The 228,117-nt window shown below is 57.0% G+C and carries 217 protein-coding genes and 5 tRNA genes (2 of these 222 cut by a window edge); 137 read left to right on the top strand and 85 right to left on the bottom strand.

Features of this window, described 5'->3' with window-relative positions:
• Positions 1 to 138, bottom strand: the 5' end (the start) of a protein-coding gene (locus OXR04_RS07305; RefSeq protein ID WP_009091156.1) for a lipoprotein. It extends 402 nt beyond the left edge of the window; only the first 138 of its 540 coding nucleotides appear in the window; it begins with the start codon at positions 136 to 138; its stop codon lies off the left edge, out of view.
• A gap of 106 nt (positions 139 to 244) precedes the next feature.
• On the opposite strand from OXR04_RS07305, the gene OXR04_RS07300 reads away from it, so the two are divergent.
• Complete coding sequence (locus tag OXR04_RS07300) at positions 245 to 565, top strand: heavy metal-binding domain-containing protein (protein ID WP_009091154.1); 321 nt, start codon at positions 245 to 247, stop codon at positions 563 to 565.
• Positions 562 to 1,386 carry an N-acetylmuramoyl-L-alanine amidase gene (locus OXR04_RS07295; protein WP_267372468.1) on the top strand — a complete coding sequence of 275 codons (825 nt, stop codon included), beginning with the start codon at positions 562 to 564 and terminating at the stop codon, positions 1,384 to 1,386. Before OXR04_RS07300 ends, OXR04_RS07295 begins: the two co-directional genes overlap by 4 nt.
• 3 nt (positions 1,387 to 1,389) lie before the next feature.
• On the opposite strand, the gene ltaE is transcribed toward OXR04_RS07295, so the two are convergent.
• The 3 genes from ltaE to OXR04_RS07280 form a co-directional block, all read right to left on the bottom strand.
• Entirely contained in the window at positions 1,390 to 2,391 is a 1,002-nt protein-coding gene (gene ltaE, locus OXR04_RS07290) for a low-specificity L-threonine aldolase (RefSeq protein WP_267372467.1), read from the bottom strand.
• A 71-nt stretch (positions 2,392 to 2,462) separates the two neighbouring features.
• Positions 2,463 to 4,184, bottom strand: a complete 1,722-nt coding sequence (gene poxB / locus OXR04_RS07285) for a ubiquinone-dependent pyruvate dehydrogenase (protein ID WP_150029741.1) — start codon at positions 4,182 to 4,184, stop codon at positions 2,463 to 2,465.
• Between the two features lie 219 nt (positions 4,185 to 4,403).
• Positions 4,404 to 5,303 carry a lysine exporter LysO family protein gene (locus tag OXR04_RS07280; protein WP_140028285.1) on the bottom strand — a complete coding sequence of 300 codons (900 nt, stop codon included), beginning with the start codon at positions 5,301 to 5,303 and terminating at the stop codon, positions 4,404 to 4,406.
• A gap of 132 nt (positions 5,304 to 5,435) precedes the next feature.
• Between OXR04_RS07280 and OXR04_RS07275 the strand changes: the two genes are divergently transcribed.
• A complete protein-coding gene (locus tag OXR04_RS07275; protein ID WP_267372466.1) occupies positions 5,436 to 7,073 on the top strand; it encodes an ATP-dependent endonuclease in 1,638 nt (545 codons plus the stop codon).
• 71 nt (positions 7,074 to 7,144) lie between these two features.
• Here OXR04_RS07275 and cspD read toward each other — a convergent pair whose 3' ends face one another.
• The gene (gene cspD / locus OXR04_RS07270; RefSeq protein WP_009091144.1) at positions 7,145 to 7,366 is read right to left on the bottom strand and encodes a cold shock-like protein CspD; all 222 of its coding nucleotides are present in this window, start codon (positions 7,364 to 7,366) and stop codon (positions 7,145 to 7,147) included.
• Positions 7,367 to 7,682: 316 nt separating this feature from the next.
• Between cspD and clpS the strand changes: the two genes are divergently transcribed.
• Positions 7,683 to 8,003, top strand: coding sequence for an ATP-dependent Clp protease adapter ClpS (gene clpS, locus OXR04_RS07265; protein WP_003849318.1), 321 nt, complete (start codon positions 7,683 to 7,685; stop codon positions 8,001 to 8,003).
• A gap of 52 nt (positions 8,004 to 8,055) precedes the next feature.
• A complete protein-coding gene (gene clpA / locus OXR04_RS07260) occupies positions 8,056 to 10,332 on the top strand; it encodes an ATP-dependent Clp protease ATP-binding subunit ClpA (protein ID WP_009091142.1) in 2,277 nt (758 codons plus the stop codon).
• An 86-nt stretch (positions 10,333 to 10,418) separates the two neighbouring features.
• Here clpA and infA read toward each other — a convergent pair whose 3' ends face one another.
• The 5 genes from infA to trxB all read right to left on the bottom strand — a co-directional run bounded on the left by infA (position 10,419) and on the right by trxB (position 16,318).
• Positions 10,419 to 10,637: a translation initiation factor IF-1 gene (infA, locus tag OXR04_RS07255; protein ID WP_002211347.1), complete on the bottom strand. Its 219-nt coding sequence runs from the start codon at positions 10,635 to 10,637 to the stop codon at positions 10,419 to 10,421.
• Between the two features lie 345 nt (positions 10,638 to 10,982).
• Positions 10,983 to 11,675: a leucyl/phenylalanyl-tRNA--protein transferase gene (gene aat / locus OXR04_RS07250; protein ID WP_033736359.1), complete on the bottom strand. Its 693-nt coding sequence runs from the start codon at positions 11,673 to 11,675 to the stop codon at positions 10,983 to 10,985.
• Positions 11,676 to 11,708: 33 nt separating this feature from the next.
• Entirely contained in the window at positions 11,709 to 13,439 is a 1,731-nt protein-coding gene (gene cydC, locus OXR04_RS07245) for a cysteine/glutathione ABC transporter ATP-binding protein/permease CydC (RefSeq protein WP_267372437.1), read from the bottom strand.
• Positions 13,439 to 15,208, bottom strand: a complete 1,770-nt coding sequence (gene cydD, locus OXR04_RS07240; protein ID WP_267372435.1) for a cysteine/glutathione ABC transporter permease/ATP-binding protein CydD — start codon at positions 15,206 to 15,208, stop codon at positions 13,439 to 13,441. Before cydD ends, cydC begins: the two co-directional genes overlap by 1 nt.
• A gap of 144 nt (positions 15,209 to 15,352) precedes the next feature.
• The gene (gene trxB / locus OXR04_RS07235; protein ID WP_009091134.1) at positions 15,353 to 16,318 is read right to left on the bottom strand and encodes a thioredoxin-disulfide reductase; all 966 of its coding nucleotides are present in this window, start codon (positions 16,316 to 16,318) and stop codon (positions 15,353 to 15,355) included.
• Between the two features lie 110 nt (positions 16,319 to 16,428).
• On the opposite strand from trxB, the gene OXR04_RS07230 reads away from it, so the two are divergent.
• From OXR04_RS07230 to OXR04_RS07200, 7 genes are all read left to right on the top strand, one after another.
• Positions 16,429 to 16,662 (top strand): hypothetical protein, encoded by a 234-nt coding sequence (locus OXR04_RS07230; protein WP_141629822.1) that lies wholly within the window; start codon positions 16,429 to 16,431, stop codon positions 16,660 to 16,662.
• A 174-nt stretch (positions 16,663 to 16,836) separates the two neighbouring features.
• Complete coding sequence (gene lrp, locus OXR04_RS07225) at positions 16,837 to 17,331, top strand: leucine-responsive transcriptional regulator Lrp (RefSeq protein WP_006118610.1); 495 nt, start codon at positions 16,837 to 16,839, stop codon at positions 17,329 to 17,331.
• Between the two features lie 117 nt (positions 17,332 to 17,448).
• Positions 17,449 to 21,057 carry a DNA translocase FtsK 4TM domain-containing protein gene (locus OXR04_RS07220; RefSeq protein ID WP_267372433.1) on the top strand — a complete coding sequence of 1,203 codons (3,609 nt, stop codon included), beginning with the start codon at positions 17,449 to 17,451 and terminating at the stop codon, positions 21,055 to 21,057.
• Between the two features lie 177 nt (positions 21,058 to 21,234).
• Positions 21,235 to 21,846, top strand: a complete 612-nt coding sequence (lolA, locus tag OXR04_RS07215; protein ID WP_009091130.1) for an outer membrane lipoprotein chaperone LolA — start codon at positions 21,235 to 21,237, stop codon at positions 21,844 to 21,846.
• 7 nt (positions 21,847 to 21,853) lie between these two features.
• Positions 21,854 to 23,197 (top strand): replication-associated recombination protein A, encoded by a 1,344-nt coding sequence (locus tag OXR04_RS07210; protein WP_267372431.1) that lies wholly within the window; start codon positions 21,854 to 21,856, stop codon positions 23,195 to 23,197.
• Positions 23,198 to 23,289: 92 nt separating this feature from the next.
• Positions 23,290 to 24,582, top strand: coding sequence for a serine--tRNA ligase (gene serS, locus OXR04_RS07205; protein WP_058957459.1), 1,293 nt, complete (start codon positions 23,290 to 23,292; stop codon positions 24,580 to 24,582).
• Between the two features lie 319 nt (positions 24,583 to 24,901).
• Positions 24,902 to 26,053, top strand: a complete 1,152-nt coding sequence (locus tag OXR04_RS07200) for an MFS transporter (protein ID WP_009091124.1) — start codon at positions 24,902 to 24,904, stop codon at positions 26,051 to 26,053.
• A gap of 53 nt (positions 26,054 to 26,106) precedes the next feature.
• On the opposite strand, the gene pflA is transcribed toward OXR04_RS07200, so the two are convergent.
• The 4 genes from pflA to ycaO form a co-directional block, all read right to left on the bottom strand.
• Positions 26,107 to 26,847 carry a pyruvate formate lyase 1-activating protein gene (gene pflA, locus OXR04_RS07195; RefSeq protein WP_009091122.1) on the bottom strand — a complete coding sequence of 247 codons (741 nt, stop codon included), beginning with the start codon at positions 26,845 to 26,847 and terminating at the stop codon, positions 26,107 to 26,109.
• Positions 26,848 to 27,011: 164 nt separating this feature from the next.
• A complete protein-coding gene (gene pflB, locus OXR04_RS07190; protein ID WP_009091120.1) occupies positions 27,012 to 29,294 on the bottom strand; it encodes a formate C-acetyltransferase in 2,283 nt (760 codons plus the stop codon).
• A gap of 72 nt (positions 29,295 to 29,366) precedes the next feature.
• On the bottom strand, positions 29,367 to 30,227 hold the full coding sequence (gene focA / locus OXR04_RS07185; RefSeq protein ID WP_267372417.1) for a formate transporter FocA: 861 nt from the start codon (positions 30,225 to 30,227) through the stop codon (positions 29,367 to 29,369).
• 371 nt (positions 30,228 to 30,598) lie between these two features.
• Positions 30,599 to 32,362: a 30S ribosomal protein S12 methylthiotransferase accessory factor YcaO gene (gene ycaO, locus OXR04_RS07180; protein WP_009091116.1), complete on the bottom strand. Its 1,764-nt coding sequence runs from the start codon at positions 32,360 to 32,362 to the stop codon at positions 30,599 to 30,601.
• A gap of 314 nt (positions 32,363 to 32,676) precedes the next feature.
• Between ycaO and serC the strand changes: the two genes are divergently transcribed.
• The 12 genes from serC (at position 32,677) to OXR04_RS07120 (ending at position 46,684) form a co-directional block, all read left to right on the top strand.
• Complete coding sequence (gene serC, locus OXR04_RS07175) at positions 32,677 to 33,762, top strand: 3-phosphoserine/phosphohydroxythreonine transaminase (protein ID WP_009091114.1); 1,086 nt, start codon at positions 32,677 to 32,679, stop codon at positions 33,760 to 33,762.
• Between the two features lie 82 nt (positions 33,763 to 33,844).
• Positions 33,845 to 35,131 carry a 3-phosphoshikimate 1-carboxyvinyltransferase gene (gene aroA / locus OXR04_RS07170; RefSeq protein ID WP_267372415.1) on the top strand — a complete coding sequence of 429 codons (1,287 nt, stop codon included), beginning with the start codon at positions 33,845 to 33,847 and terminating at the stop codon, positions 35,129 to 35,131.
• A gap of 198 nt (positions 35,132 to 35,329) precedes the next feature.
• Positions 35,330 to 36,016, top strand: coding sequence for a (d)CMP kinase (gene cmk, locus OXR04_RS07165; protein ID WP_009091111.1), 687 nt, complete (start codon positions 35,330 to 35,332; stop codon positions 36,014 to 36,016).
• Between the two features lie 108 nt (positions 36,017 to 36,124).
• On the top strand, positions 36,125 to 37,798 hold the full coding sequence (rpsA, locus tag OXR04_RS07160) for a 30S ribosomal protein S1 (protein ID WP_009091109.1): 1,674 nt from the start codon (positions 36,125 to 36,127) through the stop codon (positions 37,796 to 37,798).
• 82 nt (positions 37,799 to 37,880) lie between these two features.
• Positions 37,881 to 38,165 carry an integration host factor subunit beta gene (gene ihfB / locus OXR04_RS07155; RefSeq protein ID WP_003849360.1) on the top strand — a complete coding sequence of 95 codons (285 nt, stop codon included), beginning with the start codon at positions 37,881 to 37,883 and terminating at the stop codon, positions 38,163 to 38,165.
• Positions 38,166 to 38,369: 204 nt separating this feature from the next.
• Complete coding sequence (locus OXR04_RS07150) at positions 38,370 to 40,625, top strand: DNA internalization-related competence protein ComEC/Rec2 (protein WP_267372411.1); 2,256 nt, start codon at positions 38,370 to 38,372, stop codon at positions 40,623 to 40,625.
• A gap of 34 nt (positions 40,626 to 40,659) precedes the next feature.
• Positions 40,660 to 42,408: a lipid A ABC transporter ATP-binding protein/permease MsbA gene (gene msbA / locus OXR04_RS07145; RefSeq protein ID WP_046101523.1), complete on the top strand. Its 1,749-nt coding sequence runs from the start codon at positions 40,660 to 40,662 to the stop codon at positions 42,406 to 42,408.
• Positions 42,405 to 43,391 carry a tetraacyldisaccharide 4'-kinase gene (gene lpxK / locus OXR04_RS07140; protein ID WP_267372410.1) on the top strand — a complete coding sequence of 329 codons (987 nt, stop codon included), beginning with the start codon at positions 42,405 to 42,407 and terminating at the stop codon, positions 43,389 to 43,391. The genes msbA and lpxK overlap by 4 nt, the downstream gene beginning before the upstream one ends.
• 40 nt (positions 43,392 to 43,431) lie before the next feature.
• The gene (locus tag OXR04_RS07135; protein WP_267372408.1) at positions 43,432 to 44,646 is read left to right on the top strand and encodes a winged helix-turn-helix domain-containing protein; all 1,215 of its coding nucleotides are present in this window, start codon (positions 43,432 to 43,434) and stop codon (positions 44,644 to 44,646) included.
• Between the two features lie 104 nt (positions 44,647 to 44,750).
• Positions 44,751 to 44,933 carry a Trm112 family protein gene (locus OXR04_RS07130; protein WP_009091101.1) on the top strand — a complete coding sequence of 61 codons (183 nt, stop codon included), beginning with the start codon at positions 44,751 to 44,753 and terminating at the stop codon, positions 44,931 to 44,933.
• Positions 44,930 to 45,679 carry a 3-deoxy-manno-octulosonate cytidylyltransferase gene (gene kdsB / locus OXR04_RS07125; protein ID WP_009091099.1) on the top strand — a complete coding sequence of 250 codons (750 nt, stop codon included), beginning with the start codon at positions 44,930 to 44,932 and terminating at the stop codon, positions 45,677 to 45,679. The genes OXR04_RS07130 and kdsB overlap by 4 nt, the downstream gene beginning before the upstream one ends.
• Positions 45,680 to 45,790: 111 nt before the next feature.
• Positions 45,791 to 46,684 (top strand): hypothetical protein, encoded by an 894-nt coding sequence (locus tag OXR04_RS07120; RefSeq protein WP_267372406.1) that lies wholly within the window; start codon positions 45,791 to 45,793, stop codon positions 46,682 to 46,684.
• Here OXR04_RS07120 and elyC read toward each other — a convergent pair.
• On the bottom strand, positions 46,664 to 47,449 hold the full coding sequence (gene elyC / locus OXR04_RS07115; RefSeq protein ID WP_267372546.1) for an envelope biogenesis factor ElyC: 786 nt from the start codon (positions 47,447 to 47,449) through the stop codon (positions 46,664 to 46,666). The two genes, OXR04_RS07120 and elyC, sit on opposite strands and share 21 nt — an antisense overlap.
• Positions 47,450 to 47,574: 125 nt before the next feature.
• Here elyC and cmoM point away from each other — a divergent pair, with 125 nt between their 5' ends.
• The 7 genes from cmoM (at position 47,575) to OXR04_RS07080 (ending at position 58,233) form a co-directional block, all read left to right on the top strand.
• Positions 47,575 to 48,360, top strand: coding sequence for a tRNA uridine 5-oxyacetic acid(34) methyltransferase CmoM (cmoM, locus tag OXR04_RS07110; RefSeq protein WP_058957450.1), 786 nt, complete (start codon positions 47,575 to 47,577; stop codon positions 48,358 to 48,360).
• Entirely contained in the window at positions 48,357 to 49,679 is a 1,323-nt protein-coding gene (mukF, locus tag OXR04_RS07105) for a chromosome partition protein MukF (protein ID WP_009091093.1), read from the top strand. Before cmoM ends, mukF begins: the two co-directional genes overlap by 4 nt.
• The gene (mukE, locus tag OXR04_RS07100; protein ID WP_009091092.1) at positions 49,660 to 50,385 is read left to right on the top strand and encodes a chromosome partition protein MukE; all 726 of its coding nucleotides are present in this window, start codon (positions 49,660 to 49,662) and stop codon (positions 50,383 to 50,385) included. Before mukF ends, mukE begins: the two co-directional genes overlap by 20 nt.
• Positions 50,382 to 54,869 (top strand): chromosome partition protein MukB, encoded by a 4,488-nt coding sequence (gene mukB / locus OXR04_RS07095; RefSeq protein ID WP_267372404.1) that lies wholly within the window; start codon positions 50,382 to 50,384, stop codon positions 54,867 to 54,869. The genes mukE and mukB overlap by 4 nt, the downstream gene beginning before the upstream one ends.
• A gap of 149 nt (positions 54,870 to 55,018) precedes the next feature.
• On the top strand, positions 55,019 to 56,830 hold the full coding sequence (ldtD, locus tag OXR04_RS07090) for a L,D-transpeptidase (RefSeq protein ID WP_267372402.1): 1,812 nt from the start codon (positions 55,019 to 55,021) through the stop codon (positions 56,828 to 56,830).
• 185 nt (positions 56,831 to 57,015) lie between these two features.
• Positions 57,016 to 57,564 carry a YcbK family protein gene (locus OXR04_RS07085; RefSeq protein WP_009091085.1) on the top strand — a complete coding sequence of 183 codons (549 nt, stop codon included), beginning with the start codon at positions 57,016 to 57,018 and terminating at the stop codon, positions 57,562 to 57,564.
• A 39-nt stretch (positions 57,565 to 57,603) separates the two neighbouring features.
• On the top strand, positions 57,604 to 58,233 hold the full coding sequence (locus tag OXR04_RS07080) for an MBL fold metallo-hydrolase (protein WP_267372399.1): 630 nt from the start codon (positions 57,604 to 57,606) through the stop codon (positions 58,231 to 58,233).
• Between the two features lie 62 nt (positions 58,234 to 58,295).
• Here the strand turns inward: OXR04_RS07080 and OXR04_RS07075 are convergent, their stop codons facing one another.
• The 4 genes from OXR04_RS07075 to pncB form a co-directional block, all read right to left on the bottom strand.
• On the bottom strand, positions 58,296 to 59,486 hold the full coding sequence (locus tag OXR04_RS07075) for an amino acid aminotransferase (RefSeq protein WP_267372398.1): 1,191 nt from the start codon (positions 59,484 to 59,486) through the stop codon (positions 58,296 to 58,298).
• 233 nt (positions 59,487 to 59,719) lie between these two features.
• Positions 59,720 to 60,829: a porin OmpF gene (gene ompF / locus OXR04_RS07070; protein WP_009091081.1), complete on the bottom strand. Its 1,110-nt coding sequence runs from the start codon at positions 60,827 to 60,829 to the stop codon at positions 59,720 to 59,722.
• 300 nt (positions 60,830 to 61,129) lie between these two features.
• Positions 61,130 to 62,530, bottom strand: a complete 1,401-nt coding sequence (asnS, locus tag OXR04_RS07065) for an asparagine--tRNA ligase (RefSeq protein WP_009091079.1) — start codon at positions 62,528 to 62,530, stop codon at positions 61,130 to 61,132.
• Positions 62,531 to 62,688: 158 nt separating this feature from the next.
• Positions 62,689 to 63,894 (bottom strand): nicotinate phosphoribosyltransferase, encoded by a 1,206-nt coding sequence (gene pncB, locus OXR04_RS07060; RefSeq protein WP_009091077.1) that lies wholly within the window; start codon positions 63,892 to 63,894, stop codon positions 62,689 to 62,691.
• A 243-nt stretch (positions 63,895 to 64,137) separates the two neighbouring features.
• Here pncB and pepN point away from each other — a divergent pair, with 243 nt between their 5' ends.
• Positions 64,138 to 66,753: an aminopeptidase N gene (pepN, locus tag OXR04_RS07055; RefSeq protein WP_111209023.1), complete on the top strand. Its 2,616-nt coding sequence runs from the start codon at positions 64,138 to 64,140 to the stop codon at positions 66,751 to 66,753.
• 41 nt (positions 66,754 to 66,794) lie between these two features.
• On the opposite strand, the gene ssuB is transcribed toward pepN, so the two are convergent.
• The 5 genes from ssuB to ssuE are packed head-to-tail and all read right to left on the bottom strand — an operon-like array spanning position 66,795 to position 71,055.
• Entirely contained in the window at positions 66,795 to 67,583 is a 789-nt protein-coding gene (ssuB, locus tag OXR04_RS07050) for an aliphatic sulfonates ABC transporter ATP-binding protein (RefSeq protein ID WP_267372395.1), read from the bottom strand.
• On the bottom strand, positions 67,580 to 68,371 hold the full coding sequence (ssuC, locus tag OXR04_RS07045) for an aliphatic sulfonate ABC transporter permease SsuC (RefSeq protein WP_140924405.1): 792 nt from the start codon (positions 68,369 to 68,371) through the stop codon (positions 67,580 to 67,582). Before ssuC ends, ssuB begins: the two co-directional genes overlap by 4 nt.
• A gap of 10 nt (positions 68,372 to 68,381) precedes the next feature.
• Positions 68,382 to 69,530, bottom strand: coding sequence for an FMNH2-dependent alkanesulfonate monooxygenase (gene ssuD / locus OXR04_RS07040; RefSeq protein ID WP_140028305.1), 1,149 nt, complete (start codon positions 69,528 to 69,530; stop codon positions 68,382 to 68,384).
• Positions 69,531 to 69,539: 9 nt separating this feature from the next.
• Positions 69,540 to 70,493 carry a sulfonate ABC transporter substrate-binding protein gene (locus OXR04_RS07035; protein WP_009091067.1) on the bottom strand — a complete coding sequence of 318 codons (954 nt, stop codon included), beginning with the start codon at positions 70,491 to 70,493 and terminating at the stop codon, positions 69,540 to 69,542.
• A gap of 10 nt (positions 70,494 to 70,503) precedes the next feature.
• On the bottom strand, positions 70,504 to 71,055 hold the full coding sequence (ssuE, locus tag OXR04_RS07030) for an NADPH-dependent FMN reductase (protein WP_009091065.1): 552 nt from the start codon (positions 71,053 to 71,055) through the stop codon (positions 70,504 to 70,506).
• Positions 71,056 to 71,793: 738 nt separating this feature from the next.
• Here ssuE and OXR04_RS07025 point away from each other — a divergent pair.
• From OXR04_RS07025 to OXR04_RS07010, 4 genes are all read left to right on the top strand, one after another.
• The gene (locus tag OXR04_RS07025; protein ID WP_267372392.1) at positions 71,794 to 72,774 is read left to right on the top strand and encodes a glycosyltransferase family 2 protein; all 981 of its coding nucleotides are present in this window, start codon (positions 71,794 to 71,796) and stop codon (positions 72,772 to 72,774) included.
• A 102-nt stretch (positions 72,775 to 72,876) separates the two neighbouring features.
• Entirely contained in the window at positions 72,877 to 74,178 is a 1,302-nt protein-coding gene (locus tag OXR04_RS07020; RefSeq protein ID WP_009091062.1) for a flippase, read from the top strand.
• A gap of 134 nt (positions 74,179 to 74,312) precedes the next feature.
• Entirely contained in the window at positions 74,313 to 75,323 is a 1,011-nt protein-coding gene (gene pyrD / locus OXR04_RS07015) for a quinone-dependent dihydroorotate dehydrogenase (protein WP_111208088.1), read from the top strand.
• A gap of 153 nt (positions 75,324 to 75,476) precedes the next feature.
• A complete protein-coding gene (locus tag OXR04_RS07010) occupies positions 75,477 to 76,019 on the top strand; it encodes a cell division protein ZapC (protein ID WP_009091060.1) in 543 nt (180 codons plus the stop codon).
• Here OXR04_RS07010 and OXR04_RS07005 read toward each other — a convergent pair whose 3' ends face one another.
• On the bottom strand, positions 76,020 to 77,129 hold the full coding sequence (locus tag OXR04_RS07005) for an MOSC N-terminal beta barrel domain-containing protein (protein WP_267372390.1): 1,110 nt from the start codon (positions 77,127 to 77,129) through the stop codon (positions 76,020 to 76,022).
• 111 nt (positions 77,130 to 77,240) lie between these two features.
• Between OXR04_RS07005 and rlmKL the strand changes: the two genes are divergently transcribed.
• From rlmKL to rmf, 6 genes are all read left to right on the top strand, one after another.
• Positions 77,241 to 79,355 (top strand): bifunctional 23S rRNA (guanine(2069)-N(7))-methyltransferase RlmK/23S rRNA (guanine(2445)-N(2))-methyltransferase RlmL, encoded by a 2,115-nt coding sequence (gene rlmKL, locus OXR04_RS07000; protein ID WP_009091055.1) that lies wholly within the window; start codon positions 77,241 to 77,243, stop codon positions 79,353 to 79,355.
• Positions 79,356 to 79,361: 6 nt separating this feature from the next.
• Positions 79,362 to 81,278 (top strand): ABC transporter ATP-binding protein, encoded by a 1,917-nt coding sequence (locus OXR04_RS06995; protein WP_058957434.1) that lies wholly within the window; start codon positions 79,362 to 79,364, stop codon positions 81,276 to 81,278.
• A gap of 14 nt (positions 81,279 to 81,292) precedes the next feature.
• Complete coding sequence (gene pqiA / locus OXR04_RS06990) at positions 81,293 to 82,561, top strand: membrane integrity-associated transporter subunit PqiA (RefSeq protein ID WP_267372388.1); 1,269 nt, start codon at positions 81,293 to 81,295, stop codon at positions 82,559 to 82,561.
• Positions 82,548 to 84,191 carry an intermembrane transport protein PqiB gene (gene pqiB, locus OXR04_RS06985; protein WP_009091050.1) on the top strand — a complete coding sequence of 548 codons (1,644 nt, stop codon included), beginning with the start codon at positions 82,548 to 82,550 and terminating at the stop codon, positions 84,189 to 84,191. The genes pqiA and pqiB overlap by 14 nt, the downstream gene beginning before the upstream one ends.
• Complete coding sequence (gene pqiC / locus OXR04_RS06980; RefSeq protein WP_058957432.1) at positions 84,188 to 84,757, top strand: membrane integrity-associated transporter subunit PqiC; 570 nt, start codon at positions 84,188 to 84,190, stop codon at positions 84,755 to 84,757. The genes pqiB and pqiC overlap by 4 nt, the downstream gene beginning before the upstream one ends.
• 278 nt (positions 84,758 to 85,035) lie before the next feature.
• On the top strand, positions 85,036 to 85,203 hold the full coding sequence (rmf, locus tag OXR04_RS06975; RefSeq protein ID WP_008925875.1) for a ribosome modulation factor: 168 nt from the start codon (positions 85,036 to 85,038) through the stop codon (positions 85,201 to 85,203).
• 68 nt (positions 85,204 to 85,271) lie between these two features.
• On the opposite strand, the gene fabA is transcribed toward rmf, so the two are convergent.
• Both fabA and OXR04_RS06965 read right to left on the bottom strand, forming a co-directional pair.
• Entirely contained in the window at positions 85,272 to 85,790 is a 519-nt protein-coding gene (gene fabA / locus OXR04_RS06970) for a bifunctional 3-hydroxydecanoyl-ACP dehydratase/trans-2-decenoyl-ACP isomerase (protein ID WP_009091047.1), read from the bottom strand.
• Between the two features lie 68 nt (positions 85,791 to 85,858).
• On the bottom strand, positions 85,859 to 87,727 hold the full coding sequence (locus tag OXR04_RS06965; protein WP_267372385.1) for a Lon protease family protein: 1,869 nt from the start codon (positions 87,725 to 87,727) through the stop codon (positions 85,859 to 85,861).
• A 53-nt stretch (positions 87,728 to 87,780) separates the two neighbouring features.
• Here OXR04_RS06965 and matP point away from each other — a divergent pair, with 53 nt between their 5' ends.
• Positions 87,781 to 88,248: a macrodomain Ter protein MatP gene (gene matP / locus OXR04_RS06960; RefSeq protein WP_009091043.1), complete on the top strand. Its 468-nt coding sequence runs from the start codon at positions 87,781 to 87,783 to the stop codon at positions 88,246 to 88,248.
• A 95-nt stretch (positions 88,249 to 88,343) separates the two neighbouring features.
• Here the strand turns inward: matP and ompA are convergent, their stop codons facing one another.
• Together ompA and sulA are read right to left on the bottom strand one after the other, a co-directional pair.
• Complete coding sequence (ompA, locus tag OXR04_RS06955; protein ID WP_046101549.1) at positions 88,344 to 89,414, bottom strand: porin OmpA; 1,071 nt, start codon at positions 89,412 to 89,414, stop codon at positions 88,344 to 88,346.
• Positions 89,415 to 89,764: 350 nt separating this feature from the next.
• Entirely contained in the window at positions 89,765 to 90,256 is a 492-nt protein-coding gene (gene sulA, locus OXR04_RS06950; RefSeq protein ID WP_046101550.1) for an SOS-induced cell division inhibitor SulA, read from the bottom strand.
• 210 nt (positions 90,257 to 90,466) lie between these two features.
• Between sulA and OXR04_RS06945 the strand changes: the two genes are divergently transcribed.
• Complete coding sequence (locus OXR04_RS06945) at positions 90,467 to 91,096, top strand: TfoX/Sxy family DNA transformation protein (RefSeq protein WP_058958010.1); 630 nt, start codon at positions 90,467 to 90,469, stop codon at positions 91,094 to 91,096.
• On the opposite strand, the gene yccS is transcribed toward OXR04_RS06945, so the two are convergent.
• Together yccS and OXR04_RS06935 are read right to left on the bottom strand one after the other, a co-directional pair.
• Positions 91,093 to 93,252, bottom strand: coding sequence for a YccS family putative transporter (yccS, locus tag OXR04_RS06940; RefSeq protein WP_267372383.1), 2,160 nt, complete (start codon positions 93,250 to 93,252; stop codon positions 91,093 to 91,095). The two genes, OXR04_RS06945 and yccS, sit on opposite strands and share 4 nt — an antisense overlap.
• Entirely contained in the window at positions 93,236 to 93,676 is a 441-nt protein-coding gene (locus OXR04_RS06935) for a YccF domain-containing protein (RefSeq protein ID WP_009091033.1), read from the bottom strand. Before OXR04_RS06935 ends, yccS begins: the two co-directional genes overlap by 17 nt.
• A gap of 123 nt (positions 93,677 to 93,799) precedes the next feature.
• On the opposite strand from OXR04_RS06935, the gene helD reads away from it, so the two are divergent.
• Positions 93,800 to 95,854, top strand: a complete 2,055-nt coding sequence (gene helD, locus OXR04_RS06930) for a DNA helicase IV (protein WP_267372380.1) — start codon at positions 93,800 to 93,802, stop codon at positions 95,852 to 95,854.
• Between the two features lies 1 nt (position 95,855).
• On the opposite strand, the gene mgsA is transcribed toward helD, so the two are convergent.
• Together mgsA and OXR04_RS06920 are read right to left on the bottom strand one after the other, a co-directional pair.
• Positions 95,856 to 96,314, bottom strand: a complete 459-nt coding sequence (gene mgsA, locus OXR04_RS06925; protein WP_267372545.1) for a methylglyoxal synthase — start codon at positions 96,312 to 96,314, stop codon at positions 95,856 to 95,858.
• Between the two features lie 68 nt (positions 96,315 to 96,382).
• Positions 96,383 to 97,024: a DUF2057 family protein gene (locus OXR04_RS06920; RefSeq protein ID WP_009091028.1), complete on the bottom strand. Its 642-nt coding sequence runs from the start codon at positions 97,022 to 97,024 to the stop codon at positions 96,383 to 96,385.
• Between the two features lie 176 nt (positions 97,025 to 97,200).
• On the opposite strand from OXR04_RS06920, the gene OXR04_RS06915 reads away from it, so the two are divergent.
• On the top strand, positions 97,201 to 97,614 hold the full coding sequence (locus OXR04_RS06915; protein WP_267372373.1) for a CoA-binding protein: 414 nt from the start codon (positions 97,201 to 97,203) through the stop codon (positions 97,612 to 97,614).
• Positions 97,615 to 97,650: 36 nt separating this feature from the next.
• On the opposite strand, the gene hspQ is transcribed toward OXR04_RS06915, so the two are convergent.
• Together hspQ and rlmI are read right to left on the bottom strand one after the other, a co-directional pair.
• Positions 97,651 to 97,968, bottom strand: coding sequence for a heat shock protein HspQ (hspQ, locus tag OXR04_RS06910; protein WP_009091024.1), 318 nt, complete (start codon positions 97,966 to 97,968; stop codon positions 97,651 to 97,653).
• A gap of 58 nt (positions 97,969 to 98,026) precedes the next feature.
• Positions 98,027 to 99,217, bottom strand: coding sequence for a 23S rRNA (cytosine(1962)-C(5))-methyltransferase RlmI (rlmI, locus tag OXR04_RS06905; protein ID WP_009091023.1), 1,191 nt, complete (start codon positions 99,215 to 99,217; stop codon positions 98,027 to 98,029).
• Positions 99,218 to 99,305: 88 nt separating this feature from the next.
• Between rlmI and yccX the strand changes: the two genes are divergently transcribed.
• Positions 99,306 to 99,584 (top strand): acylphosphatase, encoded by a 279-nt coding sequence (gene yccX / locus OXR04_RS06900; protein WP_267372371.1) that lies wholly within the window; start codon positions 99,306 to 99,308, stop codon positions 99,582 to 99,584.
• On the opposite strand, the gene OXR04_RS06895 is transcribed toward yccX, so the two are convergent.
• Both OXR04_RS06895 and yccA read right to left on the bottom strand, forming a co-directional pair.
• Positions 99,585 to 99,911: a TusE/DsrC/DsvC family sulfur relay protein gene (locus OXR04_RS06895; protein WP_009091019.1), complete on the bottom strand. Its 327-nt coding sequence runs from the start codon at positions 99,909 to 99,911 to the stop codon at positions 99,585 to 99,587. It lies immediately after the preceding gene.
• Positions 99,912 to 100,015: 104 nt separating this feature from the next.
• Positions 100,016 to 100,669 carry an FtsH protease modulator YccA gene (yccA, locus tag OXR04_RS06890; RefSeq protein ID WP_009091017.1) on the bottom strand — a complete coding sequence of 218 codons (654 nt, stop codon included), beginning with the start codon at positions 100,667 to 100,669 and terminating at the stop codon, positions 100,016 to 100,018.
• A 220-nt stretch (positions 100,670 to 100,889) separates the two neighbouring features.
• Between yccA and OXR04_RS06885 the strand changes: the two genes are divergently transcribed.
• The 3 genes from OXR04_RS06885 (at position 100,890) to agp (ending at position 103,104) form a co-directional block, all read left to right on the top strand.
• Positions 100,890 to 100,977 (top strand) — tRNA-Ser (locus tag OXR04_RS06885).
• A gap of 73 nt (positions 100,978 to 101,050) precedes the next feature.
• Positions 101,051 to 101,138, top strand: a tRNA-Ser gene (locus OXR04_RS06880).
• Positions 101,139 to 101,403: 265 nt separating this feature from the next.
• Entirely contained in the window at positions 101,404 to 103,104 is a 1,701-nt protein-coding gene (gene agp / locus OXR04_RS06875; protein ID WP_267372370.1) for a bifunctional glucose-1-phosphatase/inositol phosphatase, read from the top strand.
• 64 nt (positions 103,105 to 103,168) lie between these two features.
• On the opposite strand, the gene OXR04_RS06870 is transcribed toward agp, so the two are convergent.
• Genes OXR04_RS06870 through wrbA form a run of 3 tightly spaced genes read right to left on the bottom strand, consistent with a single transcriptional unit; the run spans position 103,169 to position 105,447 of the window.
• A complete protein-coding gene (locus OXR04_RS06870) occupies positions 103,169 to 104,542 on the bottom strand; it encodes an NAD-dependent succinate-semialdehyde dehydrogenase (RefSeq protein ID WP_267372369.1) in 1,374 nt (457 codons plus the stop codon).
• Positions 104,543 to 104,596: 54 nt separating this feature from the next.
• A complete protein-coding gene (locus OXR04_RS06865) occupies positions 104,597 to 104,827 on the bottom strand; it encodes a YccJ family protein (protein WP_009091011.1) in 231 nt (76 codons plus the stop codon).
• A 20-nt stretch (positions 104,828 to 104,847) separates the two neighbouring features.
• Positions 104,848 to 105,447, bottom strand: a complete 600-nt coding sequence (gene wrbA / locus OXR04_RS06860) for an NAD(P)H:quinone oxidoreductase (RefSeq protein WP_009091010.1) — start codon at positions 105,445 to 105,447, stop codon at positions 104,848 to 104,850.
• 301 nt (positions 105,448 to 105,748) lie between these two features.
• Here wrbA and OXR04_RS06855 point away from each other — a divergent pair, with 301 nt between their 5' ends.
• A complete protein-coding gene (locus OXR04_RS06855; protein ID WP_009091008.1) occupies positions 105,749 to 105,922 on the top strand; it encodes a general stress protein in 174 nt (57 codons plus the stop codon).
• 98 nt (positions 105,923 to 106,020) lie between these two features.
• Positions 106,021 to 106,935, top strand: coding sequence for a DMT family transporter (locus tag OXR04_RS06850; RefSeq protein ID WP_267372367.1), 915 nt, complete (start codon positions 106,021 to 106,023; stop codon positions 106,933 to 106,935).
• On the opposite strand, the gene rutG is transcribed toward OXR04_RS06850, so the two are convergent.
• From rutG to rutA, 6 genes are read right to left on the bottom strand one after another with little or no spacing between them, the layout of a single operon-like run.
• A complete protein-coding gene (rutG, locus tag OXR04_RS06845; RefSeq protein ID WP_058958004.1) occupies positions 106,936 to 108,261 on the bottom strand; it encodes a pyrimidine utilization transport protein G in 1,326 nt (441 codons plus the stop codon).
• Between the two features lie 49 nt (positions 108,262 to 108,310).
• Positions 108,311 to 108,823 carry an NADH-dependent FMN reductase RutF gene (gene rutF / locus OXR04_RS06840; RefSeq protein ID WP_033736345.1) on the bottom strand — a complete coding sequence of 171 codons (513 nt, stop codon included), beginning with the start codon at positions 108,821 to 108,823 and terminating at the stop codon, positions 108,311 to 108,313.
• Positions 108,824 to 108,841: 18 nt separating this feature from the next.
• Positions 108,842 to 109,648, bottom strand: coding sequence for a pyrimidine utilization protein D (rutD, locus tag OXR04_RS06835; protein WP_267372364.1), 807 nt, complete (start codon positions 109,646 to 109,648; stop codon positions 108,842 to 108,844).
• Positions 109,648 to 110,043: a pyrimidine utilization protein C gene (gene rutC, locus OXR04_RS06830; RefSeq protein ID WP_009090999.1), complete on the bottom strand. Its 396-nt coding sequence runs from the start codon at positions 110,041 to 110,043 to the stop codon at positions 109,648 to 109,650. Before rutC ends, rutD begins: the two co-directional genes overlap by 1 nt.
• Positions 110,044 to 110,060: 17 nt before the next feature.
• Positions 110,061 to 110,774, bottom strand: coding sequence for a pyrimidine utilization protein B (gene rutB / locus OXR04_RS06825; RefSeq protein WP_033736577.1), 714 nt, complete (start codon positions 110,772 to 110,774; stop codon positions 110,061 to 110,063).
• Positions 110,774 to 111,865 (bottom strand): pyrimidine utilization protein A, encoded by a 1,092-nt coding sequence (gene rutA / locus OXR04_RS06820; RefSeq protein WP_111208069.1) that lies wholly within the window; start codon positions 111,863 to 111,865, stop codon positions 110,774 to 110,776. Before rutA ends, rutB begins: the two co-directional genes overlap by 1 nt.
• A gap of 306 nt (positions 111,866 to 112,171) precedes the next feature.
• Between rutA and rutR the strand changes: the two genes are divergently transcribed.
• Together rutR and OXR04_RS06810 are read left to right on the top strand one after the other, a co-directional pair.
• Positions 112,172 to 112,807, top strand: a complete 636-nt coding sequence (gene rutR / locus OXR04_RS06815; RefSeq protein WP_009090993.1) for an HTH-type transcriptional regulator RutR — start codon at positions 112,172 to 112,174, stop codon at positions 112,805 to 112,807.
• Between the two features lie 38 nt (positions 112,808 to 112,845).
• Positions 112,846 to 113,820 carry a metal-dependent hydrolase gene (locus OXR04_RS06810; protein WP_267372362.1) on the top strand — a complete coding sequence of 325 codons (975 nt, stop codon included), beginning with the start codon at positions 112,846 to 112,848 and terminating at the stop codon, positions 113,818 to 113,820.
• Positions 113,821 to 113,864: 44 nt separating this feature from the next.
• Here OXR04_RS06810 and cycA read toward each other — a convergent pair whose 3' ends face one another.
• Positions 113,865 to 115,265 carry a D-serine/D-alanine/glycine transporter gene (gene cycA / locus OXR04_RS06805; protein WP_046101562.1) on the bottom strand — a complete coding sequence of 467 codons (1,401 nt, stop codon included), beginning with the start codon at positions 115,263 to 115,265 and terminating at the stop codon, positions 113,865 to 113,867.
• 287 nt (positions 115,266 to 115,552) lie between these two features.
• Between cycA and OXR04_RS06800 the strand changes: the two genes are divergently transcribed.
• From OXR04_RS06800 to OXR04_RS06790, 3 genes are all read left to right on the top strand, one after another.
• Positions 115,553 to 116,248: an extensin family protein gene (locus OXR04_RS06800; RefSeq protein WP_154927877.1), complete on the top strand. Its 696-nt coding sequence runs from the start codon at positions 115,553 to 115,555 to the stop codon at positions 116,246 to 116,248.
• 1,167 nt (positions 116,249 to 117,415) lie between these two features.
• Positions 117,416 to 118,138: a transcriptional regulator SdiA gene (gene sdiA, locus OXR04_RS06795; protein ID WP_267372359.1), complete on the top strand. Its 723-nt coding sequence runs from the start codon at positions 117,416 to 117,418 to the stop codon at positions 118,136 to 118,138.
• Between the two features lie 119 nt (positions 118,139 to 118,257).
• Positions 118,258 to 118,869 (top strand): acyl-homoserine-lactone synthase, encoded by a 612-nt coding sequence (locus OXR04_RS06790; RefSeq protein WP_033736343.1) that lies wholly within the window; start codon positions 118,258 to 118,260, stop codon positions 118,867 to 118,869.
• 37 nt (positions 118,870 to 118,906) lie between these two features.
• Here the strand turns inward: OXR04_RS06790 and OXR04_RS06785 are convergent, their stop codons facing one another.
• Positions 118,907 to 119,131, bottom strand: a complete 225-nt coding sequence (locus OXR04_RS06785) for a DUF2594 family protein (protein WP_003849983.1) — start codon at positions 119,129 to 119,131, stop codon at positions 118,907 to 118,909.
• Between the two features lie 430 nt (positions 119,132 to 119,561).
• On the opposite strand from OXR04_RS06785, the gene uvrY reads away from it, so the two are divergent.
• From uvrY to OXR04_RS06755, 6 genes are all read left to right on the top strand, one after another.
• Positions 119,562 to 120,221: a UvrY/SirA/GacA family response regulator transcription factor gene (gene uvrY / locus OXR04_RS06780; protein WP_009090981.1), complete on the top strand. Its 660-nt coding sequence runs from the start codon at positions 119,562 to 119,564 to the stop codon at positions 120,219 to 120,221.
• Positions 120,214 to 122,046 (top strand): excinuclease ABC subunit UvrC, encoded by a 1,833-nt coding sequence (gene uvrC / locus OXR04_RS06775; RefSeq protein WP_111208065.1) that lies wholly within the window; start codon positions 120,214 to 120,216, stop codon positions 122,044 to 122,046. Before uvrY ends, uvrC begins: the two co-directional genes overlap by 8 nt.
• A gap of 69 nt (positions 122,047 to 122,115) precedes the next feature.
• Positions 122,116 to 122,664, top strand: a complete 549-nt coding sequence (gene pgsA / locus OXR04_RS06770) for a CDP-diacylglycerol--glycerol-3-phosphate 3-phosphatidyltransferase (protein WP_009090977.1) — start codon at positions 122,116 to 122,118, stop codon at positions 122,662 to 122,664.
• A 152-nt stretch (positions 122,665 to 122,816) separates the two neighbouring features.
• Positions 122,817 to 122,892 (top strand) — tRNA-Gly (locus OXR04_RS06765).
• A gap of 40 nt (positions 122,893 to 122,932) precedes the next feature.
• Positions 122,933 to 123,006 (top strand) — tRNA-Cys (locus OXR04_RS06760).
• Positions 123,007 to 123,016: 10 nt separating this feature from the next.
• A tRNA-Leu gene (locus OXR04_RS06755) sits at positions 123,017 to 123,103 on the top strand.
• A gap of 111 nt (positions 123,104 to 123,214) precedes the next feature.
• Here OXR04_RS06755 and OXR04_RS06750 read toward each other — a convergent pair.
• Positions 123,215 to 123,451: a hypothetical protein gene (locus OXR04_RS06750; RefSeq protein ID WP_223812746.1), complete on the bottom strand. Its 237-nt coding sequence runs from the start codon at positions 123,449 to 123,451 to the stop codon at positions 123,215 to 123,217.
• Between the two features lie 306 nt (positions 123,452 to 123,757).
• Positions 123,758 to 123,955: a hypothetical protein gene (locus tag OXR04_RS06745; RefSeq protein WP_009090971.1), complete on the bottom strand. Its 198-nt coding sequence runs from the start codon at positions 123,953 to 123,955 to the stop codon at positions 123,758 to 123,760.
• Between the two features lie 181 nt (positions 123,956 to 124,136).
• On the opposite strand from OXR04_RS06745, the gene OXR04_RS06740 reads away from it, so the two are divergent.
• Positions 124,137 to 124,334 carry a DUF6404 family protein gene (locus OXR04_RS06740; protein ID WP_111208063.1) on the top strand — a complete coding sequence of 66 codons (198 nt, stop codon included), beginning with the start codon at positions 124,137 to 124,139 and terminating at the stop codon, positions 124,332 to 124,334.
• Positions 124,335 to 124,372: 38 nt separating this feature from the next.
• Here the strand turns inward: OXR04_RS06740 and OXR04_RS06735 are convergent, their stop codons facing one another.
• The 4 genes from OXR04_RS06735 to OXR04_RS06720 form a co-directional block, all read right to left on the bottom strand.
• Positions 124,373 to 125,878: a SulP family inorganic anion transporter gene (locus OXR04_RS06735; RefSeq protein WP_267369538.1), complete on the bottom strand. Its 1,506-nt coding sequence runs from the start codon at positions 125,876 to 125,878 to the stop codon at positions 124,373 to 124,375.
• A gap of 145 nt (positions 125,879 to 126,023) precedes the next feature.
• Complete coding sequence (locus OXR04_RS06730; protein ID WP_033736573.1) at positions 126,024 to 126,278, bottom strand: biofilm/acid-resistance regulator YmgB/AriR; 255 nt, start codon at positions 126,276 to 126,278, stop codon at positions 126,024 to 126,026.
• Between the two features lie 379 nt (positions 126,279 to 126,657).
• On the bottom strand, positions 126,658 to 127,065 hold the full coding sequence (locus tag OXR04_RS06725) for a DUF2000 domain-containing protein (protein ID WP_267369536.1): 408 nt from the start codon (positions 127,063 to 127,065) through the stop codon (positions 126,658 to 126,660).
• Positions 127,066 to 127,106: 41 nt separating this feature from the next.
• Entirely contained in the window at positions 127,107 to 127,955 is an 849-nt protein-coding gene (locus tag OXR04_RS06720; RefSeq protein ID WP_009090961.1) for an AraC family transcriptional regulator, read from the bottom strand.
• A gap of 145 nt (positions 127,956 to 128,100) precedes the next feature.
• Between OXR04_RS06720 and OXR04_RS06715 the strand changes: the two genes are divergently transcribed.
• The 23 genes from OXR04_RS06715 (at position 128,101) to OXR04_RS06605 (ending at position 147,506) form a co-directional block, all read left to right on the top strand.
• A complete protein-coding gene (locus OXR04_RS06715) occupies positions 128,101 to 128,532 on the top strand; it encodes a MarR family transcriptional regulator (RefSeq protein WP_009090959.1) in 432 nt (143 codons plus the stop codon).
• 2 nt (positions 128,533 to 128,534) lie between these two features.
• A complete protein-coding gene (locus OXR04_RS06710) occupies positions 128,535 to 130,220 on the top strand; it encodes an MFS transporter (RefSeq protein WP_111208059.1) in 1,686 nt (561 codons plus the stop codon).
• Entirely contained in the window at positions 130,217 to 131,311 is a 1,095-nt protein-coding gene (locus tag OXR04_RS06705) for an HlyD family secretion protein (protein WP_154927874.1), read from the top strand. The genes OXR04_RS06710 and OXR04_RS06705 overlap by 4 nt, the downstream gene beginning before the upstream one ends.
• Positions 131,308 to 132,690: an efflux transporter outer membrane subunit gene (locus OXR04_RS06700; protein ID WP_267369534.1), complete on the top strand. Its 1,383-nt coding sequence runs from the start codon at positions 131,308 to 131,310 to the stop codon at positions 132,688 to 132,690. Before OXR04_RS06705 ends, OXR04_RS06700 begins: the two co-directional genes overlap by 4 nt.
• Positions 132,691 to 132,956: 266 nt before the next feature.
• The gene (locus OXR04_RS06695; RefSeq protein ID WP_267369533.1) at positions 132,957 to 133,343 is read left to right on the top strand and encodes a hypothetical protein; all 387 of its coding nucleotides are present in this window, start codon (positions 132,957 to 132,959) and stop codon (positions 133,341 to 133,343) included.
• A gap of 228 nt (positions 133,344 to 133,571) precedes the next feature.
• A complete protein-coding gene (locus OXR04_RS06690; RefSeq protein WP_267369532.1) occupies positions 133,572 to 134,303 on the top strand; it encodes a beta-ketoacyl synthase chain length factor in 732 nt (243 codons plus the stop codon).
• Positions 134,296 to 135,096, top strand: a complete 801-nt coding sequence (locus tag OXR04_RS06685) for a lysophospholipid acyltransferase family protein (protein WP_267369529.1) — start codon at positions 134,296 to 134,298, stop codon at positions 135,094 to 135,096. Before OXR04_RS06690 ends, OXR04_RS06685 begins: the two co-directional genes overlap by 8 nt.
• A gap of 13 nt (positions 135,097 to 135,109) precedes the next feature.
• The gene (locus tag OXR04_RS06680; protein ID WP_009090946.1) at positions 135,110 to 135,367 is read left to right on the top strand and encodes a phosphopantetheine-binding protein; all 258 of its coding nucleotides are present in this window, start codon (positions 135,110 to 135,112) and stop codon (positions 135,365 to 135,367) included.
• 16 nt (positions 135,368 to 135,383) lie between these two features.
• Entirely contained in the window at positions 135,384 to 135,638 is a 255-nt protein-coding gene (locus OXR04_RS06675; protein ID WP_009090944.1) for an acyl carrier protein, read from the top strand.
• A 7-nt stretch (positions 135,639 to 135,645) separates the two neighbouring features.
• Positions 135,646 to 136,209: a hypothetical protein gene (locus OXR04_RS06670; protein WP_046101575.1), complete on the top strand. Its 564-nt coding sequence runs from the start codon at positions 135,646 to 135,648 to the stop codon at positions 136,207 to 136,209.
• Entirely contained in the window at positions 136,206 to 137,525 is a 1,320-nt protein-coding gene (locus OXR04_RS06665; RefSeq protein ID WP_267369526.1) for an AMP-binding protein, read from the top strand. Before OXR04_RS06670 ends, OXR04_RS06665 begins: the two co-directional genes overlap by 4 nt.
• Positions 137,512 to 137,859, top strand: coding sequence for a beta-hydroxyacyl-ACP dehydratase (locus tag OXR04_RS06660; protein ID WP_009090938.1), 348 nt, complete (start codon positions 137,512 to 137,514; stop codon positions 137,857 to 137,859). Before OXR04_RS06665 ends, OXR04_RS06660 begins: the two co-directional genes overlap by 14 nt.
• Positions 137,853 to 139,562, top strand: coding sequence for a glycosyltransferase family 2 protein (locus OXR04_RS06655; protein WP_058957990.1), 1,710 nt, complete (start codon positions 137,853 to 137,855; stop codon positions 139,560 to 139,562). The genes OXR04_RS06660 and OXR04_RS06655 overlap by 7 nt, the downstream gene beginning before the upstream one ends.
• Positions 139,555 to 139,968 (top strand): thioesterase family protein, encoded by a 414-nt coding sequence (locus OXR04_RS06650; RefSeq protein WP_009090934.1) that lies wholly within the window; start codon positions 139,555 to 139,557, stop codon positions 139,966 to 139,968. Before OXR04_RS06655 ends, OXR04_RS06650 begins: the two co-directional genes overlap by 8 nt.
• Positions 139,962 to 140,570, top strand: a complete 609-nt coding sequence (locus tag OXR04_RS06645; protein ID WP_267369523.1) for an outer membrane lipoprotein carrier protein LolA — start codon at positions 139,962 to 139,964, stop codon at positions 140,568 to 140,570. Before OXR04_RS06650 ends, OXR04_RS06645 begins: the two co-directional genes overlap by 7 nt.
• Positions 140,557 to 142,863 (top strand): MMPL family transporter, encoded by a 2,307-nt coding sequence (locus OXR04_RS06640; protein WP_267369521.1) that lies wholly within the window; start codon positions 140,557 to 140,559, stop codon positions 142,861 to 142,863. Before OXR04_RS06645 ends, OXR04_RS06640 begins: the two co-directional genes overlap by 14 nt.
• Complete coding sequence (locus OXR04_RS06635; protein WP_167428400.1) at positions 142,860 to 143,432, top strand: DUF3261 domain-containing protein; 573 nt, start codon at positions 142,860 to 142,862, stop codon at positions 143,430 to 143,432. Before OXR04_RS06640 ends, OXR04_RS06635 begins: the two co-directional genes overlap by 4 nt.
• Positions 143,429 to 144,589 carry a beta-ketoacyl-[acyl-carrier-protein] synthase family protein gene (locus tag OXR04_RS06630; protein WP_267369518.1) on the top strand — a complete coding sequence of 387 codons (1,161 nt, stop codon included), beginning with the start codon at positions 143,429 to 143,431 and terminating at the stop codon, positions 144,587 to 144,589. Before OXR04_RS06635 ends, OXR04_RS06630 begins: the two co-directional genes overlap by 4 nt.
• Positions 144,579 to 145,055, top strand: a complete 477-nt coding sequence (locus tag OXR04_RS06625) for a hotdog family protein (RefSeq protein ID WP_058957513.1) — start codon at positions 144,579 to 144,581, stop codon at positions 145,053 to 145,055. The genes OXR04_RS06630 and OXR04_RS06625 overlap by 11 nt, the downstream gene beginning before the upstream one ends.
• The gene (locus OXR04_RS06620; RefSeq protein WP_267369516.1) at positions 145,052 to 145,783 is read left to right on the top strand and encodes a 3-ketoacyl-ACP reductase FabG2; all 732 of its coding nucleotides are present in this window, start codon (positions 145,052 to 145,054) and stop codon (positions 145,781 to 145,783) included. The genes OXR04_RS06625 and OXR04_RS06620 overlap by 4 nt, the downstream gene beginning before the upstream one ends.
• Positions 145,780 to 147,015 carry a beta-ketoacyl-ACP synthase gene (locus tag OXR04_RS06615; protein ID WP_267369515.1) on the top strand — a complete coding sequence of 412 codons (1,236 nt, stop codon included), beginning with the start codon at positions 145,780 to 145,782 and terminating at the stop codon, positions 147,013 to 147,015. The genes OXR04_RS06620 and OXR04_RS06615 overlap by 4 nt, the downstream gene beginning before the upstream one ends.
• Before the next feature lie 133 nt (positions 147,016 to 147,148).
• Positions 147,149 to 147,292 carry a hypothetical protein gene (locus OXR04_RS06610; RefSeq protein ID WP_009090920.1) on the top strand — a complete coding sequence of 48 codons (144 nt, stop codon included), beginning with the start codon at positions 147,149 to 147,151 and terminating at the stop codon, positions 147,290 to 147,292.
• A gap of 40 nt (positions 147,293 to 147,332) precedes the next feature.
• Positions 147,333 to 147,506: a hypothetical protein gene (locus tag OXR04_RS06605; protein WP_009090919.1), complete on the top strand. Its 174-nt coding sequence runs from the start codon at positions 147,333 to 147,335 to the stop codon at positions 147,504 to 147,506.
• Here the strand turns inward: OXR04_RS06605 and OXR04_RS06600 are convergent.
• Positions 147,494 to 148,657 (bottom strand): hypothetical protein, encoded by a 1,164-nt coding sequence (locus OXR04_RS06600; protein ID WP_046101584.1) that lies wholly within the window; start codon positions 148,655 to 148,657, stop codon positions 147,494 to 147,496. The two genes, OXR04_RS06605 and OXR04_RS06600, sit on opposite strands and share 13 nt — an antisense overlap.
• A gap of 155 nt (positions 148,658 to 148,812) precedes the next feature.
• Here OXR04_RS06600 and OXR04_RS06595 point away from each other — a divergent pair, with 155 nt between their 5' ends.
• The gene (locus OXR04_RS06595) at positions 148,813 to 150,273 is read left to right on the top strand and encodes a phospholipase D family protein (protein ID WP_267369513.1); all 1,461 of its coding nucleotides are present in this window, start codon (positions 148,813 to 148,815) and stop codon (positions 150,271 to 150,273) included.
• Positions 150,274 to 150,555: 282 nt separating this feature from the next.
• On the opposite strand, the gene mdoC is transcribed toward OXR04_RS06595, so the two are convergent.
• A complete protein-coding gene (mdoC, locus tag OXR04_RS06590) occupies positions 150,556 to 151,686 on the bottom strand; it encodes a glucans biosynthesis protein MdoC (RefSeq protein WP_111208047.1) in 1,131 nt (376 codons plus the stop codon).
• A gap of 268 nt (positions 151,687 to 151,954) precedes the next feature.
• On the opposite strand from mdoC, the gene OXR04_RS06585 reads away from it, so the two are divergent.
• The 3 genes from OXR04_RS06585 (at position 151,955) to OXR04_RS06575 (ending at position 156,404) form a co-directional block, all read left to right on the top strand.
• The gene (locus tag OXR04_RS06585) at positions 151,955 to 153,490 is read left to right on the top strand and encodes a glucan biosynthesis protein G (protein WP_181161904.1); all 1,536 of its coding nucleotides are present in this window, start codon (positions 151,955 to 151,957) and stop codon (positions 153,488 to 153,490) included.
• Complete coding sequence (gene mdoH, locus OXR04_RS06580) at positions 153,483 to 156,035, top strand: glucans biosynthesis glucosyltransferase MdoH (protein WP_009090914.1); 2,553 nt, start codon at positions 153,483 to 153,485, stop codon at positions 156,033 to 156,035. Before OXR04_RS06585 ends, mdoH begins: the two co-directional genes overlap by 8 nt.
• 129 nt (positions 156,036 to 156,164) lie before the next feature.
• Positions 156,165 to 156,404: a YceK/YidQ family lipoprotein gene (locus OXR04_RS06575; protein ID WP_033736571.1), complete on the top strand. Its 240-nt coding sequence runs from the start codon at positions 156,165 to 156,167 to the stop codon at positions 156,402 to 156,404.
• Here the strand turns inward: OXR04_RS06575 and OXR04_RS06570 are convergent.
• The 3 genes from OXR04_RS06570 to OXR04_RS06560 form a co-directional block, all read right to left on the bottom strand.
• Positions 156,395 to 156,796 carry a MysB family protein gene (locus tag OXR04_RS06570; RefSeq protein ID WP_009090912.1) on the bottom strand — a complete coding sequence of 134 codons (402 nt, stop codon included), beginning with the start codon at positions 156,794 to 156,796 and terminating at the stop codon, positions 156,395 to 156,397. The two genes, OXR04_RS06575 and OXR04_RS06570, sit on opposite strands and share 10 nt — an antisense overlap.
• Before the next feature lie 118 nt (positions 156,797 to 156,914).
• Complete coding sequence (locus OXR04_RS06565; protein WP_009090911.1) at positions 156,915 to 157,181, bottom strand: hypothetical protein; 267 nt, start codon at positions 157,179 to 157,181, stop codon at positions 156,915 to 156,917.
• Between the two features lie 544 nt (positions 157,182 to 157,725).
• Positions 157,726 to 158,649, bottom strand: a complete 924-nt coding sequence (locus OXR04_RS06560; protein WP_009090910.1) for a Kdo(2)-lipid IV(A) acyltransferase — start codon at positions 158,647 to 158,649, stop codon at positions 157,726 to 157,728.
• A 253-nt stretch (positions 158,650 to 158,902) separates the two neighbouring features.
• On the opposite strand from OXR04_RS06560, the gene OXR04_RS06555 reads away from it, so the two are divergent.
• A complete protein-coding gene (locus tag OXR04_RS06555; RefSeq protein WP_267369512.1) occupies positions 158,903 to 159,952 on the top strand; it encodes a rhodanese-related sulfurtransferase in 1,050 nt (349 codons plus the stop codon).
• 47 nt (positions 159,953 to 159,999) lie between these two features.
• Here OXR04_RS06555 and OXR04_RS06550 read toward each other — a convergent pair whose 3' ends face one another.
• From OXR04_RS06550 to grxB, 9 genes are all read right to left on the bottom strand, one after another.
• The gene (locus OXR04_RS06550) at positions 160,000 to 160,572 is read right to left on the bottom strand and encodes a YceI family protein (RefSeq protein WP_009090908.1); all 573 of its coding nucleotides are present in this window, start codon (positions 160,570 to 160,572) and stop codon (positions 160,000 to 160,002) included.
• A gap of 4 nt (positions 160,573 to 160,576) precedes the next feature.
• Positions 160,577 to 161,152, bottom strand: coding sequence for a cytochrome b (locus OXR04_RS06545; RefSeq protein WP_033736338.1), 576 nt, complete (start codon positions 161,150 to 161,152; stop codon positions 160,577 to 160,579).
• 294 nt (positions 161,153 to 161,446) lie between these two features.
• Positions 161,447 to 162,559 carry an N-methyl-L-tryptophan oxidase gene (gene solA / locus OXR04_RS06540; protein WP_267369511.1) on the bottom strand — a complete coding sequence of 371 codons (1,113 nt, stop codon included), beginning with the start codon at positions 162,557 to 162,559 and terminating at the stop codon, positions 161,447 to 161,449.
• Between the two features lie 93 nt (positions 162,560 to 162,652).
• The gene (gene bssS, locus OXR04_RS06535; RefSeq protein WP_009090905.1) at positions 162,653 to 162,907 is read right to left on the bottom strand and encodes a biofilm formation regulator BssS; all 255 of its coding nucleotides are present in this window, start codon (positions 162,905 to 162,907) and stop codon (positions 162,653 to 162,655) included.
• A gap of 240 nt (positions 162,908 to 163,147) precedes the next feature.
• Positions 163,148 to 163,420 carry a hypothetical protein gene (locus tag OXR04_RS06530; RefSeq protein ID WP_009090903.1) on the bottom strand — a complete coding sequence of 91 codons (273 nt, stop codon included), beginning with the start codon at positions 163,418 to 163,420 and terminating at the stop codon, positions 163,148 to 163,150.
• A 145-nt stretch (positions 163,421 to 163,565) separates the two neighbouring features.
• Entirely contained in the window at positions 163,566 to 163,811 is a 246-nt protein-coding gene (gene dinI / locus OXR04_RS06525) for a DNA damage-inducible protein I (protein ID WP_003849907.1), read from the bottom strand.
• A 62-nt stretch (positions 163,812 to 163,873) separates the two neighbouring features.
• On the bottom strand, positions 163,874 to 164,917 hold the full coding sequence (gene pyrC / locus OXR04_RS06520) for a dihydroorotase (RefSeq protein WP_009090901.1): 1,044 nt from the start codon (positions 164,915 to 164,917) through the stop codon (positions 163,874 to 163,876).
• A 134-nt stretch (positions 164,918 to 165,051) separates the two neighbouring features.
• Positions 165,052 to 165,615, bottom strand: coding sequence for a lipoprotein (locus OXR04_RS06515; protein WP_058957508.1), 564 nt, complete (start codon positions 165,613 to 165,615; stop codon positions 165,052 to 165,054).
• A 115-nt stretch (positions 165,616 to 165,730) separates the two neighbouring features.
• Positions 165,731 to 166,378 carry a glutaredoxin 2 gene (gene grxB / locus OXR04_RS06510; RefSeq protein ID WP_009090897.1) on the bottom strand — a complete coding sequence of 216 codons (648 nt, stop codon included), beginning with the start codon at positions 166,376 to 166,378 and terminating at the stop codon, positions 165,731 to 165,733.
• Positions 166,379 to 166,673: 295 nt separating this feature from the next.
• Between grxB and rimJ the strand changes: the two genes are divergently transcribed.
• The 4 genes from rimJ (at position 166,674) to murJ (ending at position 170,500) form a co-directional block, all read left to right on the top strand.
• Positions 166,674 to 167,267 carry a ribosomal protein S5-alanine N-acetyltransferase gene (gene rimJ / locus OXR04_RS06505; protein WP_009090895.1) on the top strand — a complete coding sequence of 198 codons (594 nt, stop codon included), beginning with the start codon at positions 166,674 to 166,676 and terminating at the stop codon, positions 167,265 to 167,267.
• A gap of 13 nt (positions 167,268 to 167,280) precedes the next feature.
• Positions 167,281 to 167,919, top strand: a complete 639-nt coding sequence (locus OXR04_RS06500; protein ID WP_009090893.1) for a DUF480 domain-containing protein — start codon at positions 167,281 to 167,283, stop codon at positions 167,917 to 167,919.
• A gap of 1 nt (position 167,920) precedes the next feature.
• Positions 167,921 to 168,841, top strand: a complete 921-nt coding sequence (locus OXR04_RS06495; protein WP_009090891.1) for a Gfo/Idh/MocA family oxidoreductase — start codon at positions 167,921 to 167,923, stop codon at positions 168,839 to 168,841.
• Positions 168,842 to 168,961: 120 nt separating this feature from the next.
• Entirely contained in the window at positions 168,962 to 170,500 is a 1,539-nt protein-coding gene (murJ, locus tag OXR04_RS06490; RefSeq protein ID WP_009090890.1) for a murein biosynthesis integral membrane protein MurJ, read from the top strand.
• A 65-nt stretch (positions 170,501 to 170,565) separates the two neighbouring features.
• On the opposite strand, the gene flgN is transcribed toward murJ, so the two are convergent.
• The 3 genes from flgN to flgA form a co-directional block, all read right to left on the bottom strand.
• On the bottom strand, positions 170,566 to 170,997 hold the full coding sequence (flgN, locus tag OXR04_RS06485) for a flagellar export chaperone FlgN (RefSeq protein ID WP_009090889.1): 432 nt from the start codon (positions 170,995 to 170,997) through the stop codon (positions 170,566 to 170,568).
• Between the two features lie 5 nt (positions 170,998 to 171,002).
• Positions 171,003 to 171,305 carry a flagellar biosynthesis anti-sigma factor FlgM gene (flgM, locus tag OXR04_RS06480; protein WP_009090886.1) on the bottom strand — a complete coding sequence of 101 codons (303 nt, stop codon included), beginning with the start codon at positions 171,303 to 171,305 and terminating at the stop codon, positions 171,003 to 171,005.
• A gap of 104 nt (positions 171,306 to 171,409) precedes the next feature.
• A complete protein-coding gene (gene flgA, locus OXR04_RS06475; RefSeq protein WP_267369507.1) occupies positions 171,410 to 172,069 on the bottom strand; it encodes a flagellar basal body P-ring formation chaperone FlgA in 660 nt (219 codons plus the stop codon).
• Positions 172,070 to 172,223: 154 nt separating this feature from the next.
• Here flgA and flgB point away from each other — a divergent pair, with 154 nt between their 5' ends.
• From flgB to flgL, 11 genes are all read left to right on the top strand, one after another.
• The gene (gene flgB, locus OXR04_RS06470) at positions 172,224 to 172,637 is read left to right on the top strand and encodes a flagellar basal body rod protein FlgB (protein WP_009090882.1); all 414 of its coding nucleotides are present in this window, start codon (positions 172,224 to 172,226) and stop codon (positions 172,635 to 172,637) included.
• A gap of 2 nt (positions 172,638 to 172,639) precedes the next feature.
• A complete protein-coding gene (gene flgC / locus OXR04_RS06465; protein WP_009090881.1) occupies positions 172,640 to 173,044 on the top strand; it encodes a flagellar basal body rod protein FlgC in 405 nt (134 codons plus the stop codon).
• A gap of 12 nt (positions 173,045 to 173,056) precedes the next feature.
• A complete protein-coding gene (gene flgD, locus OXR04_RS06460) occupies positions 173,057 to 173,728 on the top strand; it encodes a flagellar hook assembly protein FlgD (protein ID WP_267369505.1) in 672 nt (223 codons plus the stop codon).
• A gap of 26 nt (positions 173,729 to 173,754) precedes the next feature.
• Entirely contained in the window at positions 173,755 to 175,011 is a 1,257-nt protein-coding gene (flgE, locus tag OXR04_RS06455) for a flagellar hook protein FlgE (RefSeq protein WP_046101593.1), read from the top strand.
• A 20-nt stretch (positions 175,012 to 175,031) separates the two neighbouring features.
• On the top strand, positions 175,032 to 175,787 hold the full coding sequence (locus tag OXR04_RS06450; protein ID WP_009090878.1) for a flagellar basal body rod protein FlgF: 756 nt from the start codon (positions 175,032 to 175,034) through the stop codon (positions 175,785 to 175,787).
• A 17-nt stretch (positions 175,788 to 175,804) separates the two neighbouring features.
• Positions 175,805 to 176,587, top strand: coding sequence for a flagellar basal-body rod protein FlgG (gene flgG, locus OXR04_RS06445; protein ID WP_009090877.1), 783 nt, complete (start codon positions 175,805 to 175,807; stop codon positions 176,585 to 176,587).
• Positions 176,588 to 176,647: 60 nt separating this feature from the next.
• Positions 176,648 to 177,358: a flagellar basal body L-ring protein FlgH gene (locus tag OXR04_RS06440; protein WP_033736336.1), complete on the top strand. Its 711-nt coding sequence runs from the start codon at positions 176,648 to 176,650 to the stop codon at positions 177,356 to 177,358.
• A gap of 9 nt (positions 177,359 to 177,367) precedes the next feature.
• Positions 177,368 to 178,477: a flagellar basal body P-ring protein FlgI gene (locus tag OXR04_RS06435; RefSeq protein WP_009090875.1), complete on the top strand. Its 1,110-nt coding sequence runs from the start codon at positions 177,368 to 177,370 to the stop codon at positions 178,475 to 178,477.
• On the top strand, positions 178,477 to 179,436 hold the full coding sequence (flgJ, locus tag OXR04_RS06430; protein ID WP_009090874.1) for a flagellar assembly peptidoglycan hydrolase FlgJ: 960 nt from the start codon (positions 178,477 to 178,479) through the stop codon (positions 179,434 to 179,436). The genes OXR04_RS06435 and flgJ overlap by 1 nt, the downstream gene beginning before the upstream one ends.
• A 125-nt stretch (positions 179,437 to 179,561) precedes the next feature.
• On the top strand, positions 179,562 to 181,211 hold the full coding sequence (flgK, locus tag OXR04_RS06425; RefSeq protein WP_267369501.1) for a flagellar hook-associated protein FlgK: 1,650 nt from the start codon (positions 179,562 to 179,564) through the stop codon (positions 181,209 to 181,211).
• Between the two features lie 14 nt (positions 181,212 to 181,225).
• A complete protein-coding gene (gene flgL, locus OXR04_RS06420) occupies positions 181,226 to 182,191 on the top strand; it encodes a flagellar hook-associated protein FlgL (RefSeq protein WP_154927856.1) in 966 nt (321 codons plus the stop codon).
• A 180-nt stretch (positions 182,192 to 182,371) separates the two neighbouring features.
• Here flgL and rne read toward each other — a convergent pair whose 3' ends face one another.
• On the bottom strand, positions 182,372 to 185,812 hold the full coding sequence (gene rne, locus OXR04_RS06415) for a ribonuclease E (protein WP_267369498.1): 3,441 nt from the start codon (positions 185,810 to 185,812) through the stop codon (positions 182,372 to 182,374).
• 572 nt (positions 185,813 to 186,384) lie between these two features.
• Between rne and rluC the strand changes: the two genes are divergently transcribed.
• Entirely contained in the window at positions 186,385 to 187,341 is a 957-nt protein-coding gene (gene rluC, locus OXR04_RS06410) for a 23S rRNA pseudouridine(955/2504/2580) synthase RluC (RefSeq protein WP_009090870.1), read from the top strand.
• 11 nt (positions 187,342 to 187,352) lie between these two features.
• Here rluC and OXR04_RS06405 read toward each other — a convergent pair whose 3' ends face one another.
• Complete coding sequence (locus tag OXR04_RS06405) at positions 187,353 to 187,940, bottom strand: nucleoside triphosphate pyrophosphatase (RefSeq protein WP_267369496.1); 588 nt, start codon at positions 187,938 to 187,940, stop codon at positions 187,353 to 187,355.
• A 140-nt stretch (positions 187,941 to 188,080) separates the two neighbouring features.
• Here OXR04_RS06405 and yceD point away from each other — a divergent pair, with 140 nt between their 5' ends.
• From yceD to ptsG, 14 genes are all read left to right on the top strand, one after another.
• Positions 188,081 to 188,602, top strand: coding sequence for a 23S rRNA accumulation protein YceD (gene yceD / locus OXR04_RS06400; protein ID WP_009090867.1), 522 nt, complete (start codon positions 188,081 to 188,083; stop codon positions 188,600 to 188,602).
• 14 nt (positions 188,603 to 188,616) lie between these two features.
• Positions 188,617 to 188,787: a 50S ribosomal protein L32 gene (gene rpmF / locus OXR04_RS06395; RefSeq protein WP_003849870.1), complete on the top strand. Its 171-nt coding sequence runs from the start codon at positions 188,617 to 188,619 to the stop codon at positions 188,785 to 188,787.
• Between the two features lie 25 nt (positions 188,788 to 188,812).
• Positions 188,813 to 189,853 carry a phosphate acyltransferase PlsX gene (gene plsX / locus OXR04_RS06390; RefSeq protein ID WP_009090865.1) on the top strand — a complete coding sequence of 347 codons (1,041 nt, stop codon included), beginning with the start codon at positions 188,813 to 188,815 and terminating at the stop codon, positions 189,851 to 189,853.
• Positions 189,854 to 190,807: a beta-ketoacyl-ACP synthase III gene (locus OXR04_RS06385; RefSeq protein WP_150029676.1), complete on the top strand. Its 954-nt coding sequence runs from the start codon at positions 189,854 to 189,856 to the stop codon at positions 190,805 to 190,807. It begins immediately after the preceding gene.
• 16 nt (positions 190,808 to 190,823) lie between these two features.
• A complete protein-coding gene (fabD, locus tag OXR04_RS06380) occupies positions 190,824 to 191,756 on the top strand; it encodes an ACP S-malonyltransferase (RefSeq protein WP_267369493.1) in 933 nt (310 codons plus the stop codon).
• A gap of 10 nt (positions 191,757 to 191,766) precedes the next feature.
• The gene (fabG, locus tag OXR04_RS06375; RefSeq protein WP_009090862.1) at positions 191,767 to 192,501 is read left to right on the top strand and encodes a 3-oxoacyl-ACP reductase FabG; all 735 of its coding nucleotides are present in this window, start codon (positions 191,767 to 191,769) and stop codon (positions 192,499 to 192,501) included.
• Between the two features lie 154 nt (positions 192,502 to 192,655).
• Positions 192,656 to 192,892, top strand: a complete 237-nt coding sequence (gene acpP, locus OXR04_RS06370; protein WP_003849865.1) for an acyl carrier protein — start codon at positions 192,656 to 192,658, stop codon at positions 192,890 to 192,892.
• A gap of 84 nt (positions 192,893 to 192,976) precedes the next feature.
• Positions 192,977 to 194,218, top strand: coding sequence for a beta-ketoacyl-ACP synthase II (fabF, locus tag OXR04_RS06365; RefSeq protein ID WP_009090861.1), 1,242 nt, complete (start codon positions 192,977 to 192,979; stop codon positions 194,216 to 194,218).
• Between the two features lie 91 nt (positions 194,219 to 194,309).
• Entirely contained in the window at positions 194,310 to 195,125 is an 816-nt protein-coding gene (pabC, locus tag OXR04_RS06360) for an aminodeoxychorismate lyase (protein WP_267369492.1), read from the top strand.
• Positions 195,122 to 196,141, top strand: coding sequence for an endolytic transglycosylase MltG (mltG, locus tag OXR04_RS06355; protein WP_046101601.1), 1,020 nt, complete (start codon positions 195,122 to 195,124; stop codon positions 196,139 to 196,141). The genes pabC and mltG overlap by 4 nt, the downstream gene beginning before the upstream one ends.
• Positions 196,131 to 196,763 (top strand): dTMP kinase, encoded by a 633-nt coding sequence (gene tmk / locus OXR04_RS06350; RefSeq protein ID WP_009090858.1) that lies wholly within the window; start codon positions 196,131 to 196,133, stop codon positions 196,761 to 196,763. Before mltG ends, tmk begins: the two co-directional genes overlap by 11 nt.
• On the top strand, positions 196,763 to 197,752 hold the full coding sequence (holB, locus tag OXR04_RS06345) for a DNA polymerase III subunit delta' (RefSeq protein WP_111207926.1): 990 nt from the start codon (positions 196,763 to 196,765) through the stop codon (positions 197,750 to 197,752). Before tmk ends, holB begins: the two co-directional genes overlap by 1 nt.
• 18 nt (positions 197,753 to 197,770) lie before the next feature.
• Complete coding sequence (locus tag OXR04_RS06340) at positions 197,771 to 198,562, top strand: metal-dependent hydrolase (protein ID WP_111207925.1); 792 nt, start codon at positions 197,771 to 197,773, stop codon at positions 198,560 to 198,562.
• Between the two features lie 292 nt (positions 198,563 to 198,854).
• Positions 198,855 to 200,291: a PTS glucose transporter subunit IIBC gene (gene ptsG, locus OXR04_RS06335; RefSeq protein ID WP_009090856.1), complete on the top strand. Its 1,437-nt coding sequence runs from the start codon at positions 198,855 to 198,857 to the stop codon at positions 200,289 to 200,291.
• 54 nt (positions 200,292 to 200,345) lie between these two features.
• Here ptsG and OXR04_RS06330 read toward each other — a convergent pair whose 3' ends face one another.
• Together OXR04_RS06330 and OXR04_RS06325 are read right to left on the bottom strand one after the other, a co-directional pair.
• Positions 200,346 to 201,485 (bottom strand): glycoside hydrolase family 88 protein, encoded by a 1,140-nt coding sequence (locus tag OXR04_RS06330; protein WP_009090855.1) that lies wholly within the window; start codon positions 201,483 to 201,485, stop codon positions 200,346 to 200,348.
• Positions 201,482 to 203,083 (bottom strand): MFS transporter, encoded by a 1,602-nt coding sequence (locus tag OXR04_RS06325; protein WP_111207924.1) that lies wholly within the window; start codon positions 203,081 to 203,083, stop codon positions 201,482 to 201,484. Before OXR04_RS06325 ends, OXR04_RS06330 begins: the two co-directional genes overlap by 4 nt.
• Before the next feature lie 359 nt (positions 203,084 to 203,442).
• On the opposite strand from OXR04_RS06325, the gene hinT reads away from it, so the two are divergent.
• The 9 genes from hinT to OXR04_RS06280 all read left to right on the top strand — a co-directional run bounded on the left by hinT (position 203,443) and on the right by OXR04_RS06280 (position 210,909).
• On the top strand, positions 203,443 to 203,793 hold the full coding sequence (gene hinT / locus OXR04_RS06320; RefSeq protein ID WP_009090851.1) for a purine nucleoside phosphoramidase: 351 nt from the start codon (positions 203,443 to 203,445) through the stop codon (positions 203,791 to 203,793).
• A 20-nt stretch (positions 203,794 to 203,813) separates the two neighbouring features.
• Entirely contained in the window at positions 203,814 to 204,182 is a 369-nt protein-coding gene (locus tag OXR04_RS06315) for a DUF1425 domain-containing protein (protein ID WP_009090849.1), read from the top strand.
• Between the two features lie 11 nt (positions 204,183 to 204,193).
• Entirely contained in the window at positions 204,194 to 204,793 is a 600-nt protein-coding gene (gene lpoB / locus OXR04_RS06310; RefSeq protein ID WP_009090848.1) for a penicillin-binding protein activator LpoB, read from the top strand.
• Between the two features lie 16 nt (positions 204,794 to 204,809).
• Positions 204,810 to 205,592: a thiamine kinase gene (gene thiK, locus OXR04_RS06305; RefSeq protein WP_267369581.1), complete on the top strand. Its 783-nt coding sequence runs from the start codon at positions 204,810 to 204,812 to the stop codon at positions 205,590 to 205,592.
• Positions 205,593 to 205,631: 39 nt separating this feature from the next.
• Positions 205,632 to 206,672 carry a beta-N-acetylhexosaminidase gene (gene nagZ / locus OXR04_RS06300; protein ID WP_058957492.1) on the top strand — a complete coding sequence of 347 codons (1,041 nt, stop codon included), beginning with the start codon at positions 205,632 to 205,634 and terminating at the stop codon, positions 206,670 to 206,672.
• 40 nt (positions 206,673 to 206,712) lie between these two features.
• Positions 206,713 to 207,255: an alpha/beta hydrolase YcfP gene (ycfP, locus tag OXR04_RS06295; protein WP_267369491.1), complete on the top strand. Its 543-nt coding sequence runs from the start codon at positions 206,713 to 206,715 to the stop codon at positions 207,253 to 207,255.
• Positions 207,256 to 207,468: 213 nt separating this feature from the next.
• Positions 207,469 to 208,773, top strand: coding sequence for an NAD(P)/FAD-dependent oxidoreductase (locus OXR04_RS06290; RefSeq protein ID WP_009090841.1), 1,305 nt, complete (start codon positions 207,469 to 207,471; stop codon positions 208,771 to 208,773).
• Positions 208,774 to 209,404: 631 nt separating this feature from the next.
• Entirely contained in the window at positions 209,405 to 209,968 is a 564-nt protein-coding gene (locus OXR04_RS06285; protein ID WP_140924311.1) for an Ail/Lom family outer membrane beta-barrel protein, read from the top strand.
• Between the two features lie 398 nt (positions 209,969 to 210,366).
• Positions 210,367 to 210,909, top strand: a complete 543-nt coding sequence (locus OXR04_RS06280) for a glycine zipper 2TM domain-containing protein (protein WP_009090837.1) — start codon at positions 210,367 to 210,369, stop codon at positions 210,907 to 210,909.
• A 135-nt stretch (positions 210,910 to 211,044) separates the two neighbouring features.
• Here OXR04_RS06280 and mfd read toward each other — a convergent pair whose 3' ends face one another.
• Together mfd and OXR04_RS06270 are read right to left on the bottom strand one after the other, a co-directional pair.
• A complete protein-coding gene (gene mfd, locus OXR04_RS06275) occupies positions 211,045 to 214,488 on the bottom strand; it encodes a transcription-repair coupling factor (RefSeq protein WP_267369489.1) in 3,444 nt (1,147 codons plus the stop codon).
• A gap of 226 nt (positions 214,489 to 214,714) precedes the next feature.
• A complete protein-coding gene (locus OXR04_RS06270) occupies positions 214,715 to 214,924 on the bottom strand; it encodes a hypothetical protein (protein WP_009090835.1) in 210 nt (69 codons plus the stop codon).
• 248 nt (positions 214,925 to 215,172) lie between these two features.
• Here OXR04_RS06270 and lolC point away from each other — a divergent pair, with 248 nt between their 5' ends.
• The 6 genes from lolC (at position 215,173) to pepT (ending at position 220,723) form a co-directional block, all read left to right on the top strand.
• On the top strand, positions 215,173 to 216,372 hold the full coding sequence (lolC, locus tag OXR04_RS06265; protein ID WP_009090834.1) for a lipoprotein-releasing ABC transporter permease subunit LolC: 1,200 nt from the start codon (positions 215,173 to 215,175) through the stop codon (positions 216,370 to 216,372).
• On the top strand, positions 216,365 to 217,069 hold the full coding sequence (gene lolD, locus OXR04_RS06260) for a lipoprotein-releasing ABC transporter ATP-binding protein LolD (RefSeq protein ID WP_111207919.1): 705 nt from the start codon (positions 216,365 to 216,367) through the stop codon (positions 217,067 to 217,069). Before lolC ends, lolD begins: the two co-directional genes overlap by 8 nt.
• Positions 217,069 to 218,313 carry a lipoprotein-releasing ABC transporter permease subunit LolE gene (gene lolE / locus OXR04_RS06255; RefSeq protein WP_009090832.1) on the top strand — a complete coding sequence of 415 codons (1,245 nt, stop codon included), beginning with the start codon at positions 217,069 to 217,071 and terminating at the stop codon, positions 218,311 to 218,313. Before lolD ends, lolE begins: the two co-directional genes overlap by 1 nt.
• Positions 218,314 to 218,459: 146 nt before the next feature.
• Entirely contained in the window at positions 218,460 to 219,293 is an 834-nt protein-coding gene (gene cobB, locus OXR04_RS06250; RefSeq protein ID WP_140924303.1) for a Sir2 family NAD+-dependent deacetylase, read from the top strand.
• A gap of 12 nt (positions 219,294 to 219,305) precedes the next feature.
• Positions 219,306 to 219,464, top strand: a complete 159-nt coding sequence (locus OXR04_RS06245) for a hypothetical protein (RefSeq protein ID WP_265136397.1) — start codon at positions 219,306 to 219,308, stop codon at positions 219,462 to 219,464.
• Positions 219,465 to 219,493: 29 nt separating this feature from the next.
• Positions 219,494 to 220,723: a peptidase T gene (pepT, locus tag OXR04_RS06240; protein ID WP_267369487.1), complete on the top strand. Its 1,230-nt coding sequence runs from the start codon at positions 219,494 to 219,496 to the stop codon at positions 220,721 to 220,723.
• 59 nt (positions 220,724 to 220,782) lie between these two features.
• Here the strand turns inward: pepT and OXR04_RS06235 are convergent, their stop codons facing one another.
• From OXR04_RS06235 to rluE, 8 genes are all read right to left on the bottom strand, one after another.
• Positions 220,783 to 221,907: a cupin domain-containing protein gene (locus OXR04_RS06235; protein WP_267369486.1), complete on the bottom strand. Its 1,125-nt coding sequence runs from the start codon at positions 221,905 to 221,907 to the stop codon at positions 220,783 to 220,785.
• A 57-nt stretch (positions 221,908 to 221,964) separates the two neighbouring features.
• Entirely contained in the window at positions 221,965 to 223,425 is a 1,461-nt protein-coding gene (phoQ, locus tag OXR04_RS06230) for a two-component system sensor histidine kinase PhoQ (RefSeq protein ID WP_046101611.1), read from the bottom strand.
• A gap of 2 nt (positions 223,426 to 223,427) precedes the next feature.
• On the bottom strand, positions 223,428 to 224,096 hold the full coding sequence (gene phoP, locus OXR04_RS06225) for a two-component system response regulator PhoP (protein WP_009090826.1): 669 nt from the start codon (positions 224,094 to 224,096) through the stop codon (positions 223,428 to 223,430).
• Between the two features lie 104 nt (positions 224,097 to 224,200).
• Positions 224,201 to 225,571, bottom strand: a complete 1,371-nt coding sequence (gene purB / locus OXR04_RS06220; protein ID WP_140924298.1) for an adenylosuccinate lyase — start codon at positions 225,569 to 225,571, stop codon at positions 224,201 to 224,203.
• Between the two features lie 44 nt (positions 225,572 to 225,615).
• Entirely contained in the window at positions 225,616 to 226,257 is a 642-nt protein-coding gene (gene hflD / locus OXR04_RS06215) for a high frequency lysogenization protein HflD (RefSeq protein WP_009090821.1), read from the bottom strand.
• Between the two features lie 42 nt (positions 226,258 to 226,299).
• Complete coding sequence (gene mnmA, locus OXR04_RS06210) at positions 226,300 to 227,412, bottom strand: tRNA 2-thiouridine(34) synthase MnmA (RefSeq protein ID WP_111207917.1); 1,113 nt, start codon at positions 227,410 to 227,412, stop codon at positions 226,300 to 226,302.
• Positions 227,413 to 227,454: 42 nt separating this feature from the next.
• A complete protein-coding gene (locus tag OXR04_RS06205) occupies positions 227,455 to 227,928 on the bottom strand; it encodes an NUDIX domain-containing protein (protein WP_267369480.1) in 474 nt (157 codons plus the stop codon).
• A 44-nt stretch (positions 227,929 to 227,972) separates the two neighbouring features.
• On the bottom strand, positions 227,973 to 228,117 hold the end of the coding sequence (gene rluE / locus OXR04_RS06200) for a 23S rRNA pseudouridine(2457) synthase RluE (RefSeq protein WP_267369479.1). 518 nt of this gene lie beyond the right edge of the window; only the last 145 of its 663 coding nucleotides appear in the window; its start codon lies beyond the right edge, outside the window — the gene reads right to left on this strand; the stop codon is at positions 227,973 to 227,975.

Below are 228,117 nucleotides of genomic sequence, written 5' to 3'. Positions count from 1 at the left end.
CTGAGCGACCTGGTCAGGACCGCCCTCAATGCAGGGCGCGGTTCGCGGCCCATTATCCTTAATCACGGGCTCCACGGTGGTACAGGCGCTGAGCAACAGGGCTGCCGGGATCATCAGCGCAAACGCATTGTTTCTCATCTCGATTTCCTTATGGTTCTCTGGCAAGGTGCCTTTTTTAGCATAGAGTATAGCCATGCTTTTTAGTCGATAGAGCCTTAGTCCGGTTTTCAACAAGGAGAATGCGATGAAATTTTCAACCACCCCAACTCTGGAAGGTCACAGCATCAGCGACTATTGCGGCGTAGTCACCGGTGAAGCGATTCTGGGTGCCAACATCTTCCGTGATTTTTTTGCCGGGATCCGCGACGTGGTCGGTGGCCGTTCCGGTGCTTATGAGAAAGAGCTGCGCAAAGCGCGCGAGATCGCTTTTGACGAGCTGGAAGCGCAGGCGAAAGCGCTGGGCGCCAACGCCGTGGTCGGCATCGACATTGATTACGAAACGGTGGGCAAAGAGAGCAGCATGCTGATGGTCAGCGTCACCGGCACGGCGGTGATCCTGCGTTGAGACGCCTGCTGTTGCTGCTGACGGCGCTGCTGCTGGCCGGCTGCCAGACCGGCATAGAATCCCGCGACGGCTACTGGGCCGACCTGCGGCATCCGGCACAGGGTGCGCGCCCACGGGTGAAGGTGATCGTGATCCACTACACCGCCGAAGACTTTTCGTCGTCGCTGGCAACGCTGACGGATCGGGAGGTCAGCGCACACTATCTGATCCCCCGTCAGCCGCCACAGCGCGCCGGGAAAGGGATTATCTGGCAGCTGGTGCCGGAGCAGCAGCTGGCCTGGCACGCCGGGCCCAGCTTCTGGCGCGGGGCCAGCCGTATCAATGACACCTCGATAGGTATTGAACTGGTGAACCGGGGCTATCGCCGCACGCCGACCGGTCTCGAATGGCAGCCCTTTACGGTTGCACAGATGACGGCGCTGGAGGCGCTGCTGCGGGATATTGCCCGGCGTTACGCGATCCCACCGGAAAATATCGTCGGCCACAGTGATATCGCGCCGCAGCGCAAGCAGGATCCGGGGCCGTGCTTTCCCTGGCAACAGCTGGCGCAGCGCGGACTCGGTGCCTGGCCGGATAGCCGTCGGGTGCAGTTCTGGCTGGCTGGCAAGGCGCCGCACGCGGCGGTGCCCGCGGATCAGGTTCTGACCCTGTTAAGCCGCTACGGCTATCCGGTGAGTGACGGGATGAGCGCGCGTGAGCAGCAGAAGGTGATTGCCGCCTTCCAGATGCATTTCCGGCCCGCGGATTATCGTGGGCTGCCCGATGCTGAGACGGCTGCGATAGCCGCCGCGCTGCTGGAACGCTATGGCGCGGCGCCGTAGCCGTTACTGCTGCAGAAACGCCTTCCAGTGTGCGACCACCTGTTCCAGCGCGGCACGATCCGTATCCAGATGGGTGACCAGACGGGTGCGGGTGCCCGCGCTGATTAATACCCCACGCGCTTTCATCCACTCGCCCAGCGGCCTGACCTGCGCCTCCGGCACGGCAACAAACAGCATGTTCGTCTGCTGCTCAATGACGTTGACACCCAGCTCATGCAACTGCTCACCCAGCCAGGCCGCATTGTCATGATCCTCCTGGAGCCGCGCCACGTTGTGTTCTAACGCGTAAAGGCCGGCTGCCGCCAGAATGCCCGCCTGACGCATGCCGCCGCCGGTCATTTTCCGCCAGCGACGTGCGCGCTCAATCAGCGCCGTGTCGCCGCACAGCAGGGACCCCACCGGTGTCCCCAGACCTTTCGAGAGACAGATAGTGAGACTGTCGCAGTAGCGGACAATCGCCGCCAGCGTAGTCTGCTGCGCCACCACCGCATTAAAGATCCGTGCGCCATCAATGTGCAGCGCCAGCTGATGCGCGCGGGTAAAGGTCCAGGCCTGTTCCAGATAAGCCAGCGGCAGCACTTTGCCGTGATGGGTGTTCTCCAGACTCAGCAGACGGGTGCGGGCAAAGTGAATATCATCCGGCTTGATAGCGGCCGCCACCACGTCGAGCGGCAGGGTACCGTCCTCACTGGCCAGCACCGGCTGGGGCTGAATACTGCCCAGCACCGCCGCGCCACCCGCCTCATATTTGTAGTTGTGCGCCTGCTGACCCACGATATATTCATCGCCACGTTCACAGTGGCTCAGCAGCGCCACCAGGTTTGCCTGGGTACCGGTCGGAAAAAAGAGCGCGGCGGCTTTGCCGCTGAGTCGAGCCGCCTCCGCCTCCAGCGCATTCACGGTCGGATCGTCACGGTAGACATCATCACCGGTTTCGGCAGACATCATCGCGTTCAGCATGGCGGCGCTGGGCCGGGTCACGGTATCACTGCGTAAATCGATCACCTTATGCTCCTGAACGTAGCGGAAGACAAAAAAAAGGCGGGCATCGCGCCCGCCTGGATGGAACCCCTGTTTTACCGCAGCCAGTTGGTTTTCGCCAGTTCTACCACTTCATCCCCGCGACCGTTCATAATGGCGCGCAGCATGTAGAGGCTGAAGCCTTTGGCCTGCTCCAGTTTGATCTGCGGCGGCATCGCCAGCTCCTCTTTGGCGGTGATGACATCGACCAGCACCGGCCCGTCATGAGCAAATGCCTGCTCCAGCGCGCCATTGAGTTCTGACGCTTTCTCCACCCGGATCCCTTTGATGCCGCAGGCCTGAGCGATGGCGGCAAAGTCGGGATTGTCCAGTTCGGTGCCGTCGGTCAGGTAGCCGCCCGCTTTCATCTCCATCGCCACAAAGCCCAGCACGCTGTTGTTGAAAATCACCAGCTTCACCGGCATTTTCAGCTGCGCCAGCGAGATAAAATCGCCCATCAGCATGCTGAATCCGCCGTCACCACACAGGGCCACCACCTGACGATTCCGATCGATGGACTGCGCGCCCAGCGCCTGCGGCATGGCGTTTGCCATTGAGCCGTGGTTAAACGATCCCAGCAGGCGACGTCTGCCGTTCATCTTCAGGTAGCGCGCCGCCCAGACGGTAGGCGTGCCGACGTCACAGGTGAAAATCGCATCCTCGCTGGCGTAATGGCTGATCTGCTGCGCCAGATATTGCGGATGGATAGGCTGTTTGTCATTGGGCTGTGCCAGCTCATCCAGACTTTTCCTCGCCTCACGATAGTGCTTAACGGCGCTGTCGAGATGGGTACGATCGTTTTTGTGCGTCAGCTGCGGCAGCAGCGCCTGCAGGGTGGTTTTCACGTCACCGACATAGGCCTCATCAACGTGACAATGCGATCCCAGGCTGCCGGGATTGATGTCGATCTGGATGATGCGCGCCTTTTCCGGATAGAAAGCGCGATAGGGGAACTGGGTACCCAGCAGCACCAGCGTCCCGGCGTTCATCATGGCGTGGAAGCCCGATGAGAAGCCAATCAGACCGGTCATCCCGACATCATAAGGATTATCATATTCCAGGTGTTCTTTGCCGCGCAGCGCATGCACGATAGGGGCTTTCAGCGCTTCGGCCAGCGCGACCACTTCCTGATGTGCTCCGGCACAGCCACTGCCGCACAGCAGCGTAATGTCGCTGGCGTCGTTCAGCGTACGGGCCAACTGAGCCAGTTCGGCAGGCTGTGGCAGAACCTGCGGCAGCTGCGGTGGATACCACTCGGTGCGGGCGCTCTCCGGCGCTGGCTGCAACGCGATATCGCCGGGTAAGACCACCACCGAAACCCCCCGGTTCAGGATCGCTTTACGCATCGCGATGCCCAGCACCTGCGGTAACTGCTCCGGATTGGAGACCAGCTCGCAGTAGTGACTGCATTCGCGGAACAGCTCCTGCGGATGGGTTTCCTGAAAATAGCCGCTGCCGATTTCGCTGGAGGGGATGTGCGCGGCAATCGCCAGCACCGGCACGCGGTTGCGGTGGCAATCGAACAGACCGTTGATGAGATGTAAATTGCCTGGCCCGCAGGAGCCGGCGCAGACCGCCAGTTCGCCGCTGATGTGCGCTTCTGCGCCCGCCGCAAACGCCGCCACCTCTTCATGGCGCGTCGGCATCCATTCGATGGTGCCCATGCGATTAAGGCTGTCACTCAGGCCGTTCAGGGAGTCCCCGGTGACACCCCAGATGCGTTTTACGCCCGCGCTTTCCAGCGTTTTGGCGACCAGCGCCGCCACGGTTTGTTTCATGCTTTTCTCCTTTGTCGGCTCGCCCTGATGTATGACGTGACCAGAACTGAAAAAAGAAGCGTAGACGACACGGCAGAAAAGCAGGCGTGAAAAAATGCGCTGGCAGAGCCGGGGGCCGTGCAGAGGACGGGCCACTTTTCGCTTCTGACCCTGTTCCCTGCGCGTTGCGCTTATTTATCGCGGCCAGGTAAATGGTGACCTGCGCATTTCAGACAGGGTTCAGGCAGAGAAAAGGGCGATCAGAATCGGGGCCAGCAGGCTCATCACAAAGCCGTGCACGATGGCCGCCGGGACAATCTCATTGCCGCCCGCCCGCTGCAGCACCGGCAGGGTAAAGTCCATGGAAGTGGCGCCGCACAGGCCCAGTGCGCTCGAGCGATGGCGGCCAATCAGCGCCGGTATCAGCATGATCGCCACCAGTTCACGGACCAGGTCGTTGAAGAAGGCGGCACTGCCGATGACCGGGCCAAAGGCTTCGGTCATCAGGATCCCGGAGAGGGAGTACCAGCCAAAGCCGCTGGCCAACGCCAGACCGGTTTTCAGCGGCACGCCAAGCAGCAGCGCGGCGATCACGCCGCCAGCCAGCGCGCTGACCAGCACCACGCTGGCGACCAGCAGGCCGCGACGGTTCAGGATAATCTGGCGCAGCGTCATCCCACTGCCGCGCAGCTGAATACCGACCAGGAACAGCAGAAAGATCAGGGCATATTCGCTGGCCGTCGAGGCGTGATGCAGCAGCGGCCACTGCGTCAGGCCGAGCAGAAAACCGATTACCACCACGCCGCAGAGCTTCAGCGAGTCCAGCGCCATATGCAGCCGCGACGGCAGCTTCTCCTGCCGATGCGCATGCTGCCAGGGGGCATATTTTTCCAGTCCGCGCAGTGCCAGCAGGTTACAGATCAGGATGCAGAATGCGGCCACCAGCGCAGTGTGAAACACCGCCAGCAGGTTGCTGCTGAGGTTGTCGAGAAAGGCCAGGCTGATGCCCATAAAAAACAGAATGACGTAAACCATCCAGCCCAGAAGCTGGTTGACCCGGCGCAGGGTCGCAGTCTGTCGGAAGGGTAACAGCCAGCCCGCCACCAGCGGCAGCAGAATAATCAGAAGTCCGGAGTACATAACAGCAGGTTCCATCCCTGGGAAATGAGGCGACAAGCTAACGAAAAAGGGTGACAGAGTAAACCCCGAAAACGCGGCTTGACCGGCTGGCTTACGGCAACCATGCTTCTTATAAACTGAGGATGGACGCCTGTGATTCTGGAACATATCGATATTCGGGGTTTCCGCGGCATCAATAAGCTTTCACTGCCTTTGACCCGGATCAACCTGTTGATTGGTGAGAACGCCTGGGGCAAATCCAGCCTGCTGGATGCCCTGAGCCTGTTGCTTTCGCCGCATCAACCGGCGCACATTTTTACGCCCGCCGATTTTCACTTTACCCCGGGCGAGGCGGACGATCCGATGCGCCGTCTGTCGGTTCGGTTTCACTTTCGCGACGATGAGCGCGACGCCGATGAGCTGTTCGCTCCCTTCTGGCAGCGTGACGCTCAGGGACAACGCAGACTCTTTTACCGCGTCAGCGCCATCTGGCGTGATAGCGGTATTGAAACCCAGCGCCGTTTTACAGACGCTGACGGTCAGCTGTTGCCTGAGCCGGGCTGTGCCGGGGCCATCGATCGGTTGCTGAAACGTCATCCGGTTCTGCGACTGCGCGATGCGCGTTTCAGCAAGCGGACCCGGGGGAGTGCGCCGCTGGATTCTGCGCATACCCCGTTGCTGGCGGGGATGGAGTCGCTGGCGCGCGATCTGGCGCGCCATCCACAGCAGCTCAGCGATGAGGCGCTGCGGCAGGGACTAAAGACCATGCAGCAACTGATGCAGCACTACTTTCAGGTGCAGACGCCGGAAACCGGTCAGACGGCGCGGCCGCGGGATGGGCAGACGCGCGACGGCGGGCAGGGCTGGCGGGCGCTGGATCACCTCAACCAGCTGATTGCCGGAACGGACTCCCGCAGCCGCCAGCTGATCCTGCTGCAGATCTTTACCCTGCTGATCGCGGCGCGGGGCGATCTGCCTCTTGCCGCCGATGCCCGGCCGCTGCTGCTGATTGAAGACCCGGAAACCCGGCTGCACCCGATTATGCTCTCGGTAGCGTGGAACCTGCTGAGGCTGCTGCCGCTGCAGAAAATTGCCACCACCAATTCCGCTGAGCTGCTGTCGCAGGTGCCGGTGGAAAATGTCTGCCGTCTGGTGCGTGAATTGTCGCGCGTAGCGGCCTGGCGCATCGGTCCGGAAGGACTGAGTGCCGAAGAGAGTCGGCGTATCGGCTTTCATATCCGTGTCAACCGTCCTGCGGCGCTGTTCGCCCGCTGCTGGCTGCTGGTGGAGGGGGAGACCGAAGTCTGGATCATGAATGAGCTGGCGCAGCAGTGTGGCTACAACTTTGCGGCTGAAGGGATCAAAGTGATTGAGTTTGCGCAGTCCGGCCTCAAGCCCCTGCTGAAGTTTGCCCGGCGTATGGGCATCGCCTGGCATGTGCTGACCGATGGCGATCAGGCGGGGCATAAATATGCCGCCACGGCGCGCAGTCAGTTGCAGCCGGGTGACGCGGAGCCGCGTTTTCTGACGCAGTTACCGGCGCTGGATATGGAAAATTTTCTTTATCAGCACGGCTTCCAGGAGGTTTATCATCAGATGGCGCACCTGCCGTTAAACGTTCCGATGAGTTCCAGGCGTATTATTACCAAAGCGATTCACCGCAGTTCCAAACCTGAGCTGGCGATTGCGGTAGCCTCATCGGCGGCAGAGCGCGGGCCAGAGGCGATTCCGCCACTGATGCGGCAGATGTTTGCCCGGGTTATCCGGCTGGCCCAGGGGCAGGCCGACTGAATGCCCCTGGAAATGAAAATGCCAGCGGCACGGGCTGGCATTTGGGTCCACCGTTCACAAGGGGAGAAGTGTCAGGCCACAACCTGCACCTCAACGGGGACGATGAGGCTGGCGTGATTGCCTTTCGGACCTTCATGAACATCGAACTGAACCTGCTGGCCTGCCTTTAGCGTTCGGTAGCCCTCCATCTGAATGGTGGAGTAGTGCGCAAAAATATCGTCGCCGCCTCCGATCGGACAGATAAAGCCAAAGCCTTTGGAATTATTGAACCATTTTACGGTGCCCGTCTCCATGCTTTTACTTCCCTCGCAAGACATTTTATAAGTAGGTGAGGTCTCAGACGCTGTGAGTCAGAGTTGATTAAAACTCAATCAGCCTGTGCAGGTAGAATGTAGAGAAAGCGCCGCTGGCGTCAAGCAAACCACCGGGCCAGGTGGGGAAAAAATCATCAAAATTTGAGGCAGTTAACGCTATTGCGAATTTTGTGATGCAGGTCGCGCGAGGAAATTTCTGAATAAATTTTCAGCAGCGGCCAGCGGCTTGACAGACATGTTAAACTCTCAGGATGTAGCGACGTAAAAGCTCAAAGCGAAATCTCAACGGAACACTATGGCAAACACAAACGACTGGCTTAATTTTGAACATCTGGCCGAAGACAAAGTACGCGAAGGGTTAAAGCCGCCTTCAATGTATAAAGTCATTCTGAATAATGACGATTATACACCTATGGAATTTGTTATTGACGTTGTACAAAAGTTCTTTTCTTATGATGTTGAACGTGCAACGCAGCTGATGTTGAAAGTTCACTATCACGGCAAGGCGATCTGTGGTGTATTTACTGCAGAAGTCGCCGAAACAAAAGCGGCCCAGGTGAACAACTATGCGCGGGAAAATCATCATCCGTTGCTGTGTACGCTGGAAAAAGCCTGAACACGTCTCCATATAGGAAACTGGTAAGGGCGATAATTGGGGGAGGTGCCTAATGCTCAATCAAGAACTGGAACTCAGTTTAAATATGGCTTTCGCCAGAGCGCGTGAGCACCGTCATGAATTTATGACCGTCGAGCATCTGTTACTGGCATTGCTCAGTAACCCGTCGGCCAGAGAGGCACTGGAAGCCTGTACGGTGGACCTTGTGGCTCTAAGGCAGGAACTCGAAGCCTTCATCGAACAAACCACGCCGGTGCTGCCCGCCAGCGAAGAGGAGCGTGATACCCAACCGACGCTCAGCTTCCAGCGCGTTCTGCAGCGTGCGGTTTTCCATGTCCAGTCATCCGGTCGCAGCGAAGTCTCCGGCGCGAATGTGCTGGTCGCCATTTTCAGCGAGCAGGAGTCGCAAGCGGCCTATCTGTTACGCAAACATGAAGTCAGCCGCCTTGATGTGGTGAATTTCATCTCTCACGGTACGCGCAAAGATGAGCCGGGCCAGGCGCCAGGCGCAGAAAATCCGGTTAACGAAGAGCAAGCAGGCGGGGAGGAGCGTATGGAAAACTTCACCACCAATCTTAATCAGCTTGCTCGCGTCGGTGGGATCGATCCACTGATTGGTCGCGATAAAGAGCTGGAACGTACCATTCAGGTGCTGTGCCGTCGCCGTAAAAATAACCCGCTGCTGGTGGGGGAATCCGGTGTCGGTAAAACCGCCATTGCAGAAGGTCTCGCCTGGCGCATCGAGCAGGGCGACGTGCCGGAAGTGATGAAAGAGTGCACCATCTACTCGCTGGATATTGGTTCGCTGTTAGCTGGCACCAAATACCGGGGTGACTTTGAAAAACGGTTCAAAGCGCTGCTGAAGCAGCTGGAGCAGGACGAACACAGCATTCTGTTTATCGATGAGATCCACACCATCATCGGTGCAGGGGCTGCGTCCGGTGGCCAGGTCGATGCGGCCAACCTGATCAAACCCCTGCTTTCCAGCGGCAAGATTCGGGTGATGGGTTCTACCACCTATCAGGAGTTCAGCAACATCTTCGAAAAGGATCGTGCGCTGGCGCGTCGTTTCCAGAAGATCGATATCACGGAGCCATCTGTTGATGAGACCGTGCAGATCCTGAATGGACTGAAAACCAAGTATGAAGCGCATCACGATGTGCGTTATACCGCGAAAGCGGTGCGCGCCGCCGTGGAGCTGGCGGTGAAATATATCAACGACCGTCATCTGCCTGACAAGGCGATTGATGTCATTGATGAAGCGGGGGCGCGTGCGCGCCTGATGCCTGCCAGCAAGCGCAAGAAAACCATCAATGTCTCCGACATTGAAACCGTGGTTGCGCGTATTGCCCGTATTCCGGAGCAAAGCGTCTCTGCAACTGATCGCGATACGCTGAAAAATCTGGGCGACCGTCTCAAAATGCTGGTCTTTGGTCAGGACAACGCCATTGAGGCGCTGACTGAAGCGATCAAAATGAGCCGCGCAGGTCTGGGTCAGGATCGCAAGCCAGTAGGTTCCTTCCTGTTTGCCGGACCAACTGGTGTCGGCAAGACAGAAGTGACCGTGCAGCTGGCGAAAGCGCTGGGTATTGAGCTGCTGCGCTTTGATATGTCCGAGTATATGGAGCGTCACACCGTCAGTCGTCTGATTGGTGCGCCTCCGGGATACGTCGGCTTTGATCAGGGCGGCCTGCTGACGGATGCCGTTATCAAGCATCCTCATGCGGTGGTGCTGCTGGATGAGATTGAGAAAGCGCACCCGGATGTGTTCAACCTGCTGCTGCAGGTGATGGACAACGGTATGCTGACCGATAACAACGGACGCAAAGCGGACTTCCGCAACGTGGTGCTGGTCATGACGACTAACGCCGGTGTGCGTGAGACGGAACGTAAGTCGATTGGCCTGATTCATCAGGACAACAGCACCGACGCAATGGAAGAGATCAAAAAGATCTTTACGCCAGAGTTCCGTAACCGTCTCGACAACATCATCTGGTTCAGTCACCTGTCACCAGAAGTGATCCATCAGGTGGTCGACAAGTTTATTGTCGAGTTGCAGGCGCAGCTGGATGCCAAAGGCGTGTCGCTGGAAGTCAGTGATGAAGCCCGCGACTGGCTGGCGGAGAAGGGTTACGACAAGGCGATGGGCGCACGTCCGATGGCGCGTACCGTGCAGGACAGCCTGAAAAAACCATTAGCCAATGAGCTGCTGTTTGGTTCGCTGGTGGATGGTGGCTCGGTATCCGTGGCGCTGGATCGTGAGAAAGGTGAACTGACCTATCACTTCCTGAGTGCGGAAAAACGGAAAACTGAAGGCACGGTGCATTAATCGCCTGCTGCAGATGTGAAAAAGGCCGGATAATTATCCGGCCTTTTTTTTCGCTGCAACCTGAAGGGCGGCGAAATTAATGTCTGTTAGCGACTACGGAAGACAATGCGGCCTTTGCTCAGGTCGTACGGGGTCAGCTCAACGGTCACTTTGTCGCCCGTCAGGATGCGGATGTAGTTTTTGCGCATTTTACCGGAGATATGAGCAGTAACCACGTGTCCGTTCTCAAGTTCTACGCGGAACATGGTGTTAGGTAACGTATCCAGTACGGTACCTTGCATTTCAATATTGTCTTCTTTGGCCATCGAATCCTCTGGGTGTACTACCTTTCAGTTGAACCGGCAAGATAATGCCCAATTCAACGATTTATGTAAAGAACCGTCGGCGATTTTGCCAACGCTTTGCCGGGGGTGCTCGTCAGTGGCGGGCATCCGGTAAAATTAGGGTGTTTATGTGGCGTCTGCGGGGGATTAGCGGGCTAAGAATCTGTATCAACCGGTTACACGCGCACGATTGAAAACAGTTCCGAGAGTGCGTTGAGATTCCCAGCCTGGCAATTCCGGCTCGTTATTGCGAAGCGCGGACGACATACCAAACCCGACTATTATACCACTTAACCGTCTTTATGTGTGCAAAACATCTCGGGGTGACTAAAAAAGGGTCTGAGTCTGCCAGCAGCCTTCGCTGACTGGCTGGCTGGCAAAGTTCTGGACATAGTGCAGATAGTCACTGCGGGGGATCTCCTGCGCGCCCAGCGAGGCGGTGTGCGGGTTAAGCACCTGGCAATCGACCAGACGCCCCTGATGGCGGATGAAATGCTGGCAAAAGACTAACAGCGCGGTTTTCGAAGCATTCTGCTGGCGGCTGAACATCGACTCGCCGCAGAAAATCTGTCCCATCGCCAGCCCATACATGCCCCCCACCAGCTGATGTGCGTCCCACACCTCAATGGAGTGGGCGTGGCCCAGCTCATAGAGTCGCAGCCAGGCGCGCTTCATTTCAAACGTGATCCAGGTGCCTTCTTCGCGTCCGCTGGCGCAGCCCTCGATCACCTCGGCAAACGCCTCATTCATCGTGACGCGATAGGGCGACTGGTTATGGAAACGCTTCATGCTGCGGCTGAGATGAAACTGCTCGGGCAGAAGAACCGCGCGGGGATCGGGTGACCACCACAGGATAGGATCGCCGGACGAAAACCACGGGAAGATGCCGCGCTGATACGCATTCAGTAACCGGGCAGGGGAGAGGTCGCCCCCCATGGCCAGCAGGCCATTCGGCTCACGCAGTGCCATTTCAGGAGGCGGAAATTGCAGAGATTCCCGTGACAGTTGTATCAGTCTCATCGCGATAGGTTACTCATCAGCATTTCGCTAAGACTATAGCGCAATCCGTTGCCGGAAACGCCAGTAGCGACCCGCTTTTGAGATTAATTCGCAATGGCTGCCCTGCTCGACAATCGTCCCGTTGTCCATCACACAGATGCGATCCATCTTTTCCAGACCACTCAGGCGATGGGTAATCATAATGACGGTTTTTCCGGCGGTCAGCTGCTGCAGCAGGGCGAGAATATGCTGTTCGGTGGTGGCATCCAGCCCTTCGGTGGGTTCATCCAGCAGCCAGAGATCGCCGTCGTGCAGTAATGCGCGCGCCAGCGCCAGCCGACGCAGTTCACCACCGGAAAGCGGCCGGCCGCCTTCGCCCATCCAGGCATTTAAGCCTTCCTGATTCTCCAGCAGGCGCTGCAGGCCAACCTGGCTCAGCACCTGATTCAGTTGCTCATCACTGGCGCCGGGAGAGGCCAGCAGTAAGTTATCGCGCAGGCTCTGACTGAAAAGATGCACCCGCTGAGTAACCACACTGATGCGCTGGCGCAGTGCTGATTCTGACCAGGCGGCGATCGGCAGATCGTTCAGGCGGATATCACCCTGCTGGCTGTTCCAGCCGCGGGTCAGCAGCGCCAGCAGGGTGGATTTTCCGCAGCCGGTGGGCCCGAGCAGTGCAATGTGTTCGCCCGCATCCACTTTAAGCGTAAATTGATCAAGCACCCGGTCTGGCCGATCGGGATAGCTGAAGTCGAGCCGATCGATATCGACGGTCAGGCTGCCGGGCCGGGCAGCGGAATGGGCCGGAAAGGTGATGGCAGGTGACTGATCGATAATGTCACTGACCCGCTGAGCCGCGGTGGTCACCTGAGACATCGGCAGAAAGGCGCCCGCGACCGGAGCCAGCGCCTCAAAGGCTGCCAGCGCGCAAAACACGACCAGCGCAATCAGCAAGCCGGGGAGTTGCTGCTGACTGACTGTTGCAGCCCCAAGCCAGAGCAGAAGTGTCACCGTCACGCCGCTAATCAGCAGCAGCAGGCTCTGCGCCAGGGCCTGCAGACGCTGCTGCTGGCTTTGCGACTGCTGCCACTGCTGTTCATCCTCATCCAGTCGCTGACGCCACGCCGGCGACGCACCGTATAACGTCAGTTCTGCCTGCGCCGTCAGCCACTGCATCAGCTGTAAGCGCCAGCGGGCGCGGCCACGCGCAATGGCGACGCCCGCGGGCCGGCCCAGGCGATAAAAGAGCGCGGGCATCACGATCAGGGTGACCAGCATGATGCCGCCCAGCGTCAGGGCCAGCCCGATGTCGATGAAACTCATGCCCGTAGTGACCACCACGATGACCACCAGGGCACCGGTCAGCGGCGAAATGACGCGCAGATAGAGATGATCCAGCGTGTCCACATCGGCCACAAAGCGGTTGAGCAGATCCGCCTGCCGGAACCGCAACAGCTGGCCGGGCGAAAGCGCCATCAGACGGCTGAAGGTGTGGAGACGCAGATGCTGAAGCACCCGGAAAGTCGCATCGTGACTCACCAGGCGTTCCGCATAGCGCGCCGCCGTACGAATAATGGCGGCGCCCCGCACGCCGGCCGCAGGCAGCATATAGTTAAAGCTGTAGAGGCCTGCCACGCCTGCGACGGATGAGGCGGCCAGAAACCAGCCAGACAGGGTCAGCAGGCCAATACTCGCCAGCAGGGTCGCAATCGCCAGGACGATGCCCAGCGCGAGGCGAAAAGGGTGGCGGAGCCAGAGACGAAGAAAGGGGCGCAGGGCGGACATCAGCGGATCTCCTGTTGACGATGTTGCAGCATCTCACGAAAAGCACCGGGCTGTTGCGACAGCGCCTGCCACTCTCCCTGCTGCACCAGCTTACCCGCCTCCATAACCCAGAGGGTCTGCCAGCGGCTCAGCGTATCAATCTGATGGGTAATCATCAGCGTGGTCTGTCGGGAGGCCGCCTGATTCAGCGCTGCCATTACGTGACGTTCGCTGAGTGCGTCCAGGCTGGCAGCGGGTTCATCAAGCAGTAAAAAATGCGACCTTTTGTAGAGCGCGCGCGCGACGGCGACCCGCTGCGCCTGACCCACAGAGAGCAGCTGACCACCCTCGCCGGGGCGGGTCCCGATGCCGTCGGGCAGACGCGGCAGGAACTCATTAATTCCGCACGCCTCCAGCAGCGCGGCAAATCGTTCCGCCTCCCAGGCTGCATTCATCACGATGTTGTCACGGAGCGTGGCGGCCGGTAGCTGAGGGTTCTGTCCTACCCAGCTGAGCTGCTGATGCCAGTCCGCCCGCTGCAGATCGCGCAATTCAACCCCGTTAGCCCTGAGCGATCCCCGGTAAGGCAGGAAGCCGAGCAGGGCGTTCATCAGCGCCGTTTTGCCAGCCCCGCTCTGACCGACCAGCGCAATCTGCTCACCGGCGGCGATGGTAAACGTGAGCGGGCCACACAGTACCTGACCATCCGGGGCGCAGACTTCCAGCTGGTCGGCGGTCAGCGAGAGGGAGCGATCGGCCGTGAAGGGGCTCTGACCCTGCTGAGGTGTGGCGGCTGGCGTAGCCTGCATAAACGTTTCGAGTGCATCGGCAGCGCCTACCGCCTGAGCTTTCGCATGATAAAACGCGCCGAGATCGCGCAGTGGCTGAAAAAATTCTGGCGCCAGAATCAGTACCAGAAAACCGGCGAACAGCGTTACGCCGCGGCCATAGTCGCCGAAATGCAATTCGCCCAGATAGGAGAAGCCAAAATAGACTGCCACGACGGCAATCGCCAGGGAGGCAAAAAATTCCAGTACGGCGGAGGAGAGAAAAGCGAGGCGCAGCACTTCCATGGTGCGCTGGCGAAAATCGGTGGTGGCGTCTGCCACTGCCTGCTGCTCTGCTGCACCCCGATAGAAGAGTCGCAGCGTCTCCCGGCCGCGCAGGCGATCCAGGAAGTTACCGCTCAGACGCGCCAGCACCAGGAAGTTCCGCCGGTTGGCTTCAGCGGCGCCCATCCCCACCAGCGCCATAAACAGTGGGATCAGAGGAGCAGTGGCAAACAGGATCAGACCCGCGGTCCAGTTGAGCGGAAAAATTGTCAGCAGAATGCAGCAGGGGATCAGCACTGCCAGCGTCATCTGCGGCAGATAGCGTGCATAGTACTCCTGCATCTCTTCAATCTGTTCCAGCAGCAGGGTCGCCCAGCTACCGGCCGGTTTACCCTGAATCCACGCCGGACCCAGCCCGGCGAGCCGGTCCAGCACCTGCTGACGTAACGCCTGACGGATCGCCTGCCCGGCACGATAGCCGGTCCGTTCACGGGCATAATTTATCAGGGCGCGCAGCACAAAGCAGAGCAGCAACAGCAGCAGGCTGGCCGTTACGGTTTCACGCGGCTGTTGCCCGATGATCAGCGTCTGAAGCAGTGAGGCCAGTAAACCTGCCTGGGCAATAATCAGCAGGGCACTGACGGTGCCCAGCAGCGTATTCAGGCGCAACCAGCGACCGCCGAAATGACGCTGCTGACGAAGCCAGCGGGTGAGATGCTGCTGCCGCGATTTATCCATGCGAGACCATGCTAAATGTCGATGACGGGGAGGAGAGGGAAAGGCACTTCCCTCCTTTCTGGCGCCAGAATCTAGCATGAGGGCAATAAAAAAGGCGACTGAAAAACCGTCGCCTGGAACATTTGAGATCAGCGGGTTAACAACTTACTGATCGTTTTTAACTAATCCATCAAGAAAACGCTCAGCGTCTAACGCCGCCATACAACCGGTGCCCGCAGAGGTGATCGCCTGGCGGTATGTGTGGTCCATCACATCACCTGCCGCAAACACACCCGGGATGCTGGTCTGCGTCGCGTTTCCGTGCAGCCCGGACTGCACTTTAATGTAGCCATTTTCCAGCGCCAGCTGTCCGTCGAAAATTGCGGTATTCGGGCTGTGGCCGATAGCGACAAACAGACCCGCCACATCCAGCGATTCGGTTTCCTCGTTCTGCGTCGAGCGCAGGGTCAGCCCGGTGACGCCCATCTGGTCGCCGACCACCTCTTCCAGCGTGCGATGCGTGTGCAGCACGATATTCCCGTTGCGCACTTTCTCCATCAGACGATCAATCAGGATCTTCTCTGCACGGAAGCTGTCACGGCGATGGATCAGATGCACTTCAGACGCGATGTTCGCCAGGTAGAGTGCCTCTTCAACGGCCGTATTGCCACCACCAATCACGGCCACTTTCTGGTTGCGGTAGAAGAAACCGTCGCAGGTGGCGCAGGCAGAGACGCCTTTGCCTTTGAACGCCTCTTCGGAAGGCAGACCCAGGTAGCGCGCTGACGCACCCGTCGCAATGATCAGGGCGTCAGCCGTGTATTCGCCGCTGTCGCCGGTCAGACGGAACGGACGGTTCTGCAGATCAACGGTGTGGATGTGATCGAAAATGATCTCAGTATTGAATTTTTCGGCATGCTCATGCATACGCTCCATCAGTGATGGACCTGTCAGATCGTGCGGGTCGCCCGGCCAGTTCTCCACTTCAGTGGTCGTGGTCAGCTGTCCGCCTTTTTCCAGACCGGTGATCAGCACCGGGTTCAGGTTGGCGCGTGCAGCATAAACCGCTGCGGTATAACCCGCTGGGCCGGAGCCCAGAATGAGTAGCTTACTGTGTTTGGCCGTACTCATGCGTTCCTCAGTTTCATTCGGCTGACATAGCCTGCGATTGTAGGGAATATCCGGCAGCAATGACAAGGTTTAGGCAATTTTGTTAACGATAGCTGCAAGTGGCGTAGACGATGAATGGCAACTTTGCCTGTGCAATGCGCCAAAAGGGGGCAAAACTCCGCTTAAGCGGTGCAATAGCTGAAAAAACCTCATTTAAAAACAGTAACCCAGCGGTCTGTCTGGCATCTTGTCCTGAATTTGGTGATTTTACTTTGACAATCGCCTGCGCTTTTGCGAAAACATTATCAGAAGCGGATAACATTTATCGGAACAAAACAGGTTTTCATCGCCTGTTTTGCACTTAACGCCGAATAAAAGCAGCCTGGTATGGATAATGACGCATGATGTGGACAGACAGCATGCGTCATATCGATAAGTCTCACCCACAGGCTCTGTTAGCTCACTTCAAAAATGCCCCGAACAATGAGCGTTTTCAGGGTGTGGCAGGTAAAGGGAAGGAATGAAGAGAGACAATAATAATGGTAGATAATAAGAAACGCCCCGGGAAAGATCTCGACAGAATTGACAGGAACATTCTGAACGAACTTCAGAAAGATGGTCGTATTTCAAACGTAGAGCTTTCCAAACGCGTAGGATTATCGCCTACGCCATGTCTTGAGCGCGTGCGCCGTCTCGAACGTCAGGGATTTATTCTTGGCTACACCGCACAGCTGAACCCGCACTATCTTGATGCTTCTCTGCTGGTATTCGTTGAGATTACTCTGAATCGTGGTGCGCCGGATGTGTTTGAGCAATTTAACGCCGCTGTGCAAAAACTTGAGGAAACTCAAGAGTGTCACCTCGTTTCCGGTGATTTCGACTACCTGCTGAAAACGCGCGTTCCTGACATGTCTGCCTATCGTAAGTTGCTGGGTGAGACCCTGTTGCGTCTGCCGGGCGTAAACGACACGCGAACCTATGTCGTCATGGAAGAGGTCAAACAGAGCAATCGCCTGGTGATCAAGACTCGCTGATGCGGGCAGGTGCAAAACCTGAGATATTTCGGTACACTCCTGTGAATTCATACAGGATCAGCGTCGGGCTTGCCCGACGCTGTTGCTTCTTACTTTACAGGCACCTGGAGAGTCCTCTTGAGCCAGGAATATACAGAAGATAAAGACGTTACGTTACAGTCGCTGAGCAGTGGACGTCGTCTGCTGGAAGCGTTGCTCATTCTGGTGGCGCTGTTTGCCATCTACCTGATGGTTTCACTGGTCAGTTTTAACCCTTCCGACCCGAGCTGGTCGCAAACGGCCTGGCATGAACCTATCCACAATATCGGCGGCAGCGTCGGTGCCTGGCTGGCTGACACCTTACTTTTCATCTTTGGTGTAATGGCGTACGCCATTCCGCCGGTTATCCTGGGTCTGTGCTGGATTGCCTTCCGTCAGCGCGATAATCAGGACTATTTTGACTACTTTGCTGTCGGGCTGCGCCTGATCGGCGTTCTTGCGCTGGTGGTCACCACCTGTGGCATGGCGGCACTCAACGCAGATGACATCTGGTACTTTGCCTCAGGCGGGGTGATCGGCAGCCTGGTGAGTAATGCCATCGCTCCCTGGTTCAGTCCGGCTGGCGGCACGCTGATGCTGCTCTGCGTCTGGGCGGCAGGTATCACGCTGTACACTGGCTGGTCATGGCTCACTATCGCCGAGAGAATTGGTGGGGTCGTGATGGGCGTTCTGACCTTTGCCAGCAACCGCTCCCGTCACGATGAACCCTGGCAGGAAGAGGATGAACAGGATTCGCGTGAGTATGATGACGCGCCTGTGCTGCATACCGGCGATCAGGATGATGATGTGCTGTTGTCTGCCCCCCGCAAAGCCGCTGAACCCTCACCGTCTGAGCAGGATCCGTTGCTGGCTAAAGCCGCCGCAGCCACCAGCGCGGCCGTTGCCACTACCACAGAAGCGGCCGATGTGCTGCTGACTCCGGCTGCGCCTGTTGCAGCGGCAACGCCAGGAACGGCTGCGTCCGCGGCGCCTGCAGCCGTACCGCCGTCAGCGGTGCATCCAGCAGCAGCAGAAAGCCTGTCGGCCTCGCAGCCAGCTGCGCCTGTGCAGCCGGCACCGGCTCAGAGCGCCCCTGCTTATGCGGCAGCGTCTGCGCCGACGGCAACGCAGAGTGCATCTGCTCCTGCTGCCGCACCTCCGCTTTATCACTTTGAAATGCCTGACGAGGCGCCAGCGGCTCCGGCGTTCAGTGCCTGTGACGATGATGAGCCGAAAATGGGGAACTGGCGCGACACGCCGGTCAACCCTGTGGTGCCCGCCGCAACAGCCGCGGTCACCGCCGCTGCCGCCGCCTCCCGAACCGCGACGCGCACGGCCCCGATCTTTGACCTGGCACCTGAAACGAATCTGAATCCGCAGGTTAAGCAGGGTATTGGCCCGGCATTGCCGCGTCCTAATCCGGTAAAACTGCCTACCCGCCGTGAGCTGGCCTCGTATGGTATTAAGTTACCTTCGCAGCGTATGGCTGAAGAGAAAGCGAAAGCGGAAAGCGCTGAATCGACTGCGGCTGCATCCGATCTTCCGACTCAGGAGGCTGAAGAAGCGCAGCAGCAGGCTGAACTGCGCCAGGCCTTCCAGTCTGAACAGCAGCAGCGGTATGGCGCCGGCTGGCAGCAGGATGATGAGGAAGAACAGGAGGCGCAGCAGCAGGCCGCCCTGGCGCGGCAGTTCGCCGAACAGCAGCAGCAGCGCTATGAACCGCAAGAGCGAAAAGAACCGGTCTTTAATCTGGATACCGCGTCAGCCTTTGATTTTTCGCCAATGAAAGATCTGGTTGATGAAGGCCCGTCTGAACCGCTGTTCACCATTGCCGCTACGCCGGAACCGGAAGCGCCGGCGGTTTCACATGAACCCTGGCAGCAGGTGCGTGAGGTTTCAGAACCGCAGGCTCTGGCTCAGGTTCCGGCTCCACCACGCTATGCGCCGGCAGAGCCCGCCTATGCTCCGCCAGCGGCAACGCCTGAGCCGGATTATACTGCGCCTGCTTACAGCGCCCCGGCCGCGCCTCAGGCTGCGGCCCACTCTGCACCAGCCTACGCTGCGCCCGCGGCTCCTGCTTATCATGCACCGGCTGCGGACAATGCTGCGCCCGCTTATGGTTCGCCAGCGGCACCGGTTCAGCCGGTTGAAGAAGCGAAGCCGTCACTGCATGACAGCCTGATCCACCCGTTCCTGATGCGTCATGAGCAGCCGCTGGAGAAACCTTCCACGCCGCTGCCTTCGCTGGATCTGCTGACCGCACCGCCGGAAGAGGAAGAGCCGGTAGATATGTTCTCGCTGGAGCAGACTGCCCGCCTGGTGGAGTCGCGTCTGGGTGACTATCGCGTCAAGGCGGAGGTGGTCGGCATCTCACCGGGGCCGGTCATTACCCGTTTCGAGCTTGACCTGGCGCCGGGTGTGAAAGCGGCACGTATCTCCAACCTGTCACGCGACCTGGCTCGCTCACTGTCGACAGTCGCGGTGCGTGTGGTGGAAGTCATCCCTGGCAAACCTTATGTTGGTCTGGAACTGCCTAACAAGCATCGTCAGACCGTCTATCTGCGTGAAGTTCTGGATTGTCCTAAATTCCGTGACAATACCTCTCCGCTGGCTGTGGTGCTGGGTAAAGACATTGCCGGTCAGCCGGTCGTCGCCGATCTGGCGAAAATGCCTCACCTGCTGGTTGCCGGTACGACCGGTTCCGGTAAATCGGTGGGCGTAAACGCCATGATCATCAGCATGCTTTACAAGGCGACGCCGGAAGAAGTGCGCTTTATCATGATCGACCCGAAAATGCTCGAACTGTCGGTCTATGAAGGCATTCCGCACCTGCTGACGGAAGTGGTAACCGACATGAAGGATGCGGCGAATGCGCTGCGCTGGAGCGTGGGTGAGATGGAGCGTCGCTACAAGCTGATGTCGGCGCTGGGCGTGCGTAACCTGGCGGGTTACAACGAAAAAGTTGAGCAGGCGGAAGCGATGGGACGGCCGATTCCTGATCCGTTCTGGAAGCCGGGTGACAGCATGGATATGACGCCGCCGGTGCTGGAGAAACTGCCTTACATCGTAGTGATGGTCGATGAGTTTGCTGACCTGATCATGGCGGTCGGTAAAAAGGTTGAAGAGCTGATTGCGCGTCTGGCACAGAAAGCCCGTGCTGCCGGTATTCACCTGGTGCTGGCCACACAGCGTCCTTCTGTCGATGTTATTACCGGTCTGATTAAAGCGAATATCCCGACACGTATCGCCTTTACCGTTTCCAGCAAAATTGATTCACGCACCATCCTCGATCAGGGTGGCGCAGAGTCGCTGCTGGGTATGGGTGACATGCTCTACATGCCGCCAAACTCCTCAATACCGATTCGTGTTCATGGCGCGTTTGTTCGCGACCAGGAAGTGCACGCGGTGGTTCAGGACTGGAAAGCGCGTGGCCGTCCGCAATATATCGAAAATATTACGGCGGGCGAAGAGAGCGAAAGTGCCGGTGGAATGGAGAGTGATGAAGAGCTGGATCCGCTGTTCGATCAGGCTGTCAGCTTTGTCATCGACAAGCGCCGCGCGTCCATTTCAGGCGTGCAGCGTCAGTTCCGTATCGGCTATAACCGCGCGGCACGGATCATTGAACAGATGGAAGCGCAGGGTATCGTCTCTGCACCCGGACACAATGGCAACCGTGAAGTGCTGTCGCCACCGCCACACGATATGTAACGGTTAACAGGTTGTAACACGTCTTAATGAGCCAGTTCCGACTGGCTCATTGTTTTTATGCGGTTTATCCCCCATATCTGAATCAGCTTTCGGTTTTTTCCTCTATCCTGATGGCGGAACGGCGACCAGGCTTAAAGCAGTCATCGATGGGAACGTTTAAATAAGGAATTGAAGCAGATGAAATTACGCGTAATCGCTCTGGGCCTGTTGGCCACCTTTGCTTCAGCCAGCGTGCTGGCTGATGCGTCCAGTGATCTGCAACAGCGCCTGAATAAGGTCAGCAGCTTCCACGCCAGCTTCACACAAAAAGTCACGGACAGCAGTGGCGCCAGCGTGCAGGATGGTGAAGGCGAGCTGTGGGTCAAGCGTCCCAGCCTGTTTAACTGGCATATGACCGCCCCGGACGAAAGCATCATCATCTCTGACGGCAAATCGCTGTGGTTCTACAACCCGTTTGTTGAACAGGCGACGGTCAGCCTGCTGCAGAATGCGACGAGCAACACGCCGTTTATGCTGATTGCCCGCAACCAGTCCAATGACTGGAAGCAGTACAACATCAAACAGCAGGGCGACAATTTCGAACTGACGCCGAAAAGCAGTGACGGCAATCTGAAACAGTTTACGATTCAGGTAACGCCTGGCGGAACCATCAATCGCTTCAGCGCGGTCGAACAGGATGGGCAGCGCAGCGATTATCAGCTGAAAAGTCAGCAGAATGGTGCAATCAGCCCGGACAAATTCACGTTCACACCGCCAAAAGGCGTGACGGTGGACGACCAACGTCAGTGAGGTCACGGTGAGTAACCTGTCCCTGGATTTTTCCACCGAAAATTTCAAACCTCTGGCCGCGCGTATGCGGCCAGAAACGTTGAAACAGTACATTGGTCAGCAACATCTGCTGGGTGCCGGTAAACCGCTGCCGCGTGCCATTGAGGCAGGGCACCTGCACTCCATGATCCTCTGGGGACCCCCCGGAACCGGCAAGACCACGCTGGCTGAAATCATTGCGCACTATGGCAATGCCGATGTGGAACGTATCTCAGCCGTGACCTCCGGGGTTAAAGAGATCCGGGAGGCCATTGAGCGTGCCAGGCAGAATAAGCAGGCCGGGCGGCGGACGATCCTGTTTGTGGACGAGGTGCACCGGTTCAACAAAAGCCAGCAGGATGCTTTTTTACCCCACATCGAAGATGGCACCATTACTTTTATTGGTGCCACCACAGAAAACCCCTCTTTTGAACTCAACTCGGCATTGCTGTCACGCGCCCGCGTCTATCTGCTGAAATCCCTGACGCTGGAAGATATCGAGCAGGTGCTGGATCAGGCGATGCTGGACAAGGCGCGCGGCTACGGCGATACAGATATTGTCCTGCCGGACAACACGCGCAGAATGATCGCTGAGCTGGTGAATGGTGATGCGCGTCGGGCACTGAACACGCTGGAGATGATGGCGGATATGGCTGAAACCACCGCATCCGGCCAGCGGGAGCTCACGCCCCGGTTGCTTAATGAAGTGTCTGGCGAGCGTTCGGCGCGTTTCGACAACAAAGGTGACCGCTTTTACGATCTGATTTCGGCGCTGCACAAATCCGTGCGTGGCTCTGCGCCTGATGCGGCGCTCTACTGGTATGCACGTATTATCACAGCCGGGGGCGATCCGCTCTATGTGGCGCGCCGGTTACTGGCTATCGCCTCTGAGGATGTCGGCAATGCCGATCCGCGCGGGATGCAGGTCGCTATTGCCGCGTGGGACTGTTTCACACGCGTAGGCCCGGCAGAAGGGGAGCGCGCCATTGCGCAGGCGATTGTTTATCTGGCCTGCGCACCGAAGAGTAATGCCGTTTATACCGCCTTCAAGGCCGCCATGCGGGATGCCCGTGATCATCCGGATTTTGATGTGCCGGAACATCTGCGCAACGCGCCAACGAAGCTGATGAAAGAGATGGGACTCGGCAAAGAGTATCGCTACGCCCACGATGAAACCAACGCCTATGCCGCAGGTGAAGTCTATTTCCCGCCGGAACTGGCTGACACCCGCTATTACCGTCCAACCCAGCGCGGGCTTGAGGGCAAGATTGGCGAAAAGCTAAGCTGGCTGGCTGAACAGGATCAAAATAGCCCGACAAAACGCTACCGCTGAAACAGACGTTACGGTAATGTGGGCAATGTTTTCAACGCATTCCGCCGGAGTGCGTCCCTTCTTTCAACCAACTTTTTAAACACAGGATAAGCATGCTCGATCCCAATCTGCTGCGTAACGAGCCAGACGCAGTCGCAGAAAAACTGGCACGCCGGGGATATAAACTGGATGTGGAAACGCTGCGTTCGCTGGAAGAGCGTCGCAAGGTCCTGCAGGTAGAAACAGAGAATTTGCAGGCAGAGCGTAACTCCCGATCCAAATCCATCGGTCAGGCCAAAGCCCGTGGGGAAGATATCGAGCCGCTGCGTCAGGAAGTGAACGCGCTGGGCGAACGCCTGGATGCCGCAAAAGCAGAACTGGATGAACTGCAGAATCAAATCCGTGACTTTGCGCTGGCACTGCCGAACATTCCGGCAGACGAAGTGCCGCTGGGTAAAGATGACAGCGAAAACCAGGAAGTAAGCCGCTGGGGAACCCCGCGTCAGTTTGATTTCCAGGTTAAAGATCACGTTGAGCTGGGTGAAGCAGCCAAAGGTCTGGATTTTGCGGCCGCCGTAAAACTGACCGGTTCGCGCTTTGTCGTGATGCAGGGACAGATTGCCCGCCTGCACCGTGCGCTGAGTCAGTTTATGATTGACCTGCACACTGAGCAGCATGGCTACCTGGAAACCTATGTGCCTTATCTGGTTAACCACGAAACGCTTTATGGTACCGGACAGCTGCCGAAATTTGGCGAAGATTTGTTCCACACCCGCCCGCTGGAAGAAGAATCAGACAGCAGCCACTATGCCTTGATTCCGACGGCAGAAGTGCCGCTGACTAACCTGGCGCGTGACGAAATCCTCGAAGAGGAGAGCCTGCCGGTCAAACTGACCGCGCATACGCCGTGCTTCCGTTCTGAAGCGGGTTCGTACGGCCGTGATACCCGCGGTCTGATCCGTATGCACCAGTTCGATAAAGTGGAAATGGTTCAGATTGTCAGCCCGGAGCAGTCGATGGATGCGCTGGAAGAGCTGACAGGGCATGCCGAGAAAGTGTTGCAGTTGCTGAACCTGCCTTATCGTAAGGTTTTACTCTGCACCGGGGACATGGGCTTTGGATCGACCAAAACCTACGATCTTGAAGTGTGGTTACCGGCTCAGAACACCTATCGTGAAATCTCCTCCTGTTCGAACATGGGCGATTTCCAGGCGCGTCGTATGCAGGCGCGTTGCCGCAATAAACAGGATAAGAAACCACGGCTGGTTCATACCCTGAACGGCTCTGGGCTGGCTGTAGGCCGTACCCTGGTTGCGGTGCTGGAAAATTATCAGCAGGAAGATGGCCGTATTATTGTGCCTGAGGTTTTACGCCCGTATATGAATGGCGCTGAGATCATTGGCTGAGCAAGCCTGACGGACTAAACCCGGCGCCAGCCGGGTTTTTTTATGCCCACAGTTTTAACTATCCTGCCTGATTATCGTCAAATGAATCACAAATAAACGTTATCGACAGCAGATGGGCCGTAATGCTTAAAAATCTGTATTTTCATAGGGATAGCATTTGAGTTCCTGATGCCCTGTCGGATTGTAACCCACTGAAGATTAGTAAATTAAATGGTTGAGCAGCAAAATGTGCTGCTGATAAATGGCACCCATTGACTTTAAAAAAGCCAGTGGCAAACTGCGCGCAATTTCCCTTTATCTGTTCTGGTTTCGATCCCCTATGTCAACCTGGTCACGCCCTGTGATTTTGCTGCTTTGCGGCCTGATGTTAATGACCGTAGCCATCGCCGTACTGAATACGCTGGTTCCACTGTGGCTGACCCATGACTTACTGACAACCTGGCAGGTGGGCATCGTAAGCTCCTCTTATTACACCGGTAATCTCGCAGGCACGCTGCTGGCTGGCTGGTTGATCAGACACTACGGATTTAATCGCAGCTATTACCTGGCAACCGGACTCTTTGCTGTCGCCACGCTTTGCCTTGCGACTCTTGAAGGCTTCTGGGCATGGAGTTCGCTGCGCTTTATTGCGGGCGTGGGCTGTGCGCTGATGTGGGTGGTGGTTGAGAGTGCGCTACTCTGCAGCGGAACGGTGCGTAACCGCGGCCAGCTTCTGGCAGCCTATATGATCGTCTACTACCTGGGCACGGTGGCCGGTCAGTTGCTGGTCAGCAGACTCTCAACAGAGTTGCTGAGTGTGATCCCCTGGGTCACGTCGCTGGTGTTCTGCGCGGTACTGCCGCTGGTCTTCACCCGCGTCTCCGCCAGCGCTGAAGCGGCAGAGCCCGTACCGGCCCGCATCTGGCCTATGCTTCGTCGCCGCAGTTCGCGCCTTGGCATCAATGGCTGCATTATCTCTGGTATCGTCTTAGGTTCACTTTACGGTCTGATGCCGCTTTACCTGTCGCATCAGGGAATGAGTGATGCTCACGTGGGCTACTGGATGGCGTTACTGGTCAGTGCCGGGATTGTGGGGCAGTGGCCCATCGGTCGTCTGGCTGACCGCTTTGGTCGCATGCTGGTGCTACGGGTGCAGGTCTTTGTGGTTATCCTGGGGGCGATGGCGATGCTGGCCAATGCCGCAATGGCACCGTCGCTGTTTGTGCTCGGCCTCGCGGGCTTTACGCTCTATCCGGTGGCGATGTCCTGGGCCTGTGAGACGGTGTCACACCATGAGCTGGTTGCCATGAATCAGGCGCTGCTACTGAGTTATACCGTCGGCAGTCTGGCGGGACCGGCGATGACCTCTGTTCTGATGCAGAATTACTCTGATCGCTCACTGTTTATCATGATTGCGACGGTGGCGCTGATCTATCTGGTAATGCTGCTGCGTAAAGCGAATCATCATGCCACGCCAGTGGCGCATGCCTGATCGCGGAATAACAAAAAGGGAGCCACTGGCTCCCTTTTCTGGCATTAAATGGCTTAGTACATGACTTCGTGTCCGTAGCTGGCAAGAATATTTTTTACCCGCTCCATTGTCTCTTTCTTGGGCGGCTTCACGCCATCCAGTTTGTACTCTTCCCCCATCGCAATCCATTTGTGCTTACCCAGTTCGTGGTAAGGCAGCAGTTCAATCTTCTCAACATTCTCCATGTCGCGAGTGAATTCACCCAGCCGGTGCGCAGTATCATCATCGTCGGAATAGCCTGGCACTACGACAAAACGAATCCAGGTGCGTTTGCCTTTTTTCTGCAGGTAGCGGGCAAAGTCCAGCGTGCGATGATTCGACACGCCCACCAGAATCTGGTGGATATCGTCATTCATCTGCTTGAGGTCGAGCATCACCAGATCGGTCACGTCGAGCAGTTCATCGATCACCGGATCATAACGGCGGACAAAACCGTTGGTGTCGAGACAGGTATGAATGCCTTCCGCCTTGCAGGCACGAAACCAGTCGCGCACAAACTCAGCCTGAAGAATGGCTTCGCCTCCGGATGCGGTGACGCCACCGCCAGAGGCGTTCATGAAATGGCGATAGGAGAGCACATCCGCCATCAGGGCTTCGACGCTGATCTCTTTGCCACCATGGGTATCCCAGGTATCTCGATTGTGACAGTAAAGGCAGCGCATCAGGCAGCCCTGGAAGAAGGTAATGAAGCGGATGCCGGGACCATCGACGGTGCCGCAGGATTCAAATGAGTGGATACGACCGTTAACTGACATTGCGATGTTTTCTCCAGTGAGTCTGCCGTAACAGACGGCGCAATCTCTGTTGCGCTCAGGGCAGGAAATCGATTCTGGTGGACACCTTCACAGAGACGACCACCAGAACAGACTTTTAAATAAAAGGCTCCGCGAGGAGCCTTTTTAAGCGGGTAGGGCGGTGATTACAGTGACTGAGTAAAGGTACGGGTAATCACATCCTGCTGCTGCTCTTTAGTCAGCGAGTTAAAGCGAACAGCATAACCGGAAACGCGGATGGTCAGCTGTGGATACTTCTCAGGATGCTCCATCGCGTCCAGCAGCATTTCACGGTTCATCACGTTGACGTTAAGATGCTGACCGCCTTCGATGCTGGCTTCATGATGGAAGTAACCATCCATCAGACCGGCAAGGTTGGTTTTCCGCACGTTATCATCTTTACCCAGCGCGTTCGGCACGATGGAGAAGGTGTACGAGATACCATCTTTCGCATAGGCAAACGGCAGTTTCGCAACGGAGGTTAGTGACGCTACCGCACCTTTCTGGTCGCGACCGTGCATCGGGTTAGCACCTGGTCCGAACGGTGCACCAGCGCGGCGTCCATCCGGGGTGTTACCGGTTTTCTTACCATATACCACGTTTGACGTAATGGTCAGGACAGACTGAGTCGGCACGGCATTGCGATAGGTGGTCAGCTTCTGGATTTTCTTCATAAAGCGTTCAACCAGATCGCAGGCCAGGTCATCCACCCGCGGATCGTTGTTACCGAACTGCGGATATTCACCTTCGATATCGAAGTCAATTGCCAGGCCGTCTTCATCGCGGATAGGTTTCACTTTGGCATATTTAATCGCGGAAAGTGAATCCGCCGCTACAGAGAGTCCCGCAATACCGCACGCCATGGTGCGATAGACGTCCCGGTCGTGTAAGGCCATCAGTGCCGCTTCGTAGCTGTACTTGTCATGCATGTAATGAATGATGTTCAGCGAGGTCACATACTGTTTTGCCAGCCAGTCCATGAAGTGATCCATACGCTCCATGACGGTGTCGAAATTCAGCACGTCGTCGCTGATTTTGTCGCCTTTCGGGCCCACCTGCATTTTCAGTTTTTCATCAACACCGCCGTTGATTGCATAGAGCAGTGTTTTCGCCAGGTTGGCTCGCGCGCCAAAGAACTGCATTTGTTTGCCGACAATCATCGGGCTGACGCAGCAGGCAATGGCGTAGTCATCATTGTTGAAATCCGGACGCATCAGGTCATCGTTCTCATACTGCAGGGATGAGGTGTCGATAGAGACCTTAGCGGCAAATTTCTTAAAGTTAATCGGCAGTTTCTCTGACCACAGAATGGTCATGTTCGGCTCGGGTGACGGTCCCATGGTGTAGAGGGTGTTCAGGAAGCGGAATGTGCTTTTTGAGACCAGTGTACGGCCATCAACACCCATACCGGCCAGGGATTCAGTGGCCCAGATTGGGTCGCCTGAGAACAGCTCATCATATTCAGGTGTACGCAGGAAGCGGACCATGCGCAGTTTCATCACCAGATGGTCGATCAGCTCCTGGGCCTGTTCTTCTGTCAGCTTACCGGCTTTAAGGTCACGCTCAATGTAGACATCCAGGAAGGTGGATACGCGACCAAAGGACATCGCAGCACCATTCTGTGATTTCACGGCGGCCAGATAGCCGTAGTAGGTCCACTGTACCGCTTCGGCAGCGTTGGTGGCCGGGCCGGAAATGTCGTGGCCATATTTTGCCGCCATCTCTTTGATCTGCGCCAGCGCACGGTGCTGATCGGAAATCTCTTCACGCAGACGAATCGTTGCTTCGAGATTTACGCCATTCTCCAGATCGTTCTGCAGTGAGGTGAACTGTGCGAATTTATCCGCCATCAGGAAATCGATGCCGTAGAGCGCGACACGACGGTAGTCACCGATGATACGTCCGCGACCATACGCGTCCGGCAGACCGGTCAGAATACCGGATTTACGGCAGCGCAGGATGTCGGGTGTATAGACGTCGAACACACCCTGGTTGTGGGTTTTACGGTATTCGGTAAAGATTTTTTTCAGTGAAGGATCAAGCTCACGGCCATAAACTTTGCATGAGCCTTCCACCATTTTGATGCCGCCGTAAGGAATAATGGCGCGCTTCAGAGGGGCTTCAGTCTGCAGACCTACGATTTTTTCCAGTGGCTTGATGATGTAGCCAGCGTCATGTGAGGTGATGGTTGAAGCAAGATCGGTGTCAAAGTCGACAGGCGCGTGGGTGCGGTTCTCAATTTTGATCCCTTCCAGCACGCTTTCCCACAATTTGGTAGTGGCTTCAGTTGCACCCGCCAGGAATGACTCATCACCTTCATAAGGGGTGTAGTTCTTCTGAATGAAATCGCGCACGTTGACGCTATTCTGCCATTCGCCTTCAGCAAATCCTTCCCATGCTGTGGCCAGTTTTGCATTAAGTTCGGTCATACTATACCTGCCTTAGATGAAGAGACTGTTACGGTCAGGCACAGCGGATGGGCTGTGCCATCAAAAATACGTTTAGTGTACCGGGTCACCTTTACGGAGATAGATCACCCAATAAGTCAGACCCACCAGAACGCCGCCGCCAATAATGTTACCCAGGGTTACGGGAATCAGGTTGTCGAGAATAAAGTGAGTGACGGTCAGTGAGTGAAACTGTGCTGCTGTCGCCCCTGCCGCCTGCCAGAACTCAGGTGTCGCAAAGTCGCGGATAGTAATGGCATAGGGGACCAGAAACATGTTGGCGATACTGTGTTCGAAACCACTGGCTACAAACATCGAAACGGGCAGAATCATCACCACCAGTTTATCGGTCAGGCTACGGCCGGAATAACTCATCCAGACCGCGAGGCAGACCAGCAGATTAGCCAATGTGCCCAGGCAGACCGCTTCAATAAAGGTGTGGTGCATTTTGTGATCGGCGGTCTGCAGCACATTTAATCCCCAGGCACCGTTGGCAACCATATGTTGTCCGGCAAACCACATCAGGGCGACAAAGAAGAGGGCACCGCCCAGGTTTCCGACATAAACGTTGATCCAGTTACGGGCCAGCTGGCCCCAGCTGATACGTCCACTGGCTTTGGCCACAACGATGAGGACCGTCGATGTGAAGAGATCGGCACCACATACGACGACCAGCATCAGGCCGAGTGAGAAGCAGATACCCCCAATCAGTTTGGCTATGCCATAGGGCATTGTGCCGCTGCCGGTGGTGGCTGTGATATAAAAAACGAATGCGATTGAGATAAATACGCCAGCGGTTAACGCCAGAAAGAAAGTGGTAAAGGGGTGTTTGGTGGCTTTATAAATTCCGGCATCTTCAGCAACTTTTGCCATTGCGGCCGGAAGTAATAGATTAAAAGGGTTGTCAGTTTTCACACTAACTTACTCCAGAAGTTGTCTGAAAAAATAGTAACAAAGGAGTAGTAGCAAGTAATTGATGTGGATCATGTTTGCCGGAACGGTAACCGTTTTGTCACAGGAAAACCGAATGATTTTGTTGTAAGATATTGAATTTATTTAATTAAATATTTTTTAAAATATGCAGGATTATTTTAATGTCAGGTCTGTGATTGCCTGCCCGGAATGGCATTTGTAGTTGATTGGTCATCCGCATGTTAAACAAAACAATGGGATGTTGCGGGAAAGGGATTTAATACAGCTAATGTTTCATGAAAAGAAAATAGCATGGCACCCGGTAAATGCAGTGCCATGCCGGATCAACTATCGACCCGCTGACGCGTCAGGAATTACGCGTTTTTCCAGTAGTGGCGTTTGGCCGTTTGCAGTTTTTCGTAAGCCGCAAGCAGAGACTGATGAGCCGGGAATGCCAGCAGCTCATCATCAACCGCCTGAAGTCCGTTAAACGGCTGTTCACCACTGATGGCGGCCGAGGCGGCTTCCACTGCGCTTTCACCATACATCCGCGTGAAGGCATGATGGTATTGCAGCGGGTCACGCTCATCTTCCATCGCTAATAGCAGCAGGGTCTGCAGGCAGCGGTAGTAATTTGCCCGCTCTGGCGTAAAGACAGAGCTGTTAAATTCCATTGTCCACTCTGTCCAGATCAGGGCCTGCTCCAGATCGCCACCTGCCAGAGCCAGCATCGCCTTTAATTCACCGATACGCAGCGTCGACCAGCCGTTATCTTTACCGGTGGCCAGACCCAGCAACTCGCGGACGCGGGTAAAGTCATCGAAACCTTCGTCATCCAGTTGCCCGATTAAATCGAGATACTCTTCCGGATTCCAGTTGCTGTCAGGCAGTGCCAGCAGGGTTTCACGTATGCCCGCTCCCATGCTGTTATTTGCCAGGAAGAGGTCTTCTGCCGGATAGATATCAGACATGCCAGGCACGATGATGCGACAGGCGTAGACACCCAGATGCTCATAGTCAGCGATATAGACTTCCTGATCTTCTGAAGCAAAGATCGCCATCAGCGTGGCAAACTCCTCTTCAGTACTGCCTGCGAAGGACCAGTCCACAAAGGGATAATCCGCCGTCTCTTTAAACAGATCCCAGGAGATCAGGCCGCTTGAATCAATGAAATGAGTTTCAAGGTTGGCGTGCTCGGCGACTTCTTCATCGTCGAACGTCGGTGGGGTAAACACATCCAGATCTTTCAGGCTTCGGCCCTGCAGCAGCTCGGTGACGGTACGCTCCAGCGCAACGCCAAAATCGGGATGCGCTCCAAAGGAGGCGAAACAGGTGCCGTTGGCCGGGTTAAACAGCACCACGCAGATCACCGGATATTTACCGCCCAGCGAGGCGTCGTAGGCGAAAATCGGGAAACCTTCCGCTTCAAGACGGGCAATCGCTTCGATCACGTCAGGGTAGCGCTGCATCACCTCATCCGGGATCGCCGGCAGGCTGATAGCTTCAGCAATAATTCGGTTTTTGATGTAGCGCTCAAACACCTCAGAGAGCCCCTGAACACGCGCTTCATTGGCCGTGTTACCCGCCGACATGCCGTTAGAGACATAGAGGTTACCAATGATATTCATCGGGATATAAACGGTTTGCTGGTCGGACTGGCGGGTAAACGGCAGGGCACAGATGCCCCGTTCAGCATTACCGGACTGCAGATCGATTAATCCGGACGCCGTCAGCGCCTGGTCTGGATCGTAAAAAGCGCGCAGACGCGGGTCCAGAATCCCTTCAGGCAAGGATTCATCCTCAGGGACAGCAAACCATTTTTCATTGGGATAGTGAACAAAATCGCCGTTCGCGATCTTTTTTCCAAGCCAGAAGTCAGCAAAGAAATAGTTCGTTGAGAGACGCTCAAAATATTCGCCCAGCGCGGAGGCCAGCGCCGCTTTTTTACTGGCGCCTTTGCCGTTAGTAAAACAGAGCGGGCAATCGCGGTCGCGAATATGCACAGACCAGACATGGGGAACAGGATTCAGCCAGGAAGCTTCTTCAATATTAAAGCCAAGATCCTGCAGCTTATTCTGGAAACGCGCAATGGAGTCTTCCAGTGCGGCATCTTTGCCCGGGATAAATGTTTGCGTCATAGTGCCGCTCTCTCAGTTGTCATAGGGTGCGTAAAGCGCGCCATGATACGGATTTTGCCTGAAGACCGCTATCAGGGCGGGATAAATTTACCGCCGTAGTTTTCCATTACTTCGCTTTACCGGCCAGACGCACTTTTATCGTGCTGAACGGCGCCTCACAAAATTCCGTGCAGGTTTGCATTGGTAACATAACATCCGGCGCGGCAGAGTCAGAAAATGTGACCGCCTCCTGATTTATGATTGCAGCTATCAGAATGCAGTGATAAAACCGGATGATTATTCATAACCGTTCGATATGACAGTGGTGAGGGGAAATGACGCAGGTTTATAATTTTAGCTCTGGCCCGGCGATGCTACCGGTAGAAGTGCTCCGTCGTGCAGAACAGGAACTGACGAACTGGCGCGGTCTGGGTACCTCTGTAATGGAGATCAGTCACCGCAGTAAAGAGTTTATTCAGGTGGCTGAGGAAGCCGAACAGGACTTCCGTGATCTGCTAAAAATCCCGGCCGGTTACAAAGTTTTATTCTGTCATGGGGGCGCACGTGCGCAGTTCGCTGCCGTGCCGGGCAATCTGCTGGGTTCAGCGACAACGGCCGACTATGTTGATGGCGGTTACTGGGCGCACAGTGCCATTAAAGAGGCGGAAAAGTATTGCTCCCCGCGCACGCTGGATGTCAAAACAACCCGTGACGGTAAACGTGCCATTCTGCCGATGCGCGAATGGGCCGTCAGCGAAGCGTCCGCTTACCTGCACTACTGTCCGAATGAGACCATCGACGGCATCGCTATTGATGAACAGCCCGATTTTGGCAGCAAAACCGTGGTCGCTGACTTCTCCTCTACCATTCTTTCACGTCCGATTGATGTCAGCCGTTATGGTGTGATCTATGCCGGCGCGCAGAAGAATGTGGGCCCGGCTGGTTTGACGCTGGTCATCGTACGCGAAGATCTGCTGGGTCAGGCACACAGCTCTGTTCCCTCTATCCTTGATTACAAAGTTCTGGCCGATAACGACTCCATGTTTAACACGCCACCGACTTTTGCCTGGTACCTTTCGGGTCTGGTGTTTAAATGGCTGAAAGAGAAAGGCGGTGTAGCTGAAATTGATCGCATCAATCAGGCAAAATCTGACCTGCTTTACGGTGTGATTGATGGCAGCGACTTCTATCGCAATGATGTGGCGACAGAAAACCGCTCGCGGATGAACATTCCTTTCCAGCTGGCCGATGCCTCACTGGATGCGCTGTTCCTGGAAGAGTCATTTAAGAATGGATTACATGCGCTTAAAGGACATCGTGTAGTAGGTGGTATGCGCGCCTCTATTTATAATGCGATGCCGCTGGAAGGTGTTAAGGCCCTGACTGACTTCATGGTCGATTTTGAACGCCGTCACGGCTAACCGATAAGATATCAGCGCTGATGCTGATGCCAGACCTCGTCCTGCGACGAGGTCTCTGTATTTTTTGAGGATTTCGTTTCACATGCAGGACTCCCTGACTCTCCAACCGATTGCGCGCGTCGACGGCACGGTAAATCTGCCTGGCTCCAAGAGCGTTTCCAATCGTGCACTGCTGCTGGCTGCACTGGCAAAAGGCACCACCCGACTCACCAATTTACTCGACAGCGATGATGTAAAGCACATGCTTAATGCGCTGACCGCACTGGGCGTCAGCTATACCCTTTCAGACGATCGCACCGTGTGTGAAGTGACAGGGAATGGCGGCCCGCTGCACGCCACACAACCACTGTCGCTGTTTCTGGGGAATGCCGGAACCGCAATGCGCCCGCTGGCCGCAGCACTTTGCCTGGGTCAGCACGATGTCGAACTGACCGGCGAACCACGCATGAAAGAGCGCCCAATCGGCCATCTGGTGGATGCGCTTCGTCAGGGTGGAGCGGCCATTGAGTATCTGGAAAACGAACACTATCCGCCGCTGCGTTTACGCGGGGGGTTTACCGGCGGTGACGTCAGTGTGGATGGCAGCGTCTCCAGTCAGTTCCTGACGGCACTGCTGATGACTGCGCCGCTGGCTCAGCAGGACACCTGCATCACCATTAAAGGCGATCTGGTATCGAAACCCTACATCGACATCACGCTCAATCTGATGCAGTGCTTTGGCGTCGACGTTGAAAATCAGCACTATCAACGCTTCCTGATCAAAGGTGCGCAGCAGTATCAGTCGCCAGGGGATTACCTGGTCGAAGGCGACGCCTCTTCCGCCTCCTATTTCCTGGCCGCTGCCGCGATTAAAGGCGGAACAGTTCGGGTCACCGGTATCGGACGTAAGAGTATGCAGGGTGACATCCGTTTTGCTGACGTGCTGGAAAAGATGGGCGCGAGCATTGAGTGGGGCGATGACTATATTGCCTGCACCGCCGGAAAACTGCAGGCGATCGACATGGATATGAACCATATCCCGGATGCGGCGATGACCATTGCGACCACGGCACTGTTTGCAGAAGGGACAACGCAGTTACGTAATATTTATAACTGGCGGGTAAAAGAGACCGACCGGCTGAGCGCGATGGCCACTGAACTGCGTAAAGTAGGCGCAGAGGTTGAAGAGGGCCATGACTACATCCGCATCACGCCGCCAGCGACACTGATTCATGCGGATATTGGCACCTATAACGATCACCGCATGGCGATGTGTTTTTCTCTGGTGGCGCTCTCTGATACGCCGGTCACCATTCTTGATCCAGGCTGTACGGCAAAAACCTTCCCGGACTATTTTGTGCAGCTTGAGAAAATCAGCCTGCGTGCCTGACAGACCTTCTCCGGTGCGTTCCCGCACCGGATTTTCCCTCATTTAATCTGGCTTTAATCGCCCGGATATCCTCTTATTTGACTAAATTTTCCCAGCCGCTCAGTGCGAAAGGGTAACCAAGCACGGCTATGCAGCGTATAATGCTAACCATTAAGGGTGGCCGACAGGCCATGAAGCACGCAGCAACAGGAGGGAATAATGACAGTAACTGCCCCGGTCATAACTATCGATGGGCCAAGTGGCGCGGGGAAAGGAACCCTGTGCAAAGCCATGGCAGAATCGCTGCAGTGGCATCTGCTGGACTCCGGTGCTATTTATCGCGTGCTGGCGTTAGCCGCATTGCATCATCAGGTGGATATCGATTCGGAAGAGGCGTTAGTGCCGATTGCTGCACACCTTGATGTGCGCTTTGTCTCTCAAAAGGGTGAAATGCAGGTCATACTGGAAGGGGAGGATGTCACCGGCGAGATCCGCACGCAGGAGGTGAGCAACACCGCTTCCCGTGTCGCTGCCTTTCCCCGGGTGCGCGAAGCACTACTGCGCCGCCAGCGTGGTTTCCGCGAGATGCCGGGTCTGATTGCGGATGGCCGGGACATGGGCACCGTAGTTTTCCCGGATGCGCCAGTGAAAATTTTCCTGGATGCCGGCCCGGAAGAGCGCGCCCGGCGCCGTATGCTACAGTTGCAGGAAAAGGGCTTTAATGTTAACTTTGACCGCCTTTTAGCCGAGATAAAAGAGCGCGACGACCGCGATCGTAACCGCGCAATTGCGCCTCTGGTCGCCGCTGGCGATGCACTGGTATTAGACTCGACTGAGATGTCTATCGACCAGGTCATTGAAAAAGCGCTACACTATGCCCGCGAAAAGCTGGGCATCCCGGCTTAACTGAATTAATAACCCTGTACCACGGATCCGGTGCAGGGCATGTGAAACAACCCCATCCGACATGAAGTCAGATGGACGTTAAATTGAAGAATCCTGAAGATTATCAATATGACTGAATCTTTTGCTCAACTATTTGAAGAATCCTTAAAAACAATCGAAACCCGCCCGGGTTCTATCGTTCGTGGCATCGTCGTTTCTATCGACAAAGATGTCGTTCTGGTTGATGCGGGTCTGAAATCTGAATCTGCAATCCCTGCAGAGCAGTTCAAGAACGCAGCCGGCGAACTGGAAATCCAGGTTGGCGACGAAGTTGATGTTGCTCTGGATGCAGTGGAAGACGGCTTCGGTGAAACCCTGCTGTCCCGTGAGAAAGCTAAGCGTCATGAAGCATGGATCACGCTGGAGAAAGCTTACGAAGACGCTGAAACTGTTACCGGTGTTATCAACGGCAAAGTTAAAGGCGGCTTCACAGTTGAGCTGAACGGTATCCGTGCGTTCCTGCCAGGTTCACTGGTTGATGTGCGTCCGGTGCGCGATACGCTGCACCTGGAAGGCAAAGAGCTTGAGTTCAAAGTAATCAAGCTGGATCAGAAACGCAACAACGTCGTGGTTTCACGTCGTGCCGTTATCGAATCTGAAAACAGCGCAGAGCGCGATCAGCTGCTGGAAAACCTGCAGGAAGGCATGGAAGTTAAAGGTATCGTTAAGAACCTCACTGACTACGGTGCATTCGTTGATCTGGGCGGCGTTGACGGCCTGCTGCACATCACTGATATGGCGTGGAAGCGCGTTAAGCATCCAAGCGAAATCGTTAACGTTGGCGATGAAATCACCGTTAAGGTGCTGAAGTTCGACCGCGAGCGTACCCGTGTTTCTCTGGGTCTGAAGCAGCTGGGCGAAGATCCATGGGTTGCTATCGCTAAACGCTATCCGGAAGGCACCCGCCTGACCGGTCGTGTGACCAACCTGACTGACTACGGCTGCTTCGTGGAAATCGAAGAAGGCGTTGAAGGTCTGGTACACGTTTCTGAAATGGACTGGACCAACAAAAACATCCATCCGTCTAAAGTTGTTAACGTAGGCGATGTGGTTGAAGTTATGGTTCTGGACATCGACGAAGAGCGTCGTCGTATCTCCCTGGGTCTGAAGCAGTGTAAATCTAACCCATGGCAGCTGTTCGCTGAGACGCACAACAAAGGCGATCGTGTTGAAGGTAAAATCAAGTCAATCACTGACTTCGGTATCTTCATCGGCCTGGACGGCGGCATCGACGGTCTGGTTCACCTGTCTGACATCTCCTGGAACGCGACTGGCGAAGAAGCCGTTCGTGAGTACAAAAAAGGCGACGAAATCGCTGCCGTTGTACTGCAGGTTGATGCAGAGCGCGAGCGTATCTCTCTGGGCGTTAAACAGCTGGCAGAAGATCCGTTCAACAACTACATCACTCTGAACAAGAAAGGTGCGATCGTCACCGGTAAAGTGACTGCAGTTGATGCTAAAGGTGCTACAGTTGAATTAGCAGACGGCGTTGAGGGTTACCTGCGCGCTTCTGAAGCTTCACTGGACCGCATTGAAGACGCCACTCTGGTTCTGAACGTTGGCGACGACGTTGAAGCTAAGTTCACCGGCGTTGATCGTAAAAACCGTGTCGTAAGCCTGTCTGTCCGTGCGAAAGACCAGGCTGATGAGAAAGAAGCTATCAACACTGTTAACACCAAACAGGAAGAAGGCAACTTCTCTAACGCGATGGCTGAAGCGTTCAAAGCGGCTAAAGGCGAGTAATCGACCTGAAGCACCGGGTGGGCAACCACCCGGTTTCGGTAAAAGCTGTCATACTTTCCCTGAGGGATAAACCGGAGGTTACATGACCAAGTCAGAACTGATTGAAAGACTGGCGGGACAGCATACTCATATACCGGCGAAAGTCGTTGAGGATGCAGTAAAAGAGATGCTCGAGCACATGGCCACGACGCTGGCACAGGGTGAGCGCATCGAAATCCGGGGATTCGGCAGCTTTTCTTTGCACTATCGCGCTCCGCGCACCGGGCGTAACCCGAAAACGGGTGACAAAGTGGATCTGGAAGGTAAATACGTTCCCCACTTTAAGCCAGGTAAAGAGCTGCGCGATCGCGCAAATATTTACGGCTAAGCCGATACCGAACCCGATAAACGACATCTCCGGATGTCGTTTTTTTTTGCCCGCTATCCTGTCTGCGATCGGCTATCCACGCTGTTCTCATCTGACGCTATCCATCACAAGTTCTTTGCGAGCCCGCTCGGGCCAGCCCAATTCTCTCCTGTTACTTTCTCCTGAGGGGTTCAGACTTACCGAACTGACCCGATGGATATGATTATGCTGACATGGACTGTTCTGGCGCGACTGACGATTGTGGCCACACTGCCGCTACTGCTGATGGCCCGGCTGCCTTCAGGCCAGATGATACTGATGTGTCTTCTTACCGGTCTGGCGCTGCTGCATTCTCCTTGTCAGCCCGTTCGTCTGATCGGTATCACGCTGCTGCTTCTGAGCTGGGCGTGCTACGACGCCCGTCTGATGGTGCGGGACATTGAATATTTCTCTGCACGTAACAGGAGCTACACGATTCAGATCGCTGAACTGCGCCAGGCGCGCAGGCAAATCCAGGTTCGCCTGCTGGAAGAAGAGGGCAGAAGGATATTTCCGCCGCGCTTCGCCTGGATCTATTTCGATGCTGACTCAGCGCTCTACTGTCCCGGACAGCGCTGGACGATGCAACTGCGTCTGCGACCGGTCCATGCCCGTCTCAACGAAGGCGATTTTGATGCCCAGCGTTTCGCGCTCGCTAACAATACGCCGCTACAGGGTCGGATCCTGAAGCAGGTCGCAATTGATGAGCGCTGTGACGCGCGCTGGCGGTTTATTCTGGGGCATCGGGAGAGCACCCGCGGCCTCGCTTCACGGGCGACGCTGGAAGCGCTGGCGTTTGGCGTTCGTGATGAGATGAGCCAGCAGACGCGTCAGCTTCTGCGGGAGACGGGCACTGCGCACCTGATGGCGATCTCCGGTATGCACATCGCCTTAGCGGCCAGCACCGGCTGGCTGATTGCGCGCGGCGTGCAGTTCTTTTTGCCAGCCCGCTGTGTCGGCTATCTTTTTCCTCTCATCGTGAGCTGGCTGTTCGCCGCACTCTATACCTGGCTTTCAGGCGCGCAGCCGCCCGCAGAGCGTTCATTGCTTGCCCTGACGCTATGGGGAATAACCCGGACTGCCGGTATTCAGCTGAACAGCTGGCAGGTCTGGACATTCTGTATTGCACTGCTGCTGGTGGCAGAGCCCTTAACCGTACTCTCTGACAGCTTCTGGCTCTCGGTACTGGCTGTCGGCATGCTGCTGGTCTGGTATCACTGGTTTCCCTTGCCTGCCGCGCTTCGGCATCAACGACGCTGGCTGCCGCTTCAGCTGCTGCATCTGCAGGCGGGCATGATGATTTTAATGGTACCGCTGCAGGTGGCAATTTTTAACGGCATCAGCCTGACGGCCCTGATGGCAAATTTCGTCGCGATTCCGGTTGTCTCATTCATTACCATGCCCCTGATAACGCTCGCCATGCTGTTGCCGGTCACACAGCTCTCCGGCTTCTTCTGGAGCGCGGCCGATCTTTCCCTGCGAGCGCTGTTTTACTGCCTGAAGCAGCTGCCGTCGGGCTGGTATCCATTGAGTGGCACAACCTGGTTTACGGTCATGGTCTGGGGCGGCCTGATCCTCTGGCGCGCGCAGCTCTTTTTCGCTTTTCCTGTGAGCAGCAGCGCGATAGCCCTGGCGATGATACTCAGTCGCCAGCCCAACCAGGAACGGGGCTGGCGTATCGATATGCTGGATATCGGACACGGACTGAGCCTGGTGATCAGCCAGGGCGACGAGGCGGTGATCTATGACACCGGGCCACGCTGGCAGAACGATAATGCAGGCAGTCGGGTGATTATTCCATGGCTGGAGCGCAGGCAGCTGCGCCTGAAGCAGGTGATCCTCAGCCATAAACATCTTGATCATACCGGCGGGCTGGATGCGATCAGAAAGCGCTGGCCCGCGGCGGAAATCAGAAGTGCGCTGGCGGACAGGACGCACTTACCCTGTGTGCGTGGCACGCAGTGGCGCTGGCGACAGCTCACTTTTCGGGTCATCTGGCCGCTGACGGCCCCCTTACCCGGTGGAAATAACGACTCCTGCGTGATGATTGTTGATGATGGTCAGGTGCGGCTGATGTTAACCGGCGATATTGAAGCCAGGGCGGAGCGTCAGCTGGTGGCCCTGGAAAAGGAGGGATTGAAAGTCGATATCCTGCAGGTGCCGCACCACGGCAGCCGCACTTCGTCCACCTCACTGCTGCTGCGCAAAGCGGCAGGCCACACCGCCATCGCCTCTCTGGCGCGCTACAATGCATGGCGTATGCCTGCAAAACGGGTCGTGGAAGCCTATCACGCCGCCGGTTTTCACTGGCTGGATACCGGGCAGTCAGGGCAAATCAGCATCAGGATAGAGCAGGGCAGCGTGCAGGTTTTCAGCCTGCGGGATCAATTAATGCCCCGTTGGTATCATCAGTGGTTTGGCGTCAAACGTGATTCCAGGTAGAATGGCCGGCTATTTCCAACAGCGTGAATAAATAATGCATCAAGATAAAGATCTCTCTACGTGGCAGACGTTCCGCCGACTCTGGCCGATGATCGCGCCAAATAAAGCGGGATTAATTGTGGCCTCTGTCGCCCTGATTATTAATGCTGCGGGCGACGCCTTAATGCTCTCCCTGTTGAAACCGTTACTGGATGATGGTTTTGGTAAAGCCGACCGGTCAGTAATGCTGTGGATGCCGTTAGTGGTGATCGGCCTGATGCTGGTACGTGGCGTAACCAGCTATATCTCCAGCTACTGCATCTCCTGGGTCTCCGGCAATGTCGTGATGAATATTCGCCGTCGCCTGTTCAGCCATATGATGGGCATGCCGGTTTCGTTTTTTGACCAGCAGTCGACCGGCACCCTGCTGTCGCGCATCACCTATGACTCTGAACAGGTCGCCTCCTCCTCTTCCGGTGCGCTGGTCACCGTGGTGCGCGAAGGGGCGTCGATTATTGGCCTGTTTATCATGATGTTCTACTACAGCTGGCAGCTGTCGTTAATCCTGATCGTGCTGGCACCTATCGTCTCCTTTGCCATCCGCACCGTTTCTAAGCGCTTCCGTTCAATCAGCAAAAGTATGCAGAACACCATGGGGCAGGTGACCACCAGCGCCGAGCAGATGCTGAAAGGACATAAAGAGGTACTGATTTTTGGCGGTCAGGAAATTGAGTCAGAGCGCTTTAACCGCGTCAGTAACCGTATGCGTCAGCAGGGAATGAAGCTGGTCTCAGCCTCCTCTATTTCCGATCCGGTGATTCAGCTGATCGCCTCTCTGGCCCTGGCTTTTGTTCTTTACGCCGCCAGTTTCCCGAGCGTCATGGATACCCTGACCGCCGGCACCATCACCGTGGTCTTCTCTTCGATGATTGCTCTGATGCGCCCGCTTAAGTCTCTGACCAACGTCAATGCCCAGTTCCAGCGCGGCATGGCAGCCTGTCAGACCCTGTTCTCCATTCTGGACAGTGAACAGGAAGTGGACAATGGCACCCGCGAAATTACCCGCGCCAAAGGCGATATTGAGTTCCGCGACGTAACCTTTACCTATCCGGGCCGTGAAGTCCCGGCACTGCGCAATATCAATCTGTCGCTGCCCGCCGGAAAAACGGTCGCGCTGGTGGGCCGTTCCGGCTCCGGTAAGTCCACGATGGCGAGCCTGCTGACCCGCTTTTATGACATCCAGCAGGGTGAAATTCTGCTGGACGGTTTTGACCTGCGTGAGTACACCCTGCGTTCGCTGCGTAATCAGGTGGCGCTGGTGTCGCAGAATGTGCATCTCTTCAACGACACGATTGCCAATAACATCGCCTATGCGCGCAGTGAGCAATACAGCCGTGAGGAGATCGAACGGGCAGCGACCATGGCGCACGCCATGGACTTTATCAATAAAATGGATAAAGGCCTGGATACGGTCATTGGTGAGAATGGCGTGCTGCTGTCTGGCGGCCAGCGTCAGCGTATTGCCATCGCCCGTGCCCTGCTGCGTGATTGTCCGATTCTGATCCTCGATGAAGCGACCTCAGCTCTGGATACCGAGTCCGAACGTGCGATTCAGTCAGCTCTGGATGAGTTGCAGAAGAACCGCACCTCGCTGGTGATTGCGCATCGACTCTCCACGATTGAGAAAGCGGATGAGATTGTGGTGATTGAAGATGGTCAGATCGTTGAACGCGGAACGCATCAGGTGCTGCTGGCTGAACGCGGTGCCTATGCCCAGCTGCACAAGATGCAATTCGGCCAATGATTGAACGTATCTGGAGTGGTCGCTCACCGCTGTGGCTTCTGCTCTGGCCATTAAGCCTGCTGTATGGGGCGATTACGGCTCTGATACGTTTCAGTTACCGCCGGGGCTGGCGAAAAAGCTGGCGTGCGCCTTTGCCGGTTGTGGTGGTGGGTAACTTAACCGCTGGCGGCAATGGAAAAACGCCGGTGGTGATCTGGCTGGTTGAGGCGCTGCAGCAGCGCGGGCTGCGTGTGGGGGTCGTCTCCAGGGGATATGGTGGCAAGGCGGATCACTATCCTCTGCGGGTGACCAACCAGACCGGCACCGATCAGGCCGGGGATGAACCGGTCCTGATTGCCCAGCGCACCGGGGCACCGGTCGCGGTCGCCCCCCGACGTCAACAGGCAATTGAGGCGTTACTGCAGCAGGGCCCGCTGGATGTCATTATCACGGATGATGGCCTGCAGCATTACGCTCTGCAGCGCGACCGGGAAATTGTGGTGGTGGACGGCCTGCGTCGCTTCGGTAATGGCTGGTGGTTGCCCGCCGGTCCGATGCGCGAACGAGCCAGTCGTCTGCAGCAGGTTGATGCGGTAATCATCAACGGCGGCGATGCACTGGCTGGCGAGATTGCCATGCATCTCCAGCCTGGCCTGGCCACTAATCTGCTGACCGGCGAAACCTGTCCGTTGCAGCAGCTGGAGGCAGTGGTGGCGATGGCCGGTATTGGTCATCCGCCCCGCTTTTTCAACACCCTGAAGCAGCAGGGTATGACGCCGCTGGCAGAAGTCGCCTTTGCCGATCATCACGCCTACAGCGAAGATGAGCTGAACCGCTTACTGCAGCCGGGCCAGCACCTGCTGATGACCGAAAAAGATGCGGTGAAATGCCGCCCGTTTGCCCAGCCGTCGTGGTGGTATCTGCCGGTAGATGCCCGGTTATCCGGCCAGGCCGTGACGCCCTTACTGGACGATATCGAACAGCTCAGCCGCCGCATGTCCTGACCTCCAATGCGCATTCAGGTGAGGCCTGATAAGGAAAAGAATGAACACCACGCATTCACTTTCGTTACAGCAGGCCCGTCACCTTCATCTTGCCGCCCAGGGCCTGCTGCGCGCCCCCGCAAAGCGCGCGGTCTATCAGGATCTGATCGCGTGCATCTCCCGCATGTCGCTGCTGCAGATTGATACGATCCATGTGGTAGCCCGCAGTCCCTATCTGGTGCTTTTCAGCCGTCTTGGTGACTTTCCACAGCGCTGGCTGGAACAGGCGCTGGCTGAGGGTGAGCTGTTTGAATACTGGGCGCACGAAGCCTGCTTTATTCCCCGCGACGATTACCGGCTTCTGCGTCATCGCATGCTGTCGCCGGAGCGGCTGGGCTGGAAATATAATGCGCAGTGGGTTGCTGAGCATCAGCAGGAGATAGCCGATCTTCTGCAGCAGATCAGGGAGAAGGGGCCGGTACGGGCCGCCGACTTCAGCCATGCTGATAACCCCAAATCGGGATGGTGGGCATGGAAACCGCACAAGCGCCATCTGGAAAATCTCTTCAGCGCCGGTGAACTGATGGTTACCGAACGCCGCAATTTTCAGCGTGTCTATGACCTGCGCAGCCGCGTGATGCCTGACTGGCAGGATGCCATCCATGGTATCAGCGAAGCGGAAGCCATCCACCAGATGTTGCTGAACAGTGCCCGCAGTCTGGGCCTCTTTCGCACTGCCTGGCTGGCCGACTACTACCGACTGAAACGGGCACCACTGAACGCGTTTATCGCGGAGGCGCAGGCAGCCGGAGAACTGGTGGCCGTCAACACGGAAGGGCTGGGGGCGATGTGGCTTCACCGGGACCTGCTGCCGTTACTGGAGACCCCGCTGCAGGCGACGCACAGCGCGCTGTTGTCGCCGTTTGATCCGGTGGTCTGGGATCGCAAACGTGCGCTGGAGCTGTTCAGCTTTGACTATCGTATCGAGTGCTATACCCCGGCGGAAAAGCGGAAATTTGGCTATTTTGTGCTGCCCATACTTCATCGCGGTCAGCTGAAAGGCCGGCTGGATGCCCGCATGCTGCGCAAGGCTAAACAGCTGGAAATTAAAAATATCTGGCTTGAAGAGAAGACCCGTGTGACGGCACGCTTTGTCGTGGATATCCGGCGCGTGATCGAACGTTTCGCCGCATGGCAGGGTGCAGAGAGCGTCGTCATCCTCAACATGCCAGAGGCCCTTAGCGATTGCTGGCCTGCGCTGTGGACACTGACATAATCTCTTTTGCGGCAGCTGCCGCAGAGAACGTTTTACCCCATCCCGCATGAAGCGGGCTATGGTATGCTTTACCCCTTAAGCATTTGCTCCCTGATGGAGGACATATGGATCATCGTTTACTCGAAATCGTTGCCTGCCCGGTCTGTAATGGCAAACTCTACTTTAACAATGCTCAGCAGGAGCTGATCTGCAAACCCGATGGGCTGGCCTTCCCGGTCAGAGAGGGGATTCCGGTACTGCTGGAAACAGAAGCCCGTACGCTCTCTGTTGAAGAGATTCATCCATGAGTTTCACCGCCATCATTCCTGCACGTTATGCGTCAACCCGCTTACCCGGCAAGCCGCTGCTCGATATTCATGGTAAACCGATGGTGGTGCATGTGATGGAGCGCGCCCGCGAGTCGGGTGCCAGCCGGGTCATTGTGGCCACCGATCATCCCGATGTGGCGCAGGCCGTGGAAGCGGCAGGCGGCGAAGTCTGCATGACGCGCGCCGATCACCAGTCCGGCACAGAGCGGCTGGCGGAAGTGATCGAAAAGTATCAGTTTGCTGATGATGAAATCATCGTCAACGTGCAGGGCGACGAACCGATGATTCCGGCAGAGATTGTGCGTCAGGTGGCGAATAATCTGGCGGGGTCGGCCGCGGGCATGGCGACGCTGGCCGTACCCATCACGGATGCGGAGGAAGCGTTTAATCCCAATGCGGTAAAAGTGGTTATGGATGCGCAGGGTTACGCGCTCTATTTTTCACGGGCGACTATCCCCTGGGATCGTGAACGCTATGCTGCGTCACGCGACCAGATTGGTGACACGCTGCTGCGCCACATTGGTATTTACGCCTATCGTGCCGGTTTTATCCGCCGCTATGTTGCCTGGGCACCTTGTCCGCTGGAACAGATTGAGCTGCTCGAACAGCTGCGGGTGTTATGGTACGGCGAGAAAATTCATGTTGCTGTTGCGCAAACTATTCCCAGCGTGGGGGTAGACACGCCAGACGATCTGCAACGTGTCCGCGAGGCCATGCAGGCCTGATTATCGGGGAGCCTGTCTCCCCGTTTCCGCACAACCTTATTGATCCGCCACTAAACTTATCGCCAACACTTCCTTCAGGATATTGTGATACTCATCTGAGGAGGATGCCGCATGGAAGAGCTTAAATCGGAACTCACGCTGGCGCTGGGGGAAACGATCAGCCGCCTCGAAATCATCAGCGAACAGCCGCCCACCCGACTTTATGCGTTATACGATCGGGAAGGCCTCCCTATGCCGGTCGTGGCAAAATATTTTCGTCATCAGGGCCGGGCAGCGATAGAAGCGAAAAAGCTGACGTTGCTCGGTCAGGCCGGACGGATTGCGGTGCCAGCCGTGTATGGTCTGGTGATGAGCCAGCGTCCTCCGGTTCATGAAATGCTTCTGCTGGCGCGACTCAATGGCGTGACGGCGGAGGCCCCGGCGCGGGATGCTCAGCGCTGGCAGCAGTTTTGTGAGCAGGTAGTCGAGGGGCTGCTTGCCTGGCATCGGCTCGACAGCCATGGGCTGGTGGGTACGGTGGACAGCACTCAGCAGAATTGCTGGCCCGCCTGGTATGCTCAGCGGGCTGAGGTGCTGTGGGCGACGCTGAATTATCTGCGACCACCGGCTTTGACGCTCGAAGATCGCCAGATTCTGTTTCGCTGCCGGGCGCGACTGGCGCATCTGTTCCGCGGCTTTGACGATCCCTGCGTAATGGTGCATGGCAACGTCCGGCTGCAAAGCATGCTGAAAAACAGCCGCAGCGATCAGCTAATCGCGATGACCCAGCCCGGCCCGCTCCTCTGGGCACCGCGTGAGATTGATCTCATCCATCTGGATGACTCTCCGGCTGAAACCGCGCTGCTGCACAGCTATCTGCAGCGGGCACCGGTTTCAGAAGGCTTTGTCTGGCGTCGGTGGGTTTATCAGGTGTGGGACTGTGTCGACCAGCTGATCCAGACCGGCACCTTTAATCGTCCCCGTTTTGACCATGCCTGCGCGCAGCTACTTCCCTGGCTCGGCTGAGTCCGGTTTCTCGCCTTTCAGCCTCTGTAATAGTGCGCCAAGCGTTTCATACACCGCCCGTTCGCTGTGACTCAGCCAGATCGAGGAGGGTATCGCCCGCTCCCATCCATTCAGCGGTGAGGTAATTGCCAGCTGGTTGGCGGGTGCGGCAATCGGCTGCAATCCGACCGCGTGGAAAAAACGTATTGCTCGCGGCATATGATTCGCGGATGTGACCAGCAGGAATGGATGTTCACCCACCACGCCTTTCACTGCCTGCGCCTCATCCGCCGTATCGCGCGGCTGATCGAGAAGCTGAATATGTGCCGGGGGAACACCCAAACTTTCGGCTACCTGTGCCGCGACCCAGGCGCTGCTCTTCGGATTGGTGCCGCCTGCGGCGCCGGTGAAAATCAGGGTCGATTGCGGATTGCGTTGCCACTGACGAACCCCTTCTGCCACGCGCGGCAGGCTGTTGTTCAGCAGGTTTGAGCTCGGCGCCCACGCCGGATTGAACGTGTAGCCTCCGCCCAGCACGACGATGTAATCCACCTCACGGCTGCCGTTCCAGGTCGGATAACGGCTATCCAGCGGCAACAGCAGGCGATCGGCCAGCGGTTGCAGACTCAGAAGCAGCAGTAACAGCCAGCTGACAGAGATCACGGTTTTACCGCTTTTCTGCCAGTCAGTCAGCCAAAGCAGTAAAATGCCCAATGCCATCAGCAAAAGCAGAAACGGCAGGGGTAAAAGCAGCCCGCCAGTCACTTTTTTCAGGGTAAATAACATCAAAAACGCGTCCTGTTGTCCGAAAATAGAGCACCCGGAAGGGAAGATGGGGATGAAAGGTTCATTCTTCTGGTGCCTGTGACAAAATAGCACAAGTCTTACCGCAGCATACCGGAGCGCATGCCATGCAGGATCGTAACTTTGACGATCTCGCGGATAAATTTTCGCAAAATATTTACGGCACCACCAAAGGACGGATACGCCAGGCCATTCTCCATGATGAGCTGGCGATGATCCTGCCAGGCCTGTCGCCACATCCGCTCTCCGTGCTGGATGCGGGTGGCGGAATCGGCCAGGTCTCCAGCGGTCTGGCGGCACAGGGCCATCAGGTGCTGCTGTGCGATCTCTCCGGTGAGATGCTGCGCCGGGCGGAAGAAAATGCCACGGCGCAGGGTGTGAGCCACAACATGCAATTCAGACAAATTAGCGCCCAGCAGGTGGGTGAACATTTGGATAAGCCGGTGGATCTGGTATTGTTCCACGCTGTGCTTGAGTGGGTCGCCGAACCGGAGGCGGTGCTGAAAGCGTTGTATGATGTGCTGCGTCCGGGTGGGGTCATGTCACTGATGTTTTACAATCTGCACGGCCTGACACTGCGCACCTTAACGCTGGGCAACTTTGGCTATCTGCGTACCAACCTGACCAAACGCAAAAAGCGCACGCTATCGCCTGACTATCCCCGCGATCCCGATCAGGTTTATCGCTGGCTGGAGGCCTGTGGCTTTGTGATTGAGCGGCGTGCCGGTATCCGGGTTTTCAGCGACTACATGAAACCGCCTAAGGGCGAGCCCAAAAGCGACGACGAAATTATTGAGATGGAGCGGCGTTACTGCCGTCAGGAACCCTTTTTAAGCTTAGGGCGTTACATCCACGTGACCGCGCGTAAACCCGGGCAGAAGGACGAATTATGAGTGAATTTTCCCAGACGGTACCTGAACTGGTATCCTGGGCGCGCAAAAATGACTTTTCCCTTGCGCTGCCAGTGGAACGGCTGGCCTTTTTGCTGGCTATCGCCACCCTCAACGGGGAGCGGATGGACGGCGAAATGAGCGAAGGCGATCTGATTGATGCTTTCCGTCACGTCAGTAAAGCGTTTGAACAAACCCATGAAACCGTGCTGGTTCGCGCCAATAACGCCATCAATGACATGGTGCGACAGCGCCTGCTCAACCGCTTTACCAGCGAGCTTACCGAAGGCAACGCCATCTATCGCCTGACGCCGCTGGCGATCGGTATCACCGACTACTACATCCGTCAGCGGGAGTTTTCGACCCTGCGCCTGTCGATGCAGCTCTCCATTGTGGCCAGTGAGCTGAAGCGGGCCGCCGATGCCGCCCAGGAAAATGGCGATGAGTTTCACTGGCACCGTAATGTTTTCGCGCCGCTGAAATATTCGGTGGCAGAGATATTCGACAGCATCGATATGACCCAGCGTCTGATGGATGAGCAGCAGCAGGCGGTCAAAAACGATATCGCCGAGCTACTGAACAAAGACTGGCGCGCGGCGATCTCCAGCTGCGAAATGCTGCTTTCAGAGACCTCGGGAACCCTGCGCGAACTGCAGGATACGCTCGAAGCCGCGGGTGACAAGCTGCAGGAAAACCTGTTACGCATTCAGGATGCCACGCTGAACAGCCCGGATCTCGGGTTTGTCGACAAGCTGGTGTTTGATCTGCAGAGCAAACTTGACCGAATCACCAGCTGGGGCCAGCAGGCGATTGACCTCTGGATCGGCTACGACCGCCACGTCCATAAATTTATTCGTACTGCCATCGACATGGATAAAAACCGCGTCTTTGCGCAGCGTCTGCGGGTATCGGTTCAGAATTATTTCGACGCGCCGTGGGCGCTGACCTATGCCAACGCCGACCGTCTCTATGACATGCGCGATGAGGCCCTGACGCTGCGTAACGACGAAGTCATGGGCGAACTGCCGCCGGAGATGGAGTACGAAGAGATCAACGAAATCCGCGAACAGCTGGCAGCCATGATTGAAGAAGCGCTGCAGGTCTACAAGTTGCAACAAAAACCGCTCAACCTCGCGTCAGTAATGCGCGACTACCTGGCCCAGTATCCCCGCGCCCGTCATTTCGATCTGGCGCGCATTGTGGTGGACCAGGCGGTGCGTCTTGGCGTAGCGGAAGCCGATTTAGCCGGCTTGCCTGTGGAATGGCAAGCCATCAATGATTACGGAGCCAAGGTGCAGGCACATGTCATCGACAAATATTGAACAAGTGATGCCGGTTAAGCTGGCACAGGCACTGGCCAACCCGATTTTCCCCGCGCTGGACAGCCAGTTACGCGCGGGACGCCACATCGGTATTGAAGAGCTGGATAACCACGCTTTTCTGATGGACTACCAGTCGTTTCTCGAAGAGTTTTACAGCCGCTATCACGTGGAGTTAATCCGTGCGCCGGAAGGTTTCTTCTATCTGCGTCCGCGCTCAACCACGCTGATCCCGCGCTCGGTACTCTCTGAGCTGGATATGATGGTCGGGAAAATTCTCTGCTATCTCTATCTCAGCCCGGAACGGCTGGCCAATGAAGGGATTTTCACCCAGCAGGAGCTCTACGATGAACTGCTCTCGCTGGCGGACGAGAACCGGCTGCTGAAGCTGGTGAATCAGCGTTCAACCGGGTCGGATCTGGACCGCACCAAGCTGCAGGAGAAAGTGCGCGCCTCACTGAGCCGACTGCGCCGTCTTGGCATGGTGTGGTTTTTCGGCAACGACAGCAGCAAATTCCGCATCACGGAATCGGTGTTCCGCTTTGGCGCCGACGTGCGCGGCGGAGATGATGCCCGTGAAGCGCAGCTTCGTCTGATTCGTGACGGTGAAGCGATGCTACTGGAAAACGCCACTGCACCGGTTGACACCGATGAAGGTGACGGGCAGGAGAGCGACGCGAGTGAGAACGCAGAGGAAGAACAGGCATGATTGAGCGCGGAAAGTTTCGTTCGCTTACGCTGATCAACTGGAACGGCTTTTTTGCCCGCACCTTTGATCTTGATGAATTAGTTACCACGCTGTCAGGCGGTAACGGGGCCGGTAAGTCCACCACGATGGCGGCTTTTGTCACCGCGCTGATCCCCGATCTGACACTGCTGCACTTCCGTAATACCACCGAAGCGGGTGCGACCTCCGGGGCGCGCGATAAAGGCCTGCACGGCAAACTGCGCGCCGGCGTCTGCTACTCCATGCTGGATGTGGTGAACTCACGCCACCAGCGTGTGGTGGTGGGTGTTCGCCTGCAACAGGTCGCCGGTCGGGATAAAAAGGTGGACATCAAGCCGTTCAGTATCCACGGTCTGCCTGCCGACACCAATCCGACCGACATGCTGACTGAAGTGCTGAACAGCCGTCAGGCGCGCGTGTTGCCGCTGAATGAGGTGAAAGAGCGGGTTGAGGCGCAGGAAGGGGTACAGTTCCGCGCCTATAACTCGGTCACTGACTATCACGCCATGATGTTTGATCTGGGTGTGGTGCCGCGTCGTCTGCGCTCCGCCAGCGATCGCAGCAAGTTTTATCGCCTGATCGAAGCCTCGCTCTACGGCGGTATCTCCAGTGCGATTACCCGATCGCTGCGTGATTACCTGCTGCCTGAAAACAGCGGCGTGCGCAAAGCCTTCCAGGATATGGAAGCCGCACTGCGCGAGAACCGCATGACGCTGGAGGCAATCCGCGTAACTCAGTCCGATCGCGATCTGTTTAAACACCTGATCTCTGAGGCGACCAGCTACGTTTCGGCTGACTACATGCGCCATGCTAACGAGCGTCGGGTTCATCTCGACAGCGCATTACAGCTGCGTAATGAACTGTTCAGCAGCCGCAAGCAACTCGCCACCGAGCAGTATCGTCATGTTGAAATGGCGCGCGAACTGGCTGAGCACAGCGGCGCCGAAAACGATCTCGAAGTCGATTATCAGTCCGCCAGCGATCACCTTAACCTTGTGCAGACGGCGATGCGTCAGCAGGAGAAGATTGAACGCTACGATGCCGATATCGAAGACCTGACGCTGCGGCTGGAAGAGCAGACCGAAGTGGTGGCCGAAGCGCGTGAGATTCAGGAAGAGAACGAAGCGCGGGCTGAAGCGGCTGAGCTGGAAGTGGATGAGCTGAAAAGTCAGCTGGCCGATTTCCAGCAGGCGCTCGACGTGCAGCAAACCCGCGCCATTCAGTATCAGCAGGCACTGCAGGCACTGGAGCGCGCCCGTACCCTTTGTCAGTTGCCCGACCTGAGCATCGACAATGCAGCCGAATGGCAGGAGAGCTTCCAGGCTAAAGAGGAGGAGGCGACAGAGCACCTGCTGCGTCTTGAGCAGAAGCTGAGCGTGGCGGAAGCGGCGCACAGTCAGTTTGAACAGGCGCTGGCGCTGGTGACCAGCATCGCCGGTGAGGTGAGTCGTCAGGATGCCTGGCAAACCGGCCGCGAACTGCTGCGGGATGCCAGCAATCAGCGCCATCACGCCGAACAGCTCTCCTCGCTGCGTCTGCGTCTAAATGAACTGGAACAGCGGCTGCGCGAGCAGCATGAGGCTGAGCGTCTGCTGGCCGAGTTCTGCAAGCGTCAGGGGCAGCACTACGACGCGGATGCGCTGGCTGGCCTGCAGCAGGAGCTGGAAGCGCAGATCGAACAGCTGAACAGCAGCGTGGCTGACGCGGGTGAGCAGCGCATGAAGATGCGCCAGGAGCTCGAACAGCTGCGTGAACGTATTACAGGCCTGACGGCGCGCGCGCCGCACTGGCTCGCCGCCCAGGAGATCCTGACGCAGCTCAGCGAACAGACCGGCCAGGCGCTGAACAGCAGCCAGGATGTCACCGAGTACATGCAGCAGCTGCTGGAACAGGAGCGTGAAACTACCGTCGAGCGCGACGAAGTGGCAGCACGTAAACGCGACATCGAGCAGCAGATTGAACGGCTCAGTCAGCCGGGCGGTGCTGAGGATGCGCGTCTGACCCAGCTGGCAGAACGTTTTGGCGGCGTGCTGCTGTCAGAGATTTACGATGATGTGACCCTGGACGATGCGCCGTACTTCTCGGCGCTCTATGGCCCGTCACGTCATGCGATCGTTGTACCTGATCTTTCACGGGTGCGCGAGTTACTGGACGGACTGGAAGAGTGCCCGGAAGATCTCTATCTGATCGAGGGCGATCCGCAGTCATTCGACGACAGCGTCTTCAGTGTTGATGAGCTGCAGAATGCGGTCGTGGTAAAAGTGGCTGAGCGTCAGTGGCGCTACTCCCGCTTCCCGAAAATACCGCTGTTTGGCCGCGCGGCGCGTGAAAACCAGCTTGAGCTGCTGCATCTGGAGCGCGACAAGCTGGCGGAACGCTACGCGACCCTGTCGTTCGATGTGCAGAAAACGCAGCGTCTGCATCAGTCCTTCAGTCGCTTTATCGGCAGTCATCTGGCCGTCGCCTTTGATGCCGACCCGGAAGCGCAGATCCGTCAGCTGGGCGCGCGCCGCGGGGAGCTGGAGCGGGCGCTGAATCAGCATGAAAGTAACAATCAGCAGCAGCGTCAGCAGTATGAGCTGGCGAAAGAGGGCGTATCGCAGTTAAACCGCCTGCTGCCGCGCGTTAATCTGCTGCTGGATGATACCCTGGCCGATCGCTGCGAAGAGATTCGTGAGCAGGTTGATGCCGCTCAGGATGCGGCGCGCTTCCTGCATCAGCATGGCGCTAAGCTGGCAAAACTGGAACCGATCATCGCGGTTCTGCAGAGCGACCCGGAACAGCACGAACAGCTGCAGGCCGACTATCAGCAGGCGCAGCAGCAGCAGCGCAACGCCCGTCAGCAGGCATTTGCCCTGACTGAAGTGGTGCAGCGTCGTGCTCACTTCAGTTATGACGATTCAGCCAGCATGCTCAGTGGCAACAATGACCTCAGCGACAAGCTGCGTCAGCGCCTGGAGCAGGCTGAAGGCGAGCGCAGCCGCTGCCGTGAACGTCTGCGTGAACATCAGGCACAGCTGACCCAATATGCTCAGCTGCTGGCCTCGCTGAAAAGCGCCTGGGATGCCAAGCGCGACATGCTGAAAGAGCTGCAGCAGGAGATGCAGACGATTGGCGTCCATGCGGACAGCAGCGCAGAAGCGCGGGCGCGGGCGCGTCGCGATGAGCTTTATACCGCACTGAGCCACAACCGCGCACGCCGGAATCAGCTGGAGAAACAGCTGACCTTCTGCGAAGCGGAGATGGATAACCTGCAGAAGCGACTGCGCCAGCTGGAGCGCCAGTATCATCAGGTGCGTGAACAGGTGGTCAGCGCGAAAGCGGGCTGGTGCACGGTGCTGCGTCTGGTCAAAGAGAATGGCGTGGAGCGCCGTCTGCATCGTCGTGAACTCGCCTACATGAGTGGTGATGAACTGCGTTCGATGTCGGATAAGGCGCTGGGTGCGCTGCGTCTGGCAGTGGCGGACAATGAACATCTGCGCGACGTGCTGCGGCTATCGGAAGATCCGAAACGTCCGGAACGTAAAATTCAGTTCTTTATCGCCGTTTATCAGCATCTGCGTGAGCGTATTCGTCAGGACATTATCCGGACTGACGATCCGGTGGAAGCAATTGAGCAGATGGAGATTGAGCTGAATCGCCTGACGGAAGAGCTGACCGCGCGTGAGCAGATGCTGGCCATCAGTTCTCGCAGTGCGGCGAACATCATCCGTAAAACCATCCAGCGTGAACAGAACCGTATCCGTCAGCTGAATCAGGGCCTGCAGACCGTCAGCTTTGGTCAGGTGCGCAGCGTACGTCTCAACGTTAACGTTCGTGAAACCCATGCCATGCTGCTGGATACACTGTCAGAAGAGCATGAACAGCATCAGGACCTCTTCAACAGTAACCGTCTGACCTTCTCAGAGGCGCTGGCGAAGCTCTATCAGCGTCTGAACCCGCATATCGATATGGGTCAGCGTACCCCGCAGACTATCGGTGAGGAGCTGCTGGACTACCGCAACTATCTGGAGATGGAGGTCGAAGTTAACCGCGGTTCGGATGGCTGGCTGCGTGCAGAAAGTGGCGCGCTCTCAACCGGCGAAGCGATCGGCACCGGGATGTCGATTCTGGTGATGGTCGTGCAGAGCTGGGAAGAGGAGTCCCGCCGTCTGCGTGGCAAGGATATCTCACCTTGCCGCCTGCTGTTCCTGGATGAGGCGGCCCGTCTGGATGCCCGCTCTATCGCCACGCTGTTTGAGCTGTGTGAACGTCTGGAGATGCAGCTGGTGATTGCTGCGCCGGAGAACATCAGCCCGGAGAAAGGCACGACCTACAAACTGGTGCGTAAGGTGTTTAACAACACCGAGCACGTCCATGTCGTCGGCCTGCGTGGATTTGCGGCCGATCCGGTGCCCACTCGCGCCGGGAGCGGGGAGGCCGCTCTGCCCGATCTGACCACTGAAAAATCTCAGGCTGAGACGTAGTCAAAAACCGAACCATTGGTTAATCTGGAAACGGCATTTGTCGCATGAGGCAAATGCCGTTTTTGTTTGTATACTCAACATAATGAGTCACAGCCCGATCGCAGCGGATACAGGGAACGCTGCGCAGTTAAGAAGATAAGGGGGCAGGGATGTTGCTGGCAAAAAAGGTTAATCATCATCGTGTTATATCATTGTTAGCGCTGGCGCTAACGGTTGTTCCATTTACGCTACCACAGGCCGCTGTTATCGCCGCGATGCCCGGCACCGCTCACGCGTCAGTTTCGGTTTCCGACAGTCAGCAACGTATCCGCCAGGCGTTTTCCAGCACCGATCAGCCATTTTACCTCGCGCCGCTGGCGACGCTGTATGCGTCCCGCCACATGCAGCCGCTCTGGCAGGATCAGCAGGCGGTTCAGAAGTTTCAGCAGCAGCTGGCTGAGGTGGCGCTCTCTGGCGTCCAGCCGCAGTTCACGCGCTGGGTTGACCGTCTGACTAACCCGGCTATCACTGGCTTTGCCCGTGACGTGACCCTCTCCGACGCCATGCTGGGCTACCTGCAGTTTGTCTCTAACGTGCCGACGCAGGGCGAAACCTGGCTCTACAGTAATGTTCCCTACAGGCTGACACAGCCGTCGGTGGCCGTGGTAAATCAGTGGCAGAATGCGGTCAATGCGGGCGCGAGCAGTACGTTTGTTGCTTCCCTGCAGCCGCAGCATCCTCAGTATCAGCCGATGCACGCTGCGCTGAAAGCGCTGCTCAGTGATAAACAACCCTGGCCGCAGCTGAAGAACAGCGAAACGCTGCGTCCTGGGCAGGTCAGTGACGATGTGCCCGCACTGCGTGAAATTCTGCAGCGCAGCGGCATGCTGACCGCACAGAGCAACGCACCGGCTCCGGATGATGATGCCGTGCCGGTCGCTCCTTCGCCGGTAACCCACAGCGATCAGCCAGTGGCAGTGAGTCCTTCCGCCACCCCTGTCAACGATCTGCCTGCGCCATCGCCGCAGTCACCCGGTAACGTTCAGAGCCAGACGCTGGAAGGCAACACTGCCAATGTCTATGACGAGACGCTGGTGGCGGCGGTTAAACGTTTTCAGCAGTGGCAGGGACTGGATGGTGATGGCGCTATCGGTGCCAGAACGCGGCAGTGGCTGAACGTCTCACCCCAGATGCGCGCTTCGTTACTGGCGCTGAATATTCAGCGGCTGCGCCTGCTGCCGGATGATATGCACAACGGCATTATGGTCAACATCGCCAACTACTCGCTGATCTACTACAACAACGGCAACAAGATCCTCTCTTCCCGGGTCATTGTCGGGCGTCCCGATCGTAAAACACCACTGATGCGCAGCGCGCTCAATAATGTGGTGCTCAATCCGCCGTGGAATGTGCCGACGACGCTGGTGCGCAAAGATATCATCCCTAAAGTGAAACAGGACCCCACCTATCTCTACAAGCATGGTTATACCCTGCTGTCGGGCTGGAGTGCTGACGCTGAAGTGATCGATCCCAGCATGATCGACTGGCGCATGGTTTCCGCTGCATCCTTCCCTTACCGGATGATTCAGGCTCCGGGTCAGACGAATGCGCTGGGCCGATACAAATTCAACATGCCTAGTTCAGATGCCATCTATCTGCATGACACGCCAAACCATAACCTGTTTCAGCGTGATATTCGTGCGCTCAGCTCAGGCTGCGTGCGTGTGAATAAGGCATCAGAACTGGCCGGGTTGTTACTGCAGGATGCAGGCTGGAACGACTCCCGTATTTCCAGCACCCTGAAAGAGGGGGATACCCGTTATGTGCCGATTCGCCATCGCATCCCGGTCAATCTCTATTACCTTACTGCCTGGGTTGCTGATGATGGCAAGCCGCAGTTCCGAACAGATATTTACAATTATGATGACACCGCCCGTTCGGGCAGTCAGGCACTGAGCCGGGCGAAACAGTTACTGCTCTAGTGATTGATTTTAAATCGTTAGCGGCGCACCTGGCACCGTAAGAAATATCCTCTGAGAGCGATTCCTTCGGGAATCGCCTCTCAAACACGCCCCAGATGGGTTGACGCTTACCTGAGAGAAAGTTATGGTTCGGCCTGTGCGCTTTTTGCACATTTCTATGGCTTCACTCTCAGGTAAACCGCTACATGTCTACTATTGATTCTTTTCGTCGCAACCTGCTGCTTTGCGGTAGTGCCGCCGCCGGACTGGCATTATTGCCCGCTTCTGCAAGGGCCTCGCTTTCAACGTCTCGCCCGCGTGTATTGATGCTTAACAATCTTCACACCGGTGAAACCCTTAAAACTGAATTTTTTAATGGTAAGAGTTACGACAAGGATGAGTTGACACGATTAAATCACTTTTTCCGTGACTACCGCGCCAATAAAGTGAAAAGCATTGATCCGCACCTCTTCGATCAGATTTTCCGCCTGCAGGCACTGCTCGGTACGCGCAAACCTGTCCAGCTGGTCTCGGGCTACCGTTCACTGGCGACCAACAATATGTTACGTGAGAGCGGTCCGGGAGTCGCGAAGCATAGCTATCACACCAAAGGTCAGGCGATGGATTTCCATATTGAAGGCGTTTCATTAGCCAATGTACGCAAAGCGGCGTTATCTCTGCGTGCGGGTGGTGTAGGATATTATCCCCGCAGTAACTTTGTACATATTGATACCGGTCCGATCAGGCACTGGTAACGACACCGGCGACGCTGCGTGAGCCGGTCATGGAGCGTTATGAACTACCACACTATTCCTGTTACAGCCTTTGCCCAGAACTGTTCCGTTATCTGGTGCGATACCACCCGTGAAGCGGCTCTGGTCGATCCAGGCGGCGATGCTGACCTGATTAAACAAACGCTGGAACAGCTCAGACTCAAACCCGCTCAGATTCTGCTGACCCATGGGCATCTCGATCATGTCGGAGCCGCGGTCGAACTGGCGGCTTACTATCAGATCCCTATTGTCGGGCCACAAAAGCGGGATGCTTTCTGGCTGGAGGCGCTGCCCACGCAGAGCCGGATGTTCGGACTGGAAGAGTGCGCCCCTTTTACGCCGGATCGCTGGCTGGAGGAGGGGGAGAGTGTGCAGGTCGGGCTGACTACGCTGGAGGTCCTGCACTGCCCGGGCCATTCACCTGGTCATGTGGTGTTCTTTGACCGTCCCGGAAAGCTGCTGATTTCAGGTGATGTGATTTTTAATGGCGGCGTGGGACGAACAGACTTCCCGCAGGGCGATCATCAGCAGTTAATTAAGGCGATTCACACTAAATTACTGCCGCTGGGCGATGATGTGACTTTTCTGCCCGGTCACGGCCCGATCTCCACACTGGGACAGGAGCGCATCAGCAATCCTTTCCTGCAGTAAATCAGACCTTTTCCTGCCATAAAAAATGGGCCCTCAGGCCCATTTTTGTTTTATCGCCTGCCTCAGAGCACCGCGACAATCGCTTCGCACAGCGCCGACATGTTGTCCGGCGTCATTCCGGCCACATTCACGCGGCCAGAGTTAACGGCATACACAGCGAACTCTTCACGCAGGCGAATAACCTGCTCTTTGGTTAAGCCGCTGAATGAGAACATGCCGTTTTGCTTAATGATAAAGCTGAAGTCACGCTGCGCACCTTTCTCTGCCAGCGTGTTAACAAACAGCTGCCGCATACGCTGAATGCGCTGACGCATGTCCGACAGCTCCTGCTCCCAGATCGTCCGCAGCGCGTCGTTACTCAGAATCGTCGCGACGACGGCCGCACCATGCGCCGGGGGATTGGAGTAGTTGGCACGAATGGTGTATTTCACCTGACTGAATGCGGTTTCTGCTACGCCGGCGTCGGCCGCTACCAGCGTGATGGCCCCCACGCGCTCATTGTAGAGACCAAAATTCTTCGAGTATGAGCTGGCGACGATCAGCTCCTGATGTGACGCGGCGAAAATACGCAGGCCTTCGGCATCTTCGTCCAGACCACGGGCAAAGCCCTGGTAAGCGAAGTCGAACAGCGGCAGCCAGCCATTCGCCTGTGAGATCTCTGCCAGCTTCTGCCACTGCTCCGCTGTCGGATCGATACCGGTCGGGTTATGGCAGCAGCCGTGGAAAAGTACCACGTCGCCAGGCTGAACCTGACTCAGCGACGCCAGCATTCCCTCAAAATCAAGCATGTGGTTTGCCGCGTCATAATAGTGATATTCACACACCTCAAGACCGGCAGCATTGAACACATTTTTATGATTCGGCCAGCTGGGGTTGCTGATCCAGACCCGTTTCACCGCCGTCTGCGTGGCCAGAAAATCTGCCGCAATGCGCAGCGCGCCTGTGCCACCTGGCGTCTGTGCCGTACGTGCGCGGCGCGCGCTAATCAGTGGACTATCATTGCCGAACAGCAGGGCCTGCGTGCAGCGCGCGAAATCCGCCAGACCATCAATGCTGAGATAGTTTTTGGTGGTTTCGTTTTCCAGCAGATACTGCTCAGCCTTTTTAACACTGGTCAGCACCGGGGTCTTGCCGGTTTCGTCTTTATAGACGCCGATACCCAGATTGATTTTTTCAGGGCGGTCATCAGCACGAAACAGATCGGCGAGCCCGAGAATAGGATCGGCGGGTGCAGCAGAGATCGATTCAAACATGTGTCAGGTCCATTAGCGTGAACGTTTGCAAGAGGGCTCTCAGGTTAACGTCCGGCCAGGCAAATGCCAACCGTTTGCGAATCAAAATCCTCTATTTTGCGGTACGGATTGCGCGACGGGGAGATAAAGACGTTAACGTGGGGCGGGAGGGAGTTAAGCAGCGCAGAGGTTGTAATTAACAGCCATAAAAAAACGGGGCCGTGGCCCCGTTTTTCAACATGTTTAAAGCAGGATTAGAACTGGTAAACCAGGCCTACACCCACCACGTCGTCTGTATTGATACCGAGTGGGTTGTTGTCATCCAGCTGGTTGATTTTGTAATCAACATAGGTAGACATGTTTTTGTTGAAGTAGTAAGTCGCGCCAACATCGATGTATTTAACCAGGTCAGCATCGCCCACGCCTTCGATGTCCTTGCCTTTAGACTGAACGTAGGCGAGGGATGGACGCAGACCGAAGTCGAACTGATACTGTGCTACCAGCTCAATGTTCTGAGCTTTATTTGCGAACGCTGTAAAGTCACCTGAGTTGATAGGTGTAGAGTTGCGGGTCTCACCATACATTGCAGCTAAGTAAACATTGTTAGCATCATATTTCAGAGCAGTTGCCCAGTTTTCAGCACGCTTACCTTCGCCAATACCAGTAGCTACGTTGGTATCAGTGTCAGTATTACGAACAGTGCCCGCTGCCTGTGCATTGGTACGGTCGCTGCTGCTATAAGCTGCTGCGAAGCCTACACCGATAGGTGAAACGTAGGTTGTTGACACACCATAGCCATCACCATTAGCACGACGAATGTCAGCACGATCATTTTTACCCTGATACTGAGCAGCAAAGTCCCAGCCATCTACCAGGCCAAAGAAGTTGGTATTGCGGTAGGTCAGCAAACCGGTGCTACGACCGTTCATGAAGTTATCTGAGTATCCGGAGTCGCCACCGAACTCTGGCAGCATATCGGTCCAGCCGATTGCATCGTAAACCACACCGTAGTTACGGCCGTAGTCGATTGAGCCCGCGTCACCGAATTTCAGACCGGCAAAGCCCAGACGGGTCTTGTTGCCGTCCTGTGCGTCTGAACCTTCAGAGTTGTTCGCCTGAATGTTGTATTCCCACTGGCCGTAACCGGTCAGCTGGTCATTAATCTGAGTTTCACCCTTAAAGCCAAAGCGAACATAAGAATTGTCGCCGTTGTTGCTATCGTCATCAGAGAAGTAATGCAGACCAACAGCTTTACCGTACAGGTCCAGTTTGTTGCCGTCTTTGTTATAGATTTCTGCAGCATTGGCTGCGCCGGCGGCTAACAGAGCAGGGATAACCACTGCCAGAATATTGCGCTTCATCATTATTCATTACCCTCATTGGAGTTATTTGTACACCTGCCACTGCCGTAAGGAAATCTTTACAGAACCCTCAACGAAGTTTGGTGTCTTCCTGTGTCTGCACGCATCTTTCCATCCCCCCCGCCGTAATTCTAGCGCGAAAATGCTACTAAACTCGTAATCTGGTTTCTAAAGGAAAATATGTATTACAAAATGTAAAAAAGACGGAACTTTGTGAGAGAACTCAAAATTTACAAAAATAAAAAAAGGCCGGCAGTGCCGACCTCTTTATATATATGATTTTCTTATATTTAATGCCGAATGTCAGAAACTCGCATTGCGTGGGGTGCGTGGGAAGGGGATAACGTCCCTGACATTTTGTACGCCGGTGACATAGGCGATTAAACGTTCGAAGCCCAGACCAAAGCCAGAATGCGGAACGGTGCCATAGCGACGCAGGTCACGATACCACCAGTAATCCTCTTTATTCAGCCCCATCTCTTCCAGACGCGCATCCAGCACATCCAGACGCTCTTCACGCTGTGAACCGCCGATGATCTCACCAATGCCCGGAGCCAGAACGTCCATCGCCGCCACGGTTTTACCATCTTCATTCAGGCGCATGTAGAACGCCTTAATATCTTTCGGGTAGTTTTTCACAACCACTGGCGCTTTGAAGTGTTTCTCTGCCAGATAACGCTCGTGTTCAGAGGAGAGGTCAATACCCCAGGACACCGGATTCTCGAAGGTCTGACCGCAGTTCTTCAGGATCTCAATCGCATCGGTGTAGTCGACCTGAGCAAAATCGGTGGTGATGAAACGCTGCAGGCGCTCAACAGCCTCTTTATCGACACGCTCAGCAAAGAAGGCCATGTCGTCAGCTCGCTCTTCCAGCACCGCGTTGAACACATATTTCAGCATGGCTTCGGCCAGTGCTGCGGCATCATCCAGCGAAGCAAACGCAATCTCCGGCTCCAGCATCCAGAATTCCGCCAGGTGACGGCTGGTGTTAGAGTTTTCGGCGCGGAAGGTCGGACCAAAGGTGTAAATCTTCGACAGGGCGCTGGCATAGGTTTCACCGTTCAGCTGACCTGATACGGTCAGGAACGCCTCTTTGCCAAAGAAATCTTCAGCGAAATCGACTTTGCCCTGATCGTCACGCGGCAGGTTTTCCAGATCCAGCGTCGAAACGCGGAACATCTCGCCTGCGCCTTCGGTGTCTGACGCGGTGATCAGCGGGGTGGAGACCCAGAAATAGCCATTTTCATGGAAGAAACGGTGCAGCGCCTGCGCCAGAGTATGGCGGACGCGGGCAACCGCGCCAATCAGGTTGGTGCGCGGACGCAGGTGAGCCACTTCACGCAGATACTCAATGCTGTGGCGCTTAGCCGCCATCGGGTAGCTGTCCGGATCTTCCACCCAGCCGACCACTTCCAGATGGGTCGCCTGAATCTCAAACGCCTGGCCCTGGCCCGGCGAAGCCACCACTTTACCGGTGACGATAACCGAACAGCCCGTGGTCAGACGCAGCACTTCATCCTGATAATTATTCAGAGAATTATTGACGACAGCCTGAACGGGATTAAAGCAGGAGCCGTCATACACGGCGATGAAGGAAAGACCGGCTTTGGAATCTCTTCGGGTACGCACCCAACCACGTACGGTGACTTCACTGTCAACCGCGACGCGACCGTGCAGTACGTCCGCTACAGGCACTACGCTCATAAATATCTCTCTATATAGAAGAAGTGAGTAAAAAAAGTTGCCCCATCCGGGGTTTTGCTATGTTACTTGCGAGTCTTCAGGAAACAAGCAAAATTCAGGCTGAAAACAGATTTATTACAGCAGAGGCGGGGCGTATTGACGCCCCGATAAGAGGGGATTTAACTCGCTTTTTTCACCAGCGGCAGGTCAAAGGCTTTACGCAGCGCTCTGACAAAGGCTTTGTCCTGACAGATCGTTTTACCTGGGCTGTCGGAGAGTTTCGCCACCGGTTTACCGTTGCACTGCACCAGTTTAATGACGATATTCAGTGGCGTGACGCCCGGGATATCGCAGGTCAGGCGGGTCCCGATACCGAAAACCACATTCGTTCGCTGACCAAAATGGCGGTAAAGCGCCAGCGCTTTGTCGAGATTCAGATTGTCAGAAAAGACCAGATTTTTGCTTAAGGGATCGATACCCAGCTTCTGATAGTGGGCGAGCGCTTTCTCACCCCACTCAACCGGATCGCCGGAATCGTGGCGCAGACCCTGATAACGGCGGGCGAACACCGGGCCAAAGTCGCGCAGGAACGCATCCATGGCGATACAGTCGGTCAGCGCAATACCCAGCTGGTCGTCATACTCATCCAGCCACGCCTGCAGTGCTGCCCGCTGGCTGTTCGCCAGAACGGGACTGATCTGCTGGAACGCCTGAAACCACTCGTGCGCCTGGGTGCCCACTGGCGTGAGTGACAGGCGGCGCGCCAGGTCATAGTTACTGGTACCAATCAGCCAGGGGAAATCCTGTTTCAGCGTTGCGACAATCGACTGCTGTACATCCTGTGAATAGCGACGGCGGGTGCCGAAATCCATCAGGCGGAAGCGTGACATGTCGAGGTCGGCCACCTGCGCGTTAAAGTCGCTGAGCTTATGATGCAGGTGATCAATCGCCTGCTGAGTGGTGACCTGCGGTGTGCGATGACGATGCACAATCTCGCTGATCAGCGCCAGCAGCGGCACCTCCCACAGTATCACTTCACGCCACGGCCCCTGAATACGAAGGTCCAGCTTGCCGTGGTGATTGCGCACCTCAACCTGCTCCGGTTTGTAGCGGAACTGGCGAAGCCAGCTCAGGTAATCTTCGCGAAAGAAGGGAAGATGAGACAACCAGGTCGCTTCATCTTCAGTCAGCGCCAGATTTTGCATTGCGGTTATCGCGTCACGAATTTCGTCAGCGTAGAGACCCAGCAGTTCGTCGCCGCGGCAGCGAAACTCCGCCGTCACCGTTACGTCATGGTAGCGGTGGAAAACGGCCTGCTGCATATGGAGCTTATAGGCGTCCGTATCCAGCAGCGAGGTCAGTATCGGGGAAGCATGTCCTGTCATGGCGCGTTTCAGCATCCTGTTCGGTGGCGCAGAGCCCGGTGTTGTACACAGTCATAAAGACGCAAAAGTATAATTCACTATCTGACGCCGATCACAGCATATTTCAGTCCGGCGGGTCGAGGCCAATCTGTGCCTTTGTTAACAAACTGTAGACATTTCACCCTTTAGCTGCATTGTGCGTGGCAAGCTTGTTGTAACAAGCTTAGACTTTGCCGGTAAACTTATAACAACGCGAGACGGAATATGACGCAACAGCCCCAAATCAAGTATCGCCACGACTACCGTGCGCCTGATTACACCATCACCGACATCGATTTAACCTTTGAACTGGATGCGTCGACCACCCGCGTAACGGCTATCAGCCAGGTCAAACGGCTGGGCGACAGCCAGGCTGAGCTGCGCCTGGACGGAGAGGCGTTAACGCTGATTGCGCTGGAAATCGACGGGCAGCCCTGGACAGCGTTCCGTGAAGAAGAGGGGGCGCTGGTCATCAGTCAGCTGCCGGAAAGCTTCACCCTGAAAATCATCAACGATATTCATCCGGATCAGAACACGGCGCTGGAAGGACTGTACAAATCGGGTGAGGCGCTCTGCACCCAGTGCGAAGCTGAAGGCTTCCGTCATATTACCTGGTATCTCGATCGCCCGGATGTGCTGGCGCGTTTTACTACCACCATTTATGCCGACGGCAATCGCTATCCCTACCTGCTCTCCAACGGTAACCGGATCGACGGCGGCCAGGACGATCAGGGGCGCAACTGGGTGAAGTGGCAGGACCCGTTCCCGAAACCCTGCTATCTCTTTGCGCTGGTGGCGGGCGACTTCGATGTGCTGCGCGACAGCTTTACCACCCGCTCAGGCCGTGATGTGGCGCTGGAGATCTTCGTTGACCGCGGCAATCTCGACCGCGCTGACTGGGCAATGACCTCGCTGAAAAACAGCATGAAGTGGGATGAGGAGCGTTTCGGTCTGGAGTATGACCTCGACATCTTTATGATCGTGGCAGTGGACTTCTTTAATATGGGGGCGATGGAAAACAAAGGCCTCAACGTCTTTAACGCCAAATATGTGCTGGCCAAAGCTGAAACCGCGACCGACAAAGATTATCTTGGTATTGAAGCCGTAATCGGTCATGAATATTTCCATAACTGGACCGGTAACCGCGTGACCTGCCGCGACTGGTTCCAGCTCAGCCTGAAAGAGGGGCTGACGGTCTTCCGCGATCAGGAGTTCAGCTCCGATCTGGGTTCGCGCGCGGTGAACCGCATCGATAATGTGCGCATCGTTCGTGGTGCACAGTTCGCCGAAGATGCCAGCCCGATGGCGCACCCGATCCGCCCGGATCAGGTGATCGAAATGAACAACTTCTACACTCTGACCGTGTATGAAAAGGGATCGGAAGTGATCCGCATGATGCACACGCTGCTGGGTGAGGAGAATTTCCAGAAAGGCATGCAGCTCTATTTTGAGCGCCACGACGGCAGCGCGGCAACCTGTGATGATTTTGTTCAGGCGATGGAAGATGCTTCAAACGTCGACCTGTCGCAGTTCCGCCGCTGGTACAGCCAGTCGGGTACACCGGTCCTGACGGTCCGTGACGACTATAATCCGGAGCTGGAACAGTACACTCTGCATGTTACCCAGCACACGCCAGCCACCGCCGACCAGAAAGAGAAGCTGCCGCTGCACATTCCGCTGGATATCGAACTCTATGATGGCGAAGGCAAGGTGATCCCGCTGCAGCATAATGGGCAGCCGGTGCATCATGTGCTGAATGTTACCGAGGAGTTCCAGACCTTTATTTTCGACAACGTCTACTTCCAGCCGGTGCCGTCGCTGCTGCGTGAATTCTCTGCGCCGGTAAAGCTCGACTATAAGTGGAGTGACGCGCAGCTTACCTTCCTGATGCGCCATGCCCGCAACGACTTCTCCCGCTGGGATGCGGCTCAGAGCCTGCTGGCTACCTATATCCGCCTCAATGTCGCCCGCTATCAGCAGGGTCAGCATCTGTCGCTGCCGCTGCACGTCGCCGACGCATTCCGCGCAGTGCTGCTTGATACCGACTGCGACCCGGCACTGACCGCGCTGATCATGACGCTGCCGTCAGAAAATGAGATTGCCGAGCTGTTTGACGTTATCGATCCGCAGGCCATCTCACTGGTGCGGGATGCGCTGCAGCGTACGCTGGCGCGCGAACTGGCCGATGAATTCTTTGCGATTTACAACGCCAATCAGCAGCCCGAGTACCGGGTGGAGCATGAGGCGATTGGTCAGCGCAGCCTGAAAAATATCTGCCTGACCTATCTCGCCTTCAGCGATGCGCAGCTGGCGGACAAACTGGTGCAGGCGCAGTATCAGCAGGCGACCAACATGACTGATGCGCTGGCCGCTCTTTCTGCCGCTGTGGCGGCGCAGCTGCCGTGCCGCGATGCGCTGCTGGCGGCGTATGATGAGCGCTGGCATCAGGATGGTCTGGTCATGGACAAATGGTTTGTGCTGCAGGCGACCAGTCCGGCTGCCAACGTGATGCGCAACGTGCGTCAGCTTCTGACGCATCGCTCCTTCACGATGAGTAACCCGAACCGCGTTCGCTCGCTGGTGGGTGCCTTTGCCTCCGCGAACCCTGCTGCTTTCCATGCAAAAGATGGCAGCGGCTATAAGTTCCTGGTCGAGATGCTGACTGATCTCAACACCCGTAATCCGCAGGTGGCGGCACGGATGGTTGAGCCGCTGATTCGCCTGAAACGCTATGACGAAACGCGTCAGGCGATGATGCGCGAGGCGCTGGAAGAACTGCTGACGCTGGATAAACTCTCTGGCGATCTCTACGAGAAAATCACCCGGGCGCTGAACGCCTGATAATAAAAAGGCGGAGCGTCTGAGACGGCCTCCGCCTTTTTTTAGCGCTGCTGCGCCAGCCGCACCGGTGGAGTGCGATCTGTACGCTGCATCACCCGATCCAGCACCTCCGCTTCCAGCTCGGCGAGTCGTGCCGATCCCCGGCGCCGCGGCCTGGGCAAATCGACCTGAAGATCCAGCCCGATCTTTCCCTCCTCAATCAACAGCACCCGATCCGCCATCACAACCGCCTCACTGACATCGTGCGTGACCAGCAGCACGGTAAAGTGATGCTGCTGCCACAGCGACTCAATCAGTCCCTGCATTTCGATGCGGGTCAGGGCATCCAGCGCCCCCAGTGGCTCATCCAGCAGCAACAGGCCGGGACGATGGATCAGCGCCCGGGCCAGCGCAACCCGCTGTTTCTGGCCTCCCGACAGCGCGGCAGGCCACTCATCAGCCCGATCGGCAAGTCCGACTGCCGCCAGGGCATCCCGCGCCGCGCCGCGCCATTCGCGTCCGCGCAGCCCCAGGCCGACGTTATCGATCACTTTTTTCCACGGCAGCAGTCGCGCATCCTGGAACATCAGACGGGTATCGTCGCGCGCCGACTGCAACGGTGCATTGCCCGCCAGCAGCTCACCGCTGGAGCAGTGCTCCAGCCCGGCCAGCAGGCGCAGCAGGGTACTTTTGCCACAGCCGCTGCGGCCCACGACCGCCACAAACTGACCGGAAGGGATATGCAGGTCAATTTTATTGAGAATGGTGCGGTTGCCATACTGTTTGCTGACGCCGTTGACGCCAACCGGGGTGCCGGTGTTGAGGCGTGCCGGTGAGAGAGTCGGACTCATGCGTTCTCCTCCTTTAATTGATAAGCGGGGTGCCAGCGCAGCCAGACACGCTCCAGCAGCAGCGCGGCGACATCCGCCAGCTTACCGAGCAGGGCGTAGAGAATAATGGCGACCACCACCACATCCGTCTGCAGAAATTCCCGCGCATTCATCGCCAGATAGCCGATGCCGGCGTTGGCGGAAATGGTCTCCGCGACGATCAGCGTCAGCCACATCAGGCCGAGGGCGAAACGCACGCCGACCATGATATTCGGCAGCGCGCCGGGCAGGATCACCTGGATAAACAGACTCCAGCCGGAGAGACCGTAGCTGCGGGCCATCTCAACCAGCCCGCGGTCAATATTGCGGATGCCGTGATAGGTGTTGAGGTAGATAGGGAAGAGCGTACCCAGCGCCACCAGGAAAATCTTGGCCGACTCATCAATACCGAACCAGAGGATCACCAGCGGGATCAGGGCCAGATGCGGCACGTTGCGCAGCATCTGAACCGAGGTATCGAGCAGACGCTCACCGGTTTTTGAGGTGCCGGTAATCAGTCCAAGTATCAGACCGATGGAGCCGCCGATAGCGAAACCGACCAGCGCCCGCCAGCTGCTGATAGCCAGGTGCTGCCACAGTTCGCCGCTGACGGTCAGCCGCCAGAAAGTGGTCACGATTTTCTCCGGCGCGGGCAGAATGCGGGTTGATAACCAGCCGGTTTGTGAGGCAATCTGCCACACCACGATCAGCAGGAGAGGCAGCAGCCACGGCACCAGCGTATCGGCAAGACGTTTTCGGGTTCTGGCCATTCTGCTCTCCTCAGCCCCGGGCGACTTTTTTCTCAGGGGTAAAATCGTTGGCTACCGCTTCACCGTGCGCCTGAACGACGCGAGGCTGCGGGACCAGCGGCACCTGCAGGTCGAGATGCGGGAACAGGAGTTCCCCGACGCGATAAGCCTCTTCCAGATGCGGGTAGCCTGACAGAATAAAGGTCTCGATACCCAGCGCTTCATACTCTTTGATCCGGGCGGCAACGGTCGGGCCATCACCCACCAGTGCGGTTCCGGCACCGCTGCGCACCAGACCGACACCTGCCCAGAGGTTCGGGCTGATTTCGAGCTTGTCGCGGCGACCCCCGTGGAGCGCGGCCATGCGACGTTGTCCGACAGAATCGGCGCGCTGGAATGCCGCCTGCGCTTTTGCGATGGTGGCGTCATCCACATTGGCAATCAGCCGGTCAGCCGCCTGCCAGGCCTCTTCATTAGTTTCACGCACAATTACATGCAGACGGATACCGAACCGCACCGTCCGGCCCTGAGCGGCCGCTTTCGCGCGCACCTGCTCAATCTTCTCTTTAACCTGCGCAGGCGGCTCGCCCCAGGTGAGGTAGACATCAACCTGCTCGGCGGCCAGATCCTGCGCCGGTTCCGAGGAGCCGCCAAACCAGAGCGGCGGACGAGGCTGCTGGACCGGTTTAAACATCAGCCGCGCCCCGCGAACGTGCACATGCCTGCCTTCATAATCGACGGTTTCCCCCTCAAGAACCCGACGCCAGACGCGGGTAAACTCGGCGGATTCCGCGTAACGCTCGCGGTGATCGAGAAACACCCCGTCGCCCGCCAGCTCTTCCGGATCGCCGCCGGTCACCAGGTTGAACAGCGCCCGCCCGTTAGAGAGGCGATCCAGGGTGGCGGCCTGACGGGCGGCCTGCGTCGGTGAAATCACACCCGGCCGCAGCGCCACCAGAAACCGCAGACGCTGAGTGACCGGAATCAGCGAGGCGGCCACCAGCCAGGCATCTTCACAGGAGCGGCCGGTCGGGATAAGGACGCCGCCAAAGCCAAGACGGTCAGCGGCCTGCGCCACCTGCTGCAGATAGGCGTGATCAACCGGTCGCGCCCCTTCGGCCGTGCCAAGATAGTGTCCGTCGCCATGGGTTGGCAGGAACCAGAAAACAGATACGCTCATTGTTGCTCCTTATTGCGTGACGGTGTGGGGATGCCAGAGACGATCCTGAATCGTCACTTTGACTGGCAACAGATGATTGGCATAAAAGAGATCGGCGGTGCGCTGCTGCGCGGCGGCCGTTTCGGCACTGACCGGTGAAATGCGGGTCGGCGGCCGGTGATCCAGATAGCTGGCGATAACCGGCTCGGGCAGGCCCATCGCCTGAGCCAGCAGGGTAGTACTCTGCTGCCGCTGGCTGATGGTGAGCGCATCGGCCGCACTGAACGTGTCGAGCACCTGCTGAATAAAGGCGCCATGGGCTTCGGCATAGCTGCGGGTCGCTAAATAGAACGAGCCGGTCAGGTTGAGCGAACTGCCATCGATCAGCAGACGCGAGTTACCCTGCTGGAGCACGGAGGAGTAGTAGGGGTCCCAGATAGCCCAGGCATCGACGTTGCCCTGCTGGAAAGCGGCGCGGGCATCGGCGGGCGTCAGATAGACCGGCGTAATATCGTTAAAGGAGAGTCCCGCCTGCTGCAGCGCGCGCAGCAGCAGGTTGTGCGAGCTGGAGCCTTTCTGGAAGGCGACTTTTTTCCCTTTCAGATCCGCCACCTGTTTCAGGGGGCTGTTTTTCGGCACCAGAATCACTTCTGATTTCGGTTTCGGCGGCTCAGAACCTACGTAGAGCAGATCAGCACCCGCGGCCTGCGCAAACAGCGGCGGAAGGTCCCCAGTGCTGCCGAGATCGATGCTGTTCACATTCAGCGCTTCCAGCATCTGAGGGCCCGCCGGGAACTCGACCCACTTAATATGCGTATGGGGAAAACGCTTCTCCAGTAACTGATGCGACTTTGCCAGCACCATGCTGACAGAGCCTTTCTGATAACCGATACGAATCTCAGCCGGATCGGATTCGGCGGCCTGAACCTGAAGGCCCGCCAGCAGAAGTCCCGCGACCAGCCACTTTCCTAATCTCTGCTTCATTGCTCTTTCCTTAAACCGCTTGCGCAACGGGGTGGTGGTGACGGGTCAGCGCCAGCCAGAAGGCGGAAACCGCTTCATCCAGACGCTCTGCCAGAGAGGCCTGCAATTCAGGCTGCCGGTCATAATGAACCACCTGATGATCCTCGGCATAAACGCCGTGCAGAATCTCCTGCGCCTTCAGGGCATTGAGAACCGGCTTCAGGGCGTAGTCGAGTGCCAGCATATGACCGGCACTGCCGCCGCTGGCCAGTGGCAGCACCACTTTATGTTCCAGCGCGCGTTCAGGCAGCAGGTCAAGCAGGGTCTTCAGCGCCCCCGAAAATGAGGCTTTATAAATCGGGGTCGCCACAATCAGCCCATCCGCTGAGGCCAGGTCCTCGCGTAATGCCAGCAGGGCAGGCGCATCAAAGCGCGCATTGATCAGATCGTCAGGCTGAAAGTTGTGAATATTCCAGGGAATGACTTCAACGCCACGCGCCTCCAGCTTGTGCTGACACAGCGTCAGCAGGGAAGTTGAGCGGGAGGGAAACCGTGGGCTGCCTGCCAGCGTAATAACTCGCATCATCACTCCTTATAACTAAAAGTTATTGATTATCAAATGTTGAGAACTTATTCCTTCATACTGTCAGAGCAGGGCAGTGGGCTTAAATGATTTATCCGGCAAAGTAAGCGTAAAAACTGCAAATAGAAGCGGCGGAAACCGGGGCGCATCCGGGGACATTCCGAATATTCTTAATTTCAGGGCAATCAGAGAAACGATTCATTAAGGAGGGTGATACAAGATTGCGAAAACAGGCGGGATGCCCGAAAAAAATCGCTCTCGTCTGATTGCCTGAACATTCTGATTGTGGCCAACAACTTCATTAAGCGCAGCGGCCGGGTCAGAAGCAGTACGGAAACTGACTGGTGGTGGGCTTCCTTCGTCTGTTATTAGGATTTATGCCATAAGGCAGAGTGTAATAAAAATGAAGGAATGGTGACGTTTTTCACGGATTCAGACGTTCGCTTACAGATTCCCGAATCTGGTTACGTCTGCTTTATCAGCCGTATTTAAATCAATCCTCAACGGTTTTAACATTTCAGCAGGATATTGATGCACGTCTTTTAACAGTGATAGTCCTGTGAAACGTTAAGATATTTTTTACGACTGGTCTTTTTTTACGAAGCCGGTTTAAGATAATCGGGCTGAATCAAAGAAACAGAATATCAGCCTCTCACTCTTTTCATCGCTTCGCCTCTGGTCAGGACCTGCATCAGGCAGGTGAATCGTTTTGTTATTTTTAACAGCTGAGAATTACCTATGTCTGACATCCTGTTATCCGTAATTATTCCAACCTACAACGTTGAGAAATATATTGTCGAGTGCGTTGATTCCTTATTGCGCCAGGTTAAATCTCCCAATGAAATTCTCATTGTGAATGATGGCTCCACCGACGGAACGCTGGCCTTACTTGAACAGAATTATGCGCATCTTTCTCAGGTGAAAATAATTACTACGGAAAACGGCGGCGCCGGTCGTGCTCGCGATGTGGGCATTGAGCAGGCCAGAGGCCAGTTCCTCTTTTTCTGCGACCCGGATGATGTCGTGGTTGATGGGCTGGTGGCGGAACTTGCGGCGGTCGCGGAACAGCACCCGGAGACCGACCTGTTCTGTTTCAACTCCTGCGTTTTTCGGGATGGGCAGATTGATGTCACCTCACCTAAAGTCAGACACGAAATTTTTGGCCAGCAGAAATCGCAGGAGGTCTTTTTGCATCTGCTGCGAAACGGCAGATATACCTCGGCGGCCTGGAGTTATATCGTCAGTAAGCGAATTGTCGAGCAGCATAAATTACGCTTTGTAGGACGCGTTCATGAAGATCACAACTTCACGCTCTCCGTTTTTGTAAAAAGTCAGCAGGCCTGGGTCAGCCGTCAGGTTTATTATAAACAGCGTATCCGTAATGGCTCGCTGACCAACAGTACCAAAAGTAATGAGTTTTTCTACCAGCGTTATAACGCTTTTATGCACGCCTACAGTACGTTAAACAGCTCGATCACGAAATCCGCCTGGCGCAGTTCGCTGGAGAAAGCCTATTTAGTTCATTCGTTTCGCCTGATGATCTACCTGTCACTCTATAATGGCACCCCCGTGCCGGAATATGTCCTGAATGCCATCCGCTTCCTGGGCCGTAATGTCAAAACAGAAAACGTCAAGGAGTGGCTACTGTTCAATCGCCCTGAACTCTTTATTGCGTTACAGCATTACAAAGTTAAAAAAGAGCTCAGTCGTGCCGCCTGATCCTGCAAAAGCAGCCGGATTCTGAAAAATTTGAAGCGATATTGTTTATGCCTTAGCGAAATGAGAAGGTGAGACATGCAATGTGTATAAGGTTGTTGCGTCATGGCAAAAGTACTCGATAAAAGTCTGATTATTAATATTTTTTCACTGCTGGCGTATCGCGGCGCGTCGTTTCTGTTTCCGTTGGCTACGCTACCCTATCTGGCCCGTGTTCTGGGGGTAGAACAGATGGGTACGCTGGCGCTGGCGATCGCCTGCGTGCTCTATTGCAGCACCATCTCCGACTGGGGATTCAATGTCTTTACCACTAAAGATATTGCGCACCATCGTGACGACAAGGAACGTGTCAGTCAGCTCTTCTGGTCCACCTTTAACGCCAAGCTGATGCTGCTGCTGCTGACCAGTGGCACGCTGCTCACCGCCACCTGGTTTAATCCCGCCTGGCACTCACTGTTCTTTATTGTGCTGGCGAACTGCACGACGCTGGTTGGTTCGCTGTTTTCCTTTGGCTGGCTGATGCAGGGCTTTGAGAAGCTGGGTAAAACCGCAGTTATCGCCACCTTCGGTAACTTCTGCGCCATTCCGCTGACCTTTTTGCTGGTGAAATCTCCGCAGGACACCTGGCTGGCTGCGTTGATCCCTGGCGTCGTCTCCATGATCAGTGCGGCGATAACGCTGAAGTTTGTGCTGGAGATGAAAGTCATTGGCCATTACCGCTTTGAACCGCGTGAAATTAAACAGCGCATCACCGACAGCATGGATGTCTTTATTGCCATTGCCGGGGCCAACCTGTTTAACAGCGTCAACGTGGTGATCCTGGCGACCTTTACCTCTACCTATATGGTGGGGATCTATAACGGTGCCGATCGCCTGCGTAAAGCGGCAAACTCCGTGCCGGAGCAGATCGGGAGCGCCTTCTTTCCGCGCGTCAGCCACCTGTTTGGCCGGGATAAACGCGCCGCGATTGCCGCAACACGCAAAAGTCTGCTGCTCTCATTCTCTCTGAGTCTGTCGATTGTCATCTTTACCTGGTTTTTTGCTGACCTGGTCGTCTCAATTTTACTGGGTAAAGACTTTATTCCGTCGGCGGATGTGCTGCGCGTCTTCGTGCTCTGCTTCCTGTTTGGCAACATCGCCTATCCGGCCGGATTACAGATCCTGATCCCACACGGCCTGGCGCGCCAGCGTATGTGGGTCATGATGGCGGCGGGGGTGATTAACGTACCGCTCTGCTGTTTCCTGGCCTGGAAGTTTGGCGCAATCGGCGCGGCATGGTCGATGGTGGGTGCGGAAGCGTTTGTCTGTCTTGGCATTTTTGGCATCATGCATCGTCACGGTATCCTGCGGGAATATCTCTTTCCCTCTCAGGTGGAAAATCGCCCCGTAAACGATTCCGCTGCGTAAGATCAAAGCAAGGTGACTTAACTTCCCGCCTTTCCGCCCTTCGATTTACTTTTGCGCCAGAGCACTTTACCATTCTGGCGCACAATTTCCCGTGCACCGACTTTCACGATTGCTTCCGTCCTTCAGGAGAGTGCATGTTTTATCCTATCGTCCGACCGGCGCTGTTTAAGCTCGACCCCGAACGCGCGCACGAACTCACCTTTCAGCAACTGCGCTTTATGAATGGCACCCCGCTGGAACGGTTTTATCGCCAGAATCTGCCGTCGCGTCCGGTCACCTGTATGGGACTGACCTTTAAAAATGCCCTTGGCCTGGCCGCGGGCCTGGATAAAAACGCGGAGTGCATTGACGCCTTTGCGGCGATGGGCTTCGGGTTTGTTGAAGTTGGCACCGTCACGCCGCGCGCTCAGGCAGGCAATGATAAGCCGCGCATGTTCCGACTGGTTGAAGCGGGCGGGATTATCAATCGCATGGGATTCAATAATCTGGGGGTCGATCACCTGGTCGAAAACGTGAAAAAAGCGCGTTTTAACGGCGTACTGGGGATTAATATCGGCAAAAATAAAGATACGCCGGTTGAGCAGGGAAAAGAGGATTACCTGATCTGCATGGAAAAGGTGTATGCCCACGCCGGTTATATCGCCATCAATATTTCCTCACCTAACACTCCCGGTCTGCGCTCACTGCAATATGGTGAGGCTCTGGATGATCTGCTTTCCGCCATTAAACAGAAACAAAAAGCGCTGGAACAGCGTCATCTCAAATATGTTCCGCTGGCCGTAAAAATTGCTCCGGACCTCTCTGAAGAGGAGTTAATTCAGGTAGCGGACAGTTTAGTACGTCACCAGATTGATGGCGTGATTGCGACGAATACCACGCTCGATCGCTCCCTGGTCACGGGTCTTAAGCATGCTGAGGAAGCCGGTGGCTTAAGCGGACGGCCTGTCCAGTCGCGCAGCACGGCGGTCATTCAGCGCCTCTCACAGGAACTGCAGGGACGCCTGCCGATTATCGGCGCAGGCGGCATTGATTCTCTGACCGCTGCGCGTGAAAAGATTGCGGCAGGGGCTACGCTGGTTCAGATCTATTCAGGCTTTATTTATCAGGGGCCAGGATTAATTAAAGATATCGTCACACATCTCTAAGACAATTCTCACAATGCTTCGCCGGGGGGTTTATTTATCCCCTCGGCTCGTTTATATTTTGTCCTGTTGCACGATTTTTCAGCTTTTCCTTATATTCTATTTTCGCTGAATTCTGCGTGACGTATGGCGCAGCGGTAAAAGACAGGGCAGACGATGAACATTAAACCCGACGATAACTGGCGTTGGTATTTTGACAACAGCCACGACCGAATGATGCTCGACCTGGCAGACGGTATGCTTTTTCGCTCCCGCTATTCCCGCAAAATGCTCACGCCCGATGCGTTCTCAGAGTCGGGTTTCTGTGTTGATGATGCCGCCCTCTATTACACCTTTGAAGAGACCTGCCGTCAGTGCAAACTCAGTGGCAGCCATCGCGCTGAACTGGTGCTGAATGCCCTGGTCGCCGCGCGCTTCCTGAAACCGCTGATGCCGAAAAGCTGGCACTTCACCGCGTATGCCCCGGCTATGCAGCCGCGGCCCGGTGAGATGGTGCAGGTTACGCTGGCAGAAGAGGGAACGCAGGCGCGTCTGCTGGTGGTTGAAAGCGGCAGTAACGCGGCGCTCTGCCTGCTGGCTCAGCCAGCACTGACGCTGGCCGGCAAAAATATGGTGCTCGGCGATGCCATCAAGGTGATGAACGACCGCCTGCAGCCCTGGTATCAGGATGTCGCGCCGCGCTATGCCCGCGCGGTCTGACTATTTCAGTTCGACATCGCCTGCCGGAATACAGCTGCAGCTCAGCAGCGTTCCGTCCTGACGCACGGCACCTTTCTTCAGCGCTTTGACTTCGCCCGATACCAGATTCAGCTTACAGCTGCCGCACAGTCCCGCACGACAGGAGTAGGGGATACGAAATCCCTGCATTTCCAGCTGATCCAGTAACACCTGCTGATTATCCCCGCGGAAGGTCTGTCCCTGAAAGGTGATAGTCACGGCATCAGGGGCCTGTGGCTGCGGTTTCAGCGTCTCAATGACCTCTCCGGCACCGTAGAGGCGCGGAGCATGGCGCTTCAGGATCACCATTTTGTCACCGGCGCGCACCACACCCTGATTTCGGGCCACCAGATTCAGGCCAAAATCGATATCGCCACTGCCATCCTGGGCGCTGCGGAACGTCTGCAGAGTGGCGAGCGGATGACCGGCAGGATGTTTGCGTCCGGTTTCGGGGCTGACCGTGGTCAGCACGCAGCGACTGCAGGGTTTCGGCACCTCAAAGATAACTTCACCTATCCGGATCTCCGCCCAGCTGTCTTCATCCCATGCGGCCGCGCCGCTCACGACCAGATTGGGACGAAACTGTTCGGCACGTACGCTGGCCGGGCAGCGCTGTTGCAGGTCATGCAGCGAGGCGCTGTTCACCAGCAAAAACGGATAGCCATCGGCAAAACTCAGCGGGACATGGTCAAATGCTTTGACCCGGCGACGGGGTTCAGGTCCGACCCAGCGCAGCTGGACGTCACGGGGAAAGAACTGGCTCAGCCACTGATTCATGGCGGGCGGGGCGATGCGTGCGCTGAAGCGATTGCCCCAGACCTCGGTCGGGTGTTCCTGCTCCCCGAAATCGCTGAAGCGGATAAGCATGTGATTGCCGTCAGGCGCTTCCAGTAACAGCCCCTCAGGTAAAATAGCGGGTGTAAAGCGCACCATCTCCGGATGCTGCCGGGCGGTAATAAAGGTGCCGTCAGGTTCCGTCACCATAAACAGACGATCAAAAGCCAGCCCGCTGCCAGAAACCCGGGCGTGTGACAGCGCCAGCCCCCGCATCGACTTCACAGGATGAATAAATAAGCGGGAAAGCGTGATCATGGTGTTCTCCTTGAAACCCGACGCGCAAGACAAAAGAAGCTAACTTTATGACATAGGTCTGTGATTCGCTATAATGCGCGACAATTTTCTCAAGAGTTAAAAAGTGACGATATGAATTCTCTGTTTGCCAGCACGGCGCGTGGGCTCGAAGAGCTGTTAAAAAGTGAGCTGGACGCGCTGGGCGCGCAGGATTTGCAAGTGGTGCAGGGAGGCGTTCACTACGAAGCCGACGATCGCGTCATGTACCAAAGCCTGATGTGGAGCCGTTTAGCATCACGCATCCTGTTGCCGCTGGGAGAGTTTGGCGTCTACAGCGACCTCGATCTCTATCTGGGTGTGCAGGGCGTGGACTGGCCGTCCATGTTCGGCAGCGACAAAACCTTTGTCGTCCATTTCAGCGGCACCAATGACTCGATTCGCAACAGCCAGTTTGGTGCGCTGAAAGTCAAAGACGCCATTGTGGACAGCTTTACCCGTAAGAATCTGGAGCGTCCCAATGTCGATCGTGAGCAGGCGGATATCCGTATCAACGTCTGGCTGAATGACGATCGCGCCAGCATCGCGCTGGATCTGAGCGGCAGTTCATTGCATCAGCGTGGCTATCGCCAGCAGACCGGTCAGGCACCGTTAAAAGAGAATCTGGCGGCGGCGATTGTGCTGCGTTCTGGCTGGGAGCCATCCACACCGCTGATCGATCCAATGTGCGGTTCAGGTACGCTGCTGATTGAAGCTGCGCTGATCGCCTGCGATCGTGCGCCTGGCCTGCTGCGCCGTCACTGGGGCTTTATGGCCTGGAGCCAGTTCAATGCTGCGCTGTGGCAGGACGTGAAAAACGAAGCGCATAATCGTGCCCGCACCGGCACGGAGAATACGCAGGCGCGCTTCTTTGGCTATGACACGAATGGCCGGGTGCTGGAGTGGGCGCAGGCGAATGCCCGCCGTGCGGGTGTGGAAGAACTCTTTACCTTTGCACAGCAGGATCTGCTGAAGCTGACCAATCCGGTGGATGCGGCGGTTCACGGCACGGTGCTGAGCAACCCCCCTTACGGTGAACGACTGGAGAGCGAACCGGCGCTGATCGCGCTGCACAGTCAGCTTGGACGCCTGATGAAACAGCATTTTGGCGGCTGGAAGCTTTCCCTGTTCAGCGCTTCACCTGAGCTGCTGAGCTGCCTGCAGCTGCGCGCCGACCGTCAGTTTAAAGCCAAAAACGGCCCGCTGGATTGCGTGCAGAAAAACTATCAGCTCGCGGTGAACAGCAGCGAAAGCGCCGGGCAGATTGCGGAAGATTACGCAAACCGTCTGCGTAAAAACGTGAAGAAGCTGGAGAAGTGGGCGCGTCAGGAAGGCATTGAATGCTACCGCATTTACGATGCCGATCTGCCAGACTACAACGTGGCTGTTGACCGCTACGCTGACTGGGTGATTATCCAGGAGTATGCGCCACCGAAAACCATCGATCCCAACAAAGCGCGTCAGCGCCTGTTCGATGTGATCAGTGCGACGCTCACCGTACTGGCGTTGCCTGCAGACCGTCTGATTATGAAAACCCGCGAACGTCAGAAGGGCAAAGCGCAGTATCAGAAGCTGAGTGAGAAGGGCGACTATTTCGAAGTTAAAGAGTTTAATGCGCGTTTCCTGGTGAACCTGACCGACTATCTCGATACCGGTCTGTTCCTCGACCACCGCATTGCCCGCAAAATGCTCGGTAATATGAGCAAGGGTAAAGATTTCCTGAACCTGTTTGCTTACACCGGCACCGCCAGTGTGCATGCCGGTCTGGGCGGGGCACGCTCGACCACCACGGTCGATATGTCACGCACCTATCTGGAGTGGGCGGAACGCAACCTGCGTCTCAACGGGCTGACCGGTCGTCAGCACCGTCTGATGCAGGCGGACTGCCTGAGCTGGCTGCATGAGAGTGATGAGAATTTTGACCTGATCTTTATCGATCCGCCAACTTTCTCCAACTCCAAGCGTATGGAAGAGAGCTTCGACGTTCAGCGCGATCATATGATGCTGATGCGTAACCTGAAGCGCCTGCTGCGTCGCGGCGGCACCATCATGTTCTCCAACAACAAACGCGGTTTCAAAATGGACATGGATGGCCTGAAATCTCTGGGCCTACAGGCGCAGGATATTACCCAGAAAACGCAGTCGCAGGATTTCGCGCGCAACCGACACATTCACAACTGCTGGCTGATCACACACGCCGGTAAGGAATAAGATTACATGTCATTAATCAGTATCCACGGCGCCTATCTCTCCTTCAGCGATGCGCCGCTGTTAGACAATACCGAACTGCATATCGAAGAGAACGAGCGCGTCTGTCTGGTCGGCCGTAACGGTGCAGGTAAATCCACCCTGATGAAGATCATCAATGGTGAACAGCCCCTGGATGATGGTCGCATTATTTATGAAACCGACCTGGTCGTGGCGCGTCTGCAACAGGACCCCCCACGCAATATTACCGGTTCGGTCTATGACTTCGTGGCTGAAGGCGTTGAAGAGCAGGCAGAGCATCTGAAAGCCTATCACGCCATTTCCCATCTGGTGATGGACGATCCAAGCGATAAAAACCTCAATGAGATGGCGCGTCTGCAGAGCATTCTTGACCATCAGAATCTGTGGCAGCTGGAAAGCCGCATCCATGATGTGCTGGAGCAGATTGGCCTGAAGCCCGATACCGAGCTTTCATCGCTTTCGGGTGGCTGGCTGCGTAAAGCGGCGCTGGGCCGTGCGCTGGTGAGCAATCCGCGCGTTCTGATGCTGGATGAACCGACGAACCACCTGGATATTGAAACTATCGACTGGCTGGAAACCTTCCTGAAGAATTTCAGCGGCAGCATCGTCTTTATCTCCCATGACCGTTCGTTTATCCGCAATATGGCGACGCGTATCGTCGACCTTGACCGCGGCAAACTGGTCTCCTGGCCGGGCAACTACGATCAGTATCTGGCGGGTAAAGAGGAAGCGCTGCGCGTCGAAGAGATGCAGAACGCGGAGTTTGACCGCAAGCTGGCGCAGGAAGAGGTGTGGATCCGTCAGGGCATTAAAGCCCGTCGTACCCGCAATGAAGGTCGCGTGCGTGCGCTGAAAGCCCTGCGTCGCGAGCGTTCTGAGCGCCGTGAAGTGATGGGCAAAGCGAACATGCAGGTGGGCGAAGCCTCCCGCTCGGGCAAAATTGTCTTTGAACTGGAAAATGTCGATTACGCGGTCGATGGCAAAGTGCTGGTGAAGGACTTCTCTTCCCAAGTGCAGCGTGGCGATAAGATTGCTTTGATCGGGCCAAACGGCTGCGGTAAAACCACACTGCTGCGCCTGATGCTGCAACAGCTTAAGGCCGATCATGGCCGCGTGCATTCCGGCACCAAGCTGGAAGTGGCCTACTTTGACCAGCACCGTGCGGAGCTGGACCCGGATCGCACCGTGATGGACAACCTGGCCGAAGGCAAGCAGGAAGTCCTCGTCAACGGCAAACCGCGCCACGTTCTGGGTTATCTACAGGACTTCCTGTTCCACCCGAAACGGGCCATGACCCCGGTGCGCGCGCTCTCTGGTGGTGAACGTAACCGACTGCTGCTGGCGCGTCTGTTCCTGCGTCCCAGCAACCTGATGATTCTCGATGAACCGACTAACGACCTCGACGTCGAAACGCTGGAACTGCTGGAAGAGCTGATTGATGGTTATCAGGGCACGGTACTGCTGGTCAGCCACGATCGTCAGTTCGTCGATAATACCGTGACCGAGTGCTGGATTTTCGAAGGGAATGGCGAGATTGGCACGTTTGTTGGCGGCTACCACGATGCACAACAGCAGCGTGCAGCCTACCGGCAGCACAAGGCCTCAGCCCCAGCCAGAGCGGCAACCAGCACCGCGAAGCCCGCCGCAGAGAAGAGCGAGGCGAAGCGTAACGTGAATAAACTCAGCTATAATCTGGCGCGTGAGTTGGAACAATTGCCGCAAAAACTGGAGCAGCTTGAAGCGCGCATCGGTGAACTGCAGGCGAAGATGAGTCATCCGGACTTCTTCAGTCAGCCACACGATCAGACGCAACCGGTGCTGGATAATCTTGCTCAGGCCGAGCAGGAGCTGGAAACCGCGTTTGCGCGCTGGGAAGAGCTTGAGTCACTGAAAAACGGCGCGTAGGGCAGGGCTAGCGGATGTGTTCAGCAGTGAAAAGTAACGCGTGGATGCTCTGTCCACAGTGCGATTTAACGATCAGGCTGCCGGACATTCCCGTTGGCAGCCGGGCATCATGCCCGCGCTGCCACACTGCTCTGACGGCGAACTGGCATGAACCGCGTAAACGACCAACGGGCTATGCGCTGGCTGCGCTGTTTATGCTGGTGCTGGCGAACCTGTTTCCATTCGTCTCTATGAAGGTGGCCGGGCTGACCAGCCAGATCACCCTGATGCAGATACCCAGAGTGATGGTGTCGGAAGATTACAGCAGTCTCGCCACGCTGTTTCTGCTGTTCGTGCAGGCGGTTCCCGCCTTCTGCATGATAACCATCCTTCTGCTGGTCAATCCGATACCGTTACCCACGCCGCTCAGAGTGGGTCTCGCCCGAATCCTGTTTCATCTGCGCAACTGGGGCATGTCAGAAATCTTCATGGCTGGCGTGCTGGTCAGCTTCGTCAAGCTGATGGCCTATGGTGAAATCGGACTGGAAACCAGCTTCTGGCCCTGGGTCCTGTTCTGTCTGCTGCAGTTGCGTGCCTTTCAGTGCGTCGATCGGCGTGCGCTGTGGGATCGCCTCTCACCCCGCCCCGCACTGCCGCATGCGCCCGAGGTGGGCGTCAGTGGCCTGGCACAGGGCCTGCGATCCTGTCCCTGCTGCACCGCCATTCTGCCTGCGGATGAGCCCGTCTGTCCGCGTTGTGGCGTCCAGGCGCAGGCCCGGCGTAAACACAGCCTGCAATGGACGCTGGCGCTGCTGCTCACCTCGGTGCTGCTCTACATTCCGGCTAACCTGATGCCGATTATGGTCACGGAGACGCTGGGCAGCGCCTATCCCTCCAATATCATGGCGGGGGTGATTGTGCTGTGGGCTGATGGCTCCTATCCGGTTGCGCTGGTGATCTTTATCGCCAGCATCATGGTGCCGACGCTGAAAATGCTGGCAATTGGCTGGCTCTGCTGGGATGCCAGCGGACGCGGACGGCGGGACAGCCACAAAATGCATAAGATTTATGAAGTGGTCGAGTTTGTTGGCCGCTGGTCGATGATCGACGTCTTTGTGATTGCCGTGCTCTCTGCGCTGGTGCGTATGGGGCAATTAATGAATGTGTATCCCGCGTGGGGGGCAGTTCTGTTTGCGATGGTGGTGATCATCACCATGATCGCTGCCATGACCTTTGACCCGCGATTACTCTGGGATCGTGCATGTGAAAACACAATGAAGGAGTCGCGCCTTGACGGAAACTAACCACGGCCATGCAAAGGTGGAACAGATTAAGCGCTGGTCGCCGGTCTGGATTGTCCCCATCGTCACGCTGCTTATCGGCGGATGGATCCTCTTCTATCACTTCAGCCATCAGGGGCCGGAAGTGACATTAATTACCGAAAACGCTGAGGGCATTGTGGCGGGTAAAACCACCATTAAAAGCCGCAGCGTGGATGTCGGCGTGGTGGAAAGCGCGGTGCTAAGCGACGATCTCCATCATGTGGAAATTAAAGCGCGCCTGAACGCGGGCATGGACAAGCTGCTGCACAGCGACAGCGTGTTCTGGGTCGTGAAACCGCAGGTGGGCCGTGAAGGTATCAGCGGCCTTGGCACGCTGTTGTCAGGCGCCTACATCGAACTGCAGCCCGGCACGAAAAACCAGGCACCTGAGCAGTACAAGCTGCTGGATGCTCCGCCGCTGGCGCCACCGGATGCTAAAGGGATCCGCATCATACTGGACAGCAAAAAAGCCGGTCAGCTTAATCCGGGCGATCCGGTTCTGTTCCGCGGCTACCGGGTCGGTACAGTGGAAACCAGTTCGTTTGACACCGATAAACGCATGATGACCTATCAGTTGTTTATCGCCGCGCCTTACGACCGCCTGGTGACCACCAACGTGCGTTTCTGGAAAGACAGCGGCATCGCCGTGGATATGTCCGCGTCAGGCATGCGGGTCGAAATGGGATCGCTGACCACGCTGTTCAGTGGCGGCGTCAGTTTCGATGTGCCGGATGGCTGGGATCTGGGTGAAGCGGCGACAAATCATGCCGACTATCATCTGTTTGACGATCAGCGCAGCATCCAGGATTCGCTCTATACCAATCACGTCGACTATGTGCTCTTCTTCTCAGACTCCATTCGCGGTCTGCAGGCTGGTGCACCGGTTGAATTCCGCGGCATTCGCCTCGGTACCGTGTCACAGGCACCGCTGATGAAAGCGGGTCTGGATCAGGCACTGAACAACGATTACCGCGTTCCGGTGCTGATTCGCATTGAGCCGGATCGCTTTATCAGCCGGCTGGGCGAGAATTTCGATCTGGAGCAGCATCTGCAGGATGGGAAGAAACGTGGCCTGCGTGCCACGCTGAAAACCGGCAACCTGCTGTCGGGTGCGCTCTATGTCGATCTCGACTTCTATGACAATGCGCCAGCCTACAAAGGCCCGCAGAAAGTCTCAGGCTATGAAGTGATCCCAACCGTCAGCGGCGGACTGAGCCAGATTCAGCAGAAACTGATGGCGGCCCTGGATAAGATCAACAGCCTGCCTCTGAACGGCATGGTCAATGAAGCGACCGGTACGCTGAAAGAGAGTCAGAAGACAATGCGCGATCTGCAGCGCACTATCGACAATATCAACAAAGTGACCGCCAGTCCGGCAATGAAGACCCTGCCGGAAGATCTGCAGCAGACGCTGCGTGAGCTGAATCGCAGCATGAAAGGACTGCAGCCCGGTTCGCCTGCTTACAGTAAGCTGGTCGGGGATATGCAACGACTGGATCAGGTGCTGCGTGAACTTCAGCCGGTACTGAGGACACTCAACACCAAGAGCAATGCGCTGGTATTTGAGGCGAAACCGGGACAGGATCCCCAGCCGAAGAGGGCGAAACAGTGAAAAAAGGATTGATACTTTGTGCCGCGCTGGTGATGAGCGCATGCAGCAGCAGCGTTGATAATACCTGGTATCAGCTGCCCTCCGGGGCGGCCTCCATGCAGGTCAGCAGCAGCCAGATGAACGAAGCTCAGCCGATGCTGTGGGTGCAGCAGGTGACGGTGCCGGATTATCTGGCCGGCAACGGGCTGGTCTACCAGACCAGTGACGTCAAATATGTCATTGCCGCCAACAACCTCTGGGCCAGTCCGCTTGATCAGCAGCTGCAGCAGACGCTGATCACCAATCTGAGCAAGGCGCTGCCTGGCCGGCTGGTAGCCGGATCGCCGCTGGGTGCGCAGCACGACACGCTGAATGTCACTATCACAGGCTTTCAGGGGCGCTACGACGGTAAGGCGATTGTCAGCGGTGAATGGACGCTGGAGCATCAGGGCCGTCTGATCAAACAGGCATTTAATATTGTCCTGCCGCAGACTGAAGATGGCTACGATGCCATGGTCAGAACGCTGGCCACCGGCTGGCAGCAGACGGCGCAGCAGATTGCCAATAGTGTGGTTGCGCTAAATTAAGAATATTATGAATAAATAAGCTAAGCCCCTGATGAAATGTCGCGATATAACGGCATGATTCAGGGGCTTTTTACTAGCTTAATCAGGGCGATAGTGTTGCCGTCTCCATCACAAAACCGCGCTTTCTTTTCCGATTAAGGTCACATTTATGACAGTGGCATGAAGATTGCGCATTGATCTTTGGGTGCGCAGGGGGTAGAACGTAAGAGTGGTTGAACATTAATTCACCACTTTTCTTTCCACCAGATTCCACAGACCTTACATGAGGGACACGGAGTATGAAGAGACAGAAACGAGACCGCCTCGAACGCGCCCATTCACGTGGTTATCAGGCAGGCATTACTGGACGCTCAAAAGAGATGTGTCCGTATCAGTTGATTGACGCTAAGTCTCACTGGTTGGGAGGTTGGCGACAAGCCATGGAGGACAGGTCGGTAGCAGCATAACCGGATGTCACTGAAAAAGGAAAATAACCTCCGCCTGGCGCGGAGGTTTTTGTTTCTGTGCAGAATGCTCAGAATGCCGCGGTGTCTTTGAACAGACCCACTTTGAGATCGCTGGCGGTGTAGATCAGATTACCGTCAACCAGCACTTCGCCATCTGCCACGCCCATCACCAGCTTGCGGTTGATCACGCGTTTGAAGTGAATGCGGTAGGTGACTTTCTTCGCGTCCGGCAGGACCTGACCAGTGAATTTCACTTCACCCACGCCCAGCGCACGACCTTTACCTTCGCCGCCCAGCCAGCCCAGATAGAAACCTACCAGCTGCCACATGGCATCCAGACCCAGGCAACCTGGCATCACCGGATCGCCGATAAAGTGGCAGCCGAAGAACCAGAGATCGGGATTGATATCCAGTTCTGCTTCAACAAAGCCTTTGTCATATTTGCCGCCGTCTTCGGTCATTTTGACCACGCGGTCCATCATCAGCATGTTGCCGGAAGGAAGCGGCGGACCATTTTCGCCAAACAGTTCACCACGACCTGACAGAATCAGATCTTCTTTGGTATAGGATTCGCGTTTATCTACCATGTTTTCAATAAGCCTTGTTTTAGTGAATCACGAATATTAGCGAACAGTTGTACGCTGAGCAAATCGGATTAACGCTGGTTGAACCAGTTAAGCCAGCGCAGCGCCCAGGGACGTTGCGGGACATCCGGCTGGTTGAACAGGCTGATGCGTTCCTGGATGGTGTGCAGCAGGCAATCGCCCTCGCCATCCTCCGTACGCCATATTTTGCCGGTCAGCAGTGACAGCGCCTCATCAGCACGTTCTACAGCCCAGATGTGGAAACGGCCCTGTTCTACCGCACTGACCACTGCCTGGCTGAGGCTGAGATGACGCACGTTACAGGCCGGGATAATGACGCCCTGCTGGCCGGTGAGATCACGCTGATGGCAGATCTCGAAGAAACCTTCAATCTTCTCATTCAGGCCGCCTACCGGCTGGACGTTGCCGAACTGATCAACCGATCCGGTGACGGCAATCTGCTGATTGATTGGCTGGTTAGCCAGCGCGCTGATCAATGCACAGAGCTCGGCCAGAGAGGCGCTGTCGCCATCAACTTCAGAGTAGGATTGCTCAAATACCATTGACGCTGAGAAGGGCAGTTGCTGATCGAGCTCCAGCTCTGCAATCAGGTAAGCCTGCATGATCATCATGCCCTTAGCATGAATATTGCCGCCTAGCTCCGCCTTCCGCTCAATATCCATGAACTCCCCATCACCGGGGTGAACGACGCAGGTAATCCGTGTCGGATCGCCCCAGGCGCGGGGATGGCCAGGATATTCAACGACCGAGAGGCCGTTGATCTGACCGACCACTTCGCCTTCGGTTTCAATCAGAATCTGTCGCAGCAGGATTTCATCCCGCATCCGCTCATTGAGATAGTTCTCACGCCATAAGCGGGCTTCCAGTGCGTCGCGAAGCGCTTCGGCATTGAGCGTGTCACCCATCAGGGCTGACTCGCGCATCTGGCGCTGCAGCCAGCGCGGACAGAGGGGCAATGTCTCCTGGTCACCGCTATAGCGGACACCTTCTTTAATCAGTTCCGGCCAGAAGTCCGCTTCCGGAACCGGCAGACCCGCCTGACGCGCCAGCTCTTCGTTCCAGCGACACCAGGCCAGCATGTCATCTTCATCCAGAATCTGAATGTTCTCTTCAAATTCGGTATAAATCGCCATTTCATGCGCTTCAGGATCGAGCTCCTGAAAATCGGCCAGCACCTCGCGATCTCCGCACAGCACCAGATTCAGCCTGAGCGGCACAGGCGGAACAGAGACGGGCAGGGGCCGGCGCTCGTCCTGAGAAGTCCACTCCACGTAGCCCTGCTCAATCGCTTTTTTCAGGCGCAACCAGAGGATCGGCTGGGTCATCAGGCTTCGCAGTGAGAGCACCAGCGTACCGCCATTGGCGCGATGGATCAGGCCCGGTTCAGGCTGGAGGCGATCTTTATACTGGCGTACGCAGCCAAACAGCTGCTCCATCTCAACCCATTCAGCAAAATGAATGCCACCCTGACTGGTGAACGGGCGCTGAGGATCGGAGGGCGGCAGGAGCGTGATAGTGTCACCCATGATATGGTAATCACCGCCGTACAGCGTGGTACTGTCGGACATCACCCGCTGCGCGGCCTGGGCAATGAAGGTCAGATAATCGCGATTCTCCTGGCTTCGAACCAGCAGTAACGGGAATCCCTGCGACTGATGATGTAAATGCGCCAGCGCATTCAGCAACCGGGGCTGTACCGTTGCCAGAGCATCAGTTTCTTCATCAGCAATTCGGGAGAAAACGGATTGGTATGGTGCGCTATCCGGCTGTAGGGTCTGCCACGTAAGTTGGGTGCTGGTCAAAATAATCGCATTTATCTGTTTTAAGAAAAGCGAGATTATACAGGATTCACCCTGGTTAAGCACTGCAGACTTCCTGGTGAAGTTGTGAAGCTGACAGCATGTTTTTCGTTGCTGCATCCGGGAAAAAAGCTGTTATTCTTAGCTCGTTACGTGATCACGATGAGATTCCGATGAAATACCAGCAACTCGAAAATCTTGAAAGTGGATGGAAGTGGAAATACCTGGTGAAAAAACATCGGGAAGGTGAACTGATCACGCGTCACCTTGAATTGAGTGCGGCGCAGGCGGCAGTCGATAAACTGCTGGCGATGGAAAATAATCCGGTGACGGTGAATGAATGGATTGCTGAACATATCCATGCCGATCTTGATAACCGGCTGAAACAGACCATCCGTGCACGGCGGAAACGCCATTTTAATGCAGAACATCAGCATACCCGAAAAAAATCGATCGACCTGGAGTATCTGGTCTGGCAGCGACTGGCCGGACTGGCACAGCGGCGCGGCTGTACCCTCTCTGAGACCATTGTTCAGTTGATCGAGGATGCGGAACGCAAAGAGAAATATGCTACGCAGATGTCGAGTCTGAAGCAGGACCTGCAGGCGATTCTGGGTAAATCAGGTTCAGAAAACGACTAGCCGGGCAGGTGGAGCAGGGTGGCCAGCTCCGAACATCCATTTATTACCGGCATAAAAAAACCCCGCCTGAGCGGGGTTTTTTATTACGTGTTAACTTAAGCCTGTGGCTGAGTTACAACGTCTTTGATGCCTTTAACGTCGATTTCTACGCGACGGTCCGGCGCCAGGCAGTCGATCAGGGCGTTACGGCCTTTCACGCTGTCACAGGTGTTGCCGGTAACTGGGTTAGATTCACCCATGCCACGTGCAGAGATCTTGTTAGAAGGGATACCTTTAGAAACCAGGTAATCTACGACTGACTGAGCACGTTTCTCAGACAGTTTCTGGTTGTACTGCTCTGAACCGATACGGTCAGTGAAGCCCAGTACGACAACGGAACCATCTTTAGGATCCATTGAGCTCAGCTGGCTGTACAGCTGATCCAGAGCCTGCTGGCCTTCTGGCTTCAGGGTCGCTTTGTTGAAGGTGAACAGAACGTCAGACTTCAGAGTGAAACGCTTGGTTTCAACAACGGGTGCTGGAGCTGGGGCCGGAGCCGGAGCTGGTGCAGCGACGTCATCCTGACCGAAGCGGTAAGAAACGCCTACGCTCAGCATGCCGTTGTCTGGACGTGCACCAACGGTCTGTGCATCACCGATGTTGTTAACCCACTGGTAGTCCAGGCGGGTAGCCCAGTTTTTGGTCAGTGCGTATTCAACACCTACAGCAGCCAGCGGAGATACGCCGGTGTCGTGGTCGCTGATGCGGCCAGTAGTTGGGTTAGTCTGCGTAGCATCTGCACGCCATACCATGCCGCCCAGACGGGTGTACACGTCCAGATCGTCATAGATTGGGTAGCTCAGTTTAGCTGCCAGCTGAACGCCCTGTGCTTTGAATGCGCCGTTAGTCACGGTGCCTTTGTTAGGCATGCGACCCAGCCAGTCATAGCCCAGCTCGAAACCCAGGTATGGGTTTGCCTGATAACCAACGAACGCACCTGCGCCCAGCTGGCTTTCATGAGTTGGACCGTTGTTGTTCTCATAACCGTTACCGTAGTAACCAGTGTCGTGATACTGAGACCAGCCCAGTTTAGCACCGGTGTACCAGGTGTCATCTTTAGGAGCGGCCTGCGCTACGGTAGCGAAGCCAGCCAGTGCCACTGCAATTGCGATAGCTGTCTTTTTCATTTTGCGCCTCGTTATCATCCAAATAGGCAATGAGCAAAAAGGTTGCTCTTGGTTTAAATCCTTCGCCGGGTCAAAACGCTCGCTTATGACTCTACCGCAAAAAACGGAGGTTATTGAGCACCCTGGCGAGATAAAGTCTACAACGAGATTGGAAACTTACAAGTATGATGTGAGGCGCTTCTGTAAAAAAACAGCGATTTATACACAATTTCTAACAATTAGCCTGGTAGTATTGTCGCGGCAGCAAGCCTGAAAAACCTGCTAAACCATTGTCAATGCTCGAACTAACAGAATCAGTGGTTTAGCGACGACAGATAAGAAAAATAGCTTGAGAAACTTCTTATTTTTACTTAATGAAACAAATCCGACTGAATTTTTATGGAGTTTTGTGGTCTGAGAGGCGCTTCCGATGTCCCGCCTGAACGCAAAATCAGCCCCAGCGCTTCACCCTCTGCTGCCGCATTTTCTAGTTGACGACGCTCATCTTCATCCAGCTCGTAGGGGATCCATGCCAGTACCACGCTGTAATTGCCTGTGCGTAACGCCCTGACCATCGCCTCAACCGCATTCAGTCGTTCTGAATCGGCGATGTGCATGCTTTTATTCAGCGGTAATCCCGATTCCTGTAGCCAGGCGCGATTCAGCTTATGCGCGGGGGTTAACCACAGCTGCCAGCGTGACTGCTGACTCAATTGCTGCAATAACGGTAGCAGTAACATCTGCATCATTCCGGGCTGCTCACTGTAACGTAACTCTGTAATTCCACCAGGCTGAGCCGCCGGAACAGAAGAGGACGCATAACGATGAGCATAGCGTGCATTATCAGGATGTTGGGTTCGCATAAGTTAATCACCAGCAGTTGACTGTATGAATATACAGTACTGTCATCCTGGATAAAGATCAACCCAAATTTCTGAAAACGCCTCGCAAAAACGCGACAAGATTAGGCGAACCACTATTTATTCGTTGAACCCGCTTACGCTTTTTCCTATCTTCTAATTACCTGATACCCAAGGCAATTTACGGTCTGTTTCTGACATGGAGGTGGTGCAATGAAAAAGGTGAATCCGGTTGTAGAGCGCTCCAGAGCGCATCTGGCCCCACTGGGAGCCATTGAGTCCCGTACCCAGTTTGGCGGGTATGCACTGGCGGTTGAGAGTGTGGTTTTCGCGTTAATTAATCAGGGTGAGCTCTACCTGCGCGCCAGTGAACCCCTGCAGGCGTACATCACCGATCGGCCTCTGCAGCCGCTGGTGTTTCGCAAGCGGGGTAAGCTGGTCAGTCTCAATTACTACCGCGTCGATGAGACGTTATGGCGCGATCCTGAGCATCTGCTGGCGCTCTCCGCCGCCTCACTGGAAACGGCGCAGCTGGAGCTGCAGGACAGGCAGGGTTCACCGCGACTCAAAGATCTGCCCAACCTCAGTGTCCGTCTGGAGATGATGTTGTATGACGCGGGTATCATGAGCGTCAACCATCTTTACCAGATGGGGGCCAAACAGTGCTGGCTGAAGCTGAAAGCCATCAACCAGCACGTCGGATTTCAGACATTGCTGGCGCTGCAGGGCGCAATCACCGGTCATCATGCTGCTGCACTGCCGCAGGCAACCCGGGCCGAGCTGAACGCCTGGTTTCAGCGTACGCTGTTGTCTGACACAGCGCCCGGAAGCAGCAAAGGTTAGTCGGCGAGTAGCGTGCGGCGCAGGCGAGCCATTTCAGGCATCAGTGCCACCAGCAGACCGAGTTGCTGGAGCACCAGTGGCGCACGCGTGTCTGCATCTGCAGCCAGCTGGCTGATGCGCTGAGCTAACGGCTGGCGCATCGCCTCTGCCTGTTCATCACTGACCACCTCCGTCTGCAGCACATCCTCCACGTAGCATACGGTGTCATCCAGCAGCGTCAGCAGTGCCGGATCGCTGATCTTATCGCGGTGGGCACCCAGTGCTGAGATATAACTCAGAAACGAGTGGTTAGAACAGAGCAGCTGAAAAGCGGATTCACGCAGTTTCTGGCTGGTGCGACTTTCACTGCTCATATTTGACACCACCGACGCCAGCTCAGCATCGGCATTGTGCGCATCACGACGCGCAATGCGATAGGCGAGTCGGTTGTCTTTGCCCTGATGATACTGCTCCATGATGGCGTCAAGATAACGACAGTTCGCCTGCAGAGTCCGTTCTGCCACGGCCGGTAACTGACGAAACCGCCAGTCAGGCCAGATAAAGGCCACAGCCAGCCAGGCCAGCCCACAGCCCAGTAAGGTATCTACCACCCGTGGCAGGGCGACCTCAAATCCTTCACCTAACAGATTGAAGCAGAGCAGCACCAGCAGCGTAATAAACAGCGTGGCCTGCGCATACTGGACCTGTCTGAAGGCAAAAAAGAGCACGCCGGAGATAACGATCAGGATTAACTGACCCTCTATGGAGGGCACCAGCCATAAAACGGGCAGGCCAATCGCAATACCGGCCAGCGTCCCGCCGATACGCAACGCCAGCCGTCGCTGGGTTGCGTTGTAGTTAGGCTGACAGACAAACAGACTGGTCAGCAGGATCCAGTAACCGCGTTCCAGTCCGGTCACCTGAATAAAACCGTAGCCAATACAGAGCACCACAGACATCCGGACAGCATGCCGGAACAGCGCCGACGCGGGCGTGAGATGTCGGCTGAAGCGCAGCCGGATATCGCTCCAGCCACTCAGCCCTTCTCGCGACAGCAGATTGTCGCTGTGCTGAGTGTCTTCCCCTGACAGGGTCTGTTCAGATTCAATCGAGGCGAGTTGAGCGTCAATGGCGCGCAGATTACGCAGCAGCCAGAAGAGCGCACGCGTATGGGCGGCTTCCGGTTCACGCTGCTCCAGACGCTCTATGGCTTTTTGCAGACGTTCAAATGCGCGCTCAAACCGGCTGTCATGCACCCATCTTTCGCGCATCAGGATGCAATGCGCCAGCTGCCGACATGCCTGAGCCTGCATATTCAGCAGTCGCTGGAAGCGAAACAGAATTTCGTTATAGCGCCAGTCACCCCGCAGCAGGTGATATTGCAGGTGAGATGAACTGGCCCGTTCATGAATGTCCTGCGCCACAAAGTAGTAGTGGAGGCTGCGGCGGGTTCCGCGTGAGCCGCGATCGCCGCGCAGACGACTCTGCAGCGTGGTTTTGGTCAGGTTGAGCTGGGCCACTAACTGGCTGTTGACCATTGCCGCCTCCACAAAGGCGGCATCATCCTGTTCACCCGCATCCGGGTCGAACAGATTCGCTTTCGCATCCAGATAACGCGCCAGTTGTGAAAAACTGCCGGCCAGCTGCTCCTGCACCGGTCGTACCGGGAACATCAGGTGACCCAGCAGTGTCAGCAGGTTGTACCAGAGCGCGCCGACCAGCAGCAGGATCGGCTGCATATACCACTGACTGAACAGCCCGATGCCAAGCATGGTGTAGACCGCAATCAGCAGCGCGCCAAAGGCGATCGTCGCGTAACGCTGACCCAGCGCACCCAGCAGAATAAAACCCCAGGTTGAGATCGCGAGGCCAGTGATAAAGGCCAGAGGCCAGGGAAACAGTAATTCGACGGAAACCGAGGCGATGCAGAAGCAGAGCAGGGTAATCAGCAGATTCTTCAGGCGGCCCGCCAGACGATCATCGAGATCGGCCAGCGCCGCCGCTACCACACCCAGCGTCAGCGGGATGGTCCACTCAATCTGGTGCAGCCACCAGGGAATGGCGGCGCATCCGCTCAGCGCAAACAGGATGCGCAGCAGATAGCGCCAGGCGTTGTTAAACAGATATTTGCGCCAGCCCGGCAGCGTAGCTGACATCATATTAATAGCGGCGGGCATTGGCTTCGCGCGCAGCCTGCGCCTCTTCCACTGACACCACCCGGCGTCCGACAGGCCAGAGTGCTATCGCGGCGATCTTGAAGTTAGCCAGCCCGACCGGAATGCCGATGATGCTGATGCACTGCACAATCCCGACAGAGATATGGGAAAGGCAGAGCCACCAGCCGAAGAAAATCAGCCAGAAGATATTCAGAAAGGTTCCGCCGGTGTTCATGATGTGGCTTTTGTTTTCAGGGCGAAGCACATCCACATGCACCGCCTCGTTACCAAATGGCAGCAGCGAGAGTTTGGTAATTTCCCAGCAGGAGCGGGTCAGCGGCAGGGTAAAAATCAGTACGATGCTGATCAGGGTGGCAAACAGCCAGCTCAGGGTGGTGAAAAAACCGCCCAGGACAAAATTGAGAACGTTTAAGACGGTGCGCATGATCTTCTTTTCCTTTTGCATTCCGCAAGATGTGACGCCAAGTTTAGCCTGTTTTAAGGCTGGAGCGCCAAGGGTCTGACAGGTAAACTTCCCCGAATCCTATTCTCTGACGTGAGTGTCGGCGTGGAACTGAAAGCAACTTCGATGGGCAAACGACTTGCCCGGCATCCCTATAATCGTGTCCGTCTGATGGCAGCGGGCGTCGAAGTCAGTGGCGATAAGCATGAGTACCTGATCCCTTTTAATCAGTTGCTGGATATCGCCTGCAAACGCGGCGTGGTGTGGGGCGAACTGGAATTTTTGCTGGCTGATGAAAAAGTGGTGCGGCTGCATGGCACGGAATGGCAGGAAACGCAGCGCTTTTATCACTATCTGCTGCAGGCCTGGCAGAGCTGGAGCCTGGAGATGAGTGCGGTGTGCCGCGACGTGCTGCAGACCCTGCGTGATGACATTGAGGCATTCAGTGCGCAGGATCGCTGGCTGAACCGGCATGAACTGCAGGCGCTGAAAAACACCATTTTTCAGCAGTTCGATGCGTTGCCGTTGCCGCTCTCCCGGCTGAAGGATTTTGCTGACTGTCGTGATAACCAGGCTTTCTGTCAGCGCTGGCTGGAGCAGGGCGAGGCGGCCCTGCGGCAGCGAAACCGTGACTGGACCGCCGCAATGCTGACCCGTTACCGGGCATTCTTCGACACGGTCGAGAGTACGCCTCTCAATCAATCGCAATGCGAGGCGGTAGTCAACGGCGAAAATTCACTGCTGGTGCTGGCGGGCGCCGGGAGCGGTAAAACCTCCGTGCTGGTGGCGCGTGCGGGCTGGTTAATGCAGCGCAATCTCGCCAGCGCCGATCAAATTCTGCTGCTGGCCTTTGGCCGACAGGCTGCAGAAGAGATGAACGCCCGTATCCAGTCGCGGCTGTCAGCCAGTGATATTCAGGCGCGAACCTTCCATTCTCTGGCCCTGCATATTATTCGTGAAGGCAGCAACAAACAGCCGGTCATCAGCAAGCTGGAGAGCGATGCCGATGCGCGTCGTGCACTGCTGATTCAGGAATGGCGGCAGCAGTGTCATGAAAAAAAGGCCCAGGCCAACGGCTGGCGCCAATGGCTGCGTGACGAGCTGGAGTGGGAGATGCCGGAGGGGCCATTCTGGGACGATGACAAACTGGCTAAGCGCCTGGCGTCCCGGCTCGAACGCTGGCTGGGGCTGATGCGCATGCATGGCGGCGCGCAGGCCTCAATGATCGCAGAGGTGCCTGAAGAGGTGCGCGATCTGTTCAGCAAACGTATCAGGCTGATGGCTCCCCTGCTGAAAGCGTGGAAAAGTGCGTTAAAAGAGGAGGGCGCGGTCGATTTTTCGGGGCTGATTCATCAGGCGATTGCTCTGCTGGAAAAAGGGCGCTTTATCAGCCCCTGGAAACACATTCTTGTGGATGAGTTTCAGGATATCTCACCGCAGCGCGCCGCCTTGCTCAGCGCTTTACGCCAGCAGAACAGGCGCACCGCCCTGTTTGCCGTTGGCGATGACTGGCAGGCCATCTACCGCTTCAGCGGTGCAGAGATGACGCTGACGACGGCGTTTCATCACTACTTTGGTGAGGGTGACCGTTGTGTGCTGGATACCACTTACCGCTTTAACGATCGCATCGGCGACATCGCGAACCGTTTTATCCAGCAGAATCCGCAGCAGCTGGCGAAGCCGCTTAACAGCACCACCAAAGGGAATAAAAAGTCGATTTCACTGCTGGCGGACGATCAGCTGGAGCCGTTGCTGAATAAACTCAGCGGCTATGTAAAGCCTGATGAGCGCATCCTGCTGCTGGCGCGCTATCACTACCTGCGACCGGATGTGCTGGACAAAGCCAGAACCCGCTGGCCGAAACTCAATCTGGAATTTATGACCATCCATGCCAGTAAAGGCCAGCAGGCGGACTACGTCATTCTGCTGGGGTTGCAGCAGGGCAAAGAGGGCTTTCCGGCGAACGTGCGCGAATCGATTATCGAACAGGGCCTGTTACCGCAGCCGGAAGCGTTCCCGGATGCAGAAGAGCGCCGCCTGGCCTACGTCGCTCTGACACGGGCGCGCCAGCAGGTTTTTCTGCTGTTTGATAAAAGCGCGCCGTCACCCTTTGTCGGGCACTTCCGTGAACTGGGTGTACCGGTGTTGCGTAAAGCCTGAGTTACTTTAGCCGTCCGGCCAGATAGCGCGCATAATCAGGGATCATGATCTCGCTGCTTTGCGCAAACAGCGGCGACTGAATAATAAAATCTGCGGTGGAGCGATTGGTGGCGACCGGGATATTCCATACGGTTGCCAGACGCAGCAGCGCTTTGACATCGGGATCGTGGGGTACCGCATTGAGCGGGTCCCAGAAAAAGATCAGCGCATCTATCTTTCCTTCTGAAATCAGCGCGCCTACCTGCTGGTCGCCGCCCATCGGGCCGCTCAGCATGGCCGTGACATTCAGGCCGGTTTCACGGTTGATGAGATTCCCGGTGGTGCCGGTCGCATAGAGGATATGGGATTCCAGTGCGGGCTGATTCTGTTTAACCCACTCAAGCAGAGCGGCTTTGCAATGGTCATGGGCGACCAGTGCGATATGTTTTTGTTTGCCAAGGGTACGGGTAGTCTGCTCCACAAACGTCTCCATTCAGGGTCATGCGGAAAAAACGATAGCGCGAGTTTACCTCTGTGCTTTCAGCGCTTTCAACTGGTGCGCAGCATTTTGACCAGCGTCAGAAACTGCTGACGCGTCGCTTCGTCAAAGCGCTGGAACCAGCGGTGAAGTGAGGGATGCTCCGCTTCAATCGTCCAGTCGAGATCGGCGGTCAGACTGACCGCAGAAGGCGTCTCAGAGGCCGAATGGGCAAAACGAGGCACAGAGGCGATCTGACCGGTGCGATTGTAGTTCACCATCGCTTTTTCCATGTCGACAGCAGGCGCGGCAGGCAGACGATCGCGCAGGCTGGTGATTTCGTTCCCTTTCTCATCCACCAGCAGAAAATTCAGGCTGCGATCGAAGTGATAGCGCTCGCGTTTTGTCTCCAGCGCAGGCAGCCGGATGGTAATGGTTTTAGCCACGGCAGTGAAGGTGACGATCATCGGCACCGATTGATAGGCAAGGGTGCTCTCTTTCTGACCTTTTCGTTGCTGCTCTACCCGAAACAGAAACTGATGCTGACCCCGGTCCAGCTCTAAACTGTCTGCGCCCTTGAGGAGCGAGCCTGAAATCTTACGGCCATCCAGCACCAGCAGATCGATTTGCGGATCGAGCTTTAACGTGATGGCAGAACAGGACGCCGAAACGAGGAGAGCGACCCACCCCATTACAGCCAGCGACAGCTTCATTTCAACTCCGGTAACTGATGACACACAGGATTATGTGTAGCAAATTCTTACATTATGGCAGTGAGTTTACATTTAAACATATTTAATCGTGCGCTGGCTCAATTAATTACGTCACTGACTTAACCGTTCGGGGGTGTGCCCATCTACACTCAACTCTGGCCTGAAAGGAGATAACGATGAACGACCAGACAATTCGCGAGGTGCTGACCCGCACCCAACGCATCGCCTTAGTCGGGGCAAGCGATCGCCCTGAGCGTCCCAGCTACGGCGTGATGAAATATTTGCTTGATCAGGGGTATGACGTGATTCCGGTCAGCCCGAAGCTGGCGGGCAAGACGCTGCTGGGGCAGCAGGCGTATGCCAGCCTGGCAGATGTTCCGGGCCATATTGATATGGTGGATGTATTTCGCAATTCTGAAGCCGCGTGGGGCGTAGCCCAGGAGGCGATTGCGGTGGGCGCAAAAACCCTATGGCTGCAGCTGGGTGTGATTAATGAGCAGGCGGCCGTGCTGGCACAGGATGCGGGTATGACGGTGATTATGGATCGCTGTCCGAAGATGGAGATTCCGCGGCTGGGGATCACGCGCTGAGAAGAGATATGTGGCGGCAGAGAGTGCCGCCACAGATTAATGTCGCAGATGAGGCGCCTGAAGCTGCTGACGCACTGAGGCCGCCAGTTCATCCATTGAGGGCTGCTCAGGGTGTTCAACGCTGGTTTCGCCCGAAAGCTGAATCTCAGCAACATAGGTATGCACCTGATCGCCTTCCTCATCTTCCATCACGACATGATACCAGGGTGCCGAACGCATCTTCTCTTCCGCGCCAACCTCTTCAATTTTAGGCTCATCTAACGAGTACTCAGGATCGACATCAACAATAACGCCCAGTACGCCGGACAAACGATGACGAACCTGCTGACCAATACCAAATTTACTGGCAATCATAGTGACCTCCGAAAAAAAGCTCTCTTTCCAATATGGGGGCAGGAGCCAATTTTTCAAGTCACATGACGCGGCAGGCGAAACCTTTCAGGTAGAGTCCCTCCGGGTAGCTGGCGATCACCGGATGATCCGCTGCCTGACGGAACTGCTCAATAAACTGCACCTCGCGGCCGGCATCCAGTGCGGCATCGGCAATGATCTTCTGGAACAGCTCGGTGGCCATCAGACCGGAGCAGGAGAAGGTCAGCAGAACGCCACCGGGATTCAGCAACTGAATGGCGAGCATGTTGATATCTTTATAGCCGCGACAGGCGCCCATCAGCTGACTTTTGTTTTCGACGAACTTCGGCGGATCCATAATAATCAGATCAAATTTCTCCCCACTGTCACGATAGCGACGCAGCAGTTTGAAGACATCATCACGCTCAAAGCGCGCGCGGGAGAGGTCGAGTTCATTCAGTTCGACGTTCTGACGTGCCACATCCAGCGCTTCCTGCGAAGTATCAACGCTGATCACCTCTTTACAGCCGCCCATCAATGCCGAGACGGCGAATCCACCGGTATAGGAGAAGCAGTTAAGTACGCGGGCATCCTGAGCGTAACGGCGGGTGGCGAGACGGCTGTCTCGCTGATCGAGGTAGTAGCCGGTTTTATGGCCGCCCTGGATATCTACCAGCAGCTTCATGCCATGCTCAGTAATCGGCAGCAGAGGCGGCGGCAGTTCGCCGGTAATCGTGCCCTGCGTCAGTTCCAGACCCTCTTTCTTCCGCACAGCGACGTCGGAGCGGTCATAGACAGCACAGCCGGGGAAACATTGCTGCAGGGCGGTAATGATCGCCGCACGCTGGTATTCGGCTCCAGCGGAGAGCAGCTGCAGAACAAAAAAATTGCCAAAGCGGTCAATGGTGACGCCCGGTAAACCATCAGATTCACCGGCGATCAGACGATAGCTGTCCAGGCCGTCGCGCGCTGCCAGCCATGTGCGCCACTGCTGCGCCTGCTCAAAACGGCGCACAAAGAAGGCGATATCGATGGATTCATCGGCCTGCCAGCTCCAGACACGGGCGCGAATCTGTGACTGAGGAGAATAGGCGGCGCGCGCCAGCCATTTGCCGTTACTGTCACACACGTCAATGGTTTCACCCAGTTGCGCTTTACCTTCCAGACGCGCGACAGCGCCTGAAAAGACCCAGGGATGGCGACGGAGCAGGGACTTTTCACGTCCCTTTGCGAGAATCAATCTGACTGTCATAGTTTGCTATTATGCTTACCTGAAAAAATGAGGTGCCATTGTCCGGTGGATAACTGGAAATTGCAACGAACAGCAGCAGGAGGGCAGTATGTCAGCAGCCTGTTTTAAAGCATGGGTTTATGGCCGCGTGCAGGGCGTCGGATTCCGTTACAGCACCCAGGCCGAAGCCCGCGCGCTGGACGTGCTGGGCTATGCGCGTAACCTGGAGGATGGCAGTGTCGAAGTGCTGGCCTGGGGCGAGGCGGAAAAGGTCGAGGCCCTCATCGACTGGCTCAAAGCGGGCGGGCCACGCAGCGCGCGGGTGGACAGTGTACGGGTGGAGCCGCACCAGCCGTCATCGCCCCCACGCGGCTTTACGACCGGATAGTCAGAGACATTTGGCCGGTTTGGGCAGGCCTGCGATTTTCGTCGCCTGCTTAGCCGGCCCGTCAGGGAAAAGACGAAACAGATAGCGGCTGTTGCCTTTCTCTTCGCCATACTTCTTCGCCATCGCCTTCACCAGCATTCGTACGGCGGGGGAGGTGTTAAATTCCAGATAGAAGGCGCGCACAAAATGGACGACCTCCCAGTGGGCGTCGGTCAGCGTAAGGCCTTCCTGCGCGGCAATATGTTCAGCCAGCGCTGCACTCCAGTCGCTGGGATTTTTTAGATAGCCTTCGGCATCGACGGCGATTTCGTTACCGTTAAAATTCACGTGACTTCCTCTCTGTAAATGACGGCGCAGTGTAGCAAACTGGCGTAACAGTAAAAGCAAAAACCCCGCCGGAGCGGGGTTTTCAACGCTGATGCACGTGTCTGTCAGTTGCTGCGGGCAAAACCGAGCAGGCTCAGCAGGCTGACAAAGATGTTATAGAGTGAAACATAGAGGCTGACCGTGGCCCGGATATAGTTTGTTTCTCCGCCGTGGATGATATTGCTGGTTTCCCACAAAATCGCGCCGGCTGAAAAGAGAATGAACAGGGCGCTGATAGCCAGATGCAGAGCAGGTAACTGCAGGAAGAGGTTAGCCACTACCGCGACCAGCAGCACCACAAAGCCTGCCATCATCATTCCGCCAAGGAAGGACATATCACGGCGGGTCGTCAGCACATACGCGGAACAGCAGAAGAAGACCAGCGCCGTTCCACCCAGCGCCAGGGCGATCACATCTCCCATCCCTGCGGTCAGGAAAGAGCTCAGGATCGGACCCAGGCAATAACCCAGGAAGCCGGTGAAGGCAAAGGCGGCCAGGATGCCCATCGGGCTGTTAGCCAGACGGTAGGTTAAAAACATCAGACCATAGAAGCCGACCAGCATCAGGATCAGACCGGGCGCCGGTAGTGCCAGCAGGGTGCTGGCCGTGGCCGTCACGGCTGAAAAAGCCAGGGTTAATCCCAGCAGAAAATAGGTATTGCGCAGAACTTTGTGCGTTGAGAGCAGTGAGGACTGCGATGAGGTGACAATTCTTTCCATGTTGCGCTCCTTTAAGCAGAACACTAAATATGAGCCGAGAATACGCAGGCCATTAAAGAGGGAAAAGCCGTTTTACCCTTCTTTACGCGCTAATCTGCTAATTGTTTGAGCAGAGTGGTGATTTTGACAGCGAAAAAACAGGAAATGGCTGTTTTTCATGCGAACAGTCGGATACAGGCTTTACATCGATAATCGGGATGTTTATAGTGCGCGTCATTGCGGAGGGGTGGCCGAGCGGCTTAAGGCAGCGGTCTTGAAAACCGCCGATGGGAAACCATCCGAGAGTTCGAATCTCTCCTCCTCCGCCACTTTATCTGCCTCGGGCAATAAAGTGGCAAAATGTCAGTGGATTATTTTGCCAATGCAGTACTGTTTCAAAACGGAGGGGTGGCCGAGTGGCTTAAGGCAGCGGTCTTGAAAACCGCCGATGGGAAACCATCCGAGAGTTCGAATCTCTCCTCCTCCGCCAGATTTTACAGGCCAGCACTCAGTGCTGGCCTGTTTCGTTTCTGCCTTCCTCTGTTCTTCTGCCATGCCGAAAAGGCGCACTGAGCCGCATCCGGCTTTGCATTCATCTCTCTTTATCCTCTCTGCTATAGTCTACTCACCGTTTTTGCAAACATCTGGCGCTTTTCTGAGGCGAGCTGAGTTACACTAAGGATTACGTCGCTCTGAGGCGAGCTAATCGGTTGATAGCCAGAGTGTTTCTTTACTGAATGAATGGAATAGGCACAATGATCAAGAAACTGAGTCTTTGCGCATTGTCAGTGCTCGCAGCATTGCCGGTCGGAACCGTCGCGCTGGCGGCTGAAGGTGATATGCAGCTGCAGCAGGTCCTGATGCTAAGCCGTCACAATCTGCGTGCGCCGCTGGCCGATAACGGCAGCGTGCTGGAGCAGTCCACTAAAAAAAGCTGGCCGCAGTGGGACGTTCCTGGCGGTCAGCTGACCACCAAAGGTGGCGTGCTGGAAATCTACATGGGTAACTATACCCGTCAGTGGCTGGCCCAGCAGGGACTGGCGAAGAACGGCAGCTGTCCTGACAGCAATAACGTCTTTGTCTATGCCAACAGCCTGCAGCGTACCGTTGCCACCGCCCAGTTCTTTGTCAATGGCGCCTTCCCGGGCTGTGACATCGCTGTCACGCATCAGGATGCGATGGGCACCATGGATCCTATCTTTAATCCGGTCATCACAGATGGCAGCGAAGCCTTCAACAAGAAAGCGCTGGCCGCGATGGCTGCCGAAAATGAAAAACTCTCGCTGAAGCCTGCTTTCCAGCGTCTTGAGAAGATTGTTGACTATAAATCTTCGCCTGCCTGTAACAATAAAAAGCAGTGCGATCTGAGCAGTGGTCAGAACACCTTCAGCGCGGAAAATGGTAAAGAGCCGAATGTCAGTGGCCCGCTGAAAGTGGGTAACTCGCTGATGGATGCGTTCACTCTGCAATATTATGAAGGTTTCCCGCTGGAGCAGGTGGCGTGGGGACAGATCAAGACGCCTGAACAGTGGAAAGAGCTGTCGGCCATTAAAAATGGCTATCAGGACGCGCTGTTTACCAGTCCGGATATCTCGCGCGAAGTGGCCGCCCCGCTGGTGGATTACATCCGCAGTCAGCTGGTCGATCAGGATAAAGCCAGTGCACCAGCTATTACGCTGATGGTGGGGCACGATTCAAACATTGCCTCGCTGCTGAGCGCGTTGCAGGTGAAGCCGTATGAGCTGCCTGATACCTGGGAAAAAACGCCGATTGGTGGTCAGGTTGTCTTTGAACGCTGGCACGACGCGAAAAATGACAAAGACCTGCTCAAAGTCGAATATGTCTATCAGAGCGCCGATCAGCTGCGCAATGCGGACGTGCTGAGTCTGAAAAACCCGCCAAAACGTGTGACGCTGCAACTGGCGGGCTGCCCGACGGATGCTAACGGCTATTGCAGCTGGGATCAGTTCTCTCAGGCGCTGAACGCGGCGCTGCAGGGCACGCCAATGCAGCCAGCCGCTGCACCACAGCCAGCCGCCGCGACGCCATCTGATGACGACAGTGCGAAAGCCGCTGCGACGCAGGATGCTGCCGCTGACAAAGCCGAAGCCGATAAAGCGACTGCAGACAAAGCGCAGTCGGATGCGGATAAGGCTGCCGCCGGGAAGGCTGATGCAGATAAAGTCGCCGCCGACAAAGCCGCAGCGGAGAAGGCCAGAGCAGAGAAAGCTGCCGCCGACAAAGCCGCAGCGGAGAAGGCTAAAGCGGAAAAAGCTGCCGCTGATAAAGCGGCGGCTGAGAAGGCCAAAGCGGAGAACGCGGCTGCTGCCAAAGCGGATAACGCAGCGGCGAAATCAGCCGGGGACAACGCCACGGCTGACAAGGCTGAAAGTGCAACACCGTCTGCCAGCGCGCAGAACGATAAAACAAAGTCAGCGGCTGAAGCGACACCGTAATATCCCCATCCTGCTGACAATAAAAAACCCCGTTGAGACGGGGTTTTTTTATACCTGCGGCAGCCTATCCCGCCACAACAACCAGTTTCTGGTTAGCAAACTCTTTGATGCCCAGATCGGAAAGTTCACGACCATAGCCGGAACGTTTCACGCCGCCAAAAGGCAGCTCGGCGGAGGTGTCGCTCTGCGAGTTAATAAACACCATGCCGGTTTCAATGGCAGAAGCGAGCCTGCGGCCACGGGCAATATCCCGCGTCCAGACGGAGCCGCCAAGACCATAGTGAGAGTCGTTGGCCAGCGCCACCGCGGCCTGGTCATCGGCCACCACATAGACCTGTGCCACCGGGCCAAAGAACTCCTGATAGTAAGCCGGATTATCGGGTGTGATGCCGGTCAGAATCGTGGGCTGGTAATAGCAGCCCACGCCGTCAACGGCTTTACCGCCGGTCACCAGTTTTGCGCCGCTGGTGACAGCTTCATCAACCTGTTTAACCAGACGGTCGCGCGCATCTGCCGAGGAAAGCGGACCCAGCGTGGTCTTCTCATCCAGCGGATCGCCCAGCGTCGCCGCGCTCAGCGCCGCGCTGAACTGGCTGATAAAGCGATCGGCAATTTTCTCATGCAGAATAAACCGTTTTGCCGCCGTACAGACCTGACCGCAGTTGCTCAGGCGCGCCTGCACACCCTGACGCACGGCTTCATCAAGATCGGCATCATCCAGTACGACAAAGACGTCGTTGCCGCCCAGCTCCAGCGTCGATTTCTTAAGGTGCTTACCGGCCTGTTCGGCCACGGCGCTACCGGCGCGCTCGGAACCGGTCAGGGCAACTCCCTGAACCCGGTCGTCAGCAATCAGATCCGCGACCTGTTCCGTAGAGATAAACAGGTTCGTCCAGGCTCCTTCAGGCGCACCTGCTTCGCGAACTAGTTTTTCAAAGACATCGGCACAGTGCGGCACGATATTGGCATGTTTTGCCAGCACCGGGTTACCCAGCGCGAGGTTAGGCGCCAGCACGCGCATCAGCTGATAGTAGGGGAAGTTCCACGGCTCAACGGCCACCAGAACACCAATCGGGTGATACTCAACCCAGGCTTCGCCCAGCTCACTGGGGTAGGTGTGCGGCTGCAGAATGCGCTCAGCATTCTCCGCGTAGTAGCGGGCAATCTGCGAGCAGATTTTGACTTCGCCCCGGCTCTGACCAATCAGTTTACCCATCTCTTTACTGGCGATGGTGGCGAGTTCTTCCGCACGGCTATCAATCAGGTCAGCCAGCTTTTTCAGTACCTGCAGGCGCGGCTGAATCTCCCCTTTGCTCCAGGAGGAGTGGAACAGCTGGTCAGCGACCTCCAGGGCATGGCTGACGGCGGCATCATCATGGGATGGCCAGCTCTTCAGCAACTGGTTGTTGGCGGGATTAATGCTTTGATAGGAAGACATAGCGTTCTCCTTGGTGAGCGAAAAAATTGAGGGCGGGAAGATCCCGCCCCTGAATCAGACGTTTTTACGTTCTACGGGTTTGTCATCCCAGGTCAGGAGATCTTTATCGGTTTTTTCAAAGGCGCGAATCAGTACATCGTCACTGCCCTGCTGACGCCAGATCTCTTCTGCCAGTCTCTCATCGTAATCAGCCACTTCGAAAATGGCCTCAGCAATTTCAGGGGAGGTATGACGCAGACTGGCCCATTCGCCAACGTGATGTGCTTTTGATTGTTCAGTAGACATACTTTTCTCCTTTGATTAAATCAGTCCTGCAGTTTAGTGGTCAGGCTGGCAACATGTTCGCCCTGAAAACGGGCGATGTTCAGCTCCGCTTCCGTGGGCTGACGTGAGCCATCCCCGCCTGCCAGGGTTGTCGCACCATAAGGTGTTCCGCCGCGCACCTGAGAGATATCAAACAACTCTTTGGTGCCATAGCCGATGGGCACGATCACCATGCCGTGATGCGCCAGGGTGGTCCAGACCGAGGTAATGGTCTGTTCCTGACCGCCGCCGGTGCCGGTTGAGGTGAAGACGCTGGCGACTTTGCCAAACAGGGCACCTGATGCCCACAGGCCGCCGGTGCGATCCCAGAAGGTGCGCATCTGACCGGACATGTTGCCGAAGCGGGTCGGGGTGCCGACGATAATGGCGTCATACTGCGGCAGCACATCCGGCGTCGCCTCTGCCGCCAGCTGATCGGTTTTGCCGCCCACCTCCGCAAAGCGACTGGCCTCCATCGTTTCTGGTACCCGCAGGATATCCACTTCCGCGCCGGGAACCCGACGAGCGCCTTCAGCGACCGCGTTCGCCATCGTTTCGATATGTCCGTACATTGAGTAATAAAGCACCAGAATCTTAGCCATTGATCTCTCCAGGTGGTTTAGACGTCCAGAAAAAGTATAGAAGAGCTTTCGTTTTACGCAGGGGAGGGAAGGAATGGGCGGGTTTAGCTGTGTAATAATTCCGCAGCTAATCGGTTGTAAGCCAGAGGAATGTTCGTTATTTACTCAAATCGGTGGTGAATAGTCTGTTGCTAAATGTGACTGTGCGCGGGATGAAAGCAGAATCTGGCTATTCTTTAACCATGGGTTGAATCCAGGCCCCGGGCCGTCAGCTCTCGACTTTCTCATTCTTATTTATCGCACTACGCGACAGGAGCACATCATGACAACACATCGTGGCGGTTCAGGTAATTTTGCTGAAAACCGTGAACGTGCCGCAGAAGCGGGACGCAAAGGGGGCAAAAACAGCGGCGGTAATTTTAAAAACGATCCGCAGCGTGCCGCGCGTGCCGGCGAAAAGGGCGGACGCAGCAGTCCGAAGAAAACGGACGCTTAATCCCCTGATAGCCGCCGGTAAGATCCGGCGGTTAACGTCGTTGCTTTTCCCCCTCGCTCTCCTCCACAATGTTGTCCGAATCTTTTATCAGGTGAATTATGTCGGACACTCTCCGCGGCTTATCCCTGCGCCTGACGCGGCAGGAGCTGGTGTTAATCTTTATAACTATGATCTGGGGCGGGACCTTTCTGGTGGTGCATCGGGCGATGCAGCACTCGGGACCGTTCTTTTTCGTCGGTCTGCGTTTTACCACCGCCGCACTGCTGCTGGCGCTCTTTTTCCGGCGCTATCTCAAAGGAATAACCTGGCTCGAAGTGAAAGCCGGGACGCTGATTGGCCTGTCGATTGCCGGCGGTTACGGTCTGCAGACCTGGGGAATGCAGACCATCTCCAGCAGTCAGTCCGCGTTTCTCACTGCGCTCTACGTGCCGGTGGTGCCGCTGCTGCAATGGCTGTTTTTACGACGTCCGCCGGGCATCATGTCATGGCTGGGGATTGTGCTGGCCTTTACCGGTCTGCTGCTGGTGGCGGGGCCGCAGGATGGCCGTATCAGCCTGAATGCCGGGGAGATAGCCACCCTGTTCAGTACGCTGGCGATTGCCGCTGAGATTATCTTAATCAGCCGCTTTGCCAGTCGGGTCGATGTGCGTCGCGTGACGATGATCCAGCTCGCGGTGGCGTCGCTGTGCGCCTTTGCGCTGATGATCCCCAATGGGGAGACGGTACCTGTGATTTCCATGCCGCTGCTGTTCAGTGCGCTGGGACTGGGCGCCGCCAGCGCACTGATTCAGGTCACGATGAACTGGGCGCAGCGCAGCGTGTCACCCACGCGTGCCACGGTTATTTACGCCGGTGAGCCGGTCTGGGCGGGTGTGGTCGGACGTATCGCCGGTGAGCGACTGCCTGCACTGGCGCTGGTAGGTGGGGCGCTGATTGTCTGTGGCGTGATTGTCAGTGAACTGCGGCTGAAACGAAAGAAAGCGGTGCAGCCTGCTGCCACACCGCTGGAGTAGTTAACCCTGCTGACGCGCCAGCTTATCCTGCTGCATGGCGCGGTTACGGCGCAGAATGGCATTGAGGATAATCGCCCCAAAGGTCGCCGTGCCGATGCCGCCCAGCGTGAATGAACCGATTTTAAGCGCAAAGTCACCTGCGCCAAGGACCAGCGTCGTCGCCACCATGATCAGGTTACTGTTCTGGCCTAAATCGACCTGATTCTGAACCCAGATGCGTGCGCCCGCCACCGCAATCAGCCCGAAGACCACAATCGAAGCACCGCCGATCACCGGCGCCGGAATGGTGTGGATCAGCGCACCGAACTTCGGCGAGAAACCGGCCAGGATCGCGATGACCGCCGCAGCAACAAATGCCAGCGTCGAGTAGACCTTGGTCACCGCCATCACCCCGATGTTTTCCGCATAGGTGGTCACCCCGCTGCCGCCGATTGAACCGGAGAGCATCGTGGCAAGACCATCGCCCACAAAGGCGCGTCCCATATACGGGTCGAGGTTGCGTCCGGTCATGCCCGCTACCGCTTTCAGGTGGCCGAGGTTCTCCGCCACCAGGATAATGGCGACGGGGGCGATTAATACCATCGCATGCAGATCAAAGGTCGGCGAGGTGGTATGCGGCAGACCAAACCACGCCGCCTGTGACAGCGCCGTAAAATCCACCGGCTTGCCCAGTCCCAGAACGTTAGTCAGCAGGGCATAGATCGCCCACGCCAGAATCAGCCCCACCAGAATCAGCAGGCGCTGAACCATTCCGCGGGTAAAGACGGCCACCAGCCCAATACATAATACGGTCATCACCGCGATCCAGCTGTCGAAGGCGGAGGCGGAGACGCTGTGCACCGCAATCGGCGCCAGATTCAGCCCGATAGCCATCACCACGGCTCCGGTCACCACGGGCGGCATCAGATTCTCAATCCAGCGGGTGCCGGATTTCATTACCACCACGCCTATCAGCGTATAGAGCAGGCCGCAGGCGATGACGCCACCCAGCGCCACGCTGAGGTTAGGGTTCAATCCCTGACCGCTGAAACCGGTCACCGCAATCACAACGCCCACAAACGCGGCGCTCGACCCGAGATAGCTGGGCACGCGACCGCCGGTAATAAAGAAGAACAGCAGGGTCCCTATCCCGGAGACCAGAATCGCCAGATTGGGATCCAGTCCCATCAGCAGCGGCATCAGCACCGTTGCGCCAAACATCGCCACCGCGTGCTGTAAACCCAGCACCAGCGTCTGCCCCGCAGGCAGTGTCTCATCCGGGGCGATAATACCGTTTTCTGTTAAAGCCGACTTCTTTTGCCATTGCGGAAACCAGGATCGTGCCATCGTCTACTCCAGAGCGTTATGAATGCCGGTGGGTTTCAGGGAAGGGTTATCAGGCTTCCTGCCGCATCAGGGGATGGTATCCCCGGTCAAACCAGGCCAGGCCGTGAGAATCGTCGTTGCGCACCACGGCCAGGACTTCACAGAACAGGGTGTCATGGGTGCCGACGCTGACAATCTGAGTGATCCGGCAGTCAAAGGAGGCGACCGCGCCGCTCAGCACCGGCGAGCCGGTAACGGCCGTCGACCACTCTGCGGCCACAAACCGCTCAGCCATCGGGGTTTTACCACCAAACAGCGTGGAGAGCGCTTCATGGCCCGCCGCCAGAGTGTTAACGCACAGCTGCATGTTTTCGCGGAACACCGGATAAACCGAGGCCGAACGGTTCAGGCAGACCAGCAGTGTAGGGGGCGCATCCGTGACACTGCACACCGCAGAGGCGGTGAAGCCTGCGCGTCCGGCAGGACCTTCCGTGGTAATGATGTTGACCGCCGCGCCCAGGCGCGACATCGCATGACGAAAGGCCGTTTTGTCAACGGCAGGGGTAAGGGTATCCAGGCTCATAATCTTCTCCGCAAAAGCTTAGACGACGCGCTGCAGGGGCTGCACGTCATCAGTCTGATCCAGCCACTGCAGCAGCCGGGCATTAAAGGTTTCGGCGTCGGTGACGCTCATGGCGTGTCCGCCCCAGGCCATTTTCTGCTCCGTGGCGTTGGGCAGGGCGGCAGCCAGCACGGATGAGCAGCTCCACGGCACCAGCAGGTCATCTTCACTGGCGATCACCAGCACCGGTTGCGGGATCGCGGCTGCCCGGGCGCTGAAATCTGCGCTCATCAGGGCGTGTAGCCGGCGCATCAGGTTTTCCATCCCCTGAAAATGGGCGACATGATGACTGTCCTCCTGCTCAAGCCGCGTCTGATGCTGCGCCATCCATTCTGCCGGATAGAGAAACAGCGGCTGAGCACGGACAAAGGCCTCCACGCCGACGTTCAGCAGCAGATCCTGGCGCACCTGAAAGCAGCGGCGGGTATGGGGATGCAGCGACAGCCAGCCGTTGATCACCACGATCCGCTCGATCCGCTCCGGGTAATCCAGCGCCAGCTGCATCCCCAGCAGGCCACCCAGCGCATGACCAATCAGGCTGAAGCGCAGGATGCCGTGCTGCGCCAGCGCATCGGCCAGCTCCGCCGCCATCATCGCCATACTGTAGCCCTCCGGCAGCGTGTCAGCGCTGCGTCCGGTGCCGCGCTGGTCATAACAGACCACCCGATAGCGTGTCGTCAGCGCCGCCAGCTGTGGCTGCCAGAAACCGGCTACGCCGCCCAGCCCGGAGGAGAGCACCAGCGTCGGTGCATCGGGATTTTGCAGGCCCAGAATATCCAGCTGCATCAGACCTCCGGCTTGCCAATGTGGGCCACGCTGGCGATCTCAATCAGCGCATCCGGTTTGACCAGCCCGCACTGAATACAGAATCGGGCGGGTTTATCGCCGGGAAAGTAGTCGGCGTAGACCTGGTTCACCGCACCATAGTTTGCCCAGTCGGTGATAAAAATAGAGTTGAAGGTGACATCCGCCATCGTGCCACCCGCGGTTTCAATCACCTTTTTAATGGTTTCCAGTACGTGGCGGGTCTGCGCGGCGGCATCCCCGACATGCACCACGTTGTTGTCAGCATCAAACGGCAGCGTGCCCGAAACATAGACCACGCCATCTGCCAGCGTGCCAGGGACAAACGGGGCGATGGGCGTCGTGGTACCCGGTGGAACAATGATACTTTTTGGCATAGCGTCATCCTCGGTGATCAGGGGGCTTTCAGGCTTTCGCAGAAGGTATCGACATCCGATACCCAGCCAAAAAAGGTTTCGATATTGAACAGCGCCGCCTGCTGGGCAAATGGCGGGCCTGCCTGGTAGGTTGCGTCTTCCAGCACCACGCCGAAGTACTCCAGAAAGAAGCCGTCGCGCAGCGTCGATTCCACACAGACGTTGGTGGCAATGCCGGTAAAGATCAGATGACGAATGCCGCGACTGCGCAGCATGCTGTCGAGCGGCGTGTTATAGAAGCCGCTGTAGCGCGATTTAGGCAGCACAATGTCCCCGGGCTGCGGCACCAGTTCATCCACCAGTGCGTAATCCCAGCCGCCTTTAGAAAGCAGCGTGCCCTGCAGTTCAGGTCGTTTGCGCATGGTTTTCAGCGCATTAGATTTGTGGAAGTTGGGCGAACCGGCATCACCGGCTTCAACATAGTCACTGTCCCAGCCGTTCTGGAACCAGATAATCTGCACGCCTGCGGCACGCGCCGCCGTCACTGCCTGATGAATCTTCGCTATCACCGGTTGCGTGGCGGAAACATCAAAGCCCGCCAGGTCAAGATAACCCCCTTCAGTGGCGTAGGCGTTCTGCATATCGACCACGATCAGCGCACTCTGACCGGGTGGAAAAGCAATCGGCTCCGGCCGGGCTGGCAGTTCGACCTGAGTCACGTCAGGCGTGTGAGCGCAGTAAACGGTATTCATCATGCCACCTCCTTCTGTGCATCCAGCAGGGCGCTGCGACAGCGCATCAGCGGCTGGATGTGCTGTCCGAAGTTCTCGATTCCTTCCAGGAAATCATCAAAGGTCAGCAGCACGCCGTGGGTGCCTTCAACCTGAGCCACTTCATCCAGCATCCGCGCCACGCTGGCCCAGGAGCCGACCAGGGTACCCATATTGATGTTGACGGCAGAGGTGGGGTCGGCCATCTGGCGCACGTTGGTGTCGCTGCCCGATTTGGTATCCTGCTGACTCTGGGTGGTCAGCCAGGAGAGCGCCTCTTCATCGGCACCGGCTTTATAGTGTTCCCACTTCGCCCGCGCTTCCTCATCGGTTTCCGCGGCAATGATCATGAACAGGACGTAGGAGCCGACGTCGCGACCGGCTTTCTCCGCCGCCTGTTTCATGCGAAGCGAGGTTGAGCTGAACGCGGCAGGGGTGTTTACCCCTTTGCCAAAGCAGAAGTTGTAATCGGCATACTGTGCGGAGAAGGCCATACCGGCGTCGCTCTGACCGGCGCAGATGACCTTCATCGGGCGCTGCGGCTGCGGACTGACGCGACAGTCGTTCATGGTGAAGAATTCACCTTTAAAGTCCGATTTTCCGGTGCCCCACAGGTCGCGCAGCACGGTAACGTATTCGGTCAGATAGGCGTAGCGGCTGCTGAAGTACTCATCGCCAGGCCACATACCCATCTGTTCATATTCCGGTTTCTGCCAGCCGGTGACCAGGTTGACGCCGAAACGGCCGCCAGAGATGGAGTCAATGGTGGACGCCATGCGCGCCACAATGGCCGGTGGCAGCGTCAGGGTGGCGGCAGTGGCATAAATTTCAATACGTGAGGTGACAGCCGCCAGACCAGCCATCAGGGTGAATGACTCCAGGTTATGATCCCAGAATTCTGTTTTTCCGCCGAAGCCGCGCAGTTTGATCATCGAAAGCGCAAAGTCGAAATGGTAATGCTCTGCTTTCAGTACGATTGCCTTATTGAGTTCAAAGGTTGGCATGTACTGCGGTGCATTGGAGGAGATCAGCCAGCCATTGTTACCAATCGGAATAAAGACGCCTATCTTCATGTGAAACCTCGTTGCGATGGGGGAAAGGTGTTTCACGCGCGGCACTGCATCCTGCCTCATCCCTGTGGGCTGCGCTCAGTCACAATTTTGCAAACCCTGTGCCACAATTTTTAATTGTTTATATAACAATGGGTTAAAATGAAGAGGAAAAATAAAAGTGGAGTGACTGGTCCATTTCAGACCGTTTGGTCAAAATTCGCTGCACGTTTTCCATGCAGGCTGAGCAAAAAAGGTGCAGCACGCTGGTTAGGCAGCCAGAGATCCCTTTGCTATGATGCGATGACACCTGACGGATGAGGTAAGGCAGTGAAAACCGATGAAAAAAAGCCAACGCGTCGTTCACGCGCGGTGGCGGCAAAGCGAGCGGCGATACTGGATGCGGCGCTGACCCTGTTCTCGCAGTTTGGTATTCATGGCACCAGCCTCGATAAGGTGGCCGAGCTGGCAGACGTTTCCAAAACCAATCTGCTCTACTATTTTCCCTCGAAAGAGGCGCTCTATGTGGCGGTGCTGAAACAGATTCTGGATGTCTGGCTGGCGCCGCTGCGCGCGCTGGCACACGATCAGGATCCGCTGATGGCTATCCGGCGCTATATCCGGCTGAAGCTGGAGGTGTCGCGCGATCATCCTCAGGCCTCCCGGCTGTTCTGCCTGGAGATGCTGCAGGGCGCACCGCTGCTGAAAGGGGAACTGGCGGGCGACCTCAAGCAACTGGTGGATGATAAGGCGGCGATAATTGAGCGCTGGATTGATGAAGGGCGTCTGGCTGGCGTCCAGCCGCAGCATCTGATCTTTATGCTCTGGGCCACAACGCAGCACTATGCCGATTTCGCCACGCAGGTGGAGGCGGTGACCGGACAGACCCTCAGCGACGCCGCGTTCTTTGAGCAGACTGTCGAGAACGTTCAGCGCATGATCATTGAAGGCATCCGCGTACGCTGATTCCGCCCAGGTTCACGGTTCGGTAACGGAGTTAATCTATGGATTCTGTTTCGCAGTGGGTACTGGGCGCCTCCGTCAGCGTCGCGGTGATGGGGCGTCGGGTTCCGGTCTGGCAGGCGGCACTGGTTGGGGGTGTCTGCGGCACCCTGCCCGATCTGGATGTCTTTATCGATCATGGCGATGCAATACGCAACATGACGCTGCATCGCACCGAAAGTCATGCGCTGCTCTGGCTCACGCTGATCTCCCCGCTGGTTGCCTGGCTGGTGGCGGGGCTATGTCGTCAACGGGTGGCATGGCGGGCGTGGTGGCCCGCCATCTGGCTGGCACTGATCACGCACCCGCTGCTCGACCTGATGACGGTGTATGGCACCCAGCTTGGCCTGCCGCTCACTGACTTTCCCTATGCGATTGGCAGCATCTACATTATCGATCCCCTCTATACGCTGCCGCTGCTGGTGGGGCTGGGGGTGGCGCTCTGGCGTGGCGGTGAACGGGGGCTGCGCGGCAACCGGCTGGGATTAACGCTGAGCTCGCTTTATCTGGTCTGGAGCGTGGTGATTCAGGGCGTGGCAGGCTGGCAGATCCGGCAGTCGCTGACCGGGCAGGGGATTCCGACCGATAAGGTACTGGTGACGCCAACGGCGTTCAATACGCTGGTCTGGCGCAGTGTGATCCTGAACGGCGACCGCTATGGCGAAGCTTACTGGTCGTTACTGTCGCCTTCGCGTCCGCTACAGGTGACGTGGTATCCGCGTCATCCCGAACTTTACAAAGGGTTTCGTGGCAGCTGGTATGCAGAACGCGTCGCCTGGTTCAGCCACGGTTTTTATGCCCTGCGTGAGCAGGATGGGCAGACGACGATAGCTGACCTGCGTATGGGCGAAGGGGAAAACTATACCTTTACCTTTGGTCTCGGCACGCCTCAGCAGCCCGATCCCCGGCCGCAGCGCTTGCCTTCTGAACGGCCTTCGTTGTCCGCCAGCTTTTCTGCGCTGGGCGAACGCCTGTAAAAAAGCCCGGTCATCTGACCGGGCTTCCTCTCTGACAGGCAGAATTAGCGACTGCGTGAGCCGCGATGACGCAGCCACCAGCCCACACCCAGCAGGGCGAACCAGAGTGGCGTCACCATCAGCGCCTGACGCGTATCATCCTGCAGGGTCAGCAGCACCAGCACAAAGGCAAAGAAGGCCATGCAGACCCAGCACATCAGCTTGCCCAGCGGCATCTTAAAGCCGGATTCCGCATGACGCTGCGGATGCTTTTTGCGATAGGCCAGATAGCTGCACAGGATAATGGTCCAGACAAACATAAACAGAATCGCCGAGACGGTGGTTACCAGGGTGAAGACCGTCATCACATCCGGGATCAGGTAGATTAACGCCACGCCCGCCAGCAGGCAGAAGCAGGAGAAAAACAGACCGGTGGTCGGGACGGCGCGGGCTGAGAGCCGGCCAAAGGCGCGGCTGGCAACCCCCTGCTGTGACAGACCATAGAGCATCCGGCTGGTGGAGAAGATGCCACTGTTCGCGGAGGAGGCTGCTGAGGTCAGCACCACAAAGTTGACGATACTCGCGGCAGCGGGCAGGCCAATCAGGACAAACATCTCAACAAACGGGCTGCGATCGGCCATCACCTGGGTCCAAGGCGTCACCGCCATAATGACCATCAGCGCCAGCACATAAAACATAATGACCCGCAGCGGGATGGCATTAATCGCGCGTGGCAGGACTTTATGCGGATCGTGAGTCTCTGCCGCCGCCGTGCCAACCAGTTCAATCCCGACAAAGGCGAACACCGCAATCTGGAATCCGGCAAAGAAGCCGCTGAGCCCTTTCGGGAACAGTCCGCCATGATCCCAGATGTTGCTCAGTGCCGCCGTACCGCCGCCCGGAGAGGGGTAGTGGATGGAGACCAGCACAATGCCGGTCACGATCAGCGCGACAATGGCGACGATTTTAATAATCGCAAACCAGAACTCCATCTCGCCGAACAGCTTGACGGTCGCAATGTTGAGCGCCAGAAAGACCACCACGCAGAGCAGGGCGCTCATCCAGATCGAGAAGCCCGGAAACCAGAGCTGGAAATAGGCGCTGATGGCCACCACGTCCGCGATGCCGGTGACCACCCAACAGAACCAGTAGGTCCAGCCGGTAAAGTAGCCTGCCCAGGGGCCGAGCAGATCCGCGGCAAAGTCGCTGAACGATTTATACTCCAGATTGGAGAGCAGCAGTTCTCCCATCGCGCGCATGACAAAGAACAGCATAAAGCCGATGATCATATAGACGAAAATGATCGAGGGGCCGGCCAGGCTGATGGTTTTACCTGAGCCCATAAACAGGCCGGTTCCGATCGCGCCGCCGATGGCGATCAGCTGAATGTGTCGGTTGTGCAGGTTGCGCCGTAGCTTGTCGGGGCCTTCCTGCGTCAAGGGGGCATCTTTAGATTGATCGACCATAGAATACTCTTTCCTGTCTTGATGTTGTGTCAGCTCTGCTGGCTGATAATGAATAGCCTTACCCGAAGGGCTGGTCGGCATAAGATAGAGGAAGTCACCCCAAAGCCGGTAACAGTTTTTTACCTGATGTGACACCGGCCATGGTCAGCCAGAGCAATCGTTGCGCATTCTGGTTAATCCTGCGTCAGCCAGGGTAAGGATTCATCACGTTATGTCAGTTGCACAGCGCAGCGTGAATCTGGCTTCTACACTTTTTGTTTGCTAATCATCATGCTGCGAGAGGGGTTATGCGCACGCTTATCCTGTTTTTGCTGTTAATCGCGCTGGGCTGGATGAGTCTGCCATGGCTGAAGCAGCATCTGCCACCGCAGTTCAATCCCTTTACCCCGCTCGCCGTTACCGATCCTCCGGGCTGGATGACGCAGCTTAAGATGAAACGGCTGGCCAGCGATCCCGATGCCTGCCTTGCCGTGATGCGCCGCGCTCAGCAGGCCGGGTGGGTGACGTTCAGCGAACGACCGGCAGTGACGGGCAACTGTCCCCTCAGCGACCCGCTGCGCATTCAGCGATTTGGTCCGGTGAGCCTTAGCAGCAGCTTTCTGGCGAGCTGTCCGATGGCGGTTGCCAGTACGATGTATGCCCTGCGCAGTCGTCAACAGACCGCCAGGGATATGCAGAGTCCACTGGTACGGATTACGCATGTTGGCAGCTACGCCTGCCGTAACATTTATCATCGCGCGCAGGGGCGATTGAGTGAACATGCCACCGCCGATGCCTGGGATGTGACCGGCTTCCAGCTGGCGGATGGTCAGCGGCTTGAGGTCAGTCGTCACTGGCAGCAGCCCGGGCAAAAAGCGGCCATGCTGCATACCTTGTGGCGGGGGGGATGTGAGGTGTTTGGCAATGCGCTGGGCCCGGATTACAACACGGCACACGCTTCACATTTTCATCTGGGGATGCGGGGCGCGGGCTATTGCCGGTAAATCATCAGTCAGGACTAATACCATCTTTGATTAATAATTGATCGGCTATCTGTAAAAATTCAGTCCAGTTATCTGCTGGAATCTGGCACCGGCCGCTAATCATTCATTCGCTGACAGAACAACATTAAGGCATTTGATTTTAGTACCATCTATTTAAAGAGTAAAACTGTCCGTCGAATAAATGCGCTATTCCCCTTTTTTCTCCTCTCTCATCAAATTCTCGTCACTGTGCGGCAGAATGAAAATATTTCACCATGCAGACAGCCGAATTAAGTGAAATGAGAAGGGAAAATTAACAAATGCGCTGGGACGCCATCTCTGTTTTTTTACAGGCAGGATTATTTTTCAGATAGTTTAACCCGGTGACTACCTTTAATGTCATTCTGCTGACTAAACTACGATAAAGGGTGAACCTGCTATTGAAACAGCCGCTTCGCTTTTAACGGGATCGAAATCAGGCTGAAGAGATAAGTGAGGCTTATCAGGAAGCGGTTTTTGCCTGACCTTTTCTTTTGCAGGCTGTCAGGATGATAAACAGCAAAAAGCCGCCGGGTGGCAGAAGAAAAATAGAGGGTGGTCAGGAGCTGCGGGTTAACTTAAGCAACAGAACCGGCGCAGGTCTGCAGAAAAACGCAGCACAACATTTGCGCTCCTGAGCCCGCAGCGGCAGGCCAGCGAGCCTCTCCGCCTGCCTCGCCGCGTTTCCCGGCGGCTGGATGATCCGGCAGCCAGCTGCATGCCGGAGAGGTTTAAAAACGCCGATCTTATTTCCTGATGAGAAATATGTTGGCGGTTCCTGGGGAGGCAGCGTTAATCGAATTGAATTAACGTCTTGTTTACTCATTATTTACTCAATAAGCAGTAGCGCTATTTATTATTTCCGCTCCCTTTGCAAATTTGCGATAAAGTGTCACCAGGTGACAGGCATTGAAATCCTATAAGAAAAATCTTATTCTTAGGGTGTGATTGAAAATGGCGTGACCAACCTCACATTGCCCGGACAGGGACACGTTTTCACTCCGCCATGACGATGAAAGGTAAAAGGCGCTTCATCAGGCAACGGATTCATCTCTGACGATATATTCATTTTTTCTGAAAAATTTAAACTCTCTGATGAGTCTGATTGAATAGCATCGGAAGGGCGGGTGAAAATAATGCTGAGGCAATATGAGTAGTGAAAATTATTTCGCCTGGCGAAGCAGTGTGAAAGAACAATTTCAGGCATTAACGACCTCATCTGAATTGAAGACGTTATTGCAACATTTTACGGAATCATTAGGCTTCGATTATTTTGCTTTTTTGATTCAGCACCCGGTGCCATTTACCCGACCGCGCATTCATTTATACAGCACCTATCCCACATTATGGGTTAAGCGCTATGAGAAGCAGAATTATTACGCGGTGGACCCGGTGCTCAGCTTGTGTCAGCGACCCGGGAGGGGGATGGCATGGACGGAGGCGCAGTTTGCTGACGCAGGCAACCTGTGGCGGGAGTCGCGGGAATATGGGCTTCAGAGCGGTTTTTCTTGCTCTGCAATGGCACCAAATCGCGTCATTGGTATATTATCTATATCGTCCCAACAGCCCATTTCTGTCCAGCTCTGCCATGCTGAGCTGGAGGTGAAACTCCACCTTTTAGCGGAACTAAGCCTGGATACGCTGGAACGCTTTAGCGATGATGCGATGATGGTACTGAAAAATGCGTTAAGTCAGCGCGAGCTGGAAATTCTGAAATGGACAGCCGAAGGAAAAACGGCGGTCGAGATTTCACTTATTTTATCCATCTCTGAACATACCGTTAACTTTCATCAAAAAAATATGCAAAAGCGTTTCAATGTTTCCAATAAAACGCAGATTGCCTGTTATGCAGCCGCAATCGGACTGATTTGAACATCAACAACTGCCACCTTTGGCAGTTTCTTTGTACGGGTCAGTTGTCTACCCTGCGCCGGAACTTTGCCAGGCTGGCGCAAAAAATCATTGCAACATGGGGATGTCAGAGGCGCATGATGAAAATAGTGCAAACGCAGTTAAAGGATATGCCATCCTCTTTGCTCGCCGAGCTGGGCAGCTACCGTTACAGCGTCTTTGCGCGCGGCGAAGGGTGGTCTATTCCCCCGCGCCTGAGCACGCCAGGACAGGAGTATGATCGCTACGATCGTTCAGATGTGACCTGGCTGATCGCATGGAATGCCCGTGCAGGGATCTGCGGCTGTGCCCGCCTGATGCCCTGGTTTGAGCCTGAGCAGAGTGAAGGCATCGTGCTGCCCTTCAGCCATGAGAAAGTCTGGGAAATGTCGCGCTTCTCTGCACGCCTGGATGTGGATGCCGAACTGCCGCTGAACATACTCTGGCACGCGGTACAGCTGGCGGAACTGCACGGCATGGAGTACATCATCAGTTCGGCAACGCCAATGCTGGAGAAGATGTTTGAGCAGCATCAGGTGGTCTATGAGCCACTCACACCCGGCCTGATTCTGTCAGAAGATAATCTGTTTGCGATCCGTATTCCGGTGACTCAGCCTGCGCTGGCAGAGAAGTATCGGGGCACCCGACGCTTCAGCCCGGAAGAGGTGCTGCCGACGCTGGGTGTGTCGGTCAACTGGCAGTCGCATAATTAGGTCAATTGCCCCCGCGGCTGGGGGCAACACAACACGCTTACTGACGGTAGGCGGTTTTAATCTGCTTGATGGTATTGCTGAACACTTCCGCCTGCGGTTTGTCGCCCAGCGTCTGTACATAGCGTTCCATGTTAATAATCACTTTTCCCGCATCAGCCTGACCCATCCCTTTCAGAATCAGGGTGATCATCATCTTCAGCCCCGCGATTTCATCCGCTAATTTCCGGGCTTCCTGGGAAGTTGCAAAATCTTCATCGCTCATGAGTTTCTCCTTGGTGAATGACAATGTGTCGGCAATCTGTCCGCACAGCAGTGCGTGAGTATACCACAGGGGAGGTAAGTTGCTGATGGTGCCGGTCCGCTTTGCCTTTAAAGGCTGTTTCGTCCAGCACAACTAATCAATCGCTGAAAGTAATCACACGATTGACTGGCCCGGAGCGGACAGCAATGCGTTGTAGACAGGTTTACCGAACGCGGTTGTTAATCTTCTGAAATACAGAGAATTTAATCAATATGCAACGATGCTGATGATGAGCAGAAAAGTCTGATGCGACGCGCCACGTCCGGCTGAGGGTAATGATGCAATGCGTCCACTGTTTTGCTTTGTTGATGTGCTTTTGGGGCAAAAGCGGGTATGATTACCGCTCACATTACCTGATTGCTTCCTCTTTTTAGCCTCTGGAGTTTCCCCGTTGATCAGTGTGCTTCTTGTTGATGACCATGAACTTGTCCGTGCCGGGATCCGTCGTATCCTGGAGGATGTTAAAGGGCTGGCCGTGGTCGGAGAGGTTAACTGCGGCGAGGATGCGGCCAAATGGTGCCGGTCCAATCAGGTGGATGTCATTCTGATGGACATGAATATGCCGGGTATTGGCGGGCTGGAAGCGACGCGAAAAATCGTGCGCTACAACCCCGATATCAAAATTATCATGCTGACTATCCATACCGAAAATCCGCTGCCTGCCAAAGTCATGCAGGCGGGGGCTGCGGGTTACCTCAGTAAAGGGGCCGCGCCGCAGGAAGTTATCAACGCGATTCGTTCGGTCAATGCCGGCCAGCGCTACATCGCGTCAGACATCGCCCAGCAGATGGCTCTGAGCCAGATTGAACCACAAAAAGCGGAATCTCCCTTCAGCTGTTTGTCGGAAAGGGAATTGCAGATTATGCTGATGATCACCCGAGGACAAAAGGTGACGGAAATTTCCGAGCAGTTAAATCTCAGTCCTAAAACCGTTAACAGTTACCGCTATCGGATGTTCAGCAAACTGAATATCAGTGGCGACGTCGAGTTAACGCATCTGGCCATTCGACATGGCCTCTACAATGCGGAGCCGTTAATCAGTAGTGAATGACGTTTTTGATTCCAGAGCCTTTCTGAGTACGGTAACCAGCAAGCCCGGTGTTTACCGCATGTATGACGCCTCAGGCACCGTCATCTATGTGGGCAAAGCCAAAGACCTGAAGAAGCGTTTGACCAGCTACTTCCGCACGCAGGTCGGCAGCCGCAAAACCGAAGCGCTGGTCAGCAATATCCAGCACATCGATGTCACCGTTACCCATACCGAAACCGAAGCGCTGCTGCTTGAGCATAACTACATCAAGCTCTATCAGCCGCGCTATAACGTCCTGCTGCGCGATGATAAATCGTATCCCTACATATTCCTCAGCAGCGATACCCATCCACGTCTGGCGATGCACCGTGGTGCAAAACATGCCAAAGGCGAATACTTCGGCCCGTTTCCGAATGGCTACGCGGTGCGTGAAACCCTGGGCCTGCTGCAAAAAGTATTCCCTATCCGCCAGTGCGAAAACAGCGTCTACCGCAATCGCTCCCGGCCCTGTCTGCAATATCAGATAGGCCGCTGCCTGGGTCCCTGTGTGGCCGGGCTGGTCAGTGAAGAGGAGTATGCGCAGCAGACCGACTATGTGCGCCTGTTCCTGGCCGGTAAAGACGATCAGGTGCTCAATCAGCTGGTCAGACGCATGGAAGAGGCGAGTACCGGGCTGCGTTTTGAAGAGGCTGCACGACTGCGCGACCAGATTCAGGCCGTGCGGCGGATTACTGAAAAGCAGTTTGTCTCAAATCAGGGGGATGACCTCGATGTCATGGGCGTAGCGTACGACGCCGGTATGGCCTGTCTTCACGTGCTCTTTATTCGTCAGGGTAAAGTGTTGGGTAGCCGCAGCTACTTCCCGAAAGTCCCGGTGGATACCGATCTGGCCGAGGTGGTGCAGACCTTTGTCGGGCAGTTCTATCTGCAGGGCAGCGAGGCTCGCACCCTGCCAGGTGACATCCTGCTGGACTTTACCCTGCCAGAGCGCGAGCTGCTGGCAGAGTCACTGAGTGAACTGGCGGGACGCCGGGTTAACATTCAGAGCAAGCCGCGCGGCGATCGCGCCCGTTACCTGAAGCTGGCGCGCACCAATGCCGCGACCGCGTTAACCACGCGTCTCTCTCAGCACTCTACTATTCATCAACGCCTGATGGCGCTGGCGGAGTTCCTTGAGCTTGACCGGATCACGCGCATGGAGTGTTTCGATATCAGTCACACCATGGGTGAGCAGACCATCGCCTCCTGCGTGGTCTTTGACCAGAACGGTCCGCTTCGGGCCGATTATCGTCGCTATAACATCAGTGGCATTACACCGGGTGATGACTACGCCGCCATGAACCAGGTGCTGCGTCGCCGCTATGGCAAAGCCATTGAGGAAGAGAAGATCCCGGATGTCATTCTGATTGATGGCGGTAAAGGGCAGCTGGCGCAGGCAATACAGGTCTTTGCGGAACTGGACGTGCCCTGGGATAAGACGCGGCCGATTCTGCTCGGCGTGGCTAAAGGCAGCGATCGTAAAGCCGGACTGGAGACGCTGTTCTTTGAAGCAGAAGGTGAGGGCGTTTCGCTGCCGCCTGATTCGCCCGCGCTGCATGTGATCCAGCACATTCGTGACGACGCTCACAATCATGCGATTTCGGGCCACCGTAAAAAACGGGCGAAAGTAAAGAACACCAGTGCACTGGAGAGCATCGAAGGCGTGGGGCCAAAACGACGTCAGCAACTGCTCAAGTACATGGGGGGCCTGCAACCGCTGATGAATGCGTCGGTGGAGGAGATCGCCAATGTGCCGGGTATCTCTCATGCGCTGGCAGAAAAAATATACTACTCACTGAAACACTAGCATTGAAACGGGGGGGGCAATGTAGGAACATAGGCTAAATTCTACCTATATCCAGACAGTTACCGGCATATGCAATTAAACATTCCGACGTGTCTCACCCTGTTTCGAGTCGTGCTCATCCCGTTCTTTGTGCTGGCTTTCTATCTGCCGTTCACCTGGGCACCGCTTGCTACCGCATTGATTTTTGTCTTTGCAGCCATCACCGACTGGTTTGATGGCTTCCTGGCGCGCCGCTGGAAGCAGACGACGCGTTTCGGGGCTTTTCTCGATCCGGTGGCTGACAAAGTCATGGTCGCGATTGCGCTGGTGCTGGTCGCAGAATATTTCCACGCCTGGTGGATTACTCTTCCTGCCGCAACCATGATTGCGCGCGAGATCATTATCTCTGCGCTGCGAGAGTGGATGGCAGAGATTGGCAAACGCAGCAGCGTATCGGTGTCCTGGATTGGTAAAGTCAAAACCACGGCTCAGATGTTCTCACTGTTTGCCTTGCTGTGGCGTCCGGATGCCACCATTGTGGCGGTGGGCGTCGTCGCGTTGTATGTGGCTGCGGTGCTGACTTTCTGGTCAATGTTCCAGTATTTAAGCGCGGCGCGCGGCGATCTGCTCGAACCGTGATCGATACGATTTAAAAAGCAGCAAACGGACAGGCGGTGAGGATAATTTTATTGACTCATCGCGTCAGGTCAGTAGAATGCAACGCATCGAAAGGCAGCGTGTCTGTCAGAAGATAAGTAAAATCAGCAGGTTCGACGAAATTGCTGAAAATTGCGGGAATAGCTCAGTTGGTAGAGCACGACCTTGCCAAGGTCGGGGTCGCGAGTTCGAGTCTCGTTTCCCGCTCCAGATTCGCAGGTCAGGTTAACCTGGCGGCACATCAGTTTAAGGCGCGTTGGCAGAGTGGCTATGCAGCGGATTGCAAATCCGTGTACCTCGGTTCGACTCCGGGACGCGCCTCCAGTTATACCCGGCCCGGGTGGTGAAATCGGTAGACACAAGGGATTTAAAATCCCTCGATCGTAAGGTCGTGCGGGTTCAAGTCCCGCCCCGGGCACCATATCGATTTACCAATAAAATCAATGATAAGCAGTGTCGTATGACCGCCTCATAAGGGCGGTTTTTTTGTGCCTGTGATACCGCACAGATTCTGTTTTCTGCCTGCATCCCCTCAGCCACGCGAGCTGAACACCAGTTCATCTGGCGTGTCACTGATCAGCACCATCCGCTGTGCCTCACCACTGGATGACACAAACGTCACTTCATGTCCGATGCTGAAAGTCGCAAAGGCGTCGGTGGGCTGAACCGACTTCTGGATCTCCAGCACCAGCCGTGAGGGAAAGGGTTGGTCATTGACCGTATCAAGATGATAATTCGCCGTAAAACTCAGCTCGGGTTGATCAACCACGTAGAATTGTCCTGAAGGCATAGTGTTGACCTCTGCATAATCTGACCATTACGTGCCGCCGGAACAGGCTGCCTGAAACTTAAGGGTAGCTGAATAACCCTGTCCCGAAAGTCCGGCTTGCCGGTTTTTACTTTCTGCGACCCTGGCGGACAGCAGGTAACGCTCTCGCTGCCGGGTCAGCCGCCGGGTAATGAGAATGAACAGGGGCAGGATGGGGGAATAGCGTCGCTGCCTCCCGGCAGAATGGGTAACGTCACGTGCAGGGGCGGCACCAGCCAGCCTGCAGGGCAGGCCAGCTGGTTAATATCAGGCCTGCGGCTGGCCTGCCGGACCGACGCCACCGGGTGCGCCCACCGGTGCCTGTCCACCCGGCGGCGGCGGTGGCGGGGCATCTTTGCCTGGTGGCGGCGGAGGCGGGGCATGTCTGGGCGGTGGGGTCGGTGCGCAGGCGGTGAGCGTAGCAAGGATGGTCAGCGTCGATAACAGATAAGCAGTACGTTTCATCGTAATTCCCTGATCGGTTAAGCGGAGCGTTAAGTATAGATAAGCGCCGTCAAAACGCCTGACGTGAAGCAGACGGCAATGTTATTGTCGATTATTTGAGATGCTTCGCAACTTGTGCACGGTAACCATGCGTTTCAGACCAGAGATCGCTAAGGTAGCGCATCAATTAAGAGGAGTGGTTATGAATGGCATAATGAAGTTCGTCCGCGGCTGGCTGGTCTTTTCTCTCTTGTGGGGCGTGTTCATGTGGTTTATGTCATGGCAGGAGCAGGGCAAAGCGCCGGGTCTGGCAATTCTGATGAGTCTCTATGCGGGATTAATCTATCAGGCTCTCATGACGATGGTCGGCCGCTACCGGGCGCGGCGTCAGCAGGCATAACAGGTTCTGCTGCCTCAGAGGCAGCAGAACCGCGCACGTTAACCGAAGTTACCGGTCAGACGTTGATGGAAGTCGGTACTGCGTGAATCCAGCCCCTCAATCGTCACTTCGGCACCATATCTTTGATAGCGATACTCAATGCCATCCAGCGCCGCGACGCTGGACGCATCCCAGATCTGCGCGTGGGTTAAATCGATCGTGACCTTTTTGGGATCGTGAGCGTAATCGAAATGCTCAAACAGGTCGTTGCTGCTGGCGAAGAAGAGCGGACCGCGCACGACATAGCGCACCGACTGACCATCATCGCTCAGGTGACGCTCTGCATGGATAACATGCGCAATGCGGCGGGCAAAGAGCAGCATGGCAAGGATCACCCCCGCAAGCACACCCAGCGCCAGATTGCCCGTCCAGACCGTGACCGCCACCGTCAGCACCATAATCAGCGTTTCTGACCACGGCATACGCTTCAGGGTGGCGGGCTGCAGGCTGTGCCAGTTAACGGTTTTCACCGCGACGACCATCATGATGCCCGCCAGAACCACCATCGGGATCTGCGCCATAATCTGACTCAGTCCGGTCACCAGTAACAGCAGCACCAGAGCGGCCGCAACGGTAGAGACCCGGCTGCGTGCCCGACCCAGTTCCACGTTGACGATGGTCTGACCGATCATCGCACAGCCCGCAATACCGCCATAGAAGCCCGCCAGGATATTCGCCACGCCCAGGCCCCAGGATTCACGGCGCTTACTGGAGGGGGTATCCGTCAGATCATCGACCAGTTTGGCGGTCAGCAGCGACTCCATCAGGCCGACAAACGCGATACTCAGTGCCGTGGGCCAGATAATCTGCAGCGTCTGCAGGTTCAGGGGCACCAGCAGCGTATTCAACCCAGGCAGGCCAGGGCTCATCGGCCCCTCGTCACCCACGTTCGGCATGCGATAGCCCATCAGCAGTGCCACCGCCGTCACCACCACAATGGCGACCAGCGGGGAGGGCACACTTTTTATCAGGCGCGGCAGCAGCAGCACAATGGCCAGGGTGACGGCAAAGAAGATCCACACCAGGGGTGACTGACCCCAGACGTGCGGCACCTGCGCAAAGAAAATCAGGACCCCAAGCGCATTCACGAACCCCAGCATTACTGAGCGGGGAATGTAACGCATCATGCGCGCCAGGCCGGCCAGGCCAAACAGAATCTGGATGATGCCGCCCAGCACAACGGCGGGCAGAATATATTCCACGCCATGCAGATGCACCATCGGCCCGATGACCAGCGCCACGGAACCGGCGGCAGCCGTGACCATTGCCGGGCGACCGCCCAGAATCGACAGGGTCAGACAGAGTACCACCGAAGCCACCAGGCTGACTTTCGGGTCGACACCGGCTATCACGGAAAAAGAGATCACTTCGGGGATCAGGGCCAGCGCGGTAATCACACCGGCCAGGCATTCGCGGGTCAGCAGCGCAGGCGAACGCAGTACGCGCCCCGTGCTGATATCGCCCGCCACAACGTCAGTTGCGGTAACATCATTAGTCTGGGTCATAAAGGATTGCAGGCTCTTTAGTTGTTTTGCTCCCGCGCGAAAGGCGGAAAGAATGGGATAAACAGTGAGAGGCAGATATTACCGGGGGATCGACGAAGATACCAGAAAAAGGCGGTGGATTCCCTCCCTGGAATCGCGACTACAGTTAGAAGTCATCCGGGGTTTTGTGGACCACCAGGTCAAGCAGCTGACGGTAGATATCCAGCGAATCCCTGTCGCTTTCCAGTTCCAGTCGGTGGATCAGCTTTGAAATAATGGCCTTATTACTGACAGGCATACCCGATTGCAGGATTTCTGCGATCAGGACACCCAGCATTTCCATCTCGCTGGCGGGTTTATTCGCTGCGGGATTGAAATAGTCGGCAATTTCCTGGTCAGTCCGGGGAAGTGTATTTTGCATGTGTAAGCCCTTCATAACAGCCCGATTCCGGTTCGGATGTCAGGACAAAATCAATCAAAAAAACCATCGCATGGACAGATGCGATCGTGCCAGCGTGAACATAACGCAGATAAAAAATAACCTCTGAAGGTGGAAATCCACTGACACCTTCAGAGGCGACGCAAGTGCATCATTCGTTACAGAGTCGCATGACAACTCGTGGCAGTAAAGTTATACAATGAAAGCCAATCTGTACAATCGAATCCTTTTGCAAAATGTGCTATTTACCGCTTTTCAGCAGCTTATAAGGATTATTCCGAGAAAAAATCTGTACAGAGAACCTATACAACCCGCAGATTCGACCGGACAGATAAAAACAGTCAGGCACGCCGCAGGGTGATCAGGCAAATAACGCCAGCTTTGCCGTCAGCTTACGCAGCGCTTTTTTATCACCCACGATCGCGAGACCCAGCAGCCGCCACTGCCGCCGCGATTGCTGGCGCAGGGCGATGCTGAGCGCCTGATAATCGGTGGTGGTCTGTCCCTCTTCGGGAAACAGCACCCGGTCGTACCCGGCCTCTTCAGCCTCCAGCAGCAGTGCCCGCAGCTGCTCATCGGTGGCCGCCAGCACGGGAATACCGGTGCTGATCAGACCGGGGGAGGGATGGCGCTCCGCATCTTCCAGTGCATCGCCAACCAGCTCCGGATGACGCTGCCCCAGCGTTAATGCCAGCACGGCAGCGGCGTTGGTGGCTTTACCGGCTGGCAGCGCGGCATTCAGTATCATCACACATCGTAAGTCCAGCATTGCGTTTCTCCTCACTCAAAAAACGCATTGTGGCAACGGTGTCAGTTCGGGTCTGGAAGATTTGTGCAGGCGTGCTGATAGCGTGACGGCGTGAGCTGGCAGGCGCGTTTAAACCAGCGCCCCAGATGGCTCTGGTCGGCAAAACCCAGCGCAGCGGCCACGTCGGCAACCGGCTGGCCCTGCGCCAGCTGCCGGCGCGCCTGGCTCAGCCGCCACTGCACCAGCCAGGCGTGAGGCGGCAGGCCCCAGTGCGCCTGAAACAGGCGTGATAACCGGAAGCGGTCCACCTGCAGCTGCTGTGCCATCTGCGCCAGGCCGGGATTTTCCGCATGATGGGCGATCAGCCAGTCACGCGCCTGTAATGCCAGCACCGTATCTTTATCCGGGTGGCGATCGGGCAGGAAGATCTGCTGGTGCGGCGTAAGCTGAGCGAATAGCCGATCCAGCACCGCCTCTTTGATCAGGGCGGGATGGTTGTGCCACAGTGCCTCGAAGGCATGCCAGACGGCATAGGCCAGCGACCGATCGTCGCGCAGCGTTGCAGCAAACTGTAATGCGGGGGAGGGCGGCGCGTCACGCCCGGCCGGGTTGAGGTGCTGTGCAATCTGCTGTGGAGAAAGGTAGAGCATACGGTAGGTGAAACCCTGTTCGTTGATGGCATCCCCATCATGCAGCTCTTCCGGTTCCAGCATAAACACCGTGCCGGGTCGGCTCCGGTGCTGTCTGCGCCGCGAGTGAAACTGCTGTACTCCCTGCTCAGTCACACCGATCAGATAGCTGTCATGCCAGTGCGGATCATAGGCGTGACCGGTAAAATGAGCGCGCAGCGCCTCAATACCGCTGATGGCGTCACGGCGGAGATCCACCCAGTTTGCTGCTGGCTGTTTCATATTATCGGGCTCCCGATAGCGGACTCTGGACATTCTGCCGCGATCCACTAGTTTTTAACAGAACGGGCGCTTTTCAATCCCGTTTTGCTTTGCGTATAATAACCTTTCTATTTAATCAGAATCCTAACCATTAGGCTGCTAACATTTGTCTCAGCATACCCGTACCTTCACCCATTTACTGCACCTGACCGCACATGCCTGGCGCCTGGCGGTAGATCGTCATCTCAGAGACAGCGGCTTAAGTATGAGCAGCTGGATGGCTATTGGCCTCATCGCCAGCGAACCGGAACGCATGACGCAAACCGAACTGGCGCAATTGCTGGGGCTGGAAGATGCCAGCATGGTTCCGCTGGTGGATCGGCTGGTCAAACAGTCGCTGCTGACGCGGGTGCAGCCGCCGGAAGATCGCCGCAAGCGCCACCTGGTGCTGACCGAAAAAGGCAACGAGGCGTTTGCCCGCGTGAAAACCGAGGCCGATGCGCTGCGCACGGAGATGCTGGCTGACATCGACCCGCAGGATCTGGCCGTCACCGAACGTGTGCTGCAACAACTGCTGAGTCGTATGGGAAGTATGTAGCAGTGGCAAAGCGAAATCCCTACGCTGCACGCGAGTGGTTGCCGCACGAAAAACCCATGCTGCCGGGCTCGCCCTCGACCCCGCTGCACCCGATGCCCAAACGCCTGGCGTTTGGCCTGATCGGTCTGCTGATTTCCCTGACCGGTGCGCTGAGTAACGCGCTGGTCACAGCAAATCTGGTCAATCTGCAGGGCACCTTTGGTGCCTGGTCGAATGAAATTGCCTGGCTGCCTGCGGTCTATGTGATGGGCAATATCTCGATCAACCTGCTGCTGGTGAAGTTCCGCCAGCAGTTTGGACTGCGGGTCTTTACCGAGGCGTTTCTGGTGCTCTATGTGCTGGTGGCGTTCTTTCATCTGTTTGCCAACGACCTCAGTTCCGCAATTATTGTGCGCACCGCGCACGGCATGGTGGCGGCCGCCCTCAGCTCACTCGGCATCTACTATCAGGTGCAGGCCTGGCCCGCAAAACATCGCCTGAAAGCGCTGGTTATCGGCCTGACGGTGTCGCAGCTTGCCATTCCTCTGGCCCGACTCTTCTCCTCTGAACTGCTGCAGCTCAACGAGTGGCGCGGTCTCTATCTGTTTGAACTCGGTCTGGCGATGATTGCGCTGGGCGGGGTGCTGATGGTGAAACTGCCGCCGGGTGACCGCATCAAAACTTTTGAGAAAATGGATTTCGTCACCTTCATTCTGCTGGCACCCGGCATGGCGCTGCTGTGCGGCGTGCTGTCGCTGGGGCGGATTGAGTGGTGGTTCACCACGCCCTGGCTCGGTATCTGTACCGCGATAGCGCTGACGCTGATTGTCGCGGCGATGGTGATCGAACATAACCGGCGCAATCCGCTGATCAATACCCGCTGGCTCAGCAGCGGCAACATGGTGCGGCTGGGCATCGTGATGATCATGATCCGTATCGTCCTGGCCGAACAGAACACCGGCGCGGTCGGCTTCTTACAGCAGCTCGGCCTGCAGAACGATCAGATGCGCGGTCTGGCGCTGGCCATTATCGCCGGGGTCATTGTCGGCATTGCTGCCAGCGCGCTGACCATTAAACCCAATCATCTGAACTGGCCGATTGTCGCCTCGCTGGTGGTGATGATTATCGCTTCACTGATGGATTCGCAATCCAGCCCGCTGACCCGGGGTCCCGAAATGTATTTCAGCCAGTTCCTGCTGGGTTTCAGCAGCGCTTTTTTTATGGCGCCCGCCATGCTGATGGGGATTGGCAGCGTCGTGACCCAGCCGAAGAATCTGGTCAGTTTTGTGGTGCTGTTTGGCATGAGCCAGAACCTCGGCGGTCTGATCGGTTCTGCCATTCTGGGCACCTTTCAGGTCTGGCGGGAAAAATATCACTCCAGCCTGCTGGGCGATCAGCTTTCCCTGCTCGATCCCAATGTCACCGAGCGGCTCAGCCAGTATAATGCGCTGTTTAACCCGCTGGTGGGTGACAGCGTGCTGCGCGGTGCGCAGAGCACCAGCCAGCTTCAGACGGTCGCCACACTGCAGGCGAACGTGCTCGCCTATAACGACACCTATCTGCTCACCGCCGCGCTGGCGCTGGCGACGCTGATGTGGGTAATCTGGCGTTTAACCCGTCGCCGTTATCTGGAGTGGCGTCAGGCGCGATTTAACCTGCGTGAGCAGCAACAGCTGGCCGCATTACAGGATTTAAGGGAGAAACAATGAGTCAGCAGGATGAGCTTCAGGCTGCAGAACGCGAACGTGTTAATCGCCGCCGTATTCTTTCTGTCGCCGTGGGTAGCGGCATTGTGGTGCTGGGCGTGCTGGTTATTCTCTACGCCTGGCAACTCTGGCCCTTTACCAGTGCGGTGCAGAGCACCGAAAATGCCTATGTGCGCGGTCAGGTGACCTTTATCAGCCCGCAGGTCAGTGGCTATCTCACCTCGGTGGAGGTGATCGATCTGCAGCCGGTGAAAAAAGGGCAGTTACTGATGACGATTGACGATCGGATCTATCGTCAGCGGGTGCACCAGGCGCAGGCGCAGCTGGCGATGAAGCAGGCGGCGCTGAACAATAACCTGCAGCAGCGTCGCAGCGCAGAAGCGACGATTCAGAGCAACAAAGCGGCACTGGAGAATGCCAAAGCCCAGGCGTTAAAAAGCGGCTTCGATCTGAAGCGGGTTGAGAACCTTGCGGCGGATGGATCGCTCTCGGTGCGTGAGCGTGATGCCGCCCGTGCCGCCAGCGCCCAGGCGCAGGCGCAGGTGCGTCAGGCGGCGGCGCAGATCGCCGTGGCACAGCAGAATCTGCAAACGGTCATTGTAAACCGTGATGCGCTGGAGGGGGATGTCGCCAGCGCGCGTGCCGCTCTGGAACTGGCGGAGATCGACCTGGCGAATACCCGGATTACCGCACCGGATGACGGCCAGCTCGGTCAGCTGTCGGTCCGCACCGGCGCCTATGTCACTGCCGGAACCCGCCTGACGTCGGTGGTGCCCAATCACAAATGGATTATCGCCAATCTGAAAGAGACCCAGCTGGCCCATATTCGTCCCGGCCTGCCGGTGACGATTCGGGTCGATGCGCTGGACGGCAAGCGCTTTAACGGCGAGGTGGAGTTTATCTCCCCGGCTGCAGGCTCAGAGTTCAGTGCCATTTCACCCGACAACGCCACCGGCAACTTTGTCAAAATCGCACAGCGCATTCCGGTTCGCATCCGCCTGAAGGAGCAGGATATGGCACAGCTGCGTCCCGGCATGTCCGTGGAGGTCAGCATCGATACGGCCGCCCGGCCCGCCGGTGAGGCTGCACCATGAGGGGCCGCGTAGCGATCGCTGCCCTGTCACTGCTGCTGTCAGGCTGCGCCACGCAGGTTGAAAAGGCACCGGCCTCGCTGCCGATCCCGGCGGCCTGGCGGGAGAGTGTCGGCCCGGGCGCCGCGCCGGAGGCAGAGTGGTGGCGTGCCTTCCACGATGAGTATCTCAACCGGCTGGTCAGCCAGGCGCTGCGCAACAATCCCGATATTCTTACGGCGCGATCCCGGGTCGATCAGTATCGCGCCCAGCTGCGCGCCACGCAGGGTGATAACTTTCCCACCATCAGCGCCGGTGTGGCCGCGACCCGTGAACGCACGCTCTCGTCAGTGACGGGGCAGCCTTATGAGACCGATGTGTTTCAGGGACTGTTACAGGCCAGCTACGAGGTTGATCTGTGGGGCGCGCGCAGCAGCAGTATCACGGCGGCGCAGGCGACCTTAGCAGCGCAGCAGGCGGCGGCTTCCGCTGCTGAGCTGACCATCGCCAGCTCGGTCGCGTCGGGTTACCTCAACCTGTGTGCGCTGGATGAGCAGCTGCGGGTCACCGAGGCGACGCTCGCCACCCGAAATAATTCGCTGAAGCTGGCCCGGCGTCAGTTTGAAACCGGCTACACCTCCCGGCTGGAGTGGATGCAGGCGGCCTCAGAATATCAGTCGGCTAAAGCGCAGATTCCACAGCTGAAGCATCAGATCGCCCAGCAGGAGAATGCGCTGAGCATTCTGGTGGGAATGAACCCGCGTACCCTTGCCCGGCGTCAGCAGTTTGACCAGATTCTGCCGCAGCAGATGCCGTCGCTGCTGCCTTCTGCGCTACTCAACCGCCGTCCCGACATCGTGCAGGCGCAGCGTCAGCTGCTGGCGGCCGATGCCAGCCTGGCGTCGTCACGGGCGAAGCTGCTGCCGTCACTTAATCTCACCGCCAGCGGCACCCTGCAGAGTTCGGTGCTGCATCAGTTAGCGGATAATCCGTTCCGGCTCTGGAGCGTGGGCGGCAGCATTCTGGCGCCCTTGCTGAACCGTGAAGCGCTGACGGCGCAGGTCGATGTCTCAATGGCCACGCGGAACCAGGCGCTTTACAGCTATGAAAAAGTGGTGCGCAACGCCTTCTCGGAAGTCAACGATGCGGTTGACGCCATCAGGCAGCGAGAGGCCCAGCTTCAGGAGCTGCAAAAGCAGGAGGCCTACGTGACCGAGGCGCTGCGCATTGCCCGCAACCGCTATCAGAACGGTTATGCCTCTTATCTGGATGAGCTGGATGCGCAGCGCACCCTGTTTTCCACCCAGCTTAATCGGGTTACCGTCAAAAATAACCTCCTGCTGGCGCAGATCGATCTCTATCGTGCGCTGGGGGGAGGCTGGACGCCCGCCGCAACGCCATAATCGTCCTGGCCGATCCAGCCGTCGCCAGAGTTTCACGGCGCGGATCGGCCCCCTGACGACAGCAGGAGAGCCTGTTTCCTCCGCCGCAATCCCACGAATATCCGCTATAAAGCCATGCATACTTCTGCTTACCTGTCTTTACATTCGATGGTATCATGCGCGGGTTTTACACCAGCCAGACGGAAAAGCGCACGAAAAGCGCAGGCTGCGCACGGCGAATTATCCGTTTATATTACTGATAAATATCATAAAAGAAGGGATTCCTGATGAATAAGAAGACGATGTTCACGCTGGCCGTGGTTGCTGCGTTATTGACCGGTTGTGCCCGCACCGCACCGATTCACAATGTGAATCAGAGCCTGACGCAGCGCTACAGCGATAACCAGATGAAAACGGCGATCATTGAAGCCGGCATTGGCCGTAAATGGGTGATGACCCCCGTTTCGCCAGGCGTGATCACTGGCCGCCTGTCCCAGCGTGGTTTCGCGGCGACCATTCGCATCACCTACACCAGCCAGAACTACCGCATCGATTATGTCAGCAGTGAAAACCTGAAAGCAGGGCAGGGGCAGATCCACAGTAACTACAACCGCTGGATCGCCAATCTGGATCAGGACATTCAGTTGCGCCTGTCGGCGCTGGCGGCGCAATAAGGCGTCTCCCGTCGTAATAACATCCCGTCAGAGGACCTGAGTATAAAGATTGGCTCCACCCGGCCGACAAATCAGATGAGCTGCTATTGCTGAACCTCAGCATAAACCTCTACCGTGAACGCCCGTGGCGCGATCGGCAGAGGCGTTCAGCAATGCACTTTTTTGCACCGGGCAGGCGTAACGTCCTGATAATTGCTGACACCACACGTTTGACGAAAGAATGTTGAGATGAGACTCGCTTACTCACTGCTCGACTGGCAGGCCCTGGCTCCAGGATTACAGGGGCACGAGGCCTGGCAGGTCTGGGCGCGACAGGGCACCGCTATCGATCCCGCAGGAAAGATGGCGAAACCGCAGTTTTTACCGATGATGACCGCGCGTCGTCTGAGCGGCGGCAGTCGTGCGGCGGTTGAGTGCGGGCTGGCACTGCTGGCCCGGCAGCGGGTGGACGCGATCGTCTTCACCAGCCGTCACGGCGAACTGGAGCGTAATCTGCGCATCCTCACCACGCTGGCCGATCAGCAGATGATGTCACCCACTGATTTTGCCATGTCGGTTCACAACTCGGCGGTGGGCAGCCTGACTATTGCGGCCAAAGCGCCGCTGGTCTCCACCTCCATCGCCGCCGGCATCGACTCTTTCCAGCAGGGATTGATTGAAGTCAGCGCCCTGCATCAGGCGGGTTATCAGCAGGTGCTGCTGGTCGATTTCGACGGCTGCGTGCCCGATTATTATCAACACTGGCTGCCGGAACAGGGCATGAATGTGCCTTATGCGGTGGCGCTGCTGCTGGGTAAGGGCGAGGCATTGCACTGCAGCGGTCGCCCTGAACCGGCGCAGGCCCACGCGCCGCTGTGGCCGCAGAGCCTGCGTTTTCTGCAGCAGTGGCTGGCGGCGTCGCCCGCGTTCAGCCTGCCGGGTGAACGCCTGACATGGCACTGGGAGAGAGAACATGGCTGACTGTTCACAACCGGCACTCTGCGCGGGCAGCCGCCTGAACTACTGCTGGCGTCTGGTGATGACCGCGCTGAGTTTCACGCTGTTTGGCCTGGGTGGACTGCTGCTGTCGCTGGTGGGCTTTAATCTGCTGCTGCTGGTTCAGCGTGATTCCCTGCGCCGCCGTCTGCTGGCCCGACGCGCTATCGCGTTCAGCTTCCGCTGCTTTCTGCGGTTCTGCCGGCTGACCGGGGTCTACGACTACCGCATCGAAGGCGCTGAGCTGCTGCAGCAGGATCGCGGCTGCCTGATCGTGGCCAACCATCCCTCGCTGATCGATTACGTGTTGATCGCCTCAGTGCTGCCGGAGATGGATTGTCTGGTGAAGGCCGATCTGCAGAAGAATCCTTTTATGCGTGGGGTGATCCGCGCGGCCGACTACCTGATCAACAGTGAAGCGGAGACGCTGCTGCCCGACAGTCAGCAGCGCCTGGCGCGCGGCGACAATATTCTGATCTTTCCGGAAGGCACCCGCACCCGCTACGGTCAGCCGCTCTCCCTGCAGCGGGGCGCCGCCAATATCGCCGTGCGCGCCGGCTGCGATCTGCGCGTCGTCCACATCACCTGCAGCCAGCGCATGCTCGATAAGCAGAGCCGCTGGTATCAGATTCCGCCAGTTAAACCGCTGTTTACTGTGCGTGTACAACCGCGAATCGACAGTCAGTCGTTTTGTGAAAGTAATCCCGATGCGCAGCCGCTGGCCGCGCGTCGCCTGACCCGCCATTTACAACAGGCGCTGGTCCCCCAGAACAGGTAAGACGAAAACCGGTATGGATGTATTAATCAACGATATCAAACAGATGATTATCGACACGCTGAACCTTGAAGATCTCAGCCCCGAGGATATTGAGACCGAAGATGCGCTGTTTGGCGACGGCCTCGGCCTGGACTCAATTGACGCGCTGGAGCTTGGCCTGGCGGTGAAAAATCGCTATGGCGTAACGCTCTCTGCGGAGAGTGAAACCCTGCGTGCCCACTTCTTCTCTGTTGCGACGCTGGCAGCGTTCGTCAACCAACAGCGCAGCTGAACGCGGAGACCATTTTATGATGAACAAAGAAGAGATTTATCAGGAAGTGTCGGCCCTGCTGACCAGCCTGTTTGAAATTGCGCCGGAGGATATCCATCCTGAGGCCCGCCTGTATGAGGATCTCGAACTCGACAGCATCGATGCCGTCGATATGGTGGTTCACCTGCAGAAACGCACCGGTCGTAAAATCAAACCGGAAACCTTCCGCGCGGTGCGAACCGTGCAGGACGTGGTCGATGCGGTCGAACAACTGATGCGCGAAGACGCCTGATCCCGCCGTGCCTGCTGCCACTCTTCGCCTGCTCAATCTGCTGACGCTGCTGGCCTGGCCGTTACTGGTCTGGCTGGCGCTCACCCAGCCGCGCTGGCAGGGACTTTTCTGGCTGCTGGCGCTGCTGTTTGGGCTGCGCTGGCTGCAACTGCGTCGTCAGCATACGGCTATGGGGGCTGTGATGGGCTGGCTGGCCCTGCTCGGCGCGCTGCTCTGTATCAGCAGCCAGCTGCTGCGCTCGCAGCATCTGCTGCTGTGGTATCCGGTGGCGGTCAATCTGGCGATGCTGCTGCTGTTTGGCGCCTCGCTCTGGAGCGCGATGCCGCTGGTGGAACGTATTGCCCGACTGCGTGAGCCCGTGCTTCCGCCTGCTGCGGTGCGCTACACCCGCCGCGTCACCCAAATCTGGTGCCTGTTCTTTATCGGCAATGGCAGCATGGCGCTCTTCACCTGCCTGCTGGGGAATCTGCGACTCTGGACATTGTGGAACGGCGCGATCAGCTATCTGCTTATCGCCGCGCTGATGGGCGCGGAGTGGTGCGTCCGTCAGCGCGTGAGGCGCAAAGCATGAGGGTGGCCGACTGGCTGACGGGCGCCGATCGGGAAGTCGCCTGGCGGGGCGATCAGACGCTGATGCTCAGCACCATGCGCCGTCAGGTGCTGGCGCTCAGCCAGCGCTTAGCGGCAGAGGCGGGCACACACTGGGCGCTCTGTTTTGACGACAGCTACCGCTTCTGCGTGGCGCTGCTGGCGAGTTGGTATGCCGGTAAAACGCCGGTGATGCCGGGTCATGCCCGCGCCGCACTGCTCGATGAGATGCAGGATCGGCTGGATGGCGTGCTGTGCGACATGCCGCTGGCGGTCAGCCTGCCACGGCTGGCGTGGGATGAGGCCGAAGCGCAGGGCGCGCTGCCGCCGCTGCCGGACGGGGCTGAGCTGGTGCTGTTCACATCGGGTTCAACCGGCACGCCACGTCAGGTGGTAAAGTCCCTGGCGGTGATGGAGCAGGAGAGCCGCTGGCTCTGCGCCCTGTGGGGTGAACAGCTTCGGGCGTGCCGGGTAATTGCTTCGGTCAGCCATCAGCACCTGTACGGTTTATCGTTCCGGATCTTTCTGCCGATGACGCTGGCGCGCCCGTTCGCCGCCCAGCCGCTGTTTTATGGCGAACAGCTGGCTCAGCTTCCGCGTCACTGGCGCTATGCCTTTATCAGCAGTCCCGCTTTTTTGTCGCGGCTGGACAGGTCGCTGCAGACGCCCGCCTGTGAACTGATTGTCTCCGCCGGTGGCGCGCTGCGCGCATCGGATGCTGAGCAGGTCTGGCAGCGCTTTGGCTGTCGGGTCAGTGAGATCTATGGCAGCACCGAAACCGGCACCCTGGCCTGGCGTCATTGGGCGCGGCCCGGGGAGGCGTGGCGCTGTTTCCCCGACGTCCGGCTGGAGGAGGTGAGTCCCGATCGCTGGCAGGTCTGGTCGCCGCTGATTGCCGCAGCGGACGGCATCCCGCTGGACGATCGCCTGCACAAACAGCCGGATGGCGGTTTTCAGCTGGCAGGCCGCCATGACCGCATTGTCAAAATCGCGGACAAGCGCATCTCTCTCAGTGAGATTGAGCGCCGTCTGCGGGATCTGCCGGAGATAGAGGATGCCGTGGCGCTGGTGGTGACCCGCCATGAACGGCAGGCGATAGGCGTCGTGCTTTCGCCCACCCGACCGCTGGATGAGGCGGCGCTGCATCAGCGCCGTCAGCAGTGGAAACAGCAGCTGCAACGCTGGCTGGAGCCGCTGGCCATGCCACGCTACTGGCGGGTGGTGGCCACCATTCCGGTCACCGCCCAGAGCAAACGCGCCTGGCCGCAAATAGAGGAACTTTTTCATGTTGCCGATTGAACGCAGCCGAACGTTACAGGCGAACAGTGTCACGCTGACGTTAGAGGTTGAGCCGGAACTGTTCTGGTTTCAGGGTCACTTCCCGACCCTGCCCATTCTGCCCGGCGTGGCACAGCTGGATTGGGTGATGCACTATGGTCTGCTGCTGCTTGCTCCCGGCAGGCAGTTTGCGGCCATCGATAACATTAAATTTCAGCAGCCGGTGCCCCCCGGCGCGCTGCTGCAGCTGCACCTTGAGTGGCACGCCGAAAAATCGCGCCTGAGTTTTCGCTACAGCCTGCTGAGTGAAGCGGGCGAGCAGAGTGCCAGCAGCGGGAAGATCGCGCTGTGTTAACGACTGCGTTCTCACCCTGCGTGGTGATCCCCTGCTACAACCACGGCGCGATGATGGCGTCGGTGCTGGCGCGGCTGGCACCCTTTAACCTGCCGATCATCGTGGTGGATGATGGCAGCGATGCGGCGACCCAGCTGCAGCTGGCGACGCTGCACGCCCCGCAGCTCAGCCTGCTGCGGCTCGATACGAATCAGGGCAAAGGGGCGGCGGTGATCCACGGCCTGCGGGCCGCGGCGGCGCGCGGTTTCACCCACGCGGTTCAGCTCGACGCGGACGGTCAGCATCAGGCGGAAGATCTGCCGTTAATGCTGGCGGAAGCGGCGCGTTATCCCGATGCGCTGATCTCCGGTCAGCCGCTCTACGATGACTCCATCCCCAAATCGCGCCTGTATGGCCGCTACATTACCCATTTCTGGGTCTGGATTGAGACGCTGTCGCTGTCGATCCGCGACAGCATGTGCGGCTTCCGCGTCTATCCGCTGGCCGCCACGCTGGCACTGTGCGACCGCCGGCCTGTCGGACAGCGCATGGATTTCGACACTGAAATCATGGTGCGGCTCTACTGGCAGGGCACCCGCAGTCGCTTTATCCCGACCCGCGTCACCTATCCGGTCAGCGGGCTGTCGCACTTCGATGCCCTCTATGACAACCTGCGCATCTCCTGGATGCACACCCGGCTCTTTTTCGGCATGCTGCCGCGCATCCCCCGCCTGCTGGCGATGCGCAGACCGCAGACGCACTGGTCTGTGGAAACGGAACGGCGCGGGCAGTGGGGATTGCGCTTTATGCTGGCCGTCTATCGCTACGGTGGACGCCTGCCTTTTACCCTGCTGCTCTGGCCGGTGGTGGCGGTTTACTGGCTGAGTGGCCAGCGTGCGCGCAGCGCCTCCCGGCAGTGGCTGGCGCAGGTCAGCCACGCCGCGCAGCAGCGGCAGATTGCGCTGCCGGCCCGGCTTAACAGCTATCGCCATTTCCTGCGGTTTGGTGGCGCGATGCTGGATAAAGTGGCCAGCTGGCGTGGCGATCTGCGCTGGGGGCGTGATATCGATTTTGCCCCGGGTGCGGAAGCGGTGATCCGCACGCCCGCACCGCAGGGGAAGCTGATTCTGGCCTCCCACCTGGGAGATATCGAAGCCTGCCGCGCCATGGCGCAGCAGGTCAGCGGTCTGGTGATTAACGCGCTGGTCTTTACCGACAACGCCCGCCGTTTCCGCGCGGTGCTGGAGACCATTGCCCCGCAGGCCGGAGTGAATCTGATGCCGGTCAGCGACATCGGGCCGGAGACGGCGATCCTGCTGCAACAGAAACTGGATGCGGGCGAATGGGTCGCGATCGTCGGGGATCGCACAGCGGTCAATCCGCAGCGTGGCGGCGAGCGACGGGTGATCTGGAGCGACTTTCTCGGCCGTCCCGCCCCCTTTCCGCAGGGGCCCTTTGTGCTGGCGGCCGCGCTGCGCTGTCCGGTGCTGCTGATGTTTGCCCTGCAGCAACAGGGTAAACTGCGCATTCACTGTGAGCGCTTTGCCGATCCGCTGCTGTTGCCGCGTGCGCAACGTCAGCAGGCGCTGCAGGAGGCGGTGGATCGCTATGCGGCGCGGCTGGCCCATTACGCGCTGCTGGCACCGCTCGACTGGTTTAACTTTTTCGATTTCTGGACGCTGCCTGATCCGCAGGCGCACCACAAGGAGTCTGACCATGACTGAACATCAGGCTGACGTCGTCCTGACCGTCTCGTTTCACGACTGCGATCCCATGGGGGTGGTCTGGCACGGTAACTACTTCCGCTTCTTTGAAGTCGCGCGCGAAGCCCTGCTGCGCAGCATCAACTACAGCTATGCCGAAATGGCGGCCAGCGGCTACGTCTGGCCGGTGGTCGACACCCGGGTCAAATACCGTCATCCGCTGCGCTGTGAAGAGACGATTCGCGTCAGCGCGCGGATCACGGAGTTTGAGAATCGGCTGCGCATCGACTATGAGGTGCGAAACGCCGCCGGTCAGATCACCACTAAGGCACACACCCTGCAGGTGGCGGTGGAGCAGGAGAGTCAGGCCATGTGCTTTGTTTCACCCGATATCTTACTGGAACGTTTAGGAGTGAAAGGATGCTGAAAATCATGCTAACCGGCCTGCTGCTGTGGGCCAGTGCCGCCAGCGCGGTCACGCTGGATCAGCTGCAGCAGCGTTTTGCCAGCCAGCCGGTAATCCGGGCAGACTTTACCCAGACGCGCACCATTGCCGGGATGCGCCAGCCGCTGGTGTCACACGGGCAGATGCTGATCGCGCGTCAGCAGGGACTGTGGTGGCATCAGCAGACCCCCTTTGTGATGACGCTCCTGCTGGATGATAAGCGCATGGTGCAGAGCCTGAGCGGGCAGAAGCCGCAGGTGATCACTGCCGACAGTAATCCGCAGATGTTCCAGTTCAACCATCTGCTGCGGGCGCTGTTCCAGGCCGATCAGAAGGTGCTGAATCAGAACTTCACGGTGGCCTTCAGCGATCGCGGCAACGGTGCCTGGGCGCTGGAGCTGACCCCGAAAACGGCGCCGCTTAACAGAATCTTTAACCGTATCTCGCTGGCGGGCAATGCGTTTCTGGACAGCATCCGGCTGGACGATAAGCAGGGTGACAAGACGCTGATTCAGCTCAGCAATACCCGTACTGAACCGCCGCAGCTGAGCGACGAGGAGCAGGCGCGTTTTGCCGGGCCGTAACGATCGACGGCTTGCCATCCTCTGGCTCGCCATCTGCCTGCTGCTGGCGGCGGCGCTCTCTTTTCTGCTGCCGCGCAGCCAGCTCAACAGCAGCGTGCTGGCACTGCTGCCGCAGCAGAATCTGGGGGCTGCGCCGCCCGCGCTGCAGCAGGCCTTTATGCAGCGGCTGGATCGCCAGCTGGTGTGGCTGGTTTCACCCGGTGAAGAGGACGATCCCGGCATCGCGGCCTGGTGGCAGGCGCAGCTGCGCGCGCTGCCTGACCTCAGGCAGGTGCAGGGCGATCTCGATGCCGGGCAGCAGGAGGCGTGGGGCCGGTTTGCCTGGCAACACCGTAATGGCCTGATCGACGAGGCGACGCGCAGCCGCTTGCAGAACGGCGGCGGGGCGCAGGCGGAGTGGCTGCTGGCGCAGCTCTTCTCGGCATTTTCGGGTGTCAGCAGCAAGGAGCTGCAGGGCGATCCGCTGATGCTGGTGCGGGGGGCGCAGCTGGCGCTGGCGCAGAATGCCGGACGTCTGACGCTGCACAACGGCTGGCTGACGGTGCGCGATGCGCAGGGGCGGCAGTGGTATTTCCTGCACGCTGAACTGGCCAATAACGCTTTCAGTATGCAGCAAAGTCATGCGCTGGTGACACGGCTCAGCGCGCTGGAGCAGCAGCTGAAAGCCCGCTGGCCGCAGGCGAAACTGCTGACGCGCGGCACGGTGCTGTTCAGCGACAACGCCAGCCAGCGGGCGCAGCATGATGTCAGAACGCTGGGCAGCGTGACGCTGGGGGGCGTTATCCTGCTGGTGCTGCTGGTCTTCCGCTCACTGCGACCACTGCTGCTCGCGGTGACCTCCGTAGCGGTGGGAGCCATGACCGGCACGGTGGTGACGCTGCTCTGCTTCGGGGAACTGCATCTGATGACGCTGGTGATGAGCCTGAGCATTGTCGGCATCTCCGCCGACTACACCCTCTATTATCTCACTGAGCGGATGGTTCACGGCGATCAGCAGACGCCGTGGGAGAGTCTGCGTAAAGTGCGCGGCACGCTGCTGCTGGCGCTGGGCACCACGGCGATCGCCTGGCTGCTGATGCTGCTGGCCCCGTTCCCCGGACTGCGTCAGCTGGCGGTATTTGCCGCCAGCGGCTTAACGGCCTCCTGCCTGACGGTGATTCTGCTCTATCCATGGCTGGTGCGCGGTCTGCCGGTGCGTCCGGTGCCGCTGATGGTGCCGCTGGCTCGCTGGCTCGCCGCCTGGCGACGGCAGCGCGGGCTGCGCGTCAGCTTACCGCTGGCGCTGGCGATGTTCGCCGCCACCGGTATCGCCCGGCTGAATGTGGATGATGATATCGCCCATCTGCAGAGTGCGCCGGCCTCGCTGCTGGCACAGGATCGCCAGCTGGCTGCCCTGACGGGGCAGCGAGCCGATCAGACCTGGTTTGTGGTCTGGGGCGATGACGCGCAGCAGACTCTGCAGCGGCTGGAAAAACTGGCACCGGATCTTCGCAGGGCAGAGCAGCAGGGCTGGCTGCAGGGCTATCGTCTGCTGCCGCTGCGATCGCTGGCGCAGCAGCAGCAGGATCGCCAGCTGTTGCAACAGGCTGTGCCCACCGTGACGAGCCGCCTGCAGCAGGCGGGGATTGCCCTGGCTGCGCCCGATCTCTCCCCGATGCCGGTGACGCCCGCGGCGTGGCTGGCCAGTCCGCTGAGTGAGGGGTGGCGACTGCTGTGGCTGACGCTGCCGGATGGCCGCAGCGGCGTACTGATCCCCACCAGCGGCGTCAGAAACAGCGCCGCCCTGGCGGCGCTCGCGGCGCAGCATAGCGGCGTCAGCTGGATTGACCGCAAGGCGGGTTACGACAGGCTGTTCAGTTTCTGGCGCACCCTGCTGACCGGTCTGCTGGCGCTGGCGCTGCTGTTCATCACGCTGACGTTTGTGCTGCGTCTGGGCCTGCGCGCGGGCTTACGCAGCGCGCTGCCGTCGGCGCTGTCGCTGGCGGTGGCGCTGGCCACGCTGGGCTGGATCGGCGCGTCACTGAATCTCTTTGCGCTGCTGGCGCTGATTCTGGTGCTGGGCATCGGCATTAACTACACGCTCTTTTTCAGCAATCCGCAGGGGACGCCCCTGACGTCGTTGCTGGCGGTGTCGCTGGCGATGATCACGACGTTACTGACGCTGGGCATGCTGGTCTTCAGCAGCACCAGCGCGATTGCCAGTTTTGGCACTGTTTTATGCAGCGGCATTTTCAGCGCTTTCCTGCTGTCGCCGCTGGCGATGCGACCCACCCGATCAAGGAGTAAACGATGATCCGCGCCGCCTCTCTTCTGCTGACGGCGCTGCTGCTCAGCGCCTGCGCCGGACCGGCACCTGACAGCAGCCGTCCCACCGCCTGGCTGAAACCGGGCGTAAAGGTTACGCTGCCGCCGCCGGGTATCCATCCCGCTTTTCAGCAGCAGCAATTACTGACCGGACAGGTCAAAGGTCAGAGTCAGTCGCTGCTGGTGCTGCTCAGCGCCGATGAGCAGCAGATCGATCTGGCCGGACTCTCCTCGGTCGGCATTCGCCTGTTCAGCCTGCGCTATGATGCCGGTGGCATTCACACCCAGCAGCTGATGCCGCTGCCGCAGATGCCGCCAGCCAGCCAGGTGCTGGCTGACATCATGCTCAGCTACTGGCCGCGGGACGTGTGGCTGAAACAGCTGCCGTCCGGCTGGCGGCTGGAGGATCGGGGGTTAAAGCGCCAGCTGTTCGATGCCGATAACCAGCTGGTGACCGAAATTGATTACCTGCAACGCGGCTCTCTGCGGCAGCCGATCAGCATCCGCCAGCATGCGTTTGGCTATCAGATCCGCATTCAACATCTGGACGCCTCATGATTTACCTCTCCGCCTTCGGCATGCTGAATGCGCTGGGCAATACCAACCGGGACATTGCCACCCATCTGCAACAGGGCATCGCGCCCGGCATGCAGCGCTGTGACGGCTGGCTGAGCGGTGAGCGCAGCTGCTGGCTTGGCCGCGTTGTGGGCGAGCTACCGCCGGTTCCGGCTGCCTTACGCGCGCACAACACCCGCAATAATCAGCTGCTGCTGGCGGCGCTGGCGCAGATCCGCCCGGCACTCGACGCGGCCGTGGCGCGCTATGGGGCTGACCGGGTCGCGATCGTGCTGGGCACCAGTACCTCGGGTGTGGATGAGGGCGATCGCCAGATTGGTGCGCCTCAGCCTGACTATCACTATCAGATGCAGGAGCTGGGCGATCCTTCCCGATTTCTGGCGCACTACCTGCAACTGAATGGCCCGGCTTATACCATTTCGACCGCCTGCTCCTCCAGCGCCCGCGCCGTGATCAGCGGTGAGCGACTCATCGCAGCCGGTCTGGTGGATGTGGCGCTGGTGGGCGGGGCGGACTCGCTGAGCCGGATGCCGATTAACGGATTCGACAGCCTGGCCTCGCTCTCTGAACGTCGCTGCGCGCCTTTCAGCCGCGATCGTGACGGCATCTCTATCGGTGAAGGGGCGGCGCTGATGCTGCTGACGCGTGAACCGCAGCCGCTGGCGCTGCTGGGCGCAGGCGAATCATCTGACGCCTGGCACATGTCCGCGCCGCATCCGCAGGGCGAAGGCGCTGAACGGGCGATGCGTATGGCGCTGCAGCAGGCGGCGCTGTCGCCGCAGCAGGTCGGCTATATCAATCTGCATGGCACGGCGACGCCGCTCAACGACCAGATGGAAGCCGGTGTCATCGCGCGTCTGTTTGGTAACCGTGTGCCGTGCAGCTCGACCAAGCACCTGACCGGCCATACACTCGGCGCGGCAGGTATCTGTGAAGCGGCGCTCAGCGCCCTGATCCTGCAGGAGAATCTAGCCCTGCCTGCCCAGGATTTCCGGGCGGCGGCACAGGATGAGACGCTGCCGGATTGTGGCCTGCTGTTACAGCCGCAGGCGCTGGAGCGGCCGATCATCGCCTCAAATTCATTCGCCTTTGGCGGCAATAACACCTGTCTGATACTGGGACGCCCCGATGACATTTAATTCTCCCGCCGCGTACTGGCTGCCCCACGCCGCACCCATGCTGCTGCTCGATCAGCTGATTAGCGTTGACGATGATCAGGTTCACTGTCAGGTCTCGACCTGCACCGGTGGCGTCCTGACGCCCTTTCTGACGCCGCAGGGCGAACTGCCCGCCTGGTTTGGCGTTGAGATGATGGCGCAGACCGTGGGCGTCTGGTCAGGCTGGCATGCAAAGCAGGGCGGTGCCACCCTGATCCCCCCCGGTATGCTGCTCGGCGGACGCGGCTGGCGGGCGCATCAGCCCCATTTTCCCGCCCGCGCCACGCTGGATATCAGAATGACGCTGCTGATGCGCGACGACCGCATGGGCAGTTTTGAGGGCGACATTCGCCACGGCTCGCAGCTGCTGGCCAGCGGTCGTCTGAATACTTATCAACCCAATGAAGCAGAGTTACAGCAATTAATGTCACAAGGAAATCAACCATGACAGATTCGGTATTGGTGACGGGTGCCAGTAAAGGCATCGGCCGCGCAATCGCGCTGCGTCTCGCCCGGGATGGCTTTCAGGTTATCGTCCATTTCAACCGCGATTGGGCTGGCGCTGAGCAGTGCCTTGAGGCGATCGTCGCCGCAGGCGGCAGCGGTCGCGTTCTGGGATTTGATGTGGCCGATCGCGCCGCCACCCGCGCCGCGCTGGAGGCTGACATTGAGCAGCATGGTGCCTACTACGGTGTGGTCAGCAACGCGGGCATCACCCGAGATGCCGCTTTCCCGGCGCTGACGGATGAGGAGTGGGACAGCGTGATCCACACTAACCTCGACAGTTTTTACAACGTGATCCAGCCCTGCGTGATGCCGATGATCGCGCTGCGACGCGGGGGGCGTATCATCACGCTCTCCTCGGTGTCGGGGATGATGGGCAACCGCGGTCAGGTCAACTACAGCGCGGCGAAAGCGGGCATTATCGGTGCCACCAAAGCGCTGGCGATTGAACTGGCTAAGCGCAAAATCACCGTTAACTGCATTGCACCGGGTCTGATCGACACCGGGATGGAGGGGCTGGCCCCGCAGGTCATCGATGAGGCGATGAAGATCGTGCCGATGAAGCGCATGGGGGCGGCGGAAGAGGTCGCCGGGCTGGCGAGCTATCTGATGTCCGATATCGCGGGTTACGTGACGCGTCAGGTCATTTCGATCAATGGAGGCATGCTGTGATCCATCGTGTCGTCGTGACGGGCATGGGCGGCGTCACCGCCTTCGGGGAGTCCTGGGCTGAAGTCTCGGCGCGGATCCGGGCGGGTCGTAATGCCGTGCGCTTTATGCCGGAGTGGCAGGTCTATGACGGGCTGCATACGCTGCTGGGTGCACCGATTGATGACTTTGCGCTGCCGGCGCACTACACCCGCAAGCGCATCCGCGCGATGGGTCGCGTGTCGCTGCTGGCCACGCGCGCTACCGAGCTGGCGCTGACCCAGGCGGGCCTGATTGACCATCCGGTGCTGACCAGCGGTGAAACCGGTATCGCCTACGGCTCGTCGACCGGCAGCACCGGGCCGGTCAGCGAGTTCGCCACCATGCTGACGGAAAAGCACACCAACAATATTACCGGCACCACCTATGTCCAGATGATGCCACACACCACCGCCGTCAATGCCGGACTCTTTTTCGGCCTGCGCGGCCGGGTGATCCCGACGTCCAGCGCCTGCACCTCCGGCAGCCAGGCGATTGGCTACGCCTGGGAGGCGATTCGTCACGGCTATCAGACGGTGATGGTCGCTGGCGGGGCAGAGGAGCTCTGCCCGTCAGAAGCAGCGGTGTTCGACACCCTGTTTGCCACCAGTCAGCGCAACGATGCGCCCCACACCACGCCAGCACCTTTTGACCAGCAGCGTGATGGTCTGGTGATTGGTGAAGGCGCCGGAACGCTCATTCTGGAGTCGCTGGAACATGCGCAGGCACGTGGCGCAACCATTTACGCGGAACTTACCGGCTTTCATACCAACTGCGACGCGGCGCACATCACCCAGCCGCAGCGGGAAACCATGCAGATCTGTATCGAGCGGGCGTTGCAAAGCGCCAGAATTACCGCCGCTGAAATCGGGTATGTGAATGCGCACGGTACCGCCACTGAGCGGGGCGACATGGCTGAAAGTCTCGCCACGGCGGCGGTCTATGGCGACACGACACCCGTCTCATCGCTGAAATCCTATTTCGGCCATACGCTGGGGGCCTGTGGCGCGCTGGAAGCCTGGATGAGCATTGAGATGATGCGGGAAGGGTGGTTTGCGCCGACGCTGAACCTGACGCAGCCTGCCGCTGACGCCGGGCAGCTGGATTACATCATGGGCGCGCCTCGTGAGATTGAGACCGACTACATTCAGAGCAACAACTTTGCCTTTGGGGGCATCAACACTTCACTGATCTTCAGACGCTGGCGCGGCGCCTGATGACCGGCCCGTGCCGCCCTGGCACGGGCCGGTTTATTTCCCGGACGAAAGAAACAGACGTCACTCCGCCTTTCATCTACACTGTCACGCACCGCATTACTCCCGGCGGCCCATGCTTTTTCACAGGATAGTTATGTCGTTACCTTTGCCGCCCGATGATCACGATGAGCCGATTCGCCACTCCATGGACGATGCGCACTTTGCGATAGTGGTGCTTGCGGTGACCTCGGTAACGCTTATAATCTTCGTCCTGATGATTACGCTCTGGATGAGCTGACAGAGACCGCTGCGTCAGCGCAGGGAATAAGGAGAGGGCAATGGAATCCAGAGATGACAAATTGATCGCCATTATCGGTCTGCTGGCGGCCTGCCTGATCGGCGTTACCTTCCTGTTTACCATGGTCTGGCTGACCGATGTCCGGCATCCTGCCGATCCTTCACTCGACGTTCAGTCCTGCCATCCCAAAAAGCCACCCGCTCAGCACGTCTGATCGCGTGCCGTGAACCTGATCTGCTGGCTGCGCAGTATCAGCGCCAGGGCTTCATGCAGATTACGGTTGCCATTGGGGTCCGCTAATCCCAGCAGCGGGCCAGGCGAACGGCGGTCATCCGCCCACGCGGGATACTCCACTACGGGATAGAGCGAAATGCCCTCTACGGCAATCCCCTGATCCAGTGCCACCGCCACGTTCTCACTGACCTCCTGCAGCCAGGGGGCACGGGCCTCGCCCTCCGCGCCGGTTTCGGCAATCAGCATCGGGCGCTGGAAGCGCTGCCAGCACTGCGCCAGCAAAATGTGCAGCGGCACCCGCTCCGGTTCCTCCAGCGACATCGGCTGATCGGGGAAAAACCAGTGGTTATCGGGATAGTAGTTGAGGCCGAGAATATCCAGGCAATCTTCGCTGCCGCCCAGCTCTTTATCCACGCGACCGGCCAGCATATCCCAGGCTTCAAACTGCGCCTGATGCTGGGCATCGGCGTAGGGTTTGCTGTCCGGATTAGTGGGATGATGGGCGATCTGCACCAGCGGGTCGGTCAGCACAAACCGCGCCCCCGGATAGACCTCCCGGATGGCATGGATCGCCGCCAGAGACGCTCGCACCAGCTGGCGCTTCAGCTCTTTGCCGCGCCCTGCGGCATGCGGATTGAACCAGGCCACCTCCGCCCCGGCCCATGACCAGAATGAGATTTGGTTAACCGGCGTAAAGAAGGGATTTTCAATGCCTTCATCGCGCATCAGCTGCGCCATTGCGCGGGCGAAACGGCTAAAATGGTCAACAAATTCCGCTTTCCAGATATTAAGATGATCCGGATAGCCAAAGTGAGCCAGCTCCCAGATGATCTCTACCTGCTGACGCCGCGCCGCCTCAACCATCGGCAGAAAGCTCTGCCAGTCATAGTGACCCGGCACCTTCTCAATCAGGTGCCAGCGTGCACCGTCGCGGGCGGTCAGCAGATGCTGCTCAGCCAGGGCCGCATAATCCTTTTCCAGCAGCATGTCATGCCCGCTGCTGATGACCATATCGAGCCGTTTTCCGGGCGTGCGGCAGGCCGTGGAGCAGGGGAAGCTGCCCTGGAAAAAACTGCGAAACAGACGGGGATGGTGGCGCTGGCTGGCATCAAAAAGGGGGTGATGAGACATATTCCTCTCCTGCCGGAGCATTGCCGGTCACAGATCGTCCGGTTAAGTCTAGACTAAAAAACGCCCGCGACTTTTTGCTAAGTCGGAACAGAGGTATAGCCTCAGCGGTGGGACCGGGGAATAATAAAAATAACTGCCATATACAGGGAATTGTCATGACCGAAGCGTTTGAACTCGCCCACTCACCGGAGCCTGCCAGCTGGCTGGAAACAAAGCTGGCCCCTCAGTGTCAGCGCCACCCGGGGCTGAGCGGCATCCATCCCCTCAGCGACGGGCTGGATGCGTTCGCTGCACGCTATCTGCTGATGCAAAAGGCGGCGCGGTCACTCGATATTCAGTACTACATCTGGCAAAACGATCTCTCTGGCCGCCTGCTGTTCAGCGCCATGCTGGAGGCGGCGCGCCGCGGCGTCAAGGTACGACTGCTGCTGGATGATAACAATACGCCTGGCCTGGATGACACCCTTGCTCAGCTCAACCGCCACCCCAATATTGAGGTGCGGCTCTTCAATCCTTTCTCTTTTCGCACCCTGCGCGCACTGGGCTATCTCACTGACTTCGCCCGTCTGAACCGGCGGATGCACAACAAAAGCTTCACCGTGGATGGTGTCACCACCATTGTGGGCGGGCGCAACATTGGCGATGAATATTTTGGCACCGGTAATGAGCCGCTGTTTGCCGATCTCGACGTCATGGCGATTGGGCCGGTGGTCAGCGAGGTGGCCGGGGATTTTGAACGCTACTGGCACAGTAAGCCGGTCGCGCCGCTGCAGCAGGTGCTGGATGATGATGAACCGGACGAGGATAGCGTGAGCCTGCCCGCCGAATGGCGTCACAGTGAGCCGGTGCAGCGCTATCTTCAGCGGCTGGAAAACGCGTCGCTGCTGCAGGATATGGCGCAGGGCACGCTGGATCTGACCTGGGCAAAAGCGCGTCTGCTGAGTGATGACCCGCGCAAGGGGCTGGGTAAAGCGCGCGCGAAAAGCCTGCTGCCGCAGCGTATGCTGGAGGTGATTGGCACGCCACAAGAGCAGTTCGATATTATCTCAGCTTACTTTGTGCCGACCCGCGCGGGCGTCGCTCAGCTGCTGGCGCTGAAACGCAAAGGGGTGAAGATCGCCATTCTGACCAATTCGCTGGCAGCCAATGACGTGTCGATTGTTCATGCCGGTTACGCCCGGTGGCGCAAAAAGCTGCTGCGTCACGGCATTGCGCTTTATGAGCTGAAACCGCAGGCGGCCATGCAGGATGCGCCGCACGACCGGGGGTTAACCGGTAACTCGGGCTCCAGCCTGCACGCAAAAACGTTCTCAGTGGATCAAAAGACGTTGTTTATCGGCTCCTTTAACTTCGATCCGCGCTCAGCGGTGCTGAATACTGAAATGGGGCTGGTGATTGAGAGTGCGGCGCTGGCCGGAGAAACGCACCAGCGCTTCAGTCAGTCGATGCGTGATCGGGCCTGGACACTGCGGCTGGATAAGTGGGGGCGGGTGAACTGGCTGGAGTATCCGGACGAGCCGCAGCAGATTGTGCATAAGCACGAACCGGACTGCTCCTGGTGGCAACGACTGCAGGTGCGGCTGGTGTGGCGACTGCCGATTGAGTGGCTGCTGTAAGCCTGCGCCTGCGTGCGCACCTGCACAGGCACATGCGCAGGCTCATCCCGGAGGCGTTGCTTCATGGCGACCATTACTCCAGGGCGGGACTCTCACAGGCGACTGCCCGACGTAAAGCGATGGGAGGCTGTACCTGTAGCAAAGCATAGCGGGCCAGGGATGGCCCGCGCTGAGCCCGCCAGGGATGGCGGTTTTGCGTCTTTGCGTAAGGTACAGCCTCCCTGAGCCTGCTCACCAGGCACCCGACGATGAAAGCCGGTGCGCCCTGTCTCCCATGCTTCGTCAGACCTCTTTACGCTCAAACTTCCCCGAAAACAGGAACCGCAGCAGTGGAATGCGCAGGTGGATCTCATACAGCAGAAACGCGATGCCAAACACCATCAGTAAGCCGACAAAGAACCCCAGCGTGTTGTTTTCAATCCGTGGCGTGACATAAATGCCATACAGCAGCGTCAGCGGATGGTGCACCAGATAGATAAACAGCGACGCATTAACCAGATACATAATGCGCGGCGAATGCGCATTCAGCAGCTTATGACCAAAGCAGAAGCAGACATTCAGCATGCAGAGCCCCATCAGCGTGGTAATCAGCGCATCCAGCTCATACAGCCAGCCATCGCCACTGCTCAGACGCTGATTGGTGCAGTAGGCGATAAACAGCAGCAGCGCGCCAATCCACATCACCGGATTAAACCGCACAAACAGCGCTTTCAGCGGCGGATGTTTCCACGCCAGTGCGCCCAGCATAAAGAAGGGCAGGTAGAAGAGCGTCTGCATCACGATGATATTGAACAGACCATCCATCAGCCAGGCGGGCTGGAAGATAAACACCAGACGGCGGAACACACACCAGAGCAGGGCCCAGGCCAGTACACCCACCGTCAGCGTACCCCAGCCGACCCGCGTGTAGTCGATGGCGCGGTGCTGGTCGCGCAGCCAGCGAAACGTCACCATACCCAGCGTAGTCAGCATCACCAGCACCACCAGAAACCACAGGTGTGAAATCAGCTCCCACATCAGGTTATTGAACTTCTGATAGGGGGTGAAGCGGGGCCAGTCGGCCAGCTTATCTGTCCAGGCTTTCAGCATGAAAAATTGTGGCAGCGTAATCAGCGGCACCGCAGTGAGCATGGGGATCCCGACGCGTTCCAGACGCACCTTCAGGAAACGCCGCGGCTGATAGCGCAGATAGAGCATGTAGGAGAAGTAACCCGAGATAACAAAGAACACCTGCATGCGAAATGCATGAATAAAATCATTCAGCAGCGTCAGCCATAACGAGGCTTCCTGGCTGTTCACTGCCCATTTCTGCGCGGAGTAGATGAGGGAAACGTGAAACGGTACCCCCAGCAACATCAGGTAAGCGCGGATAGAGTCGAGGAAATATTCACGTTCAGGTTTTACAGTACTCATAAAGTTCCAGTTCGTTAGTACGGTTAGCCAGTTTCACCCTGAAACCGGATTATGTCCGGGTAAAATTCTACCTGCCATAAACCGGGTATACTATCAGTGGAATCCGTAGTGTCTAATTGTCCTAAAAGTAGCGTTAAGCCTGACGAAATGCGGGAACAATGTTGCGCATAAGCTGTCGGAAAACCGAATAATCCTTTAAGATAAACGGGTTTGATTTAAGCACACGAAAGGGGGGGATGTGCTGACTAAAGAAAAAAATAAAGCCGGACTGATGAAGGTACGCTGGATTGGTACTGCGGTTCTGCTGGCGTTATATGCCAATAACAGTTGGGCGTTTAACATTGATGATGTTGCCACACAAGCCAAAGCGTTGGCAGGGAAAAGCTTCGAAGCGCCTAAAAGCAATTTACCCTCTCAATTTCGTGAAATGAAATTTGCTGACTATCAGCAGATCCAGTTTAACCACGATAAAGCGTACTGGGGCAAACTGCGCACGCCGTTCAAGCTGGAGTTCTATCACCAGGGGATGTATTTCGATACCCCGGTGCAGATCAACGAAGTGACCGCCAGCGCGGTGCGTGAGATCAAATACAGCCCCGATTATTTCAATTTCGGTAACGTAAAACATGACGCTGACGCCGTTAAAAACCTCGGTTTTGCCGGTTTCAAAGTGCTTTACCCGCTTAATAACAAGGGTAAAAACGATGAGATCGCCAGCTTCCTGGGCGCCAGCTATTTCCGTGTAATCGGTGCCGGTCAGGTCTATGGCCTGTCGGCGCGTGGACTCGCCATCGATACGGCATTGCCGTCCGGTGAAGAGTTCCCGCGTTTCAAAGAGTTCTGGATTGAGCGTCCGAAACCTCAGGACAAACAGCTGGTGATCTATGCGCTGCTCGATTCGCCTCGTGCGACGGGTGCGTATCGCTTCGTGCTGCGTCCGGGTGAAGCCTCTACCGTGGATGTGCAGTCCAAAGTTTACCTGCGTGATAACGTCGGCAAACTGGGTATTGCTCCGCTGACCAGTATGTTCCTGTTTGGCCAGAACCAGCCATCGACAGTGAATAACTTCCGTCCGGCGCTGCATGACTCTGACGGCCTCTCTATCCACAATGGCAACGGAGAGTGGATCTGGCGTCCGCTGAACAACCCGCGTCATCTGGCGGTGAGCACTTACACTATCGAGAATCCGAAAGGCTTTGGTCTGCTGCAGCGCGGGCGTGACTTCAGCAACTATCAGGATCTGGATGACCGCTATGACCTGCGCCCAAGCGGCTGGGTGGAGCCATTAGGCGACTGGGGTAAAGGCCGGGTTGAACTGGTTGAAATCCCAACGGCCGATGAAACCAACGATAACATCGTTGCGTTCTGGACGCCGGAGACGCTGCCAGAGCCTGGCAAAGAGATGAACTTCAAATATCGCCTGCACTTCTCGCGCGACGAGAAGCAGCTGCACTCGGATGACATTGCCTGGGTCAAAAACACCCTGCGCTCAGCGGGTGACGTGAAGCAGTCGAACCTGGTGCGTCAGCCGGATGGCACCGTGGCTTTCACCATCGACTTCGTGGGTAAAGACATGAGTAAGATGGCGGAAAACAGTCAGGTGACCCCGCAGGTCAGCGTCGGTAAAAACGCTGAAGTGGTTGAGCAGAGCGTACGTTATAACCCGGTCACTAAAGGCTGGCGTCTGGTGTTGCGTCTGCGTGTGAAAGATGCCAAGCAGTCCACCGAAATGCGTGCGGCGCTGGTTAGCGGCGACAAGACATTGACGGAAACCTGGAGCTATCAGTTACCTGCCAATGAATAAATCGACTTTTACACCTCAACGTTATGTGGAATCTCTGCCGCTGGATGCGGCAGGGAAGTCTCGCCTGAGCGTCTCATTGCAGAATGCCAGTGCGTTCCACTTCATTCATGATGTGCTGGGCAGGGATGTCGCAGCCAGTGACCGTCCCGACGATGCGCCGTTAAAATCGGTCTCATCGCGGGTGGAAATGGCCTGGCCCGATGCACTGGCGGGCGGTCAGCAGCTAGGTAAAGATTACCTCGACCGCACCACGCTGAAGGCGATGCCCAAAGTCAAACGATCACTGATGTTCCCGGAAGCGTGGCGCACCAACCCGGTTGCCCGTGCCTGGGACTCTCTGCGTGGACGCAAATCTGTGCCGCGCTACGCCAGTGCGGAAGAGCAGCGAGCCGAAGAGAAGTGGCGTCATGTCGGTTCGATTCGTCGCTACATTCTGCTGATCCTGACGATTTTCCAGACCGTGGTCGCCACCTGGTACATGAAGAGCATTCTGCCCTATCAGGGCTGGACGCTGCTGGACCCGATGGAGATGATCAACCAGAACTGGCAGCAGTCAGTGATGCAGATTCTGCCGTATGTGCTGCAGACCGGCATCCTGTTCCTGTTTGCCATTCTGTTCTGCTGGGTGTCAGCCGGTTTCTGGACCGCACTGATGGGCTTCCTGCAGCTGCTGATTGGGCGCGATAAATACAGCATCTCCTACTCCACGGTCGGGGATGAGCCGCTGAATCCGGCGCATCGCACCGCGCTGATTATGCCGATCTGTAATGAAGACGTTGAGCGTGTTTACGCCGGTCTGCGTGCGACCTGGGAGTCTGTGGTTCGCACCGGTAACGCAGAGCACTTTGACGTCTACATCCTCAGTGACAGCTACGATGCGGATATCGCCGTTGCCGAACAGAAAGCCTGGATGGAACTGGTTCGTGACGTCGGCGGGGCAGGCAAGATCTTCTATCGCCGTCGCCGTCGTCGTGTGAAGCGCAAAAGCGGCAACATCGATGACTTTTGTCGCCGCTGGGGCAGCAACTACAGCTACATGGTGGTGCTGGATGCCGATAGCGTCATGAGTGGCGAGTGCCTGACCGGCCTGGTGCGTATGATGGAGGCTAACCCGAACGCCGGGATCATCCAGTCGTCGCCGAAAGCCTCAGGAATGGATACGCTCTATGCGCGCTGTCAGCAGTTTGCGACCCGCGTCTATGGTCCGCTGTTTACCGCCGGTCTGCACTTCTGGCAGCTGGGCGAGTCGCACTACTGGGGTCATAACGCCATTATCCGCGTGAAACCCTTTATCGAGCACTGTGCGCTGGCGCCATTACCGGGCGAGGGGTCGTTTGCGGGCTCGATTATGTCGCATGACTTCGTCGAGGCGGCACTGATGCGTCGTGCCGGCTGGGGCGTCTGGATCGCCTATGACCTGCCGGGCTCTTATGAAGAACTGCCGCCGAACCTGCTGGATGAGCTGAAGCGCGACCGCCGCTGGTGCCACGGTAACCTGATGAACTTCCGTCTGTTCCTGGTAAAAGGGATGCACCCGGTTCACCGCGCGGTGTTCCTGACCGGCGTGATGTCCTACCTGTCAGCTCCGCTGTGGTTCCTGTTCCTGGCGCTTTCCACGGCCCTGCAGGTCGTGCATACGCTTATGGAGCCGACCTACTTCCTGCAGCCGCGACAGCTCTTCCCGGTCTGGCCGCAGTGGCGTCCGGAGCTGGCGATAGCGCTGTTCTCGACCACGATGGTGCTTCTGTTCCTGCCGAAGCTGCTGAGCGTGGTGCTGATCTGGTTTAAGGGGGCGAAGCCTTACGGTGGCGCACTGCGCGTGCTGTTGTCACTGGTGCTGGAAACGCTGTTCTCGGTGCTGCTGGCCCCGGTGCGCATGCTGTTCCACACCGTGTTTGTGGTCAGCGCCTTCCTTGGATGGGAAGTCGTCTGGAACTCCCCGCAGCGTGATGACGATGCCACGCCATGGGGCGAGGCGTTCAAACGTCACGGTTCACAGATGGCACTGGGTCTGGTGTGGGCAATTGGTATGGGACTGCTGGATCTCAACTTCCTGTGGTGGCTGGCACCGATCGTCTTCTCCCTGATCCTGTCACCGTTTGTGTCGGTGATGTCGAGCCGTGCAACGCTGGGCCTGAAGAGCAAGCGCGCGAAGCTGTTCCTGATCCCGGAAGAGTCTTCACCGCCGCAGGAGCTGGTGGACACCGACCGCTATCTGCAGCTCAACCGCGAGCGTGTACTGGAGAACGGCTTTATGCACGCGCTGTTCCATCCGGCGTTTAACGCGCTGGCGACAGCCCTGGCGACTTCACGTCACCGGCAGAGTCAGTTACTCGACTACGCCCGCGACCGTCGTGTCGATCAGGCGCTGAGCGATGCACCGGAAAAACTCAGCCGCGACCAGCGTCTGCAGCTGATCAGCGATCCGGTGGTGCTGGCCCGCGTCCATACCCGACTGTGGGAAAATGCGGAGAAGTATCACCAGTGGGTAGAGAGTTATCAGAAACTGACGCTCAACCCTAACGCGCTGGCAAAAAACGCGTAATCTGAAAAAGCGGCAGCGATGCCGCTTTTTTTATGGGATGAAAACAGGGCGGGGATGATAATTTACTCGCAGGCCGTCACCGCATGCCGCGCGTGACACTCTCTGGGGCAGGTAAAGGCGGGTTTCGTGGTGAAACGAGTTTTAAAGGCAGGTGTTATCGCTCTCGCGGTGCTCTGCTTAAGCGGATGCGGCAGTATTATCAGCCGAACCGTGCCCGGACAGGGACACGGTAATCAGTACTATCCGGGCGTACAGTGGGATGTACGCGACAGCGGATGGCGGGTGCTGACCATCCTTGATCTGCCCCTGTCGCTGGTGCTGGACACCCTGCTGTTGCCAGTGGATGCCAGCCATGGTCCTTACGAATAACCGCGATCGGAGTCGCTGTTATCATCTTCCCACTCCTGAGCCGCGGCTTCACCCTCTTCGGTGTCCAGCGGCGGCTCCAGCTGGAACTCGCCGTCGTCCCACTCGTGCAGGGTGTTTTCCGCTAACCACTCCTGACGCAGTTCCACTTCGTCAAAATCAGCGTCAAAAATAGCCTGAGCAGCTTCACCGGTGCGGTAAGGAAGGCATTCGCCTGCGTCACCTTCGTCGACCAGGAACTCAGCCTGCCACATGATATCGCCATCCTGCATCACATACTTTTGCAGGCCGAACTGGCTGACCGACGCCTCTTCTTCATCCACTTCAGGGTTATTTGCGAGAAACTCCTCACGTGCAGCATCAATCGCTTCCTCTAAGGTACTGTACATGCTCATCGATCTTCTCCTTACCGGGTTCACTTGATTTCAGTGAAGAATAGACGAAATTTGCCGGAGGGAAAGGGCGGGGGCGTGTAACTGGCGGGAAATAAACCACTTCCCGCCAGCAGCGGGATTAACGCATTTTTTGCGGGAAGTGCAGAACCGGCTGTACCGACTCATGAATAACCGGTGCCGCGTAGCGAATACAGCATTTGATGCAGGGTTTAACTTTCTTAAAATTGATTCTGGCGATGGATAAGGCCTGGCTGAGATTATACAGGGTGCCGATAAAAATCATCTGCTCCTTGCCGGGCATCCGCCTGCATCCCTGACGATGAAGAAAATGGTAGTTCTCCTGATCGGTCGTAATGGTGACGTAATAGTAGAGACCTTTACTCATATTAGGGATCCCCTGAGGTTCGCTGTGTGTGAAATCGTTTTTTTATAATTGAGCTGAAGTCGTTAAAAGCCTGAATGTCACTGCTGAAATTACCGTTAAGTCGGAACAGGTTCAAATGCAATAACGGCATATCGGGCTGTTAAATTTTTGTAAAAATGAATATGTCGGCGGCTTGAATGACAATCCCTTGTTAATTAAGTTAATTTTAGTGGATTGATAAGCGACCAGAAAGCATTAAGCCTGGCTAAATAGGAATAGGCCTGGTGATAAAAATAATTAGCGCCAGCGGAAATTAAAGCAGGATAATTAAAATCTGATGAATGTCTGCCAGAATATGCAGCAGGCGGCTCTTTGTGGTTTTAATAAATAAGCCCGGCTGATTGAATGCGGTGGAAATCAGCGTCTCCTGCGAGCGTATCTGATAATAGCTGGATCGTTAAACCGGGAAGCCGCAATATCGGGCAGCCGCGCGATTGATTTATCGGGACAGAGCATTGCAGCAGAAGAGGCGCTAAACGGCCGTGAGACCGTTTAGCGTGGCAGATTAATAGCGGGAGGGTTCGCCTTGCGGACGGGTTTTAAAGCGGCGATGCAGCCACATATATTGCTCAGGTGCCAGCAGCACACCCTCTTCAACCACTTTGTTCATCCTGGCCGCGGTGACTTCATCGTTTTCCAGCGTAAATTCGCTGCGGATGTCGGGCAGGATCATCAGTTCATAGCCCCGGCCACCAGGCAGACGACGCGGCACAAACGGGATGACAGCGGGGTTGCCGGCGCGGATCAGCAGATGGGTCCCCACCGTCGTTGCCGCCTTTTCCACGCCAAAGAAGGGAACAAAGACGCTGCTGCGCGGGCCATAGTCGTGATCGGGGGCATACCAGATAATGTCCCCCTGCTTCAGGGCGCGGATCATTCCTTTGAGATCCTTACGGTCGAGCATGCTTTTGTTTGACCGCATGCGACCTTTGACCTGCAGCCAGTCAATCAGCTTGTTGTCATTGGGGCGATAGACGCCAATGCCAGGATTGTGGATGCCAAACATGCGCGCGCCGATCTCCAGCGTCAGAAAGTGCATGCCGATGAGCAGCACACCGCGCTGGTTGTCGCGCGCGGCCTGAATATGCTCCAGACCGGAGGGCTTGTGCCACTTGTTAATACGCCAGTCGGGCCAGAACCACGCCATGCCGGTTTCAATCAGGCCCATGCCGACGGATTCGAAATTATGTTTCACCATCGCCTCGCGCTCATTGACCGGCATCTCCGGAAAACTTAATTCCAGATTACGCCGGGCGATGCTGACGCGACGATTCATAAAGCGCATGGCGATACGGCCAATATTGCAGCCGAGCACATAGAGCAGAGGATAAGGAAGGAGCACCAAAAGATAAAGAAAAGCGATACCCAGCCAGGTCAGCCAATAGCGCGGGTGAAGCAGTTCTCGTGAAAACTGAGGCAACTGAGTCATGTGAAGGTTAATTTTCCTGCGTCATGCACCCTGCGGTGCTGATATCTCATTGATTTACACTATTGTGCCAGTTTTTAACGTTCGCTTAAATATCGCTGATGGAACCGCGCCTCAATGAGCGGGGAGAAAGCCGCCGCGAGTGCCGGAAAAAACAGCAACTGACTATCGGTCCTGACGCAACGCTTTGCATACACCTGAAATCAGGTATCATGTGCCCGCTAATTTTCTCCTATTGATAACAGGAAAGAACACCATGCCAGTGTTACATAACCTCGTTTCCAATAAAGAGCTGAAGGCGCGCATGCTGGCTGAAACTGAGCCGCGCACCACTGTCTCTTTTTATAAGTATTTTCAGATTGCCGATCCTAAAGCCTTCCGTGATGCGCTCTATGTTGGCCTGACCGCCCTCAAGGTGTTTGGTCGCGTCTATGTTGCCCATGAAGGCATCAACGCGCAGATCAGCGTGCCTGCCAGCCAGTATGAAAAGATGAAGGCCTGGCTGTATGCGTTCGATCCGGCGCTGAACAACCTGCGTATGAACGTCGCACTGGATGATGATGGAAAGTCGTTCTGGGTACTGCGCCTGAAAGTGCGCGATCGCATCGTGGCGGACGGTATTGAGGACAGCAGCTTCGACGCAAGCAATGTTGGTCACTACCTGAAAGCGGCGGAAGTCAACGCCATGCTGGACGATCCGGACGCGCTGTTTGTCGATATGCGAAACCACTACGAATATGAAGTGGGCCATTTTGACAACGCGCTGGAAGTGCCGGCAGACACCTTCCGTGACCAGCTGCCAATGGCCGTGGATATGCTCAGGGAGCAGAAAGATAAAAAGATCGTCATGTACTGCACCGGCGGCATCCGCTGCGAAAAGGCCAGTGCCTGGATGCGGCATAACGGTTTTGAAGATGTCTACCATATCGAGGGTGGCATCATCGAGTACGCCCGCCGCGCCCGTGAACAGGGCTTGCCGGTCAGATTCAAAGGCAAAAACTTTGTCTTTGATGAGCGGATGGGTGAGCGGATTTCTGACGATGTGCTGGCAAACTGCCATCAGTGCGGTGAGCCCTGCGATACCCACGTCAACTGCGTGAATGACGGCTGTCATCTGCTGTTTATTCAGTGCAAGAGCTGCGCAGAGAAGTTTGAGAACTGCTGCAGTCCGATCTGTCAGGAAGAGGCGAAGCTCTCTCCGGAAGAGCAGCGCGCCCGTCGTGCCGGACGAGAGAATGGCAATAAAATCTTTAACAAGTCGCGTGGCCTGTTAAACATGACCATTCCCGCGCCGAAGAAGTCATAAAGCGGTAAACGTGGCCGCCTGAACGCTGATTCAGGCGGCCCGCGGCTTTACTGACGCACACCTTCCACCGAGATCATCAGCTGAACCTTCTGCGAGGCTGGCCCCAGATCTTTCGTTATATTGAAATCTTTCAGCGCAATTTCACCTTCCGCTTCAAAGCCAGCACGATAACCGCCCCACGGATCTTTGCCTTCACCCAGCTTCTTTGCCTCCAGCGTCACCGGCTTCGTGACGCCGTTCAGCGTCAGATCGCCGGTAATCTCTAATTCATCGCCCTCTTTCTTCACCGACGTGGATTTAAAAGTCGCCTGCGGATTTTTACTGCTGTTCAGGAAATCCGCGCTGCGCAGATGTTTGTCACGTTCAGCATGGTTGGTATCCACGCTGCTGGTATTAATCGTCACCTCGACTTTATCGGCGGCAGGGTTCTTCTCATCAAAGGTGAAGCGGCCATCGAAATCCTTAAAGGTACCGTAGAGCCAGCTGTAACCCAGATGCTGGATGCGAAACTGAATAAAGGCGTGCTGCCCCTCTTTATCAATTTTGTAGTCAGCGGCACTGGCACTCAGGGAACCGAGCAGCAGGCTGGCCGCGGTCATCGTCAGCAGACTTTTCTTCAACATATTATCTGTCCTTTTCAGAGGGTAAGGGGAGGCGTAAACCTGACATTCGTTTTAAGGTGTTATCGCGATCGATAACATGGTGTTTTATCGCAGCCAGACCGTGCAGGATCGACAGGATCACCACACTCCAGGCCAGCCAGAGGTGAATATCGCCTGCGAGGTCGGCCTGCTCGCCTGCACCGCTGAACAGGGCAGGCAGCGTAAACCAGCTGAACACGGCGATGGGTTTACCGTCGGCGGTGGAGATGAGATAGCCGCTGATCAGAATGGCCAGCAGCAGGGTATAAAGTAACAGGTGTGCCACGACAGAACTGATGCGCACCAGAGGGGAATGGCTGCTCAGGGGCCTGGGCGGCGGCGAAATAACGCGCCACACCAGGCGGATAATCAGCGTCAGTAACAGCAGCACGCCAATACTTTTATGAATTTCCGGGGCGTCGTGATACCAGCTGTCGTAATAGCCCAGACCGACCATCCATAATCCCAGCGCAAACATGCCATAAATGGCCAGTGCCATCGACCAGTGCAGCAGCACAGCAACCCGGCCAAACTGATGCGGTGTATTACGTAATAACATAATCTGAGCGTCACGTAGAAATAATATGAAATAAGCATCCACATTATGAAATATAAAAGCAATCGCCCTTACGCTTCTATAAACTTAAAAAAATCATCGGAAAAGGTTGAATAAAAAGGCAGGGAAATGGGCAATATTACTGAATAATAATTTTGATGAGGGGAAAACGGTCAACCTCATTCCGTGCAAATGAACAATCGGGGCGAAATAAGGGCGAATTTTTGTCAGGGAAATTCAACTTGCGTCAATTTTTGTCAGCAGGATGGCACCCTGTGATGCCATCCGTTTGCAGAGTCAGAAACGCGAAAGGCGGAACGGAGAGAGATCAAAGGAAAAAGGTTTCTGCTGCGCAAATTCCGCGGCCAGTTCGCCCAGCACGCTGGCAAATTTAAAGCCGTGTCCGCTGAGTCCGGTTATCAGCAGGCGATTGGGTTCGCCCGGCAGCGTATCAATAATAAAATCTTCATCCGGGCTGAAGTCGTAGCTGCACGCTTCACCATGCAGACAGACACCGACGCCCGGTAAGAACTGGCGCAGGAAGCCAAAAGCTTCACTGCCATCTGCCGCCACGGCACCGAAGGGTTTACGATCTTCAGGCTGCTGCATCGGCTGTCCGCCATCGTGACGACCCACTTTCAGTGCGTTATTGTCGGCCGGGAAGCCATAGAACTGGCTGCCGTCACGCATCTCGACGGTAAAGCCGGGGAACCTGTTGTTCTCGCTGTAGCGACCATCAGCCTGATACCAGGCAAACACCTTACGGGTAGGGGCAACCGGCAGATTCGGGATGAGTTTTCCGACCCAGGTACCGGCGCTGACCACCATTTTACGGCCGCGATAGACACCATCCAGCGTTGTAACCTGCTGAAGATCGCCATCCCGTCCCAGTTCTGAGACCGGGCAGTTGAACAACTGGGCACAGCCTGCCTGTTCCGCCAGCTGAACCCAGCTGCGCACCGCCTGTTCACATTTCAGGAAGCCCGACTGCGGCTCAAATACGCCCAGATAGCCCTCCGGTACGTTAATCTGTGGCCAGCGCTGATGCACTTCCCCGGGCTGCATCACCTCAATGTTAAGCTGCCAGCGGCTTGCGCTGTCGATAACGTTGCGGATAAAAGGGGAGTCGTGAGGGGCGAGGTTAAGCACGCCGCTGCGATGCATAATGCGCTCACCGGCTCGCTGTTCCAGTTCATCCCACAGCGTCTGCGCCCGCAGTACCAGCGGGACATAACGTTCACCTTCGCCGTAAGCGTGACGAATCAGACGGCTTTCGCCATGATGCGTGCCCTGATTGTGAGGAGGGTGGGCGCTGTCGATCATTAATACCGAGAGGCCTGCCTGGGTGGCATAGTAGCCAGCCGCCGCACCTACTGAGCCGCTGCCAACGACGATAAGATCATAAATCATGGTAACTACGCTCTAAGAGTCAGATAATCAACAGCATACCGAAACAGAAACGAAAAAGGCACCCCTGAGGGTGCCCCTTTGATGTGGCAGAAACTAATGCTTACTGAGGAGTCGTTCCATCTGCTCGGCGGATTCAATCTTGGCGATGCCTGCTTCGAGGATCGAGATGAACTGCCTTGCCACATCCGTTGTCAGCCAGTAGGTGGGGCCAACATCCGCTTCTTCTTCTTTTTGATCCTGCGACGACAGCGAGTGCAGGCGGATCATCATGGCGTCATAGCTATCAACGGTACTGATATCCCAGCCCACCAGCGGGTGAGTCTGAATAACGTCTTTTCTTCTGTCCATTATAACCTCCTTATTACTCGTTAAACGAAGTGCATGATGAGGTTCAATGCGGCTTTTTTATTCCGATAGCGAAACAATTATAACAGTAAACCCGGGTGTCACTGTTTAAAAAATGCCGTGAGTCAGCTTCTCACAGAATATTCGCTTTTAACAGGCAGGAGTCAAAAAATAAAATGCCTGGCAGGCAGGCATTTTTTCTACGATTCAGTGGGCAGGCGAAAAGCGTGACAGGCCGCCGGTTCAGAGCGCCGGGCTGTCTGGCACGATGCCGCCGACGCGTTTTTGCAGGGACTCTGCCAGACGGGCAAAATGTTGCTGAAGCTGTTCATCATGGTTTTGATTCTGGGCTTCCAGCGACAGATTGTGCACCAGCAGCTGGCTGGCACGATCGTCAAGACAGAAAATCAGACTGGAAAAGGCATTTTCCAGCACCGTTAAACGACGCTGCTGATCACCAATCAGTGCTAACAACTCACCAAAGGTCATCGCCTCTTCCGGTTTATCAGTAGTCATGGTGTCGCACCTCCTGTTATGCGTGACGAGCGCAAGGATAGGGCATTGATCAGTAAGAGTCTAGATGCAGGAAGAGGGAAGTGCGAGAGGGGAGAAAAGATAAAAAAACCGGGTGGCGACACCCGGAAAAAAAGCACAGTGGCGGTTAATCAGTAATGAACCAGTCGTCAGCACTCTCCCACGTCTGTTGCAGGATTTCGCTGATCTGGTCGCGCGTCTCTTTTCCACCGCCCAGCACGCTGAGATTGTTGGCACTGGCATAACGTACCTTGACGTGATTGGTCGAGTCAGGGAACTGTTCGTCAATGCGGCGCGACAGTTCATCGCTTAACGCCTCTATCGCGCCAGCAGGAAGAGGTCGGGTATTTGATACGGTAATTTCAACACGCATAGCAGCCTCCGGATAAGATACTGTATATATTTACAGTATCAATCCGCCGGAGGCAAGCAAAATTATGCAACGCGCCAGTTGAGCGTTTCACCCGCGAGGAAAGGAATCAGAGCGTCACTGCCCAGCGAGATGGACGCCGGCACCTGCCAGGGCTCACGCACCAGGGTAATTGTGCCTTCATTCAGCGGCAGGCCATAGAAACGCGGGCCGTTTTCAGAACAGAACGCTTCGAAATGCTCCAGCGCATTCAGCTCTTCAAACACGGTCGCGTAGGCCGCCAGCGAGGTCGGCGCATTAAATACGCCCGCGCAGCCACAGGCAGACTCTTTAAGATGCTGCAGATGCGGAGCGGTGTCGGTGCCGAGGAAGAAACGCGGATGACCGCTGGCTACGACCCTGCGCAGCGCGTCCTGATGCACATTGCGCTTGAGAATCGGCAGGCAGTAAAGATGCGGGCGAATTCCGCCCACCAGCATGTGGTTGCGGTTAAACATCAGGTGCTGCGGCGTAATGGTCGCGCCCAGCGTCTCATCGGCAGCAGCGACATAATCCGCGGCATCCTGGGTGGTGATATGCTCCATCACCACTTTCAGCCCCGGAAACTGACTGCGCAGCGGCACCATCACCGTGTCAATGAAGCGGGCTTCGCGATCAAAAATGTCGATATGGGCATCGGTGACTTCGCCATGAACCAGCAGCGGCATACCCAGCTGCTGCATCCGCTCCAGCACGCGGGCGATGGAGGCGATATTGGTAACGCCGTGGCTGGAGTTGGTGGTGGCATGAGCCGGATAGAGCTTGGCGGCGGTAAACAGACCGGATGTGAAGCCACGCTCAAGCTCATCCGGATCCAGTGAGTCAGTGAGATAACAGGTCATCAGCGGCGTAAAGGCGTGATCGGCGGGCAGCGCGGCCAGGATGCGGTCGCGGTACGCTTCTCCTGCCGCTACGCTGGTCACCGGCGGCACCAGGTTAGGCATCACGATGGCACGACCATTAACCGCGCTGGTGTAGGGCAGGACCGTTTTAAGCATCTCATCGTCACGCAGATGAATGTGCCAGTCGTCAGGGCGACGCAGGGTAAGTTGCTGAGGTTGTGCTGTCATCAGTGAAGCTCCGGCAGAAAGGAAACAGAAGGCATGTTTTGGCCGGGGTCTAAGCATAAGGATTCAGGCAACCGTTTGCACCTGCTTTTTCTGCTGACAGCAAAAATCCGCGCCGGATGGCGCGGCATTCGGGATTACTGCGTGAAGGGGATAACCAGTTCGCCCGGTCTGACTTCCAGTCCTTTGGCAAATTTTTTCGCCAGTGACTCACCTTTACTGCGGTCAGCGCTGAGACGGTAAGCCGGGTTTTGATCGAAATAGCTCTTCAGCGACTGATTAAGATAAGGCGTCAGGGTTTTCATGATGGCGGCCATTTTCTCCGGCGCCACCTGTGCGTCGGTTATCTCCAGATCGCGCAGAAAGATCGCCCCCTGCTGTGGGTCATAGACGGGCTGTGCGCGCATCGTCAGCTGCATGTCAGCCTGCTGCGGGCCGAACAGAGAGGTGACGTTAATCTTTGCATTGCCGGAGAGCGACACTTTGCCAGGTTCTGTGCGGCCGATCTGGCTGGTGAGATTATTCAGGACAATATGCGCATTGACCAGACCGGACACGCCAATGTCTTTCTCGTAGTTGTTATGCTTTTGCAGCGCCTGGTTCACTTCCTGTTCGCTGATAGTGTACTGCGTCAGTTTATTGCAGCCGCTCACCAGCAGCACAAACATCAGGGCAGTCAGCCCGAAAAATACCTTTTTCATCGTTCTATATCCTGGATAACAAAGTCAGTTAACAGGATATAGCCTGCCTGAATGCGTGAGAGGTGTCATCAGAAAAGGGATGAGAAACACCGCGGCGTCTCTCATCCGGGCGGGATTACTGCGCAATAGAAGAGAGCAGATTGACCTGGGTCTGTTTGGCCATATTGTCACGGTAGTCAGCGACCCGTGCTGGCCAGTCGATGCCCGGAACCAGCGTCAGGGAGCGCAGCAGCGGGAAGAGGCTGAAATCATCTTCCGACAGCTCGCCGTTAACCGCATTAGGCTGGACGATCAGGCCGTCCAGTTTGCGCAGATCGCCGCTGACTTTTTTAATCAGTCCGGCCGAATGCGTTTTCAGCTCCTCGAAATCACCAATGCTGGCCTGCTTTTTCGCGCGGAAATAGTCACGTGCCGCCGGGGTGGCAAACTCAGCAAAAGGGGCCTCGGCAATGCGCGGCAGCAGCAGCTTATTCACGTAGCTGTTCATGTGACGCAGCCAGTCGCCAATGGCCGGATTGAGCGCACCGGTAATCAGCGGTTTGCCATCCTGCTGGTCGACATAGTGCACAATCTCCATGCTTTCGGGCATCGCGCTGCCATCCTTTTTCTGCAGGACAGGCGCCATTTTCTGGCCAATCAGTCGCTGAGGCGTCTCTTCATCGTCATTGAGCATGACCACCAGCTCAACCGGCAAATTCTTCAGACCAAAAATCATGCGCGCTTTCACACAGAAGGGGCAGTGGTCGTAGATATAGAGCTTCATCCTGATCTCCCTCGTTTACAGGTTAATGTTTAACAGAGTGAATCATTTCATCCTGTTTCGGGCGCCTGAAAAGTATGGAAGAGATTCCCCCTCCCGGCAAACCAGCCCGACAGATGGCCGGGCTGAACGGGCGTTGATGACGCCTGAGCAGGGGCGTCTGCGCGGTGATAATGGAACAAAATCAACCTCTTTACGGCAAAAAATCCGTAATGTTTTACCGCAGCCCAGGCGGCGGTTATAGTGAAAGCCAGATAATGACGGCTTTCACTCTCAGCCATTGATTTCAGGAGTCAGGATGTTTGGCTATCGTTCTGCCGCGCCCAGGGTGCGCTTAACCACCGATCGGCTGGTGGTCCGTCTGGTTCACGAACGTGATGCCTGGCGAATGGCAGATTACTACGCGGAAAACCGCCTGTTTTTAAAACCGTGGGAGCCGGTGCGCGATGACAGTCACTGCTATCCCTCCGGCTGGCAGGCGCGGCTGGGGCTGATCGCCGACATGCATAAGCAGGGCTCGGCCTTCTATTTTATTCTGATGGACAGCGAAGAAACCGAAGTGCGCGGCGTAGCCAACTTCAGCAACGTACTGCGCGGTTCCTTTCACGCCTGTTATCTTGGCTATTCGCTGGGCGAAAAGTGGCAGGGACAGGGGCTGATGTTTGAAGCGTTACAGTCTGCTATCCGCTACATGCAGCGTCAGCAGCATATTCACCGCATCATGGCGAACTACATGCCGCACAACCAGCGCAGCGGCGACCTGCTGGCGCGCCTCGGTTTTGAGAAAGAGGGATATGCGAAAGACTATCTGCTGATTGACGGACGCTGGCAGGATCACGTGCTGACAGCGCTAACCCAGCGGGAATGGACGCCTGACCGGCGTGGACAATAATGAGGACGCAAGCATGAAGATGGCTTTATCGGCGCAGGCGCTGCGCGTGCTGGGCTGCCTGCTGGAGAAGCAGGTTACCACGCCGGAACAGTATCCGCTGTCACTGAATGGGGTCGTGGTGGCCTGTAACCAGAAATCAAACCGCGAGCCGGTGATGGAGCTGAGTGAAAGCGCGGTGCAGGATGAACTCGATCAGCTGGTGAAGCGGCATCTGGTTACCGCCAGCAGCGCGTCCGGTCAGCGGGTCGTGAAATATGAGCAGCGTTTCTGTAACTCCGCCTTTGGCACGCTGAAGCTGAACAGCGCCGAAGTTGCCGTGCTGACGTTACTGATGCTGCGCGGTCCGCAGACGCCAGGCGAACTGCGCACCCGCAGCGGCCGTCTTCATGAGTTCAGTGACGTCAGCGAAACAGAACAGACGCTGGAAGGCCTGATGCAGCGTGACGACAGCGCCCGGGTGATCCGCCTGGCGCGCGAGCCGGGCAAGCGCGAAAGCCGCTTTATGCATCTGCTGGCCGGGGAGAGCGACACGCCACTGGCCGCCGATGAGCCGGAAGAGCAGGGCGATCTGGCGAGGCGTGTGGCCACCCTGGAACAGCAGGTCGCCCGGCTTCAGGCTCAGCTCACTCAACTGCTGCAGCCGGAGCATTAAGATGACTTTGCGTATTGGTGTGGTGGGACTCGGCGGTATCGCACAGAAAGCCTGGCTGCCGGTGTTGTCGGCGGCGACAGACTGGACGCTGGTGGGGGCATTTTCGCCGAATCAGGCCAAAGCCCGGCCACTCTGCGACAGTTACCGTATGGACTGTTTCAGTTCCCTGAATGCGCTGGCCGCGGCCTGCGATGCCGTTTTTGTCCACAGCAGCACCGCCACGCACTATGAGGTGGTGAAGGCGCTGCTGCTGGCCGGAAAAGATGTCTGCGTCGATAAGCCGCTGGCGGAAACCCTGGATCAGGCTGAGGCGCTGGTGGCGCTGGCGGAGAAACAGCAGCGTAAGCTGATGGTCGCCTTTAATCGCCGCTTCGCCCCGCGCTATCAGCAGCTGCGGGCGGAGATGGGACACGTCGCTTCCCTGCGGATTGAAAAGCACCGCAGCGACAGCGTCGGGCCTCAGGATCTTCGCTTTACCCTGCTCGATGACTACCTGCACGTCGTCGACACCGCACTCTGGCTGGGCGGCAAGCCTGTTCAGCATGTTCAGGGGCGCATCGATACCAACGAACAGGGACAGATGCTCTACGCTGAGCACCACTTCGCCCTGGAGGGCCTGTCGATCACCACCAGCATGCATCGGCGCGCAGGCAGTCAGCGTGAGCGGGTCAGTGCGACAGGCGACGGTAAATGTATCGACATCAGTGAGATGCGCGACTGGCAGGAAGAGCGGCACGACGGCGTGCTGATCGCTCCGCCTGCCGCCTGGCAGAGCCACCTGACCCAGCGCGGGTTCAGCGGGGCCGCACGCCATTTTATCGACTGCGTGCAGAATCAGACGACGCCTGAAACCAGCGGTGAACAGGCGCTGATGGCGCAGCGTGTGGTGGAAAACCTCTGGCGTAGTGCCATTCTGGAATAACGCCTTGTAACACTCCGTGCTGGTCATTTCCCTCCGTGGCAGTAGACTGTCGCCGGGCATCTTTCAGGTGCCCGCGCGACTTCTCCTTTTTACTGATTTTTTCAGGATGCGCCGTCAATTATGAATCTTTTGAAATCGCTGGCAGCGGTCAGTTCCATGACCCTGTTTTCCCGCGTTCTGGGCTTTGCCCGTGATGCCATCGTGGCGCGGGTGTTTGGCGCCGGAATGGCGACCGATGCGTTTTTTGTTGCGTTTAAACTGCCGAATCTGCTGAGGCGTATTTTTGCCGAAGGCGCGTTTTCCCAGGCATTTGTACCCATTCTCGCGGAATATAAAAGCAAGCAGGGTGAGGAGGCGACACGTCTGTTCCTATCCTATGTCTCAGGCCTGCTGACACTGGCGCTGGCGCTGGTGACCTTCGCGGGGATGCTCGCTGCGCCCTGGGTGATCATGATTACCGCACCGGGCTTCAGCGACCATGCGGATAAATTTGCCCTGACCAGTTCCCTGCTGCGGGTGACCTTTCCCTACATTATGCTGATCTCGCTGGCGTCGCTGGCGGGTGCGGTGCTGAACACCTGGAACCGCTTCTCGGTACCAGCATTTGCGCCGACCCTGCTGAACGTCAGCATGATCAGCTTCGCCCTGTTCGCCGCGCCGCATTTCCATCCGCCGGTGATGGCGCTCGCCTGGGCGGTTGTTGTGGGCGGGGTGCTGCAGCTCGGCTATCAGCTGCCACACCTGAAGAAGCTGGGGATGCTGGTGCTGCCACGCATCAATCTGCGTGACGCAGGCGTCTGGCGCGTAATGCGTCAGATGGGGCCGGCGATCCTGGGCGTTTCGGTCAGTCAGATCTCGCTGATCATCAATACCATCTTCGCCTCGTTCCTGGTGTCGGGTTCCGTCTCCTGGATGTACTACGCCGATCGCCTGATGGAGTTCCCCTCCGGCGTACTGGGCGTGGCGCTGGGTACCATTCTGCTGCCGTCGCTGGCCAAAAGTTTTTCCAGCGGCAATCACGATGAGTATTCCCGGCTGATGGACTGGGGACTGCGCCTCTGCTTCCTGCTGGCGCTGCCCTGCGCTGTGGCGCTGGGGATGCTCTCCGGCCCGCTCACCGTGGCGCTGTTCCAGTATGGCAAATTCACGGCCTTTGATGCGCTGATGACGCAGCGCGCGCTGATCGCCTACTCTGTAGGCCTGATGGGCCTGATTGTAGTCAAGGTGCTGGCACCCGGCTTCTATTCACGGCAGGACATCAAAACCCCGGTTAAAATCGCGATTATCACGCTGATCATGACGCAGGTGATGAACCTGGCCTTCATCGGCCCGCTGAAACATGCCGGTCTCTCTCTCTCGATTGGGCTGGCGGCCTGTCTGAATGCCTCGCTGCTCTACTGGCAGCTGCGCAAGAAGCAAATCTTTATGCCTCAGCCGGGCTGGAGCAGCTTTCTGGTGCGTCTGCTGATCGCCGTGGCGGTGATGGCCGGGGCGCTGTTTGCCATGCTGCAATGGATGCCCGCCTGGGAGCAGGGCTCGATGTTGTGGCGACTGCTGCGTCTGGCGCTGGTCTGTGCAGTGGGCGGGGGAAGTTACTTTCTGGCGCTGGCGCTGCTGGGATTCCGGCTGCGCGACTATGCGCGCCGCACCGCTGCCTGACGCGGTTCCTCTTCTGGCATAAAAAAATCCCGCATCAGGCGGGATTTTTTTTGCTACTTTTCTGCTCAGGCTTTACGGCTTAGCGTGGCCTGGCCTTTACCCATCCCATCCGGGCCATAGAACGCCTGGGTCTGATGCGGCTTCAGCACCTCCAGGGCATCCTGGGTGTAGCGAATCTGATGCTGCAGCAGCATGCCGTTATGCACATTGGCATCCTGCAGACGACGGCTATGCTGCTGGATGACGTCCCAGCGGCGTGCCATGTCGTTCTGACCACGATAAGGTGCCGACACGGACTGACTCTTTTCAGCGGTGCGTCGCATCTCATCCAGATAGTTCAGCGTGCTGAGCAGCGCGCTTTTATCTTCAGTGATGCGCTGCAGCAGGTTGCTGTTAATGTTGCCGCTTGCCAGCTGCTGCTGCTCTTCTTCCAGCACCGCAGAAAGCGATGCCAGCACGTCCTGCATCTTATCTAATGTGGTCTGCAAATTACTCATGGTAACTAATTACCCTCTAAATACGCCTTAGTATCGGCAATCAGCGCATCGGCGATTTTGCCGGTATCCATCTTCAGTTCGCCATTACGAATGGCGGTTTTCAGTTGTTCAACGCGCTCGACGTTGATGTCTTTGCTGCTCGGCTGCATCAGCTGAGACTGCGCGCTGCTCAGATTGACCTGAGCGGCCGCCGCCGGCGCTGCCGCCGGGCTGGCACTCTGACGCACTTTGCTGCTGCCTGGCTCGCTGGTATCGCGGCTCTGTACGGTGCTGGCGGGTTTCAGAGGTTGCGTTCTGTCAATGCTCATATTCGGGCTCCTGTACGGTCAGGGGAAGTCTGCCACCTGAATCATAATAGCGTTATCGCTTTGTTGATTCTTCTATCGGCAGCATGATGGGCTTCTTTAACACTTTACAGCGTTATAAGAATATTCCCATCCTCGCGCACCTTACCGCTGACAATCTGACCATTCCCCATCCTGACGCGAACCCACTGTGAACGGGTGGCGTTGTTCAGCGCTTTGCCCTCACCACTGGCGTCAAAGCCGTCGCCGCTGGCTATCACCATCACACTCTGACCCGCCTTAACCCGCCACGGCTGACGCAGCATTGCAGGGTTGATCGGCTGTCCCGGTGGGATGTCACGCAGGACGACCGCATCGGCCACCGAGTCGCTGTTCAGCAGGGCGCGTGCGGGCAGGGTATCCAGGCGCCCCGTCTGCAGCGTGAAGTCGCTTTCGCTGACGCTGCTGCCCCGGCTCAGCAGCCGGTTCGCCACCAGATAGCTCCCGGTCACCTGGACCTGGACCTGAAGATAACGGCGGTTTTCACCGCAGTTGGCCGCCACGCTCATGTTGCCCCACAACCGGCTGTTACCGGGCAGGGTGAACTGAGGCGCCTCACAGGTGGGCCACTGCGCCTGCGGCGTGCGAATCACCACCGCCATGCCCTGAGCATGCTGGGCGTCACGCGCTTTAAAAAACTGGTTCAGTTGTGCATTGAGATCTCCCGCAGAAGCCGGCAGGGCGATCGCGACCAGCAGGCTGGTCAGCAGGGTCAGATATCGACGCATGGTGCAATTCCTCACTGATGATGGCAACGAGTGTAACCGTTAAGAAAAATCCTCAATTGTCAAAATAGCGGTCATTTGAGGCCTTATTCAGACGATGACCCCTTGCTTTTTCAAATTAAGCTGCCAGCTCGAAATTCTCATACGCGGAGGAAACATGCTCGACAAACTGGATGCGGCGCTGAAATTTGGTACGGAGGCCCTCAACCTGCGTGCTCAACGTCAGGAGATCCTGGCGTCAAATATTGCCAACGCCGATACCCCTGGTTATCAGGCCCGGGATATCGACTTTGCCAGCGAGCTGAGTCGGGTGATGTCCAATGGCCGTGCGGAAGGCAGCAGCATGGCGTTGAAGGTCACTTCAGCTCGCCACATTGAAGCACAGACAAACGGCGTACCCTCGATGGACATGCTTTATCGCATTCCCGATCAGCCTTCTGCCGACGGCAACACCGTAGATATGGACCGTGAGCGTACGCAGTTCGCGGATAACAGCCTGAAATATCAAACCGACCTCACCCTCATCAGCAGCCAGATCAAAGGCATGATGAGCGTGTTACAAGGGCAATAATTATGGCCTTGCTGAATATTTTTGACATTGCCGGTTCAGCGATGACCGCGCAATCACAGCGATTAAACGTCAGTGCCAGTAACCTGGCGAACGCCGACAGCGTCACCGGTCCCGATGGCAAGCCTTACGTGGCAAAGCAGGTGGTCTTCCAGACCGATGCGGCGCCGGGCTCAGCAACCGGCGGGGTGAAAGTCGCCCGGGTTGTCGAGGATCCGACGCCAGCGAAACTGGTTTACGACCCGGGCAACCCGATGGCCGATGCCAAAGGCTACGTGAAGATGCCGAACGTGGATGTGGTCTCCGAAAGCGTCAACACCATGTCGGCGTCACGCAGCTACCAGGCCAACGTGGAAGTGCTGAACACCGTGAAGTCGATGATGATGAAAACCCTGACGATTGGGCAATAACGGAGAAAAACCATGGCTATCGCGGTAGGCGTTAATGAAAAACTGGATCCGTCGGTTCTCAGCTCCTCCAGCACCGGCACCGGCAACAATGCGCAGGATCTGCAGAACCAGTTCCTGACCATGCTGGTCACCCAGTTACAGAACCAGGATCCCACCAATCCGATGGATAACAGCCAGCTCACCACGCAGCTGGCACAGATCAATACCCTGAGCGGGATTGAAAAACTGAACACCACGCTGGGATCGATCTCCGGCCAGATCAGCACCAGCCAGTCGCTGCAGAGCTCCACGCTGATCGGGCATGGCGTGATGGTCAACGGCAGCCAGATTCTGGTCGGCAACGGCACCACAACGCCTTTTGGTGTTGAGCTCGGCTCCACCTCGACCGGCGCCACTGCCACCATTAAAGATGCCAGTGGCGCGGTGATCGACACCGTCGATCTGGGCGCGCTGAGCGCTGGCGTGCACACCTTCTCGTGGGACGGCAAGCTGACGGATGGTTCAGTGGCCCCGGATGGTAAATACAGCGTTGCGATTGCTGCAAGCAATGGCAACACACAACTGGTGGCACAACCGCTGAACTACGCCTACGTCAATGGGGTGAGTACCGCGAACGACACCACCAAACTGGATCTCGGCACCATGGGCTCCGCCACCCTTGACGACGTACGTCAGATTCTCTGATTAACCTGTAGACAGGAGACACACACATGTCATTTTCCCAAGCGGTCAGCGGCCTTGGCGCTGCCTCTAGTAACCTTGATGTCATCGGTAACAACATCGCCAACTCCGCCACCGCGGGCTTTAAATCCAGCACCATCGCGTTTGCCGATATGTTTGCCGGTTCTAACGTCGGCCTCGGCACGAAAGTGGCGGCCGTGATCCAGAACTTCAACGACGGTTCCACCACGACTACCAGCCGTGGCCTGGATGTGGCGCTGAGCGGTAACGGTTTCTTCCGCATGACCGACAGCAGCGGCGGCGTGTTCTACTCACGTAATGGTCAGTTCACCCTTGATGCCAACCGTAACCTGGTCAACACCCAGGGCCTGAACGTGACCGGCTATCCGGCCAGCGGTTCACCGGCTACCATCCAGGCGGGTGCAAACCCGGTGGCGATCCGTATTCCGACCGAGCAGATGTCAGCCCGCGCCACCACCACGGCCGGTCTGGTTGCCAACCTGAACTCAACGGACACCACGCCATCTGTGACCACCTTCTCGACGGCGAACGCAGACAGCTACAACAAGAAAACCACGGCAACCGTGTACGACTCGCAGGGTAATGACCATGCGCTCGACATGTACTTCGTAAAAGACACTACCAGTAACAGCTGGACCGTTCATACCATCGACGGCACCACCGGCAGCTCAGCGGGCGACTTCCGCATGACGTTTGATACCAGCGGTAAGCTGACAGGCGTCTCTAAGCTGGATGCAAACGGCGCGGTAGTGAGCACCACCAACGACGGTACCGTTGGCCTGACGCTGAACGTGGGCGGCGCCAACGGCGCGGTCGCGAACCAGCCAATCACCCTGAGCATGCTGGGCAGCCTGCAGCAGAACACCGGCGCCACCACCTTTGGCAGCCCGACGCAGGATGGTTATGCACCAGGCGATCTGACCAGCTACGCCATCAATGATGACGGCACCATCACCGGCACCTACTCCAACCAGAAAACCCAGCTGCTGGGTCAGATTGTGCTGGCGAGCTTCTCTAACCCGGAAGGTCTGCAGTCACAGGGCGACAACGTCTGGGCGGCATCAAGCGCATCCGGTCAGGCAGCAGTCGGTCTGGCTAATACCGGAACCTTTGGTTCTCTGACGGCGGGCGCGCTGGAGTCCTCAAACGTCGATATGAGTAAAGAGCTGGTGAACATGATCGTGGCGCAGCGTAACTATCAGGCGAACGCGCAGACCATCAAAACTCAGGACCAGATTCTCAACACGCTGGTTAACTTACGTTAATTCGCTAACAGGATTGCCATATGGATCACGCGATATATACCGCGATGGGCGCGGCCAGCCAGACGCTGGATCAGCAGGCGGTCACCGCCAGCAACCTCGCCAACGCCTCAACACCAGGCTTTCGTGCGCAGCTCAATGCGCTGCGCGCGGTGCCGGTGAATGGCTGGTCACTGCCAACCCGTACGCTGGTCGCCGCCTCCACACCCGGCGCCGACATGAGCCAGGGCGCGATGGATTACACCGAGCGTCCACTCGATGTGGCGGTGCAGCAGGATGGCTGGCTGGCGGTGCGTACCGCTGACGGCAGCGAAGCTTATACCCGCAACGGCAATATGCAGATCAGCCCGAACGGCACGCTGACGGTTCAGGGCAATCCTGTGATGGGCGACGGCGGTCCGATTGTGATCCCGCAGGGCACCGAAATCACCATTGCGGCTGACGGCTCCATTACCGGCCTGAATGCCGGTGACTCGCCTAACGCCACGGTTCAGCTGGGTAAGCTGAAGCTGGTCAGGGCCACCGGCCAGGAGCTGCAGCGCAGTGATGACGGGATGTTCCGTCCTACGGCTGCGACACAGGCAACCCGCGGTGCGGCGCTGCAGGCTGACGCCACCATGCAGGTGATGCCTGGCGTGCTGGAAGGTAGCAACGTCAAACCGGTGGAAACCATGGTCGATATGATCGCCAACGCCCGACGTTTTGAGATGCAGATGAAAGTCATCACTAACGTCGACGAAAATGAACAAAAAGCCAATCAGCTCCTGAACATGAGCTAAGGCGCGAGGATAACAACATGATTCGTTCTTTATGGATCGCTAAGACCGGTCTTGATGCGCAGCAGATGAACATGGACGTGATTGCCAACAACCTGGCTAACGTCAGCACCAATGGCTTTAAGCGTTCGCGTGCCGTGTTCGAAGATCTGATGTACCAGACCATGCGCCAGCCGGGCACGCAGTCGTCCGAACAGACGACGCTGCCTTCCGGTCTGCAGATCGGCACCGGTGTCCGTCCGGTCACCACCGAGCGTCTGCACACCCAGGGCAACCTGTCACAGACCAGCAATTCAAAAGATATCGCCATTAACGGCCAGGGCTATTTTCAGATTCAGATGCCGGATGGCACCTCTGCTTATACCCGTGACGGCGCGTTTCAGGTGGATCAGAACGGCCAGTTGGTGACCAACTCCGGTTTCCCGGTGCAGCCCGGTATCACCATTCCGGCTAACGCCACCAGCATCACGGTTTCGCGTGACGGTGTGGTCAGTGTGACGCAGCAGGGCCAGGCCCAGGCTGCGCAGGTGGGTCAGTTAACCCTGAGCACCTTCATGAACGATGCCGGTCTCGATAGCGTGGGTGAAAACCTCTACAAGGAAACTCAGGCATCGGGCGCACCGACTGACAGCACGCCAGGCCAGAACGGCGCGGGTCTGCTCTATCAGGGCTATACCGAAACCTCAAACGTTAACGTGGCGGAAGAGCTGGTCACTATGATTCAGACGCAGCGCGCTTACGAAATCAACAGCAAGGCGATCAGTACCTCTGATCAGATGCTGGCGAAATTAACGCAGATTTAATCCCGAACAGGGCCAGCCCGTGCTGGCCTGAATGACAGACATTAATAAGGTCGTGACGCCGTGGCGAAGCAACAGATTCTCAAGCCTGGACATTGGTTAGTCGCCTCGCTGCTGCTAACTCTTAACGGTTGTGCCCTGGTCCCCCGGACCCCGCTGGTCGAAGGCGCAACCACAGCACAGCCGATGCCGTCCGCGCCACCGGTGGTAAACGGCTCCATTTTCCAGGGCGTCGCGCCGCTTAACTACGGCTATCAGCCGCTGTTTGAAGACCGCCGTCCACGCAACATTGGCGATACCCTGACCATCACGCTGCAGGAAAACGTCAGTGCCAGCAAAAGCTCTTCCGCCAATGCCAGCCGCGATGGCAGCAATAGCTTTGGCCTGAACGCCGTGCCGACCGGTCTGGCGGGGCTGGTGGGTGCCGGTGGCGAAAAAGCCAATATCAGCGCGGAAGGCAAAAACGATTTCGCCGGGAAAGGGGGCGCATCTGCCAACAACACCTTTACCGGCACCATTACCGTCACGGTGGATCAGGTGTTGTCGAACGGCAACCTCCACGTGGTCGGTGAAAAACAGATCGCCATTAATCAGGGCACGGAGTTCATTCGCTTCTCAGGTGTAGTCAACCCACGCACCATCAGCGCCAGCAACGCCGTGTTATCTACCGCTGTCGCCGATGCACGTATTGAGTACGTCGGAAATGGCTATATCAATGAGGCGCAGACCATGGGTTGGTTACAGCGCTTCTTCCTGAACATCTCGCCGATGTAAGAGGTTTCAATGAAAAAGTTAACGCTGTTGCGCGCCGGGCTGGCGCTGCTGCTGGGCGTCAGCCTGCTGGCAAAAGCCGATTTGATCCGTGACTTAACCACCATCCAGGGGGTTCGCGAGAACCAGCTACTGGGCTATGGCCTGGTTGTGGGTCTCGATGGTACCGGTGACCAGACGACCCAGACGCCGTTTACCACTCAGACCGTCAGCAACATGCTGTCACAGCTGGGGATTACCGTACCCGCAGGCACTAACATGCAGCTGAAAAACGTGGCGGCGGTTATGGTCACCGCAAAACTGCCCGCGTTTGCCCGTCAGGGACAGAACCTGGATGTGGTGGTCTCTTCGCTGGGTAACGCCAAAAGCCTGCGCGGCGGCACGCTGTTAATGACGCCGCTGAAAGGGGTCGATAACCAGGTCTATGCGCTGGCGCAGGGAAATATCCTCGTCGGCGGTGCAGGCGCATCGGCAGGCGGCAGCAGTGTTCAGGTTAACCAGCTTAACGGCGGCCGGATTACCGGCGGGGCCACGGTAGAGCGTGAACTGCAGAGCAACTTTGGTTCGCAGAACACCATTAACCTGCAGCTGAACAACGAAGACTTCTCCATGGCGCAGCGGATTGCTGATGCCATTAACGCGCGTGGGGGATATGGCTCGGCTCAGCCGCTGGATGCGCGTACCGTGCAGATCCGCGTCTCACCAAACAATGGTGCGCAGGTGCGTCTGCTGGCCGATATCCAGAACATTAACGTCTCGATTCCGGTCGAAGATGCCAAAGTGATCATCAACTCCCGTACCGGTTCGGTGGTGATGAACCGCGAAGTGACGCTGAATCAGTGTGCGGTGGCGCAGGGCAACCTCTCTGTGACGGTCAACCAGCAGCAGAACGTCAGCCAGCCTGATACCCCGCTGGCCGGTGGTCAGACGGTGGCGACAACGCAGACCCAGATCGATCTGCGTCAGAGCGGCGGTGCGCTGCAACGCGTCAACGCCAGCGCCAACCTGAACAACGTGGTGCGTGCACTGAATGCGCTGGGCGCTTCACCTATCGAGCTGATGTCGATTCTGCAGTCAATGCAGAGTGCCGGCTGTCTGCGTGCCAAACTGGAAATTATCTGATGGCTGATATGCAATCTGTGATGAGTGCGGCTTACGACAGCCGCTCCCTGAATGAACTGAAACACCAGGCCAGCAACGACCCGAAAGGGCATGCGTTGCAGGTGGCGCGTCAGGTCGAAGGGATGTTTGTACAGATGATGCTGAAGAGTATGCGCGAGGCGTTGCCGCAGGACGGCATTATGAGCAACGAACAGACCAAACTCTTCACCTCTATGTATGACCAGCAGATTGCGCAGGAGATGGGGAAACGCGGGCTTGGCCTGGCGGAAACCATCGTCAAACAGATGCAGCCCGCTGTCGCGCCGGATGAGAAAGCCGGAACGGTGCCGATGAAGCTGGATAACAGCTTCATCCTCAGTACCAGCGGGGCGACGCCGATGCCGGCGCAGCAGCTGGAGCAGATGGTGCGTAAAGCTATGCCGCGTCTGCCTGCCGCTTCGCCAACCGGCCTGCCCAGCGACAGCCGCGAGTTTATCGCGCAGCTGACGCAGCCCGCGCAGGCGGCCAGTCAGCAGAGTGGTATCCCTCATCACCTGATTCTGGCGCAGGCGGCGCTGGAGTCGGGCTGGGGCCAGCGTCAGATCCTGACCCGCGACGGCAAACCGAGCTACAACGTCTTCGGCATCAAAGCGAGTGGCGACTGGAAGGGTGACACCACCGACATCATGACCACCGAATATGAGCAGGGCGAAGCGAAAAAAGTCCGGGCCAGCTTCCGGGTCTATAACTCCTATTTCGAGGCGCTGACCGACTACGTCCGGCTCCTGACGAAAAACCCACGCTATGCGGCGGTCACTACCGCATCCAGTGCAGAGCAGGGTGCGCAGGCGCTGCAGGCGGCGGGCTATGCCACCGATCCTAAATATGCGCAGAAGCTGGTGGGAATGATTCAGCAATTCAAAAGCATGGGCGACAAAGTCGTTAAAGCGTACAGCCAGGATATTGGCGACCTGTTCTGATCATTGCGCCTCAAGTTTCACTTAAGCAAGCCGATAACATCACCATAAGCCAGATGCGTTTTCGCCCGCTGGCGTTCATTCAGATCTCTGCCAGCCCGGTTGACGGGGGAACGTAAGGAACCGAGATGTCCAGCATAATTAACTCCGCGATGAGCGGATTGAGTGCCGCACAGGCCGCCCTGAGCACCACCAGTAATAACATCACGAACTACACCGTGGCGGGCTACTCCCGTCAGACAACGGTGCTGGCGCAGGCAAACAGTACCCTGCAGGGCAACAGCTATTACGGCAACGGCGTAAAAATCTCCGGTGTACAGCGCGAGTATGATGCTTTCATCGCAACGCAGTTGCGCGGTGCCAGTGCCAGCTACAGTGCTGTCGATCTCCAGCATAGCCAGATCTCTAACATTGACGATCTGCTGTCGACCTCGACCACCAGTCTCTCCACCTCCCTGCAGGGCTTCTTTACCAACCTGCAGAACGTGGTCAGCAACGCCAACGATCCCTCGGCGCGTCAGTCTATGCTCAGTAACGCTCAGGGGCTGGTCAGCCAGTTTCAGACCACGGCGCAGTATCTGAACAACATGCAGAACAGCGTCAATTCTGATGTCGCCTCCAGCGTGAAACAGATCAACACCTACAGCTCGCAGATTGCCGACCTCAACCAGCAGATTGCCAAACTGACAAACGGCAACGGTGCCGAACCTAACGATCTGCTGGATAAACGCGATCAGCTGGTTAACGAGCTGAATAACGTGGTTGGCGTCACGGTTTCGCAGCAGGATGGCAATTACACCGTATCCATGGCCAACGGCCTGACGCTGGTCAACGGCTACAAATCCAGCGATCTGGTGGCGATGAACTCCAGCAGCGATCCGACACGCACCACCATCGGCTATGTCGACAAACAGGCGGGCAACGTCGAGATCCCGGAAAAGCTGATCACCACCGGATCGCTGGGCGGTCTGCTGGCGTTCCGCTCTCAGGATCTCGATCTGGCACAGAATCAGCTCGGACAGCTGGCGGCGGCCTTTACCACCAGCTTTAACGACGTGCACAAGCAGGGCTTTGACAGCAACGGCGACCAGGGTGTCGATTTCTTTAACATCGGCACTCCGCTGGTAGTCAGCAACAGCAAAAACAGTACCGCTGCGTCGGTCACCGCCGAATGGACCGATACCAGCGCGCTGAAAGCCTCTAACTACACCGTCAGCTATGACGGCACTAAATGGACTGCCACCCGTGCTTCAGACAGCACGGCGGTCACCATTGCGCAGGGAACCGACGCCAGTGGCAACACGACGCTGAGCTTTGATGGTCTGAAACTGACCGTCGCGGCCACCCCGGCACCTGCCGCAAAAGACAGTTTCCTGGTGAAGCCGGTTCAGAACGTCATTAACGACATGTCCGTAGCGATTACCAGTGAATCCCAGGTAGCCGCGGCGAGCGCCGTGGGCGGCGAAAGTGATAACCGCAATGCGCAGAAGCTGCTGAACCTGCAGGATGTGAAGCTGGTGGGCGGAAATGCCACGCTGTCGCAGGCTTATGCGAGCATCGTCAGCACCGTGGGTAACAAAACCAGCTCGCTGGAAACTACCAGCACCACCCAGAAAAGCGTGGTCAGTCAGCTGACCGATCGCCAGCAGTCGGTCTCGGGTGTCAACCTCGATGAGGAGTACGCCAATCTGACCAGATACCAGCAATATTACATGGCCAATGCGCAGGTGCTGCAGACGGCCAGCACCGTGTTTAACGCATTGATCAATATTCGCTAAGGGCAGGAGATAACATGCGAATCAGTACAAATATGATTTTTGACCAGCAGGTGCGCGGCATTACCGACTCGCAGGCCTCCTGGCTGAAAGTGGGTGAACAGCTCTCCAGCGGCCGTCGTGTGACTAATCCGTCGGACGATCCGATTGCCGCGTCACGCGCGGTGGTGCTGTCACAGACCCAGCAGCAGGGGAGTCAGTATGCGCTGGCGCGTACCTTTGCTGAGCAGGGGCTCTCCCTGGAAGAGAATGCGCTGAAAGGCGTGACCAGCAGCATCCAGAGCGCACAGACGCTGATCGTCAACGGTTCAACCGGTACGCTGAGCGACGATGACCGTGGCTCGATCGCCACCCAGCTGGAAGGGATCCGTGCTCAGTTGCTGAACCAGGCAAACAGCCAGGATGCCAACGGACGTTACATCTTTGCCGGTTATAAAACCGACAGCGCGCCTTTTGTTGATGGTGCCGGAACCGGCGTCAGCTACGCGGGCGGCACAGAAGCCATCACTCAGAAGGTGGACTCCAGCCGTACCATGACCGTGGCGCACACCGGTGATGATGTCTTCATGTCTATCACCAGCAACGCAACCAAAGAACCGGATGGCAGCGCCAGCGAAACCAACCTGTTTAAAATGCTGGATAGCGCGATTGCCGCCCTGAAAGTGCCGCAGGATGATGCTGACGCCGCAACCAAAAAGACCTTCCAGGACGCCATGGATAAAACCAACCGCGGCCTGGGCAACGCGCTGAATAATGTTTTAACCGTGCGTTCTGAGATTGGTACGCAGCTGTCTGAAATCGATACGCTGAATGCGCAGGGTGATGACCGCGACGTGATCTATAACTCCCAGATGAGTGACCTGGTGAACGTGGACTACACCGAGGCCGTGTCCAGCTACACCATGCAGCAGACGGCACTACAGGCTTCTTATAAGACCTTTACCGACATGTCGAAGATGTCACTGTTCAAGCTGAACTCGTAATCTGACCTGAAAATTTGAGCGTACTTTAACCGGATACGCTTAGTTTTTCCCACTCTCCCCCTCAGGGAGGGTGGGATTTTTTTTGCCTGTGATTCAGCGACTGGCGGAGCAGGGGGACAGAATGGCAGCCATAAAAAAACCCCGGCTAAGGCCGGGGTTCAGATGACAACTGCTGAGTGATTACGGCTTGGTTGCCGGGGCTGTTGCCTGATGCGTGGCGCTGTGACCGCCTGCTGAACCGCGACCGTCGAACTGATACGGTGAACGTACCCAGTCACTGTGCGGAGCCGGTTCTGACTGCCAGGCTGGCGCCGGGGCTTTAGTCATTGGCGCAGAGGCGAAGTGCTTCCAGCGCGTGCCGTCATTGGCTACCGCATCAGCAGCAGGCGCGGCTGCTGCCGGCTCGGCTGCGGTCACGGGAGCTGCAGGCGCAACATCGCGCGCGGCAACCGGTGCGTGAGGTTCCTGAACCGGCGCAGTGTCAGCATCGGCTGCGACCGGAGCCTTCAGAACCTCTTCAACCTCGGCGGCAATCGCTTCGCTGACATCAACGGCAGCGTGCTCAGCAACGTCAGCTGGCTGTGCGGCATCCGCAGAGGTCGCAACCGGGGTTTCCGTGACCGGTTCAGCAGGAACGGCTTCAGCCGCGACCACTTCTGCTTTTGCTTCATCTGCAGCAGGAACCACAGAAGGCTGCTGATCAACCGGTGCTTCAATAGCACGGGTGTCGTCAGTGTTCACCACCGGCACGGGCGTTTCTGCCAGTGGCTCGGCCTGCTGTACTGCGGCGTCAGCCTGCTGAACTGGCGCATCGGCTTGCGGCGCAGCCTGCTCTGCAGAGACATCTGCCTGTACTGCGGATTCAGCCGCAGCCGCAGCCGCGACCGGCAGCGCAGTGACTTCTGCGCTCTCTTCAGGGCTGTACGCCGGTGTCTCATGCGTCACATTCTGAACCTGCTCTTCGCTGGCCTGGCTTACCGGGTAGCGAACCCAGACTTTACCGGACGCCATCTCAGGCGAGGCTGCTGCCGCAGCCAGAGGCATTGCAGACTGCGTCGGATAACGCTCATCACGGTAACGACGGCGACGTTGTCCGCTGACGCGCAGATGACGCGGTGAACGACGTGAGCGACGCGGCATATTCGCACCGTCGCGGTTCTCGTTGTCATCCTGCTCATCAGTCTGAGCACTCTGCAACTCAGGCTGCGGCTGAGCAACGTCGGCCGGCTGAGGCTGACGCATTTCGGCAGGCTGCGCATTGTCGCTGGCATCCGCTGCCACAGGCTGACGGTTGTCATCAACGCGTACCTTCTGGTTCAGCTGACGCGGCTTACGACGCGGCATAACCTGAACGCGTTCCTCTTCCTGTGCGTCAGTCGCTTCCGGCGCATCTGCCACGGCTGACTGCTCAGCGGCTTTGGCGGCTTCTTCACCCGCGCGCTTCTCTTCCTGACGACGACGCTGACGTTCTGCACGCTGTTCACGGCGCTGCTGCTGCTGCTCTTCACGCTGCTGACGCGCTTCTTCGCTCAGTGCCGGACGCTCTTCGCGAGCCTCGCCAGACTGAGACTGACGCTTGTTGCGGCGATTATCGTTGCCATCACGCGGCTCGCGGCTTTCGCGTGGCTCACGGCTCTCACGCGGTTCACGTGGCTCGCGACTTTCACGCGGTTCACGGCCTTCGCGTGACTGTGCATTGTCACCGTTACGCGGCGTGCGTTCACGACGATTGTTGTTGCGACGGTTGTTATTGTTGCGACGCTCGCCGCCACGGGAGGAACTCTGCTCCTGCTCACTTTCTGCGGCTTTCTGCGGTTCAGCAACGGTAGCGGTCTCAGGCTTAGCAGCAGGGGCTTCTTCGCCCGCGAACATTTTTTTCAGGCCACCCAGCAGGCGTCCGAAGAAACCGGTGCTGACGGTCGCTGACGGTGCCATTGCCGGCGCGCCTTTTGCTGCGGGCTTGCTTTCGGTGCGCTTCGCTTCAGGGGCGACTTCAACCGGGGCCGGCGGCGCATCTGGCATCACAAAGGCAGCCAGAGCTGGCTGCTCAGGACGACGACGCTCAGAGTGCTCCTCATCCGACGGCATTGCCATCTCGGCTTCATGCAGCTTCGGCAGGTGATAACTCAGGGTCTGCGTCTCTTCGCCTTTACGCACGCGCAGCACGGAGTAGTGTGGGGTCTGCATCTTGTCATCAGGAACGATGATCGCCCGCACGCCACCCTGGCGTTTTTCAATCGCGTTGACCGCTTCACGTTTTTCGTTCAGCAGGTAAGAGGCCACCTGAACCGGAACAATCGCGTGCACTTCTTTGGTGTTGTCTTTCAGCGCTTCTTCTTCAATCAGACGCAGAATCGACAGCGCCAGCGACTCGTTATCACGAATGGTGCCGGTGCCGCTGCAGCGCGGGCAGACGTGATGGCTGGACTCGCCCAGTGACGGACTCAGGCGCTGACGTGACATCTCCAGCAGGCCAAAACGTGAAATGTGGCTGATCTGAATACGGGCACGATCCTGACGGACCGCTTCACGCAGCCGATTCTCGACGGCGCGCTGATGGCGAACCGGAGTCATATCGATGTAATCGATAACGATCAGCCCGCCCAGGTCGCGCAGACGCAGCTGACGGGCAATCTCATCGGCCGCTTCCAGGTTGGTGTTAAACGCCGTCTCTTCGATGTCACCGCCGCGTGTCGCACGGGCTGAGTTGATATCGATAGCGGTCAGCGCTTCCGTGCTGTCGATGACGATGGAGCCACCGGACGGCAGGCGAACTTCGCGCTGGAACGCGGATTCAATTTGCGATTCGATCTGATAGTGGCTGAACAGCGGGATTTCACCGGTGTAGAGCTTGATTTTGCTGCTGAAGTCCGGACGGCCCAGCGCAGCGATGTGCTGACGCGCCAGCTCCAGGACTTTCGGGTTATCGATAAGGATTTCACCGATGTCCTGACGCAGATAGTCGCGGAAGGCACGCACAATCACGTTACTTTCCTGATGGATCAGGAAGGGCGCCGGACGGCTCTCTGCGGCTTTTTTGATCGCATCCCAGTGCTTAAGACGGAAACTTAAATCCCACTGCAGCGATTCGGCAGATTTGCCGACGCCTGCGGTACGGACGATCAGGCCCATGCCTTCCGGCAGTTCCAGCGCAGACAAGGCTTCTTTCAGCTCGGTACGGTCGTCACCTTCAATGCGGCGGGAGATACCGCCTGCACGCGGGTTGTTCGGCATCAGCACCAGATAACTGCCCGCCAGCGAGATAAAGGTGGTCAGCGCCGCGCCTTTATTGCCGCGCTCTTCTTTATCGATCTGAACAATGACTTCCTGACCTTCACGCAGCACATCTTTAATGTTGGGACGGCCATGCGCGTTGTAGCTGGAGGGGAAGTATTCGCGGGAAATTTCTTTTAACGGGAGGAAACCGTGACGCTCTGCGCCGTAGTCGACAAACGCAGCTTCAAGGCTGGGTTCAATGCGAGTGATTTTACCTTTGTAGATGTTGGCTTTTTTCTGTTCGTGTCCGGGGCTTTCGATATCCAGGTCGTACAGACGCTGACCGTCAACCAGGGCAACGCGCAACTCTTCCTGCTGAGTTGCGTTTATTAACATTCTTTTCATCGTGACTTACTCGTTATTCTTTCATGAGTGATTACAGCTGCGGGCATAGTTACCCTGGACGAGTATCAACCGATGGCCCCGTGACTTAGTGCAATGTCGTCAACCTCACGGCTGTCGACCGCGCGAGGGGCGCAAATAACGTCGGTGGCCTGTTTTTCATAAGGGAAAACAGCACCAGATAGTGGAAATGCCTGAGACAATTAAAAAACCCGTGCATCCCATACTGTTGTCCAGGCCGCAACCCGCAGCCCGCTAAGTGCCTGATTTCGCATTACGTCTTACGCCATTGCTGCGTGTCTGCTCAATCCGGCAAAATGACAATTTCGCTCTTTTTCTGCCCTGAAATGCTTCAGGTAAGAAACTCAAGCATTATTCCACTGCTAACCTTCATATAGCAAGGCGACTTTAGCCAGCTTGTGAAGTTTCTTTACATTTAACTTATTAATGTGTCGGACAAAGCAGCGGTTTGCTGAAAAAGTCAGCAGGGAGGCGACCTGCCGCCACATCAACCCCAGAGTTAAGCACAGAAAAAGGGGTGGCGCTATCAGGGGACACTATTTAGAATCGCCGCCATGAAAACAGAGAATCCGGGCGTACAATTTGTCGCCATCACGGCTGAAAATGCCGGACAACGCATTGATAACTTTTTGCGCACCCAGCTCAAGGGTGTGCCAAAAAGCATGGTTTATCGCATCGTTCGCAAAGGCGAGGTGCGGGTAAATAAAAAGCGCGTCAAGCCCGAATATAAGCTGGAGGAGGGCGATGAGGTTCGCATTCCACCGGTGCGGGTCGCCGAACGCGATGACGAGGCCGTGTCACCGAAGCTGGCAAAAGTGGCCTCACTGGCTGACGCCATTCTGTATGAAGATGAGGCGCTGCTGGTGATGAACAAGCCTTCCGGCACCGCCGTTCACGGAGGCAGCGGGTTGACCTTCGGCGTCATTGAAGGCCTGCGCGCACTGCGTCCCGAAGCACGCTTCCTGGAACTGGTGCATCGCCTGGACCGTGACACCTCCGGTATTCTGCTGGTGGCGAAAAAGCGCTCGGCGCTGCGCTCCCTGCATGAGCAACTGCGCGAAAAGGGGATGCAGAAGGATTATCTGGCGCTGGTGCGCGGCAACTGGCCGTCACACCTGAAAGTGGTTCAGGCTCCGCTGCTGAAAAATATCCTGCAGAGCGGCGAACGCGTGGTGCGCGTCAGCAGCGAAGGCAAACCCTCTGAAACCCGCTTTAAAGTGGAAGAGCGGTTTGAGTTTGCCACGCTGGTGAAGGCCAGCCCGGTAACCGGGCGCACGCACCAGATTCGTGTGCATACGCTGCACGCCGGTCATCCTATCGCGTTTGACGATCGCTATGGCGAACGCGACTTTGACAGTCAGCTGGCGGCAACTGGCTTAAATCGCCTCTTCCTGCACGCGGCGGCCCTGACCTTTACCCATCCTGGCACGGGCGACGTGATGCGGGTGGAAGCGCCGCTGGACGAAGGCCTGAAGCAGTGTCTGCTCAGGTTACGTCAGCGTAAAGGGTGAGTGCTCCGGCATCACGCGGTTAAAGGATTGATGCCGGCCTGCTGCAGCATTGCATTGAGCGCAATCAGCGGCAGGCCGACCAGCGTGTTGGGGTCGCGCCCCTCCAGTCGATCAAACAGACAAATTCCCAGCCCCTCACTTTTAAAGCTGCCCGCACACTGAAGCGGCTGCTCCCTCTCAACATAGCCGGTAATTTCTGCCTCGGTTAAGGTGCGGAAATGCACCACAAAAGGTTCGCACTCCTGCAGCAGTGTGCCACTGGCGGGGTGACAGAGTGCCAGGCCGGTATAAAACGTGATCGCTTTGCCGCTGGCGGCACGCAGCTGCGCCCGCGCCTTCTCTGCGGTGTGAGGCTTTCCGGTAATCACGCCATCCAGTACACAGACCTGGTCAGAGCCGATAATCCAGTGACTGGGGTAGGTTTCTGCCAGTGCCTGCGCTTTGGCTTTGGCAAGTCGCGTCACCAGCGCCTGCGCCGATTCATCCGGCAGCGGCGACTCATCTACTTCTGGCGCAGCCGTAATAAAAGGCAGCCCCAGCTTGCGCAGCAGCGCCTGTCGGAAGGGGGAGGTCGAAGCTAAAAGAATCGATGGCGTCATTTTTTTTCAATAGTAATAGCGAATTGGTGACAGTCATTTTAAACTGTGCGCCGCACTGGATGCGAATAGTGGTTGAAAGATGCTGTTTAACGGCCTTTTTCTTTGACTCTATGACATTACAAAGTTAATATGCGCGCCCTATGCAAAAGGTAAAATTACCCCTAACGCTGGACCCTGTCCGCACCGCTCAGAAGCGCCTTGATTATCAGGGTGTCTACACATCTGCACAGGTGGAGCGTGTGGCCGAGTCGGTCGTTAGTGTGGACAGTGATGTGGATTGTGCCATGTCGTTCGCGGTTGATAGCCAACGTCTGGCGGTACTGACGGGTACTGCTGAAGTTCAGGTGACGTTGCGTTGTCAGCGCTGCAACCAGACCTTTCCCCATCACGTAAAAGTCAGTTTTTGTTTCAGTCCCGTCTCTTCTGAAGAGCAGGCCGAAGCATTGCCGGAAGCGTACGAGCCGGTCGATGTCAACGAATTTGGTGAGATCGATCTGCTGGCGGTTGTTGAGGATGAACTGATTCTCGCGCTGCCGGTCGTTCCGGTGCACGATTCTGAACACTGTGAAGTGTCCGAGGCGGACATGGTCTTTGGCAAACTGCCTGCAGAGGCGGAGAAACCAAATCCATTTGCCGTATTAGCCAGTTTAAAGCGTAAGTAATAGGAGTAAGGTCCATGGCCGTACAACAGAATAAACCCACCCGTTCTAAGCGTGGTATGCGTCGTTCGCACGATGCGCTGACCACTGCTGCTCTGTCAGTAGATAAAGTTTCTGGCGAAACTCATCTGCGTCACCACATCACTGCGGACGGTTACTACCGCGGTCGCAAGGTTATCGTTAAGTAAGTTTCTTGCTTAGCAAGGCGATACCTTGACACGTTTGACCCTGGCGATTGATGCCATGGGCGGGGACTTCGGTCCCTGCGTGACAGTGCCTGCAGCATTGCAGGCACTGGCCTCTCATTCGGAACTATTCCTTCTTCTGGTCGGACATCCCGACACTCTCATGCCATTGCTTGCCAAAGCGGATTCCTCCCTGATGGGGCGTTTGCAGGTTATCCCTGCCGAATCGGTTATTGCAAGTGATGCGCGGCCCGCTCAGGCCATCCGGAACAGTCGCGGCAGCTCAATGCGTGTGGCGCTGGAGATGGTGAAAGAGGGACGTGCCCAGGCCTGTATCAGCGCCGGTAATACCGGGGCTTTGATGGGGCTGTCGACACTCTTATTAAAACCGCTGGACGGCATTAAGCGTCCGGCGCTGATGTCCGTTTTGCCGCATCAGCAGCAGGGTAAAACGGTGGTACTCGATCTGGGCGCGAATGTGGACTCAGACAGTGCGATGCTGGTGCAGTTTGCCGTGATGGGTTCCGTGATGGCCGAGTATGTACTGGGGATTTCACAGCCCCGTGTTGCATTGCTCAACATCGGTCATGAAGAGACCAAAGGGCTGGAAACAATCCGTGACGCCGCGGTTATGCTGCGAGAATCACCGCACATCAACTATATTGGTTACCTCGAAGGTAACGAGCTGCTGACCGGTAAAACCGATGTCATGGTCTGTGACGGTTTTGTCGGGAACGTCACGCTGAAGACGATGGAAGGCGTGGTAAGAATGTTTCTTTCTCTGCTGAAGTCCTCAGGGGAAGGCAAAAAACGGTCATGGTGGCTTCAGTTGCTGGGGCGCTGGGTTCAGAAACGTCTGGCAAAGCGCTTCGGGCATCTCAACCCCGACCAGTACAATGGCGCTTGTCTGTTAGGATTGCGCGGAACAGTGATCAAGAGTCACGGCGCAGCAAATCAACACGCCTTCGCCGTGGCGATAGAACAGGCAGAGCAGGCGGTGAGGCAGCAAATTCCCGAACGAATTGCTGCGCGCCTTGATGCTGTATTAGCCAGGAGTGACAAAGCCTAGATGTATACCAAAATTATCGGTACGGGCAGTTATCTGCCCAGCCAGGTTCGCACCAATGCCGATCTGGAAAAAATGGTGGAGACGTCGGACGAGTGGATTGTTACCCGTACCGGCATCCGTGAGCGTCGCATTGCTGCACCTGACGAAACCGTCGCCACCATGGGATTCAGCGCCGCTCAGCGCGCGCTGGAAATGGCCGGCATTGAGGCGAATGACGTTGGGCTGATCATTGTCGCCACAACCTCTTCCAGCCATGCCTTCCCGAGCTCCGCCTGCATGATCCAGCAAATGCTGGAGATCAAAGACTGCGCGGCGTTTGACCTTGCGGCCGCCTGCGCCGGTTTCACCTATGCACTGAGCGTGGCCGATCAATACATCAAAAATGGCGCCGTAAAACATGCGCTGGTGATTGGTGCTGATGTGCTGGCGCGTGCGCTGGATCCGGAAGATCGCGGCACCATCATCCTGTTCGGTGATGGCGCGGGTGCGGTTGTGCTGGGCCAGAGCGAAGAGCAGGGGATCATCTCTACTCATCTGCACGCCGACGGTCGCTATTCGCAGCTGCTGACCCTGCCTTATCAGGATCGCGCGCATCAGGATCAGCCTGCCTATCTCACCATGGCGGGCAACGAAGTCTTTAAGGTCGCCGTAACCGAGCTGGCCCACATCGTTGACGAAACGCTGCAGGCCAATAATCTCGATCGTGAAATGCTGGACTGGCTGGTGCCGCATCAGGCTAACCTGCGCATCATCAGCGCCACCGCGAAAAAACTCGGCATGACCATGGATAAAGTGGTCGTCACACTGGATCGCCACGGCAACACCTCTGCCGCCTCGGTGCCAAGCGCACTGGACGAAGCGGTTCGTGATGGCCGCATCAAACCCGGACACCTTATTCTGCTGGAAGCCTTTGGTGGTGGATTCACCTGGGGTTCTGCGCTGGTTCGCTTTTGATTGACAGGAACGAAAGATGACGCAAATTGCATTTGTTTTTCCCGGTCAGGGTTCACAGACCGTGGGCATGCTGGCTGAATTAGCAGCCACTTATCCGCAGGTTGAAGAGACCTTCCGTGAAGCTTCTGACGCGCTGGGATACGATCTGTGGCAGTTAGTCAGTCAGGGTCCGGCTGAAGAGCTGAATAAAACCTGGCAGACTCAGCCAGCCCTGCTGGCCGCCTCCGTGGCTATCTACCGTGTCTGGCAGGCGCAGGGCGGCGAACAGCCCGTTCTGATGGCCGGTCACAGCCTGGGCGAGTACTCGGCACTGGTGTGTGCAGGCGTGCTCAACTTCGCTGACGCGGTGAAACTGGTTGAACTGCGCGGCAAACTGATGCAGGAAGCGGTGCCGGAAGGCACGGGCGCAATGCAGGCGATTATTGGCCTGGATGACGCCGCTATCCGTCAGGCCTGTGAAGAGAGTGCTCAGGGCCAGGTTGTTTCGCCGGTAAACTTCAACTCGCCAGGCCAGGTGGTCATTGCGGGTAACAAAGAAGCCGTTGAACGTGCAGGCGCTGCCTGTAAAGCAGCGGGTGCCAAGCGTGCCTTACCGCTGCCGGTCAGCGTGCCTTCCCACTGCGCACTGATGAAGCCTGCTGCCGACAAACTGGCGGTGGCGCTTGAAGGCATAACGTTTAATCAGCCTGCGGTGCCGGTCATTAATAATGTCGATGTCAAAGCCGAATCCGACGCGTCGGCTATCCGGCATGCGCTGGTTCGTCAGCTTTACAGCCCGGTTCGCTGGACCGAGAGCGTGGAAGCGATGGCAGCACAGGGTGTGACACACCTGCTGGAGATGGGTCCGGGCAAAGTCCTGACCGGTCTGACCAAACGCATTGTCGATACCCTGACCGCTGCTGCCGTGAACGATACGGCTTCACTGAACGCTGCACTCGGAAAGGAATAAGAGGAAAATCATGAGCTTTGAAGGTAAAGTTGCGCTGGTTACCGGCGCGAGTCGCGGCATTGGTCGTGCGATTGCAGAAACCCTGGTGGCACGCGGTGCCAGAGTCGTCGGAACTGCAACCAGCCAGAGTGGCGCCGACGCCATCAGTGCTTACCTTGGCGACAAGGGCAAGGGCCTGTTACTGAATGTGACTGACGCTGACTCCATTAACAGCGTTTTAGAGAATATTCGCGCTGAATTTGGCGAAGTGGATATTTTAGTCAATAATGCAGGCATTACGCGTGACAATCTTCTCATGCGCATGAAGGACGATGAGTGGCAGGATATCCTGGATACTAACCTCACATCGGTATTCCGCCTTTCTAAGGCGGTTCTGCGTGCCATGATGAAAAAGCGCGTGGGCCGTATCATCACCATTGGTTCCGTTGTCGGCACCATGGGTAACGCGGGCCAGGCAAACTACGCAGCAGCAAAAGCGGGTTTGATTGGCTTTAGCAAATCACTGGCGCGCGAAATCGCGTCACGTGGCATTACCGTCAACGTCGTGGCTCCAGGCTTTATTGAGACTGACATGACGCGGGCACTGAACGAAGATCAACGTTCCGGTATTTTGGCGGAAGTGCCAGCGGGTCGCTTAGGCGAAGCGCAGGAAATCGCCAATGCTGTGGCATTTTTAGCCTCTGACGAAGCAGCCTACATCACAGGTGAAACGCTGCACGTCAATGGCGGAATGTACATGGTCTGATAAATCACGAAATCATTTGCATTATTTGCGGTTAAAACCGCAAAATAACGCAAAATCGTGGTTAGACCAGCCGGGATTTTGTTGCATCTTTTTCACCATTTTATACACTACGAAAACCATCGCGAAAGCGAGTTTTGATAGGAAATTAAATAGTATGAGCGATATCGAACAACGCGTTAAGAAAATCATCAGTGAGCAGCTGGGTGTGAAAGAGGAAGAAGTCACCAACTCTGCATCTTTCGTAGAAGACCTGGGTGCCGATTCTCTTGATACCGTTGAGCTGGTGATGGCTCTGGAAGAAGAGTTTGATACTGAGATTCCAGACGAAGAAGCTGAGAAAATCACTACCGTTCAGGCAGCGATCGACTACATCAATAGCCATAAAGGCTAATGAATATCTTCAGGCGGTCGCTCGACCGCCTGATTTTTTTGTTTGTCCCACATAGTTCCTATTTCCCCTCCCTGGAGGACGAACGTGTCTAAGCGTCGTGTAGTTGTGACTGGTCTTGGCATGTTGTCTCCTGTCGGCAATACCGTAGAGTCTACCTGGAGTGCTCTCCTTGCCGGTCAGAGCGGCATTACCCTGATCGACCATTTTGATACCAGTGCTTATGCAACGCGTTTTGCAGGTCTGGTAAGAGATTTTAATTGTGATGATTTCATCTCGCGCAAAGATCAGCGCAAGATGGACGAATTCATCCAATACGGCATCGTGGCTGGTATTCAGGCCATGCAGGACAGCGGTCTGGTTGTGACCGAGGAAAATGCAGGCCGTATGGGCGCAGCGATTGGCTCCGGCATCGGTGGCCTGGGTCTGATTGAAGAGAATCATACCTCCCTGGTCAACGGCGGCCCGCGCAAAATCAGTCCATTCTTTGTGCCTTCAACCATCGTTAACATGGTGGCGGGTCATCTCACCATCATGTATGGCCTGAAAGGTCCGAGCATCTCTATTGCGACAGCCTGTACTTCTGGCGTCCATAACATCGGTCATGCTGCACGTATCATCGCCTATAACGATGCTGACGTGATGCTGGCAGGTGGCACAGAGAAAGCCAGTACGCCATTGGGCGTGGGCGGTTTTGGTGCTGCACGTGCGCTCTCAACCCGTAACGACAACCCGCAGGCGGCAAGCCGTCCGTGGGATAAAGATCGTGACGGTTTTGTGCTGGGCGACGGTGCCGGTATCGTGGTGCTGGAAGAGTACGAACACGCGAAAAAACGCGGCGCGAAGATCTATGCAGAAATCGTCGGTTTCGGCATGAGCAGCGACGCTTACCACATGACATCACCACCGGAAAACGGTTCTGGTGCGGCGGCAGCGATGGTCAACGCGCTGCGTGACGCTCAGCTGGATCCGGCGCAGATCGGCTACGTTAACGCGCACGGCACGTCAACGCCGGCCGGTGATAAAGCGGAAGCGCAGGCAGTGAAATCCGTGTTTGGTGCGGCGGCACAGAGCGTGATGGTCAGCTCGACCAAGTCGATGACCGGTCACCTGCTGGGTGCGGCAGGCGCGGTGGAGGCGATCTACTCGATTCTGGCGCTGCGCGACCAGGCGATTCCACCGACCATCAACCTCGACAATCCGGATGAAGGCTGCGATCTCGACTTCGTGCCTCATACCGCACGTCAGGTTACCGGCCTGGAATACACGCTGTGTAACTCCTTTGGCTTTGGCGGAACCAACGGTTCGTTGATTTTCCGTAAAGTGTAATCGGTGTTGATGCGTAAAAAGGCCCGCGATGCGGGCCTTTTTTTATCCTGCAGAATGCGCTGAAATCACACGTCATCCCCGGGAGAGAACGATGTGGATTAACGGTATCAAACAATCAACGCTGGCAGCCAGCGACCGTGGCCTGCAGTTTGGCGACGGCTGCTTTACCACCGCGGCTGTGCGACAGGGTAACATTCTGCTGCTGAAGAACCACCTTAAGCGGCTCAGGCAGGGCTGCGAACGGTTATGGATCGGCGGCATTGACTGGCTTCAGCTTGAGGCTGAGATGAAACAGGCCGCGCAGGGGCAGGAGCAGGCCGTTCTGAAAGTGATTATCAGCGCCGGTAGCGGCGGACGCGGATACAGCCGGCAGGGCTGCGCCGAACCCACACGGATTGTTTCGCTCGCGCCCTGGCCGCACCATTACGCCACGTTGCAGCAGCGTGGTGTGTCTCTCAGCCTCAGTCCGGTTCGTCTGGCGCGTAATCCTCTGTTTGCCGGTATCAAACATCTTAATCGCCTGGAGCAGGTGCTGATCAGGGCTCATCTTGACCAGACAGACGCCGACGAGGCGCTGGTGCTTGACACTGAAGGTTGGGTGGTGGAATGCTGTGCGGCCAATTTATTCTGGCGTCACGGCACGCAGATTTACACCCCCGATCTGTCAGAATCGGGTGTGGATGGCATTATGCGGCGGAGTCTGATGGCACAACTCGCGGCGGCAGGTCAGGCTTGCCAGGTCATAAAAAGCGAACCGGCGCAGTTGCTGGACGCCGATGAAGTGGTGATATGTAATGCGCTTATGCCGGTTCTGCCGGTCCGACAGATAGAAGCGTCGCACTTTACTGAACGCTCGCTGTTTAATCAGTTGCTCGCAAGCTGTGAAAAGATAATGGATGCATCATGAGTCGAAGCAAAAAAATTCTCGCCGCTCTGCTGGCGATAGTGGGTCTCGCCGCGGTTGTCAGTTACTGGCAGGTTAAGCAGTTTGCGGCCACCCCTTTAACACTGCATCAGGAAACGATCTACACGCTGCCTGCCGGTACGGGACGGGTGGCGCTTGAAGCGCAGCTGGAAGAGCAGAAGATCATACCTGAGAGCATCTGGTTCGGTGCGCTGCTGAAGCTGGAGCCGGAACTGGCGACGTTTAAGGCGGGAACCTATCGCCTTGAGCCGACCATGACGGTGCGTTCGCTGTTACAGCTGCTGGCCAGCGGTAAAGAAGCACAGTTCCCGTTGCGGTTTGTGGAAGGTCAGCGGCTGAAAGAGTGGCTGAGTGAACTGCGAAAGGCACCCTATATCCGGCATACCCTGAAAGACGATCAGTTCGCTACCGTTGCCAGCGCGCTTAACGTGCCAGCGGATCAGCTGGAGGGCAACTTTTTCCCCGATACCTGGCTCTACACGGCGAACACCACCGATGTTTCGCTGCTGCAGCGTGCACATGAACGCATGAAAAAAACCATTGAGGAAGTGTGGCAGGGCCGGGCAGACAATCTGCCCTATAAAACGCCACAGGATCTGGTCACGATGGCCTCTATTATTGAAAAAGAGACTGCCGTCAGCGCCGAGCGTGCGCGGGTTGCGTCGGTCTTTATCAATCGTCTGCGCACGGGGATGCGCCTCCAGACCGATCCCACGGTGATCTATGGCATGGGCGACAGCTACACCGGTACGCTGACCCGCAAAGATCTGGAGACGGCCAGCAGTTACAATACCTATATGATTAATGGCCTGCCGCCTGGCCCGATCGCCATACCGGGCAAAGCCTCGCTGCAGGCAGCGGCCCATCCGGAAAAAACCAACTATCTCTACTTTGTGGCGGATGGCAAGGGCGGGCATACCTTTACTACGAATCTTGCCAGCCATAATAAGGCGGTGCAGGTCTACCGGCAGACGCTTAAGGAAAAAAATGGACAGTAAGTTTATCGTCATTGAAGGCCTGGAAGGCGCCGGAAAAACCACCGCGCGCGACGCTATCGTCGCCACGCTGCGCGCCCGGGGCATCACCGATCTGGTCTTTACCCGGGAGCCGGGCGGAACGCCGCTGGCGGAACAGCTGCGGGTGCTGGTCAAGCAGGGGATTGAGGGTGAACAGGTTACCGATAAAGCGGAACTGCTGATGCTCTACGCTGCTCGGGTTCAGCTGGTGGAAACCGTGATCAAACCGGCGCTGGCGCGCGGGGCCTGGGTGATCGGCGATCGTCACGATCTCTCCTCTCAGGCTTATCAGGGGGGCGGACGGGGACTCGACAGCGATCTGATGCAGACGCTGCGCAGTGCGGTACTCGGCGACTTCCGTCCGGATCTGACGCTCTATCTGGATGTGACACCTGAGATCGGTCTGCAGCGCGCCCGGGCACGCGGTGAACTGGACCGCATTGAGCAGGAGTCGCTGCGCTTCTTCGAACGCACCCGGGCGCGCTACCTGGCGCTGGCAGCCGCGGATCCGGCCATCCTCACGATTGATGCCACACAGGCGCTGCCTGATGTGACGGCGTCACTTCAGGCAGCGCTGGATACGTGGCTGGCGGAGCAGGCGTGATGAACTGGTATCCGTGGCTGAACCAGCCTTATCGCCAGATCATTAGTCAGCATCAGGAGAATCGCGCTCACCATGCGCTGATGATCCACGCGATGACGGGCATGGGCGATGAGGCGCTGGTCTGGGGAATGAGCCGCTGGCTGATGTGTCAGCAGCCGGATGGCCTGAAAAGTTGCGGCCAGTGCCACGGTTGCCAGCTGATGCAGGCTAATACGCACCCGGACTGGTACCGGCTTGAGGCGGAGAAAGGTAAATCCACGCTGGGCATTGATGCAGTACGGCAGGTGACAGAAAAAATGTACCACTTTGGTCAGCAGGGGGGGGCAAAAGTCGTCTGGCTGCCGGATGCGGCACAGCTTTCGGAAGCGGCGGCCAACGCCCTGCTGAAAACGCTGGAAGAGCCCCCCGCTAACAGCTGGTTCTTCCTCAGCAGCCGCGATCCGTCACGGCTGCTGGCAACGCTGCGCAGTCGCTGCATGACGCTGCACCTGACGCCACCGGATGAAGGGCAGAGCCTGCTCTGGCTGAAGAAGCACGCCTCACAGGATGAAGCGATGCTGCTGGCGGCGTTACGCCTGAGCGCGGGAGCGCCCGGTGCGGCGCTGAGTCTGCTGGACACCGGGCCGTGGCAGGCCAGACAGAAGCTCTGCGACGCGCTGCCTGCGGCGTTGCAGCATGACATCCTGCAACTGCTGCCGGTGCTGAATGCAGACGATGCGGCAGCACGCATTGGCTGGCTGATTTCATTACTGCTGGACGCCATGAAATGGCAGCAGAATGCGGAGCAGTGGCTGAGCAACATCGATCGCCAGGATGTGGTGGCCTTACTGGCCAGCCACTTTTCAGCCAGCGCGCTCAACAACACGGCCCGGACCTGGATGCGCTGCCGTGAACAGCTACTGCATGTGGCGTCAGTCAACCGTGAATTATTGCTGACCGATCAGCTCCTGAGCTGGGCAGATAACCAGAAGCCCGCCCTGATCGGCTAAATCACTCTGAGAGTCTTTATGTTTATTGTCGATTCCCATTGCCATCTTGATGGCCTGGATTATGAAAAGAACCACCGTGACCTGGATGATGTGCTCGCCAAAGCGGCGGCGCGTGATGTGAAATTTATGCTGGCCATCGCCACCACGCTGCCGGGTTTTCATACCCTGAAGCAGCTGGTGGGGGAGCGAAAAAACATTGCGCTCTCCTGCGGCGTGCATCCGCTGAATCAGGAAGAGGCGTACGATGTTGAGGAGTTTCGCCGGCTCGCTGCCGATCCCCGCGTGGTCGCGCTGGGTGAAACCGGGCTGGATTATCACTACCAGCCTGAGACGCGGGAGCAGCAGCAGCGCTCGTTCCGGGAACATATCCGAACCGGTATCGCACTGAACAAACCGATTATTGTTCACACCCGCGATGCGCGTGACGATACGCTGGCGATCCTGCGGGAAGAGCAGGTTGAGCGCTGTGGCGGCGTGCTGCACTGCTTCACAGAGGATCAGCCCACCGCGGCTAAACTGCTTGATATGGGCTTCTACATCTCCTTCTCCGGTATCGTTACCTTCCGTAATGCCGAACAGTTACGTGAGGCCGCACGCTATGTACCGCTGGACCGGATGCTGGTCGAAACCGACTCGCCGTATCTGGCCCCGGTGCCTTATCGCGGCAAAGAGAACCAGCCCGCCTATACGCGCGACGTTGCCGACTATCTGGCCGTGCTGAAAGGGGTTGATATTGAAACGCTGGCGGAGGCGACCACCCGCAACTTCTCTACGCTGTTTCATATCCCGATGAGTCAGCTCGGTGCCTGAGTCGGCCGGTTTATTTCAGTCTCTGTAATTAATCTGCAATCTTCCCGAATGACCCTGTTTTTCTGAACAGGGTCAGTTTTTTATTGCGTGTTGCAGCGCTGAATTAATCAGAAATTTCGCAAATCATGCCGCTGTAATTGTTGAAACGTGATAGCCGTCAAAGTAAAAAATCGGTAATTATTTTACCCTTCGTAATAAATCAAAAGGCGGTTACCGCCACCCCGGTAAAGAATCCTCCCTCTTTACCACGCGCACTGCGCAAATATGCACTCATACTCAGGAGCTTCACGCTATGTTCAAAAATGCTTTTGCCAACCTTCAAAAGGTCGGTAAATCGCTGATGCTGCCGGTATCGGTTCTGCCGATTGCCGGGATTTTATTAGGGGTCGGTTCAGCTAATTTCAGCTGGTTACCTGCAGTAGTTTCGCATGTGATGGCAGAAGCGGGCGGCTCGGTGTTCGCCAATATGCCGCTGATTTTTGCGATTGGTGTGGCGCTGGGCTTTACCAACAATGACGGCGTTTCCGCACTGGCCGCTGTGGTCGCGTATGGCATCATGGTGAAAACCATGGCGGTCGTGGCGCCGCTGGTTCTGCATCTGCCGGCGGCAGAGATCGAGGCTAAACACCTCGCCGACACCGGGGTGCTTGGCGGAATTATCGCCGGCTCCATCGCCGCCTATATGTTTAACCGTTTTTACCGCATCAAGCTGCCTGAGTATCTGGGCTTCTTTGCCGGTAAGCGTTTTGTGCCGATTATTTCCGGCCTGGCGGCGATTGTGCTGGGCGTGCTGCTCTCCTTCATCTGGCCACCGGTGGGTGCCGCGATTCAGGAGTTCTCGCAGTGGGCGGCCTATCAGAACCCGGTTGTGGCCTTTGGTATCTATGGCGTCGTAGAACGCGCTCTGGTGCCGTTTGGTCTGCATCACATCTGGAACGTGCCTTTCCAGATGCAGATTGGCGAGTACACCAACGCCGCAGGCCAGGTGTTCCACGGCGATATCCCACGCTACATGGCGGGTGACCCGACTGCCGGTAAACTCTCAGGCGGCTTCCTGTTCAAAATGTACGGCCTGCCGGCTGCTGCGATTGCTATCTGGCACTCCGCGAAACCTGAAAACCGTGCCAAAGTCGGCGGCATCATGATCTCTGCTGCGCTGACCTCGTTCCTGACCGGTATCACCGAACCGATTGAATTCTCATTCATGTTCGTGGCACCCATCCTGTATGTGATCCATGCCATTCTGGCGGGTCTGGCGTTCCCAATCTGTATCCTGCTGGGGATGCGTGATGGCACCAGCTTCTCGCACGGTCTGATCGACTTTATCGTGCTGAGCGGCAACAGCAGCAAAATCTGGCTGTTCCCGATTATCGGTATCATCTACGGTCTGGTGTACTACACCCTGTTCCGCGTACTGATTGTTAAGCTGAACCTGAAAACGCCTGGCCGTGAAGAGAGCAGCAGCAGCGAGCAATCTTCTGCGACCGGTACAGAGATGGCTGGCAAACTGGTTGCTGCGTTTGGCGGTAAAGAGAACATCACTAACCTGGATGCCTGTATCACTCGTCTGCGCGTCAGCGTGGCCGATGTGGCGAAAGTGGATCAGTCAGAACTGAAAAACCTCGGCGCCCGCGGCGTGGTGGTGGCCGGTTCAGGTGTGCAGGCCATTTTCGGCACCAAGTCCGATAACCTGAAAACCGATATGGATGATTACATCCGCAGCATGTAACGAGACACGCTGATGAGAAAGCCCCGCACTGCGGGGCTTTTTTTTTATTACCACTCAGAGGTAAACCCGCAGATACTCGGTCAGACAGAGCAGCGCCATTGCCTGGCCGTACGGCATTGAGGTCAGGGGAATGTTGCGGTAGTCATCGAGATCGCTGCTCATCGCGGTGCCAAACGAAACCTGTTTCAGCTCGCCATCTTCATCAATGTTGGCAATCACACCGCGCAGTGCTTTTTCAGCGACCTCACGAAATTCAGCGGGCAGATAACGCTTACGGACGCCTTTCAGAATCCCATAGGCAAAGCCAGCCGTGGCAGAGGCTTCCGGATAACTGTGCGGGTCATCGAGCAGGGTGTGCCATAATCCACTGCTGTGCTGACAGGCGCTGAGTGCCCTGACCTGGCTTTCCAGCACCTGCTGCAGAAAACGGCGGGTGGCGTGATGCTCAGGCCAGTCCATCATCTCCAGAAAGTCGGGGATCACTATCGTCACCCAGCTGTTGCCACGGGCCCAGCGCGCATTCGCGAAGTGATGGCGGCCGTCAAAGTTCCAGCCGTGAAACCACAAGCCGGTCCCGCGATCCATCAGATACTGGGTATGAAGCAGGAACTGATAAACCGCTTCCTCAATCCACGCGTCGCGCTTCAGCAGCTGCCCGATTTTGGCCAGCGCCATCACGCTCATCATGAGCGTATCGTCCCAGAGTTGCTGCCTGTTTTCGCTGTTATAGACAATGTGCTGCAGGCCACCCTGTTCGGTGCGCGGCATCTCATACATGACCCATTCCGCCCAGCGCTCAAGTACCGGCTTCCAGACCGGATTACCGGTCTCCTCATAGCGATAGGCCAGAGTCAGAAAAGGACAGACCGTATTGACATTTTTGGTCGGCGTGCCTTCCGCCAGCCGCTGCGAAAACCACGTATCGATAATCGACAGCGTCTGCTCATCACCGGTCTGCTGGTAGTAGTGCAGCATCCCATAGAGACCAATGCCGTGAGTCCACTCCCAGCCTGCCCAGCCTTTGGTATCAATCACCCGGCCATCATCCAGCCGCAGCAAAAATTCGCCGGTTTCGTCGGTGATGTTAATCAGATTTTGTGTCAGCTTCTCAATCAGCTGTACCAGTTCACGGCGTGGCAGCAGATACTCAGGCTGGCGCAGCAGCGGACTCTGTTTAACGGGAAAGAGCATCATGATTTATTCCTGTTTAAGGTCGGGTTTAAAGAAGGGGAGATCAGAGAGGGGGCCGGGAGTTTGCCGGGAGCGGGCTTGTTGCGATTGAGGAAGCCAATATTATTGTTACCCCACAGATTCTCATAGGGCATGCCCGCCAGCATTTCAACGATCCTGCGCGCGTCCGGGGTGATACTTTCCGGCACGATACGGCCCGCTTCGCGCATTTTCTGCGTCTCCTGACGCAGCACAGTATGGGTCTGCAGATTCAGCCTGAAGCGCAGTGACACCATAAAGCCGCAGGCCAGAACGGCGACGGTGCCGATGCTCAGAATCGCCAGGATGGTGTGGCTGACCCCGGGTAACTGCGTCGACTGACCTGAGACAAAGCCCGAGAGTTGCAGAATGATGCCAACCAGCATCACCGCACCCGCCTGCGACGCTTTCCGCGTCAGCGTCATGATGCCGGCAAAAATCCCTTCCCGTCGCTGACCGGTGATCACCTCATCCACGTCGGCGATATAGGTGTAGGTGTTCCACGGCACATAATTGATGCCGCCACGTCCCAGCCCAGCCAGGGCAGAGACGGCGAGCAGCAGTGACATGTTGTCGTTCAGGCCGGCATACCACAATCCGGCATAGGAGAGCGCTGCCAGGGCGAACAGGAGAGCCACCATACGGTAGGCGGGCGCAGGACCAAGACGGATGCAAAGCGGGATCATCACCATTACCGCGATGAACTGCAGCACCGCCATCGTGCCCATCAGGCTTGAGGCGACCTGGGCGCTCTGCATCAGCACAAATACCACATACCAGGTAAAGACGGCGTTAAAGATATCCTGAGCGATATAGCCACCGAGATACATGCCCAGGTGCTGGCGGAAGATGCGGATGCGCAGAGTAGAAGCCAGCTCAACGTAGAGCCGTTTCAGGCTCTGCCGGAGCGTCAGTTGCTGTTTTTCCAGCCCGGCCCGGCGCGACTCCGCGGAAAAATCATCAGGATGACGCTCCCAGGTAAAACACCACACCAGTGTCAGCACCAGCGCACAGATGACGGAGAAGACCAGACTGGCGTAGAAAAAGGAGAGAGGGTTATCTTTCCCCAGCCAGCCCAGCAAAAGGCCAGGCAAAAACGCTGCCAGTATGGCCGACAGCTGTGCCAGCCCGATGCGCGCCCCCGAAAAGTGCGTTTTTTCTCTGAAATCGTCCGTCATTTCCGGGACCAGCGTTTCATAAGGCACCAGGATCATGGTGTAGACGATGTCAAACAGCAGATAAGTGGAGAGATACCACCAGAAACTCATGTCGCTGACCCACATCAGGCTGTAACTGAACACCGCGGGAATGCCGAGCAGGATAAAGAATTTGCGGCGGCCAAAGCGTTTACCCAGTCGGGTCGAACCGAAGTTATCGGTGATAAACCCCATCAGCGGACTGACTATCGCATCCAGAACGCGGGCGGCGGCGAAAATCAGGGTGGCCTGAATCGGGGTCAATCCACAAAAGGTGGTGTAAAAATAGAGCAACCAGGCGGCAGTCAGTGCCGTCGTGCCGGCTCCAAGAAAATCTCCAGAACCATAGGCCAGATAGTGACCCGGACCAATTTTACGTGAGCGCATAGCAGAGGCTCCTTGAGGTTGTATGGCGGTTAACTCTGGTGACGCCGGACATCTCAACCGGACTGGTTAGCAAAGTAGAACTGACCGGAGGGGTAAACCTTCGCGATTTGGCAAGGGATGGCGCCAGGATGGCAACCAGATGAAGAAAAGGGGGGCGAAACTCATATTTATGAAACAGCGTTTCATTTTTATAATGAGGCGGTGGTCAGCAGGACCAGCAAAACGGCATACTGGCCAGGAAGATAGCGCGCTGCTGCAAAGGCAGGCTAACAAAACAAGAAAAGTGGCACCGAGGTTGAAAGAAAACAAATTTCTCCCTCATACTGCTTGATTACGACTCATGCTAAAGGAATTGCACCATGGCTGAAGAAACCATTTTTAGTAAAATTATCCGCCGCGAAATCCCCGCTGATGTGGTTTATCAGGATGAGCTGGTCACTGCCTTCCGCGACATTTCGCCCAAAGCCCCGACCCATATCCTGATCGTGCCGAATGTACTGATCCCGACGGTTAACGAGGCGGAAGCGGCGCATGAGCATGCGCTGGGCCGCATGTTCACCACCGCGGCGAAAATCGCCCGTCAGGAAGGCATCGATCAGAATGGTTATCGGCTGATTGTGAACTGCAATCAACATGGAGGTCAGGAGGTTTATCATATTCACATGCATCTGCTGGGTGGCGAACCGCTGGGCCCGATGCTTTCAAACTGAACTGACAACGGAAACGTGCTATGCGATCCTGGCTGACTGGCCTGCCGATCCTGCTCTGCCTGACGGCCTGTAGCAGTGATAAACCGATGATCAATACCTCGCAATCGCTGGTGATGGAGTCCTCTGTGCTGTCGGCAGGGATTATCACCGATGAGCCGACGCTGGATGAGAACGATGGACTGAAACGCGCCACCAGCGTGCTCTATAATCAGCGCGAAACCCCGGTCATTGTGCACTATCGTTACTACTGGTATGACGACAAGGGGCTGGAAATCACCCCGCAGGAACCGGCGCAGACCGTCACCGTTCCGGCACAAGGGAGCATTGTCGCCACATCGCAACTGGGTAACCTGACTGCCAGCAAGGTTCGTCTCTATCTCTATCTTTAAGGATTTTCGACGTGATACGCAGTATTAATCGTACCGGAGCGCTCCTGATGGCGCTCATTCTCACCGGCTGTGTCGTGAAGCAGCAGCAGCCCGCCACGGTTGAACCGACCCAGCCTTCTGAGCCGGTGCAGCCCGTTCCGCAACCTGAACCGGTGCCGCAACCGCAGCCACAGCCGGTGCCGCAGCCACCGAAGCTGGTGACGATCAACTGGGACGCCAGCGTTCAGCCGCTGGTGGCGCAGATGCTGCAGGCGACCAGCGCCGAGCCAGGCAGCGTGCTGCTGGTGGATCGGATTAAAAACAGCACCAACGGATCGCTGCAAAGCGAGAAAGCCACAGCGGCGATCCAGAATGCGCTGAACAACAACGGCAAATTCACTCTGGTTTCAGCCGATCAACTGGCACAGGCCAAGCAGGCGCTGGGTTTGTCACCGGATGACAGCCTGAACTCGCGCAGTAAAGCGATTGGCCTGGCACGCAATGTTAACGCGCAGTATGTGCTTTACAGCAATGCACGCGGCGATGTGAAAGCGCCGACCCTGCAGATGCAGCTGATGCTGGTGCAGACCGGCGAAATCATCTGGTCTGGCAACGGCATTGCACAGCATTGATTCCGCATTTTCGCGGATGATTCATCAGGTCACCGGCGAGCCAGAGAGGACGACATCGCTTCCGCTCGCCGGGCTGACCGGGCACAGTCAGAAAATCGTCAGCCCGCGTGGTCTCTTTATCGCGCGGGCGGCACCTCAGCCGCCGATTCCCTTTGTTGACCGGCAGCGCGAGTTTCGTCTGTTACGAAAACTGCGCGCCAGCGGAGTGGCCCCTCAGCCCGTTGCAGGCCACCGGCAGGGGAATGTGCTGAGCTGGTGTCCTGGCGAGGCGCTGGATGAACAGCGCTTCAGCCAGCAGCGTCCGCAGATTGTCACTCTGCTTCAACAGCTGCACCAGCAGCCGCTGACCGGCTACCGTCTGTCGCTGCTGCCGCTGCTCTGGCGGTACTGGCAGCAGGTTCCTCAGCGCAATCATCGCTGGCTGCGGGCGCTCCGGCAGCTGACGCAGCAGGGCGAACCTCAGCCGCTGAGGCTGGCACCGCTGCACATGGACGTGCATGCCGGGAATATTATCCAGGGTGAGACAGGGCTGCATCTGATTGACTGGGAATATGCCGCGGATGGTGATGTGGCGCTGGAGCTGGCCGCACTCTGCGCCAGCGATCCGCAAAACCAGGCCGACTGGCTGGCCGACTATGCTGCGGCAATGCGGCTGCCGCCTGATGCCCTGGTAAAGCAGGTCAGACGCTGGCAGCCCTGGCTGCGGTTACTGATAGCCAGCTGGTATCAGCTCCGTGCCGCTCAGTGTGACGATGAAGCACTACAACAGATGGCTCGACAGAGCTGGCAACAGATTTAATCGCGTCACGCAGAGGCGTAACGCTACAGGATTCAGGTTATGAAATCACATTTACCCGGCCCACTGATGCTCGACGTTGAGGGTTATGAACTGGATGGCGAAGAGCGCGACATCCTGCAGCATCCGCTGGTCGGCGGTTTGATATTATTTGCCCGCAATTATCACGATCCCGCTCAGCTGGCCGAGCTGGTGCGCCAGATTCGCGCCGCCTCGCACACCCGGCTGGTGGTTGCGGTGGATCAGGAGGGGGGGCGCGTGCAGCGATTCCGCGACGGCTTCACCCAGCTGCCCGCCATGCAATCTTTTGCCGCCCTTCACGACGCTGAGCGCGCCGGTGAGATGGCACAGCAGGCAGGATGGCAGATGGCGGCAGAGATGATCGCGATGGACATCGACATCAGCTTCGCGCCGGTGCTTGATGTGGGTCATATCAGCGCCGCGATTGGCGACCGCGCTTTCCATGACGATCCGGCTATCGCGCTTGCCGTCGCCCGTCGTTTTATCGCCGGGATGCATGAGGCGGGCATGAAAACCACCGGGAAACATTTTCCGGGGCATGGTGCGGTCAGTGCCGATTCGCACAAAGAGACCCCGCGCGATCCGCGCGATGAAAAAACGCTGCGTGAACATGACATGGCGATCTTCAGCCAACTGATAACCGAGCAGGCGCTGGATGCCATTATGCCCGCGCATGTCATCTACACCGACGTGGACCCGCTTCCTGCCAGTGGTTCGCCTTACTGGCTGAAAACCGTCCTGCGCGAGCAGCTGGGCTTCAACGGGGTGATTTTCTCCGACGATCTCTCAATGGAGGGCGCCGCGGTCATGGGCAGCTATCCTGAGCGGGCACAGCAGTCTCTCTCGGCCGGTTGCGACATGATTCTGGTCTGTAATCAGCGTCAGGGGGCTATCAGTGTGCTCGATAACCTGATCCCGGTCGGGTCAGAGCGGGTTACACAGCTGTATCATCAGGGCAGATTGACCCGCGATGCGTTGCAGGCAACGTCTCGCTGGAAAGAGAATGCCCGGCAACTGAGTGCACTTCAGGAACGCTGGCTGGCTCATAAAGCGTCGTGGTAAGGAGGGATTGCCCGGCGCTATCGATACCTTGAGGATTAACATGATCATCTATCTGCACGGTTTTGATTCAAACAGTCCAGGCAATCACGAAAAAGTGCTGCAACTGCAGTTCATTGACCCTGACGTCAGGTTGATCAGTTACAGCACCCGCCATCCTAAACATGACATGCAGTTTCTGCTGAAAGAGACGGACAAAATGCTGACCCTGTCTGACGATGACCGTCCGCTGATTTGCGGTGTCGGGCTGGGCGGCTACTGGTCAGAACGCATCGGATTTTTATGTGGCATCCGGCAGACGATCTTCAACCCTAACCTGTTTCCGCAGGAGAACATGGAAGAGAAGATCGACCGTCCGGAGGAGTATCAGGATATCGCCACGAAATGCGTCAGTGACTTTCGCGAGCGTAACCGCGATCGCTGCCTGACTTTTCTTTCCCGTCAGGATGAGGCGCTGGATACGCAGCGCATCGCCAGTGAGCTGCATCCCTTTTATCAGATTGTCTGGGACGAGACGGAAGGGCACAAATTCAAAAATATATCCCCACACCTTCAGCGGATAAAAGCCTTTAAAACAGCAGGTTAAGCAGAGCAGGCACCGCAGGGTGCCTGTTTTCATTGCGTAATTCTCTGAGTTTTATTCGTCTTCTTTGATGTATATCAATATTCTTATGTCCTCCTCTTCCTGCCATGCTATTCTGCCAGCAGATTGCGATTTTTAACTTCGCCAACCCTATGTTTATTAAGGTTTAATTTAACCTTCAGTTAACTTTTGGTTCACAATTTGAGGGGGTCTTTGTTGACTACATCTGTTAAGAAAATTGTTATCGTCGGCGGGGGAGCAGGCGGCCTGGAAATGGCGACGCAGCTGGGCCATAAACTGGGCCGTAAAAAGAAGGCCGAGATTATTCTGGTCGATCGCAACCACAGTCATTTGTGGAAGCCGCTGCTGCATGAAGTGGCGACGGGTTCGATGGACGAGGGCATTGATGCGCTGAGCTATCTGGCCCATGCCCGCAATCACGGTTTCGAGTTCCAGTTGGGATCGCTCACCGATATCGATCGCAGCCGTAAAGTGATCCGCCTGGCCGAAGTGCTTGATGCGCACGGTGAAGTGCTGGTGCCGCAGCGCGAAGTGGCCTATGACCAGCTGGTTATGGCGCTGGGCAGCACCTCCAATGACTTCGGCACGCCTGGCGTGAAAGATCACTGTATCTTTCTGGATAACCCGCATCAGGCGCGTCGTTTCCATAACGAGATGCTCAACCTGTTTCTGAAGTTCTCTGCCAGCGAAGGTAAGGTCGAGAAAGTGAATATCGCCATTGTTGGCGGCGGCGCAACGGGCGTTGAGCTCTCAGCCGAACTGCATAACGCGGTGAAACAGCTGCACAGCTACGGATTTAAAGGTCTGGGACGCGAAGCGCTGAACGTGACGCTGGTTGAAGCGGGCGAGCGCATTCTGCCTGCACTGCCACCGCGCATCTCTGCCGCCGCCCATCAGGAGCTCACCAAGCTGGGCGTGCGGGTACTGACACAGACTATGGTGACCAGTGCCGAGCGCAACGGTCTTAACACCAAAGGCGGTGAGTTTATCGAAGCCGATCTGATGGTCTGGGCGGCGGGCATCAAAGCACCAGACTTCCTGAAAGAGATTGGCGGACTGGAAACGAACCGTATCAACCAGCTGGTGGTGAAAGAGACACTGCAGACTACGCTGGATGATGACATCTATGCGATTGGCGACTGCGCCTCCTGCGCCCTGCCGGGTGGCGGATTTGTCCCGCCACGTGCTCAGTCGGCGCACCAGATGGCTTCACGCGCGATGGAAAATATCCTGGCGCAGCGTCACGGTAAACCGCTGAAAGCCTATGTTTATAAAGATCATGGCTCGCTGGTGTCGCTTTCCCGCTTCAGTACCGTCGGCAGCCTGATGGGCAACCTGATGCGCGGTTCCATGATGGTGGAAGGGCGCATTGCGCGCTTTGTCTACATCTCTCTCTATCGTATGCACCAGATCGCACTGCACGGCTACTTTAAAACCGGCCTGATGATGCTGGTCGGCAGCATCAACCGGGTGATCCGTCCGCGGCTTAAGCTGCACTGATTCGCCACAGGCGAGTACCATTTTGCTATCAGCCCCCTCATGGCAGGGGGCTTTTTTTTGCTTTTTACATGACCTGATTAAACCAACCCGCGATGATAAAAAGAGAGGGAAGTGTAGAGGTGGATAATCGCCTGACACGCATCCTGGTTCCGGCATAGTCGAATAAAAGGTTATCAGGTTGCATAATAATTAATATTTTCATTACCTGCGTTGTTGTTTGAGGGTCATTTCAGGCATTTCCAGCGCACGCGGCAGGTTGTTTTTTCTGACATTAAATCATTAAATAACGGCTGTGCTGTTGCAGACTTCTCTCTTCGTTAACGTCATTAATCAACGGAATGGTCTGAATAAATTCGCCGGTTAACGTAAATTACAGCCTGACGCTTTATGCCGTCATGGCCAGAATTTCTCGGATCAAATCTGACGCGCGTTAAATAATGGCCTGCCTGTTTTTCTGACAGGCAACCGGCCATGCAAGCGTCCTGCACGGATCATGTGAATAAATTCCTGTCCGACACAGGCGGTGAGGCAGGCAGAATTGTCTTTCTGTCCGATGTGGGTAATTCAGGGAATGAAGTCCTGCGCCTGGCGCAGGGAAATAAGGTATGAAATTATTAAAAGGATGATTCAGATGAAAAGCAAAATTACCCTCATGGCAGTGCTCTGCGCAGGGCTGTTAGCCGGCAATACTGCGCTGGCAAATAACCACACCGTCTCCATCGGCTATGCTCAAAGCAAAGTTGAAGACTTTAAAAATCTACGCGGCGTTAACGTTCAGTATCGCTATGAGTGGGACTCGCCTCTCAGCGTGATTGGCTCATTCAGCTACCTGAAAGGCGATGAAAGTTTTTCTGAGCGCGAAGATTTTTATGGTGATATCAGCGGATATGACGGCAAAACCAACGTGAAATATTATTCACTGATGGCAGGTCCGGCCTATCGCCTCAATGACTATGTCAGTCTTTATGCATTGATTGGTGCTGCCCATACCAAAGTGGATGAGAACGTGACCTACCTCGATGGCTGGTCCGAAAAATACAGCGAAAATAAAACCTCTTTGGCCTGGGGCGCAGGTATCGTCGTGAATCCAGTCAGCAACCTCTCGGTAAGTGTTGGCTATGAAGGCACTCGCGTGAAATATAGTGAAGATGTTGCCATCAATGGTTTTAACATCGGTATCGGTTACCGTTTCTGAGCCACCTTTGGTTCTCTGACCCCGGTCCTCTGGCCGGGGTTATTCCACATTCACCCCGATAAACAACGTTCAGACGCCAGACGCGCGCCCTGTGTTACCGGATAACGCCAGTGCCTGACAGCGTGCAGGGTAGTTTCTGTTATCCCATTGATTTAAATAAATTTATCCATAGCCTGTAAAAGCGGATACTGCTGCTTTTCTCTCCTCAGAACTCTCCTAAAAAATGGTCCTGAAAGCAAAGTGACCGATTTCCTCCATTTATCTGATGTTGCAATTTCGGTCCATCTGTAAAACTTCATCCCAACAAACACGGCGAGTCGCGCACGTCGGTTATGCCTCAGTTTACGAGGATGCTTTACGGCAGGAATGCGCGGTAACACTTTTCAGGAGGACTTCCTGTGAATAAATCAATGTTAGCGGGTATCGGTATTGGTGTGGCAGCAGCACTGGGTGTTGCCGCCGTAGCAGGCATGAACGTGTTTGATCGCGGTCCTCAATACGCTCAGGTACTGGCTGCAACGCCAATCAAAGAGAGCATCAGACAGCCACGTCAGGAGTGCCGTAACGTCACGCTGACGCATCGCCGGGCGGTTCAGGATGAGAACCGTATTGCTGGCTCGGTGTTGGGTGCAGTAGCCGGGGGCGTGTTAGGTCACCAGTTTGGTGGCGGACGCGGCAGGGACGTGGCAACCGTCGCAGGTGCGTTAGCGGGCGGTTATGCCGGTAATCAGGTCCAGGGCGGACTGCAGGATCGGGATACCTACACCACAACCGAGCAGCGCTGCAAAACAGTTTACGACAAACAAGAGAAACAACTGGGATATGACGTGACCTATAAAATAGGCGACCAGCAGGGCAAAATCCGTATGGAAAATGATCCCGGCACCCGTATTCCACTGGACCGCAATGGTCAGCTGATCCTTAACGGCGACCAGGCGTAATTGGGCAAAGCTTTGCCGCACTCGCGGCCACACAGCACGACGTAATAAAAAAGGCGCATCTCAGGATGCGCCTTTTTTCATGGCGTTCTGCGCGCCGCGCTTCGCCGGAAAACGGGCGAGGCGCGGAAGAACCGGTTACGCCTGATGCTCAGCCAGTTGTGAAACGAAGCTCTGCACCCAATCCATACGAATCTTTCTTTCCGTCAGCTCACGCGTAAACCGGAGCCGTGTCGGGCCATCCAGCTTCCACTGCTGAGGCTCTTTCTGCAGCAGGCTGATCAGCCAGGCCGGATCCACCTTGTTCTGCGGCGCAAAATCGAAATAGCCGCCTTTATCGCTGGCTTCAATCTTGCGCAGCCCCACCGCGCGGGCCTTCAGCCGGATGATGGCGACATCCAGCAGATTGCGCGCCGGATCGGGCAGCAGGCCAAAGCGGTCGATCATCTCCACTTTCAGCTCCTGCAGCTCCTCTTCCGCTTCCGCGCTGGCGATGCGCTTATAGAGCGACAGACGGGTGCTGACATCCGGTATAAAGGTCTCCGGCAGCAGCGCGGGCATCCGCAGTTCTACCTCGGTCTGATTGCTGGTGAGATCCTCCAGTGAAGGTTCACGCCCCGCTTTCAGCGCATCGACGGCGTTCTCCAGCAGCTCCATATAGAGCGTGAAGCCCAGCGTCTCCATCTGCCCGCTCTGCTCATCACCCAGCAGTTCACCAGCCCCGCGAATCTCCAGATCGTGCGTTGCCAGCGCAAAACCGGCCCCCAGATCTTCGAGCGAGGCGATCGCCTCCAGTCGCTTATGCGCGTCGGTGGTCATCGCCTTCGGATGTGGCGTTAACAGCCAGGCATAAGCCTGATGGTGCGAACGCCCGACGCGGCCGCGCAACTGATGCAGCTGCGCCAGGCCAAAGTGGTCGGCCCGCTCGATGATGATGGTGTTAGCGGTAGGAATATCGATCCCGGTTTCGATAATGGTGGTGCAGACCAGCACGTTGAAACGCTGATGATGGAAATCGTTCATCACCCGTTCCAGCTCACGCTCACGCATCTGCCCGTGGCCGATCGCTACCCGCGCCTCCGGCACCAGTTCGCTAAGACGCTGTGCCGCTTTCTCAATATTTTCGACATCGTTGTAGAGGTAGTAGACCTGGCCGCCACGCAGAATCTCACGCAGAATCGCTTCGCGGATCACCAGATCATCATATTCGCGCACAAAGGTTTTCACCGCTAAGCGGCGGGCAGGCGGTGTGGCGATAATGGAGAGATCGCGCATGCCGCTCATCGCCATATTCAGGGTACGCGGAATAGGCGTGGCGGTCAGGGTCAGGATGTCCACATCTGCCCGCATCGCCTTGATGCGCTCTTTGTGACGCACCCCGAAACGGTGCTCCTCATCGACAATCAGCAGACCCAGATCGTGCCATTTCAGATCGCTCATCAGCAGCTTATGCGTGCCGATCAGGATGTCGATCTTGCCTTCGCTGGCCTGTTCCAGCACCTGCGCCTGCTCTTTCGCGGTGCGGAAGCGGGACAGCATCTCAATGCGCACCGGCCAGTTGGCGAAGCGATCGCGGAAGTTATCGTAGTGCTGCTGCGCCAGCAGGGTAGTCGGCACCAGCACGGCAACCTGCTTGTGGTTCTCAATAGCCAGAAACGCGGCGCGCATGGCCACTTCCGTTTTACCGAAGCCCACATCACCACACACGAGGCGGTCCATCGCCAGCGGCTGACACATATCGCTCAGCACCGCATTGATGGCCTGAGCCTGATCGGGGGTGGTCTCAAACGGGAAGCTTTCGCAGAACAGCTGATACTGTTCGCGGTCATGCTTAAAGGCAAAACCGGTTTTGGCGGCGCGCTGCGCATAGATGTCCAGCAGCTCCGCCGCCACGTCGCGCACTTTTTCGGCGGCTTTCTGCCGTGCGCGAGACCAGGCATCGCTGCCCAGTTTGTGCAGCGGCGCGTTTTCGTCAGCCCCACCGGCATAGCGGCTAATCAGATGCAGCGAGGAGACCGGCACGTAAAGTTTGGCGTCGTTCGCGTAGGAGAGCATCAGGTATTCCGCCTGGATGCCACCCGCTTCCAGCGTGGTCAGGCCGATATAGCGGCCCACGCCGTGCTCCAGATGCACCACCGGCTGACCGGGATGCAGCTCCGCCAGGTTACGGATAAGGATATCCGGGTTAATGGTGCGGCGGGTATCCTGACGGCGGCGGCTGACGCGTTCGCCCAGCAGATCGCTTTCGCAAATCAGCGCCCGGTTCCCCACGGTGTCGATAAAACCCCGTTCGCTGGCCCCGATCATCAGGCTGAAACGATCCTCACCGGTCTCATCGAAGCGATGCACCGGCTGAGGACGCAGTTTGATGCGTGCCAGCAGCTCCTGCAGGCTTTCCCGGCGGCCCTCACTTTCAACCGAGAAGACCACGGCACCGCTGAAGGTGTCGATAAACTGACGCAGCGGGTCAAGGGGCGCTTTTGCCTGGGTCTGAACGGCCACATCCGGCAGCGGGGTATAACCGAGATTGGTGTTGGCGGCTTTTGCCGGCAGCACCTCATTGGTCATGGAGATGCGCGGCCAGGCTTTCAGCTCGCCCATGAGACCGTCCGGACGCAGCCACAGGGTGGCTGGCTCCAGCAGCGGACGCATCGGATCGACGCGACGATTCTCGTAACGCGCCTCCGCATCCTGCCAGAAGCGGGTGGCACTGCCTTCCAGATCGCCGCAGTTCACAATCAGGGTGTTGTCAGGCAGATAGCTGAACAGGCTGGGCAGAGGCTGCTCAAAAAACAGCGGCTGCCAGTATTCGATGCCCGCCGGGAGCGTGCCCTTGCTGACCTGCTGATAGATATGCTCCGACTCGCGACGCACGTCGAAGATCTCACGCCAGCGGCTGCGGAACAGCTCAATGGCTGCCTTGTCGCTGGGAAATTCATGCGCGGGCAGCAGATTGATTTCCGGCACCGCTTCCAGCGTACGCTGACTGTCAACGTCGAACAGACGCAGGCTGTCAATCTCATCATCGAAGAAGTCGATGCGGTAGGGCTGATCGCTGCCCATCGGAAACAGGTCGAGCAGGGCGCCGCGCGTCGCGTATTCACCGTGCTCCATCACCTGGTCGACATGGCGATAACCCGCCTGCTCAAGCTGGTCGCGCAGCCTGTCGCGCGACAGTTTTTGTCCCTGTTTCATCACCAGGGCGTGACCGTGCAGGAAGCTGTGCGGGCAGACGCGCTGCATCAGCGTGTTGACCGGCATAATCAGCAACCCGCGCTGCATCACCGGCAGCTGGTAAAGGGTCGACAGGCGGGAGGAGATAATATCCTGATGCGGTGAAAAGCTGTCGTAGGGCAGCGTTTCCCAGTCAGCGAGATGGGCCACTGGCAGATCGGTAAACTGGCGGATTTCATCCAGCAGACGCAGGGCGGTTTGGGTATCGGGCGTAATCATCAACACCGGACCGGCATGTCGCTCGGTAATGCTGGCACACTCTACCGCGTGCGCAGCGCCGATAAGCTGACCAAGCTGCCGGTGATCGCCGGATTTAACGGGCAGGGTATAACGAGTCTGTTCGGGCATGGGATCTCGGGGTTGCTCCATTTTTCCAGGACGTAATCATTCCATATTATGTCAGGGGGATCACCTTTGCGGCACAATTTTCCTGCCGCGCCGCGCTGAACCCGAATCGGGCAGTGCTTACCGGGTGTCAGCGGTAACGCAGCGGCTAAAAAGAGAATAGACGGAGTCGGGCGGGGGGATCGGAAAAAACCACCGTCGCCATGCAGCGACGGGGTTAAACGGGCATTTATTTTATGGATTGCTGTGTGTAATGCATGCGTGGGCGGTCGATATTCGCCCAGGATAACTCCTGCTCAGGATGAAAACTGAGGTTGCCGTCGTCCCACTTTACGTAGTAGCCAGCCGATGCCGCTCCCTGCTCAAAGACGTTGATAATCTCGCCCCGGATCTCCCCGGATTGATGTTTCACGATGCTGCCTTTGGGAAATCTGAACATGGTCGCTACCTCTGTGGCCGGGCGATAACCTCGCTTCTTATCCTGTTACTGATTGTAGTCTACCCCCTGCGGTGGCGGATAATCAGCCAATAAGCGGCGGCTTTATGCGCTATTCCCCGGCTTTGGCAGGGAATGTGACGCATTCTGATGCAACTTTGCTGCCGACTCAGAGGGTTAGAGGTTTCATAAAGCCAGCCTCTCCTTTATCATCCCACTACCTATTTTCAGGCAACGGCTTACTGGATTCCATGTATCAACCTGTCGCGCTATTTATCGGTCTGCGTTACATGCGCGGACGAGCATCGGATCGCTTCGGTCGCTTTGTCTCCTGGCTCTCAACGATTGGCATTACGCTCGGCGTGCTGGCGATGGTGACCGTGTTATCGGTCATGAACGGATTTGAGCGTGAACTCGAAGGCAATATTCTTGGCCTGATGCCTCAGGCGCTGATCACCAGCGACAAAGGCAGCATTAATCCGCAACAGCAACCCGCCCGTTCCCTCAACCTCAACGGGGTCAGCCGCATTGCACCGCTGACCACGGCGAATGTGGTGTTGCAAAGCCCGCACAGCGTCTCGGTTGGGGTGATGCTCGGTATCGCGCCGGATGAGAAAGATCCGCTGACGCCGTTTCTGGTCAACACCGATCAGCGCGTCCTGCAGGCCGGGCAGTACAATGTCATCCTCGGGGAACAGCTGGCTTCTCAGCTGGGCGTTAAACGCGGCGACCAGCTGCGTCTGATGGTGCCGTCGGTCAGCCAGTTTACGCCGATGGGCCGCGTGCCGAGCCAGCGCCTGTTTACGGTGGCGGGCACCTATGCTGCCAACAGCGAAGTCGATGGTTATCAGATCCTGGTCAATCTTCAGGATGCGTCGCGTGTCATGCGCTATCCGGCCGGGAATATCACCGGCTGGCGACTCTGGCTCGACAAACCGCTTGAGGTTGACAGCCTGAGCCAGCAGACGCTGCCGGCGGGCCTGGTCTGGAAAGACTGGCGCGAGCGCAAAGGCGATCTCTTCCAGGCGGTGCGTATGGAGAAGAACATGATGGGCCTGCTGCTGAGCCTGATCATCGCCGTCGCCGCCTTTAACATCATTACATCGCTGGGCCTGCTGATCATGGAGAAGCAGGGCGAAGTGGCGATCCTGCAAACCCAGGGCCTGACTCGCCGGCAGATTGTGGCGGTGTTTATGGTTCAGGGAGCCAGCGCCGGTATTATCGGCACGCTGCTCGGCACCCTGCTGGGCGTGCTGCTCGCCAGCCAGCTCAACACCTTAATGCCGGTCATTGGCCTGTTCCTGGATGGCGCAGCATTGCCGGTCGATATTAATCCGTGGCAGGTGGTGACCATCGCCCTCAGCGCGATGATCGTGGCGCTGCTGTCTACGCTTTATCCTTCATGGCGCGCTGCCGCCGTTCAACCCGCTGAGGCTTTACGTTATGAGTAACTCTCCTTTGTTGCAGTGTCGCGACCTGTGCAAACGCTATCAGGAAGGCAGCGTGCAGACCGATGTGCTGCGCAACGTGGCTTTCAGCCTCCAGCCGGGTGAACTGATGGCGATTGTCGGCAGCTCCGGTTCCGGTAAGAGTACGCTGCTGCATCTGCTCGGCGGCCTGGATGCGCCAACCTCTGGCGATGTGGTCTTCGACGGCCAGTCACTCAATGCGATGTCCTCCTCCGCCAAAGCCGAACTGCGCAACCGCGAGCTGGGCTTTATCTATCAGTTCCATCATCTGCTGCCGGACTTCAGCGCGCTGGAGAATGTGGCGATGCCGCTGCTGATTGGCAAAACCGCCAAAGCGGAAGCGCAGGATCGCGCCCGTGAAATGCTGGCCGCGGTCGGGCTGGACCATCGCGCCGCGCACCGGCCGTCTGAGCTTTCCGGCGGCGAGCGTCAGCGTGTGGCGATTGCCCGTGCGCTGGTCAACCGTCCCCGGCTGGTGATGGCGGATGAGCCAACCGGCAACCTCGATGCGCGCAACGCCGACGCCATTTTTGAACTGCTGGGCGAACTGAACGTCCGTCAGGGCACCGCCTTTCTGGTGGTGACCCACGATCTGATGCTGGCAAAACGCATGACGCGTCAGATGGAGATGCGTGACGGGCAGTTAAGCGATCGGCTCACCCTGGCAGGAGCGGTGTAATGGGTTCGTCGTTATCCCTGTTGCTGGGCCTGCGCTTCAGCCGCGGACGCCGCCGGGGCGGCATGGTGTCGCTGATTTCGGTGATCTCCACCATCGGTATCGCCCTGGGCGTGGCGGTGCTGATTATCGGTCTGAGCGCCATGAACGGCTTTGAGCGTGAACTGAATAACCGCATTCTGGCGGTGGTGCCGCACGGTGAGATCGAGGCGGTGAATCAGCCGTTTCAGCACTGGCAATCGATGATCGCCCCGATTGAAAAGGTGCCCGGCATTGCGGCCGCCGCCCCCTACGTTAACTTTACCGGCCTGATTGAGAGCGGAGCCCGGCTGGAAGCGCTGCAGGTCAAGGGCGTCGATCCGGCACAGGAGCCGCGCCTGAGCGCGCTGCCGCAGTTTGTGGCAGACAACGCCTGGTCCTCCTTTGCCGCCGGTAAACAGCAGATCATCCTCGGCGGCGGCATTGCCAAATCGCTGAATGTGAAGCAGGGCGACTGGATCACCATCATGATCCCGAATAACGATGGTGATAATAAACTGCTGCAGCCAAAACGCATCCGGCTGCAGGTGAGTGGCATCCTGCAACTCAGCGGTATGCTCGATCACAGCCTGGCGCTGGTGCCGCTGGCTGATGCCCAGCACTATCTGGAGATGGGGGAGAGCGTCTCCGGCATCGCCCTGAAGATGACCGACCCGTTCCAGGCGGTTAAGCTGGTGCGCGAGGCCGGTGAGGCGACCCGCTCTTACGTCTACATTAAGAGCTGGATCGGCACTTACGGCTACATGTACCGCGACATTCAGATGATCCGCGCCATTATGTATCTGGCAATGGTACTGGTGATTGGCGTCGCCTGCTTCAACATCGTCTCCACACTGGTGATGGCGGTGAAAGATAAGAGCAGCGACATTGCGGTCCTGCGTACCCTGGGTGCCAAAGACCGCCTGATCCGTGCCATCTTTATCTGGTACGGGCTGCTGGCAGGTCTGCTGGGCAGCGTCAGCGGCGTGGTCGCGGGCGTGCTGGTGGCGCTGAATCTGACGAAACTGGTGCGCGGACTGGAGTCGATCACCGGTCATCATCTGCTGGCGGGCGATATTTACTTTATCGACTTTCTGCCGTCGGAACTGCACTGGATTGATGTGTTCTCAGTACTGATTACTGCGATTCTGTTGAGTCTGCTGGCGAGCTGGTATCCCGCCAGACGCGCCAGCCGCATTGACCCGGCTCGGGTTTTAAGCGGTCAGTAGGACAATGCGGCGCGAGTGATTATCGCGCCGCTTTTGTTTAAGACCTTTGCTATGGGGTTCTGCCCCCGGCAACCGTTACTATCGGGTGATGTTTACCCGGAATCTGTTCAGAGCAGCTCGCCGCAGCTGCTACGCCAGGAGATTTTATGCGAACACCACGTCGCCGCATACGACTTGCCCGCCTGAAGAAAACCCGGCGAAAAGTGCATCAGCGCTTTCGTCAGCGCATATTTGAGCGCGATCGTCAGGCCGAACTGGCCGCCCACCCTCTGCCGCATGTGGTGATCCTGACCGGCGCAGGTATTTCCGCCGAGTCCGGCATTCGTACATTTCGCGCGGCTGACGGTCTTTGGGAAGAGCATCACGTAGAAGATGTGGCAACACCGGAAGGCTTTCAGCGCGATCCCGCGCTGGTGCAGCGCTTCTACAATGCGCGCCGTCAGCAGCTGCAGCAGCCAGAGATTCAGCCCAATGCGGCCCATCTGGCGCTGGCGGAGCTGGAGCAGGTGTTAGGCGATAATTTTCTGCTGGTTACGCAGAACATCGACAACCTGCATGAGCGCGCCGGAAACAGCCGGGTGCTGCATATGCACGGCGAGCTGTTAAAAGTGCGCTGTGTGACCAGCGGCCAGGTGATTGAGTGGAGCGGCGATATCACTCCTGACGATCGTTGCACCTGCTGCCAGTTTCCCTCCGCACTTCGACCGCATGTGGTCTGGTTTGGTGAGATGCCGCTGGGCATGGAGCAGATTTATCAGGCGCTGGAACAGGCCGACTATTTTATCGCCATCGGCACCTCGGGCCACGTCTATCCGGCGGCGGGCTTTGTTCACGAAGCCAGACTGCAGGGCGCGCATACCGTTGAGCTGAACCTGGAGCCGAGCCAGGTGGGCAACGAGTTTGCCGAGCGGCATTACGGCCTGGCGAGTGAAGTGGTGCCGGAGTTCGTGCATAAGCTACTGCGCGGTCTTTATAAATAAACAGGGGCGGCGATGGCCGCCCCTGTTGTTATCGACGACGTCTGCCCCGATGCAACAATCTCGTCATCCGGCGTTTTTTTCGGGCTTATTACTTTGCTGAAGGTCAGCGACAGCGCTAACCTGTCTGCTGATGATTTTACGCAACGTTGTGACAGGCCGATCGGTGAATAATACCGCACAGCACTTTTAAAGGATGGGATATGGAACAGTTACTTGAGCGCTTTTTAAGTTATGTGGCCGTTGAAACTCAGGCTAAGCCGCAGGCGCGCCAGGTGCCCAGCAGCGAAGGGCAGTGGACGCTGGCACGGCAGCTGCAGGAAGAGCTGCTGGCGCTGGGATTTGTCGATGTCACCTTAAGCGATCACTGCTGTGTTATGGGCACGCTGCCTGCCAATGTCGACTGGCCCACCCCGGTCATCGGTTTCATCTCCCACATGGATACGTCGCCTGATTTCACGGCGAAGCATGTGAATCCCCAGATCATTGAAAACTATCGCGGCGGTGACATCGCGCTGGGAAGTGGCAATGAGATCCTGTCGCCGGTCATGTTCCCGGTGCTGCACAAATTGATCGGTCATACGCTGATTACCACCGACGGCAAAACCCTGCTCGGTGCGGATGACAAAGCGGGCATTGCAGAGATTATGACGGCGATGGCGCAGCTGGCGGCGAGTGATACGCCGCACGGGGCGATCCGCGTGGCCTTTACGCCTGACGAAGAGATCGGACGCGGCACCTCTCACTTTGATGTGGAAGGCTTCGCCGCCGACTGGGCCTACACTATTGATGGCAGCGATCTGGGTGAGTTCGAATATGAGAACTTCAATGCCGCCTCGGCCACGGTCCGCATCGTCGGCAACAACGTCCACCCTGGCTCCGCCAAAGGGGTGATGGTGAATGCGCTGGAGCTGGCAAATCAGTTCCACGCGGCGGTACCGGCCCGTGAGAAACCGCAGTTTACCGACGGCTACGAGGGCTTCTACCATATGCATCAGATCAAGGGCAGTGTCGAGCACGCCGAGATGCTCTACATCATCCGTGACTTTGAAACGGAAAGTTTTGAACAGCGGAAACAGACGCTGCTGCAGATCGCTGCGGAGATTAACAAAACCCTGCATCCTGACTGCTCCGTCACCGTTGAGATCACCAACAGCTATCGCAACATGCGTGAAAAGGTCGAGCCGTTCCCGCATATCATTGACCTGGCCCTGCAGGCGATGCGTGACTGCGGTATTGAACCGGTGGTGAAACCGATTCGTGGCGGCACCGATGGGTCGTCGCTGTCGTGGAAAGGGCTGCCCTGTCCGAACATCTTTACCGGGGGCTACAACTATCACGGCAAGCACGAGTTCGCCTCGCTGAACATCATGGCGAAAACGGTGGAAGTGATTGTGCGTCTGTCAGAACTGGCGGCGCAGAAGAAGGGATAATGAGAGAAGGCTCTCTGACCTGAGGGGCAGAGAGCCTGATTCCGGAAGCGGACTACCGGTTATTCGTCACCAAAATACCAGTACCCGGCATTCACCAGACCGGCGATCTGCGCCAGCACTGCCGGATCATCCAGCGCATCACCCAGATCATCCAGCGTGATGCGGGAGTGATGCGCCAGCACCGCCATCACCTCAGGGCGTGAACATTCGACCCGCTCACCGTTGACATACACCGCATCGCCAACCGTTAATACACGCAGGCCGCCCAGGCGGCTCAGGGCATCGCCCTGCTGCAGCGCATCATAAATTTCATCAGGCTGATAAGGCGGCTCCGGCGGGGCCACATCAAGCTCATGGCGCGACTGCGAAATAAATTCGCCAAACCAGTGCGCGAAATGCTCCGGCTGGTTAACGACATCCAGCATCAGCTGACGCACACCTTCAATCTCCTGTGGCAGAATCTGTGACGGGCATTCACGCGCCGGGACATCCGGATCGCTGAAGCGCAGGCTGCCCAGCTCATTCGCCAGAGCATAATCCGCGAAGCCGCTGATGAGCTCGCGGCCACTGGGGGCACGGAAACCGACAGAGTAGTTCAGGGCGTTCTCCAGCGAATAGCCTTCGTGCGGGAATCCTGGTGGAATGTAGAGGATATCGCCCGGCTCCAGCTCTTCATCAATGATGGCGTCGAAGGGCTCAACCTGCAGCAGATCGGGATGCGGGCAGTGCTGCTTCATCGGCACTTTTTCACCGACGCGCCAGCGACGGCGACCGGTTCCCTGAATAATGAAGACATCGTACTGATCAAAATGGGGGCCGACGCCGCCGCCAGGCACAGCAAACGACACCATCAGGTCATCAATGCGCCAGTCAGGCAGGAAACGGAAAGGGCGCATCAGCGCAGCAGAGGGTTCGTGCCAGTGATTGACCGCCTGTACCAGCAGCGACCAGTTGTTCTCGCCCAGGTGATCGTAGCTCTCAAACGGGCCGTGGCTGACCTGCCATTTGCCATCCTGACGGCTGACAAGGCGGCTATCCACCTCGTTTTCCATCGCCAGTCCGGCCAGTTCATCCGGTGAAATCGGATCGACAAAGTCTTTAAAGCCACGCTTCAGCACCACCGGGCGTTTCTGCCAGTAGCGCTGAATAAAATCGGGCCAGTTAAGATCGAGCTGATAGTCCATAAAAGAGTTCCGCTTAGGGCTGTAAATGCCAGCAAGTATAACAGCCCGGCGGCTTTTCTACTCGCGGCGATGTTCGACTTCCTGCCGCTGAAAGATCACTTCCATGCGGGTTCCGCCGAGTGCACTGCCGGAGGCGATGACGTTACCTTCATACTGCTCAAGAATGTCGCGCACCACGGCCAGACCTAATCCCTGGCCGGGACGCAGCGTATCGGCCCGCTGTCCGCGAACAAACACCAGGTCGCGCTTGCTTTCAGGGATGCCCGGGCCATCGTCATCGATATAGAGATGCAGCGCCTTGTCGCTCTGAAACGCGCTTACTTCGATAAATTCCAGGCAATATTTGCAGGCGTTATCGAGCACGTTGCCCAGCACTTCCATAAAGTCATTCTGGTCACCCACAAAGGTCAGCTCCGGAGAGATATCCAGGGTAATCGCCACGCCCTTACGCTGATAGACTTTATTCAGGGCCGAACAGAGGCTGTCGAGCAGGCCAGAGACCGAATGCAGATCGCGCTGCAGCGGATTGTGATCGGCCTGCATACTGGCGCGGTGCAGGTAATAACCGACCTGCTGCGAGATACGACTAATCTGCTCCAGCATCACCGGTTCTGCCTCTTCCACCGTCAGCTCTTTGCCGTTGCGCAGCGAGCGCAGCGTACTCTGCAACACGGCCAGCGGCGTTTTCAGGCTGTGGGTCAGGTCAGAGAGGGTAGTGCGATAGCGGGTATAACGCTGCCGCTCATTGGTCAGCAGCAGATTGAGATTGCGCACCAGGCTGCGCAGCTCCTGTGGGGGATTGTCGTCCAGGTTTTCGCGCTGACTGGTCTCCAGTTCGCGCACCTGCTGAGTCAGCGCACCGATTGGCCGCAGACTCCAGTGCGCGGCCAGCCACAGCAACGGAACAATCAGGATCAGGTTGGCGGCCAGCACGTAGCTGAACCACGACCAGACCACGTCCGAGTGCTGAAGCTCCTGCGGGATCGAGTCGACCACCACGATGGTGAGCGCAGGCAGATTGGTGGTGGCATCGTAACGGTTGACAGCCACCGAGTGGGTAAAGGTATCGTTGCTGTCGTTATCCCAGTCGTTGAGGCGTCGCTGCGCATTCAGGTTGTTCCCCATCGCCAGCATGCTGGTGCGGTTGCTGGTGTCAATCTCGTAAAAATCGGGCTTCAGCAGCCATTCATGGCGGATCTTTTTGCGGATATCCGGAACGTCGCGCTGCTGCCACAGCAGCTTGCCGCGCTCGTCGTAGATAAACACCAGCGTCGGGAAGTTGAGCGTCATCCGCTCCGGCTGGGCGATGGTGAGCTTGTTGTCATGCCATTGCGCCAGCGTAAAGAAGAGGTTGCTCTCACCACGCATGACGCGATAGGTGTTTTTATCAAAGCTCACCACATAGCCAATCACCGCGACCATGCCGTAAGAGAGGGAGAGGAACAGAACAATCGCTGCGGAGGCCAGCAGAAAGCGGGCGCGCAGCGAAATCGGGCGATAACGATTAAACCAGGACATGGTCAGAGATCAAAGCGGTAACCCTGGCCACGCACGGTGGCGATCACGTCAGTGGGGTGCAGCGCTAAAATCTTTTTGCGCAGGCGGCCCATCAGTACGTCGATGGTGTGGCTTTCACGCAGTTCCGCATCCGGGTAGAGCTGGAGCATCAGCGAATCTTTGCTGACCACTTTGCCCGCGTTACGAATCAGCGTCTCGACGATGGTGTACTCAAAGGCGGTGAGCTTCACCGGCTGTTCATTGACGGTGAGTTCCCGGCGGGAGAGATCGACCTGAAAGGGGGCCATATCGATAATCTGCGAGGCGTGACCGCTGTTGCGACGCATCAGCGCCTGCAGCCGGGCGGCCACCTCTTCGATATGAAACGGTTTGGTCACGTAGTCGTCGGCACCGGCTTCCAGCGCTTCGACTTTGGCCTGCCACCCTTCACGGGCTGTCAGCACCAGAATGGGCTGGCGCACGGCGTCGCCGCGCCAGCGACGGATCAGCGACATGCCATCTTCATCCGGCAGGCCGAGGTCCACCAGCGCGATATCGGGCAGATGTTCCCGAAGAAAATAGTCGGCTTCTTTGGCGTCTTCGGCGGCATCGACCTGATGGCCCATGTCACGTAACTGGACGGCGAGATGATGGCGCAGCAGGGCATTGTCTTCAACAACCAGAACACGCATAGAAAGTCCTTACACTCTGTTTGAGTCAACCTGCAGAAAGTATACGCGAAATGTATTAAACAGGATGTTAACGCAGACCGGAGTGAGCCGGTCTGCGGCGGGCATTATTTCAGATCGTCAACCATCCGGACAGCGCGACCGATATAGTTTGCTGGCGTCATCTGCTTCAGACGCACTTTTTCCTCTTCCGGCAGCGCCAGGCTGTCGATAAAGGCCTGCATACCGGCGGCATCCACACGTTTGCCGCGCGTCAGCTCTTTCAGCTTCTCATAAGGCTTCTCGATGCCGTAACGGCGCATCACCGTCTGGATCGGCTCCGCCAGCACTTCCCAGTTGTGATCCAGTTCGTCCAGCAGACGTTCGCGGTTCACTTCCAGTTTTGAGATGCCTTTCAGCGTCGCCTGATAGGCGATCAGCGCATAACCGACGCCGACGCCAAGGTTACGCAGCACGGTAGAGTCGGTCAGGTCACGCTGCCAGCGCGACACCGGCAGTTTGCTGGCCAGATGCTGCATGACTGCATTCGCCAGACCCAGGTTGCCTTCGGAGTTTTCGAAGTCGATCGGGTTGACCTTATGCGGCATCGTTGACGAGCCAATCTCGCCCGCAATGGTTTTCTGTTTAAAATGGTTCAGCGCCACGTAGCCCCAGATATCGCGATCAAAGTCGATCAGGATGGTGTTAAAGCGGGCGATGCAGTCGAACATCTCGGCGATATAGTCGTGCGGCTCGATCTGCGTGGTGTAGGGGTTCCAGGTGATCCCCAGCGAGGTGACAAAATCCTCGCTCAGCGCGTGCCAGTCCACTTCCGGGTAGGCAGCAATGTGGGCGTTGTAGTTGCCCACTGCGCCGTTGATTTTGCCCAGCACTTCGATCTGCTTCAGCTGACGTAACTGACGCTCAAGGCGGTACGCCACGTTTGCCATCTCTTTACCCATGGTTGACGGCGTTGCCGGCTGTCCGTGGGTGCGGGAGAGCAGCGGAATATCACGGTATTCGCTGGCCAGACCCTTCACCGCGCCAATCAGCTGCGCCCAGTAAGGCAGCAGCACGTCACGGCGGGCTGTTTCCAGCATCAGCGCGTGCGACAGGTTGTTGATATCTTCCGAGGTGCAGGCGAAGTGGATAAATTCTGAGACGGCGTGCAGCGCAGGCGTGTCGGCGACTTTTTCTTTCAGGAAGTATTCGACCGCTTTCACATCGTGGTTGGTGGTGCGTTCGATGGTTTTGATGCGCGCGGCATCTTCTTCGGAAAAACCGGCGACAATCGCATCAAGGAAAGCGTTTGCGTCAGCGTCAAATGCAGGAACTTCCTTGATCTCTGCGGTCGCGGCCAGTTTTTGTAACCAGCGAACTTCAACCTCAACGCGGAATTTCAGCAGACCAAATTCGCTGAAAATCGCACGCAGCGGGCTGACTTTGTCGCCGTAACGACCATCGACAGGTGAGACGGCGGTCAGAGAGGATAATTCCATCAGTGCAACTCCTGAATCATTTAGCAGTGTTTGGCCACACCGACTTAGTAGGTCAGTGGCAGCCGGGATAAGAGGGTTTTCGCTTCACGCAGCAAACGCTGACGCGAGAACATCAGTTGCAGTCGGCCACCACCGACCTGCTGCCAGAGCACCGCCGCGCGGATACCGGCCAGCAGGGTAGCGCGCACTTTACTCTGAACCTGGCTGTTCTGCAGCACGGCAGGGGAACCGGTCACCTGAATCCGCGGGCCAAGCGGGCTGATGACATCGACATAGATGCCCGCCATGGCGCTGAGAATGGTATCGGATTCCAGCTCATAATGCGCCAGCTGGCGATCCAGCTGACTGATGCGCTGGGCCAGGGTCGCCATGGCAGACTTGCTGGCGCTGAGTTTACGTTCCAGCACCATCATGCTCAGGGTGTAACGGGTCAGTTCGGCACCGGCACCCTGGCGACTGCTGCTGTTCAGCACCGCCATCAGGGTTTCCAGTCCGAGACGCAGGTTGGCTTCATTGTTGCCAAACACGGCCAGCGTGGAGTCAGGATTGAGATCCAGCACGCTGCGCAGCGAAACGGTCAGCGCCTCTGGCTGGCAGTGACCCTGCTGAGCCAGCTGCTGCACCAGATGCGCGGACTGACAGATGCCCGCCAGCGCCAGCGTAATTTCCTGATAATTTTTCGCCACGGTTACTCCTGTTTACGCGTCATCAATAGGGGCTGCGCCCGCTTACTCTGTCACGAAAGGCAGACGCTGTTCGATAATACCGCCACCGAGGCAGACATCGCCAAGATAAAAGACCGCAGACTGGCCGGGCGTCACCGCCGCAACCGGCTCATCGAAGCGCACTTCAATCCGATCGTCACCGTGAGGAATAATCTCACAGGGGATATCGGTCTGACGATAACGGGTTTTTACGGTGCAGCGAAGCGGGGCGGTGATCGGCTGACGATCGACCCAGTGCAGCTGCTGCGCAATCAGTCCCACCGACATCAGACGCGGATGATCGCCGCCCTGAGCGACAATCAGGCGGTTCCGCGCCACATCTTTGTCGACCACATACCAGGGATCATCTTTGCTCTCTTTCAGGCCACCGATACCCAGGCCTTTGCGCTGTCCCAGGGTATGGTACATCAGCCCCTGGTGCTCACCGACGATCTGGCCGTCAGTGGTTTCAATCTCGCCTGGCTGGGCCGGCAGATAGCGTGCCAGGAAGTCGCGGAATTTACGCTCGCCGATAAAGCAGATGCCGGTCGAATCTTTCTTCTTCGCGGTAATCAGGTCCAGCTCTTCAGCGATGCGGCGCACTTCCGGCTTTTCCAGCTCGCCGACCGGGAACAGGCTCTGCGCAATCTGCTGGTGGCTCAGGGTGTAGAGGAAGTAGCTCTGATCTTTGTTGCCATCCAGGCCGCGCAGCAGCTGGCTCTGGCCAGCGACATCCTGACGGCGCACATAGTGACCGGTAGCGATGAAGTCAGCGCCGAGATCCTCAGCCGCGAACTCCAGGAACGCTTTGAATTTGATCTCTTTGTTACAGAGAATATCGGGGTTAGGGGTGCGGCCCGCTTTGTACTCTTCGAGGAAATGCTCGAAGACGTTATCCCAGTATTCCGCGGCAAAGTTAACCTTGTGCAGCTTCATACCCAGCTTGTCGCACACCGCTTGCGCATCCGCCAGATCGTCCGCGGCGGTACAATACTCCTCGCCATCGTCCTCCTCCCAGTTCTTCATGAACAGGCCTTCAACCTGGTAACCCTGCTGCTGCAGTAACCAGGCGGAAACGGAAGAATCGACGCCGCCGGACATACCGACGATCACTTTTTTCTGGCTGTTGTCAGACATGACACGCTCGCATTACGATAAAAAAACAGGCGGCGCATTCTATCATGCAGAAGGCAGACGCGCACCCTCGTGAAACGGCCACCGGAACGGGCTGATCAGATGAAGCGGGTAGCGCGTGCCCTGTTGCCACAGGCGGACGCTCTCCGCCACCAGCGGCGAACGCAGGTTAGATGCCGTGAGAATCTGCGCTGGCGGCAGCCACCAGCAGCAGTCGATGTCGCTGTCCTGTGGCTCCGTCACCACTTTTTCCGGCAGATCGATCCCAAACAGAAAACGCACAAAAGGCGTGGTGTCGGGGGCTATCCACTGGTTAATCGCAATGAAATAGTCCATCTGCGCCACGATGCCGGTCTCTTCATAGAGTTCACGCGCCGCGGCTTCATGCAGCGTTTCATCCGCTTCCAGATGGCCGGCTGGCTGGTTCCAGGTAGCGCGTCCGTTGATGGTCTCTTCCACCACCAGCAGCTCACCTTCCGCCTGAACCAGACAGGCGACCGTAACATGAGGTTTAAACATCCCTTCTCCGCAATTGTTAACCTGAGGTTATGAAAGTTCGGTTGTCAGACAGGGTCTGTGCTGATCTCGCGCCACGCTCCGGGGGCCAGATCGTCGAGGCTGTAGTGACCCATGGCATAGCGAATCAGGCGCAGGGTAGGAAAGCCGATGTGGGCGGTCATGCGGCGAACCTGACGATTACGCCCCTCA

Origin of the sequence: Pantoea sp. GM_Pan_3, from assembly GCF_026541045.1 — a bacterium.
GTDB lineage: Bacteria > Pseudomonadota > Gammaproteobacteria > Enterobacterales > Enterobacteriaceae > Pantoea > Pantoea anthophila.
The sequence above is the reverse complement of the archived record's forward strand: the minus strand, read 5'-3'. Positions and strand labels throughout refer to the sequence as shown.

What these genes read in the sequence shown, in the direction of transcription:
- rluC (WP_009090870.1), top strand. Translation starts at nt 186,385, where the DNA reads ATGAAAACAGAGAATCCGGGCGTACAATTTGTCGCCATCACGGCTGAA.
- rutG (WP_058958004.1), bottom strand. Translation starts at nt 108,261, where the DNA reads ATGGCACGATCCTGGTTTCCGCAATGGCAAAAGAAGTCGGCTTTAACA.
- ssuC (WP_140924405.1), bottom strand. Translation starts at nt 68,371, where the DNA reads ATGGCCAGAACCCGAAAACGTCTTGCCGATACGCTGGTGCCGTGGCTG.
- ompA (WP_046101549.1), bottom strand. Translation starts at nt 89,414, where the DNA reads ATGAAAAAGACAGCTATCGCAATTGCAGTGGCACTGGCTGGCTTCGCT.
- OXR04_RS06685 (WP_267369529.1), top strand. Translation starts at nt 134,296, where the DNA reads ATGGCTGACTGTTCACAACCGGCACTCTGCGCGGGCAGCCGCCTGAAC.
- nagZ (WP_058957492.1), top strand. Translation starts at nt 205,632, where the DNA reads ATGAAATCACATTTACCCGGCCCACTGATGCTCGACGTTGAGGGTTAT.
- lolE (WP_009090832.1), top strand. Translation starts at nt 217,069, where the DNA reads ATGGGTTCGTCGTTATCCCTGTTGCTGGGCCTGCGCTTCAGCCGCGGA.
- OXR04_RS06700 (WP_267369534.1), top strand. Translation starts at nt 131,308, where the DNA reads ATGAGGGGCCGCGTAGCGATCGCTGCCCTGTCACTGCTGCTGTCAGGC.
- OXR04_RS06450 (WP_009090878.1), top strand. Translation starts at nt 175,032, where the DNA reads ATGGATCACGCGATATATACCGCGATGGGCGCGGCCAGCCAGACGCTG.
- cspD (WP_009091144.1), bottom strand. Translation starts at nt 7,366, where the DNA reads ATGGAGACGGGCACCGTAAAATGGTTCAATAATTCCAAAGGCTTTGGC.
- flgL (WP_154927856.1), top strand. Translation starts at nt 181,226, where the DNA reads ATGCGAATCAGTACAAATATGATTTTTGACCAGCAGGTGCGCGGCATT.
- OXR04_RS07025 (WP_267372392.1), top strand. Translation starts at nt 71,794, where the DNA reads ATGTCTGACATCCTGTTATCCGTAATTATTCCAACCTACAACGTTGAG.
- rutD (WP_267372364.1), bottom strand. Translation starts at nt 109,648, where the DNA reads ATGCAGCTGGATATTCTGGGCCTGCAAAATCCCGATGCACCGACGCTG.
- dinI (WP_003849907.1), bottom strand. Translation starts at nt 163,811, where the DNA reads ATGCGTGTTGAAATTACCGTATCAAATACCCGACCTCTTCCTGCTGGC.
- lolC (WP_009090834.1), top strand. Translation starts at nt 215,173, where the DNA reads ATGTATCAACCTGTCGCGCTATTTATCGGTCTGCGTTACATGCGCGGA.
- lrp (WP_006118610.1), top strand. Translation starts at nt 16,837, where the DNA reads ATGGTAGATAATAAGAAACGCCCCGGGAAAGATCTCGACAGAATTGAC.
- OXR04_RS06865 (WP_009091011.1), bottom strand. Translation starts at nt 104,827, where the DNA reads ATGTCTACTGAACAATCAAAAGCACATCACGTTGGCGAATGGGCCAGT.
- OXR04_RS06870 (WP_267372369.1), bottom strand. Translation starts at nt 104,542, where the DNA reads ATGTCTTCCTATCAAAGCATTAATCCCGCCAACAACCAGTTGCTGAAG.
- rutC (WP_009090999.1), bottom strand. Translation starts at nt 110,043, where the DNA reads ATGCCAAAAAGTATCATTGTTCCACCGGGTACCACGACGCCCATCGCC.
- ycaO (WP_009091116.1), bottom strand. Translation starts at nt 32,362, where the DNA reads ATGACGCAAACATTTATCCCGGGCAAAGATGCCGCACTGGAAGACTCC.
- fabD (WP_267369493.1), top strand. Translation starts at nt 190,824, where the DNA reads ATGACGCAAATTGCATTTGTTTTTCCCGGTCAGGGTTCACAGACCGTG.
- purB (WP_140924298.1), bottom strand. Translation starts at nt 225,571, where the DNA reads ATGGAATTATCCTCTCTGACCGCCGTCTCACCTGTCGATGGTCGTTAC.
- matP (WP_009091043.1), top strand. Translation starts at nt 87,781, where the DNA reads ATGAAATACCAGCAACTCGAAAATCTTGAAAGTGGATGGAAGTGGAAA.
- asnS (WP_009091079.1), bottom strand. Translation starts at nt 62,530, where the DNA reads ATGAGCGTAGTGCCTGTAGCGGACGTACTGCACGGTCGCGTCGCGGTT.
- OXR04_RS06850 (WP_267372367.1), top strand. Translation starts at nt 106,021, where the DNA reads ATGTCGGACACTCTCCGCGGCTTATCCCTGCGCCTGACGCGGCAGGAG.
- OXR04_RS06810 (WP_267372362.1), top strand. Translation starts at nt 112,846, where the DNA reads ATGGATTCTGTTTCGCAGTGGGTACTGGGCGCCTCCGTCAGCGTCGCG.
- rlmKL (WP_009091055.1), top strand. Translation starts at nt 77,241, where the DNA reads ATGAATTCTCTGTTTGCCAGCACGGCGCGTGGGCTCGAAGAGCTGTTA.
- mukB (WP_267372404.1), top strand. Translation starts at nt 50,382, where the DNA reads ATGATTGAGCGCGGAAAGTTTCGTTCGCTTACGCTGATCAACTGGAAC.
- OXR04_RS06675 (WP_009090944.1), top strand. Translation starts at nt 135,384, where the DNA reads ATGATGAACAAAGAAGAGATTTATCAGGAAGTGTCGGCCCTGCTGACC.
- flgC (WP_009090881.1), top strand. Translation starts at nt 172,640, where the DNA reads ATGGCCTTGCTGAATATTTTTGACATTGCCGGTTCAGCGATGACCGCG.
- OXR04_RS06915 (WP_267372373.1), top strand. Translation starts at nt 97,201, where the DNA reads ATGAACGACCAGACAATTCGCGAGGTGCTGACCCGCACCCAACGCATC.
- rpmF (WP_003849870.1), top strand. Translation starts at nt 188,617, where the DNA reads ATGGCCGTACAACAGAATAAACCCACCCGTTCTAAGCGTGGTATGCGT.
- acpP (WP_003849865.1), top strand. Translation starts at nt 192,656, where the DNA reads ATGAGCGATATCGAACAACGCGTTAAGAAAATCATCAGTGAGCAGCTG.
- OXR04_RS06650 (WP_009090934.1), top strand. Translation starts at nt 139,555, where the DNA reads ATGACTGAACATCAGGCTGACGTCGTCCTGACCGTCTCGTTTCACGAC.
- OXR04_RS06695 (WP_267369533.1), top strand. Translation starts at nt 132,957, where the DNA reads ATGAATAAGAAGACGATGTTCACGCTGGCCGTGGTTGCTGCGTTATTG.
- flgB (WP_009090882.1), top strand. Translation starts at nt 172,224, where the DNA reads ATGCTCGACAAACTGGATGCGGCGCTGAAATTTGGTACGGAGGCCCTC.
- OXR04_RS06995 (WP_058957434.1), top strand. Translation starts at nt 79,362, where the DNA reads ATGTCATTAATCAGTATCCACGGCGCCTATCTCTCCTTCAGCGATGCG.
- OXR04_RS06855 (WP_009091008.1), top strand. Translation starts at nt 105,749, where the DNA reads ATGACAACACATCGTGGCGGTTCAGGTAATTTTGCTGAAAACCGTGAA.
- phoP (WP_009090826.1), bottom strand. Translation starts at nt 224,096, where the DNA reads ATGCGTGTTCTGGTTGTTGAAGACAATGCCCTGCTGCGCCATCATCTC.
- OXR04_RS06635 (WP_167428400.1), top strand. Translation starts at nt 142,860, where the DNA reads ATGATCCGCGCCGCCTCTCTTCTGCTGACGGCGCTGCTGCTCAGCGCC.
- pabC (WP_267369492.1), top strand. Translation starts at nt 194,310, where the DNA reads ATGTGGATTAACGGTATCAAACAATCAACGCTGGCAGCCAGCGACCGT.
- lolA (WP_009091130.1), top strand. Translation starts at nt 21,235, where the DNA reads ATGAAATTACGCGTAATCGCTCTGGGCCTGTTGGCCACCTTTGCTTCA.
- OXR04_RS06620 (WP_267369516.1), top strand. Translation starts at nt 145,052, where the DNA reads ATGACAGATTCGGTATTGGTGACGGGTGCCAGTAAAGGCATCGGCCGC.
- aroA (WP_267372415.1), top strand. Translation starts at nt 33,845, where the DNA reads ATGCAGGACTCCCTGACTCTCCAACCGATTGCGCGCGTCGACGGCACG.
- serC (WP_009091114.1), top strand. Translation starts at nt 32,677, where the DNA reads ATGACGCAGGTTTATAATTTTAGCTCTGGCCCGGCGATGCTACCGGTA.
- OXR04_RS06680 (WP_009090946.1), top strand. Translation starts at nt 135,110, where the DNA reads ATGGATGTATTAATCAACGATATCAAACAGATGATTATCGACACGCTG.
- OXR04_RS07010 (WP_009091060.1), top strand. Translation starts at nt 75,477, where the DNA reads ATGAACATTAAACCCGACGATAACTGGCGTTGGTATTTTGACAACAGC.
- clpS (WP_003849318.1), top strand. Translation starts at nt 7,683, where the DNA reads ATGGCAAACACAAACGACTGGCTTAATTTTGAACATCTGGCCGAAGAC.
- mnmA (WP_111207917.1), bottom strand. Translation starts at nt 227,412, where the DNA reads ATGTCTGACAACAGCCAGAAAAAAGTGATCGTCGGTATGTCCGGCGGC.
- yceD (WP_009090867.1), top strand. Translation starts at nt 188,081, where the DNA reads ATGCAAAAGGTAAAATTACCCCTAACGCTGGACCCTGTCCGCACCGCT.
- OXR04_RS06625 (WP_058957513.1), top strand. Translation starts at nt 144,579, where the DNA reads ATGACATTTAATTCTCCCGCCGCGTACTGGCTGCCCCACGCCGCACCC.
- OXR04_RS06740 (WP_111208063.1), top strand. Translation starts at nt 124,137, where the DNA reads ATGAATGGCATAATGAAGTTCGTCCGCGGCTGGCTGGTCTTTTCTCTC.
- OXR04_RS07085 (WP_009091085.1), top strand. Translation starts at nt 57,016, where the DNA reads ATGTCTACTATTGATTCTTTTCGTCGCAACCTGCTGCTTTGCGGTAGT.
- aat (WP_033736359.1), bottom strand. Translation starts at nt 11,675, where the DNA reads ATGAGACTGATACAACTGTCACGGGAATCTCTGCAATTTCCGCCTCCT.
- cydC (WP_267372437.1), bottom strand. Translation starts at nt 13,439, where the DNA reads ATGTCCGCCCTGCGCCCCTTTCTTCGTCTCTGGCTCCGCCACCCTTTT.
- OXR04_RS06660 (WP_009090938.1), top strand. Translation starts at nt 137,512, where the DNA reads ATGTTGCCGATTGAACGCAGCCGAACGTTACAGGCGAACAGTGTCACG.
- cmoM (WP_058957450.1), top strand. Translation starts at nt 47,575, where the DNA reads ATGCAGGATCGTAACTTTGACGATCTCGCGGATAAATTTTCGCAAAAT.
- OXR04_RS06645 (WP_267369523.1), top strand. Translation starts at nt 139,962, where the DNA reads ATGCTGAAAATCATGCTAACCGGCCTGCTGCTGTGGGCCAGTGCCGCC.
- OXR04_RS06270 (WP_009090835.1), bottom strand. Translation starts at nt 214,924, where the DNA reads ATGTTCAGATTTCCCAAAGGCAGCATCGTGAAACATCAATCCGGGGAG.
- OXR04_RS06205 (WP_267369480.1), bottom strand. Translation starts at nt 227,928, where the DNA reads ATGTTTAAACCTCATGTTACGGTCGCCTGTCTGGTTCAGGCGGAAGGT.
- OXR04_RS07120 (WP_267372406.1), top strand. Translation starts at nt 45,791, where the DNA reads ATGGAAGAGCTTAAATCGGAACTCACGCTGGCGCTGGGGGAAACGATC.
- OXR04_RS06325 (WP_111207924.1), bottom strand. Translation starts at nt 203,083, where the DNA reads ATGCGCTCACGTAAAATTGGTCCGGGTCACTATCTGGCCTATGGTTCT.
- yccA (WP_009091017.1), bottom strand. Translation starts at nt 100,669, where the DNA reads ATGGAAAGAATTGTCACCTCATCGCAGTCCTCACTGCTCTCAACGCAC.
- pepN (WP_111209023.1), top strand. Translation starts at nt 64,138, where the DNA reads ATGACGCAACAGCCCCAAATCAAGTATCGCCACGACTACCGTGCGCCT.
- holB (WP_111207926.1), top strand. Translation starts at nt 196,763, where the DNA reads ATGAACTGGTATCCGTGGCTGAACCAGCCTTATCGCCAGATCATTAGT.
- phoQ (WP_046101611.1), bottom strand. Translation starts at nt 223,425, where the DNA reads ATGTCCTGGTTTAATCGTTATCGCCCGATTTCGCTGCGCGCCCGCTTT.
- msbA (WP_046101523.1), top strand. Translation starts at nt 40,660, where the DNA reads ATGCATCAAGATAAAGATCTCTCTACGTGGCAGACGTTCCGCCGACTC.
- OXR04_RS07280 (WP_140028285.1), bottom strand. Translation starts at nt 5,303, where the DNA reads ATGTACTCCGGACTTCTGATTATTCTGCTGCCGCTGGTGGCGGGCTGG.
- OXR04_RS06545 (WP_033736338.1), bottom strand. Translation starts at nt 161,152, where the DNA reads ATGTTATTACGTAATACACCGCATCAGTTTGGCCGGGTTGCTGTGCTG.
- mukE (WP_009091092.1), top strand. Translation starts at nt 49,660, where the DNA reads ATGTCATCGACAAATATTGAACAAGTGATGCCGGTTAAGCTGGCACAG.
- OXR04_RS06435 (WP_009090875.1), top strand. Translation starts at nt 177,368, where the DNA reads ATGAAAAAGTTAACGCTGTTGCGCGCCGGGCTGGCGCTGCTGCTGGGC.
- mdoH (WP_009090914.1), top strand. Translation starts at nt 153,483, where the DNA reads ATGAATAAATCGACTTTTACACCTCAACGTTATGTGGAATCTCTGCCG.
- OXR04_RS07300 (WP_009091154.1), top strand. Translation starts at nt 245, where the DNA reads ATGAAATTTTCAACCACCCCAACTCTGGAAGGTCACAGCATCAGCGAC.
- OXR04_RS06555 (WP_267369512.1), top strand. Translation starts at nt 158,903, where the DNA reads ATGCCAGTGTTACATAACCTCGTTTCCAATAAAGAGCTGAAGGCGCGC.
- ihfB (WP_003849360.1), top strand. Translation starts at nt 37,881, where the DNA reads ATGACCAAGTCAGAACTGATTGAAAGACTGGCGGGACAGCATACTCAT.
- OXR04_RS07230 (WP_141629822.1), top strand. Translation starts at nt 16,429, where the DNA reads ATGAATGGCAACTTTGCCTGTGCAATGCGCCAAAAGGGGGCAAAACTC.
- infA (WP_002211347.1), bottom strand. Translation starts at nt 10,637, where the DNA reads ATGGCCAAAGAAGACAATATTGAAATGCAAGGTACCGTACTGGATACG.
- OXR04_RS06385 (WP_150029676.1), top strand. Translation starts at nt 189,854, where the DNA reads ATGTATACCAAAATTATCGGTACGGGCAGTTATCTGCCCAGCCAGGTT.
- OXR04_RS06705 (WP_154927874.1), top strand. Translation starts at nt 130,217, where the DNA reads ATGAGTCAGCAGGATGAGCTTCAGGCTGCAGAACGCGAACGTGTTAAT.
- OXR04_RS06560 (WP_009090910.1), bottom strand. Translation starts at nt 158,649, where the DNA reads ATGACTCAGTTGCCTCAGTTTTCACGAGAACTGCTTCACCCGCGCTAT.
- OXR04_RS07005 (WP_267372390.1), bottom strand. Translation starts at nt 77,129, where the DNA reads ATGATCACGCTTTCCCGCTTATTTATTCATCCTGTGAAGTCGATGCGG.
- pncB (WP_009091077.1), bottom strand. Translation starts at nt 63,894, where the DNA reads ATGACAGGACATGCTTCCCCGATACTGACCTCGCTGCTGGATACGGAC.
- OXR04_RS06245 (WP_265136397.1), top strand. Translation starts at nt 219,306, where the DNA reads ATGGCCGCCCCTGTTGTTATCGACGACGTCTGCCCCGATGCAACAATC.
- ssuE (WP_009091065.1), bottom strand. Translation starts at nt 71,055, where the DNA reads ATGCGAGTTATTACGCTGGCAGGCAGCCCACGGTTTCCCTCCCGCTCA.
- OXR04_RS06965 (WP_267372385.1), bottom strand. Translation starts at nt 87,727, where the DNA reads ATGCAGCAACGAAAAACATGCTGTCAGCTTCACAACTTCACCAGGAAG.
- solA (WP_267369511.1), bottom strand. Translation starts at nt 162,559, where the DNA reads ATGATTTATGATCTTATCGTCGTTGGCAGCGGCTCAGTAGGTGCGGCG.
- OXR04_RS06340 (WP_111207925.1), top strand. Translation starts at nt 197,771, where the DNA reads ATGTTTATTGTCGATTCCCATTGCCATCTTGATGGCCTGGATTATGAA.
- fabG (WP_009090862.1), top strand. Translation starts at nt 191,767, where the DNA reads ATGAGCTTTGAAGGTAAAGTTGCGCTGGTTACCGGCGCGAGTCGCGGC.
- ptsG (WP_009090856.1), top strand. Translation starts at nt 198,855, where the DNA reads ATGTTCAAAAATGCTTTTGCCAACCTTCAAAAGGTCGGTAAATCGCTG.
- clpA (WP_009091142.1), top strand. Translation starts at nt 8,056, where the DNA reads ATGCTCAATCAAGAACTGGAACTCAGTTTAAATATGGCTTTCGCCAGA.
- OXR04_RS06595 (WP_267369513.1), top strand. Translation starts at nt 148,813, where the DNA reads ATGACCGAAGCGTTTGAACTCGCCCACTCACCGGAGCCTGCCAGCTGG.
- rpsA (WP_009091109.1), top strand. Translation starts at nt 36,125, where the DNA reads ATGACTGAATCTTTTGCTCAACTATTTGAAGAATCCTTAAAAACAATC.
- OXR04_RS06730 (WP_033736573.1), bottom strand. Translation starts at nt 126,278, where the DNA reads ATGCAAAATACACTTCCCCGGACTGACCAGGAAATTGCCGACTATTTC.
- rimJ (WP_009090895.1), top strand. Translation starts at nt 166,674, where the DNA reads ATGTTTGGCTATCGTTCTGCCGCGCCCAGGGTGCGCTTAACCACCGAT.
- ldtD (WP_267372402.1), top strand. Translation starts at nt 55,019, where the DNA reads ATGTTGCTGGCAAAAAAGGTTAATCATCATCGTGTTATATCATTGTTA.
- OXR04_RS07135 (WP_267372408.1), top strand. Translation starts at nt 43,432, where the DNA reads ATGAACACCACGCATTCACTTTCGTTACAGCAGGCCCGTCACCTTCAT.
- rutA (WP_111208069.1), bottom strand. Translation starts at nt 111,865, where the DNA reads ATGAAGATAGGCGTCTTTATTCCGATTGGTAACAATGGCTGGCTGATC.
- OXR04_RS06735 (WP_267369538.1), bottom strand. Translation starts at nt 125,878, where the DNA reads ATGACCCAGACTAATGATGTTACCGCAACTGACGTTGTGGCGGGCGAT.
- fabA (WP_009091047.1), bottom strand. Translation starts at nt 85,790, where the DNA reads ATGGTAGATAAACGCGAATCCTATACCAAAGAAGATCTGATTCTGTCA.
- OXR04_RS06920 (WP_009091028.1), bottom strand. Translation starts at nt 97,024, where the DNA reads ATGAAGCTGTCGCTGGCTGTAATGGGGTGGGTCGCTCTCCTCGTTTCG.
- rutF (WP_033736345.1), bottom strand. Translation starts at nt 108,823, where the DNA reads ATGAGCCTGGATACCCTTACCCCTGCCGTTGACAAAACGGCCTTTCGT.
- OXR04_RS06330 (WP_009090855.1), bottom strand. Translation starts at nt 201,485, where the DNA reads ATGATGCTCTTTCCCGTTAAACAGAGTCCGCTGCTGCGCCAGCCTGAG.
- OXR04_RS07150 (WP_267372411.1), top strand. Translation starts at nt 38,370, where the DNA reads ATGCTGACATGGACTGTTCTGGCGCGACTGACGATTGTGGCCACACTG.
- OXR04_RS06725 (WP_267369536.1), bottom strand. Translation starts at nt 127,065, where the DNA reads ATGCTGGACTTACGATGTGTGATGATACTGAATGCCGCGCTGCCAGCC.
- ompF (WP_009091081.1), bottom strand. Translation starts at nt 60,829, where the DNA reads ATGATGAAGCGCAATATTCTGGCAGTGGTTATCCCTGCTCTGTTAGCC.
- pgsA (WP_009090977.1), top strand. Translation starts at nt 122,116, where the DNA reads ATGCAATTAAACATTCCGACGTGTCTCACCCTGTTTCGAGTCGTGCTC.
- OXR04_RS06785 (WP_003849983.1), bottom strand. Translation starts at nt 119,131, where the DNA reads ATGAGCGATGAAGATTTTGCAACTTCCCAGGAAGCCCGGAAATTAGCG.
- yccS (WP_267372383.1), bottom strand. Translation starts at nt 93,252, where the DNA reads ATGCCCGCCGCTATTAATATGATGTCAGCTACGCTGCCGGGCTGGCGC.
- pyrC (WP_009090901.1), bottom strand. Translation starts at nt 164,917, where the DNA reads ATGACAGCACAACCTCAGCAACTTACCCTGCGTCGCCCTGACGACTGG.
- flgN (WP_009090889.1), bottom strand. Translation starts at nt 170,997, where the DNA reads ATGAGTAATTTGCAGACCACATTAGATAAGATGCAGGACGTGCTGGCA.
- mukF (WP_009091093.1), top strand. Translation starts at nt 48,357, where the DNA reads ATGAGTGAATTTTCCCAGACGGTACCTGAACTGGTATCCTGGGCGCGC.
- OXR04_RS06800 (WP_154927877.1), top strand. Translation starts at nt 115,553, where the DNA reads ATGCGCACGCTTATCCTGTTTTTGCTGTTAATCGCGCTGGGCTGGATG.
- OXR04_RS07130 (WP_009091101.1), top strand. Translation starts at nt 44,751, where the DNA reads ATGGATCATCGTTTACTCGAAATCGTTGCCTGCCCGGTCTGTAATGGC.
- OXR04_RS06600 (WP_046101584.1), bottom strand. Translation starts at nt 148,657, where the DNA reads ATGTCTCATCACCCCCTTTTTGATGCCAGCCAGCGCCACCATCCCCGT.
- mfd (WP_267369489.1), bottom strand. Translation starts at nt 214,488, where the DNA reads ATGCCCGAACAGACTCGTTATACCCTGCCCGTTAAATCCGGCGATCAC.
- elyC (WP_267372546.1), bottom strand. Translation starts at nt 47,449, where the DNA reads ATGTTATTTACCCTGAAAAAAGTGACTGGCGGGCTGCTTTTACCCCTG.
- OXR04_RS06515 (WP_058957508.1), bottom strand. Translation starts at nt 165,615, where the DNA reads ATGAAAAAGGTATTTTTCGGGCTGACTGCCCTGATGTTTGTGCTGCTG.
- OXR04_RS06945 (WP_058958010.1), top strand. Translation starts at nt 90,467, where the DNA reads ATGAAAAAGGTGAATCCGGTTGTAGAGCGCTCCAGAGCGCATCTGGCC.
- OXR04_RS06315 (WP_009090849.1), top strand. Translation starts at nt 203,814, where the DNA reads ATGCGATCCTGGCTGACTGGCCTGCCGATCCTGCTCTGCCTGACGGCC.
- OXR04_RS06605 (WP_009090919.1), top strand. Translation starts at nt 147,333, where the DNA reads ATGGAATCCAGAGATGACAAATTGATCGCCATTATCGGTCTGCTGGCG.
- rne (WP_267369498.1), bottom strand. Translation starts at nt 185,812, where the DNA reads ATGAAAAGAATGTTAATAAACGCAACTCAGCAGGAAGAGTTGCGCGTT.
- bssS (WP_009090905.1), bottom strand. Translation starts at nt 162,907, where the DNA reads ATGGACAGAAGAAAAGACGTTATTCAGACTCACCCGCTGGTGGGCTGG.
- agp (WP_267372370.1), top strand. Translation starts at nt 101,404, where the DNA reads ATGATCAAGAAACTGAGTCTTTGCGCATTGTCAGTGCTCGCAGCATTG.
- OXR04_RS06630 (WP_267369518.1), top strand. Translation starts at nt 143,429, where the DNA reads ATGATTTACCTCTCCGCCTTCGGCATGCTGAATGCGCTGGGCAATACC.
- mdoC (WP_111208047.1), bottom strand. Translation starts at nt 151,686, where the DNA reads ATGAGTACTGTAAAACCTGAACGTGAATATTTCCTCGACTCTATCCGC.
- OXR04_RS06935 (WP_009091033.1), bottom strand. Translation starts at nt 93,676, where the DNA reads ATGCGCACCGTCTTAAACGTTCTCAATTTTGTCCTGGGCGGTTTTTTC.
- tmk (WP_009090858.1), top strand. Translation starts at nt 196,131, where the DNA reads ATGGACAGTAAGTTTATCGTCATTGAAGGCCTGGAAGGCGCCGGAAAA.
- OXR04_RS06610 (WP_009090920.1), top strand. Translation starts at nt 147,149, where the DNA reads ATGTCGTTACCTTTGCCGCCCGATGATCACGATGAGCCGATTCGCCAC.
- hinT (WP_009090851.1), top strand. Translation starts at nt 203,443, where the DNA reads ATGGCTGAAGAAACCATTTTTAGTAAAATTATCCGCCGCGAAATCCCC.
- lpxK (WP_267372410.1), top strand. Translation starts at nt 42,405, where the DNA reads ATGATTGAACGTATCTGGAGTGGTCGCTCACCGCTGTGGCTTCTGCTC.
- serS (WP_058957459.1), top strand. Translation starts at nt 23,290, where the DNA reads ATGCTCGATCCCAATCTGCTGCGTAACGAGCCAGACGCAGTCGCAGAA.
- OXR04_RS06745 (WP_009090971.1), bottom strand. Translation starts at nt 123,955, where the DNA reads ATGAAACGTACTGCTTATCTGTTATCGACGCTGACCATCCTTGCTACG.
- sulA (WP_046101550.1), bottom strand. Translation starts at nt 90,256, where the DNA reads ATGCGAACCCAACATCCTGATAATGCACGCTATGCTCATCGTTATGCG.
- cydD (WP_267372435.1), bottom strand. Translation starts at nt 15,208, where the DNA reads ATGGATAAATCGCGGCAGCAGCATCTCACCCGCTGGCTTCGTCAGCAG.
- OXR04_RS07080 (WP_267372399.1), top strand. Translation starts at nt 57,604, where the DNA reads ATGAACTACCACACTATTCCTGTTACAGCCTTTGCCCAGAACTGTTCC.
- rlmI (WP_009091023.1), bottom strand. Translation starts at nt 99,217, where the DNA reads ATGACAGTCAGATTGATTCTCGCAAAGGGACGTGAAAAGTCCCTGCTC.
- flgG (WP_009090877.1), top strand. Translation starts at nt 175,805, where the DNA reads ATGATTCGTTCTTTATGGATCGCTAAGACCGGTCTTGATGCGCAGCAG.
- thiK (WP_267369581.1), top strand. Translation starts at nt 204,810, where the DNA reads ATGATTCATCAGGTCACCGGCGAGCCAGAGAGGACGACATCGCTTCCG.
- OXR04_RS07075 (WP_267372398.1), bottom strand. Translation starts at nt 59,486, where the DNA reads ATGTTTGAATCGATCTCTGCTGCACCCGCCGATCCTATTCTCGGGCTC.
- OXR04_RS06720 (WP_009090961.1), bottom strand. Translation starts at nt 127,955, where the DNA reads ATGAAACAGCCAGCAGCAAACTGGGTGGATCTCCGCCGTGACGCCATC.
- murJ (WP_009090890.1), top strand. Translation starts at nt 168,962, where the DNA reads ATGAATCTTTTGAAATCGCTGGCAGCGGTCAGTTCCATGACCCTGTTT.
- OXR04_RS06530 (WP_009090903.1), bottom strand. Translation starts at nt 163,420, where the DNA reads ATGACTACTGATAAACCGGAAGAGGCGATGACCTTTGGTGAGTTGTTA.
- cmk (WP_009091111.1), top strand. Translation starts at nt 35,330, where the DNA reads ATGACAGTAACTGCCCCGGTCATAACTATCGATGGGCCAAGTGGCGCG.
- flgE (WP_046101593.1), top strand. Translation starts at nt 173,755, where the DNA reads ATGTCATTTTCCCAAGCGGTCAGCGGCCTTGGCGCTGCCTCTAGTAAC.
- OXR04_RS06565 (WP_009090911.1), bottom strand. Translation starts at nt 157,181, where the DNA reads ATGAGTAAAGGTCTCTACTATTACGTCACCATTACGACCGATCAGGAG.
- flgJ (WP_009090874.1), top strand. Translation starts at nt 178,477, where the DNA reads ATGGCTGATATGCAATCTGTGATGAGTGCGGCTTACGACAGCCGCTCC.
- lolD (WP_111207919.1), top strand. Translation starts at nt 216,365, where the DNA reads ATGAGTAACTCTCCTTTGTTGCAGTGTCGCGACCTGTGCAAACGCTAT.
- flgD (WP_267369505.1), top strand. Translation starts at nt 173,057, where the DNA reads ATGGCTATCGCGGTAGGCGTTAATGAAAAACTGGATCCGTCGGTTCTC.
- mltG (WP_046101601.1), top strand. Translation starts at nt 195,122, where the DNA reads ATGAGTCGAAGCAAAAAAATTCTCGCCGCTCTGCTGGCGATAGTGGGT.
- kdsB (WP_009091099.1), top strand. Translation starts at nt 44,930, where the DNA reads ATGAGTTTCACCGCCATCATTCCTGCACGTTATGCGTCAACCCGCTTA.
- OXR04_RS06690 (WP_267369532.1), top strand. Translation starts at nt 133,572, where the DNA reads ATGAGACTCGCTTACTCACTGCTCGACTGGCAGGCCCTGGCTCCAGGA.
- rutB (WP_033736577.1), bottom strand. Translation starts at nt 110,774, where the DNA reads ATGAATACCGTTTACTGCGCTCACACGCCTGACGTGACTCAGGTCGAA.
- pqiA (WP_267372388.1), top strand. Translation starts at nt 81,293, where the DNA reads ATGTGTTCAGCAGTGAAAAGTAACGCGTGGATGCTCTGTCCACAGTGC.
- flgM (WP_009090886.1), bottom strand. Translation starts at nt 171,305, where the DNA reads ATGAGCATTGACAGAACGCAACCTCTGAAACCCGCCAGCACCGTACAG.
- OXR04_RS06570 (WP_009090912.1), bottom strand. Translation starts at nt 156,796, where the DNA reads ATGAGCATGTACAGTACCTTAGAGGAAGCGATTGATGCTGCACGTGAG.
- pepT (WP_267369487.1), top strand. Translation starts at nt 219,494, where the DNA reads ATGGAACAGTTACTTGAGCGCTTTTTAAGTTATGTGGCCGTTGAAACT.
- yccX (WP_267372371.1), top strand. Translation starts at nt 99,306, where the DNA reads ATGTCAGCAGCCTGTTTTAAAGCATGGGTTTATGGCCGCGTGCAGGGC.
- pflA (WP_009091122.1), bottom strand. Translation starts at nt 26,847, where the DNA reads ATGTCAGTTAACGGTCGTATCCACTCATTTGAATCCTGCGGCACCGTC.
- pflB (WP_009091120.1), bottom strand. Translation starts at nt 29,294, where the DNA reads ATGACCGAACTTAATGCAAAACTGGCCACAGCATGGGAAGGATTTGCT.
- OXR04_RS06405 (WP_267369496.1), bottom strand. Translation starts at nt 187,940, where the DNA reads ATGACGCCATCGATTCTTTTAGCTTCGACCTCCCCCTTCCGACAGGCG.
- pyrD (WP_111208088.1), top strand. Translation starts at nt 74,313, where the DNA reads ATGTTTTATCCTATCGTCCGACCGGCGCTGTTTAAGCTCGACCCCGAA.
- trxB (WP_009091134.1), bottom strand. Translation starts at nt 16,318, where the DNA reads ATGAGTACGGCCAAACACAGTAAGCTACTCATTCTGGGCTCCGGCCCA.
- cobB (WP_140924303.1), top strand. Translation starts at nt 218,460, where the DNA reads ATGCGAACACCACGTCGCCGCATACGACTTGCCCGCCTGAAGAAAACC.
- rmf (WP_008925875.1), top strand. Translation starts at nt 85,036, where the DNA reads ATGAAGAGACAGAAACGAGACCGCCTCGAACGCGCCCATTCACGTGGT.
- wrbA (WP_009091010.1), bottom strand. Translation starts at nt 105,447, where the DNA reads ATGGCTAAGATTCTGGTGCTTTATTACTCAATGTACGGACATATCGAA.
- ssuB (WP_267372395.1), bottom strand. Translation starts at nt 67,583, where the DNA reads ATGAGTCCGACTCTCTCACCGGCACGCCTCAACACCGGCACCCCGGTT.
- OXR04_RS06495 (WP_009090891.1), top strand. Translation starts at nt 167,921, where the DNA reads ATGACTTTGCGTATTGGTGTGGTGGGACTCGGCGGTATCGCACAGAAA.
- OXR04_RS07200 (WP_009091124.1), top strand. Translation starts at nt 24,902, where the DNA reads ATGTCAACCTGGTCACGCCCTGTGATTTTGCTGCTTTGCGGCCTGATG.
- OXR04_RS06500 (WP_009090893.1), top strand. Translation starts at nt 167,281, where the DNA reads ATGAAGATGGCTTTATCGGCGCAGGCGCTGCGCGTGCTGGGCTGCCTG.
- OXR04_RS06665 (WP_267369526.1), top strand. Translation starts at nt 136,206, where the DNA reads ATGAGGGTGGCCGACTGGCTGACGGGCGCCGATCGGGAAGTCGCCTGG.
- OXR04_RS06285 (WP_140924311.1), top strand. Translation starts at nt 209,405, where the DNA reads ATGAAAAGCAAAATTACCCTCATGGCAGTGCTCTGCGCAGGGCTGTTA.
- flgK (WP_267369501.1), top strand. Translation starts at nt 179,562, where the DNA reads ATGTCCAGCATAATTAACTCCGCGATGAGCGGATTGAGTGCCGCACAG.
- OXR04_RS07020 (WP_009091062.1), top strand. Translation starts at nt 72,877, where the DNA reads ATGGCAAAAGTACTCGATAAAAGTCTGATTATTAATATTTTTTCACTG.
- sdiA (WP_267372359.1), top strand. Translation starts at nt 117,416, where the DNA reads ATGAGTAGTGAAAATTATTTCGCCTGGCGAAGCAGTGTGAAAGAACAA.
- OXR04_RS07035 (WP_009091067.1), bottom strand. Translation starts at nt 70,493, where the DNA reads ATGAAGCAGAGATTAGGAAAGTGGCTGGTCGCGGGACTTCTGCTGGCG.
- poxB (WP_150029741.1), bottom strand. Translation starts at nt 4,184, where the DNA reads ATGAAACAAACCGTGGCGGCGCTGGTCGCCAAAACGCTGGAAAGCGCG.
- ssuD (WP_140028305.1), bottom strand. Translation starts at nt 69,530, where the DNA reads ATGAGCGTATCTGTTTTCTGGTTCCTGCCAACCCATGGCGACGGACAC.
- cycA (WP_046101562.1), bottom strand. Translation starts at nt 115,265, where the DNA reads ATGGTCGATCAATCTAAAGATGCCCCCTTGACGCAGGAAGGCCCCGAC.
- ycfP (WP_267369491.1), top strand. Translation starts at nt 206,713, where the DNA reads ATGATCATCTATCTGCACGGTTTTGATTCAAACAGTCCAGGCAATCAC.
- flgA (WP_267369507.1), bottom strand. Translation starts at nt 172,069, where the DNA reads ATGCGTCGATATCTGACCCTGCTGACCAGCCTGCTGGTCGCGATCGCC.
- hspQ (WP_009091024.1), bottom strand. Translation starts at nt 97,968, where the DNA reads ATGATTGCCAGTAAATTTGGTATTGGTCAGCAGGTTCGTCATCGTTTG.
- OXR04_RS06790 (WP_033736343.1), top strand. Translation starts at nt 118,258, where the DNA reads ATGAAAATAGTGCAAACGCAGTTAAAGGATATGCCATCCTCTTTGCTC.
- grxB (WP_009090897.1), bottom strand. Translation starts at nt 166,378, where the DNA reads ATGAAGCTCTATATCTACGACCACTGCCCCTTCTGTGTGAAAGCGCGC.
- OXR04_RS06235 (WP_267369486.1), bottom strand. Translation starts at nt 221,907, where the DNA reads ATGGACTATCAGCTCGATCTTAACTGGCCCGATTTTATTCAGCGCTAC.